The sequence below is a fragment of the Alteromonas sp. NFXS44 genome (genome assembly GCF_040148705.1).
Lineage (GTDB): Bacteria > Pseudomonadota > Gammaproteobacteria > Enterobacterales > Alteromonadaceae > Alteromonas.
Map to the genome: position 1 here is coordinate 922,745 of NZ_JAGDEA010000012.1, position 201,811 is coordinate 1,124,555.

Genomic DNA, 201,811 nt, shown 5'->3' on the forward strand with positions numbered 1-201,811 from the left:
GAACCTGCTGACAAAGCATCGCTACTTCAGTTTTACCGGACTGAACTGGAAAAGCATCCGCACTGCAAGTTATTACTGCTGACCCATATCAGTCACCGCACCGGCTTGGTTATTCCGGTTGCAGAAATCACAGATATCGCAAAGGCCAGAGGCGTCGATGTCATTGTTGATGCTGCCCACTCCTGGGGACAACTCAACTTTACTGCTGACGAGTTAAAGGCAGATTTCATTGGCTTCAATATGCATAAATGGATGGGTGCCCCTATCGGCGCCGGCGCCATGTTTATTCGTCATGCCCGCCTGCAGGATATTGGCCTGAACATGTCATCAGAGCCTGAACAACAAGATTCAATCCGGGGGCGTGTGCACAGTGGCACCAGCAATTTTGCAGCGTTTTTAACCCTGCCTGATGCTTTTCGTTTCCACGATCTCATTGGCGCGGACGCAAAGGCTGCAAGGCTCAAATATTTACGCAAGATCTGGGTTGATGCCGTATCAGATATAGAAGAAATCAATGTCCTCACGCCCAATGAAGATGAAAGTCATGCGGGGATAACGTCCTTTCGCCTGGCTGGCAAAGTAAGCACGCAGGAAAACAAAGCCATAGCAGACTATTTATTCAAAAAACATGGCATTTTTACTGTTCACAGAGAAGGGATCGCCGCGGGCAGCTGCGTACGCATTACTCCGGGTTATTACAACAGTTCGCAGGACATGCAAACCGTGTCTGCTGCGCTAAAGGATACCGTCGTTGCTTTCCGTGGTTAACATTAAGCCTGAGCAAGGCACACAGAGCGCCGGGCCGTGCCTTGCTTCATGGTATCGAAAATATGCCGTTACGCTCAGGCGGGTTGCCATTTTAAAGGGCGCAGACATTGATGATGCTGAAGAAATCGTGCAGGAGCTTTTTATTAAATTACAGCGCTATGATTACTTGTCGGCGTTAGAAAACGAAGAAGCCTTTCTGCGCACCATGCTATCTAATTTAGTTACCGATCGTTTCAGAAAAGCGCAGCGAACGCCGCAACTTGTTGATATCGACAGCATTGAGCCTGTACAGACTTCTGAAGCCAACGAACCGGAGTCGAAATATCAGGAAGACAATGAAGTAAAATTGCTTATGCAAGATCTTCAATCCCTGACTTCCGTTGCCCGCAATGTGTTTCTTTCACACAGAATTGACCATCTTTCCTACGATCTGATTGCTAAAAACAACAACATCACCGTGGCAGCGGTACGAAAACATTTACGCGACGCCCTGATAATTTTAACAACAAAGCGAGTTGAGCGTGACAGCGAAGCATAACCCACCAATATCTGAAGAGCAGATTGCGCAAGCTACCGATTGGGTGCTCATTATGTCTGAGAACCCTGATATCGCACAGAATGCAGAATTTGCCCGCTGGTTGAGCCGGCACGAGAGCAATCTTACTGCATTTAATGAGGTCGTTGTCACATACGGCCTGGCCGCTAAACTACCTGAAACGATCCGAAACAAGCGCGGGCGCACTGTCTCCGGTTCTTTATCCGCAGTTTATTTTGCGCTGGCGGCATCTGTCGCACTGTGTTGCGTATTATTGTTCACTCAATTTCCTCCAGATAAGCAACCTGAACGACATGAATTTGCTACCGTGACTGGCGAAATATCCCCGTTTACACTGCCAGATGACTCGACACTGGTGCTTGATACCAATTCGCGGGCTGATACGGTGCTAACCGCGAAAGCACGTAATGTGCAGCTTAAAAAGGGCCGTATATTTGTCGATGTTGCTCACGATAAGACAAGACAGTTTTCTGTAGCCATTGATGACACCTTTGCCTTTACAGCACTCGGCACCGCCTATTCAGTTGAAAAAGAAGGAAGGGGCTGGACGCTGGAAGTTTATGAAGGCACCGTTGGTATCGCCAGCACATTAATTACCCATGCTCCGGTACAGGCAGGCTGGGGGTTGCGTTACGAAGAACGCCGCATTCACCGCTATCAGCTTCCAGAACCACTGGTTGAAGCAAAACCGGACTGGCAGCAACACCGGATCGTCTTCAACGACACGTCACTAAGGAACGCCATCGCCGAATTCAACCGCTACCTGACCAGACCAATAACCATAAACGATCCTGAACTGGCTTCACTGTCGCTGTCCGGCACGTTCGATTTAAGTGATAGTCAGGCATTTATAGCCAGCATTGCTCAATTAACCGGCGCAAATGTCCGTGATATTGATGAAGGCTTTGAGATTGGTGAAATCAGTACAAATCCGGATAATTAAATTTCGCCATAGCCAGTGTGATGGCGAGTTCATAAACGCTCTGGCGGGTGGCGAGGTGGTTGGTCAGCAGGCCGATTGCCCCGCCTTTCTGTTTGATGTTGTCCGTATTAAACAATTTGTCCATCAACGGGCCCAATTCTTCACCGGCCTGAAGTGCGGTGAAGACTGATGGAGGCAAAGGCAGGTTTGCACTGCGTCCCACAGACCAGATGCCCTCATGATAAATCGCAACAAAAGCAAACGTGGCCGGGCCGTCGTCAAACATATCGACACCGCCTTCAATGGCGATGAACCAGTCCTGCGCTATAGACCGCTCGTCTGCTTCTGCGAGACAGGCTTTGACCCTGTTTACAGCACCGTCGCGGGTTTGCGCAGTATTCATGGGCTGGTCCGGCACACCGCTTGGCACATTGACGCCAATGGCCTCAAGGGCAGGCAATTGCAGGGATAAACTTAACGCCTTACGGGCTGCATTCAGCTTTACCGGATTTTTCGAACCCACAATGCAAACCGTCATGTTATTTCTCCACCGGAAACTGGCGAATTTCGTCCAGCAAGGTGCGGTAATCGGTTACGGAAGGGAATGCTTCAATGTCCCGGACTGGTTGCTGACTGTCCGGGTTACTTACGGCCAGCAGGTGGCCGATCCCGAACTTTTTCGCCGCCTGCAAAATAGTGATGCTGTCATCGACAAATAATGTGCGGGCGGGATCAAACTGTAATCTGGCCTGAAGCTGCTTCCATAAGTTCTGAGACTCCTTCGTCACACCAAACTCATGGGTACTGATCAACGTATCAATGTGAGCATCCAGTCGCGTATGTTCCACCTTTAGTGAAAGGCTGTCCGGATGAGCGTTGGTTACCAGCACCACATTCCGGCCGGTTTCATGAAGGGCATCAAGGAAAGGCAGCGTATCATCGCGCATGGAAATTAAGTGCTCAACTTCCCGCTTGGCGGCCATAATGTCCATGTTTAACTGCTCAGCCCAGTAATCCAGACAATACCATTGGATCTGCCCCATCACACGCTGATAATGCGCCATCATTGTGGCTTTGCACTCTTCAACGGGCTTTCCGCTCCGTTCAGCGATTTTCTTTGGTAAATGTTCGATCCAAAAGTGATTATCGAAGTGTAAATCCAGTAAGGTTCCGTCCATGTCGAGCAGAACTGTGTCGATTTCACTCCAGGGTAGAAATGGCAAGCGATTTTCCTTCAAATACATTAAGCTTAAGCATTGGTTGTCATCATAACGAAAGTTGTAACGGATAAACATGAGTAAAATCGATCCCGCCAAAACATTGCCGCAAATCAAACACCGGGAAATTGTTGCCCGCAGTCGTTTATTTAAAGTCGAAAGGCTGGATCTTACTTTCTCAAACGGTGCCGAGCGTCAGTTCGAGCGCATGGCTGGTAGCGGCCGTGGCGCTGTAATGATTGTGCCGATGTTAGATGACAATACTATGGTGCTTATCCGCGAATATGCGGCGGGCACGCATACCTACGAGCTTGGTTTTCCGAAAGGTCTGATTGACCCGGGTGAAACGCCCGTTGAGGCAGCAAACCGTGAGCTCCAGGAAGAAGCAGGTTACGCCGCCCGCGACCTGAACGTAATTCATACCGTCAGCATGGCCCCCACATTTTTCAATGCAGAAATGACCATTGTTCTCGCCAGGGATTTATATCCGCAAACACTTGAAGGTGATGAACCGGAGCCGCTGGAGGTGGTCAACTGGCCTCTCAGCCAGGCAGATGAACTTCTCGGCCGGGAAGATTTCAAAGAAGCCCGCTGCGTCGCCGCCTTGTTCTTAGCTCAGAAGTGGTTAAAGGAGCAATAACATTATGCCAGACGACACCCGCGCCTCCTTACTGGAGATAGCCAAACGTATTGCCGTTGAAGCCGGCGAAGCGGTACTTAAAGTTTATGACAAAGGCGATTTCGACGCCTACACCAAAGATGATGAGTCACCGGTAACCAGTGCCGACTACCTCGCCAACGACATCATCAACAAGCGCCTGATTGAAGCTACCCCTGACATTCCGATCCTGTCTGAAGAAAACAAACACGCCAGCCTCGCTGAGCGCGAAACATGGGAGCGTTACTGGCTTATCGATCCCATTGACGGCACGCAGGAGTTTATCGCCCGAAGCGGTGACTTCGCCGTGAATATTGCCCTTATCGAGAACAATGAACCTACTATAGGTGTCATATTCTGGCCTCCCGGACAGTCGCTTTATTACGCCAGTAAAGATGCCGGCGCATTCAAGGAAAGTCCGGATGAGCACAAACAGATCCACGTCAGGAAGCTGGATGATCCCCATGAAAGTGTGGTGATGATTGCCATCAGCCGCCGTCAGTCAAGGGACAAAGTGTTTTCCCGCATGTGTGCGAAACGGGTTTATCAAACGTTACCTCTGGGTAGCTGCTCGTTGAAATCATGCTTTATTGCCGAAGGTAAAGCTGATGTATTCATGCGTATAGGCATTACCGGCGAATGGGATACAGGTGCATCGCAATGCATCGTTTCGGAAGCCGGTGGTAGCATCCTGGCAGCGAATTTTGAGCCACTGACTTATAACCAGCGTCATACGCTGGAAAACCCGGACTTTGTGGTGCTTGGCGATCAACGGGTCCCCTGGCAGGACATTGTCCAATATGAAAAAGGAGCGAAGGAATGATGAAACGAACGTTACTGGCATTATCGGCGTGTATTGCTTTACCGGCCTCAGCGACATGGACTTTAGACAGCGATACGTCCAGCCTGCATTTTTTGTCTACCAAGAATGCCCAGATAACGGAAGTTCACAGCTTCGATGAATTATCCGGCACACTCAGCGATGGTGGTCAGTTATCTGTTACCGTTCCGCTGACCAGTGTGAACACCAGCATTGAATTGCGTGATACCCGCATGCAGGAAATGCTGTTTGATACCACGAACTTTGCTAATGCCACCTTCACTGCAGATGTTCCTGCTGAACTGATGAAGTTGAAAAAAGGAAGCAGCAAGACTGGCTCTGTAACCGGTGAACTGGATTTACACGGCGTAAAAGCGCCGGCTACCTTTCAGGTGATTGTCAGCAAGCTGACCAATGACAAGTTAACTGTATCCACCACAGCCCCGACTGTGATTAACGCTTCTTCATTTAAACTGGAAGGCGGCATTCAGGCACTTCAGGATGTCGCCAAGTTAAGCAGCATCACACTGGCTGTCCCGGTGACATTCTCGGTCACGTTTGAAGAGTAACATTCTCTTTTTGCCATTTATAACGGACAAAGCCGGCAACACGCTTTGTCCGTTACCATTATTTACGCATCTGGCTTACTGAACCCTGTCAGAACAAACTTCTGAACCCGCTGTCCGGTAGACACTTCAGACGTGTAAAGATTACCGTCCTGATCCGTCTCAATGCTGTGTAACCAGGTAAACTCACCGGCATAACGACCGTTTCTGCCAATACTTCCCAATACCTCGTAAGTGTCGTGCCAGAGGATCCAGATACGCCCGTTCATCATATCTGCCACGTAGAGATACTTATTGTCGGGAGAGAAAGCGACATCTGTGGCGGTGCCCAGACCACCTGTTTCAGCGGCAATTTCCAGATTCTTTTCGAACAGAACCTGTCCTTCATCATTTTTTCTGAAGATCTGAAGGCGGTTGTTTCGCCGGTCGCACACATAAATTCTGCCATCCTGAGACTTATCGACACAGTGGACAATGTCACCAAAATGCTCAGCCCCCGTGGACAAATCTCCGTTTCCGGATGCTGCCTGAGAAGTATCAAAACTTCCTTCACGGGTACCGCCGCCGGGCGCGTTACCCCATGCACCCCAGGCCTGTTCAAAGTCCAGTTCCCGTTTACTTAGCCTGACAACGCGCTTGTTAATATAACCATCAGCAATCATCACATCCGTGTCATCAACCACAATGTCTGCCGGGTTGCCAAGATAGTGTTCAGACGTATTACCATCCGTTTTTCCTGCTTCCCCGAACGCCTTTACAAATTCACCATCGCGGGTATAGCTGAAAATTTGATGATCGCCTTTCCCATTGCCGCCTATCCACACTTTGCCCTCAGCATCGACATATAAACCATGCACATTCTCAGGCCATGGACGGTCGCCTTCCGGCCCTCCCCATGAATTAAGTAACTTACCTTCAACAGAAAACTGCATGACGAAAGGTGCCGGCTCACAACAACTGGCAGAACCATTTGTCAGACCCAGTGACAGATTTGGAATAGATGCCGGGCGGTGCAATACCCAAACGGTGTTATCACGTTTGTCCACAGCCAGCCCCGGCACCTGGCCCGTTAACCAGGTTCCCGGTAATGCAGGCCATGCGGGATCCACTGCAAATTGAGGAATGGCATAACTGGGAGAAACATTATTTTTGTGACTGACAACGGGAATTGTCGTCGTACTTTCGCTTTGTAACGGCTCAGCCTGAACACTCAGCCACGCGCCACTGATGGCCCATAGCATAGCTGCACGACGCAGCTTTACAGGTGATGAAATTGAAACAGCTCTCATAAGCACACTCCCCGGGATGACGAATTTTTAGCCTAAGGGTTCAGCCTGCTATTGTGTACAAGAATTCGACGAGTAGCCGGTTTCTTCTGCTATTTTATGAGTTTACTGTCTTTGATGACGAAAGGGTTACCAGGCAGTAACCCCCGCCTGAAAGGATATCAGGCTGCGTGTTTCGCCTTGGGCCGGCTTTGAGCAAATTCTGCAATCTGTCCGTCTGTTAAGCGTTTTGGTAAAGGAGGAGCTTTGAGATCCTGCACGAACATGGTCTGATGGGTTTCGTCAGGCAGAACCGGTTGCAGCGCAGGATAACCTGCAATTTCTTCTGCTGAGATAGTTGCCATATGCTCACGCACTTCCACCAGTACCGGAGCTTCTTTTATCTCTTCCTGAATCACAAAGATCCCAAGCCTCCGGCAGGTTTTGCCAAACGACAAGCTGCTGGTTAAACGGATAATGGGCGCTGCGAACACCATACCGGTTAATACCGGCAGCAACCACAGGAACAGCGAAGGCGTGAAGTAGAAAGTCACACCAGCCCAGATTAACCCCAATGTGGTCATTGTTGCGGCTTTAGAAATAGCGACTTTCCATGGCACCATACGTCCTTCACGGGTTTGTGCTTCCCACTTTACCTGGTGACCAATGAATACGCTGATCACGAAATAACTGTGGAAGAACATCATCATTGGTGCGATAAGTACGGCCATAAACAGCTCGATAAGCGCACCGGAGATGAGCCTGAAAGCACCACCAAAATCTTTTCTGCGCTGTATAAACGCCAGAATAACGCCCAGCATTTTCGGCATGAACAGCAAGGCTATGGTGCCGTAAAGCGTGGCTATCATTAACCCCTCGTGGACAATTTGCCATTCGGGGAATAACTGGTGGGCAGAAGTAAAATACACCGGGTCGATAAGCGCTTTAACCAGCGCATCGGCAGTCCCCGCCATGAGCATCATAAATAACAGCAGCGACGACATGTAAGCAAAGGCACCGAAAGCAAAGTGCAACCGGTTCGTAGCTTTAAGTCCCTTAGTGCTTAACAATCCTAAGTGCTGAATATTCCCCTGCACCCAGCGACGGTCGCGGATAGCGTAATCTACCATGTTGCCGGGCACTTCCTCGTATGAGCCGTCAGTGTCGGTGATGAGATAACACTCCCAGCCGGCACGGCGCAATAGTGCCGCTTCCACAAAATCGTGACTCAGTACATCACCACCAAACGGTGCGCGCCCTTTGAGGGTAGGTAAGCCACAGTGCTGCATAAAAGGTTGCACGCGGATGATGGCATTATGGCCCCAATAATTTGCGCTGTCTGTCTGCCAGAACGACAAACCGGTTGCCAGCATCGGGCTGTAGAGGTGCGCCGCAAACTGCACAAAACGCCCGAAGAACGTGTCCTGACGCACAGGCATGGGAATAGTCTGAATCATTGCCGCTTCGGGGTTAGCTTCAATGCGGCGGGTCATATCCAGCACGCGGTGTGCAGACATGACACTGTCGGCATCCAACACCAGCATCGATTCGTACTGACTGCCCCAGCGTTCACAAAAATCGGTGATGTTACCTACCTTACGGCCCCAGTTATCTTCGCGGCGGCGATAAAAAATCTGCTGGCTTTGTTCGCCAAGACGGGAAATAAGACGCTGCCAGGCTTTAAGCTCTGCTTCGGCTTTCGCCTTATCTTGGGTATCGCTCAACATATAAAAATCGTATTTGTCAGCGTACGGAGTATCAAGAATGGCTTTCACACACGCTTCGAACCCGACGATAATGCGGTCAGTATCTTCGTTGTACACCGGCATGACGATAGCGTGGCGTTGGGTGACGGGCGCCTGATCATCAGAGGCCTTCAATTCCCGGCGAAGTGATAACGGGTCGATATGAAAAAGCTTCAGCAGAAAGCCGATAACAGAGGTCCAAAATGACCAGGTCAGCCAGATGAACAGCACCATACTCAGTGCTAGTTGTATCATTTCCAGCGGCGTAAACCGGTTGGGCCTGAAAATTTCAAACAGGCTGTAACCGGCAAGGGCCGTAGACACTATGGTCATCAGCCCCATCAGCACCAGCCGCCACCGGCGGCCGTTTACTTTTAAAATTTTATCTTTCGTGGCTATGTTGTCCGGTGCCACGGTGCTTTCCCCGGGATCATTGTGGCTCATACACATAGCTCCAAATTTCGCTCATTTGCGTTTCGTTCTGATTTAAAAACATGCGCATATCGACAACCGCTTCGCCGTCGGGAATGACCAGAAATGTCACGCGAACACTTTTATCACCATCTACCTTATACACTCTGGCCTGCTCGACCTTACCGTTAGTGGCGTCCAAGATCAGATCCACCTCATCAGGATTCAGCTTCATGCCTTCCGGTAAAGTGAAATCAACAACAAACCGGCGCACATTTCGCTCTTCCGTTGTTTCGAAGCCGGGCAGCTGACTGATCCCCTGACGGGTTCTTTCCACTGTCGCCAGACCATAAGGCATTGGCTGCTTTTCAACAGTCTTGAGTTCATATTCGAAGTAACGGTTTTCACCGGCCTTAAAGGGGGCTTCAGGCACCCAGTAAGCCACGATATTGTCGTTCACTTCTGAGTCAGTAGGAATCTCCACGATTTCCAGCTTACCTTTGCCGAACCCTTTTTTCGGTGTTACCCACAAACTCGGGCGCAGATGATAGTTCGCCTCGGCATCAAGGTAATTTGCGAAGTCGGTATCCCGCTGCAGCACACCAAAGCCTTTGGGAGCCACATCGCTCAGCGAGGTGATTTGTAATTTGGTCGGGTTAGTCAGAGGACGCCAGATAATTTCCCCGTTGTTGTTAAGCATCATCACCCCGTCACTGTCGTGCACTTCAGGGCGATAGTCATCGCGGCGGATTTGCGAGTTTTCGCCGTAAAGGAACATGCTGGTAAATGGTGCGACGCCAAGCTTACCCACATTCTCTCGGGCAAATATCCAGCTTTTTACCTGCATGGTGGTGTCTTTACCCGGCATGATTTCAAAACTGTAAGCACCCGCAACAGACGGGCTTTCTAAACGGGCATAAATCTTAATGGGCTGACCTTCACGGGGCTCAACCACCCAGAACTTGGTAAAATGAGGAAATTCCTCACCGTCCGGCATCGCCGTATCAATGGCAAGACCGCGGGCAGAAATGCCATAAACCTGATTTTTGCCTACTAAACGAAAATACGAAGCGCCGAGAAAAACGGCGAATTCGTCTTTGTATTCTTTGTTTTTAATAGGGTAATGCAATCGAAATCCGGCATAGCCGGATTTTGCATCGGTGAGGCCGGCCAGCGGCTCTGCATTCTTTTCATAGATGAAATTATTGCTGTCAAAGGGTACGGTGTGTTCACTGTTGTCCGGAGCAATGGTGACCACTGTGACAGGTTGCTGATAGAGAAAACCCGGGTGAAAGAATTGCATTTCATAATCATGCTCACCGTGCCACAAGGATTTCTCAGGATTAAAGCGAATTTGACGATAGGTTTCGTAACCGATGTTTTTCAATTCGTCTGCCAGATTGTGATCATTAACCACATAATCACGTGTAGCATTTTTTTGCGCCGATTCAATAACGCGATTCAAAACAGGTTTGCCTTCAGGCAGGTTTCCGGTAGCCGTTTCATCCGCCAGGCTTAATGTACTGAAGCCCACACAAATGCAATATACAAAGGCGCGCATGACCGCGGGACTGATTGAGAAAAAGGCGCAAAATGATGCGACGAATGAAGTAAAAGATGGTGTCGTAATTTCCGTGTTATTCGCTAACTGTAATTGCGGCAGCATGGTTGACTGACTCCGGTTCAAATTTTCCTAACGGGAATATTCCGTTTCTTATTGACCGGATGATTGCAAAAGGTGATCCATGTCGTTCGGATCACATATTTACGATATTTTTCATAACCTTACCGAATCCGTCCGTAAAAGTGTGTAGAGAGTGCACAGCAAGTATTACAGACCACCGGGTAAAACAGGGGAACCTGTCTGCTCAGACAGACACTAAGGTAGTATGAACATTGAACACCATGCTTCAGACTTAGACGTTCCCTCCTAACCTCACGTTAAAACACCAGCCTCCCGGAAATTAATATTGATATATAAAACATAGTCTTACGGAATTATACAAGTAGAAAATAGCGCCAACGATGACCGGATTGGCAAAAAGATTGCTGAACAGGCCACTGACAGTGGATTTTCTTTTTGCATATTTAAGGAGTTTTCTATGCGCTTCACTAAAACTTTTACCGCTTTTGTTGCCGCAACCACACTATCTTCTGCGGCAATGGCTGCATCACCGAACTGGCGCTTCGCTGAGGGCGGGTATACAAATGCCGAAATTGGCCGGGCAGATTTTGACGGACTTGACCTGGGTGCCACATATTTACTGGAAAACAATATTTATGTTACCGGCGATTACAGCATGCTGGATGAAAGTGGTACCGATCTGGACTTACTGACATTGGGTGCTGGTTACCGGCTGCCTCTGAACAGTTTCACCGATGCCTACTTCGGTCTCAACTATGAACGTGCAGAGGTGGAAAACAACGAAGACAGCGGTTATTCCCTGAATGCCGGCGTGAGATCCATGGTAACTGAACAGGTAGAGCTGCAGGGTGAACTGGGTTACTACGATATCGATGACGGTGATGTCACGGTAAAAGTCGGTGCCAATTACTACTTCTCACCCCGCTGGGCTGTGGGTGCAAGCTATGAAAAGATTGATGATTTGGACATTACGCAACTGAACGCCCGTTATACGTTCTGAGTATGAACGCAGTTTGACCGGAAGGACGTGTATTCACGTCCTTTTTTATTATGTGCAGTACAAAATCTCCGGACCGTTCAGGTATGTGAATGACTCAACAGGATCATCGAATTGGCATAGACAAACATTTTGTTATTAATTAATCTAACTCCAATAACAACCAATTATTGAACTACCGTGTTAAATCCTGTCTGGTTAGAAACATTCCGCACGCTTATCGACATCGGCCACTTCACACAAACTGCTGAAGCCCTATCTATGACACAACCGGGCGTGAGTCAGCACATCCGCAAGCTGGAAGATGCCTGCGGCTATCCGCTTCTCAAGCGCGACACCAGACATTTCGTGATGACAGAGCAGGGCAGACAAATCTACGAATATGCCTGCGCAAGAAAGGCTGAAGAAACAAAGTTAATGGCGAGTCTGAACGCAGATGATCCGTTTTCGGGTGTGTGTAATCTCGCCTGTTCAGGTGCGCTGGCGATGCACCTTTACCCGTCAATACTTACCTTACAGCAAGCTCATCCGGGGTTAATCACCCAACTGGAAGCCGCACCAAACAACCGTATTCTGGAAGGGATCCATTCGGGCTCACTGGATATTGGCATTGTTACCCGGCTACCCGATCCACATCTTTACGACGCTGAGAGCTTCGGCAAAGAACACCTTTCTCTCGTTCTGCCCGTTGAATACGAAGGAAGTCAGGTAACCGCTGCATTACTGAATAAAATCGGCCTGATCAAACACCCAGATGTGTACCATTACCTCGGCCTGTTTTTGTCTGCCTGTGGTGATGAAGAACTGAGTAAAATCAAACCGGACAGCATTACCGCCTCCGGCTATGTGAATCAGATTGGTCAAATTTTGCTGCCCGTTACCTTTGGGCTGGGATTTACAGTGCTGCCACATTCAGCCGTACAACCACTGGCCGATGCTGGAAAAGTCTACGTACCGGTGATGCCCGAACCGGTTTTTGAGCCGCTTTACTGGATTTGGCAGCATCAGCGCAACTTACCGGCGAGATTTACTACCTTGTTTACGAGTCTGAAAGATGCGTGAGCACCTTTGCTGTTCTGCGCCTGGTGATTATTAACGCCAGCATTAGCACTGCACCTGCAGCGGTAGCCAAAATATCCATGACGTCGAATGTTCTTTCCGGAATGTAAGGCTGGATACATTCATAAATAATAAGACCGGCGGCTACACCTGACAGACTTTTAAATTCCTGCGAGGGGTAAAGTAAAAGACATAAGGACGTGGTAATAACCACAGCACAAGCATTCGGCAGGGAATTGAGCAATAGAGATGAGCTGGTCTCACGCAGCGAATAACCATATTCGCAGCAGTGCCAGGCAACCAGACCTGTCAGAAAATACCACAACCTGAAAGCTGATAGTTTAGAAAGAGAGGCTGAAAACACCTCTCTGTAAAGCATGCTCAACTTCACCTTTAAGCAAATGCCTTCCGCGCTCTGCCAGACCAGTAATTGATACTGGATTTAGCCGAATCCCAGCTGTTCCGGAAATAGCGATCGATACCTTCCTTTCCACCCATCGCATCATACATGTAAGCGCCCACGAGCCCTAAAGCGAGGGCTGGTAAAACTGCGCCGGATACTGTTTGTACTTCATCTTCCTTAAGCTCTATCATTGATATAGCCCTTTAAATTGAAATTAGAAAATCAGTGATATCCGGGTAGATGAGCAGTTCATCTTTTCACCGCGGATAAGAGGAGAATATCAATTACTTCAGAGCGGTTAAACCGGGCGGACGGACAGCTTCAGGCGTCTTCTTCACTTTCCCGGTAATCACCTTTTTCGCGGATATTTACCGAGTCATGGAGCTCTGAATAAACCAGTACAACGTCACCCTGCTTCAGTGCTGCCAGTACCTGTTCCACTTTGTCTTCAAAGCTCGCTTCAACTTCGCCGTAATCAGTACCTTCACGAAGTACAAAAGATTCGACAATGTTACGCAGCGTGTCTTTCTCTAACGCGTCAATGGGGATAATCATACTTGCCTCACTTTGCTGACTTAACTGGCAGAAACTCAGAAAAATAGTCGACGGCACGCTGCTGCAGCCAGACCACCGGTCGCAGAAAGCCGCCCTGCATAAAGCCTACATGACCACCAAACTCACTGAGTTCAAGGGTAACATTGCGAGACAGAGCAGTTGCATCCGGCACAATCGATGGACTCATAAAAGGATCGTCCAGACTGTGGACAATTAACGTGGGACAATGAATGGCACTCAGGAAAGGATACGCACTGCATTTCTCGTAGTAATCCTGCGCATCCTTAAAGCCGTGTAAGGGTGCGGTCACTTTTTCATCAAACTCACGGAAAGACGCCAGCTTGCCTGCATGCTCAACCGTCAGCGACAACAAATCTTTGTAGTCCAGCTTACGCATTTTACTGGTCAGCGTGGCCTTCATACTCTTTAACAGGTAGTTCTGATAAACCTTCGAAAAACCCTCGCCAATGCTGTCACTGCACGCATCCAGCTTTACCGGCGCCGACACAGCCATGGCGGCCTGCAGCCATTTCTGACCGGGGTTTTCACCCAGCAATTTAAGTAACATGTTGCCGCCCAGCGAAAAGCCGATGGCGACTTTCGGCACGTCCGGGAAACGCTTGTCCAGCCAGTCTAAAAACAACGCCGGGTCTTCTGTTTCGCCGGAGTGATAAGCGCGGGGCTGGCGGTTAATTTCACCACTGCAACTTCTGAAGTGCATCATAACCACCTGCCAGCCCTGTTCGCTGAGCGCGGCCATCATGTCGTTGGCATAGTGAGAGCGTATACTGCCCTCAAGGCCGTGAAACATCACAACCATGCCATGCATGTTCTGTGGTTCAGGCCCCCAGGCAAGGTCAAGAAAGTCATTGTCGGGCGTGTTTATACGCTGCCAGGTGTAAGAAACCGGTCTGCGTTTCTGAAAAAATCGCGGCCAGATAGTTTGAATATGACGGTTACGGGCCCACCATGATGGCTCGAAATGACTGCGGCGAACAACGCCATGACCATGTTCAGGTGTATGCATGAATTACTTCGCGGTGCTGTGCAGAGACTGAATCACTGACGTAAGGTATTTAACCGCCTGAGGTTGCTCGCGCAACTTGAATAAATTCACAAAACTGGCAATGCTGCCGTTCACTCCCTGAACCGGCACATATTCTACAGACAGCCGGTTGTACATGGTAGTAAGTGCTTCCTGCTGCTGCATTTCAAGATCCAGTTCTTCCCGTTTCAGGGCGTCATAGGCTTTTTCATTAAACGGACTGGCCTGTCTTGCTGCACGGCGTTTTTCACGGTGAGCCACAAGTAAACTCTCAGTTTCAGCGATAGCCGCATGCAGCACCTGCCACTGGTTCAATGTGACAATACCGCCGTTGTCCATACACCAGCACAACAGCAGCAACATATTCACGTTTACGCCGAAGTCATCCTGCAACGCAATCGCTGTGGCAGCGACGTTATCCCGTCCGTAAACATCTAAACTGTATTGCCAGAAGGTGTCAGTATTCAGATTCATAAGTAGCTTTTGCCGCCTCCATTGCTTCCTGGGCGTCGAGCCATGCCATTTCATGCTCTTCCATCGCCTGTTTCAACGTTGTCTGTTCATCAAGCAGTGCCATCAGCCTGGCCTTGTTTTGCTCTTCGTATAACGTGGTATCGCTTAACGACGTTTCCACGTCAGAGAGTTTGGCTGACGTGGCTTCCATGGCTTTTTCATGCTTCTCAATCGCCTTTTTCAGCGGTGCGACTGACTGACGAAACTCAGCTTCACGACGTTTTTCCGCTTTGCGATCCACCTTCGGTATATCGGTTTGCTGCTTCGCCGCTTTCTCTTCATTTTGTTGGGATAAAATCCAGCTGCGGTAATCTTCCAAATCACCGTTAAAAGGCTCGACCTGACCACTGTCGACCAGATAAAAGTCTTCACAAACAGAAGTCAGCAAAAAGCGGTCGTGTGATACCAGCACCATCGCCCCTTCGAACCCCTGCAAGGCCATGTTCAGTGCATGACGCATTTCCAGATCGAGGTGGTTGGTCGGCTCATCGAGTAACAATAAATTAGGCTTCTGGTAAACGATCAACGCCAGTACCAGACGTGCTTTCTCGCCGCCGGACATAGGTGCAACAGGTTCCAGGGCCTGATCACCATGGAAGCCAAAGCCTCCCAGATAATCCCGTAACTGTTGTTCGGTAGCCTGCTTATCTAACCGCTGAAGATGCAAAATAGCAGAGGCTTTAGGATCCAGGGTTTCTAGCTGATGCTGGGCAAAATAGCCCACATTAAGCCCTTTAGCAGTGGTAAACGAGCCCTGCATCGGATCGTGCACACAAGCGAGCAGTTTGATCAGTGTCGATTTACCCTGACCATTGCGTCCCAGCAAGCCGATGCGGCTGCCCGGGACCAGATTCAGTTTAACGTTGTTAAGAATAACCTTATCGCCATAACCCAGTTGAATGTCCCGCATCTGAATAAGCGGGTTCGGCAGACCGGTTGGCTCTGCAAATTCGAAATTAAAGGCGCTGGCAGCATGAGCCGGTAAAATCTGCTCCATGCGCTCGAGTTGCTTGATACGGCTTTGCGCCTGTTTAGCTTTACTGGCTTTGGCTTTGAAGCGGGTAATGAAAGACTCAAGATGAGCGATTTTATCCTGCTGTTTCTGGAATTCGATATTCTGTAAGCGGAGTCGTTCTGCGCGCTGCTTTTCGTAGGAAGAGTAATTGCCTGTGTAGGCAATAAGTTGTTGCTGTTCGACACTGACGATTTGCGCCACAGTGTTATCAATAAATGCCTTATCGTGAGAGATAAGAATCAGCGTTCCTGAATAGCGTTGCAGCCATTTTTCTAACCAGATGACTGCATCTAAATCGAGGTGGTTAGTCGGTTCGTCCAGCAGCAGCAAATCAGAAGGACAAAGCAGTGCCTGCGCCAGGTTGAGCCGCATGCGCCATCCACCTGAAAAATCAGTCACCGGTGCAGACAGCTGAGCGGTTGAAAAGCCCAGACCCGCAAGAATGGTAGCCGCCCGCGCTTCTACGTCGTAAGCGCCTGCATGTTCCAGCTGACCATGCAGCTGTCCCATAGCTTCGCCATCCTGCTTCGCTTCGGCTTCAGCCAGTTTAGCCTGTAACCCGCGCAGTAATTTGTCACCGTCAATCACGTAATCTATCGCACAGCGATCGGTGGCCGGTGTTTCTTGTGCCACGCTGACGATACGCCAGTGTGCAGGGACCTGACAATCGCCGGCATCAACCTGTAATTCTCCGCGAAGTAACGCGAATAAACTCGACTTACCACAGCCATTGCTGCCGATCAGAGCGGTTTTGTGTCCGGGGAATATTTGTGTACTGGCGTTTTCAAGTAGCACTTTGCTACCACGCATCAATGTAACGTCAGATAAGGTGATCATGCCTGCGCAGTTGTCCTGTTATTTAAGCGGCGTATGATAGCAAACTCCCCCGGCGATGGCTTGTATTTCACTCATTAGTCGCCATAATCCAGCAAGAAGAAATTGTTGTAACCTGCGGAGTAATCATGGCTGAACGCAAAAGAAAACGCTTTATCGCCGGCGCAACCTGTCCCAAGTGTCAGGCACTGGATTCCATCATGTTGTTTTTTGAGAACAATGTGGAAAAACTGGAATGCGTTAAGTGCGGATATTCGCAATCGCAAACAGACGACAAAGTAGAAGCGAAAACCCGATCTGATGAAAATGTGATTGGTGTATTTAAGCCACACTGATTTGTTAAAGTTACCCGCCGGTGCAGGAAAAGGGTGAGCGTTTTTGCCGCACGAACCTGCCCGACTGCCTGCCTCAAGTTAGTTTTTCCCGCTAAAACAACCTGTTAACCCTGCAGCCCTGCAGCACCTCTCTCTTTACATTCACTGGCACGCCACTTGAATCGATAATTAATACCTCCGGATTATTTATTTTTCATTTAAGCGCGGACTGATCATGGCCAGACATAAAACCAGAACCATATTAAAAGCACTCGCGATCCTCGCCGGGCTGCTGATAATTGTCCGCATCAGTTTGCCTTTTGCAGCTCAGTGGTACATCAACGACGTACTGGATGAAGGGGAAGAATTTACCGGTAGTGTTGGCGATGTGGACATTATGCTGTGGCGCGGCGCTTACAGTCTGGATGACGTGGTGATTCTGAAACGGACCGGTGAGGTAGAACAACCATTCTTTGAAGCAAAGCAGGTAGAATTCAGCCTGTTGTGGAATGCCCTGCTGGATAAAGCACTGGTAGCGCAGGTTGATCTTACCGCACCGGAGCTAAACTTCGTAGACGGTAAAAGTGTTGCTGAAAGTCAGTCAGGTGAAAATGAAAACTGGCTTTATCTGGCGGATCAGTTAGTGCCGCTTAAGGTTGACCGCTTTGAAATCCGCCGGGGTATTGTCCGGTTCATCAACCCGGATTCAGAGCCCGCCGTTAACATTGAGCTGCACGATATTCATGCTGTAGCAAGAAATCTGGTTAACAGCCGCTCTTTGTCAAAAGATCTCATTGCCACCATCGAAGCCAGCGGAAATACAGAGCAACAAGGCACCATTACGCTGTCAGGCTCACTGAATCCGGCAACAAAGAACCCGACCTTCGATGTCAATCTGCAGGCCAATGATGTGGCGCTGGTGAATTTTAAAAACTTCCTCGATACCTACGCCCCCTTCGATTTAGAAGCCGGTACATTAGAACTGGCGCTGGAACTGGCCAGCGACGACGGAGAAATATCAGGCTACACTAAGCCTATTTTGCATCAGGTTGAGGTTTTTTCATGGAAAGGTGATATCGAAGAAGATGATGATGGCTTCTTTCGCGGACTTGCCGAAGCACTGTCAGCTTTCATTGCGGAATTGTTCGAAAACCAGAGTGAAGATCAGATAGCCACACGCATTCCCATTTCCGGCTCACTGAATGATGTGGACACACCGGTTCTCGCGACTATCGGTGGCATTCTAAAAAATGCATTTATTCAGGCTATCAACGGTAACCTTGAAGACAGTGTGCAATGGCGCGACGCCGAAGAGGCAAAAGAAGAGAAAGAACAGGAAGCCGCCGGTGAAGAAAACCCGCGCCCTGATCCACAGTAACCGACAGGGGTGAGTCTGCTTACCATCACCCGCTCAGCTGCTCAGGACGTCACAGCCTTCTTGCGCGGACGTCCGCGCTTACCTTCCGTCAAACGACGACCGGTAACCTGTTCAATGCGCTTGATGAAACCGGGATCTCCCATAGCCAGTCCCATTTTCAGTGACTTGGCAATATCTGCATCCAGATCGTTATTCTGGTGCTGCAAGTGCTGCAAATGCAGCGCTCTTCGTTGTTCCGGCTGCTTTGCTGTTCGTTCGTAAGCACTGTGAGGCGTTACCATGGTGTTGGGTAACCCCAGTGCATTGGTACACACACTTGACCAGGCGTATTGTTCAGGCGTACTGCAAAACGCTTCATTTACCGGCTTCTGCTCTATGAAGCGGTACACTTCCAAAAGCAGCTCATCATCTAAAACCAGTGCTGATTTATAACGATCACGCCAGATTGCCCCGCTGGTGCCATAGCGCTGGTGAAAGTACTGTGCATAAAGTCGCCCGGTTGCCTGCAACATTAATGAGATACCATCACCGGCCGCGGGGGTGCACAGAAAAAGAATGCTGTCCTTACCTGCAACCCAGGCGTGCATTGCCACTTTATAACGCTGTGCATAACGGCCGAGATAATCGAGATAGGTCAGCCTGTCTGTGTCATCCCGAAACGGGGACACACCTTTTCGTCCTGTTCGCTGGACGAGTTGCGGAATACCTGCCGGAGACGTTCTTAACTTTCTGGCCATGAAAAGTGCTTCGTTATGTCATTTAACGGGTCATTTTCTTAGCTTAGACAAGATTCAGGCAATTATCTAAAACAATCAACAGATTATTTCACTGCCTGCACTGACAGGTGTTGCAGACAGATTTAATAGTGAGGAGGCGGAGTTTCGTCTGACAGCTTAGCAATATTAGACGGTTCAAAGCCTTTGACTTTCTCCATCATAAAACGCAACTGTACCTGCATTTTCTCGATTTGATATTGTTGAGACGTCAGTGCTTCATTCAACGTATCAATTGTGTGTTCCTGAAACGCTACCTTTGTCTGCAGTTCTTCAATTTCCTGCATAGCGTGTTCCAGCGTAAGTGTGTCGCTCATTCTTCAATTGCCCATAATTCAGCTAATCCACTGCTGCTTTCAGACAGCAGTGTGTTGTTACCCATAAACCCGACGGCATACACTACGGCAGTTGCCGGCCTCGTGCCTTCTTTCGCCGCTACTTTCCATTCGCCGGTCTGCTCACCGGTTCTGACGTCCCACATATAGATACTGCGGGAGGGTGAACCGGTAAGTAAATGCTTACCATCTTCAGAAAAAACGGCATCAGTAAATATTTTCTGGCGCGCAATATACTTCAGGTTGCTGATCTGCGCACCTGTTTGTGCATCCCACACCTTAGAGCCTTGTTTACTGTCTGCAGTAAATACGTAGCGTCCGGCATCGTCCAGCGCCACTTTAGAAATACGGCTGCTGTGAGTAAAGGTATGGATAATTTGCCCGGTCTGCGTACTCCATAGATACGCCACATAATCGTTACCACCGGTAAGGGCATATTCACCGTTGGGTGAAATATCCACAGAGTTGATGCGTTCCTGATGACCCAGAAACTCAAGTCGCCGTCTGGTTTCCGGTTCAAAGTACATCACTTTACCGCTGGAGCGGCCAACGAGGATCCCTTTGCCATTATTGGTTACCGCCACATCGCGGATTGTCGATTCATCAATGCGCCAGAATCCTACCGGCTCACCACTTTCAATACTCCACAGCGCAAAGGCTTCGCGGTCTGATGTCACCACAAATTTATTGTCAGCGGAAATATGAATAGCCAGGACCAGATTGTTGCCTTCGCTCTGGTGCTGCCAGTGAAACAGCACATTGTCATCTGAATTGTGCCAAACGTTGATACCGTTATCGACACCGGATACCACGCTGTACTCACCGTTCGGGGATATGTCTGCGGCGTAAGCGCCGTCTTCTGCATGCCACCACTGGTCAATCGGGGTGGTATCAGGCACAGTACATCCGGTTACTGAAAAAAGTAAAAACGCCAGTAATGGCATTGTTTGGAACAATCGTCGATGAATCATGTCTTACAGGTTTCGCTTTATATGCAGCCGTGTTTACCATAGCATGGAACAGTTAGGGTCGGATGACCTTAATATCAATTTAGCAAAATGATTTTACTTTGATCGGTTTGCTAAATTGATTAGTTTATACCTTATAACACAAGCCAGTCGTCCCCGTGCGGTGCGACGAACATAATATTAGAATGGAGAAGTTTATGCGTAAGTCGCTTGTCGCCTTATCAACCGTTGCTGCTTTAGGTCTTTTTGCCTGTCAGCCAAATACAAATGAGCAGTCTAAAGAAGCTGCGGCAAAAGAAGCACCTGCACAGGGTACAGCCGCTGCGGACATGACAGACGAACAGAAGCACGCCTACGCAATGGGTGCAAGCATGGGCGTATTCATCACGACCCGCGCAAAGCAGCAGGAACAGGTTGGTTTACCGCTGGATATTGAAACGCTGAAACAGGGTTTCACTGACGCTCTGGGCGAAAACATGAAGTTCAGCCGTGCTGAAATTCAACAATTTGCTCAGGCCGGTGAAGAAGCCATGCGTGCAAAGCAGCAGGAAATGGCAGCAAAAGCAGCAGAAGAGAATATTCAGCTGGGCGCTGATTACCTGGCAGAAAACGCTAAGAAAGAAGGCGTTACTGTGACTGATTCAGGTCTTCAGTACGAAGTGATTGAAGAAGGCACCGGTAAGAGCCCTGAAGCCACTGACACAGTTAAAGTTCACTACCACGGTACGTTGATTGACGGCACTGTATTCGATTCTTCATACGAGCGTAATGAGCCGGTGACTTTCCCGCTTAACCGCGTTATCCCGGGCTGGACCGAAGGTGTTCAGTTAATGAAAGAAGGTTCAAAATTCCGTTTCGTTATTCCAGCGGAACTGGCTTACGGCGAACGTTCTACCGGTCTGATCACACCTAACTCAACGCTTATCTTCGATGTTGAGTTGATTGAAGTAGTTGACACTGAAGAAGGCGAAACAGAGTAATTTGTTTCTCTCTCCGGCCACGCCGGAAACAGAATTGAAAGCGGCCCTTAACGGGCCGTTTTGTTATTCACTGTAAAACGGATAATCGATATATCCCTTTTCTTCACCTGCGTAGAATGTATCCGGATCCGGCTCGTTCAACGCAACGCCTTTTTCAAGACGCAATGCCAAATCGGGGTTAGCGATGTAAGGCCGGCCAAAAGCAACGGCATCTGCGTAACCTGATTCCACAGCCTGTTTGGCTGACAGGTAATCATAGTCCCCGTTAGCGATATAAAATCCCTGCCAGAGTTCGCGCAACGTAACAAGCGTCGCAAGATCTTCGTTACTGGCGGGCATACCAGGGAAGCGCTCAACCATATGCAGATAAGCCAGATTTAAAGGATTTAAGAAGTTTATCACCTCTCTGAACGTCGCCAGCGGATCGCTGTCAGCGATATCATTCTGATTACCAACCGGTGACAGCCGGATACCCACCTGCGACGCATCCCAGACTTTGAGTACCGCACGGGTGACTTCTTTTAGAAAGCGCAGTTTGTTTTCGATACTGCCGCCATACTCGTCGTCCCGCAAATTCGTTTTATCACGGATGAACTGATCAATCAGATAGCCGTTGGCAGCATGTATTTCCACACCATCGAAACCGGCCTCTCGGGCATTCTCAGCAGCTTTCTGATAATCAGCAATGGTTGACTGAATGTCGCTGACAGTCATCGCCTCCGGTTCAGACGCCGGACGTTTTTCGCCATCAAAAAACACATCAACATCTGGTTTCAACGCTGACGGCGCCAGCGGCTTCTGATTATCAGGCTGAAAGTGGCTGTGGCTGATACGGCCTACATGCCACAGCTGAAGAAACACTTTTCCTCCCTCAGCGTGCACAGCTTCTGTGATTTCCCGCCATTTCGATACCTGGTCAGCGCTGTAAATGCCGGGAGTCCGGATATATCCCTTACCCTGCGGATTGATTTGGGTGGCTTCGCAAATGATGAGTCCTGCCGTTGCACGCTGCTGATAATAAGTCAGGGTCATGTCTGCAGGCACATCGGTGGTATCGTCAGCGCGACTGCGGGTGAGCGGCGCCATAAAGATGCGGTTATTCACATCCACATTGCCCATACGGGCAGATTCAAATAGTGATTTCATATTAGCTTCCCTGAATTACACGTGTTGCTGGTCGTGTTTACCTTCCCGCAATTCTTCAATGATTTTTTTATTGAAGGCTGGCAGGTCATCCGGTGTTCTGCTGGTAACTAACGCCTGGTCGCACACCACCTCTTCATCAACCCAGATGCCTCCGGCATTTTTGATGTCTGTTTTTAAACTGGGAAATGACGTTACTTTACGGTTGTGAAGTACATCAGCTTCGACAAGCATCCACGGGCCATGACAAATAGCAGCTACAGGTTTGTGCTGTTTAAAAAAGTCTCTTACAAATGATACAGCGGCGGTGTCGGTTCTCAGCGTATCAGGGTTTTGAACGCCACCCGGAAGAATAAGACCATGATAATCACCGGCTTTAACGTCAGCGACTAGCTTGTCCACTTTAAATTTGTCACCTTTTTCATCATGGTTCATACCCTGAATTTCACCGCTTTCCAGAGATATGACCGAGACCTCAGCACCTTCAGCTTCCAGTGCTTCTTTGGGCGAAGTCAGTTCAACTTGCTCAAATCCGTCCGTTGCCAGAATAGCAACGTGTTTGCCTTGTAACTTCTTAGTCATTGATAGTTCTCCTTATCAGATAGTAATTTCCCTACGCACCTGATCATCGGGAAGTTTAGTTACAAACATTAAATCTGCAGGCGGCCAGAACGAAACAACCCCCTCACGAAGGAGGGGGTTGTTATTTCAAAAGTTACTTCTGTCAGCTCTGTATCAGCTGTTATCTGACAATAAATGTCTGCGACGCTCCGGTCTCTTCCTTAACGTAGCGCAGTGGCGGATCATCATATGTCCAACTTTATAAGCGGCGATACCACCCACCAGCAACGCTGCGGTTTTCACACTGTTAATGTGAACTAAAATATCTATCATCCCGATGGAGAACAGAATAACGCCTGTGAGAAACAGCAAAAAGCCGGCAATAGTAATACCGTTTGACGTGAAGGACTGACCACCACGTTTTACTTCTGTCTGAGTTTGCTCGTGCTGCATAATGTTATTCACTCGATTTATTCCATGCTAATAATGGATATTACTACGACATTTTATTCACAAATTTGTTCAATATTCATGCAAACAATCTGCATAAGCTTGTAAAAGTTATGCACAATTACCACATTGCAAACTAGTTATCGACGTAATTTTAGTTTTGATTAGCTGAAAAAACAAAAACATAGCGAAAAAGGCAAATGCGAACACCGCTTATTACCCGGAATGGGTACCGAAAGTTACAGGCAGAGCTGGATCATCTCTGGCGTGAAGAAAGACCGGAGACAACACGCAAAGTCACCTGGGCAGCGAGCCTCGGGGATCGTAGTGAGAATGCTGACTATCAGTACAATAAAAAACGTCTGCGGGAAATCGACCGCAGGGTCCGCTACTTGCGTAAGTGTCTGGAAAATCTGAAAGTTGTGGATTACTCGCCGCAACAGGAGGGCAAAGTGTTTTTTGGTGCCCGGGTCGAAATTGAAAATGAAGACGGCAAAACCATGACCCTCCGCATTGTCGGCTATGATGAAATTTTCGGCCGCAAGGACTATATCTCGGTGGATGCACCGATGGCCCGCGCACTCATCGGAAAAACCACCGAAGATGAAATTTTTGTCAAAACCGAAGCAGGCAATTTTGAGTGGTGGATAAATAAAATTTGGTACGACAAAGACGACCGGATATAGGCTTTCAGACGCATCACAGGCCGGCTTCTGCCGGCCTGTGATGCTAAGCCTGTTTCAGCGACTCAATAATACGCCGGGCTCTGTTAGGTGCTACATCCACATGAATATCGATGTGTTTCTTCACGCCGAATCGCTTCATGTTCTTATATTGCGTTTCGATAATTGTTTTATCCTCATCAAACGTAAACTTCGTTTGATCAATGACCTTTTGCATTACCTCATCGCAATTGGATGTGGGGTTACTCGCCATAGTCCAGATATAAGAACAGCTTTCTTCTGTTTCCGGCGTCAGCGCATGAAAGCCCCGCATGTGAAAGCCACCGCGTCCGGGATCATCAACGGCTTCAGTATTATGCTCAACAGCACCAGTCCAGATTTCCAAATGTGAAGGGTGGAAAACAATTTCCTGCCACCGGTCGATGGTCTCACCAAAAGGATAAGCAGCATTGTAGGTGGGCGGCGGTACTGAATTAAGCATATGCCTGACAACTTTTACGCTGTTTCCTTGCTGGGTTACGTTCATCTCCGCATTCATGTGAATTTTGGCATTTCCACCAATGGTTTTCAGATGAACATAACCCAGATGGCTGAGATCCAGCAGGTTGTCATGGACAAGTTGATAAGGCGCATCGTAGTGGTAAATATCACCGCCAAACATAAAATCAGGATGATGATGAAATTCATAGGAAGGAGGCGGTTCAACGGGCTGAGAATGCTGCGAATCACCAAACCAAATCCATATCAGCGCATCTTTTTCAGCAATGTGGTATTGCATAACTTTTGCCCTCGACGGAATTTTTTCCTGTCCGGGAATTTCGATACACTTTCCATCGCCATTGAATAACAGACCATGATAACCACAGCGTAAACCTTCGGGTTCCATAGTTCCGGAAGATAGTGGCAGCGACCGGTGACAACAGCGATCCTCCAAAGCATGTGCTTTTCCGTCTTGTGTCCTGAACAATACCACCGGCTCATTTAACAACATTTTGGCTACCGGCTTATCGTCAAGTTCACTGGACAAAGCAGCGACATACCACATGTTTAATGGAAATGCGTGCCGTGTACCGGTGACAGAGGTATCAGAATTTTCAGGGTGGTGCATTTGAACAGACATAGTTTTATTCCGGTTAACAGGATTAAAGGTCAATAGAAAGTGACGGGGTTAACGCCCGGGAACAACAGGGCGTAAAACGGTCATTTGCTGATTTTTCAGCATCTGTCAGCCACGCGTCCCTGTGGTCAACTTTTCCATCAAGAACACGCAATACACATGTGCCGCAAATCCCCTGTTCACAACTGGCATCCACTTCAATACCGGCTTCATCCAACGCCTCGAGGGCCGTTTGCTCTGTGCTTACATTGATGTGAATATTTGATTGAACAAGGTGCATTGTGAACGCCGTATCAGCGCCGGTTGTGGAAATGTCGTGACTGAATTTTTCCTGATTCAAAGCAAAATCAGGCCAGCTTTTCTCTCTGGCAATCTCATTAACTTTAGACATAAAGCCATCCGGACCGCAGGTATAGAGACCGCAGCCGTCTTCGAAAGCAGGGATAAGCTCCCACAGTCGTTTCGCTGTTTTCTCACGACTTTCTGAAGGGATTAAAATGACTTTTCCGGTGTTAAGCCCTGCCGCGAGTTCCTTATCGAACGGAATTTGTTGTGCCGGCTTATGGACATAAAGCAATAGATATTGCTTCTCAAGGTCATCAAGACTTTTCATCATTGAAATAAGTGGCGTAATGCCGATCCCCCCGGCAACAAGAATGACTTTTCCGTCATGCTCCCCAAGCGGGAACAAATTTTTCGGTGCGGAGATCTGCACCGCCATCCCTTCAAGGAAAGTATCGTGTATGGCTATCGAGCCGCCTCTGGAATGACTGTCACGTAATACAGCGATACTGTACTCATTGACATCTCTGGCAGATCCACAAAGTGAATACTGGCGGGTGATATCTTCGTTGACCCTCACATCAATGTGAGCACCGGGTGTAAAGGAGGGAAGTGCACTTCCGTCTTCAGCAATAAAACTGATCTTAGCAACTGAAGCGGCAATTTTTTCAATTTTAGAAATCTTCGCGTTTATCAAAAGAATTTCCCTATAACTAACAACTATGTAACAAACAATACGAAACAATTAGTTGATATGTCAACTATAGAGATTATCTGATCAGTTCACTAAGTGATAAAATGTTGATTTAGTAACTAATAAAAAGAGAGCGGAAATTGCAGAATCCACAATTTCTAGATTTGGCACGGTACGTACCTGCACTCATTACTTTTCTGGCTAACAAACTTTCGGCCAGCGCTTCGGGTCAGTACCGGAAGATGTTTGGCGTAGGGATAGTTGAATGGCGTGTCATCGCTCTGCTGGCCGTGGAGCCGGAAACAACGGCGAATTCTGTAAGTAATGTCATCGGTCTCGACAAGGCGCTGGTGAGCCGGACAGTGAAAAAGCTCAAAGAGCTGGAAATCATCACTATTTCAAAAAGTGAAAAGGATGGCAGACATCAATATCTGTCACTGTCACCAAAAGGAAAAGCACTCCACGATGAGATTCTGACGGTTGCACTTGAACGGGAAAGTAAATTGCTGGAGGTGTTATCGCAAGACGAGCGGGAATTGCTTATCAGCCTTCTTCAGAAGCTTAACAATCAGGTCGGAAAACTCGACATGAAGTCAGAATAAATTGAGACAAAAGCCCTTCTGACATAAGCCATCGGTGATATACTTACGCCTCTTTTTTGCACCCTATTTAGGTAACAGCTGGCAGCGACTCGGGGCAGAGTGCTCATCTCCCTTTTTTAATCCAGCAGGACACAAATTAAAACGCCACAGAGCTTATTTATGATTATCAACAAAATTGCCGAAGAACTTGCCGTTAATGCCAATCAGGTGCAGGCGGCTGTTTCATTACTCGATGAGGGTGCTACGGTTCCTTTTATCGCCCGTTACCGGAAAGAGGCAACGCAAGGACTGGACGATACTCAGCTTCGTAACCTCGAACAGCGACTGACATACCTGCGTGAATTAGAAGATCGCCGCAGCGTGATTTTAAAGTCCATTGAAGAACAGGGTAAGCTTACCGATGCGCTGAGAAAGGACATCACCACGGCGGACAGCAAAACGACGCTGGAAGATTTATACCTGCCCTACAAGCCACGTCGCCGCACTAAAGGTCAGATCGCTATTGAAGCCGGCCTTGAGCCTTTAGCTGATAAACTGTTTAACGCCCCGTCGCTGACACCGGAAGCCGAAGCAGAAGCATTTGTTTCTGCTGACAAAGGCGTAGCCGATACCAAAGCCGCACTGGAAGGTGCCCGCTTTATCCTGATGGAACGGTTTGCCGAAGACGCTTCTCTGCTGGCGAAAGTACGCCGTTATCTGAATGACAATGCCTTCGTAACCAGTACAGTGGCTCCGGGTAAAGAGCAGGAAGCCATTAAGTACAAAGATTATTTCGACCATCAGGAAAAACTGAAAAGCGTGCCGTCTCACCGTGCTCTTGCCATGTTCCGTGGCCGCAATGAGGGCATGCTGCATATTCAACTGAACGCAGACCCGCAGAATGAAGATGCCACGGCACCGTCACACTGTGAATTCATTATTGCTGATCACTACAATATCAGTGATAAAGGCCGTGCAGCTGATGCGTTTCTAAAGCAAGTTGTACAGTGGACCTGGAAAATCAAAATTGCTCTGCACATGGAAACCGAACTGTTTTCGGGCCTACGTGAACAGGCTGAAGAAGAAGCCATCAGCGTATTCGCTAAAAACCTCAATGACCTGCTGATGGCAGCGCCGGCCGGCGCGAAAACCACCATGGGTCTGGATCCGGGCTTGCGTACCGGAGTCAAAGTCGCGGTGGTAGATAGAACCGGTAAGGTGGTAGCCACAAATACGATTTTCCCCCACGCGCCGCAAAACGCCTGGGATAAGTCTATGCGCACACTGATTAATGTGTGCAAACAGCATAAAGTAGAGCTCATCAGTATCGGTAACGGTACCGGCTCCCGCGAAACGGATAAACTGGTTGCTGAAATGCTGAAAGCAGCGCCGGAGCTGGGTGCTCAGAAAATCATGGTCAGTGAAGCCGGAGCATCGGTGTACTCGGCGTCGGAACTGGCATCGAAAGAACTGCCGGATATGGACGTATCGCTGCGTGGCGCTGTATCAATTGCCCGTCGTCTGCAGGATCCTCTCGCCGAACTGGTAAAAATTGAGCCGAAGGCTATTGGTGTTGGCCAGTATCAGCACGACGTAAGCCAGAGTCAGTTAGGCAAATCACTGGATCGCGTTATCGAGGACTGTGTAAACGCCGTGGGCGTCGACCTGAACACCGCGTCTCCTGCACTGCTGTCTTATGTATCGGGCCTGAACAAAACGCTGGCACAAAATATCGTTGCATTTCGCGATAACAACGGCGCTTTTGGCGACCGTAAATCCTTATTAAAGGTTGAACGGTTAGGTCCTAAAGCCTTTGAACAGGCAGCCGGCTTCCTGCGTATCACCGCAGGCACAAACCCGCTGGATGCCTCCGCCGTTCACCCGGAAGCCTATCCGGTTATCGACAGCATTGTTGACCGTACGCAGGTCGCCGTAAACGACCTGATTGGTAACACCGATCTGCTGCGTAGGCTGGCACCGGAGGACTTCACCAGTGAAGCATTCGGTTTGCCAACCGTAAAAGATATCCTGAAAGAGCTGGACAAACCCGGCCGTGACCCCCGTCCTGAATTTAAAACAGCGACCTTCAAAGAAGGCGTTGAAACCATCAGCGATCTGAAGCCGGGCATGATTCTGGAAGGTGTTGTCAGTAACGTGGCAAACTTCGGTGCTTTCGTTGACGTGGGTGTGCATCAGGATGGTCTGGTTCACATCTCGGCACTGACCAACAAGTTCATCTCGGATCCCCGTGAAGTAGTAAAAGCCGGTGATATCGTAAAAGTGAAAGTGCTGGAAGTAGACGTACAGCGTAAGCGTATTTCCTTTACTATGCGCCTTGACGATACCCCTGCGCCGGCCGCTGAAAAGCGCCAGAGCGGCGCCGGGAAACCTGCCGGGAAGCAAGGTAAAGGACGTCAACCCGGTCGTAATAGCGGTGGTAATAACCGACAGGCGCAAGCGTCGGCAAATGCTGCCATGGGCAATGCATTCGCAGATGCATTTGCTAAAGCTAAACAGAAGTAATTGCGGACAGAACCTTCAGAAAGCCGGCATGATGCCGGCTTTCTTGCTTTTACCCGCCGCTCTGAGTAAATTTAATAAAACATTCAGGACAGGCTATATGTCACTGTGATCACTATTAAATTTATCTGGCGCCTACTGGCTGTTGCGCTCTGGTTTATCAGCCTGACTGTATCTGCCGCCAACCTGACTTCAGAACTGGAAAGCTTTGAACAAAGACTCCGGCAGGAAACCCCTATGCCGGTCGGTGAAGTGCTCGACACACTGGAATCCCGGTTACTGAGCAACGACTATACACAGTCAGAAAAAGCCCGCATCGGGGCGCTTTACGTCGTTTACATGCTAAAGATTCATCATTCAGCCTCTGATAACGTGATCGCGGTGCTGGAATCTGTCTCGCAGGACAAAGAATCCGGCCCGGTTATCCGCGTTGGCCTGGCCAGAATGTATGGCATCAATGCTGAATACAGTAAAAGCTATTACCTGTTCGAAGGACTCCTGAAGCAAGCTTCCCTTGCACCTGACGTCCGCGCACTCGCCATCGCCTACCTGATTGTGACCTACAGCGAAAACCAGGTATTTGCCTCTAACGCCAGGCTCATTAATACGCTCAGCGAGCTTATATTCAGTAATCAGCTGGAACAAATACTCCCCCTGCACAATTACATGGTTGCTGATTATTATCACTCCATTAATTCGCTGGATATAGCGCTGGAGTATTATGAGAAATCTCTCAACGGGGCGCTCAGTCAGCAAGACTGGCTGCTGGTCAGCGACAACCTGTACGACATAGGGATATTGCACCGTAACCGGGGCAATTACGATGCCGCCATCAGCTACTTCAGAAAAGCGGAGGCCAACGATAAGAACATCGACATCAATTACTCTGAATACCTTGCTCTGTATGGTATGGCAACGACCTATTTCAATTCAGGACAATACGATCTCGCACTACCTCTTTCGGAAGCCGTTACCTCTCATCCGCTAACATCTGCATTTTACGATACCGAAATTTATAAATGGCGGGCAAAAGCGTTTCTGGATATGAAGCAATATGCAGAGGCAGAAGAGGCTCTGGATATTTCCCGTAAAATGTACGACGAAGACAGAACTGCTGAGCAGACGACCTGGCGTGCAGAGCTGGAACAGATTGCTGCTCATATAACGGCGGCCAGAGGAGATTACAAAACCGCATTTGCTCAGTACGAACAATTTCATGAAGACTATCTGGATGCAAAGAAGTACGAAGACCTGGAATTAATTGAGAGTGCGAATCTGGTACATCAGATAGAGCAGGAAAGAGAGAAAGCCAGTGAACTGGAGAAAGAAAACGAGTCTATATCGGCACTGCTTACGGCCATAGAATCGGCCAGAGCAACCCAGCAACGTTACAATCAGTGGTTAGTTGTGGTTATCGTTCTGGGTATTGTCACACTGCTCATCATTCTCTATCTGCTTCGCAAATCACGCCACACTAACCAGTTATACGCAGATGCAAAAGCCAAAGCTGAACTTCAGGACAAGCTGAAAACCGATTTCCTGTCGAATATCAGTCACGAAATCCGTACTCCGTTAAACGCTATTATCGGTTTTGGACAGGTGCTGACCGAAAAACTGGATAATCCGAAACATAAACGCCTGACGAATCAGATCGTTAACTCTTCAGAAATGCTGCTGCAATTGATTAATGACCTGCTCGACTTCTCTAAAATTGAAGCCGGCAAGCTGGAGCTTGATGCCGAACAGTACAACATTCGCCATAGTCTGAAAAAACTGGCGGATATCTTCCACGGTCAGGCTCAGAATAAAGGGCTAAAGCTGGTTTTCTCCATCGATCCTGAGTTGCCTCCGGTACTGATATTCGACGAATTGAGATTCAAGCAGATCCTGGCGAATCTGATCAGTAACGCCATTAAATTTTCATCTGAAGGCAAAATTGAAATCAGGCTGAAACTACTGCGTATTGATGAGGAAAGCTGCACATTTGAGGCCGGCGTGAAAGATACCGGCATCGGTATCAGTGAGGCACAAAAAGAAACCCTGTTTGAACCCTTTATTCAGGCTGAAAGCTCAACCGCCCGCAAATACGGCGGCTCAGGTCTGGGACTGCATATCTGTAATCAGCTGTTGTCGCTGATGGACTCTAAGCTTGAACTGGAAAGTGAAACAGGCAAAGGCTCTGACTTCTTTTTCACCCTCACCATGCCTTACGCAACACAGATAAAGCCCGTCAAACCGGTGACAAAATCGTCAGACAATACTTTTTCGGGGCAGCGGTTACTGCTGGTAGAAGACAACGATATTAACGTGGAAGTGATTCTGGCTATGCTTTCAACCACCAGCCTTCAAATCACCCGCGCTGCTAACGGCCGTGAGGCTGTGCAACAGATGGTAGACAACACCTTTGATATTGTTCTGATGGATATTCAGATGCCGGAAATGGATGGCTATGAGGCAACCCGTCATATCAGACAGGAAATGGGTATTACCACACCGGTTATTGCCCTGACGGCAAACGCCATGAGTCAGGACATTGAAGCCTGCTGTGCGGCGGGTATGAATGACCACATCAGTAAGCCGGTGCAGAAAGACACCTTACTGGACACAATAATGAAGTATCTGAGCAACGACTGAATGCCGGTTAAAAATAAATACCGGTAAAACGCATCAGGCGCTGGCGGAGAAACCACCTGCTTTCGGGGTCACAGTGGCCTGATAGAATTGCTGAATTACGCCAATACGTGACTGTATGGCCGGAGACTGGTAAGCATCGCCGCCAATTTCCAACGAACGGTCAGCAAAAGCGTCGACAGAAAATACTTCTGCACTATCCCCGCTCTCAGACCCTGTTGAGCCCGGGTTACCGTTGGATGACAATTCCTGACGGGCTTCATTTGCTTTGCGGGATGCCTCTGCGGCCACTTTTAAATCTTGCGAAGATGGCTCAGCCGGTGCTAAAGCGGCAGCGCGCACCTGTTCCATTTTCTGAACGGTCTGCTCAGGCGTTTCAGCATCGGACACATCAATGCTGACTTCCCCGTCAGTTACGTATCGCTGACCATCCGGGCCTGTTTCATACTGATATTGAGGAGAACCTGCATACTGGCCACCACGGGCTGCATGAGCCTGCTCGTGCTGACGCACTTCCTGGTCACGGGATTTTAAATCTTCAACTTCCTGCTGCTGAGCCTGCTGTTGCTGCTTCTCTTCCGCCGATTCTTTACCTGCGCTTTCCTGATTAGCGTTATCGGTAGCAGCTTCAGGGTTGTCTGCATTTTCATTCTGCTGCAGTGCATCAGCACGGGCATCAACCTGAATTTGCGGGCGCTCATAGGTAACGGGAGCAGGTTTCTGACCGGGCAGTCTTGCACGGTCTGATTCAGAACCTAACCCTTGCTCAGACGCACTCTGATCTGCATCTTTAGAAGGAGGAATGGTATCTTTCAGTAAGTTGTCACGGCGTGCTGACTCGGTGTTCACATTTGCTGTAGTGAACACTAACGAAGTCGGAACGGGCGTGACAATATTCATGATAATGAAGCTGTGATCAGGTCAGCGTATCGATAATGGTGCCGACGGTATCAAACGCCGTATCGACCACTTTTGCAGAAGCAAGGGCATTGTTGCGGTTGTACTGCAATGACATTAAATCAGACGTCAGGCTGTCACCACCGGTGGGCAGTGTATTGCGGATATTCGACAAATTGTTCAGCGATGCATTAGTCAGCACCTGACTGGTGCCATTTAATTCAACACTGGTTTGCGCTGCGCGCTGGGCAATATTCACGGATGCCTGTGTCATGCCCTGATAGGCATTTTGAATGCCGCTCAAGCCAGACACGATCGCCGAATTGATATTATTACCAATAATACTCGACATGACTGATACCTCTATTTTGCATATTGGCTACCACACCAATCTGCACCTCATACTCTCTCACGGTTAATTATTGACCAAAATGAGTAAAATGAGAAGTACCGGAGATAAAAAAACGCGCCTCCTGTAAACCGCCGGAGGCGCGTTTGCCACTAACATGTTGATAGTTAATTAATCTATTGCAGGAATAGCCTCAGCGTCCTGAGTAATTTTTCCCACACCGGAATGATTAATGACTCTCACTTTCACAGAATCCGCATCGTCCAGCGTGTAATCGTACGGTACGGTGTAACTGGAAGTCGGTTCAGCGTCCGGACCGGCTGATACATCACCGGCATCAGGTTCAGTCCAGGTGACACCGGTTCCGAATACGTTTCCGGCGGTATTCCAGTAACCAATCACGTCAGAATAGAACGACACAATGGGGTTTTGCGTTTGCTCAAATACATTGTTCTCGATTTGCAGTTCTGCACCAATACGGGAGTTAATGGCCGTTGAGGAAATACCGTTGTAGTAGTTGTTGTACAGGTGTCCGTAGCCATAACGGAACAGCGGTAAACGGGACTCAATATTTTCAAAACGGTTATGATGGAAAGTGATAAAGCGGTCGGTGTTATCACTGTCCGTATCACTTTCGGTATGACCATGCAGGGATGCTTTCCAGTGATCATGCAGATAGTTGTACGAAATGGTGATGTTTTTCGCGCCACGCTTACTGTCTACCAGACCATCATAGAAGTCTTTATCCACCGATAACGTGCTGTACAACTCGTTGTGGTCAATCCAGATATTACTGGTCGTCGAACCGTCATTATCACCCTCGATGCCAATGGCGTCTTTGCCTTCGGTTAATACGTGATGAATTTTCAGGTTTTGAATAATCACGTTGTTGGCCCGTTTGATAAGAATACCGATACCGTCAAACTCGCCACGGTCGGCCACACCGATAATGGACACATCGTTCATATCACGAACTTCAATAGGGCTGCCGGTACCACCTGTGTTGGAATCGGTAATTACGCCGTCTACATACACTGTCACCGGCGTATTGGTTGATGCTGCGGTATCCAGTGCGGCCTGTAGGTCAGCACCGTTATCTACAGTAACAACCGTACCTCCGGCACCGCCGGTGAGCGTGTAGTTATAAGCTGCAAAGCCGTTGGCTAACGCCTCAGGTTCCGCGGCGATAACCGGTGCATTTAACGGCGACAGTGTCCAGCCTTCATTGTTATTGTAGTGAGCGAAAATACTGTCACGATCCGTCAGATCTGTCACATCACCGGCGGTCAGCACGTAACCAAACTGACGGGAAGAGAGATCCAGCGGATTGCCCTGCATGTCCATGCTGCCGTATTCCCGCCAGCCGGCTGACGCCGTTGCCGGATTCGGGTTAGACGCAGGCTGGCTGTTGATGCCTTCACCGGCCCAGCCGATATCCGCTATGTGTGTGTCAAAGCGGTTATTGATCAGCGTGATGTTATCAAAATATTCGCTGCTACCACCGCTTCGGGCAATGTAAGTGGAGTTATCCAGTACGTCGTTGCCGATGGGTCCCGGACCATGGGTAAATTCACTGTTTAAGAAAATGAACCCTTTATTATTGATGTCCGGTACACGGGCCTGCAGTACATAGCCGCCGGAAGTATCCTGAGTCGGGTCGCCGTTTTTGGAATCACCGATGGTGCGGATTTCGCTTTCTTCAAACAGAGCAGTGTTCACATAACCCCAGATGAAGTCCACGTTGCCGGCAACAAGCGACTGATAGAACCAGCTGTACCCTTTCAGCAGCAGGGTATCCTGCTCACTGATGAAGTTCATGTTGGTAGCAGTCAGACGGCCGTTGTCACTGTTGAAGTACAGGGTTTCAGCCTGATTAGAGTATTCATTGCTGCGGATATGGCTGTTTTTCAGCGTAAAATTATTCAGCACCAGATTATCCACGCCCTCGATCAGGAAAACGCTGCGACCACCCGATGGTGTGCCGGTGCCCGGCGCTTCACTCTTACCGCTGCCACTGTTGAAGCTTTCAAAGTTATTGTAATACACCACGGTATTGTCACGATCTTCCCCTTGTAAGGTGACGTTATCGTGGTCCCGCAGCAGCATCATTTCCTCGTACTCACCGGCCATGATAGTGATGGTGGCAGCTTCACCAGAAGGTACACTCTGCATCACGTAGTTCAGCGCGCCCTGCACGGTTCTGAAGTCAGCTTCACCATCGTCATCTACCACCAGCGCATTACCTTCCGGTGCAGCTTCGCGGGTGGTAAATGTCCAGCCGGACGTTTTACCCAGCCCGGTAAACACTTCGCCATTAAGGGTTCCGCTGGTTACAACGTTTTCGCCAATCGCCACATAGTAGTCTTTGCCGTATTCCAGCACATGATTATGGGGTTTGATCAGCAACGTATTGCCGTCTACCCGAACAGGGCGGTAATACACTTTACGTTGACGTTCCTGACCGGCGTAACCGATAAAGTCTTCGTCCACACCTACGTTAATCACATCAACCACAGTATCGTCGCTGGCATCGTAAATGCGGATTTCGCCCACGTCACCCAACACGGGCACATCATCAAATGTCAGCGCCAGAGACGTATCGATGTGGGTGTTTTGCTTACCGGCGTAAGGCACGGTGTCACCGGTGAGGCTGCCATACGCGCCTGCCGGCATCACAAAACCTTCAGCTACGTCTACGGTGATGGTTTTAACCAGTGTACTGTCTGAACCTGAAGTAAACGTTACCGTGGCAGAGCCGGCTGCTACAGGCGTCAGCACTACTGTCGGCCCGTCGATTTCCACATCAACAACTGCTGTGTCACTGCTTGTGGCTGTAAAGGTGTCGTCAGTAACACCGTCATTTTGCACCGCAGTCACATACACATAGAGCGGATCACTGCTGGTGGTCGATTCCCAGCCCGGCTCCTTATAATCCAGCGTCAGCTGTACCGGTTTGACGGTGGGATCACCAATCTTAATATCATCGATTTCAAACGAACGGTTGTTGGTGAACATGCCAACCAGGCCTTTGGCGGAATACTGGCTGTCTGCCACCGTCCCCATGTTTTCGCCATCAAGATAAACCGTCAGGTTTTCACCCTGCATTTCAAATCGCACCCGGTACCAGGTGCCGTCTGTTCCGTCTTTCTCACCCAGCAAAACCGGCGATTTCTTCTGTACAGGACGGGAAATACTGCCACCGGCACTGGTTGCCACTTCCACCTGCGTGCTGGAAGAGGAGTTCTGCACATTCAGACCACCGCCATACCAGTTTCCGGCACTGTCGTAGCGACCCAGCAGGAAGATTTGCTTATTCCGGGTGGTACTGTTCTGACGGGGCCGGATACGGGCTTCAACAAAGTAGTCGCCGGAATCCGGCACACCGGCCATGGCCGCGTCTGTCAGCAGGAGGATTTCACCGCCCTCTCCGCCGGCGGTATAACGCAGTACGTTATTGCCGTCATCGTCCAGAATATCGAATACACCCTGAGGCCCGTTACTGCCCTCAATATTGGAAAGCAGATTAAAATTATTCGTCGAGCCGTCAGCGAAATCATCACAGAAGTACAAATCCGGCTCGCTGTCACAACTGAATACCTGCGGTGACGCTGCGTCGCCGGTATACGACAATACCAGATTATCAATAACCACTTTGCCCCCGCTTTCAGTCCGTAACTGCAGGAACGAGGAGGACATGGCAATGAAGCCTTCTACAGTAAGTCGCTCTCCCGGTGTGAGACTGGTAAGCGGTTCGCTGAAGAACTTCGATGCGCCGCCATGCACTGACTTACCGCTGCTGCTGGTGTTGTTATCAGCATAGATAATGAAGTTGTTATTACCTTCCGTATCCTCAACAGACACGATATCCATGCTGATGGTGTACTCACGGCTTAAATCCAGAACACCCGTTGTAACGGTATCCGCATCGGTGGTTTCAGTATCCGGCGTGGTATTACCCAGCGTAAACCGCGCACTGTCGATGGACAGTTCGCCATCTGTAATGGCCAGACCACTGCCACCGCCGGTAATACTGTAGAACGGCACACTGCCGTCACCACCGGTACTTTTGTACTCAGCGGAAAACAGGGTGCCGGTGTCCGTTTCAAACTTCTCTTCCAGCAGAGTGTTTGCCTGAACATACTCAATGCGAATATTGTCGATAACAACAATTGAGCCGCTTTCAGTGCGGAACTGAAGATATGAATTCTGGCCGGCGATTTGTCCGGGCACACTCAGTGTGGTGCCTGCTGTTAATGTTGTCACCAGCTCATTGTAGAACCGGGAATCACCGCCAAGATAAGAGTTGGCGCTGCCTGACGTGTTGTTGTCGACATAAATCTGGAATTTGTTGTCTCCTTCACTGTCTTCCACGTAGACGACATCAAATACCACGTTATAAGGACGACTCAAGTCCAGCGCCCCGCTGGCAGTAGTATTGTCTGCCGCACTGAGGTTATCAGGATCGGTATTCCCCAGTGTAAAACGGCCGCCATCCAGCTGAATGCCGTTTTCAACCAGGGTGACTGAACCACCGGTATTGACGAACACAGGCACAGACTCACCGGCAGCGTTTTCGGCAGCCGCAAAACTGACGGAGAAAATATCCTCGTTAGTGCCGGAAAAGGTATAGCTCAGAGGTAAATCTACCCGCGGAATGGTTACGGGTACTTCCGGCTCTTCCGGTTCCACCGGCTCTTCAGGCTCAACGGGTTCCACAGCATCGGCCACTGTTTCTATACGTAAGTTATCAAGCGTAATAGACGCACTGGAGTCTGTACGTAACTGGAAGAAGCTGTTGGTCACCGCCGCATTGAGGATCTTCGCATCCTCTGCAGCAGGATCGCCGCCGCTGATATCTGCGCCCGGTTCGTAGGTATAACTGAAGCGGGTTCCCGGCGCTAAACCGTCGCCGTCCAGACCAATGCTGACAAACTTACTTGCAGCACCGTGAACAGAATTGTCCTGTCCGGTGGTATTGTTATCCACATACAACGAGAACGTGCCTGCGCCGTTATTGGCAATAACGTCAAAACTGATAGTGAAACCTTCACTGAGGTTATAAATGCCCGTGCCCACGGTGTCAGAACCTGACGTATTGGCTAACGGATTTGCAGCCGCATTACCTATACTGAAACGGTCACCTTCTAAAATAAGATGTCCGGTAGCAGGATCAACAACAGGGCTGCCGCCGGTTTTCACATACAGCGGGCCGGAATCAGGATCATCAGTCAAACGCTTGTAGGATGAAGAGAAGAAGGTGGCGGTATCAGTATCGAAGTTCTCTTCCAGCGCCGCCTGTACAGCATTGGCCGCTTCCACCAACCTTTCATTTTCTGCCTGCGCCTGAGATTCGCTGAATGCAAATACAGCGCTCATAGGATCGTCTTCAGCCAGGCATTGCTCCACTAATTCCACCATCGACGGTCCGTCAGTGGTCATTTCCCCCTGACAAAGACTGTAAACCTGATTAACGGTGTTGAACGCGCGGGATATCAGCCAGGTTTCGCTGTCACCGGATGTGAGTACCAGCACTTTACGTCCGAAAGCAAAATGATATTCGCCGCTGACCTCCCCGTCTTCAAGGGTTTGTGTGTAGGTGCCGTTTAAGTTGGTCTCATCCGCAGGGGTAAAATTATAAGATGTTTGCGTCACCGTACGACCATTTCGCACCGGCGCATAAACCGAACCGGTGAATAAATCCACATCGAAGGTATTGGGAAACAGCGTACCCCGTTCTGTCTCCAGGTAATTCACGAAATGGGTAATTGCATCGTACTTGCTGATTAAGGTGCTGCTTGCACCGCCCGCAGCACCCAGCCATGCTTCCACATCAGCCGCAAAGTCAGTATCAGACTGGGAAAAGAAATCCTGTGCGGTTTCGCCATCTCCCAACAACATTTCTGCCGCCGCAGCTGCGCTGCTGCTTAAGGTAATACCGTTTGACGGATCACCGTCGGTATCCAGTGATTGTAATAAGCGCAGTGTGTTCACTACCGGCTGATTAAACGCATTGTCGGTAGCAAACAGATCCAGCGGCGAAATCACGCTGGAGGCCGGCGCATCCGGAAAAACCAGATCACCGATAAAGAAAGTCAGCTGTTCACCACGGAAGTAAGAAAACTCTCCGTCAGCATTAGTCGTGCCGTCGCTGACCGATTCAGAACGGTACCCCAGGCCGGCAACCGGACTGTCAACAAACACACCGGTTAACGCCGGATCGGGTGGCAATGTTACGTTAGTTGTACTTTTTTCTCCGCAAGCGGATAGCAGCATCACGCCACTCACTACGGTGGCTATTTTTGTGAGTTTCATATCACTCAATCTCCGTTTATCTGCCGGGCGCACGTTCCCTGACGATTGTCCGCACCAGCTAAAATAGGCTCTGCCGGTGCAAGCACCGGCGCAGACAATTAGTAGAATTTCACGTTCATACCCAGCTGATAGCTGCGTCCGTATTCTTCTTTCTGGTAAAGAATATTGCCGCCGCTTTGTTCATTACCCCGGAAGTAGCGCAGGTCAGCCTGGTTAGTGAGATTAATGGCGTCAAAGTAAAGCTGCACAGTGTCGGTGACGTCATATTGCAGTTTGAAATCGAGGCTCTTTACATCGGCCTGATACTGATCGCCCCAGATTTTGCAGGACCCGGCATCATCCAGCGAAGCAGACTCAGGACAGGAACCAATCTGTTCAAGGACATCCGAGCGGATATTACCGATAAGACGGGCGGAGAAAGTCTGACTTTCCCAACCGAACACCAGGTTAAACGTGGTGTCAGCCTGATCGGGTAACGCCACACTGCCCTGACGAATTGAACTGTCGAGGGTCGCCTTACTGTCGAGTAATGTGGCATTACTTTGCAGGAAGAAGCCGTTATCGAAATACTGGTTGTAGCTAAGCTCAATACCGTACACTTTGGCTTTATCGCCGTTGATGGTGATATTGATTTCGTTGAGATACAGGTTCTGCGGGATCACAAACTCCGTCACCTGATTAACCGGCAGCGTGAGCGGCAGACTGTCGATAGACATGCCGATACCGTTCACATCAACAATGAAATTATCGATATCTTTATAGAAAATGGCGGCTTCCATAAAGAGATCTTCATCAGGATACCAACCGATTGACGCATCGTAGTTAACCGATGTCATCGCCAGCAGATTCGGATTCCCCACATCCAGCGCATTGTCTGAGCCCAGAACATACTGGCTCAACTGCTGTAACGAGGCACCGCCCTGACTGTCATCACAGTCGTCACTGCCGGGCGGACAAAGCTCAATATCACTGTCGAAAATCGCATAGGCACGGGCCTGCTTGAACGAAGGACGGGTAAAGCTGGTCCATACGGCTGCGCGCACCAGAATATCTTCAGAGGCTTCCCACTTTAAGTGTGCACTGGGGAAAAACTCGCTGTAGGTGATGGAAGCTTCCGGTAAGGGGATCGCAATATCGAGTGCACCGGCGCCGGCACCGTTAAACTCAAAGTCATCATTTTCCAGCGACATATAGCCGGTGGAAGAAAACTCAGTTTCGGTCCAGCGCACACCGGTGATGAGGGTGGCATCCATGCCTATGGGAAATTCAACCATGCCGTAAATGGCTTTTGTGTCTTCAACAATGCTGTAATCCCCTTTGGTACTTTCAATGGAGACTTCATCGTTGGTTGCAACAACCACGGTCTGACGTGTTGCATTCACGATATCATCCACCGTTGAGCGGCTTTCAAAGGGAAGCTGAAACTGACTGCCTGCCGGAATACTGCTGTCGTAGTCAGCAAGAGTGGAATTTACTGCAGTAATGCAGGCATCATCGCTGCAATCGGCGGCGGAGGGGTCGAAGCTCCAGCGGTCTTTGTCCCGCACATGATCCCGCTGCGTCACCTGGCCACCTACTTTTACGTAGTTTACCCAGTCATTGAACACGTCCGCGCGCAGATTAAGATTAACGGTTTTGATTTCGTCAGTCCGCAGGCCGTCCTCTAAGAACAAGTTATCAAATTGGTAATTAGACAGATCGGAGCCATCGCCACTGCCGGACGTACCGAAAATACTGTCTTCAGGATCGTAAGTAAGACCTGCAATGTCTGCCGCCTCAACGGGAGAGAGCACCCTGGCACGGATGTTATCCCGCAGACCCTGACCGTAAACAATTAAATCACGCTCACGGAACTGCACGCGGCGGTCGCCGCGGGAGTCTTCTTCAGAACGGGACTGGGCATATTCATAATCCAGCACGAACCTTTCCGCAATGCGGTTTTCGCCACCAAAACTGAACGTGATGGTCTTGTTCTCACTTTCCTGAATAAATTGCTGATGGAAGACATCAATATCGCTGAGGATGAACTCTTTGGTATCACTGTTAACGTAAACGATTTCGCCACTGCCCACAGACCCCGCATCCTGAAAGTCATAAAACTCCCGTAGCGCAAGATCGTCATCTTCGAACTGGGTGTAAGTGCCTTTTGCAAAGTAATAGGCATCAGGATTTGGCTTATACTCGATATTCAGCGCGGCGGCCTGACGGGTCCGGCCTGCCACTTCACGGCGATATTCCAGCTGTGACGGCGCGAGTATTTCATCTCCGGCAGCAATTTCCTCATCGGTTTTACCCAAATCCGCCGTGTAGAACTTCATCTCATTAGAGCTGTGATGACGGGTCTCATCGATAAGGGTTTTGCGATCTTCATGGGAAATGGCAAAACCCACACCGAGGGTTTCATCTAAAAAGAATTGTGTGCCGTCAAAACTGAATTTTGGGGAGTGCTCTTCACGGTTTTCAGAGTAGGCATCCTGAATCCGCATTTTCAGTGTGTTCTTACCGCGATCAAATGCAGAAATGGCTTTAACGTTAACCGTACCACCAATGGAGTTCAGGTTCTGGTCCGGCGTCAGGGTTTTCAGTACTTCGATGGTGCCGAGCAGGTCGGCGGGCAGGGCATCAAGGCCCACTTTTCGCTCTTCCCCGGCGCCTGACATCTGCGATCCGTTCATGTTCACAGACACAAAGCCCGGTCCCAACCCCCGCACGGTAACAAACTTACCTTCACCTTCTGAACGTTGCAGGGTAACCCCCGGCAAGCGTCGTAACGATTCCGCGACGTTCTGATCAACAAAGTTGCCTAAATCGTCGGTGGAGATCACCGAACTGAAGCCGTTTTTCATCCGTTCTAAATCACGGGCTTTCAGATCAGCTTGTTTAACCCCTTTAACCTCAACAATTTCAATATCGCTGTCCTGCGCCGTATTTTCCGCGGCCTGATTGTCACTTTGCTGAGTGGTTTGCCGGCCATTTGCGGCCTGTTCTGTGTCTGCGGTTTGTGCCAGAGCCGGCAGCGCTGAAGATATCGCCACTGCCAGAGCTGTCCATTTAAACACTCTCATGTCCTGCACTCCTTAATTCGTTTTTATTGTCGCGGCTTTATTACACTACACATGCCACCGGTAGCATTATTACGAAAAAAGGAATGCAGATCACATTGTTTTTAACTTTTATTTCACAAAATATTAAAATATCAACATTGAGAAAGTCGGGCTTATTAAAGCGCGAGTATACGCCACTGTTCCGCTGACAATTCTTCTGTTTCAGCGGTATCAGCAGAAGACAATTCCGTGCGGTATTGCTGCCAGTCAGTCACTTCCAGTTCACTGTCGATAATGCCGTCTTTACCGGCGTAGGAGCCTGAGCGGATAGCTGCGAGGATCCGCCGGTCAGTGCTGTCGTGAGCTTTACGTCCACGGCGTAAAAAGCTGCCGGCATCGGCATTTTCTATTAGCGCCACATATGCCTGTTGCGCAGTCAATGTTGATTCCTGTAACGCACTGATTGCCCCTTGCCGGAAAGGCTTATCCGCCAGGCTCGCGGCTTTGATAGCAGCAGCCTGCTGCGGATTTTTCTTTGCCCCTTTTACTTTGATACCCAGCGCGTTGCTGGCAGACATTTCAGGGTGGTCATGCATCACATTGCCATTGGCATACAGCAGTGCGAGGGGACGGTCATCTCCCCAGAATTCAAAGAACCTTGCGGATTTTGTGGCAGGACCCGGCAGGAAATAGTTAGCCGTGAAATTCGCTTTTCCACCCTCACCGCCGTAGCCGGACGCATCCTGCCAGTTCACAATAACGTTGTTGCTGATATCAACGAATTCATCTTCCTGCGGATAGGGCGACTTTAACCGCCAGCCGTTTATGCGGGGATTCCGGCTGATGTGACTTACCAGTACATTTCGCAGAAATGAAGCGTCTCTGCCTCCCCAAATCCCGCCGTAGCCGTGACTGCCTTTATGATGTCCGGCGTTATTCAGGCTCTCTGCAATTATGCTGTTCTGCAGGGTAAACCGGGTATTGTTATAAAACGACGCCACTTCGTCATTCGCCCAGCTCAGGGAACAATGGTCAATAATGATATCTGAATGATTCCGCGCACTCAGCGCATCACCTTCCTGCAAAAAATGGCCGGGGCGGAAGGCCATATGACGGATGATAACCTGATCGGCTTCAATTGACGTTGATGCTCCGGCCACCACGATTCCGGCCGGTGAAGTGTGGCCGGCGATGGTGATGTGCGGCTCTTTGATTTCGAGTGTTTTTTCCAACTGAATCACACCGGAAACGGCAAATACGACCAGTCGCGGGTAGGGTTGCTTCACTGCCCAGCGTAACGTACCTTCCTGCGGATCTTTGCTGTTATCAGCCAGGCTGGACACCACCAGTACCTTGCCCTCATTTCCGCCGGTGGTGTATTTACCAAAACCGCTTGCCCCGCTGAAAGCCAGCGCTGGCTGCTCTGCTCTGATCCCCTGTGAGATGAGAAGCAGCATGACAACCACACTGCTCCGGAAGTACTTCATGAACCTCATCCGGCTTCCTTTTTATTTAGTGTACAGGTGGCTGCAGGTAATGCCGCCACAGGTTTCAGTTTGCCCGCCCAGTGGCTGAGCAGCTCAGCATCACCATGATGCTCATCCAGTTCAAGGCACAGCATCGCCAGCAATTCACCGTCGCTTGCCAGCACCGGCACTGACACCAACTGACTTTTTCCCGCCGGCGCATCGGACACAGCAAAACCCCGGGTGCAGGTTTGCGCTGCAAGCTTCATGACTCTGCGCGAGTCGAGTTCGGCAATATTCAGGCTATTTTCATCCCGGTAGCGGGGATGATAAGCCAGCATAATGTGACCCGGCGCCGAGCCGGTAAGTGACAGTTGCATACCCGGCCGGATAGCAGACAGGCGGTGACTGTTAGAACAGAATACATCTGCAGCTACCGCGCAATTGTCGGCAGGCACACACAGAATTGCTGTGTGAGTCGTATCGCCGGTGAGGGCAGTCAGTGGTGCTGCCAGCAAACGTTGAAATTTTTGTAGTCTGGGCGCCGCCCCGCCAATTCCGTACATGCCGTTTGCCAGATAGTAGCGGGTACCGCGCTTTTCTATCAGCCGCTCACTGCATAAGGTTTTAAGCAGGCGGAAAACGGAGGATCGGGGCAGTTGCAACTGCTCTTCCAGTGCCAGTGATGTCATGCCATATTCTGCGTCACCTAAGGTGCGGCAGAGCTGAATGGCCTGGTAAACGCTTGGAATAATGTAACGTTCCATAATGCATCCCTTCAGAGAAAATCAAATTACATAACGCACTTTTAACATTTCGTTAATTATTTGCCACCGGTGGCAAATGTCAAGTGTTTTTGCAATTTTAGTATATAAACCAGAAGGAATATAAAGAACGGGCGAGCCTTGTGGCCCGCCAATTTCAGAAGGTTGCTACCAGAAACTGACGAATAATATCGGCAGACTGTTGCGGATGAGAAATAAAAGGGGCGTGAGATGCGTGGGGCAATACAACCGTGTCACTTTGCGGGTGCAGCTCGCAGATACGGTCAATTCCGCTGGTCGGTACCAGACTGTCCAGCCGTCCGTATATCCTTAATGTCGGCTGCCTGATACGCCCGATATGTTCGCGGAGATCTTCACTGGAAAGCAGCGCCAGAGAAGCTTTCAGGGCCTCTTCTGCCGGTGAAGGCCATGCAGTAATACTTTGCCTGATGGCTTTCATATCCTGGCGGGCCGTATCACTGCCCATGGCCTGAATGGCAAGAAACCGCTCGAGGGTTTTGCCGTAATCTTTTGCCAGCTGCGTTTCAAACTGGGCAAGCAATTCGGCATCAATACCGGGCCAGCAGGGACCGTTAACAAATCTGGGCGTTGAGGCAATGGTGATGAGGGCACTTACATGCTCCGGCAAATCCAGAGCCAGCTGCTGTGCAACCAGACCGCCCAGTGACCATCCTGCGACCACGCAGTTTTCCGGCAGATACGGCGTGATCATTTTCGCCACAGATGCCACGGTATAAGGCTCTTCCGGCAGCACACCGTTGTTTTCACCAAAGCCCGGCAAATCAATGGTGGTCACTCTGAATTCGTTTTCCAGCAACGGAATGAAGTGCTCAAACACACCACTGTTCATGCCCCAGCCGTGAAGCAAAACCAGATCTTTTCCTGTACCCCGGGTACGGCTGACGAGATTTTCTGAGACGTTAGCATTTAACACTGATGACATCCTTTGACTATGCCTGCAATTTTGCCGCTGCAGAGCACCACTGCCGGGCTGACAGAGTACTTAACCATGCGACTTCCCAACTTAGCTTGTTTGCTATGTAATCAGTACAGTGACGTACCTGTGTGTACGTTCTGCAAATTTGATACCCGCTTTTTGTTACAGCTTGGCTATCAGGGTAATTTACTGCGCTACAAAAAAATCAGCCAGCAATTTTTACCGCCCTCCTACAGTGCGTTAAGGGCCTGCGGAGAATATCGCTGGCCATTTGACCAGCTTATCAAAGCCATGAAATTCCGGCGCTGTCAGATAAGTCCGGCCATTCTTGGCAACTGGTTCACCTCACAGTGTATCGATGAAGACACACTATTACCGGATGCCTTACTGCCCGTTCCCGTGCCACTGCACCGCTTTTTTCGCCGGCAATTCAACCAGGCGACAGAGCTGGCCCGTCACATCGGCCGCAGAATTGAAAGACCGGTCGTCGCTGACTGGGCCCGCCGCACTGGCGGACGATCACAACACACGCTGAAAAAGGACCACCGGATGCATAACCTGCACAGCGCTTTTCGGGTGAAGCCCTGCAAGGAACTTCGCCACGTAGCCATCATTGATGACGTTATGACCACAGGCGCGACGGCTAATGTGCTCGCCGGTCAGCTGCGTCAACATCACCCCGACCTCATCATTGAAGTCTGGGTGATGGCGCTGACCTGCCGGTTCCCCTTAGCGGACTAAGTGGCCTGACTGATAGATCGCATTTGACATCAGCTTACCGGTACCATACCAGTAGCCCCGGAAAAGCAGGTTGTCAGTAAAGCCAATCACCACGCCACGACCTTTCGGCTGAGTCAGCACAGATGCCGTGCCGCCAATCATGGTTTCCAGTTGTTTTGCACTGAATCCGGCCATTAACGGACTGTCGGAATAGTGACCGGGCCTGGTGAACGGGTCGGCGTCAGCATGCACAATCATATTACTGGTTTTAAATACCGGCAGTGTTTTACCCGTGTAACCAAAGAAAATTGGATGAGTCGGGTCAATATCAGTTTCGTACACGGCACCGGCAATAATTTTACTGGCACCCAGCGCAGATTTATCTGCATAGGTCAGCTTATCCACCGGAAAAACACTGTCGACTTTATCGCGGGACACGATTTCCGCATCCAGCCAGCCTTTTTGTGCAAAGAATTTTACCGCCGATTTCTGTCCAATCAGCACGCCGCCATTATTCACCCAGTCACTGATATCATTGTTGAGCTTGTCGCTCAGACCACTGTAACTGCCACTGACGAAAATAATATGGGAGTAGTCAGCCAGGCGGATAGTGTTTAAACGGTCCTGCTCCACAATGACCGGCGCGGTGCCTACACGGGTGTCCAGATAGTGCCAGATTTCTCCGGCTTCCGATGAACTGGTGCCGTTACCGCCCACCAGCAGAATTGACGGCGTTTTTACCGGCGCAAGGGTACGACCGCCAAGATCAGAGCCCTGCGGTGTCAGGCCGCTTTTTATCCCGAACACTTCCACAGCGGTTAAGGCCGACGCATCCTGTAACAGGCTGAGCAGATCATCAGGCTGTGATAATGGCGTGGGCACAATAATGGTTCCGGCTGCGAAATCATGATTCCGGCCATCAGTCAGTATGGCGGTAAAGGGGGTTTCAGCACTGCGCACTGTGGCCCCGTTTTCCAGCAGTTGTTGCAGCATTGCCGGCGCATAGTAACTTTTCCATTCAAATGCATAGGCGTACGCTTCACCATCAACGAGCGGTACCGGCATTTTCACCGGCCCGGCTTCCGTTTTGATGCCACGCCCGGCACGTTTGCTCAGCACGTCGTAATCAAGATTAAACGCCAGCGCAATATTCCAGTTAGACACGTCATAGAAGGTGTTCTCAGCAAATTGCTGACGGGTAGAGAACAGGCTCTTTACCAGGCGGTATTTTGGCTGATTAAAAGGCACAACCAGACTGCCTTTGCTGTAGCGCTTGTTATCAATTTCCTCGTCATCTCTTGCGTAACTGTATCGGATCTCATGTTGATTGAGGATCGACAGTAAAGCCTCTTTCCGGCCACTGTCATCCGGCATAGCCACAATCGCCCCGAAGTGTTCATCTTTATCAATCGCGTCAGCCGTCTCAGAGAAGAATGTATTCTGGTAATTCAGAATAGCAGGCTTATTGGCCAGCGAACCGGTAATCGTACTCAGACTGGTCGTCACATGGTTCTGGATAGTTTGTGCAAAGGCCAGCTTTCCGTTCACCGTATCCTGTACGTGTCCGCGGCTGCTTGCCTGTTCAAACAGAATACCGATGCTGCCCATGGAATCAGGATACGATGAGCCTTTCCCGTAGTAAAAATCGTCAAAACCTTCTTCCGAGAAGTATAACTGGCCTGCGTCATCAAACGCTTTGGCGTGAAAAGCTGCCAGCGCTTCTGTAAGCCTCACATTGCCGTCAGGCGTATTCGGATTTTTCCGCGACGGCACACCGGGCTGGAAGAAATAAGTGCTGTCCGGCCCCATCTCATGATGATCGGTCAGTACATGAGGACGCCATTTCTGAAACTGCTTGATCCGCGCCTGTGACTCAGGATGGGTCAGCAATAACCAGTCACGGTTTAAGTCGAACCAGTAATGATTCGTTCTGCCGGAAGGCCAGTCTTCCTTGTGCTCCCGGTTTTCTCCGTCAGCGACAAGATTTTTGCTTTTATGCATGTTTGCCCACTGTGCGAAACGGGACAAACCGTCAGGATTGAATGAGGGATCCAGCAACACGACATTTTTGCTGAGCAAATCTGTTACCGTTTCATCCTGCGCTGCGGCCAGGTAATACGCCATGACCAGTGCAGCGTTGCTTCCGGAAGGCTCATTACCATGAATGCTGTAACCCATGTACAGAAACAGAGGCGCATCTTTTGCAGCTTTAGCCCCGCTGTTCACTGTTTTAAGATGGTTTTCCCGCCATTGCGGTAACTTGCTGCGGTTTTCCGGTGCAGTAATGGTGAGCAGTAATAACGGACGGTTTTCATGGGTGCGGCCGGTTTCTTCAATGCTGATGCGATCAGACGCTGCTGCCAGGTCATACATGTACCCGGCCAGCTGGTCATGGCGTACATGCCAGGTACCCACTTCAGTACCAAGATAAGATTCAGGGGTCGGAATAGCAGGGTCATAGCTGGTATTTGCCGGCAGATAAGCGGTAACCGGTTTACCTCCGGTATCTTTAAATACCGGTGCTGCTGATGCTGAATACACGACAAAAGCAAAAAGGGCGAACCCCCATTTTCCTGCGCGTCTGAAACTTGAATCCATTTTTCTTTTTCCTGTTGTTTTTTGTACTTTTGACCACACCTGTATAAAAGCATGCAATACTTGACTGTTTTAGTCAGGTAAATTTGTTAGTATATGCGCTATCACGATGCAACGTAGGATTTGTTAATGATCAATATATCAGAAGACGCACAGGCTCACTTCGCAAAACTGCTGGAAAAACAAGATGCCGGGACGAACATCAGAGTGTTCGTGGTTAACCCCGGAACCTCAACAGCGGAATGCGGTGTGTCTTATTGTCCTCCGTCTGCTGTTGAACCCGGCGACATCCGTTTAAACTTCAACGGATTCGACGCCATTGTTGACGCAGAGAGTGCGCCGTTTCTGGAAGAAGCAGAGATTGACTACGTGACGGACCAGATGGGTTCTCAGCTCACTCTGAAAGCGCCAAATGCAAAAGCCAGAAAAGTGGACGACAATGCGCCTCTGGTTGACCGTGTAAGCTATGTCATTGAGTCGGAAGTTAACCCGCAACTGGCCAGCCACGGCGGTAAAGTTGTATTGCTTGAAATCACTGAAGAAGGTTTCGCCATTCTGCAATTTGGTGGCGGCTGTAACGGTTGTTCAATGGTCGATGTCACCCTGAAAGAAGGGATTGAAAAGCAGTTGCTTGAACAGTTCCCTGGCGAACTGACAGGTGTGCGTGATGCCACCGAGCACGAAGCCGGCGAGCACTCGTATTATTAATCCGTCTGACGCGTCGCTGACTGCACTACACCGCAGCTGGCGACGGTTCAAAACAGGCCTGGCACTCTTTATCGCGGGTGCCACGGCGCTGATGACCATCAGCTCTTACCATCCCGCGCTGTATTTTATCTCGCTTATTGTTCTGTTCAGTGGTTTTGTCATCGCCATGAGTGGCTATCTGGCCATACTTTGGCAACGTCTTAAAGTGATGAATCCCGCCGCCAGAAAACGAAACCGAGAGTGATACCTCTCGCCAGCAGGAAAGCCAGCATGGCATACCAGAGCGCCACATTCCCCTGTGACTGACACACCCACCAAACCGGAAAAAACACAAAAGCCGCACTGACAAGCATGGTATTTCGCATGGCGTCTGAGCGGGTAAGCCCAACAAATACGCCGTCAAAGAAGAAGCACCAGTGTGCCACCAGCGGCAACAACACCATGAGGGGCAAATAAGCCTGCGCTGCGGTTTGCAACGCAGCAATCCCCGTCAGTGATGCGATAATAAAATCACCGGCAAGGTAAAACAAAGCGGCATACACCAGGGCAAAAACCGAAGACCAGAATAATCCCCGCTTCACATGCCCGCCCAGGCGTTCCTTGTCTTTTGCGCCGGCCGCTTCGCCGATGAGCGCTTCAACAGCATAGGCAACGCCGTCCAGCCCCAGTGCAATTAGCACGAAGAACTGCATGAGAATGGCATTCACCGCTGCCGCGGTTTCACCGATCCTCGCCCCCTGAATGGTCAGAAATGCAATGCAGGCCTGAAGCGCCAGGTTCCGGATTAACATATCGCTGTTAAGCTTCAGCAGAATTTTTTGTGCTGCGCGGTTAAACCAGTCTGCCTGCGGACGCCACCCTGTAGTGAGCTTAAGGGCGCACACCGCGCCCGATAACATCATGGTGTATTCAGCCAGCACACTGGCCAGCGCCACACCACCAACAGACATATCCAGGCCATACACAAACAGAATATCCAGCGCAGCATTCAACAGGTTGCCTGCCACCTGTATCCATAACACATGACGGGTTTTCTGTTGACCTACCAGCCAGCCGGTTAATGCCATGTTGAGCATCGCCGCCGGTGCGCCCCATACCCGGATATTAAAGTACTCCCGGGTATAAGAAGCCACTTCAGCTCCGGATGAGGCTAACGCAAGCCCTGCCTGCAATACAGGCACTTGCAGAGCAACGATAAGTAAGCCGGCAGCGAGGGCAACCGCGCCTGTTTGCCACAGTACTTTTGCGGAGAGTAAGCCGGGCTGTTTAGGATCGCCTTTTGCCTGTGCACTCAGGCCAGTGGAGGACATTCTGAGAAAGCCGCACACCCAGTAGATTTGCGTGAGGATCAATGTTCCAATAGATGCACCGGCCAGCATGGCAGATGAATCCATATGCCCCATTACGGCCGTATCAACCAGCCCGAGTAAGGGAGTGGTAATATTGGCCAGAATCATGGGAAAAGCGATGGCCAGTAAGGTTTTATGGGCTGGCCAGCCAGCAGTGGCGGTCGTGGTCAAAACGGAAATAACACAGTTTAAGGAATATGCATGCAGCTTATCAGAAACCGCGCAATGAAGTGGGGAAAAGGTGTGTTTGCCAGCGTTGTGACGCTGTTAGTGATAGCACAATCTGCGGCCGCTGCCGGGCAGGACAGTGCAGTGGTTTTACTTTACCACCACGTATCTGAAGACACGCCGGCAAGCACCAGTGTTACACCTGAACAATTTAAAACCCACATGACCTGGCTGGCGGAAAACTACAAAGTCATGCCCCTTCAGGACATTACAGAAGCGCTGAAAAACAAGCAGACATTGCCGGAAAATGCCGTTGCGGTCACCTTTGATGACGGTTACCGGAATATTCTTGAAAACGGTCACCCTGTGATGCAGTCATTGAAACTTCCCTACACCGTATTTATCAATCCTGATGAAATTGGCCGCTTGAAAAACCAGTTAAGCTGGGATGATGTAAAAGCCATGCACAAAGACGGTGTGGATTTTGCCAACCATACACTGGACCATTTGCACATGCTGGACCGTCAGCAGGATGAGTCCAAAGAGGCCTGGTTAGAACGGGTATGGCAAAATGTAGAAGAAGCGGAGAAGAAACTCACGGCACAAACCGGTGAGTCACTGAAATACCTGGCGTATCCCTTCGGTGAATACAATAAAACACTGGCTGATAAACTGGCAAAAGAGGGATACACCGGATTCGGACAACATTCCGGCGGCATCAGCAGTTACAGTGATTTTACCGCGTTACCTCGCTTTCCCGCGGCCGGCCGTTTTGCCAACATGGCACCGTTGAAAGTGAAAATTGCAAGTTTGGGTATGCCGGTGACACACAACGATATCGATAACCCTGAGCGCACTGCCAGAGTCATCGATGAAACATTGTCGTTCACCACCAACAGCGACGATGTGGGCTTAACCCGCGCCGCCTGTTACTACCAGGGTGAATCACTGCCGGTTAACATCAACGGCAAAACCTTATCATACACGCTGAATACCGTGCTGCCGGTTGGCCGTTCACGTATTAACTGTACCGCACCGTCGAATTCGCAGAACGGTCGCTACTATTGGTTTTCGCAACCGTTCTTTATCTCCGGCGAAGACGGCACCTATCCGGATTAAGTGATAACCGGCGCAATACCTTTAGTGAATTGAATGAAAGGTGGAATTCCCTGCCTCGATTTGAAGCCCATGGATTTATAGAAATCGATGGCTCTGATGTTGTGTTCCTCTACGTCCAGGACGAGAGATAATTTGCCCAGTTCACGTGCCATGTTTTCCATGTACCTGACGAGGATGGTGGCAACACCACTTCGTCTGGCTCCGGCAGCAACGGCCAGATGTCCGATAGACATTTCCAGCACCATAGGCGGGTTAAGAGCGATGGTGTAAGTTTGACTTCGCATCACCACATCAATAGCCTCATCAAGACCAAAGAAATCGGTAATCGATGTCAATGTATCCCGATCAAAGTGCTGCGGAAGGCTGTCATGCCAGCATGAAATAATACCGACAATTTCGTCTTCTATACACGCCAGCCAGTGATTGGCAAAACCATATTGTCCCGTGCCGCGAAGCCAGGCCGCTGACAGGAAAGCAAACGCCGTATCACGGTCGCCGTCCCCATATATTTTCGTAAGTAAATGCTCTCCCGCATCCAGTAACAACGGCACCGCATAAGTCGCATCCCTTGCGGTTGCCTGACGTACTACTACTGTCATGAATACTACCGGGTGATAACCACCTTAGGCATATCTGCAAGAATTTGCTCGCTGTCTATGATCGCTAACTTCCCGGGCTCCATTATTGGTTTGAACCTTCCGAGCACTTCCGCTTCGGGGCTGATGAGAACCACCGACGCGCTATGATCGACCAGGTAGTCAGCTTTATCAGTGTCCTCAGTTAATGAGTACATCAATCCCATGTTCCTGACAAGAGGGAATATTTCGGCGTGCGGACCGGTTGCAGCGATGAAGTCTTTATTAAAAAAACTTATATAACTTGCAAGCCTTTGAAAAGTATCCCTTTTGGGATCCACAGACAAAAATAGTACTTGAGTATTAGCCCCGGGTTTTATAGACGAAAGTTTAGGCCATATTTTATTTAAAGACGCCATCGTTGTGGGGCACACATCCGGACAATAAGTGTAGCCTAAAAATACTAATGTCCAGGCGCCGGTCAGATTTTCCCTGGTAAAAGGCTGTCCGTCAGCATCTGTAAGAGAAAAATCGTCCAGTGGTTTGGGCTGAGGATAAGCCTGAAAGTACTCAGGAGCCGGGCTTTCACCGGAAGGCGGAGCGATATAAAGGGCACCTGCAATGCCGGCGATCAACGCTACCACAGCGATGATGCCGGTTAAGGTTCTTTGAGTCATAGTGTTACGGGTAAGTAGTGGTCAATTAAGAGCACCACAAACAATAACATGAGATGGTAAATAGAATAGCGGAATGTTTTCATTGCCGTGTCGGGCTTAGCCGCAAACTTTAACCTGCATGCCCACAAACAGAACCCTGCATTCAATACCAGCGATCCCGCCAGATAAATGAGGTGAGACATACCGGTAAGGTAGGGCAGCAAACACACCAGAACCAGCAGCACGGTGTAAGCCAGCACCGAGGTTTTGGTGAACGATTCCCCGTGGGTAACCGGCAGCATAGGCACGTTTGCCCGTGCGTAGTCCTTTTGCCTGTGTATCGCCAGCGCCCAGAAATGAGGGGGAGTCCAGGTAAAAACAATTAATACCAGCAGCAAAGCATGGGCGTGGATCTCGCCGGTTACCGCGGTCCAGCCCAGCAGCGGCGGTGCTGCACCTGCCAGTCCGCCGATAACAATATTCTGAGGCGTCGCCCGCTTGAGGAACATGGTGTAGATAACCGCATACCCGACCAGACTGGCCAGTGTTAGCATGGCGGTAAGGGCATTCACGAAAAACCACAGTAATGCGAATCCGGCGAGCCCCAGCACAGCGGCAAAAAACAGCGCCTGAGATACACTCACCTTACCCTTCACGACCGGCCGGTTAACAGTCCGGGCCATCATACCGTCGATGCGATGATCAACCACATGATTAATCACTGCTGCTGAAGAAGCCAGCATACCAATCCCCGCCATACCGGCAATAAGTGCATTTGCCGGCACCAGCGACTCGGTGGCCAGGCACATACCGACCAGGGCTGTGAGCAACAGCAGCATAACCACCTTAGGCTTGGTTAACTCATAATAGTCACGCCAGCTGACCGGCTGAGATGTCGCTAAGCGGCGCTGATGAACAGAAACAGATTTAGCCATGTGCTCCTCCCTGTTGCGGATCACCCTGGTAGCGGGACACCTGATAAGTGATCCATACCATTACCAGTAATAAACAGGCAGCGACGATGTTGTGAGCAACGGCCACAATGACGGGCAGACTCAGCACGACATTGCTTACGCCCAGTGTTACCTGAATCATCAGCACCCCGATGAGCAGCAACGCGGCACTTTTCACCGGCGCAGCAACCTCCCGGCTGTACAGCCTGAAGCCGAGCCAGAGTAAATATAAAAACGTTATGACCGCGCCGGCTCTGTGCACAATATGCATTGTCATGCGTTCACCGTATCCGTGGGCGCCATATTCGTAGGTTTCGGCATAAGGCACACTGAATGCACCGGAAAAGTCGAGCCTGGAGGCCCAGCCATCTTCACACACCGGAAAGTCAGTACAGGCAAGTGCGGCATAGTTTGCTGATGTCCATCCCCCCAGGCCAATCTGCATCAGCAGAATAGCCATGCCCAACAGCGCAAATTTGGTGATGCTGTTAATACGCCGGGGCTTTCGTTTACTCTCCCGTAATTTGAGATGCAGTAAAAACAGGCACGCCAGTATGGTGAAGCCGCCGAGCAGATGCCCCATAACCACAACCGGCAGTAAATTCAGCGTCACCGTCCACATGCCCAGGGCAGCCTGAAAGATAACCAGTGCAACAAGCAACAGTGGCAGGCGTACGGTACGGCCGCTGTGACGCTGCTTCACAGCGATGGCAGCAATAGTAAAAATACATAAACCCAGCGCACCGGCAAAGTAACGGTGAATCATTTCATTCCAGGCTTTGGCCGCTTCTACCGGACGTTCGGGGAAAGCGGCATTCGCCGCCTCAACATGATGGTTTTTTAACGGAACGGTGAGCAACCCGTAGCATCCCGGCCAGTCAGGACAGCCCAGCCCGGCATCGGTGAGCCGCGTATAGGCACCGAGAATAATAACAACCACCGCGAGGATCAGACTAAACAGGACTAACTTTCTCATGCTTGCCTCCCGGATTATCCGATACGTGACAGTTTCAGCAGTTTTTTCACGTCAGCCAGAATGTCCCGGCTATGCTGTATTGCCATTTGCTTGTCGGTAAAGGTGGGGTAACGAAGCATGGCATTATTCAGGGTGTCGACGAGCAAAATAGACCCTGCATCACTCACATTAAGTGCTGCCTGCTGACGACTGTCTGCCACCTTTACAACATGCAGGTTTTGTTCTGACTGCAACTTCTCAGCAATGGCGGCATCACTGTTACCGGTAAGCAGTACCGTTGCCTCCACCCGGTCAGTCTCCCGGCCAAGGGCAATCCACACCTGATGAATACTGTAAATCGCATTCTGGCAGGCGGCATCGCACTGCTCCGGCACAGAGTACACAATGCGCCATTTAGGCTTTTCAGCGGCAAACACCGGGGTCAGATCCCTCACAGGCTGCAGCAGCTCTCCTTTGTTAGTGGCTGCATTGGTAAACCACTGATTATCCAGGGCCAGCTTTGCCAGCATAACCGGAAGTACAAATACGGCGGCTACGCCCAACATAGTCAACTTGCTGTTTTTTCCTGCCATACTGATCATCCTTTTTTATTCGAATTCATTGAAAAGTAACTGACTGCAACCGCAGCGATGGCCAGCCCGAACCATTGAATGGCATAACCCAGGTGCTTTTGCGGCGGCATGACAACGGGCTGCCAGTTGCGGACAAACGCACTTTCTTCCGGTGCAGTTAACTCAACCACAAAGGGTTGCAGAGGCTCTCCGGTCAGGCGGCGGATAAAGGGGATATCCAGCGCCTGCACCACCACGGGAAACGTAGCATCAGACGACAACGTTTCGCGCACCACCGGGTTGTGTCCCGGCATGGTTATACGGCCATGGAAGTGCTGAAACTTGCTTTCTACATCCACTCCGGGCAGTTCATTCCGGCTTAACGGCGCCTCCACCCATCCAAAATTCACCAGCACCGTGCCTTCACTGCTATGTACAGGCACGATAACGTCATACCCCACGCGCCCGTTTTCCACCCTGTTATCCAGAAACAGGATTTGAGATATATCAGCGCGGCCGTTAAACCCCACCTGATAATCACGGATATCTTCCCGCACAGGATCCAGCTGACTGAGAGAGATTGCCCCTTCGTTGCTTTTTTGCGCTATGCTAGCCAGACGCTGTTCTTTCTGGTGCATCCGGTCGAGTTGCCAGAAGCCCAGCGAAATCATGCAGATAACCGCTGTCAGTACCACAACAGCGAGAGGTAAGGAACGGAACCGGTTTGCCTGATTCATAATTGGCTCCCCTTATTGACGGAGAAAAAAATGATTATAAAAATCGTCCTTGTATGCTTAGTGATTTACATGATCGCTAACTTGTTTCTCGCCATGCGGGTAATGATGAAAGATGATCCGGACGGCGAACCTATGAGCAAATACATCGGCCGCCGTGTTTTAACTTCTGTCATCATTGTTACCCTGATCCTTGTCGCACTGGCTACCGGACTTATCAGTCCGAATCCCGCCCCTTACTGAGGCGGGCCGGTGCGCTGTCACTTAAAGCACATACACAAACAGATACAGCATTACCCAAACCACATCGACAAAATGCCAGTACCAGCTGCCGGCCTGAAACGCGAAGTGGCTTTTGGGTGTAAAGTGCCCTTTCAGCACCCTTAAAAACAACACAATCAGAATGATGGTACCCAGCGTCACATGCATTCCGTGGAAGCCGGTGAGCATGAAAAAGGTGTTGCCGTACACGCCGGACTGCAGTGTCAGACCCAGCTCCTGATAAGCATGGATATATTCTTCGACTTGCAGTGTCAGAAAGCCCAGTCCCAGTAATATGGTTACGCCCAGCATGACGGTCAGCTGTTTGCGTTTGTTCTGCTCAAGGCCCACGTGAGCAAAGTGCATGGTAACGGACGAAATCAGCAGAATAATGGTGTTAATGGTAGGCAATCCGGCAGCACTCATTTCCTGAGTAGTCGTGCCCCCGGGCGTGGTAACAAGGGGCCACATGGCTTCAAATGCCGGCCACAACACGTCATTGGTCATCGCATTGTTCGAGGCGCCTCCGAGCCAGGGCACCGAAATCATGCGCGCGTAAAACAGTGCCCCGAAAAAGGCGGCAAAAAACATCACTTCAGAGAAAATAAACCAGCTCATCCCCTGACGGTAAGAGCGGCCAAGCTGATCGCTGTATAACCCGCCCATGGATTCATCAATCTGATTTTTAAACCAGCCAAACAACATCACCAACAACGTGACGATGCCCGCCGCCAGAACATGCGGCCCGTAGCCGCCTTCCCCTCTGGTACTTTCAATGACGGTGTTGCCGGCTCCCACCGCAATCAGAAATAAGGCTACCGCCCCGACAATGGGCCAGGGACTTTGTGCAGGCACATAATACCGTTGATATTCTTGTTGCATGGCTACTCTCCTTCCGGCCTGTCAGCGGCTGCCGCTTACAGGCTGTCGTAAATAAGGGTTGTCACTGCCGCTCAGATCGCCGGCCCTGGCGGTCACGTCGTACAGTGTGTACTGCAAGGTAAAATAGGTAATATCCTCCGGCAGCCCGGCATCCACGTAGAACGACATAGGCATCCACGCTTCCTGACCAGCCTGTAAGGGCTGCTGGTTAAAGCAAAAGCACTCGGTTTTATTCAGATAGAGGGCCGCCTGTCCCGGACTGACAGAGGGAATTGCCTGAGCAATGATGTTGCTGGCAGCCGGGTTTCTGACGTAAAACGCCACGGTATTCACTTCCCCTGGGTGCACCTTCACACGCTGTGTTTCTGCACGAAACTCCCAGGGCATACCGCTGTTTGTGCGGGTAATAAATTCCACGGTCACAGTGCGGCTGGTATCGATATCTTTGCCCTGCCACACTGCGGCCCGGTTAGCCGTTTTTCCGTTGATACCGGTGATATCACAGAACACGTCATACAAAGGCACCAGAGCGAAACCGAAGCCAAACATACCCGCTACGACCACAAGCAGTCGCAGGGTAAGGGTGCGGTTACCGGCTGCGCGGTTGTCCATTTTGGTAACTCACTTCACAACCGGAGGCGTTTCAAACGTGTGATAAGGAGCAGGAGAGGGAATTTCCCACTCCAGACCTTCAGCACCTTCCCACACTTGTGACGTAACCGGTTCGCCCTGCTTTTTGCAGGCTTTAATGAGCAGTACCAGGAAAATCAGCTGGGATAACCCGAAGGCAAACCCGCCAATACTGATCCACTGGTTGTAATCAGCAAATTGCAGTGAGTAATCAGGGATCCGCCGTGGCATACCCGCCAGCCCCACAAAATGCATAGGGAAGAACAACACATTCACGGAAATCAGTGAGCACCAGAAATGCCACTTGGCCAGCGTGATATCAAACATTTTACCGGTCCACTTGGGCAGCCAGTAATACACCGCAGCCATAATGGAAAACACCGCTCCGGTCACCAGAACATAATGGAAATGGGCCACGACAAAGTAAGTATCGTGGTACTGAAAATCCACAGGTGTAATAGCCAGCATCAATCCGGACAGACCACCGATGGTGAACAGCACAATGAAGGCCAGAGCAAATAACATGGGGATTTCAAAGGTCATGGAACCCCGCCACATAGTGGCCACCCAGTTAAACACTTTCACGCCGGTGGGTACGGAGATCAGCATGGTGGCGAACATAAAGAACATTTCTGCAAACACCGGCATACCCGTGGTAAACATATGGTGAGCCCAGACGATGAATGAGAGCAGGGCGATGGAGGCTGTGGCGTACACCATTGAGGCATAGCCGAACAGGCGCTTGCGGGCGAAGGTCGGCACAATTTGCGAGATAATGCCAAAAGCCGGTAATATCATGATGTAGACTTCAGGGTGTCCGAAGAACCAGAAAATATGCTGGAACATCACCGGATCACCGCCGCCGGCAGCATCAAAGAAACTCGTCCCGAAGAATTTATCGGTAAGCACCATGGTCACTGCACCGGCCAGTACAGGCATTACAGCAATCAGCAGGAATGCAGTAATAAGCCAGGTCCAGACGAACAGCGGCATTTTCATCCATGTCATACCCGGCGCACGCATATTAAAGATAGTCACGATTACGTTGATTGCGCCCATGATGGAGGAAATCCCCATAATATGGACTGAGAACACAAACAGCGCGGTACTGTCGCTGCTGTATGTCGTCGACAGCGGTGCATAGAAGGTCCAGCCGAAAGCCGGGCCACCACCTTCCATGAACAGTGAACCTAACAGCATGGAAAATGCAAACGGCAGGATCCAGAAGCTCCAGTTGTTCATTCTGGGTAATGCCATATCCGGTGCGCCGATCATCATGGGGATCAGCCAGTTAGCCAGACCGGTAAACGCCGGCATGACAGCACCGAATACCATTATCAGGCCGTGCACTGTGGTCATCTGATTAAAGAAATTCGGGTCTACGATTTGTAAACCGGGCTGGAACAGTTCGGCACGGATCACCATCGCCATCGCGCCGCCGGTAAGAAACATGATAAAGGCGAACCACAGATATAACGTACCGATATCTTTGTGGTTAGTTGTCAGCACCCAGCGCATCAGGCCTGCCGGTGCGCCGTGTCCGTGGTGCTCATCGTGATGTTCATCATGTGCCGCAGTGTGCTCCGGCGTCATAGTTTCAGTTGCTTTACTCATCGCACGCTCCTATTTACCGGTTGCTACTGCATTAACGTCTTTAGGTTGGATCACATCGCCGGTGTTATTTCCCCAGGCATTACGCTCGTAGGTAATCACGGCGGCGATATCTTTCAGGGACAGCATCTTGCCAAACGCCTGCATGGCCGTGCCTGCTTTACCGTTGAGTACAATATCGATGTGCGCTTTCTGATCCTCCAATACCATCTGACTGCCTTTAAGTGCAGGGAAAACGCCCGGCAACCCCTGACCGTTAGGCATGTGGCAGGCTGCGCATGTCGCGTTGTACACTTTCTCGCCGGTACTCATCAGCTCTTCTTTGCTCATGCTCATGGCCAGCAGGCGCTGCTCTTCTTCTTTCGCCTGTTTCACAATGGCTTCCTGCTCAGTCATCCAGGTTTTATATTCATCCGGGCTCTTCGCAATCACCACTACCGGCATGAAACCATGATCCTTCCCGCACAGTTCAGCGCACTGTCCACGGTAGATTCCGGGCTCATTCACTTTGGTCCACGCCTCATTGATGAAGCCAGGGTTAGCATCTTTCTTTACTGCGAAATCTGGCACCCACCAGGAGTGGATAACGTCGTCAGAGGTGATCAGGAAGCGGACTTTTTGTCCGGTAGGAATGACCAGAGGACGATCGACCTCAAGCAGGTAGTTTTCCCCTTTTTCGAATTTGTTCTCAATCTGCTCACGCTGTGTGGCCATGATGGAGTAAAAGGACACATCGCTGTCCATGTACTTGTAATGCCATTTCCACTGGGAACCGGTGACAAGAACCGTCATTTCAGGTTCGCTGGCATCTTCCATTGCTATGAGGGTTTGTGCTGCCGGGACGGCCATAAAAATCAGGATCAGGAAAGGAATGACTGTCCAGGCGATTTCTACTTTCACGTTTTCGTGGAAGTGCGCCGGCTTGGCGCCCCGGGATTTACGGTGCTTGAACATGGAGTAAAACATCACACCAAACACCACCACAGCGATGGCCACACAAATTGAGAACATCAGCATGTGCAGGTCGTAAACCTGTCCACTGATGTCTGTGACACCTTGTCTCAGGTTGATTTCACCTGCCCGGTCTGATGTTGCCATGGTTTCTGCTTGCAGCGATGCCGGAATAACAGACATCGCTAACCCCCAAACCATCATTGCGTTACATACGAGTTTCTTCACTCAACACCTCCGTGATGGAGGATCTTGTGTAATACCCTGCTCACAGGACCCTGTCGTATCAGGCTAGCCGCCTGTTAATTTTTATCTTTTTTTTGTTATTTTTTCGTTAACAACGGTATAAGAATTAAACAGATTTCATCTTGTGTCTAGTCTTTCTGAAAAAATAAATGGCCGGGGTGGCCTCAGAAACAGGGTCAAAGCACTTCATTCTGATATTTCGAATGTTTCGTTCAGATCTTCGACACATCCGTATTTCAGGAACGCCGTATTATAGGTAAGTAAATCGTCCTCACACTTGTGACATCAACGTTATTAAAGGAATGTGTAATGAATAAATTTATCCCGGCAGTATTAGTTTCAGGTTTAATCAGTGCAGGCGCATTCGCGGCGCCTGTCAGCTACCAGATTGATCCTACCCACACCAGCGTTATCGCTTCATGGAATCACTTCGGTTTCTCTAACCCGACAGCCGCCATCAACGGCGCTGAAGGCACCATCGTGTTTGATAACGACGCGCCGGAAGACAGCAAAATCGACGTGTCTGTGAAAATTGATACCATTGATTCATTTGTTAAAAAGCTGAATGAAGAATTTGTCGGTGCTGACTGGTTCAATGCAGCGAAGTTTCCTTCTGCAACATTTACCAGTACAGATGTTGAAATGACAGGTGATAAGACGATGGAAGTGACCGGCGATCTGACGATCAAAGGTGTGACTAAGTCCGTCACTATGGATGTCACTCTGAATGGTTCAGGTGTACACCCGATGACACAGAAAGAAGCGATTGGTTTTGATGCAATGACCACCATCAAGCGTTCTGACTTCGGTATCGATATGTACGTACCGAATGTAAGTGACGAAGTGACGTTGCACATCACCACAGAAGCACAAGCTAGATAAGTTTTCGCATCACCGTCCGGATGCCCGGCCCGCGCAAGCGGGCTTTTTTATTGGTAGCGGTCAGTTAACTGCGGTAGTCTGATTGTTTTTATTGTCAGGGATTGCTTCTATGTTGCGCCGCGCAGTTTTCTCCTCTTTTCTGTTATTTTTAACACCCTCTGTTTTTGCCAAAGATCTTCCTTCCGGCGCTATTAACGCTCTGTTTGAAGAAGCGGTAAGTCATGACACAGTGCCGGGTATAACCATGGCGCTCGGTAACGATAAGGGCATGCTGATGGCTAAAGGCTACGGTTTTGCCGACGTTGAAAACCATGTACCGATGACGACAGATCACAAGGTGCGTATCGGCAGTGTCTCTAAACTCATCGCTACGGCCGGATTAATGCGTCTTGCGGAAGCGGGCAACATTGATCTGGATAAACCGGTCACTGAATACGTCAGCGCATGGCCTGCTGATAAACCGGTCATTACTCTGCGCCAGCTTACCTCACATACAGCCGGTATCAGGCACTACAAAGAAGGGGCCAATGAATTCCTTCTGAATGAAAGTTATCCGGATATCGACAGTGCACTGGCGATGTTTAAAGATGATCCTCTGCTGTTTGCACCTGGCACAGATCACCGTTATTCAACGTTTGCCTGGACACTGGTCAGTGCCGCAATGGAAGGGGCTGACGCGTCCCGGGATTTCCGCGCCATCATTAACGAAGAAGTGTTTGCGCCGCTGAAACTGGACAACACGGTATTTGACGACCAGTACACCATCATCGATCACCGGGCGAGACCTTACACCGTACTGGAAGGTGAGCTGATTAATGCGCCACAAACGGATCACAGCTATAAATGGGCCGGCGGCGGTTTTATTTCTACGCCGTCAGATATTGTCCGGTTTGCTGTAGCCCATGTGGCAAGCGATTACCTGAAACCAGAGACTACCCGCGCCATGTTTACTCCAGCCACACTTAATAATGGTGAAACTGTGGGCTTCGGCATAGGCTGGAAAACCGGTTTTGGTGATTACAAACAACGTAAAGCGTATAAAGACAACGCGAGCGCGCTGGCTTTGATGGACGATATTCCTGATGCAGTGATGCACTCAGGTGGCAGTATGGGCGGCATTACGATGACCATTCTTTGCCGTGAACATAAAACAGCGGTTACTATAGTAAAAAATGTCAGTGGTGAAGACAATGCTGATGTTTTTCTGCTGGCGCTGAAGACACTGCACTTTGCACATACCAGCCAATAGTAAAAAAAAGGGCGATGATGGTTCACATCATCGCCCTTTCAATTTTTCAGCGCTGTGGCCAGCGCGCACAATAGTTATTGCACCGCGCTTAGCGAAAAGACTTACATCCAGTCAGCATTGCGGATAACACCTACAGCCAGACCTTCAATGTTGAATGGTTCAGCAGCAAGATCCACCTTGATGGTATCGAATTCTTCATTTTCTGCATGCAGCCATACTTCGCGGCCGCGTTTTTCCAGACGTTTTACCGTGACATCCTCATCAACCCTGGCAACAACAACCTGCCCATTGTGCACGTCAGTAGTACGGTGAACGGCAAGTAAATCACCATCCAGAATACCGATATCTTTCATACTCATACCGTTTACACGTAACAGGAAATCCGCACGGGGGTGGAACAGATCAGGGTCGACCTTATAATGCATTTCCACATGCTCCTGCGCCAGAATAGGTTCACCTGCCGCAACACGACCGATTAACGGTAAACCTGCGTCTTCATCGTTTTCTGCTTCCAGCGGAATATTCAGCTTTATGCCCCGTGAGGTACCCGCCAGAATTTCGATTACACCTTTACGGGCCAGCGCCTTTAAATGCTCTTCTGCTGCATTAGCTGATTTAAACCCTAATTGCTTCGCAATTTCCGCACGGGTGGGCGGCATGCCGGTTTCCAGCATGGTGGTTTTGATCAGTTCGAGAACTTCCGTTTGTCTTGGAGTAAGTGGACGCATAAACAGCCCTGTTTTTCTATACAGTTCCTGTGAGTATATACAGTTGCGCTGGTTTGACAAGGGCTGCCGGCGAAATTATTACGGTTATTCCGACGCGCACTCAATAAATCGTGCCAGCGCCGGGTTGCTGTTGTCCTGCAGCCATACCAGTACATATTCCACTACCGGCGCTCTGTGCAGCGGCAACAAAACCACATCCGGCGGACACACCTGCTTCAGCGGTTCAGGCACAAGCGCAATCCCTACTTCACTGGCCACCAGCGACACGATGGTTTGCTGTAACTGGGTTTCTAACACCACACGGGGCACAAAGTTCGCTTCAGTACAGTACTGTTCAATGGTGTTACGCAGCTCCGGCGCCACATTGTGGGGCGTAACAATGAATTTTTCGTCAACTAAATCCTCTGCGCAGACTTTCTTTGCCCCGGCCAGCCGGTGGTGTTTGTGAACAGCCAGACAGAGTGCTTCAGTGCGCAAAGACAGCATTTCCAGTCCCCGGGACGTCGCCGGCTTTAACATGATGGCGGCATCAAACTGCGCAGAAGTAACGCCATTAATTAACTCAAAGGGAATAACCTCCTGAATATGAAAGGACACAGCGGGATAGCGGGACATAAACTGTCTGGCCAGTTCAGGCACAATGTTATAAGCCGCATGCATCATGAATCCCACAGACAAGCTTCCCGACTTTCCGGCACCGGTCGCTCTTGCCCGTTCCGCGGCTTTGCTGACCGATTGCAATATGGTTTTGCTGTCGCGGTAAAATTGCTCTCCTGCGGCAGTAAGACTCACGCCTTTCGGTTGACGGCTGAACAATGCCGTACCCAGCTCTTCTTCCAGCAGTGCTATCTGGCGGCTGAGAGGTGGCTGAGTGATGTTAAGCCGCTGCGCAGCCCTACCCACATGACCGGTTTCTGCTACCGCAATAAAATATCTTAAGGGTTTTATATCCATGATGATTCAATATTTGTATCAGGATTAACTCAATTCTATATTGGATTGAATGATAAGACTAAAGGTAATCTGATCGCCGGTTTCCTGATCATCTGTCATTTCATGTTGTCTGTTTTCACGCTCATATTCCCGATATTTGCCCTCATATTCCTTGGCTGGTATCTACGCAAAAGGGATCTGCTGAACGACTCTGCCACTACACAATTCAATAAATTTGTTGTCTGGCTGGCGTTGCCTGCGCTGCTTTTTGACATCACAGCAACGTCTGCCATTGCGTCTCTCTGGCAACCGGGATTTGTTCTAAGCTTCACCCTCGCCGTGTTTGTCATTTTTGCGCTTACTGTCGTGGTACAAAAGAAACGGAATATGTCGTTATCAGAGAGTGCTATAGACGGGCTTAATACCAGTTACGCCAATACCGGATTTATGGGCTTTCCCTTACTCATGGCGGTAGCAGGAAGCGAAACGCAGGCGCCGGTGCTCATTGCGACAATCATCACCGTTTGTGTTTTATTTGCCGTTGCCATTGTGCTGATAGAGATTGATCTCAGTAAAGCAGTAAGCCTTCGCAGGCTGATTGCAGATGTAAGTTTAAAGCTGCTGAAAAACCCGGTGGTGATTGCACCACTGGCCGGGGTCATGTTTCCGGCTTTTGATATTGACCCTCCGCAACCATTGCTGACCACAGCATCGTTGCTGGGTCACGCTGCAGCCCCTTGCGCACTGGTGACTATCGGATTGTTTATTGCCGGCAGTCATACCTCAATGAAAGGCAGCTGCGCTTCCGTTATCAGCTTTGTGATCACTAAACTACTTGTCCACCCGGCACTGGCATACATAATCGCAGTGTTGATCATGCCGGATAACGCGTCAGGGATTTTTTACGTGGTTTTACTCAGCGCGTTACCTGCAGGTACAGGCCCGTTTATGCTGGCTGAGTATTATCAGAAAGAGGCGGCAAAGGTCTCTGCATCGATCCTTATCACTACCGTAATGTCGCCGTTTAGCCTGGGCGTCATTATTTATCTTTTTCAGTAGCTAACGCGTTATGCACCGCCCGGGTGAGGGGATAAAACCAGAGCACCACAGCCCCGAGCAGACAGCCTGCGCTGGCTACCAGCGAAATGATTTCGACGAACAGCACAGACTCAATATCAACGTTTGCACTTTGCGCCGCATATTCCAGCGCCCCGGCAATCACAGCAAAAGACAGCCCGTCGCTTATCCGCATCACCAGATGAAATGCGCCAAAGGTAAGCGCCTGATTAGGTATCCCCTGATCCCTGGCACCGTACTCAATGGTGTCTGGTAATGCTGACCACACCAGTACCAGCAGTCCGCCTGAGAAAAAACCACAAACAGCGAAATAAACACAGGCGCCGGTCATCGTAGCCGGGATCAGCAAAAGGAAGCTAAGGAAAGTCACAGCCAGCCCGGCCAGCGCAAGGATCATGGCATGATGCTTTTCCATGCGGTTTGAGAAGTGGTTGAACCAGGGTAGCGCCACCAGCTTTCCTGCTGCCAGACTCATAATGAGCCAGGTCGTCAGCTTCTCGTCGTGAAAGAGCATGCTTGCGAAGTAAACGCCGGATTTGTAGAACACCGGAATAAAGATACACGGCAGTAATGAATATACCGCCAGTACCATGAATGCCTTATTTTGCAGGAGTGCACGGAATGCTTTACTGAGCGGAGGCGGGTGTTTGACCGCTGTCAGATTACCTTCCCGCCAGACCGGCAAAATGCATAAATAAATATTCACCAGCATGAACACGCTTGCCGTGATAAGCAAGATAGTCCGCATCCCGTTATCCCGTGACTCCAGCATGGCAAGTGTATCGCCGGCAAATGCGGCGAAGAGCAGGATTGCACAGGAATTATAAAAAATGCGGGATGAAGACAGACGTGTCCGCTCATGGCTGTCTCTGGTCAGTGACCCCATCATCGCGTTGTGGGGTATGTCTACCAGAGCATAACCAATGCGAAAGAGGATGGTCACCACGAGATAAAAAGTAAACAGGTAGTCCGCACCGGCCGGCAGGGGATAAAACAAAATAGCGAACGACAGTACTGTCAGCGGCGCACCTGAGGCGATGACTTTCTGGTAGTGCAAATTATATCTGTCGAGAAGCAGAGACAGCGAGATATCCAGCACGCCGGATACAAGCAGAGACACCATCAGAATTAAGCCCGCTGCCGCTGCCCCCAGTCCCTGTATATCGGCAAAATAATAAAGCAGCAGTAAATCAGTAAAGTTCCAGAGTGTACTTTTAGTAAAAGCGCCGGATGCATAGGCCTGTCTCTGGAAAGATGTCAGCATGAGCAGCTTCCGGAGGGCGGGTTAGCAACCGACATATTCATATCAGAGCAGCGGCCCGCAAGAGCTTCGCTGCACGTATTTACACGTCAGATCTTCTTTCTCTTCATAGGGACGATGCAACACAAGCTGTTGGATCAGCTTGCCGGCCGCTGCGCGTCCCAGATTGCCCACCGGCTGGTGCACAGTGCTGAGCGGTGGCCACAGATTCTTACTGGAAGGGTCGTCGTCAAAACCTATAACCGATACATCATAGGGGATCCGCAATTTCAGCTGGCTGGCCACTTTGTAAACCAGAGTGGCAAGATAATCATTGAAGGTAAAAAATGCGGTGGGGCGATCGTCCCCGGACAGCAGGCGACGGATAATCTTTTCATATTCTTCATCTGACGACATAGGGCCCTGAAAAACCAGCGATGTATCAACAGGAATATCAAAATCGCGGTGCGCTTCCTCATAGCCCTGATAACGCAGTAAGCCACCGTGTACATTGTTAAAATTAATGATCGCAACACGGCGGTGCCCCAGCGTAAGTAAATGACTCACCGCCTCTTTCACGCCGGCCACAATGTCACAGGAGACGCAGCTGTTGGCGTCCAGTGACATAGGCAGAATTTTAACCGCCGGTTTTTGTTCTGCTTCGATGACTGACAATACTCCCTGATCATCACACAGTGGTGGCGTAAGAATGTAACCGTCAGGGTTTGAACGTTCCGCCAGTGCCTTAACCTGTTCCGCCAGCGAGGTTCTGTCTTTTACCGGCCGCACCAGTAAATCGTAGCCGGCTTCGTCACACACTTCGATAGCACCGGATGTCAGTCTCGCCGAATAGGAGTTCGAGGCATAGTCCATATATAACAGGCAAATAAGATAAGACTGTTTGGTGCGCAGGCGCCTGGCATTGAGGTCCGGCCGGTAGCCGGTTGCGGCCACTGCGCTGAGTACCTTTTCTTTATTTTTATCTCTGACTGTCGGGTCATTATTTAATACACGCGATACCGTTTTAATCGATACACCGGCAACCCGGGCGACATCATGTACCGTGAGATTCTTATCCGTCTTCATTATGGCGAGCTTCGTTTATTTATGAATACATTGTGCCACAGAAGACACCTGACAGAGAATCCATCAGGTTGTAAAAAGTTCCGCAAATAGACAACGATAGTATATATTTAATGTAGATAGCTTTATAATCATTAAGAATATATAAAATAAATACATTTAAAATCATAAAATTAAATTTATTTGATTTAACAAATACCAAAAAGACAACGATAGACTATTTTAATATCAACGTAGTATGATTGTTAAACATTTAACAGATATTAAACATTTTCCACACCGGATTTTGCTGTACCGGTGAATGATAAAAATAAAAACCGTTAATTTGCCGGGTGCTGATAACAGCCCCGAAAGGACTACACTCTGAGGAGAAAATCCGATGTTTAACAAAAAACCACTGAATCGCGCATTGTTGCTCGCACTGGGCACGATGACATCCACTTATGCCGCCGCTCAGGACAACACCAGTGATGACGCGAAAGCGAACTCACAACTGGAGGTCATTGAAGTCACCGCACAAAAGCGGGTACAGGGCTTCATGGAAGTACCGGTTGCCGTTACCACAGTATCCGGCGAAATTTTAGATGCCGCTCAGGCCACAGAATTCCAGGACTTAGTTCAGGTAAGTCCGTCGGTGACATTTAACCAGTCCGGCGATATGCGTGGTTCCGGTGTGAACATTCGCGGGATTGGGACCACCGCGTTCCAGACCGCTGTAGAACCTACTGTCAGTACAGTCATTGACGGTGTCCCCCTTGGCCGTACGGTACAGTTTTTGTCGGATCTGGCAGATATTGACCGGGTTGAAGTACTACGCGGACCGCAGGGCACCTTGTTTGGTAAAAATGCTTCCGGTGGTGTACTGAGTATTTTTACTAAACGTCCGGAAGATTCATTCTTTGGCGAAGTCCGCCTCACGCTTACCGATGATGATGCCCGGGGCATGATGGGTCAGGTAACCGGCCCGATCAGTGACAATGTGCGTGGACGGTTGTCTTTTTATAACCGTGATTTCGACGGTTTTGTGGAAAATGTTACTAATGGCGACACAATCAACGGAGACGAAAGTAAAGGTGTAAGAGGTAAACTCGATATTGACCTGGGCATGAATGACAACGTTTATATTATTGCCGATTATTCGAAGCAGGAAAGGGACTGCTGTACGCCGGTATTACAAAGTATTGGCCGGGGTTCACTGGCTGACTTACATCAGTTAGGAGAAGTCTATGCCGACGTGGATGTATCCTGGGGTAACAACAAGGTCAAGATTGCCAGCCCGGCATATTCCAACACTGAAACCGGCGGGGTATCAGTTGAGTACAATCACAGCTTTGAAGACTTTGCGCTGACCTCAATTACAGCTTATCGCGGCTTCACCCTGGAAACAGCCCAGGATGCCGATATCAATCCGTACACGTCGCCGGTAACAGGTCATGTACTGTTCACCAAAAACGGGGCTTCCGGCGGCGGCGATCAGCAACAAACCCAGTTCTCACAGGAACTGCGTTTATCCGGCCAGGCCACTGACAATATTTTCCTGACAGCGGGTGCATTCTACTGGGAGCAAACCGTTGAACGCTATTTTGAACGTGAAGTGATGCGCTGCGCCGATGCCTACGATCCGGCTGTGGGCACTGTCGCCTGTTCAGAAGAAGGCTCAGGCATCGGTTTTGCTGCGATGGACTCAAAAGTTGATGCCCGCAACTACGCATTCTTTGGTCAGGCAGACTGGGATGTAACCGAAGATTTTACTGCGTCATTGGGCCTGCGCTACACCAAAGATGAAATATCGTTTGATTTCGCCCGCGGCGCTGCAGTCATTACCGGCCCGTTCTCAGGATTGCCGGCACTGCCTGCGTCAGCCGGCTATTTCACCAATGAAACCGAAGACGACGCACTGACAGGCCGCCTGGCGCTGTCGTATGATATCAACGATACCACCATGATTTTCGGTAGCTATGCCGAAGGTTACAAAGCCCCTGCGTTCGACCTTATTTTTTCTACCGATGCCAATCGTACCGCTCCTGTACCGGCTGAAACAAATAAAGCCTGGGAAGGCGGCGTGCGTTCAGAGTTTTTCGACCGCAGATTGCGTCTGTCTGTCACCGGTTTCCACACTACCTTCGAAAATTTCCAGGGTCAGGCTTACAACCCGGAAACGGTGACCTTCTCACTCACCAGCGCCGGTGAAGTGATCACTGAAGGTCTGGAAGTAGAGTTTAACGCCAAGCCTGTCCCTGAATTACTGATCAGTGGTGGTGTCGCCTTTATCGATGCAACCTACGGTGAATTCCAGGATCAGCAATGCTATTTCAATCAAACAGCAGCACAAGGCTGTATTGACGGCTTCCAGTCGATTACCGGCGGAGATGTGCCTAACTCTCCGGATACCAAGTTTACTTTGTCCGGCAAATACAACATCTACCTGGACGGCGACATGGATATGTTCGTCAGCGCCAATTACCGCTGGCAGGATGAAACCCAGATGAATCAGAACCAGGCGCCGTATCTTGTTTTGCCAAGCTACAGCGTATTGGATCTGACTGTCGGTCTGCAGGCTGATGACGGCAAATGGGTCGCCAGTGTATTTGCGAAAAATGCACTCAACGACACCTATGTCGCTCAAATCGGTACCGCTATCTTTGATCAGAGCAACATTAACGCGCAGCTGACCAGAGACTTCCAGCGCTATATGGGTGTTGAATTTACATACCGCTTCGGCGCTTACTAACCAGTCCGGTGATATTTTTAGCGGATAAAAGACAACGTTGCTTTTATCCGCACTTGTTCACTTTTACGAATACGGAATAAACAACCATGTCCGACACATTCACTAAGAAGCTGTTATCTGCTGCCAGCGCCATCGCCTTAAGTTTGTCGATGAATGCCAGCGCAGCAGAACAACAGCGTAACGTTATTTTTGTACTGATGGATGACCTTCGCTACGACGGTATGGGTTTTCTGCAGGAAGAACTGCAAACCCCTAACATTGATAAACTGGCTGAAAGCGGTGTGTATTTTCCCAATGCGGTAGTGACATCTTCACTGTGTTCACCCAGCCGCGCCACCATTCTTACCGGCATGACCGCCCGTAATCACAAGATTGTTGATAATAATAACTCCAGTGAAGAAGGCCTGACCTTCTTTCCCAAATACCTGCAACAGGCAGGCTATCAAACCGGTTTTTTCGGTAAGTGGCACATGGGCAGCCATTCAGATATGCCCCGTGACGGATTTGATAAATGGGTCAGCTTTCCGGGACAGGGAGCGTATTACCCGACTGACGCCATTCCGGCTCCGATGCTGGCGAAAGGTATGGTGAATCAGCTCAACGTGGACGGTAAACACGTTAACCAGAAAGGCTACATCACTGACGAGCTGACGGGTTACGCACTGGACTGGCTGAAAAATGATGTGAAAGGCAATCAGCCATTTTTCATGTACCTGAGCCATAAAGCCGTGCATTCCGATGCCACGCCGGCTGAGCGCCATAAAGGACAATACGATGATGTGGATTTCAAATTACCGGACTCAGCGGTGGTGACAGAAGAGGACGCTAAGAACAAGCCCATGTGGGTACATAACCAGCGCAACAGCTGGCACGGCACAGACTTTTTCTATGCCAGCGACCGCACGATGGAAGCATACTTAAAAGAGTATTACGCCACCTTGTCAGCCGTTGATGACAGCCTGGGCGAGTTAGTACAGTACCTGAAAGACAACGACCTGTACGACAACACCATGGTGGTATTTTATTCTGACAACGGCTTTCTGATTGGCGATCACGGCCTTATCGATAAGCGCAATGCTTATGAGGGCTCAGTACGCGTTCCTCTGGTGATCAGCGCGCCGGGTCTGCTGCCACAAGGTGCGACCAGTGAGGCACTGGTGAGAAACCTGGATATGGCTCCGACTTTCCTCGAACTGGCGGGCGCTGCACAACCGGAACAGTTTGAAGGAAAAAGCTTTTTACCCGTGGCATCCGGCAAGGTAGCAGAAGAAGACTGGCAGTCGCCTGATTTTGTTTACGAGTACTACTGGGAATGGTCTTTCCCCATGACGCCTACCACCTTCGCCATTCGTCGCGGCGATCTTAAATACATCCAGTATCACGGTGTCTGGGACATCGAAGAACTTTACGATCTGAAAAACGACCCGGAAGAAATGCATAACCTTATCCGCGATCCGAAATACGCTCATGAGTTACTGCCACTGCGTCAGGCGCTTTACGCCGCTCTGCGTCCTGCTGATAACAGCAAGCCCTCGGTGCCATTTAATGCAAGGCTGGCTGAAGGTATGAACCTGCGCAAGAAAGACGGGTTGAAGGCTGCTCCTTTCCCGGACTGGTGGCTGGTTGAGCCCAACCGCAAAGACATGTACATGGGACTGTTTCCTGATACGCCGATGAAAATTGATATGCAGCGTAAAGGTGAAATGTACTTCCCGTGGATGGAAAAGACGGCTGACAAGCCGCTTCATTAAGGAGTTTGGTAAATGCGAATGTTACGCTGGTTAACTTTCACCGTTGTTGCCGGTTTATCCCTTACCGCATGGGGAAAGCAACCCAACATCTTGTTCATCGTTGCCGAAGATCTGAGTCCGCGCATAGGATCGTTCGGCGATGAGATTGCTGAGACCCCAAATATTGATGCACTCGCTGAGCAAGGCATTCGCTTTACCAACGTTTATGCAGCGGCCGGCGTGTGTGCCCCGAACCGCTCTGCACTCATATCAGGTATGTATCCCATTTCTTTGGGAACCCATCAAATGCGTACCTCCCAGTTACCTTTGCCAAATGGTAAAACCGGATACGAAACCGTTACTCCCGCGCAGATGAAAGCATTTCCGGAGCTGCTCCGGCGGGCCGGTTATGAAACGGTGAATTTCGCCAAGAAGGATTACCAATTCGGCACACCTTCAACCCTCTGGGATAAAGATATTGGTAACTATTTTTCGCCACTGAAAGCAGATTTATGGAATGAACTCTCCGGCGGAAAACCATTCTTCGCGATGATAAACCTGATGTCGACTCACGAAGGACACCTGTTAACAGAAGACGGCAAAGCCGCAGAAAAATTTAAGGGCTTTACGGATTTAATCAAGAAAGATCTGGCAAGGGTGCAGGCTGTCACCGATCCGGCTTCCGTTACCGTGCCACCTTATTACCCTGACACACCTGTGGTACGCCGGTCCATCGCACAGCACTATGACAACATTCATTATATGGACAGCCAGGTTGGAGAGATCCTTGCTGCACTGAAACGGGATGGCCTCGATGACAACACCATTGTTGTGTGGACCACAGATCACGGTGATGCGCTGCCCCGGGCCAAACGCTCAGTTTATGATACCGGCCTGCATATACCACTGATTGTGCGGTTTCCCGACGGACGCGGCGCCGGTACACAAAACGACAGGTTAATTTCTATGGTGGATTTTGCTCCAACGTTTTTATCCTTTGCCGGTGCACCGCTCCCTGATTTTTTGCAGGGCACCGGTATCTTTTCCGGGGAACAGAGACAATATATCTACGCAGCCAGAGACCGCATGGATATGGTGCCGGATAAAGTTCGCGCCGTCAGAGATCTCTGCTTTAAATACATCAGAAATGACATGCCTGAACTGCCGTACTTCAGACCACTGGTTTTCCGCGACATGTTTCCTGTGATGATTGCCTGGTGGGAAGGGCTGGATAAACAAAGCCTTAATCCCGCACAGCAGTTTTACTTTGAAGCTCCCAGGCCCGGTGATGAACTTTACGATACAGACAATGATCCCTGGGAAACCCGCAACCTGGCAGACGATCCGTCACAAAAAGCACGCCTGAGCCGGATGAAGAAAGCGCTGAAAAACTGGGAGGTACAGGTTCATGATAAAAGCACTGAGCCGGAAACCAGTATGGTCGGGGCCATGTGGCCGGGGTTTGAACAGCCGGTGACCGCCAGCCCGCAATTTAAATTGACTGAATGTCACCGGCAGGTGTGCGTTGAGATGACCTCGTCCAGTGACAATGCATCCGTTGCCTGGCGAATGGCAGCCGGGGCCCCCTGGCAACTGTATACCCAACCCGTTCCTGTCCAACCCAACAGTTATATCGAAGCAAAAGCCGTCCGCTACGGCTATCAGGAAAGTAATGTGGAGCAATATCATCATGACTAAGTTTTCTGTAGCAACACTGTTATCTGCCTCCATCGGCGCAGCATGTTTGCTACCTGCATTTTCAGCCAGCGCAAAAAGCACCGGGCAACCCAATGTCATTATCATTTTCGCTGACGATATGGGCTATGGCGACATGAGCAATAACGGTCATCCCACACTCACCACGCCTAATCTGGATAAAATGGCGATGGAAGGACAGAAATGGACAAATTTCTACGTGGCGGCTCCGGTGTGTTCCCCCAGCCGCGCCGGTCTGATGCTGGGACAATATCCCGTTCGTGCGGGACTGACATCATCCACGCCGATGCGTCAGGTTTTCCGCGAAGACTCCTTAGGGGGCATGCCGGACAGCGCAACCACCATACCTGAAGCACTCAAAGCACTGGGCTACGATACGGCGATGATTGGTAAATGGCATATTGGCCATCTGCCACAATACCTGCCGGTCAATCACGGGTTCGACAGCTGGTTTGGTATTCCTTACTCCAACGATATGGATCAGGATTTTGAGAAAATTCAGCAGTTGAATGGTCCGGACTGGAGCGTAAAAAACTGGAATAAAGGCAAACAGTGGACTAACCCCAAATCAGAATACTTCCGTGTGCCACTGATGCAGGGAGAGGAAGTCATTGAACGTGCGCCAGACCAGCATCAAATCACCAAAACCTATACCGCGAAGGCACTGGATTACATTAAATCTCATAAAGACAATCCATTCTTTTTATACATTGCCCATGCGATGCCTCATGTGCCACTGTTCGCATCGGAGGAATTCGATGGACGCAGCACACAAGGCCTTTACGGCGATGTGATAGAAGAACTGGACTGGTCGGTAGGTCAAATTCTGCAAACATTGAAAGATGAAGGCATCGATGACAACACCCTGGTGATTTTCAGTTCAGACAACGGCCCCTGGTTATGGTTTGAAACCATGGGCGGCAGTGCCGGACTGCTTCGCGGTGGTAAAGCCGACGTTTTTGAGGGGGGAATGCGTGTTCCCGGCATCTTTTGGTGGCCAGGACATATCAAACCGGGGATCCGTCACGATATTGGTTCTACCATTGATTTACTGCCCACACTGGTGGATTTAGCCGGTGGTGAAATTCCCAAAGACAGCGACGGTTATTCAGTCAAAAACACACTTCTGGACGGTGAAGATGCAGTCCGTGATGTGTATTTTTACTACCGCGGAGCAAAAGTATTCGCTGTCCGCAAAGGCCGCTACAAAGCCCACTTTATTTACAAAGAAGGCTACGGCGGCAACCCCGGAGAAACACTGGCAGAGCCGTTATTGTTTGACCTGAACGCCGATCCTTCCGAGAAATACAACATTGCTTCAGAGAACAAAGCCATTGTTGCAGAGCTCGCTGCACTGCGGGAACAGCACGCGGCAAGCATTAAACCGGTTGAAAACCAGCTGGATAAGTGTCAAAAAGGGTCGCGATTTTGTCAGTAACGAAAAGCAGATCATAGTGAACAACCTGATAAGGGGCTGCCTGGCAGCCCTGTTTTTATGCATTACCTTTACCGCCACAGCCAGTAGCGATAAGCACTATACCGGTGCGGAAACCTGCCTGTCCTGCCATCAGAAGGAAGGGGACGCCTGGCGTCAGTCTGATCACTATCACAGCATGCTGCCTGCCAGTGACGAAAGCGTGCTGGGAAACTTTAACGATATGACTTTCAGTGCGGGAGCCCGCACTTCCCGTTTCTTCAAAGAAGGTGGTGCTTACTTTGTAGAAACGCTGAACGGGCAGGGAGAAAAACAAAAGTTCGATGTGGTTTATACGTTCGGCTTCAGACCACTGCAGCAGTATTTATTGCGGACAACCGGCGGACGGCTGCAAGCTTTTGATGTGGCATGGGACAGCCGGCCGGCAGAGCAGGGCGGGCAACGCTGGTATCAGTTGCAGAGCGATGAGGTCACCGATCCGGAACATCCTTTTTTCTGGACAGGATACTATCAAAACTGGAACAGCCGGTGTGCTTCCTGCCACTCGACCAATTTACAAAAGCACTATGACCCCGTTAATAATACATTCGATACTACCTACTCAGACGTTAATGTGGCCTGTGAAAGCTGCCATGGCCCGGGCAGTGAACATATCAAACTGGCCGGTGAAGGCACGTTAAGCACAACTAACACTGGCCTTAAGGCATTGGGCAAAGCCATCGCTTTTCATTTTAAGCCAGGAGACGCCATTGCACGGCTTCAGTCTTCTCCAGCTCCAATCAGTGAACTTGCCCTGAATACCTGCGGAGGGTGCCACAGCCGCAGAGCAGAATTAGGTGAACCGGATCTGACACAACCATACCACCAGCAATTCCAGTTAGATGCCATCGACGAACCGCTATATTTCAGTGACGGTCAGATCCGTGATGAAGTTTTTGTGCTCGGTTCATTTATGCAAAGCAAAATGGCGCAGGCTGGTGTTACCTGCATCCATTGTCATGATCCCCACTCGGGCAAAAACCGCCTGCCCGGAGCACAGGTCTGTGCAACGTGTCACCGTCCTGACGTATTCATGGCCGGCACCCATACCTTCGGGCATAAAGACGCCAACTGCCTGGACTGTCATATGCCGGCGCGCACCTACATGGGCGTGGATGACAGACGGGATCATAAATTCCACCGGCCTTCTGCCCTGAATGAAGACAGTGTGCGACCCTGCGCCACCTGTCATGAAGACAAATCCACGGCCTGGCTGCGCGATGCTGTTGAAAAATGGCCGGCACGTGACGGCGCATCGCCGGATACCTCAGGTGAATGGGCAAAGTTAAATGCGGCATTAACCACGTGGGATCCTGCAGCCATTGCTGAATCCGCATCACTGCTTACCGACCCCAAAATTACGCTGCCTGATTTACTCACCAGTGCCCTCACCAGAAAAGTTGCCGCTCAGGCTCCGCAGCAAGCCGTAAAACTGATAAAAGCCCGGGCGGCTTCGTCTTCTGCGGCGTTACGCCGTGGCGCTGCCATAGCTGCACCGTCTTTATCAGCTCAGCAACAGGCAGCTGTACTGGCTTCACTTGCAGATGATCCGGCATTGTCTGTACGCAGCGAGGTGGCGGCGGCACTGCTGAATGCGCCGGCAAACAGCATTCTGCCGGAGGCGCAAATCAGCCCCCTTCTAGCAGAATATGAAGCCACACTGCTGGCCACGCGGGATCATCCCGGCGCCAACACCGGTCTGGCCCAGCTGGCTTTGCGGAAAGGAAACATCATCGACGCAAAAATGTATTACGAGGCAGCGCTTCGCATTGACCCGGCCAACTTACCGGCTCTGCTGAGCTTTGCCGATTTTTTACGCAACATGGGTAATGAGGACGGCGCGAAAAGATATCTGACAAATGCACTTTCCATCGCACCGGATTCCGGTGCTGTGCAATTTGCCTACGGGCTGATGTTAGTGCGGGACAAGCGTTATGAAGAAGCTACGATGCATCTGGAAAAGGCCGCCCGGGCAGAAGATGCCAGCCCGCGTTTTGCCTTTGTTTACGGCGTATCCTTGTGGCAGCTCAAACAACCCGAAAAAGCACTCACGGTGCTGGATGACGCGGCGACAAGATGGCCGGGCGATTATGATTTGCTGACAACCCGCGCTAAATACGCCTATCTAAGCAAAAACGCCGTGATGCTCCACAAAGCAGTCACGGCGCTGGGTAAGGTGTATCCGCAGGACAGCGTATATCTGCAGTTAAAACCGCTTATTCAGCCTTAGCGGCAGACGGTGCCTCAATGTGATGTGCCGTTACCCCCGCCGGATATAATAAACTGCGACGGAAAGTCGATGTTACCGTTACATCATCAAATCCTGCATCTTTCAGTACGGCTTTAATGGACTTGTTCGAATAGCAACGCAGGCTCGACACAATGCCGTCCCACAATAACATTAGCGGTACTACCGGGATCAGATAGGTGAAAATGGCAGTCACCAGCAATAACCGGCGCTCGGTGATAAACGGTAACATGATCATCGCCACCAGCGGGCCTAACAGCATAGACACGTAACTCATAAAGGAGTTATCACAATACTCCAGCACCAGCACATCATCACCGTGTGACAGATTGAGCTTGAAGATCTGCGCCACCTGTTCGTTGTCAAAGTGGTGGAAAGAGTTAAGAAAGATTTTCGGGCAGCGGAAATCCGGATTGTCTATCAGCACGTCAATGGGTTGTTCCAGATAATGAATACGGTCATCACCCAGATTGTTGATGCGTTCACGAAATTCCGGGTTTTTATCAATCATGAAATCCGACAAGTAAAAACGCAGATCTTTCTTATTCAGCTCCTTCATCAACAGTTCGTTGACATAGCCACTGCCGGCACAAGGATCCATCACTGTGCCACCGGCTTTGTTAATAAAGCGGTTCAGCTCAGGCAACCACAATCTGTGATAGCCGAATACTTTATACAATGCGCCCATAAAGCGACGCAGAAAGGCGTGATAAAACTCCGGAACCCAAAATAAATCACCGAATTCAAACAATTTTTTCTGCATGGTATCCCCGCGTTCTGTCCTTTTATCGTTGTAGGGTGAACAGTAAATAATACTGTCATCGCCACAGGGTAAGTCTGTTTAGTATGGCTTATGTTGCGATAAACGGTTGAGCTATTTTTTCGCTGAACCTTTTACGCGCTTTTTCCGTTTATGATCTTATGCATTATTCTTTTAAAACACTCACCGGCGCATACATCGCCGTACTACTGGCTTTTGCCTGCCTGGACGCAGTCTGGCTGGGCGTTATTGCTATGCCGTTGTATCGTGAAGCGTTTGAAAGTCTGTTGCGACCGCAATTTATTACCTGGCCATGGATCGCATTCTATCTGCTTTACTGTGCTTCGGTCGTCTGTTTAACGATACGTCCTTATGCCGGAAAGAACCTGATTCATACTTCATTAGCGGGCCTGGCCCTGGGGGCTACCGCCTACGGCACCTACAATCTGACCTGCTATTCCATTATTCGGGACTGGCCATTGAATATGACTTTAATTGACTGGATATGGGGAACCGTGGCCACAGGAATCATTGCCACCTGCGGCGGTTTTGCAGCACAAAAAATCAGCGATAAACTGGCGCACTGAAGGTGACTCAGGCCCAAAGACCCCCTATCATGGTAACCCCGTCTTATGTTCATCTGGATCGCAGTAAATTTATGGTAGACTGCGCCCGTTTTCTCAACACAGGATTCCATTTTCATGTCGTGGATGCGCAAAACGCTTTTGTCAGTGTTTCATTATCCCGTAAAGTTGCTGGTGAAAGACCACAACATTCCCGCGAATGTCGAAAAAGAACTGGGTATCGACCGCACTAAGCCGATCATTTATCTGCTGCCCACTAACTCTGTGACCGACCAGCTTGCGCTGCGTATGTGCACACAGCGGTTAGGTTTGCCCAGCCCTGTGAAAGATGTCGAACTGGCCGGCAAAACCTATCCCGCCAGTGTCTTTCTCCGTAAAACGGAACCCTTGTTCGGACAGCCGTCCCAGACGGATGTAGAATCAATATTCTCAGATCTTTTCCACTTGCATCGTGACCATGAAGATGTGGATGTGCAGGTCGTGCCCGTATTTGTTTCATGGGGACGTGCGCCTGGGAAAGGTAAGCCCGGTCTGAGTGATTTAATTGCCCATCATGCCTCACCAAGCTGGCTGCGAAAATTCTTTATCGTGATGTTTCTGGGCCGCGATAACTTCATCAATTTTAGCAAAGCCGTATCAGCGAGAGAAATGTCGACCCAGCGGGGTACGGATGACTCGATTGCTCACAAACTTGTGCGCGTAGCAAGTACTCACTTCCATCGTAAGCACCAGAGTATGACGGGCCCCACTTTGCTCGAACGTCAGGAACTGCACAATGCAATCCTGGGATCGGAAGCAGTTAAACGGGCCATGGCTGAAGAATCTGCGTCGAAAAAGGCGAAGAAACAGGATCCTAAAGAAGCTGTCAGAGAGTACATCGATGAGATTGCCGCAGACTACCGTGAAGGCCTGATCCGGTTCGGTGATCGCATCCTTACCCGTATCTGGAACAAGATTTATAACGGTATCAGTGTGGGTCACAGTGAGCGGATCCGTGAACTGGCTGCCAACGGTCATGAGATCATCTACGTGCCCTGTCATCGCAGTCATATGGATTACATGTTACTGACCTATGTGATTTATCACGAAGGTATGGTGACGCCTCACATTGCTGCGGGTATCAATCTTAACTTCTGGCCGGCGGGTCCCATTTTCCGTCGTAGCGGCGCCTTCTTCCTGCGCCGCAGTTTTGCCGGTAACAAGCTTTACACTGCGGTTTTCCGTGAATATCTGGAATTACTGTTTAATAAAGGCTATTCCGTTAAATATTATCCGGAAGGTGGCCGCAGCCGCACAGGTCGTCTGATCCCGCCTAAAACCGGTATGCTTGCCATGACTATGCAGGCAGTACTTAAAGGTGTTCAACGCCCTGTGAGTATTGTGCCCGTGTACATCGGGTACGAAAACGTGATGGAAGTAAAAAGCTATCTCAGTGAACTGAAAGGCAGCGGCAAAAAGAAAGAATCTAATTTGCAGGTGTTTTCTGCCATCAGAAAACTGAAAAATTATGGCCACGGTTACGTAAACTTCGGCGAGCCGATTCAGTTGAATCAGTTCCTTGAACAAAGCGTTCCTGACTGGCGTGAAACCTTACCAGCAGACCCGGAGAAAAAACCAAACTGGCTGACGCCACTGGTTAACGATCTGGCCCACGAGGTAATGCTGCGTATTAACCGCAATGCTGCCATTAACGGTATGGCGCTGATTTCTTTATGTTTGTTGTCGTCTAAAACACAGACCATGACGGAAAAAGAGCTGGTCAGGGTGATGGACAACTACCTGGCTTTGCTGCGCAGTGCGCCGTACAGTGATGACGCCACCATTCCCGCCAGCAACGCCAGAACCATGTTGGAAGAAACCCTGGCGTTGAAGCGCTTTGATATCAGTCAGGATGGCTACGGCACGATGATCGCGCCATTAAAAGATGCCGCTGTATTCCTTACATATTACAGAAATAATATTCTTCATTTGTTTGCCTTGCCCGGTGTGATCCTTTCAGCAGTCTTCGGCCGGCCCGGCATTCACCGTCATGAGATATTGCGCCTGATGGCAGCACTTTATCCTTTGCTGCAACGGGAGCTTTTCATCTACATGACTCAGGATGAGGCGCTGGCTTACACCGACAAGCTCATCACCACTTTGCTGGAACAAGGCATGCTGACAGAGATGGAGCAGGGACTGTTGCATCCGCCGGCATCATCAGACCGGGCGTTCCATTCAGCCTGGCTGCTGAGCCGCTGTATGCAGGAAACTTTCCAGCGCTACGCGGTGGTACTTACCATTATCGAGCGTGAACGGGTGATAAGCCGCAATAGTCTGGAGCGGACCAGCCGTCAGGTGGCGGAACGTTTGTCGACCTTATACGGCATGAACTCTCCGGAGTTTTACGACAAGAATGTGCTTTCTTCTTTCATTTCTGCCCTGCGGGAGAACCACTGGCTGGATTCCGCGCCGGATGGCAGTCTGAAGTATTCTGAAGAAAGCGATGCGCTGCGCCAGGATGTGTTGTCTCTGGTGTGGCCTGAAATTACCCAGCACTTGCAGAATGTGGAAGCAACGTGCGGGTAACGGATCCACGTGTAAAAGTGAAAAGGAAAGTTATGATACAGGGCACTTGTCGATATTTATTTGCCTTCGCAGTGACGCTGATGCTGGCGTCATGTTCATCTGTGCCGGATATCAGCGAATACCGGAAACCGGCAGGGTTCAAGCTGGAAAGTCCCCGTCTTGGAGCCGGTGCAGCTACTGATCAGAAAACCATATTTGTGTTTGGTGGCAGTAACCGGAAGGGTCTGCTGAATGATGTGGAAATTCTCGACCCGGCGACCAAAAACGTGCAGGTGCTGAAAAACCATATTATTCCCCGCCGCTATTTTTCGTCGGTTTACGATGACAATAACCACGTGTATCTGATTGGCGGGATCTCTGCGTCAAAACAACGGGCAAACTATGAAAGCACCGTTGAGGTGTTTAATACCGTTACCCGTAAAGTGACTAAAGCGGCGACATTACCTTACCCTACGCGTACTAACACCGCAGTATATCTGGATGGCAAAATCTATGTACTGGGCGGCTCTCACCACGACTGGCAGACCCGCAAGCTTAAACCTACAGCACTGATGGCAGTTTATGATATCAGCAAGGACGAGTGGTCTCTGGGCGCGCCGATGCCCACAGCCAAGTCCACCTCTGCTGTCACATGGCAAAATAAAATTTATGTCGTTGGCGGTTATACCGGTGAGGAGCAACTGGATGTGTTTGAACAGTACGATCCGGCGACTAAAAAGTGGAAATCTCTGCCTCCGCTGCCGGTGCCTGTCAGTGCACATACCACCACTGTGTGGCGTGATTACTTGATAGTGTTTGGTGACTACAACAATCTTGATGCTGTGTGGACTTACGACTTTAAGGCAGGCACCTGGCATCAGAGCGACTTATCCATGACCGGTGTCAGACACGCAAAAGCGGTGACCTACAACGACGCTGTATATCTGATCGGCGGCAATCAGGACTCACCGGGCCCTGTGTTAGACACCATTCAGATATTTGATGCGAAGCAATTGCGTCAGGCCGTTGGAAAATAGCCTGATCCAATTCATTCATACATAAAAAAGGGGCTGTTCAGCCCCTTTTTTATGACAGGAAGAATTTATACGCGGGGTCGTCTGTGACCTCTTTAAACTCGTAGCTTAACTGCTGCAAGTGAGCATTAAATTCATCACGGCTTTCCGGTGGAATTTCAAAACCGGCAAGCACCAGGCCTTCAGCAGCTCCATGATTACGGTAATGGAACAGCGTTATGTTCCAGCGTTCACCCAGTGTTCCAAGGAATTTAAGTAACGCCCCCGGGTGCTCAGGAAACTCGAAAGTAAACACCGCTTCGTTCAGCAACGCTGGTGGTCTGCCGCCAACCATATGGCGTACGTGCAGTTTCGCAAGCTCGTTGTCGCTCATATTGAAGCAGTCGTAGCCCTGTTCAGTCAGCGAGTCATTCAGCGCAGCAAACTCCTGCTTACCGCCTTTAAGATTTACACCCACAAAGATGTGCGCGTCTTTCTCGTTAGCAAAACGGTAATTGAATTCAGTGATAGCTTTACCGCCAAGGACTTCACAGAATTGCTTGAAAGCCCCCTTACGCTCGGGGATCTTCACTGCAAAAACAGCTTCTTTCTGCTCACCTAATTCACAACGCTCAGACACATAACGCAGCGTGTGAAAATTAATGTTGGCACCGCACAGAATACCACCCAGCTTCTTGCCCTTGATATTATGCTCTGCCACATATTTCTTAATAGCCGCCACAGACATCGCACCGGCAGGCTCTGCGATAACACGGGTGTCATCGAAAATATCTTTGATTGCAGAACATATTTCGTCATTGGTAACAGTGATCACGCCGTCCAGCAATCTTTCACACAGACGGAACGTTTCTGTCCCCATAGTTTTTACCGCAACACCGTCGGCGAAAATACCCACCGAGGGCAGAGTCACGATTTCACCGGCTTCCATGGCCGCCTTAAAGCAGGCTGATTCTTCCGACTCGACACCGATGATTTTGATGTCCGGCTTCAGTTGCTTAAGATAAACCGCAATACCCGCAGCCAGACCACCACCGCCGATAGCCACAAACAGAATATCCAGATTAGGATTCTGCTCCAGTAGCTCCCGGGCTACAGTTCCCTGGCCGGCAATAACATCAGGATCATCAAACGGAGGAATAAAGGTGTAGCCGTGGGTTTTCGCCAGCATCTGCGCGTGCTTGCTGGCCATATCGAAATTCGTGCCGTGGAGCACAATGTTGGCGAAGTGTCCGCCGAAGCGACGTACCGCATCCACCTTGATATCCGGCGTGGTTTCCGGCATCACGATGGTGGCATGTACGCCTTTCTTCTTTGCACCATATGCAAGACCCTGAGCATGATTACCTGCAGATGCTGCAATAACACCGGCATCCAGTTGCGCTTTGCTAAGCGCACTTAATCTGGTGTAAGCACCACGCAGCTTGAATGATTTAACCGGCTGCTGATCTTCACGTTTCAGATAAATATCATTACCTGTCAACTGCGAGAGTCTGGATAACACAGACAACTCGCTGTTAACCGCAACTTCATAAACCGGCGCTAACAAGACCTTTTTGAGGTATTCGTGATCGCTGACGGTCATATGTCTTCCAGTTTAGAGGCATCCCGCACAGCACCTTTGTCTGCACTGGTAGCCAGCATGGCAAAGTTCTTCAGTGACAGAGACACTTTACGTTCGCGGTTCTTCGGTTTCCAGGGCTTGTCGCTGGCTTCCATCGCGGCACGGCGGTGAGCCAGTTCCTCGTCAGAAATCGCAATGTTGATAGTCCGGTTAGGGATATCAATTTCAATCTTATCGCCGTCTTCCACCAGACCAATGCCGCCACCGCTGGCCGCTTCCGGTGAACAGTGACCAATAGACAAACCGCTGGTACCGCCAGAGAAACGTCCGTCAGTGATAAGGGCACAGGCTTTACCCAGGCCTTTCGATTTCAGATAGGAGGTCGGGTACAGCATTTCCTGCATGCCCGGGCCGCCTTTCGGACCTTCGTAACGAATGATAACCACATCACCGGCTTTCACTTCGTCACCCAGGATGCCTGCTACCGCATCATCCTGGCTTTCGTAAATCTTCGCAGAACCGGTAAATTTGAGGATAGATTCATCCACACCCGCCGTTTTCACGATACAGCCATCAACCGCCAGGTTACCGTACAGAACCGCCAGACCACCGTCCTTGCTGTAAGCATGTTCAAGATCGCGGATACAGCCTTCGCTACGGTCGGCATCGGCTTCATCCCAGCGACAATCCTGACTGAATGCCTGCGTAGTGCGGATACCTGCAGGGCCTGCACGGAAGAAAGTATCAGCATCTTTGTTTTCAGGATTAGTGATATCCCACTCGCTGATCACTTCCGGAAGCGTCTTACCGAGAACATGATGCACGTCCTGATTCAGTAGACCGGCTTTATTCAGTTCACCAAGAATACCCAGTACGCCACCGGCACGGTGCACGTCTTCCATGTGATATTCAGGTGTAGACGGTGCCACTTTACACAGATGCGGGACTTTCCGTGACAGACGGTCGATATCTGCCATGGTGAAAGGCACTTCACCTTCCATTGCCGCTGCCAGTAAGTGCAGGATGGTGTTTGTAGAACCACCCATGGCGATATCCAGACTCATGGCATTTTCAAATGCCTTGAAAGATGCAATGTTGCGTGGCAACGCAGTTTCATCATCATTCTTGTAGTAACGCTCACACAACTCAACTACCAGCTTACCCGCCTGCTTAAACAGCTTTTCGCGGTCAGCGTGGGTAGCCAGCATAGAACCGTTACCTGGCAGAGACAGACCCAGCGCTTCCGTTAAACAGTTCATCGAGTTTGCGGTGAACATGCCCGAGCACGAACCACAGGTCGGGCAGGCAGAACGCTCAATCTGGTCTGTGTCTTCGTCGCTGATGCGGTCATCCGCAGCAGCAACCATGGCATCAACCAGATCCAGCTTAATCAGTTGATCTGACAACTTGGTTTTACCGGCTTCCATGGGGCCGCCGGACACAAACACCACGGGAACATTCAGGCGCATAGACGCCATCAGCATTCCCGGGGTGATTTTGTCGCAGTTAGAAATACACACAATGGCATCAGCACAATGGGCATTCACCATGTACTCAACGGCATCAGCAATGATTTCCCGTGAAGGCAGGCTGTACAGCATACCGCTGTGGCCCATAGCGATACCGTCGTCTACCGCGATGGTGTTGAACTCTTTAGCAACACCACCGGCTTCTTCTACACTGCGGGCAACAAGTTGTCCGAGATCTTTTAAATGCACATGCCCTGGCACAAACTGCGTGAAGGAGTTGGCAATAGCAATAATCGGCTTACCGAAATCAGTGTCTTTCATACCGGTAGCGCGCCACAGCGCACGTGCGCCGGCCATATTTCTTCCCTGGGTGGAGGTTGCAGATCGTAACTTGGGCATAATGCTTTCCCGTTTCTTAATTCAATTACAAAAAATTACTTATAAACCGGCGTTAACCAGTTCCATTTATCTTCAGTCTTGCCGTTGAACAAGCCAAAGAACATGTCCTGTACTTTCTCAGTGATCGGACCGCGGGCACCGTTACCTACTGAAATACCGTCAACGCTGCGAACCGGCGTTACTTCTGCTGCGGTACCGCACATCAGAATTTCGTCAGCCAGGTACATCGCTTCACGGGGGATATTTTCCTCACGGACTTCATAGCCCATGTCTTTCAGCAGGGTGATCACTGTGTCACGGGTGATACCCGGCAAAATGGCTGCCGTCTTCGGTGTGGTAGATACGATACCGTTGCGGATAACAAAGATATTTTCACCGGCACCTTCTGAGATATAACCGTTACGGTCCAGTGCAATACCTTCACCGTAACCATGACGACGGGCTTCCATAGAGATAAGTTGTGAAGACAGATAGTTACCGCCGGCTTTTGCACCGGTAGGAATGGTGTTGGCCGCCAGACGGTTCCATGAAGAAATACCGGCATCCACACCATTCTTGAGTGCTTCTTCACCTAAGTAAGCTCCCCATTCAAAGGCAGCAATGGCCAGCTCAGTTTCAGTACCGAAAGGTACAGCCAGACCCATACCGATATCACCGTAATAAGCGATTGGACGAATATAAGCTGACTTCAGTTCATTCTTACGGATGATATCCATCGTCGCTTCATTGATTTGGTCCAGCGTATAAGGAATCGTCATGCGGTAAATTTTCGCTGAGTCCAGCAAACGCTTGTTGTGCTCGTCCAGACGGAAGACGCAGGTTCCTTTATCTGGCGTGTTGTACGCACGGATCCCTTCAAAGACAGATGAACCGTAATGAATAGCATGTGTCATTACATGCACAGTTGCATCTTTCCAATGCTTGATTTCACCGTTAAACCAAATAAATTCTGCTGGTTGCTTAGCCATGTTAATTCCTTCCTGTAGCAGGCAGTTCGCCTGAAACCGTTAGTTCGGTACAAAATAAGTGACAAGACAAATGTCTTAAGACGAATGATACATGACCGCAGTGAAGTGCCCAATAACCTCTCCGGACTCTGCTTGCGACTGGACAGGAATATTTACACCTTTTGTAAGGTTGCAGACACACCTGTTCACGCCTGATTTCGCCTGTAGGTCGACACAGAAAAGGATAGTCCCTGAATACGGACTTGTTATGACTGGATTGTTGATAGTTCGGAATTTTATAAAGGGCCGGAACAGGCCCCCTGATCGTGGCTGGCTGACCACGAATCTGTATGGTGCGAAGAAATAGCATGAAACCCATGCCATAATCAAGTATTTTGCGCCCTGAACGCCGATTTTCCGTTTAACCGGCGTGGGTGTTAAGCAATAAAAAAAGCTGAGTAAAGAAATGACAGACTGGTTTCACTGGTTAAACCTGGCGGGTGTGGCTGTTTGTGCCATTTCCGGCACCTTAATGGCTTACCAAAAAAAAATGGACGGCTTCGGGGTCGTTGTACTGGCATCGGTGACCGCGATTGGTGGCGGTACGCTGAGGGATATTATGCTCGATTTGCCGGTATTCTGGATTCAGAATACAGATTATATCTATACCACTTTAATTGCTGCGCTGGCGACCATTGCGTGGCTCAGAGTCAGTCCGCGATTCCCCTATCACTATTTATTGATTGCCGATGCTTTCGGTCTGGCGTTATTTAATGTCGTCGGCATGGAAAAAGCACTTATTCATGAAGCGCCCATGTCTGTGGCCATTGCCATGGGGACGATTACCGGCGTTTTTGGCGGCCTGCTGCGTGATGTTATATGTCGCGAAGTCCCGCTGGTACTGAACGGAGAGCTTTACGCCATTACCTGCATTACCGGCGGATTAAGTTACGCATTGCTGCTTTATTCCGGCTTTGATCAACATTACTGCCCCTGGGCTGCTTTGCTTGTCACCGTCGTCATGCGCCTGTGTGCCATGCGGTGGCACTGGCAACTGCCGGTATTTAAGCCCGACTGAGAACTGTTCACCGGTTCAGTTATTCCCTATCCGCCACCTCTGTAAACTGCACAGCAGAAGAACACAGGAGTGCGGACATGGGAATGGCAGTGGTTAAGACTCGCGCCGGTACGGGAATCGATGCCCCGCTGGTAAGGGTGGAAGTGCATCTGGCAAACGGATTGCCGGCATTTCAACTGGTGGGTATGGCAGAAACTTCAGTGAAGGAGGCAAGAGACAGGGTTCGTAGTGCGCTTATTAACAGCGGCTTTGAGTTTCCGGCCAGACGGATCACAGTAAACCTGTCTCCGGCAAGTATTCCCAAGCAGGGCGGCCGTTACGATCTTGCCATCGCGGTAGGTATTTTAATGGCACATGGTCAGCTTAACGACAGCGCCTGTGACGGAATGGAATTCACCGGCGAGTTGTCGCTTACCGGCGAGCTGATGGCTGTCAGTGGCATTATCCCGGCTGTCATTGCCTGTAGATCAGCAGGCCGCACACTGTTTCATCCCGCTGCAAACAAAAATGAAGCCGCACTGGTTGACGGTGCAAAGCGCTTCGCTGCAGATTCTTTAATTTCCGTTTTTCTGCACCTGGCAGGGCTTGAGCCCCTTGCCGCTGATGAAAACCATCCGGTAAAGCCTGTTCATGGCTCCGCACAGCCCGTGTGGGAAGGTATTCATGGCCAGCATCAGGCGAAACGGGCACTTATGATTGCAGCGGCCGGCGCGCATAATTTACTTTTCACAGGGCCGCCGGGCACCGGCAAAAGTTTACTTGCCAGCCGGCTGCTCCGCTTACTGCCGCCATTGTCCGCGGATGAGGCTCTGGATGTAGCGGCGTTGTACTCAGTCAGACATACCGTTACCCGCGACATCATTGCCGGTTGTCGTCCTTTCCGCTCTCCCCATCATACCAGCTCAGCCGTTGCGCTTACCGGTGGCGGTGCTTCACCGGCTCCCGGGGAAGTGTCACTGGCACACCACGGCGTACTATTTTTAGATGAACTGCCGGAGTTCGGCAGGCGGGCGCTGGATGTACTCCGTGAACCGCTTGAAACCGGTGAAGTACATATTTCAAGAGCATCCGGGCAGGCCACCTTCCCGGCACGTTTCCAGTTGATAGCCGCAATGAACCCCAGTCCTACCGGCGATGCAGATGACGGCCGAACGCCACCGGACCAGATATTGCGATACCTGAGCCGCATATCCGGTCCGCTGCTTGACCGTATCGACATACAGGTGGAAGTGCCCCGCTTACCGGACTATCAGTTAACTTTGACCCCGGAAAACTATGAACCGGAAGACATCCGCCAGCCACAGCAAAAAGTAAGTCAGGCGCAGACTATACAGTACGCCCGCCAGGGGAGCCTGAACGCCATGTTGCCGGTAAATACACTGGCAGAAATGTGCGCGCTGTCTGCACAGGACACGCAGTTTATTCAGATGGCGGCTGAGAAATTGTCACTCTCTATGCGGGCATTTCATCGTGCTCTGAAGGTGGCCAGAACCATTGCCGATCTTGAAGGGCAGGATACGGTTCAGCGCAATCACCTGTCAGAGGCACTGGGCTACCGTGCGCTGGATAATCTGCTCCGTCAGCTTAGCGGGATCTGAAATAAAGCGTCAACCAGGGGCTCGTTACGGCGGGAAGACAAACAGCTGATCCCCAGCTCATAAGCTTCAATATCGCCAACCTGTATTTTGCTGACACTGCCTGCCATAGAAGAATGATCCAGCACAACCTGAGGTACAAACCCCACACCGCACTCCAGTGCCACCATGCTCACAATGGCCTCATTTCCTCCCACAGAAGCATACACGTTAGGTCTTATCCCGTGTTCTGCAAACCAGTGATAAGCAATCCGTCGCGTGGGGCCGTGTTCCGGCATGATCACCTGATGCCGCCGCCAGTCTATCTGAGCCAGTTCAGTAAGCCGCCAGTCACGGGGAGCAATCAGTACCAGCGGCACTTTGTCCAGTGGTGTGAATGTCATATCGGTAGGAAAATCAGGTGCATGGATGGCGATCGCCACGTCGCATTCCTTATGCTTCACCTTTTCGTTAGCCAGCGCCGGATCACCGGTCACCAGCCTGATATCCACACCGGGATAGCGGGAGCGGAACTGCCTGAGCAGGGCCGGCAGATGGCTCTGGCTGGCAGTTACCGAGCAAAATACACTGAGCTCCCCCTGTAATGCTTCGCTGTCATCGTGCAGTTCACGTTGCAAAGATTGCCAGTCTTTCAGTACTTCCGTAGAGAACGCCAGCAGCTTGTGGCCGGCATGGGTAAGGACCACAGAACGGTTATTCCTCTTAAGCAACACTGCACCACACTCTTCTTCAAGCCTCTGAATACAACGACTTAGCGTGGACGGCGACACATACATTGCCTCAGCGGTGTCACCGAAATGTAAACTGGATGCGAGATGATTGAAAAGTTGAAGTGAACGGAAATCCATAAATATTGCAAAAAATGAAATACTGTTTTGCGAATATATCATTTTCCAAAACAAAAGTGATCAAGTAATCTTCGCAGCAAGTCGTCATCGACGAGGTCATCGACTGGCTTTGAGCCCGTTGATAATGACTAGATTAATGATGTTCGGAATTTTATATGGCTAATTATTTTAATACTCTGTCTCTACGTCAGCAACTCGACCAGCTTGGTCGCTGTCGTTTCATGGAGCGCAGCGAATTCACAGACGGTTGTGAGTTCTTGAAAGGCAAGAAAGTTGTTATCGTCGGCTGTGGTGCTCAGGGCCTGAACCAGGGTCTGAACATGAGAGATTCAGGGTTGGATGTTGCTTACGCATTGCGTCAGGCAGCAATCGACGAAAAACGTGATTCTTTCCAGCGTGCAAGCAGCAACGGATTTAAAGTTGGTACCTATCAGGAACTGATCCCTGAAGCCGATCTGGTATACAACCTGACGCCTGATAAGCAGCACGCAAGCGTTGTTGAAGCGGTAATGCCGCTGATGAAAGAAGGTTCTGCATTAGGCTATTCTCACGGTTTTAATATCGTTGAAGAAGGTCAGCAAATCCGTAAAGACATCACGGTAGTGATGTGTGCACCTAAGTGTCCGGGTACTGAAGTACGTGAAGAATATAAGCGTGGTTTCGGTGTACCTACACTGATTGCGGTTCACCCTGAGAACGATCCGAAAGGTGAAGGCTGGGATATCGCAAAAGCACTGGCAAGCGCTACTGGCGGTGACCGTGCAGGTGTTCTGGAATCTTCTTTTGTTGCAGAAGTTAAATCAGACCTGATGGGCGAGCAAACCATTTTATGTGGTATGCAACAAGCCGCCGCTATCCTGGCATTTGAAAAAATGACTGCTGATGGCATCGACGCCGGCTATGCCGCTGCGTTAATTCAGTATGGTCTGGAAACCATCACCGAAGCACTGAAAATCGGTGGTGTAACAAACATGATGGACAGACTGTCAAACCCTGCGAAAATCAAAGCGTTTGATTTGTCTGAACAACTGACCGATCTGTTACGTCCGCTGTTTGAAAAACATCAGGACGACATCATCAGCGGCGAGTTTTCCCGCACGATGATGGAAGATTGGGCAAACGGTGATGCCAACCTGCTTAAATGGCGTGAAGAAACTGGTCAGTCTGGTTTTGAAAACGCACCTAAGTATGATGGTAAAATCACTGAGCAAGAATTTTTTGACCACGGCATCCTGTTAGTAGCCATGATCAAGTGCGGTGTAGAAGTTGCCTTCGACGTAATGGTTGAAGCGGGTATCTTACCTGAGTCTGCCTACTACGAATCACTGCATGAAACACCATTGATTTCAAACACTATCGCACGTAAGCGTCTGTATGAAATGAACGTGGTAATTTCCGATACTGCAGAGTACGGTAACTACCTGTTCGCAAATGCTGCAGTACCGCTGATGCGTGAGAAGTTTATGCCGTCTATCGATACCAGTGTTATCGGCAAAGGTTTAAATGTCAGCTCTAATCAAGTTGATAACCGCCGCCTGGTAGAAGTAAATGATGCCATCCGTAATACCGGTGTAGAAGCTATCGGTAAAGAATTACGCGGCTACATGACGGACATGAAAGCCATCATTGGTGTGTAACGATTTCTGTCGTTAGGTGCTTAACCAAGCCCTCTTGCCCGACCATTTTGGTCGGGCTTTTTTATGCCTGAAATTCCATATCTGCAAACAAAAACACCGGCAGAACGCCGGCGCTTGAATAGAGTAAGCCATACCGCTGCGCTGATTATTTACCGGGCCCTGCAATATCGATTTCAGGTAACGGCTCTGCAGTGTCAAAGCCCAGCACCTGAGAATAGAAATACAGCTCAGCATTCAGGGCTGTCACAATATTCTCAGACTTTCTGAAACCATGCCCTTCACCTTCGAACGACACGTAAGCTGTCGGAATACCTTTGTCTTTCAGTGCTTCGAAGATCATCTCTGACTGATTTGGAGGTACCACTTTGTCTTCCAGGCCCTGTAGCAGCAGTAACGGAGCATTGAAGCCATCAAGATGGTGGATGGGTGAGCGTTCAATGTAAAGGTCCTTTCGTTCCGGATATGGTCCGATCACCTGATCAAGATAGCGGGATTCAAACTTGTGGGTATCTCCCGCCAACGCTTCAAGATCGCTGACACCATAATGACTCGCGCCCGCTTTGAACACGTCACTGAATGCCAGGGCCGCTAGCGTCGTGTAGCCACCGGCACTGCCACCGCGAATAATGAGCTTTCCGGCATCCGCCAGCCCCTGATCCGCCAGCCACTGCGCGCCGGCCACGGCATCTTCTACATCGGTTACACCCCATTCACCGTAAAGTGCATGGCGATATTCGCGACCATAACCCGTACTGCCGCGATAATTAAGGTCGAGAATACCGAAGCCCCGGCTGGTCCAGAAATACTTACTCACTGAATAGGTGGGTGACGCTTTTGATGTCGGCCCGCCGTGGATCATCACAATAAGTGGCGGCGCACTGCCTTCAGTTGCTGTCACGTCCGGATTCGCCGGCGGGAAATACGTGCCGTATGCTTTCGCGTTTTCACCCACCGGGAAACTCACTTCCTGAATGGCTGGCACCCACGCCGGGGGCAGCGCGGAATCACTGGAGGTTGTGATCACACTGACTTCAGGGGAGTCAGCGGTTAAATCAGATAAAGCAATCAGTTCACCCGGGCGGGTTTGCGGATCCTGAATAACATACAATGCAGAGTCCGACTCAACAAAGTCTTCAACAGCGGCACTTTCCGTTGTCAGCAAACGCATTTCGCCGGTTTTTCTGTCTAACAGATAAAGCTGGCCAATGGCCCCCTGAACAACATTCGCCAGAATGGAACCATCCTGACGGATGCGGTAGTAATGCTTACCCACCTGCCAGGCCGGTCCGCCTGTCTCTGACTTTTCCGGCTGCGGTGACAACAGAGTAAATGCAGTGCCTGATACCTGATACAGTGACCACCAGTTATTGCGGTCGCTCAGCACGTACAGATTGCCTTCTGCATCCCACTGGGGATCGATAGCCGATTCCCCGGTATCCGGGTTATGTTCTGTCAGCCCTTCAAGTTTGCCGTCAGCGGCAAAGTCAGCCGACCAGAGCGTTGTGTTATCCCAGGGCATATCCGGATGATTCCACGCGATAAAGGCAACAGATTTGCCATCCGGAGACAGGCCGGGTGCAGACACAAAGCTGCTGCCTGAAAAAAGCACGTCGCCTTCTGACATCCCTTCAAGGGGAATGGCAACCAGCGTATTCTCCGGCTCACCGGATACGCGATGATCTTCGCGGATACAAATCAGCCGGTTACGGGGCGCATCAAGCTCAAAGGCTCCAAAACGAATGTTTGCTGCCGGAGTGATAGCCACCGGCGCTTCGCCAATAACCATGCGGTAAACACGCTGATCATTAAAATGCGTAAACCAGACCACGCCGTTATTAACCAACATGGAACGGCCACCGTACTCGTGTACCCGTGTTCTTGCATTCCACGGTGCAGGCAGCACCTCTTGTGGCCCACCTCCGCTTTGTCCCTTTTTTCTGCGCATGATGGTACACCGGCCACCTTCTTCAGGCCGGGACTCAACCCAGTAAACAAAATCACCATCGACGGCCAGAGAGGACAGACCGCGACTACCCTGCACAACTGCCTGAGCGGAGACAGGAGATGGCCAGCCGCCATATCCGGTGGTGTGAGAAGAAGATGTGTTCATAAATTTCTCATCTGATTTAGTGCTTCTGATTGATTTTCCCGTAATGTAACTCACCTCATCCTATATCACCATGAAACCAGACTGCATTCACTGGCCTGTAATTTGCTGTCCAACACATATGTAGTTATGCAAAAACAGCTTTGCAAATTTCGGCCCGGCGCGCTCATCAGCAATCAACCTCTATGGCTGGCGGGGGCGTTACGGAAACTAAGAGAGAGGAAGTTCCTGATGAAGTTTTTAAATTGCTCCCTGCTGATTGCCAGTGCGACGCTTATTTCATACACCGCACAAGCTAAAAATGATAATAAAGATAAGTCTTTACCACCGGGGCTACAGAAAAAAGTAGCGAATGGGGAACCTCTTCCACCCGGATGGCAGAAAAAACTGCAAAGGGGCGATATTTTATCCCGTGATATCTATGAGCGCAGCCGCGTGGTCATCCCGATAGATGATAAAGGGATAGTTTCAGTACAGATAGATGGCACCATTTTGCGGCTGTACCGAGACACCAGAGAAATCATTGATATATTGAGTCGCTGAGCACAAGTAAAAACGGGGCAGATGTTTATGCCCCGTGTCCTGATTTAGCTGGAGTAAATTCAGAGCTTTTGATAAATCACTAGTGCACCGACTTTTCTGCAAATCTCACGCTCACAAAAGCGAGGGAGAAGAAGATCAGGAAGCCAAATCCGATAGGATATAGGGTGCCGTTTAAGAAACTGTCGATAGACAAGGCGATAGGAACAGAGAATATACTCGACATGGATCCGATGATGGCTGCGCCAAGGCCGGCCATCTGTCCCAGAGGCTGCATTGCAAGGGCGTTCAGATTACCGAACAGGATCCCCACAAAGAAGAATCCGCAGAACATAACCGGCAGAAGCAAGGTCAGAGGAGGTAATCCGCTGAATGCTGTGATAAGCGCCAGGAAAACGACAGAGAAACCCACCACGCCGTATAACGCAATACCCACCAGCTTTTTCATACCGAAGCGTACTACCATCGTGCCGTTAAAGAACGATGCCAGACCGATGGAGAACGCGAGGAATGCAAAGATAAACGGGAACATGCTACCTGTGTCGTAATATTCCTGAAAAATGGTCTGTGAAGCGCTCAGGTATCCCAGGAAAGCACCGAACATAAAACCCATGGCGACGGTATAACCCATCACGTTTCCGTGGGTCAGAATAAACTTCGAAGACTGGAAAAATTTAGACCAGGCGAAGCGGCCCCGCCGGTCAGCAGGCAGTGTCTCCGGCTGACGGGACAAAAACCATGTGCCGGTGAACACAGAGACAATCAGAAACAGCGTAAAAATATGCGTCCAGTGGAAGAACGTCAGGACAGCCTGACCCACCATCGGCGCAATCATCGGCACCAGAATGAAAACCATCATGATGAATGACATCACTCTGGCCATTGCATCACCCACATACAAATCACGGATGATAGCCATTGCAGCCACACGGGGGCCGGATACACCGAATGCCTGTATTAAACGGCCGGCCAGCATGGTAGACATGTCGTCTGCCATCATACAGACCACAGTGCCTACAACAAAAATCGAGATGCCAAGTAAAATGGCTTCCCGCCGGCCACGGGTATCAGAATAGGGGCCAAAAAAGAGCTGACCGAAAGCCATGCCGCCGAAGAAAATAGACACAATCAGATGCGCATCATGGGGATCGTCTGCATGCAGCGCTTCGCCAATCTGGATCAGAGCAGGCAACATCGCGTCGATGCTCAGGGCAACCAATGAAGTCATTAACGCCATCAGAGCAACAAACTCGACAAGGCCCAGCGTTGGCTTAATTGGGGAAGGGTTTTCTGACATGTGTGTTGTCTACTCTAATCGACATAAAATAAAGGGCGCATAGTATAGCCTGAATTTGCCGGAAATTGCGTCAGTCTTTACCGCCGGAATGTAGAAAATTTACACCTTTTAAAGCATAACCGGTTTGATAAAACGCATACCCCGGCAAAATAGCGCCTTTTGAACTTTGCAGTCCGGGATATACTCTAACGCCTGTGATAATGCAGCTTTAGTTTCAACGGCAATTTTACGCAGTTGATAGCGTCTGAAAGATGATCGTTTTGCATCGTTTCTACGAATACCATTATCATTGTACGACCGTTTTTTAGGGTAGGCATCCATCAATACTGTTTTCCGGCTTTTGCAAGAGAGCCTTTCTATCACGGGGCTTTAATGCACACTTTCCATCTGCACCACAGGAAAAGGAAATTCGCCCGGTTATGATTCACCGTTTTACTGTTAACGCCTGGCAGCGTTTTGTGCTGTCCTGCGCCCTTGTGTTACCTGCGTTTTGCACCTTCGCCATTGATGTGGATATTGAAGGCGTAAAAGACGGGAAACTGGAAGACAATATCCGTTTACACCTTAACAGTCTGGATATCAGCAAAGATGTGTTGTCAGACCCGTTCTGGCAGGATGAGCTGGGCGCGACCGTATCAACAGCGGTTGAGCCTTTCGGCTATTACAACAGCACGACAACCGTAGAAGTATCCGGCGATGATGTGATCCTTCATGTAAATCTGGACACGCCGCTGACAGTAACCAATGTTACCCGTGAGATCATCGGTACCGGCCGTGAAGATAAAGATTTCCGTGACCGCTTTAATGCCTTTTCGCTGAAAAAAGGCGATGTACTGAATCAGCCGGTATACGAAAACTTTAAATCGTCCATGTTTAACTACGCGTTGTCCCACGGTTATTTTGACTTTAACTGGCAGGCAACGCGGCTCGACCTGGTCAGGGAAGAAAGAGCAGCCAATATTCTGCTTATCGCACAGAGCGGCCCCCGCTATAAGTTTGGTGAAGTAAAGCTGATTGGCGATCAGAAATCTGAAGCCATACTCAACCGGTTAAAGCCTTTTGAATCCGGCGATTATTACTCGTCGGCAAAGCTGACAGAATTTAACCGCCGTTTGAACCAGTCGGGTTACTTCTCCCGTGTTATTGCCCGTCCGGTGGTCAGCGAAGCGGTGGTTCTGACCGTGCCCGTTGAGATTACTCTGGTACACAAGCCCAGGGATACCTTTAACGTGGGCCTTGGTGCAGCTACAGATACAGGTGCCCGGTTGCGGCTAAAATGGGAACGACCATGGATCAACACCCGCGGGCATTCGGTTTCCTCTGAGCTGTTTTTATCTTCACCGGAGCAGTCGTTTACGGTGGACTACCGTATTCCAATGCAAGACATCACCAATGACTACCTCAGTATTGAAGGCGGTTACCAGTTTATTGACTACAGCAATACCAATACCGAGGCTGAAACCCTCACCGTTGCCGCGCACCGTTACTGGCAGGAAGCCAATTCCCCCTGGCAGCAGGACGGCTCGCTGACTTACCTGCGGGAAAATTATACCCAGGGTACGAGTGTGGAACAGACAACCCAGTTGGTAATGCCGGGGTACGCCATACGTTATCTGGATCGTAACGACCCGCTGAATATCACCAAAGGCACCTACCTCCAGGCGTTTTTCCAGTTTGGCCGTGACAACGCCGGTTCTGACATCAATATCACTAAAACCGTTTTGGAAGGCGGCATGATCCGTACACTCAATAAACACTGGCTGATGCTGAGAGCAGAAGGCGGTGCCATTGAGACCAATGACTTTTACCGTGTACCTGCATCACTGCGGTTTTTCGCCGGGGGTGATCAGAGTATCCGGGGCTTCGCTTACCGTGATATATCACCGAAAAAGAATGTTTATATTGACCCGGAGACTGGTGAAGAAGTTGTTGACGTCATTATCGACCCGGAAACCGGAGAGGAACTTACCGACGTGTCGGTGGGCGGCCGCTACCTGGTGACGGCCAGTGTTGAATACGCCTACCGTGTAGCCGAAAACTGGCGTGCTGCGGTCTTCACTGACGCCGGTACGGCAACCAACGACTTTGACGAAGGCCTGGCTTATGGCTTTGGTGTGGGTTTTCACTGGTTATCGCCTATCGGACCAGTACGGGTTTATGGTGCCAGAGGCCTGTCTGAATACGAAAACAGCTGGCGGCTTCACTTTATTCTGGGGCCGGAACTATGAGCAGACGGAAGTTCACTTTCTGGTTTTTTACCACTCTGCTGCTGATTGTACTGGTTGCAGGCCTTATCATCAGTCCGTTAGGTACGCCTGTGATCCGCTATATTGCGAACAAGGCTGTCGACGGATTACATATCGAAAATATCAACGGAACGGTACTCAGTGACTTCTCTGTAGAAGGCGTAAGCTGGCAGAACGAACAGTGGTCGGTAAACGTTAAACGGGCTGAAATCAATGTGGTTTTAGGCTGTCTCATCACATCCAAAGTGTGTATCGACTATCTGAATGTTGATGGCACCCGTGTTGAGCAACTCTCCGAAGCACCGGCTGAGGATGAGCCGGAGCCGGAACCGGAAAGTACAGAACCGATCGAAATTCCGGTTCCGGTGAAAATCAATGCATTAGGTATTACGGATGTGTCGGTTAAGTTGCTGGCTGGTCACATCACTCTGCAGTCTTTGTCACTGGAAGGTCAGGCCTTTAAAGAGGTGACGCTGTCACCGGTAAATATTGAAGGACTTATTGTCGCACTGCCAGAAAGTACAGAGAAAGCAGCAGATAAGGCCGGTGACGACAAACCGGTGAGTTATGCACTGAGCTATAAAGCGCCGGAACTGCCTGAAATCGTTATCCCCATCCCGGTCACCGTGGAAAACTTCACCCTGCGTAACACACAGTTAAAGCAGGGCGACGCGGTGACTCAGGAAATGGCGCTGCTGAGTTTCAGTGCTCTTACACTGGAATCAAGCGACATCGCACTGGATAAGCTCCACGTGGAACATACGCTGGCCAAACTCGGTGCGGATGCAAAGGTGACCTTGTCCGGAGATTACCCTCTGTCTTTAGCAGCCAGTGCTGATGTTAATGCGGCCGGTGTGGAGGAGCAGGTCAACGTGTCTGCCGACGGCTCCCTGAAAGCTTTAGCACTGGATGTTGATGCCAGCGGAACATATTCAGCCAGCGTGACCGGTAACGCCAGCATTCTGGATGATACGCTGCCCCTTGAACTCTCTGTTAGCTGGCCGGAGCAACCTGTACCTGACGTTAAGGACACCAGATTGTGGGAAGGTGCGCTGGATCTCACAGGTACCATGGGCAACTACCATTTTACCGCCAAAACCGGTGCAAGCTTGCCGGATATCGGCGATATTCCCGTTGATGCCGATGTGGTACTCAACAGCAACAACATCACAGTGAATGCCCTGACAGTGGATATCCTCGAAGGGAAAATTACCAATACCGGCACACTGTTTTTAAATGAATCTGTCAGCTGGTCGGGAAAAACCAGACTTAACGGTATTTCAGCGCGCAGCTTGTCGCCCTATGCACCATCGCAAATTGAAGGCGGACTAACCAGTCTGATGCAGCTCACCGACAAGGGCGTTGAAGTCAGCGTTACCGATCTTGCAGTGGACGGCATCAGGGACGGTAGTGAGCTGAACGTGACAGGATCACTGGTGTACTCTCAGGCCAGCGATTTAATTGTTACCAACTTAGGTGTTGTACAGGAAAAAAACCGGGTTCACGTTGCCGCGCAAGTATTTAACCAGCGTTATATTAATGCAGATATCGACCTGGACGTAGATGCCACTGAGCAGCTTTATCCTGACGTATCCGGTCAGATAAAAGGTCGTATCAAAGCCAAAGGTGAATGGAGCGATCCGGTGGCGGAAGGTGACATCACACTCACCGGCGTAAAAGTATCGCCGGTACTGAGTGCGCTGGCCGCTGAACAGGGGAAAATGAACGGTAATCTGGGGATCAGCGGCTCGTTATCAGCACACAATTTTAATGTGGATCTCACCTTGCCTGATCATCATCTGAAACTGGAAATGGACGGCGCGTGGAAAGATGAACGCTACACCGCCGACATCACGAATAGCCAGCTGGGTTTGCTGACAACACGGTGGCAGTTAAATCAGCCTTTCCGGGTTGCAGTGCGGCCAGAACCTTTCAGCATGAAAATATCTGAGAATTGTTGGGAGTCCCGTGAGAACGGTGAGCTTTGCATCGAAGATGTGCTGTTCAAAGATGAACGGACAAAATGGATTGTCAAAGCGAACGGTCTGCCACTCGGGTTGTGGGCCCATGAGCTGCTGCCCGACACATTTACAGCCAGTTCTGATGCGAAGCTGTCGGTAAATACAACCGGTGAATTTGGCAAGAATGCGCCAATGACAGCGAATTTTGATCTGGCAGTCACTCCGTCTGTCTGGACAATGGGGCCTGAACAGCAACTGAAGCTGAACCTTGATGAAGTCTCCGCCAAAGGCCGGTATGAAGATGATTTGCTTACCTCCACACTGAACATTCTCAGCGAACAGCTGGGGGCGGTAAACGCCGACATGAAAGTCAGACCCGTTGAAGAAAACATTCCGCTGGAAGGAACGGTGAATATCGACAAGATCCGTATCGCACCGTTCAAACCCATGTCAAAAGCGATACGGGAACTGGAAGGCGCACTGAACGGCCAGCTGGCAATTAAAGGCACGGCAAGCTCACCGTCGCTCACCGGCAGCGTGAAGCTGACAAACGGCAATGTGGATATTGAAGACATGCCGGTAAAAATAGGCGACTGGGAACAGACTATCGAATTCGTCAACCGCAGTGCCACCTTTAACGGCGCGTTTTTGCTCGGTGAAGGAAAAGGGACGTTGTCCGGCGATGTTAGCTGGGAAGATGAGCTTACCGCTAATGTGAACCTTAAAGGCAAACGCTTCCAGATTAACCAGCGTGATATCCGCATGCAGGTGTCGCCTGACATTACAGCCAGTATCAAACCCGGTAATGTAAAGGTGACCGGCAATGTGAACCTGCCCTGGGCCAGAGTAAAAATTGAAGAATTGCCTGCCAGTGCGGTTTCGCCATCCAAAGACGTGCATTTACGGGGTGAACCGCCGGTTGAAGACCCGCTGGATATTATTGATGCCACTGTCATGGTAAACATCGACAAAGATAAAACCGGCGAAGTAAAGCTGGATGCTTTCGGGCTGACAGCTAACCTTTACGGCGGCATTGAAGTCAGAACCCATCCTGCACTGGTGGGATACGGCGATTTGCAGATCCTTGACGGACGCTACCAGGCCTATGGTCAGGACTTGGTTATCCAGACCGGTGAAGTGCAGTTTAACGGCCCGTTGGATCAACCCATGCTGCTGGTCGAAGCTATCCGCGACCCGGACAAAACAGAAGATGGTGTGGTTGCCGGGATCCGCATTGACGGCGCGGCTGACAGCCCGAATATAAACTTATTCTCTGAGCCGGCAATGAACCAGAGTAACAGTCTGTCATACCTGTTAACCGGCTCCGGCCCGGGGTCATCCAGTTCTTCTTCGCCAGACTACAACGCCTTGCTGCTGGGCTTCGGTTTATCCAATACGGAGAAGCTGCAAGGCAAAGTGGGCAGTGCGCTGGGGATTGAAGATTTCAGCGTCGGCACCACATCAAGTGCAGGGGGCGGCGCAACGAAATTATCGTTGAATGGCCGCATAAACGATCGTCTTACTGTGCAATATAATGTTGACGTGGGCCTGAGCGGAGACAACAGCAGTACGCAAACACTAAGACGACGTCAGGAGCCACCCGACCTGGCACTGCGTTATCGTCTGTTACCTAAGCTGTTTGTAGAAGGTGTGCAGACAACCATTGAAGAACAAACGGAATTTGCTATCGATTTTTATTATGAGTTCTTTCTGGGCGGCCCGCAGGAAGCAGAGAAAAAAGCTGATGATGAGGCTGACGAGGAGTAATCATGCAATCTGTACCGTTTTCTATTCTTGATCTGGCGCACATCGGTGAAGGCCAGACCGCAGCCGATGCCTTTGAAAAAAGCAAAGCCATTGCGGCAGAAGCAGAAACACAAGGCTACCAGCGCCTCTGGCTGGCAGAACACCACGGCATGCGGGGCGTAGCCAGTGCAGCAACAGCGGTATTACTGGCGGCTATCGGTAATGCCACCCGCGATATCCGTATAGGTTCCGGCGGCATTATGTTGCCCAATCACTCACCGCTGGTCATTGCCGAACAGTTCGGTACACTGGCGACACTGTTTCCGGGCCGGATTGATTTAGGCCTTGGCCGTGCACCGGGTACAGACATGGCGACTGCCATGGCGCTTCGCAGAAATATGCACGCCAGCGTGGATGACTATCCCGCCGATGTGCAGGCTCTGCAGGCGTATTTGTCTGATGACAAAGGTGGCAAGGGAGTTATCGCCATGCCGGGCGCAGGCACCCGTGTACCACTGTGGCTGCTGGGCTCCAGCCTTTACTCAGCAAAACTTGCCGGTCAGCTCGGTTTACCCTATTCATTTGCCTCCCATTTTGCACCGGAAATGTTGCAGGATGCCATAAGCGTTTACCGCGCCAGCTTCAGACCCTCTGAACAACTGGAGAAACCTTTTGTATCCGCCGGTGTGATGGCTGTAGTCGCTGATGATGAAGACGAGGCTGCCCGGCTGTTTACGTCGGTCCAGTTGCAATTTGCTAACCTGAGAAAGCAGGCCAACAAACCCATGCCGGCTCCTGTGGATCATATTGAAGCCGTATTGTCTGAATACGAAATCGCGGCCATCAATAACACCCTACGCTTTGCCATTACCGGCACGCCGCAGCAGGCTGAGCGCCAGATTGCACAGTTTATTGAGGCTACCGGCGTAGATGAGATGATTTTCTCATTCCCGGTCACCGATACCGGAAAATGCTTACAGGCAATCCGTCATGTTGGCAGCCTGACGTCAGTGATGACGAAGCAGGACTGGGCTGCCTGAACAACGCTTCAGGACTGGTTTTTAATCAAAGCCAGTTCCTGTAGCCTGGCTCTGAAGCGGCGTTCACGGCGCTGTCCCCACAGGTAACAGTGCAAAGAAAACACCACTCCCAACCCCAGAGCCCCGTAGAACCGCATTGAAGAAAAGTCCGGTTGAGCTGCTTTTTCACCGGTCACCAGTTCCCATCCCAGTATGCCGGCCAGATACAAAACAGCAACCCAGCAGGAATGCTTCGTTAACTTGGCAATTTTCACATTGTTGGCTATCTGACGGTAAAGCACATCCACATACGCCTGCGTGTTCACGGCAGTACTGAAAGCTGCATGCCGGCGCAGCCAGAGCAGGTATCCCACCAGCGGAATAGTGATGATAAGCAATCCCCAGATCACAGTACGGGAGAAAGACGACAGCTCATCTGCCATGATGTGCAACATGAGTATGAGCGGTACCGGGCTTAACAGATCGATCAGAATGTACAGCCGCTGCTTGCGACGCTGACCGGTGAGTTCACGCCTTAGCTTGTCGATGTCTATGGTCTGCACGCCCTGCGTCTGCCACAGGGCTGCCAGTTCATCCGTATTATTCGTCATGATTTAACCTCCTCACCACTTCTTCTTTTGTGCGTTTCAGCAGCACACCGGCGTGGCTGGTTGTGATCCCGCAAACATCTGCAATTTCCCCGTAGGACAGCCCTTCAAGGGATAAAGTCAGCACCTGACGCCCCGGCAAAGGAAGGGTACGTACCACTGAGAGCAGCGCTTGTAATTGCTTGTCCTGTGCGGTGGCGTCTTCGGGATTTAGCAATGCAGATACGCCGTGTTCAGTGTTTTCATCCAGTTCATCAGAGCGGGGAAGCCGGGCATTAGAGGCAACATGCGTGACCGCACGGTTATGGGCTATCTTCAGAATGTAAGTTTTCAGGCTGCTCTTGTGTTCAAAGCGCTGCAGTCCCTGCCACACGGCAACAGCAATCTCCTGCAGCAATTCCTGACGCAGTGCTTCATTTGCCTCGTAACCGGCGGCGACACGACTCAGCAATCCGTTGTACTGTTTTAATATACTGGCGAAATCTTCAGCCAAAATGGGTTCCCGTTCATACATAAATTCCCTGTTTCCAATGCCATAGTCGCGGGACTAAGAAAAAAATTACAGTTATTTGTAATTTTTTTTATTCCGCCAGGACTACCTGATCAACACGCCGCCATTGCGGTTAAAAATAACCCTGATTACCCGGAGACAACCATGACCATTACCGCTGTGATAATTATCCTGAGTGTGCTGTCGGTTTCCCTGACTGTATGCTTTCTAGATGCCCGCTATAACCTGAAATTGGTCGCGTGGATGAACGGAGAGGTCACCAACCCGTTTATGCAGGCTTCGTTCAGTGAAAAAGTCTCAGCAAAAAAACGGGATGATACAGAAATGGCAGCCCTGAAAGCCCGTATCGCAGCCCTTGAAGCCATTGTGACAGAGCCTGCCTACGAGTTGAATCAGAAACTCAACCGGCTGTAACTGTACTTACTTTGAAAGGAAAGCAGACAACCGTCCGGCAGCAATATTCACCAGTCTTTGCCGCGCCTCTTTTGCCACCCAGGCAGAATGGGGAGTGATAAGCAGATTAGGCAGACCGGTATTTAACAGGGGATGATCTGCCGGGGGCGGCTCTGTCGACAGGCCGTCAAGCCCGGCGCCGGCAATGTCCCCGTTTTTCAGCGCCTGTAACAACGCGGTTTCATCAATCAGCGCGCCTCTGGCGGTATTAATAAGAAAAGCCGACGGCTTCATTTTACTCAGGCGCTGCGCATTGATGAGATGGTGGGAATCCTCTGTCAGTAAACAGTGCAGCGACACCACATCAGCATCAGGTAACAAGCTGTCCAGCGACGGTCTGTCGTCATCCGGCTTACCCGGTCTGGCAGCAACCGTGACACGCATACCCATCGCTTTTGCCATTTCAGCAAAACGCTGACCAAGTTCGCCATAGCCCACAATCACCAGATGTTTGCCCGCCAGCTCCATGACCGGATGATCCAGCAAACAAAAGTGTGGCCCTGCAGACCACTTGCCGGCGTTAACATCGCGGGCGTAAGGGGCAAACGAGGTAGACAAATTTAACAGCAGCATCAGTGCATGCTGGGCGACGGCGTCAGTGCCGTAACCTTCCACATTGGCAACCTCGATACCGTGCTGCCCGCACCAGTCTTTATCAATATTATTGGTACCGGTTGCCAGAACACCTATGTACTTACATTGCTTTGCATGACGCAACACTTCAGCGTCCAGCACCACTTTATTTACCAGAATGATATCAGCATCGTGCACTCTCTCTTTGCGCTCATCCGCTGTTGTGGTGGCATACTGTGTCAATGACACAGGCAGGTCAGTCAGGCAGGAAATATCAAGTTCTTCCGGCTTCAGCGTATCAGCATCCAGCAACACGGCCTTCATTCAGAATTCCTCCCTGATGGATTCCAGAGCGTCTTTGATATCAGCGGGAACAGGCACGGCATGATCGGTCTGCCGTTCAACATAAACATGGACAAACTGTCCGTGTGCCACGCGGCGCTTTGCATCGCCGGCATACACAGACAGCCCGTAAGTCACTGAACTGCGACCAACTTTAACCACCCGCAGTCCAACAAAAATACTTTCAGGGTAGGAAGCAGGAGAAATGTACTGACACTGGGAACTCACCACATAGGCGACGATATCCCGCGAGGCATGCGGACAACGCTCTTTGAGAAAACGGCTCACACCGGTATCAAAGAAGCTGTAAAACGCCACATTGTTGATATGGCCATTTTCATCGTTGTCCTGTAACCGTGTGGTTAACTCTACATGCCACGGGTAGTCACTTAATCCCGGTGTAAAATCCGTCATCCGTTCACTCCTTCTGCTTCGCAGCTAAACCACCAACGGGCTTATGTGCGTCTAGGGCAACAACACCAGGTCGTCGCGGTGGACAATCACCTCTCCATAGTCATAACCGAGAATATGGCGGATTTGATTGCTTTTCTGCCCTTTTATCTGGGCCAGATCTTTGGCGTCGTAAAGTGCCAGACCTTTCGCCAGCGCTTTCCCGTCGCAATGCAGCTCCACTGCATCTCCGGCAACAAATTTACCTGAAATGCCGGTGACACCGGAAGGCAGCAAAGAAGCGCCCCGGTCTGTGATAGCCCGGCGGGCACCCGCGTCAATGTCGATAACACCGCGGGTTTTTAACGTATGGGTTAACCATAAGGATCGGGCGGTCTGACTGGACTGCCTTGCAGTAAACAATGTTCCCGGGCACTGGCCTTTGAGCAATGCATCAAACACTTTGCCATCACGGCCGTTGACGATGAGCGTTTGAATACCACTATGGGTACATTTATCCGCTGCCTCAATTTTCGTCCGCATTCCGCCGGTGCCCATGGACGTTCCCGCTCCGCCGGCTAATGCATAGATGTCCGGAGTAATTGAATCAACAACTGGGATCAGAGTAGCCGAGGCATCTTTGCGGGGATCGGCGGTGTACAAACCGTCGATGTCCGAGCACATGATCAGGGTATCAGCCTGTGCCACCAGCGCAGTATATGCACCAAGATTGTCGTTATCGCCGACTTTAAGTTCGGCCACCGCCACGGTGTCATTTTCATTCACAATAGGCAGCGCTTCATGTTTAAGCAGTTCGCGCAGGGTGTTTTTAATATTGACGTACCGGGTACGGTCACGAAGGTCATCCGCAGTCACCAGGATCTGGGCACATGGGCAGTCGAAAAAACGCTGCCAGTTCGCCATCATCTGCATCTGTCCGATCGCGGCCATGGCCTGTTTCTCGGCAATAGAAGCAGGATGGTTGATGGTTACCCGTCCACGTCCGGCAGCAATACTGCCTGATGACACGACAATCACTTCTTTTCCTGCAGCACGGCTTTCGGTAATGAACCGCGCCAGGGGCAGTAAATACTTAGCACTGACATGTAAACCATCAGGTGCAATTAACGCGCTGCCGACCTTTACGACGGCACGCTGCCAGGTGAAATTACTCATGAAGATAACTGATAAACAAAGAGAGTTTGAGAATACTGCAAACCCATTCAGAAAAAAACGCATATCCGCGCTTTCCCAAAGAACAATTTGTCACACCGCAGTTTATTCTGATCTGAAACCCGCTGCCGTATGCCTCAGTTTGCGGTGAGACCGGAGCTATCTACGGCTAAAAACTGGCATCTGCGGGGGAAAACTCATTAAAATAGACGTTTGGACTTTAATGTCTTAAATAAGAAGGAAATTGAATGAGCACGCGACAAAAGCGACTGCTTTGGCTGGCTCCTGCACTGGGTTTACTGGTTCAGGCTCCGTTTGCCTCTGCAGCGATAAAACAAACAAAGGGCGACTTCGAAGATAAATTCAGACAACTCGACGAAGTACTTCCTACCCCTAACGTATACAGAAACGCCGCCGGTGAAGCTGGTCATCAGTACTGGCAGCAGCAAGTCGATTACGTCATCAATGCAAAACTCGACGAAGAAAAACGCCGCATTGATGCTTTTGAAAAGATTTCTTATCACAACAATTCACCTGACACGCTGAAGTATCTTTGGATCCAGCTTGATCAGAACAAATTCCGTGATGATTCCATGTCAGCCCTCACCACCACCTTCGGCGGTATCGGTAACCGTGGTCCGGCGACTCAGTCTGCCAGCGGCGACAGCCCGGCCAAACTGAGTATGGACGCACTGCGTCGTCAGCAATTCGTTGACGACCACGAACTGGGCTATCAAATTAAAGCCGTTGAAAGTGCCGGCAAAGCGCTGCATCACGTGATTGTAGGTACGCTGATGCGTGTAGACCTGGCAACACCGCTGAAACCGGGTAAGACAGTCGATTTCACCATCGAATTCGGTTACAACATCGTTGAAGAAGACGCAGTCTCTGCCCGTTCCGGTTATGAGCACTTCCCTGATGACGAGCGCGAAGGCGGCAACGACATCTTCCTGCTGGCACAGTGGTTCCCCCGTCTGGCGGCTTACACTGACTACGAAGCCTGGACGAATAAAGAATTTATCGGCCGCGGTGAATTTACCCTGGAATTCGGTAACTACGATGTGTCTATGACCGTACCGGCTGACCACATTGTTTCCTCTACCGGTGTGCTGCAGAACCCGAAAGACGTACTTACCAGTACTCAGCGTAAGCGTCTGGAAGAAGCGAAAACCGCTGACCGCCCGGTCTTCATCGTAACCGCCGAAGAAGCGCTGGAAAACGAGAAAGAAGGCACAGGCAAAACCAAAACCTGGCATTTCAAAGCTGACAACGTGCGTGACTTTGCGTGGGCATCTTCACGTAAATTCATGTGGGATGCCAAAGGCGTAGAGCAGGACGGCCCGCAGAAACACGTTATGGCCATGTCTTTCTATCCGAAAGAAGGTGGCGACCTGTGGAAGAAATATTCTACTGAGTCAGTGGTGCATACACTGGACGTATATAACCGTTTCACCTTCAGCTACCCGTACCCTACAGCCCAGTCTGTTAACGGCCCTGTCGGCGGTATGGAATACCCGATGATTTCCTTCAACGGCCCGCGTACTGAGTTACAGGACGATGGTTCACGTACTTACTCGCTGTCCGAAAAGCGCTTCCTCATCGGTGTGGTAATCCACGAAGTGGGTCACAACTACTTCCCGATGATTGTTAACTCTGACGAACGTCAGTGGACCTGGATGGATGAAGGTCTGAACAGCTTCCTGGACGGCGTTGCCGGCCGCGAGTGGGATCCGAACATTCCATGGGGCGTTGAACCCCGCGATGTTACCGGCTACATGAAGTCTTCATCTCAGGTACCCATCATGACCCAGTCTGACTCGGTCCTGCATCTGGGTCCGAATGCTTACACCAAGCCGGCAGTTGCCCTGAACATTTTGCGCGAAACCATTCTTGGCCGCGAGCTGTTTGATTTTGCCTTTAAAGAGTATGCACAGCGCTGGATGTTTAAACGTCCTACGCCGTCTGACTTCTTCCGGACAATGGAAGAAGCTTCCGGTGTCGATCTCGATTGGTTCTTCCGTGGCTGGTTCTATACTACCGATCACGTCGATATTTCACTGGACCGTGTTTACAAGCTGCGTCTGGACACGAAAGATCCTGACATCGACCTGGCCCGTCAGCGTGAAGCTGAAATGGATAAGCCTCTGTCTCTGACCGACGAGCGCAACCGTAAAGAAGGCCGCAAGCTGTGGGTTGAGCGTTTCGACGACATCAAAGATTTCTACGATGACAACGATCAGTACACGCCAACCAACAAAGACCGCAACAAGTACCGCGAATTCCTGAACAAACTGGAACCGTGGGAACGTGAAACCTTTGAGCGTGCTGTACGTGAAGACAAAAACTACTACGTGATGGACTTCAGTAACCTGGGCGGACTGGTTATGCCAATCCTGCTGGAAATGGAGTTTGCAGACGGTACCAAACAGTCAATGCGTATTCCTGCTGAAATCTGGCGTCGTACACCCAAAGCCGTCTCTAAGCTGGTCGTGACCGACAAAGATAAAGAGCTGGTAAGTGTTACTGTGGATCCCCGCTGGGAAACTGCTGACGTAGATGTGGAAAACAACTACTACCCGCGCCGCATTATTCCTTCACGTATCGAAGCGTATAAGGCGAAGAAGAGCGAAGCCCGTACCTCAATGGATCTAATGCAGGACAGCAAAGCTGAACTGAAAACAGATGACGGAGAGGGTGATGACAACTAAGTCTCACCGCATGATTCAGTGGAGCCTCGCGGCTCTGCTGATGATGGTTTGTCAGACAGTCTCTGCTCATCAGATTAAAGCGGCAATCACCACGGTTCTGTTCAATCCGAGAACAGAAAATATTGAGGTGATGCACCGGTTTAATCTGCATGATGCGGAACATGCTGTAAAAGCACTGTTCGATAAGCGTGCAGATATTCTGGATGACAAAACCACTCAGCAGGCTTTCACTGATTACGTGATGGCCCGCTTTGCATTACTGAATGCAGATGGCGAAATTCTGGGGCTGAAAACCGTAGGTTATGAAGTGGATGGTAAGTTTTTCTGGGTTTACCAGGAGACCGAACAACCACCTTCGCTGGAAGGCCTCAGTATCCGCCACGATGCACTCAGAGACTTGTGGCCGGCACAAATTAATACACTTAACGTGGAAGGACAGGGCGATGTAAAAACCCTGACATTCCGTGATAACGTGGAATTACTCAGTGTGGAGTTCGCTAACAGCTCTGCGCGCCACCACTAAAGTCTTATATCTTCGCATTGACCCGCTTGCCCGTATTGCATCATAGTTAACCACACTGTTTTCGCGTTACGGGTAAGTGTTATGTCTGAAACGACTCCTCAAACCAACAGCTTCACTGACAAAAAGAATATTATGTGGGTGTTGCTATCCGGCGCTATGGCCATTCTTTTCGTTGCACTGTTATTTATTCCGGGCGCTACCAGCCCCGACAGCACCCTTTCAATTTATGCCGCCATGCTATGGTGCGGTATTTTCTCCGCTACGGTTTTCCGTTACCTGGGCAAAAGCGGCTGGACCGGATTTGCAGCAGGCAGTGCAGCCGGATTCTGTATTCAGCTCCTTTCTGCATTCGTGACACTATGAGCGATGAGCCGGACGGCAAACCCGTCCCTTCTGGCAGACTGTCGCGGGTAATAGGTCTGGGTTCTCTGGCTGGCCGCATAGCCGGCAATATGGTGACCAGTGGTGCCGGACAAATACTGAAAGGGCAGCGGCCTGCCATGGCTGACTTATTGCTGACGCCGGCAAACATCACCCGCATAGCCGACAAACTGGCCACCATGCGCGGTGCCGCCATGAAAGTAGGGCAACTTATTTCCATGGACGGGGGAGATTTTCTTCCTGAAGAACTGTCCGCAATCCTTGCCCGTCTGCGGGAAGATGCCAGTCCGATGCCCAAAGCCCAGCTTACTGAAGTGCTGAGCAATGCACTGGGTGAAAACTGGCAGGACAACATGCTGTATTTTTCTTTTGCCCCTGTCGCCGCCGCGTCAATCGGTCAAGTCCATAAAGCCATCACCCCCGACGGCACAATGCTGGCGTTAAAAGTCCAGTACCCTGGCGTACGTGAAAGCATCGACAGTGATGTTGATAACGTGGCCACACTGGTTCGCGTGAGTGGCCTCATCCCTAAAACGTTGGATATTGCGCCGGTGCTGGAAGAAGCGAAGCAGCAACTTAAACAGGAAGCCGACTACCTGCGGGAAGCGTATATGCTGGACACCTACCGTTCCCGTTTGCAGGATGATGATGCGTTTATTGTACCCCGCAGCTACCCCTCGCTGTGTACTGAAAATATCCTTGCCATGTCTTTTGAAAAAGGGGATGACATAGAGTCGGTACTGCAACTGGAACAAGACCTGCGCAACGGGGTCATGAGCGCACTGATGCGGTTGTTTTTCAGAGAAGTCTTCGATTTTAAACTGATACAGAGCGACCCGAATCTGGCGAATTACCGCTATGACCCCGTTTCCGGAAAAATTATTCTGCTGGATTTCGGTGCCACCAGAGAAATTGCACCGGCCATGGCTGAAGGATACCGTTCGCTACTGCGCGCGGCGGCAACCAATCATGCTGACGCCATGCTCAGTGCGGCGTTGTCTATAGGACTTGTCACCGGGGAGCATACCACTCAGCAGCAGACCAAAGTCGTTGAACTCGGCATGACTGCCTGCGAAGCGATACATGTTGACGGCAGCTATGATTTTGGTAAAAGTGACCTGATAATGCGGTTACACAATATGGGCACCGCACTGACGTACCGGGAAAACTTCTGGCATGTGCCGCCAGCAGATGCCCTGTTCATTCACCGTAAACTAGGCGGTTTATTCCTGCTGGCAAGACGGTTAAAAGTACAGATGAATTTGAGCCAGATTGCTGCTCCCTGGATTCAGTAGGGCAATGCCATAGTGAATGGTAATGCCACAGAATGTGACGCTTTCGGCGGATTGCCAATCATTTCATCGTAGGGGGTGTCATGCTTCATCACCGATTTTTCTACATGACAATGAGCGAACAACTCACGGATCTGTCCGGCGCTGTAAAAACGCATGGGCTTGTCTTCGCTATCGTAAACCAGTCCGGAACGCTGGCCGATGCAAATAAGTACCAGATATACGTTCATTTCGAATGACTGCACTTCAAGGTAATCAATTACTACAGGGTCGTTTTCGATATCGCGAAAGTAGAATTTGTTCATCGCTGCTCTCCGTTAACCTGTCTGAAGTGTACAAATACCATTCAGAAAGGACTACTTTTACAGACGGAATTCCCATTAAGATGTTGTAATGAAGCGCTCCGTTTTTTCGCATTTTTTCTGGTTATGGCAAAGATAATGCGATCAAAATCAGGCTTTTCTGTGTAGAAAAGTGTTAGAAAAGAGGAATTTGCTATTAGTACGGAACAAATTGATCCATTGATCCTCAAAACAGAGAACACATCTCTGGTAGTATGATAGCCGTACTATCTCAGGACAGTTGAATTCAGCCAATTTCTGAGGCGAATGTCCTGAGGTAGCACGGGTTTATGATCCAGAGGGAACATTACAGGGTGAAAAGTTTATGAGTGATGATTCAGAGAAGAAAACGCTGGCACCGCATATTTTAATTATCGCGGTGATTGTAGTGGTCATAATTGCAGTTCTGTTGTGGCCGTCGAAGGAAGAACCGGCACCGGTTACCGAAGAAGTGCCGGCACAAGAAATGCCAGTGCTGCCTGACGAGCCGGACGATTTTCAGCCCGCCCCGCCACCGGAACCGGTAGATATTGATCCCGTTGACGAGCCGGAACCCATGCCGGAGCAACCAGAGCCTGAACCTCTGGATGTGTCGGATAAGGGCGTAGAAGAAGCCTTAAATGCAATTTCAGGTACGGAAGAAGCGAACAACCTGATTGTGAATGAGGGTCTTATCCAGCGCTTCGTCGTTACAGTGACCAATCTGGCCAATGATGAAATGCCAGCGGCCCAGCAGGTACCGTTAACCGCACCGGAGCAAACATTCAAAGTTTACCGTCAGGCTGATAAAGAGTGGATTGATGCCGCCAGCTACAAGCGTTACACGCCGTACGTCACCATGATGGAAAGTTTTGATAACGAAGCATTGCTTGATCTGTTCAAGCGCTACAAAGGGGAAATCCAGTCGAAGTACGAGGAGATTGGACAGCCCGGCCAGCCGTTTGAATCTGTCGTGGTGGAAGCCATCGATCAACTGCTCGATACCCCGGAAGTACCTGTTCCGGTAGAAGTGTACTCTGACTCAGTTGCCTACAAATATGCTGATCCGCAACTGGAAGAACTCAGCACTCCGCAAAAGCAATTGCTGAGAACCGGCCCGGACAACATGCGCCGTATTAAGGCGAAATTACGGGAATTGAAGTCTCTGCTTGCAGATGATGGATTTTAACCGGTTTCAGGCTCAGATAGAGTCGCACCCGTCAGATGACGGGTGCAATCTCCCTCCGGTAGAACAATGGCATCCGCCATTTTGCGGTAACATCGATATGTGCATCACTGCCTCCGGTGAATGGCAATATCAGCAATCTCCTTTTATACGATTATCCCTTGTCAGGTTTTTTTCCTCTGTTTTAGTAAAAGAAAATGACGATTATTTTCTGGTTACGCCGGTGGAGAAAGTCGGTATACAGGTAGAGGATGTGCCTTTTGTTATTATTCAGTGGGCAATGGAAGATAATCACCTCAGATTAACCACACAAACCGGTGATACATTCACTGTCAGCGCCTCTCATCCGGGCACACTGCGGGCTTCTTTAGACGGCACCTTCTTACCTTACGTGAATGTGCGGCGTAACTTATGGGCCAGACTACATCAGAATGTTTACTATCAGTTACTCAACGAAGCTGAGGAAAAAACAGCGCCTGACGGCACCACCCGCTTTACAGTTCAAAGCGGTGACTATGAGCTCATTCTCGGAGAAATCAGCGAATAACCTTTGCCATACTGGTATCCGCACAGTCATTTCATTACAGTAGAAAATTCACACACTGATAACGATAATGACAATGAAAAAACTTTCTTTATGTATAACAGCCCTGTTGGGACTGAACACTTTACCTCTGCAGGCAGACACCCTCATTCATGCCGGCAACTTATTTTCTGCAACTGACGACTCTCTGCAAAGCCGGATGACAATTGTGGTCGACGGCAACAAGATAACAGCGGTGAAAAAAGGCTATATCAGCGCAGAAGACGGCGACACTGTGATTGATCTTAAAAATCATACCGTGATGCCGGGACTGATGGACATGCACGTTCACCTTTCCTCCCAGCAGGACCCGTCTTCTTACATGGAACGCTTCACACTCAACGAAGCTGACTACACCCTGAAAGCGGCACACTTTGCGGAGAAAACCCTGTCTGCCGGCTACACAACCGTGCGTAATCTGGGTGACGGATACAACGAAACCATCGCACTGCGAAAAGCCATTGATAAAGGTCTGGCACAGGGGCCGCGTATTTTCTCTGCCGGTAAATCGATTGCGACAACCGGCGGACATGCAGATCCCAGTAACGGGATGGCACACAAACTTCGCCCTGATGTCGGACCGGAGCAGGGTGTTATAAACGGCGTTGCTGAAGCCCGCGATGCAGTGCGCCAGCGCTATCAGGATGGTGCTGACGTGATAAAAATCACTGCCACCGGCGGCGTTCTGAGCGTAGCGAAAAGCGGCCAGAATCCGCAGTTTATGGACGATGAACTGGAAGCCATTGTTGCTACAGCTAATGACTACGGCATGACAGTGGCTGTGCATGCTCACGGGAAAGAAGGTATGAAGCGGGCCATTAAAGCCGGTGTGACATCTATCGAGCATGGTACTTACATGGACGATGAGATCATGGATTTGATGAAAGAACACGGCACCTGGTACACCCCGACTATTCTCGCCGGCGAGTTTGTGGCTCAGAAAGCGAAAATCGACGGATTCTTTCCGGAACTTGTCAGACCCAAAGCTGCCGCCATCGGCCCGTTGATCCAAAACACCTTCTCCAAAGCGTATAAAGCGGGTGTAAGCATTGTGTTTGGCACTGACAGCGGCGTTTCTGCACATGGCGATAACGCTCAGGAATTTGCACTGATGACAGAAGCCGGCATGCCTGCTGCTGAAGCATTGCGCAGTGCAATGGTTTCACCGGCAAAACTGCTGAATATCAGTGATGAACTCGGCACTATCGAAAGCGGTAAACTGGCCGACATCATTGCAGTTGAAGGTAATCCCCTTGAGGACATCAGGGTGATGGAGAAGGTTGCCTTTGTTATGAAGGACGGGGCAATCTTCAAACAATAAAGAAAGATTATGCCCATTACGAAAAAGTTAAAACGTACAACGAAAAAAATGGTGGATTCCAGGCACATGCTGAAAGGCATTACCCTGGCGTCATTTCTGGAATCTACCATCGTACCTGTGCCCCTGGAAGCGATCCTCATACCGCTGATGCAGGCAAGAAGAGAAAAGCTCTGGAGCATTGCCCTGATGGCCACTCTGGGGTGTGTTATTGGTGCATTATTCGGTTATGCGCTGGGGTATTATCTTTTCGATTTAACCGGCGACTGGATCATTAACACCTTTTCTGACCCGGAACAGTTTAAGCAAGTTTCAGCTAAAATGGAGCAGCAGGGGTTCTGGTTTGTACTGACGCTCGGGATCGCCCCCATTCCGTTTCAGATAGCCATGCTGGCAGCGGGTGCAACAAAATACTCCCTGCTGTTGTTCTTACTGGCCACGGTCATCGCCAGGTCCATACGGTATTTTGGTCTGGCACTGGCGGTATATGTTGCCGGAGACAAAGCTGAAGCATTAATCAGGCGATATAAAACGAAAGCAATACTGGCACTGACTGTCGTCGTGCTGTTGATCTGGTATATCACTACATTGTTTTAGCCGGGCAACAGCACTAAATTTAATTTGATAATAATTCTCATTTGCATTACTTTTAATTCAGGAGGTGCGTATGATGAAAACCCATTATCTTAGCCCGGAATACTGGAAGTGGTTGCAATCCCACCCGGAGCATGCCCGCAACCATTTTACACAGACCAGTCAATCTGCGCTGGAAAAGGCAAAGTCCGGTGAAATGGAATCCGCCCGCCAGACAGCAGGGGAAGCTTATGAGATCGCGCAGGCGGTATTGCTTTCTTTGCAGGCACCGGAAACCTCCCCGGCCGCACAGAGAAAAGATTTGACCGCTTATGGTGCTGCTGCCATACAGCTTGCACGCAGCCATGCTGCTACAGGCAATATTGAAGATGCGGCCACCTGTCTTGATGCGGCATCACAACAGATCTATGCGCTGGCCCCGCTGTTTGCATTACACCCTGAGTTACTGACGATGCTGCAACAAATCACGTTTTCGCTGCAACAAGGGCTGGCCTTCTACCAACGGCAAACATTATCTTCAAGGGTACTTCACTAGTGACCTTACCGGTGGACAGCCAGTCATCCACAACCATAACGCTGGAAGTGGATATCAGGCTTCTGAAGCATATGCTCCGGCAGAGGATTCTGCACATCAGCGATCTCCGCTGCCAGTCTCACGATGACAAAGTGCGCTTACAACGGCTCTTAATTCAGGCTATCGCTGAAAACCATTAATTTTAGCATCAGATAAATCGCTATCAGCGGTTATTTGCGTATTCAAATAATATTGGAAAAGGCATGCGGGTTTTCCCCCTGTCAACGTAACGAATACCGGATACGATACTGTGATCGCTTCAACCACTATCAGCTATATTGCCCGCGCCGGATATGGTGCAAAAACCATTGTTTATATTCTTCTTGGTATTTTCGTTATAACCACAGCATTTACGTTCCTGCACTCAGAACAACCCACTCAGGACCATGTTTTCAGAACACTCCTGGAGCAGCCTTTTGGATGGTATCTGCTCGCCGGCGTAGTGTGCGGGCTCGTTTGCTATATGTTATGGCGTCTTATTCAGGCCTTTCTGAATACCGAGAACCTGGATATGTCAAAAGCCGGCGATGTGATCACCAGAGCTTTCTTTGTATTATCAGCGACGATATACGGAGTCGGGGCCTGGGGTGCAACCAGAGTGCTGTTTGGTATTGGTAACTCAGAGAAAGACAGCAGTAAACAGGTTTCACAGGAATTAATGCAACAGGCTTGGGGAGAATGGCTGGTTGCTGCCATCGGTACCGGTATTCTGATATTTTCTTTTATCCAGCTAAAGCATGCCTGGAAAGCCGATTTCATGGAAAAATTTAATACGCATCATATGCGGGACAGTGAGATGCATATCAGCCGTATTGCCGGCAGACTCGGCTATCTTGCGAGGGGGATTGTTTACATTTTGGTAGGTGCTTTTTTTATTCAGGCGGCAATTGAACTGGATCCGTCAGAGGCAGGTGGACTCAAAGAAGCATTCAGTACTATTTTAAATCAGCGGTACGGGCAGTATGGACTTGCCGCGACAGGTGCCGGCATAGCCATGTTTGGCATATTCTGTGGTTTTGAAACAATTTACCGCACCACGCCGGGAAACCGGTAACAAAAAGCCGGCGTATCACCGGCTTTAAAAACAGTTTGTATGAGGCGACGGCTACAGCCCCTTCTTAATCAGAAACTGATAGGGCAATGCATCAGTCTGGCTTGCCACCAGCGTGTGTTGCATAAACCGGCAAAACCCCGGGATATCCCGTTCTGTTGCCGGATCATCTGCGGTGATCAGAACCGTCTCACCTTCTTCCATTTTCCGCACTTTCAGTCGCACCATCATCACAGGTTCCGGGCAACGGAGGCCCAGTGTGTCCAGTTCGTGGTCCGGGCTGGCGAAGAGGGCATTATCCGATCCCATATGACTCACGGTACTGACGGATTGACGCCATGTGCTCTGCGTGAGCACCGGTTTCTTCCAGGTAAGCAATTACGTCATTCAGAGACACGATGGAAACAACTTGTGTACCAAAATCACGTTCCACTTCCTGAATAGCAGACAGCTCGCCTTTACCCCGTTCCTGACGATCCAGCGCAATCAGTACACCGGCCAATGAGGCACCGTTCTGAGCAATCAGCTCCATTGACTCACGGATAGCTGTTCCGGCCGTGATCACATCGTCCACCAGCATAATGCGGCCTTCCAGCGGGCTGCCAACAAGATTACCGCCTTCACCGTGATCTTTTGCTTCCTTACGGTTAAAACAGTAAGGCACATCCATATCATGATGATCAGCTAAGGCTACTGCCGTGGTTGTGGCAATAGGGATCCCTTTGTAAGCAGGGCCAAACAGTACATCGAAGGCTATGCCGGAATCAGCCAGCGCAGCTGCGTAGTAACGACCCAATTTGGCCAGATCGCCACCTTTGTTGAACAACCCGGCATTAAAGAAGTAAGGACTTGTACGGCCTGACTTCAGGGTAAACCCGCCAAATTTCAGCACGCCACGAGCGATGGCAAACTCAATAAACTCTCTTTTAAACGCTTTCATCTGCTCTCCTTAAGCAAGAGCCGCTTTCTGAACATCAAACAGTTCACGCAGACCGTGCTTAGCGATATCCAGCATTTCGTGCATTTCATCAAAGGAGAACGGTTCGCCCTCCGCGGTACCCTGGATCTCAATCAGCTTACCGGTTTCGGTCATTACTACGTTCATGTCGGTTTCGGCTGCTGAATCTTCGGTATATTCCAGGTCAGCAATTGGCGTACCTCCGTAAATACCCACAGACAATGCTGCGACCATGAATTTCAGCGGGTTAGTTTTGATAATGCCTTTAGCACGCATGAAGGTAAGGGCATCCACCAGTGCAACACAGGCACCGGTGATAGAAGCGGTACGTGTTCCGCCGTCAGCCTGAATAACGTCACAATCCAGTGTTATTGTGTTTTCACCAAGCAGTTTCAGATCAAGTGCCGCACGCAAAGAGCGGGCGATCAGGCGCTGAATTTCAAGGGTACGGCCGCCTTGTTTACCCCGTGCTGCTTCACGCTGGCTGCGGGTATGCGTTGCCCGTGGCAGCATGCTGTATTCAGCCGTTACCCAGCCCTTTCCCTGACCCTTCATAAAACGCGGTACACCTTCTTCCACCGTCGCAGTGCAAAGTACCTTGGTATTACCGAATTCGACTAAAACCGAACCTTCAGCATGACAAGTGTAATTGCGGGTAATCGTAACGGGACGGATCTGACTGGCGGTTCTGCCGCTTGGACGCATAGGAGTCTCCTGAGAAAAGGTCATAAATCTGTATTTTTTAACAGGCGCAAGTATAGCGTAAATACACCGGCAAATTGAATCCGGCGGGAAGGGAATTAAGGCGTAAAAAAGTAAAACGCCGCATAAATGCGGCGTTTTTAGATTATTTTAATGTTTCAGAGAGGAAATTCACGACCTTCTGATAGTACTCGCCGCGGTTGGTTTCATCATAGAAACCATGTGTTTCCGAGTCTTTCACGAACCACTCATAGGATTTGCCAGCTTTGTCCAGGGCACTTTTCAGACGTTCGGCGTGCTCAAGGGGAACCCGGCGGTCACGGGCACCATGGGCAATAAGTACCGGACCGGACAGTTTGCTCACGTGGGTCACAGGGGAAAATGCGGTTAACTGAGCGGGGTCAGTACCCAGCACTTTTTCCAGATAGGCATCACCGGTGAGGAATTCAGTAATGTCACCTTTCTCCAGTGCCAGATTAAGATCATAGACGCCGGCATTAGCAACGGCACACTTGAACAGGTCGGGTGCCAGTTCTGCAGACATCACCGCAGAATAGCCACCAAAACTACCGCCCATGATACACACTTTGTCTTTATCGATATGCCCCTGAGAAATGATGTAGCGTGTACCGTCGATAATATCCTGCTGAATATCGTCACCCCAGTGCTTGTAGCCGGCAACCTGATAATCGCCGCCATAGCCACCGGAACCACGGTAGTTCACCTGAAGAACAGCATAACCTTCGTTCGCCAGTAACTGAACTTCACGGTCAAACCACCATAAATCACGTACATAGTGCGGACCGCCATGAACAAGAGTTACCAGAGGAACTTTCTGTCCCTGTTTCATCGTAACAGGGTAGGTAACGAAACCGTGAATTTTCATTCCGTCTGACGCTTCAAAACTCACCGGTTTGGTTTCAGAGAAGTCGTTTACGGAAATGTGTTCGAGGTTAGCGAACAGCTGGCTCAGGCTATTGGCAGATTTGTTGTAAAGATAATACGTACCGGCATCAATATCGCTGGTGGCATAGATGAGCCACAAATTGCCGTTTGCTGAACGGCTGACCATATTCACGTTGTAACCCGGCAGGGCACCCAGCAAGTCTTTAAAGATTTTTGCCTCTTCACCGGCACTGTCGAAAACCATATACGCCGGCATACCGTCATCCACGCGGATAGCATAGGCAGAGGACTTGTCGGTTGTCAGATTTATCTGAGACAAAGACACTACATCATCGGTGTATATTTCTTTTCGCTCACCGGTCTTGAGATTCATCCGGAAAAGGCCGACTTTGTCCTGTTCAAAATTATCCAGGTAAATCACTTCCGTGGCATCTTCGTTCAGAGATACCGGATGGAAAGCCTGCCCGAATTGCTCACTGATTTCTTCCCAGTCATCACCTTTACGACGAAAAATAAGCGTATCGTCATTCTTATTTGTGCCGGTTGCCATGATCAGGTTACCACTGTCATCAGTAAAAATGTCAGATTGTGGCGCGGGCGCATAAGCCTTGGCGGGGTACAATTTGCCGCTGTAAACGTTCAAACGGTGAATTGTTGCGATGCTGTCGTAGCTGGCAGAAAGACGCTGAACGAAACCAATCCGGTCTACGTTCATCGGCTCTGATGCAATCAGGATCTCATTGTCGTTATCCGGCATCGTACTGATCACGCGGGCCCAGCCATCTACGCTTTTCTTTCTTTTAATCCGGGTATTCTGACGCTCTTCGACGTTGAATCCATAGATAATCTCGCCGTTAGTACCGTCGTAATTAATAGCGTAAAGTTCGCCCCAGAACTGAGGTTCAGATTGCCATGGCTCTTTACGCCAGATTTCCATTACCAGGCGATCATTATTCGCCCAGTAAAAGGTACCGACCTCATTTCCCCCGCGCATGGCCATTCCGCCAACCGTTGAGAAATCTTTCATGTCCAGCACGGCAAGGTTTCTGATGCCATCCTGTACAACCACGATGGCCAGACGGTCTCCGTCCGGTGATATTTTGGCATCTGCGTAAATAGCATTTTTAGCTATGTCCTGCGGTGTGAAAGCCGCAAAAGCAGAAAAAGAAAGGAACAAAAATGCGATCAGCGCACCTAATTTCTTATACGACATGTGGGTCATCCCTGAGTAAACATACTTCTGATAATGAGGCATTATCTCTGAAATCAGAATCCATTAAATGTAACAAGTTTATCCGGTAACAGAATAGCCAGCAACACAGTTACAGGCAAGCAGGGACGATCAAAACCTGTCTGAACCTTGTACTAAAGTATGAACACAGTGAACATTACCACTGACAACCCGGTGATTCCTGCGTAGACTTACGCTTAAATCCATACGGAGATTGAAAATTTATGATTTACAGCATGACCGCGTTTGCCCGCAGTGAAGTGAAAAAAGACTGGGGAACAGCCGTGTGGGAAGTCCGCTCGGTGAACCAGCGTTTTCTGGAAACTTACTTCCGTTTGCCTGAACAGTTCCGTGCACTTGAACCGGTGCTCCGTGAGCGCTTTCGCAAGCGTTTACAGCGGGGAAAGGTAGAGTGCGCGCTGCGTTTCAGTGCTAACGATGCCGCTGTAACCAAACTCACGCTTAACGAGGCACTTGCGAAAGAAGTCATGCATGCTGCTGACTGGGTGCAGTCACACGGTCAGTCCACCGGAGTTAACCCCCTTGATATCCTGCGCTGGCCCGGCGTTATTGCTGCCGAAGAAGCCGATATGGATGCCATTCAGGCGGATATTCTGGCGGCATTTGACGATACCCTTACTCAGTTCATCGAAGCGCGCGCCACCGAAGGGGATGCGCTTAAAGCACTTATTGAACAGCGCCTGGACGGCATTGAAAAAGAAGCCGCAGCAGTTGCTGAAAAAATGCCGGCTATTGTTGAGTGGCAGCGTGAAAAAATTCAGTCCCGTTTTGAAGAAGCCAAAGTAGAGCTTGATCCCACCCGCTTCGAACAGGAAATGGTTATGCTGGCGCAAAAAATTGATGTAGCAGAAGAACTCGACCGCCTGAATGCTCACGTTAAAGAAACCCGTAATATCCTGAAAAAAGGTGGCGCCTGCGGCCGTCGTCTGGATTTCATGATGCAGGAATTCAACCGTGAGTCGAATACACTGGGCTCCAAGTCAATAAACTCAGAAATCACCCAATCAGCTGTTGAGCTGAAAGTGCTGATTGAGCAGATGCGCGAACAGATCCAGAATATTGAATAAAGCTCACTAGTGCTCACAAAAACTCACAACACTTTGAAAAACCTCACTTTATAGTGGGGTTTTGTTTTTTATGGTTCCGTATTTTTTCATTCTGTTTCATCTAATTGGTGAGTATTGTGGTGAGTATTTTTCACTGCTAGTCTCAAACCACTGGTGAGTACAAGAGGTGAAAAAATGCCAAATTTAACAGTTAAACAAGTCAACATACTTGCTAAAGGAAAGCCTGGTAAAACATCCGACGGAAACGGTTTGTCGTTTGTCGTTCCGAAGCGCGGTGAACCTTACTGGTCCCTGAGATATACCTTCAATGAAAAAAGGAGGGAAAAGTCACTGGGTAAATTCGGGCAACTGACACTGGCTGAAGCTCGTGGTGAAGCTGAGAAAATTCGGGCATTAATTCGAGATGGCATCGATCCTCTTTCCATTGCTTCAATTGAAAATCATGACGGAATGACATTTGATATGTTATTTAAGGATATGTATCAACACAAGATATTAAAGCGTAATAAGCACCCAGATATACCAAAAAGCAAGTATGGAAAAAACGTTTCGTCCCATATTGGCCACTTAAAGGTTGAACAAGTGACTGCAATTCATGTGCGAAATATCTTAGACACCATTACAAACAGTGGGCGACCAACAGTATCAAATGATGTGCTGGGCTTACTTAATCAACTTTTTAAACATGCCATCCAACTTGATATTACATCAAATAACCCGGCTTCAGCTTTTTGCTGTAAGGATGCAGGGGGGGATGAAAAGCCAAGAAAAAGGTTCTTGAGCATTGAAGAAATTGAACACGCCTTTTCGGTATTCAGGGAAAATTTGAATTCTTTCACGCGAGATAATTACTTAGTTTGCTGTCTACTTATTACCTTAGGCGTTAGAAAGTCAGAGTTAATTCAAGCGCCTTGGAAGGAGTTCGATTTAGGTAATGCAGTGTGGCACTTACCAAAAGCGCGCACAAAAACGGAAAGCGATATCAGTATACCACTTCCTCCACAGGCTATAAGCTGGCTTGAAGAGTTGAAAGTCAGATCTCATAGTTCTGAGTATGTATTCCCAGCAAGACGCAAAAGCAAAGTACCCCATATGGGAAACGACACTGTAAATCGTGCAGTGAACAGCCTTTTTGGAATAGACAGCAGCAAAAAAGCTCCGCCTCTAAATCGTATGGGCCAATTAGAGCATTTTACTATTCATGATTTCAGGAGAACTTTTAGAACCATCGCAGGCCAGCTAGGCTTCGATAGGGATGTTCTAGAGCGCTGTTTAAATCATAAGATAGACAATATGGCTGAGATTTATGATCAAGGGGACTATTTTGATAAAAGACGGGAGGTTCACGAAGCCGTATGTTCTGCTCTTCAAGAAGCAGTAAGTAGTTAACTGGAAAATTATAAATTTAAACTGTCAGTTGGTGTTAGTAAAGCGGTATCAACCCCTACAGTTGTATAAATGCCAGTTTCAACGACACAATTTGTTCGTTATTAGAGACAATCACAAGGGGGCTGGTATTAAAAGAATAGACACCTGGATTCAATATGAGGAGACAATATTTGCCAAGCATTACTATTTCCGTCTTCAAAATGGTTTTGAACGACGCCAGACAGCATGTCAGCAACTTGGATGGCTTTACATGACTGGCTTTCCATAGGTGTAGTAGTAAGGATAGTTTGCGATTTTTTATCAAACCATAACTTGGTTTGAAGATAATCGTGCATGCTGTTTCCACTTTTTACCTTGATCGAACGTGGATCAGGGATGAAAAGGACACTTTCATGATTTTTCATTTCGTTAAGTAATGATAGACCAATCATGTAGTTATATAGCTTGTTACCATCCCGTCTAATATGCTCTTGTACGTTTTCTTTTTTCACCGTGATTGAAAGCAGTTTGATGTCTGGATTTGTCAGTACAATTGATCTTAATTGATTAGCAAACTCAGTGCGTTGAGGCGAGCTCATATCTGCCCATTTAACTTCTGACTGAGTGTTCCATCTGAATTTTGTATATAGCTTTTTAACTAAGCGCTTGGGATGCTTATTTTTTTCTTGCGGGTAAAGAATACTTGCAATTGTAAGGTAGCGACTAGAGCCACCGTTTCTATATGGAGCGTCGAATTTCCAGCCGAGGTCACCGCTTTCATCTAAGGCTATTGTTACGTCTGGCACTTCCTATGCTTTTGCTCCATTTAGCTTTAATTTGGGTGTGGACCCTGAGACCGACGCTCTTACAGAGCGCTTACGATACAATTTGCGTCGCGGTTGATTCAGGCTTTACCCACACGGCGGAAGTATAAGGATTAGTCTATCCATATTCAAGTAAATATCTAAAAAATATCGATAACGCTTCTCTACCGACCAAGTTTTACATTATTCATCCAAAGCAAAATATCAGACAGCAACCAACGGGCTTTTCCTTTACCCACACTGGAGGCTGGCGGGGTTTCTCCCGCCTTTTGCATACGCCACCAAGTAGTGCGGCTAATGCCGGTTCTGCGGCAGCGCTCAGTCTCGCTTATCAAACGCTCTTCTTCGCCATAAAGCTTTAAAATGCCAGCTCGTTTTTCAAATAGCTCGTTATTCATGTTCGTCTCCCAGTTCCACGCGATTCTTTAGTACCCAAGCATCAACTTCTGTTCTCCTGAAAAAGGTTCGCCTACCTCCCAGCCTGTAGCAGGGCAACCCCACCCGAACTTGTTGCCGTAAGAAATTCGGGCTCAGTGCTGTGTACTGAACACATTCATCAAATGTGAGGAACTCTTTGCTGTTGAGCGCTACTTTGCAAAGTTGGCTTTCAATCACGCATTTAATTTCGTCAAATAGCTGGTCAGTAAGCATTAGTAATTCTCGCTCTGGGAAACTGGGAAAGTGGGATTAGCATTACTATTCAATGAGTTATCATTTTCGTAAAAGTGGGATAAATCCACACTTTCACCGCATTCGCGACAGATTTTTTCGGGAAAGAACTTAATAAACCGCTCTCCTCCTATTTTAAATGTGCGACGCGTGCCTTCATTGGAAATGGCCCAACCTTTTTGAAGCATGTAATGGACTGTTTGACTGTATTCATGAGCAACAGACTCAATTACTTCCGATTTGAATAACTGCTGAGGGATGTACCAAGCCAGTTCCGGCTCTGATTCGAAGAATCCTATGCTCCCGTTATGTGATTCCTCTCGAGGACTCAGGCTATGCCGCCACTTATTGATTAGCTTGACAAGCTTCTTAATAATTTTCTTACTTTCTGAGTTTTCGGTGCTATTCCGGTCATCTAGCCAAATTGTTGCTACTTGTTCTAATGCATCTTTAGCTTCACCCAAATGCCATGGCAACAGCCCTAAATTAATGGCAATTTCGCCTGCGGCGGCTAGCAGCGCAAATTTATCTAAAACGTTATTAGCTTGGCTCTCTATGTTTTTTGGCCAAGGCCACTGCCCCCGAATATCTTTGTACTCTTTAATAACTTCATTGTTTGGGCAATCAAATTTTGAGAGAGCTTCCACCCACGATTTAATGAAAGTGCCATGGTACTTACCTACGCAGGATGATAAGTACTCAGCAAACTCTTTAGCCGATGTAAACCCATGAGTATTTTCAAAAGCATCATATTTGCTAAATACCGGAACCTCTATCAACCGGACTGATTGCCCTGCACTAACACTTTGATTGATGCCCAACAAAAGCTCTTCAAGGGTAAGCTCGCCGGTACTGAGAAATATTGTGCGCCAATGGTAGCGCTTATCCAGTGCACCATCTTGCTGGCTTCTTAATTTTGATACGCCATTGCACAAGTGATAAATTAACTGGCCTATCTCTTGCGCGGGGCATTGCTTAAATTCATCAAGACAAAGCAACATGTTATTTCGCGCACGAGCGATAGATTCAATACCGTTAGATGTTGAGCTCCAAGTCTCCCAGTAGGTTTGATCTGAATAGATACTGGCAGCCACTTTCATCACTGTAGACTTGCCTGATTTTGAGCTGCCGACGATTTGTATTCCAAAGCTCTCCAAATCAGTCCATCCAATAATAGGGGCCGCAAGTGCAGTACATACTGCAAGAATCATGATTGGATTACCTCGGCAATATTTTCCAATATTTTGTTGCCAGTCCAACAATGAGCCGGATTCAACTAAGGTGTCACCAGCAAAATCACCAACATAAACTGCCGGAGTTTCATATCGGCCAATACTCCAATCCGGAGTCACGAATTGGCCGTCCACCCAACCACTTTGTCTCGCGCTGTATGCATGCTTATTACATGGAGTTTCTATTAGGTAGGCTAAAAGAGATTCCCACGAGTATTTTCCTGGCGACAGTTGAAAGCCTGACCTAAGCAGCCTCTTTTTAAATTTCTTTGCGAAGTTGTCATCAACTTCTCCCATTGGTAGTACTTCACGAATCGGTAAGCCAAAGTAGTTTTTCCACTCTAAAAGTCGGCCAAAGTCATCTCGCTTATCGTGGGAAGAGACGATAGCCTTCACTTCTATCGGACCGGAAAGCTTTCTCTCTTCACCATCTTTGTTAAGGGCGTAAATCCCGTCAGGTTTTGCTTTTAGCATTGGTGCTGTTCCTTATAATTCGAAACGCTATATGAGCGTGTGAAACTGTTTAGAACAGGCTGCCATAAAGTCCTTCAGAGTGAGCGCGAAAAACTAGGGTGACTTTAGGAGGGTTTTTTCTAAGCTTGGAAAATACGCTCAAATTTACCCATTTCAGGGGTTTGATTTTCACGTAAAGTATAAGAAAACAGCTGTTTTTGGGCGCCAAGAATTAGGCATGCCTAACTCCTTGGCTCAAAAGAGTGGGTTATTAGTCGAATTTATTGATGTTGTCGCGATTAAAATGAAATAGCAAAGCAAAAAAAATGACCAGCGCCAAAACCATGGCGCATCCGGTAAGCAAAGGAGCCATCACTATATTCTCCCTTCTTTAATTGCTTCAAATAGATCGTGTTTTAGTTTGTCGTAATGTCGAGTAGCGCGAATTGCCAACACCATTAACACCCACATCTGAAACCATTCATATGTTGTCATAGCCGCTCCTATCAATTTTAGTGTCTGGTAATACCGGTAAATACGTGACCTTCCCAGTTACACAGCTCGATAACCCAATTACTGATTTGCTGTCGCTTATTAGGATTATAGCCGGTAAATGGGAATGTTATTTGGGTGCTACGCGCTTTAAATTTAGCAAACGGCTCCAGCCTTACATCCCAGACAACTCCATTTTCGTTGGTGACATCGAACGCAAACACCTTTTGAGATATTAAAGTGAGTAACATTTCCTCTTCGGTATGAACATCTTTATCAAAAGAAAGGCCTAGTGGCTCACATTCGACCTCAATACCACTTAGTCGATGCTTGATCTCTGCCAGCGCGGGTAAAAACGGCCACAACACACAGTTATTAATCAGTTTTTCTTCGGTCATAAAAGCCTCTCCCCAATTTGGCATGCCAAATTGAGCTACAAAATAACCCCTAGTAATAAGTGTCGTATAATTCGCCTCGCGCCTGAGCATCTTCAGCCTCTTGACGAGTCATATGTTCGCCATCAACAATAACATTGCCCATACCGTCATCAAGCTTATCTAGTTGTTCATTTTCTTTACTGCCTGCTCCGTCCCCGCTGAAAATCGCACTAAGAACGAATAAAACTACTACTGCCAAAATACCCAAAAAACCTTCGAAACCCATATTACCTCCAATCCCAATTTGGCATGCCAAATTGAAAGCTAAGTATTCCTTAGTATCCAGACTTCATTAAAGCTAAGAAAATCTTAGTTTTCAATAGCAGATCTCCTACACCAGTTGAAAAGTAATGATGGTTCGCCGTTTCCAACACGGCTAAAGCAAGCAAGAACAAGACTTGGTCTGTCCCAGAAGCAGTTAGGAATAATGGCGGGGATGGATAATTTTGTTGCGTCTGCTCGTATGAACCAATATGAGCGTGGTGTTCACACTCCAGATTTCAAAACAGTAGTAGCGCTTAGTGATGTTCTGAAAGTGCCAACTGCTTTCTTGTATTGCATTGAAGACGAATTGGCAGAAAATATTTTAGATTGGTCAAATAGTCCCAACTGCGCCTAAAGATGTTCACTTTTTAAACTACTCGTGACAGTATAGATTTCTGGGCAATATGAAGGCCCAGTCCAAATATTTGTATTAATTAATCTGATGGAGCAGAAATATGGCCGTGAAGCATGTACCAACTGGAATTGTTCATAAGGGAAGTAAAGGTGGGACAACAGGATGTGGTTTTGATACTAAAAAGGAAGCTACCCACTGGGTAGAATCCCACTCTAAAATCAACTGTGATAAAAACGGTTGTAAAAACTGAAGTTTCGTTGAGCAGTAAGCTAGGGCGAAGTTAGTTTCTTCGCCAATTAAAAATTAGGCATGCCTAATTTTAACTGCCCAAGTAGGCATAGGTGATCTTCAAACGTTCATGACCTAACTCTTGGCTAATTTGCTCACGGACTTTGGTATCGTGCTCATAATCGGTTGGCGAGAGCTCTCTTCTATGCGGACCACCATCGGCAGGGCATTTCCAACCTGTAAGCTCTAAATAACGCTCCCTTGCGTAATGATGACGCAGCCCGTGATTTTTATTTAATCCAACTCGAATTGTTTCGCGGTCGTACTGCTCCATTTGTGACTTATAGTTTTTGTCAGGTTCGATAAGTGCGCCTTTAGTAACAGCGGCAATATCACGAATAAGCTGTTGTTGAGATTCTTTTAAAATCGGAATTTTGCGGTATTTGCCACCTTTGGCCCATGAGCCTTTAATTTGTAGAGTGTTAGCGTTTATCAAAGCGTAAGATAAGCTGAATTTCATACACTCCTCTTTTCTGAGCCCAAATTCTTGCTGCAAACGCAGGGAAAGCTTGATTAAGTCACTCTTGATCTTCGCATGCTTATCCATGTCTAACGTTTTTGACTTGCCAATGGGGTTGTTGCGAACTCTTGGAATACCGTAATCATCATTGCTACGTGAACAGATATTAGGTTTACCTATTTTTTCGGCAATCCAACGCAATGCGGCCACTCTGTTTTTTATTGTTTTTGCCGCTAAACCTTCATCTTGCCAACGTGTAACAAGATGATTGATATGCTTGGTTTTAAGGCCGGTCGGGTCTTTTAATCTATAACCATGTTTGAGTAGCTGCTTTGCAGCAAGGTTTAAAACTTTGCTTCGGGTAGCTCTAGTGCTAAAGCTACTTTCGCGGTGTGTGTCGTTCACCATTTGGTGAAGACGATATCCTAATTGGCTCATTTCATGTTCCTCATAAATTTAAAAACTAATTTTTGAAAATATTGAGAAAAACACCAAACCGAAGACCAGGGGGCGAAATGCCAAAATAGGTAAGTTTTAAAGCCATATGAACGGTGCGTAACCGAGCATATTGTCATAAGACATAAAGGCTAACTGGTCTAAAGCAACAAAGCTGAGCCGTGTGATTTCTGTTGAAATACAGCGCGAACTACTGTGGTTTATATTTGTGTTGTTTATAGTGGGGTGGTCGTGTGACCCATAATGCTGAGAATGCAGCTCCTCAGGAACGTGTTGCGGGCAGTGGAAACGCCCTTTTTCTTGATGCTCATGTCGAGCTAATTCATAAATAAAATTATCACAGTGATCAGAGATTGCAACACCTTTTTGACGCGTTCAAATCTCCATCCCTCTTCTGGCCCTGCAATTTTTCAGGGCGGATTGGGTGTCGAGGCATCATGAGCAGTGGCCTCGACGTGCGACTCTGCGAGTCGTCCCTACCTCTTTCGAGTAGGGACGACTCGTCGCCAATCCGCCTTCAAAAAAACCGGGGAAAACTTAGGGGGGGTTTTCTGGCGCACAATTTAGAAAGGTCAGTTATAGTTCAAGTCGGTGGCTGCACACCAGCCCCGTCGACTTACAGACGACCTCTACCTAGGTGGCCGTATGGCTAATGGTACAACCGGGCGTTGCCCATGAGGTGAGTAATCCAAGTAGGTGTTTTTAGGGTTTTTAGCATCTACCGTCTCAAAGGATAGTCGTATCTAGATAGATACGCGGCTTTAGTTTTTACTGTAAGCGTCACAGGTGTGCAGCTACCAATCAAAATAAGCGTCAATTCCGTCGTGCCTGCTTGAAAAAAACCACACTCCAACTACAATGACTGTTTTTATATACAGCTATTAACAAGCATTGATTTACTGAAATCAAAGCGGGATAATGGCGCCAAATTGGCGCCATTATGAGTCAGCAATGAACAAATCCATAGACGCATCTCGAATTAGTTTACGCCTTTCTAAAGAGTTATTTGAAGAAATCGATGTAGTACGCAAAAAAAGGCCTGGGAACATTTCAAGAAATACTTGGATAGCTGAGGCAATTAGAGAAAAGCTAGAACGCACTAAGAAGGGTAGCGAGGAGTAGCTAATGAGAACTTTTTATGAATTCTTCTCTGGAGGAGGAATGGCGAGAGCAGGACTTGGTGAAAACTGGGAATGTCTTTTTGCGAACGACTTCAGTCAAAAAAAAGTCGATACATACATAGCCAACTGGGGAGACAAAGATATTGTATGCGACGATGTATCGAATATAACTACTCATCAATTAGAAGGACAAGCAGATTTAGCGTGGGCATCCTTCCCTTGCCAAGATCTTTCCCTTGCTGGTTCTGGAGCAGGGCTTAGTGGCGAGCGCTCGGGAACATTCTGGGGATTTTGGAAATTAATCACTAGTTTAAGACGGGAAAATAGAGCACCAAAGGTCGTTATTCTTGAGAATGTTTGTGGTGCTCTAACATCACATGAAGGTAAAGACTTTGCTGCAATTTGTAGTGCGCTAAATGAAGCCGAATATAACTTCGGCGCAATCATCATAGATGCGATTAATTTCCTACCTCAGTCAAGACCAAGACTATTTATCATTGCAACAGACACTTCCGTAGATTTAGATAAGTCCATTTTGTCGGAAAGTTTTGATCCTGTTTGGCATTCCAAATCAATTGTAAGTGCTTTTAATAAGTTACCAATTGAACAGAAACCAAAATGGAAATGGTGGAACCTTCCACATCCGCAAGAAAGAAGGCTGTCATTCGCAGATATCATCGAAAAAGATCCTAAAAGTGTAAAATGGCATTCCGAAGAAGAAACCCAAAAAATAATGGGAATGATGAGTGACCTTCATATAAAGAAGGTTCGTTCTGCTCAAGCTTCAGGTGATTTGAAAGTTGGTTCTATCTATAAACGTACTCGTCCCGATGGACACGGTGGAAGAATCCAAAGAGCGGAGATTAGGTTCGACGATGTCGCAGGTTGTTTACGAACACCAAGTGGGGGATCTAGCAGACAGTTAATAATGATTGTTGAAGGTTCTAAAATAAGGACTAGATTGCTCTCAACACGCGAAGCTGCAAGATTAATGGGGCTCCCAGAACAATATAAATTGCCAGAAAAATATAACGAGGCATATCACTTAGCTGGCGACGGTGTTGCCGTTCCAGTGGTAGAGTATCTTTCTAAAAATATTGTAGAAAAATTAATACCACTCAGTAGGAATAGGAAAGCAGCTTAGTATGGAGTTCTTGGGTCAGTTATCAGCGTTTTATAAAAAGTATAAATTTAGAAGCAAAGGGGCGCTCTGTGTAGCACTTGTTGTTACGCAGCATGCTAAGGAAAAAGGGTTGCCCCTCAAGCCAGACCAACTTCTCACTGAAAAAGGTGGGCAAGTATTGGGGCTAGGCAAAGCCGCAGTTCAAAAAGTTCTAAAAAAGCATGGAATTGATCGGGTACTCGCAGCGGAGGGTGGACGGACCAGTCGTGGCAGCATTGAAAACATGAAAACCTACGTTGAATTTTTAAACTCCCATAAATCCGAAATCGGCTTTAAGTTAGATATTGTAGAAGATTTTTGGATAGAACGTGTTCATGAATTCTTCGCCGGCAAACCTTTTAAGATTAAACTTGATACTTCTAGAAGCTTAAGAACTCTAGTCAGAGACGTTGTTGAACAAGCAGAAGAAAGACAAAAAAATAATCCAGGAATGCAGTATGCAGGTGCTGTTCTTCAACATATTGTTGGAGCGAAGTTAGATTTAGCGTTGGGAGAAATAGGCTTATTTGATCACAATAGCTTTTCAACTTCAGACGCGCAATCTGGTAGAGCGGGTGACTTCTACATAGGTGATGTTGCAATACATGTAACAACGGCTCCTGGAGAAGCTGTTATAGCTAGGTGCAGAGACAACTTAGATGATGGCCATCGCCCGATTATTGTGACAACGCAAAGAGGTCTTACTGCAGCAGAGGTTTTAGCTGAAAATGCAGGATTAGGAGAAAGAATCGATGTATTTGAAGTTGAACAGTTTATTGCTCTTAATTTGTATGAACTGGGTAAATTTGCATCAGATGGACGCCGTATTGCAGTCAAAGATTTAGTAGCGAGATACAATGAGATAATTGATAGTGTCGAAACCGATCCAAGCCTAAAAATAGATGTTAAAAATTAGACTATTTCTAACGAATCGATGGAGAGGCCATTGACTAGGGCTAGGACACAAAGCTAATTCGATTAAAATTATCAGGACACATTCATCACTTCTCCCTATGATAAAGATGAAGCAGCAAGTAAGGAAACTTTGCAATGAAAATTGCCTGTATAGACATCCAAAATTTTCGAAAATTAAAAAGCTGCCGCGTAGATATTGCCGAGACTAGTACGATATTTGTCGGTGCAAATAACAGCGGTAAAACATCAGCGATGGATGCGCTGATTATGTTTTTAAAGAAAGCAAAACAAAAAGAACTTGCCACCACCGACATTACCTTATCCAATTGGAGCAGCATCGAACAAATCGGAACAGATTGGCTAAGCAAAGGTGAAGAGCAACATCCAGATTTGACACGAGATATTTGGCGCAGACAACTACCTTCTATAGATGTTTGGTTAGACGTTGATGATTCACATATCCACTATGTCAGCCATCTCTTGCCAAATCTGGATTGGGACGGAGGCTTGCTGGGTGTTAGGTTTATTTTAGAACCTAAAGATCCGGAGGAATTATACAAATCTTACGTGTCTGCACGCTCAACAGCGCAAGACACCATAGCATTTCGTCAATCAGAAATTGATAGCAACAGCTCGCCATCTTTAATATTGTGGCCAAAATCGATGCGTGATTTTTTGGATAAAAAGCTCCAGAAATATTTCACTATCAATGCTTATGTATTGGACCCAGATTTAGCGCTAGGATCTTCACCGCAACCCTTCACAGAGTTCATGGAGGCCATGGACAGCGATCCGCTTGATGGTTTAATTAAAATTGACATTATCAACGCACAACGGGGATTTTCAGATCCCAACTCGGGTGAAGGAACCGCCAACAATGATCGGCGTTTATCAGTACAGCTAAGAAGCTATTTTGACAAGCACCTCAATCCCAATGAGCTTCCTGAAGCGAGCGATCTAGACGCTCTCGAAGCAATGGAAGCAGCCAGAATTGCATTTGATGAAAAGTTGAAGCTCAGCTTCAGTAATGCGATAGGGGAACTGGAAGGACTTAATTACCCAGGTTTTAGTGATCCCCAAATTTTGCTATCAAGTAAAGTAAACCCTTTAGAAGGCTTGAATCATGACTCCGCGGTCCAGTTCAATGTATTGCGAACTGATACTCCCTCAATCGAAGGATTCTGCTTGCCAGAAAAATATAACGGACTCGGTTATCAAAACCTCATTTCAATGATTTTCAATCTCATACGTTTCCGAGATGAATGGATGCGAGTAGGTAAAGCGGGTAGACGTGAAGAAAACATCAGCAAACCGATAGAGCCACTTCACCTCATGCTGATTGAAGAACCTGAGGCCCACTTGCACGCACAAGTACAACAGGTCTTTATTAAGAAAGCATACAGCGTTCTAAGAGCTCATTCAGATCTTGGAGAAAAAGTACACTTTTCCACTCAAATGCTTGTGAGTACGCATTCTAGCCATATCGCTCATGAAGCGGATTTTGCAGGCTTACGCTATTTTCGGAGAAACCAGCCAGTAAATACGCATGACGTTCCCTGTGCTTACGTCGTAAATATGTCATCCATATTTGGAATTGCGCGAAAGCGACAACTCAAAGGGAAGGATCCTAACGAACAAAAAAAATTAGAAACTGCTCAGTTCGCAACACGATATCTAAGAACAACGCACTGCGACCTTTTTTTCGCAGATGCAGCAATGCTAGTTGAAGGTCCTGCTGAGCGAATGCTGGTGCCGCATTTTATCAGAAAACACTATCCCAGCCTAGATAGAAGCTACATCTCACTTCTCGAAATAGGCGGCAGTCATGCCCATCGCTTGCGTCCGTTAATTGAAGCACTAGGGATTCCAACGCTGATCATTACTGATTTAGATTCACAGGTGAAGGAAGAAACTGGAAAAAATAATGCTGAAGGTGAACCTATATTCAGGACAAGCAAAGCCAGGCCTCAAGCAGGACAAAATCAACTAACTGGAAATGATACGCTAAAGAGTTGGATTCCAGCAAAAGCGGATTTGGACGAAGTCGTAACTATTCCTCCAGAGCAGAAAATTGCAAGCTGCGGAAAGGTTCGGGTGGCCTACCCCTCAATCACTCCTATCGCCTTTACGTCAAATGAAGTGCAACCTATAGCGCAAGAATCGGCCATTCCATACACATTCGAAGACGCTTTAGTGCTAGCCAATTTATCTACCTTCAAAGGTATGACCTGTAAAACTGGTCTCATTAAGAAAATGGCTAATGCTACTCAGAAAACAAATCTCATAGATGCCTGTGAAGAAATGTTTAATGCATTAGATAAAAGTGCAAAGAAAGCAGAGATGGCAATGGATCTACTTTACTCTGTAGACCCCTGCACCTTTGTACCACCACTGTACATAAAAGAGGGGTTAGACTGGCTCAAAACGACACTTGAGGGGCTTTCTCAACCTGAATCGTCTCAGGAGGTCGAATTATGACAAACGTCCTCCCTCCGGCATCTGTTGATGATGAGATATATAGTTGTCTTAACCTTGACTCCCCACGGAGCTTTTTTCTGTTCGCCGGTGCAGGCTCAGGAAAAACACGCTCATTGGTTGAAGTACTCAAGCGGTTTCGCGAGCACAACTTACATCGACTGCAAGTGAATGCTCAGCAAATAGCAATCATTACATACACCAATGCAGCATGTGAGGAAATCAAACGTCGTTTGGAGTTTGACCCAACCTTCAGTGTTTCCACAATTCACAGCTTTACTTGGAAGCTGATAAAACCTCACCAAAACGACATTAGAGAATTGCTTAGAGTCAAACTTCAAGCAGAAATAGCAAAGCTTGAAGAGGCACAGAGCAAAGGTCGGGATGGCACAAAGGCAGCAGCAGACAGGCCTCGACAAATTGCATCTAAACAAAAGCGGCTTGACTCCCTCGATAGTATCAGGAAGTTTTCATACGATCCCAATGGGGAAAATACTGGCAAGGACTCTCTAAACCACGCCGAAGTAATAGGTATGACAGCCGAAATGCTGACAAACCGACCTCTTTTGCAGAAAATTCTCATTCGTAAGTATCCTATTCTGCTTGTAGACGAAAGTCAGGACACCAAGAAAGAGCTTGTAGAGGCACTGTTTACTGTCCAAGCGTCTCATAAAAAGCAGTTTTCCATGGGACTATTTGGCGATGTTATGCAGCGGATTTACAACGACGGCAAGGAGAATTTAGGCGAAGGTCTACCTGAAGACTGGCTGACGCCAAAGAAGGTATACAACTATCGCTGCCCAAGACGTGTTGTTAGGCTGATAAATAGAATTCGTGAGGATGTTGACCAAAATCTCCAGCAGCCAGCCAATGACAAGGAAGGCTTTGTTCGGCTATTTATTGCAGATGTCAGAGGCGGAGTTGACAAGGCTTTATTTGAAAATTCGGTTTGCAAAGAAATGGCAAAAATTACTGGAGATGCACTGTGGATAGAAGATAAAGGAAGCAAAAAAACCCTAACTTTAGAGCATCATATGGCAGCAAGACGGGGAGGCTTTTCCAGCTTCTTCGAGCCACTGTATGAAGTTGACAAAATCAAGACGAGTTTACTTGATGGTACACATGCGTGTGTCACGTTTTTTTCAGAGAGAGTTCTACCGCTATTCAGCAGTCTGAAATCAGGGAATCGCTTTGAAATTAGTAGGATTTTAAACAAACATTCTCCTCTTATCTCTTCAGAACACTTGCAAAAAAGTACCAACCCCAAAGCAGATCTAGCTAAAGCTAAAAATGGCGTGGATAGTCTCCATGCTTTATGGAATAAGACTGCCGACCCTACCCTAGTCACCGTGCTTAGAGAGGTACATCGCAGCGGGCTATTCCGCTTACCTGAACTGTTGGCAGTTATCGCTGCAAGAGAGGAAGAGAAGTACAACGAACCAGAGAGTGAAGATGATCTAGACCCCATCATCGATGCATGGGACAAAGCTCTTAAAGCTAGATTCAGTGAATTTATAGCATATGTACAGTACATTTCTGACGAATCAGGGTTCGGCACGCATCAAGGCATAAAGGGGCTTGAATTCCCTCGTGTAATGGTCGTTTTAGATGACGAAGAGGCGCGTGGCTTTTTATTCAGTTATGAAAAGCTATTTGGAGCCAAGCCCCTTACAGCAACTGATCAACGAAACCAAAGAGAGGGAAAAGAGACAGGTATTGATCGCACCAGAAGGCTATTTTATGTAACTTGCAGTAGAGCAGAAGATAGCTTAGCTGTTATTGCTTATACAAATGAACCTGATGAAGTTAATAAAACAGCAGTCAATCGTGGCTGGTTTGATGAGGAGGAGATTATTCTTCTTACTACAACCAAAAAGAGTGAGTAGTAGTTATTAATATTGAGAATTAACCGAACCAGCCCGTGAATCAAAAAGTAACTAACTTGGAATTAGTTGAATTAACAATGGATATTCATTCTTTAAGCAGCAACGAAAAATAAGTAGTAAGCCCTAAACCACTTCGTTCAAATCCAGTCAAGCCATAAATCGGAACCCCGCAAGCGGGGCCCCCTTGCTACGCAACCCTTCGGGCGATTTCTAGCTTGACTGGCTTTTCTCTGCGTAGTCTGTTTTGGCCATGAGGTATGGCGCGCCTTTAGGCGACAAGCGCCTAAAACTTACCAACCTCATAGCGAAAGGGGCTTATATGAAATCTATGGACTTTATAAACAGGGCTAAAAAAGTAGAGTTTGCTGATATAGCAAGGTCGGCAAAACCGATTGAACGTACCACTCTTAAGCGCGTTCGGCCTAGCGATAAATGTTACCTGGTTAAAGCAGGCAGTAAGTTACAATTCTGGATCACTCGTGATGATTGCTTGTTATCGGTGAATGTCTCTCTGCACTCACCATTTTGTGTCTGTAAAGACGCTGATAGTTAGTTATGTTTCCCATATCCCAACTTTCCCAGTTAAAAATTAAGCATTTTTTTAATTTTTTTATAAATTTTTTCGATTTCTTTATGGTGAGTACACTGGTGAGTAAGAGGGCTTAAAAACGGGGCAAAAACACGTTGCAGGCCCTGTCATTACTGAAATCGTGAAATTTAAAACGATAAACAGATCCAGAACATCGAATAGTTTTTTACCCGCCCAATAATGTCTTAAGAGCCCTGTTTTTTACTTGTAAATCCAGGGCTTTTTTTATTTTCCCGTCCAAATAGGCTTGCAGATGTCCGTTACCAGTTGCTGTTTAAGTGGTGGGCAAAACTAACCGCATCTCAGGTGCGGCCTTATGCTCGCACTACAACAGTAAACAAAAATACATTTATGATAATGGCCTATGTTTTGCGTAAGAAAATCTGACATGTCGTCTGATCTGTTAAGTTTGAATACTCAGGACTAGCTCATGTCAAATGGATTTTTTGGCTTATCATCATGAAGTAGCTCAGATGCGATGGCCTTCACCTCACTCTGAACGTACGCCCAATACTCCGGGTTATCTAATGTTCTTTCTTTAATTCGTTTGGGGATAAAACGACTCATTTCCACAATGAAGTCATTATGTACTTCCTCTTCCGACATTAGCCTGGTTAACGCAGAAGAGAGCGCCTGTCGAAAGTCATCTGTGAGCTTGTATCGGGCGTTGAGTTTCTTTTCAACCAATTTCCCGGATAAATCTATTCCGCGCTGCTTAATCCAAACAATATCCCAGATATCACGAGGTTTGATACGCCTTGCCCGATACGCTAACGCAATAAGCTTATCAGCCAGAGTTTCTTGTAGTGACTGAACCGGAACAAGAATGCCTTCAGTCGGCACGACAATGTCAAAGTGATTGATTAAAGGACGTTTTTCTATATCGAATGAGGGTATTGCACAGACATCTATATGCATTTTTTGTCTTGGTAAATCAGGACGATTAGGCTCTTTCACGATACTAATCTTCCACGAAACGGTATCCCCTTGTTGCTCCTCGGAGGGCTTGTTTACCCAAACTTCAGTTTCATACTTCTTTTGAATATAGGCCTGTATCTCGGACTCCAATCCCTCAAACTCAGAGGGTTTGAAGTCATGACCACCGTTGAAATCAAGATCTTCTGACAATCTGCTGCTGTTGTAACACATGCGTAATGAGGTGCCGCCAATAAAGGTTAATCGCTGCATAACGCCTTGTTTGATCAGCACGTCCATAATGTCATGATGCAAAATCTCTTTTTCTATCACGGGCGTGACTGCTGCATAGTCGGGGTTTGACTGTACGATTTGGTGAATTTGTTGCTTCAGCATGCTTTATCTCCTACACGCCCATGCTTAGCCGTCCAGCATGTGTAGATTACGGCGGCAATGCTTAAGATCGGCAACCGCTTGCTCTTTGAATGCGCGATACATTTTGATGTCAGGATCATAATACAAATTAGGGGCGATTTGATCGACTGGCCTTTTAGTATGGGTAAACTCGATCACGCCGTAAGGCGTATCAAAACACCCGTTTCGACCTTTAGTTACCACCGTGATCCTGCCTATCACAATTTGCGAAATGTCGCCGGTATGACTGAGCTGGCTTTCTAAGCTGATGTAATTCAACACGTCGCTACGTAACTTTTTGATGATTTTATAAATGGCGGTTTGAGGCTCAGGGGGGGTAATCATACTTTCGTAAAAACCTTTCACCACCCGTCTAAGCAATCCCTTCTTTGCGCTATCTGCGAGGAGTTTTCTGAAAGCAGGATCACATGGCACGCCCATCATAAAAGCCAGTTCAGTTGCACTGTGAATACCTCCGCCAGCGCGAACCGCTTTCGCGAATACGTTTAGTAGCTCATCAGATTTTGACAAAGGTCTACACTATGTTACCAATAAGGTAATCTAGTGTAGACCTTTGATAATACTAATACAACCTTTTGGTCTACACAACATTACTTTATGGGTAACAACCTGTTGACTTACAGGTGAACACATTGGCTTTCGATTGTCAAAACAGAAGGATTATAGTGACGGGGGGTATCCCCGGTTAATTACTGTCCTGTTTTATTTTTTTATCCTTCATCATAAACGCCACCATTTCACTGGCGACTGCCCTGATCACATTTACACAGACTGAGTTGCCAAATTGTTTGTAGATTTGGCCCTGGGATACGGCATCAACGATGAATGCCTCGGGAAAGCCCTGTAATCGAGCACATTCTCTTGGTGTCAGTTTACGCGGATTCTTGTTCACTGCGCTCTGGTCAATCAGGATCTCGGACCCGTCTTTATAATAGCGGGCACTGATCGTGTTGGTGTAGGCGCTGTCGGGCGTAAACAGTGAATAACCGAACCCGTTACCTTTTTGTTTATGCTCCGCTTTACGCTTCTGATGGCCCGCCCAGAGTCTGTCTGACAAGGTGTACCGATCATCTTTAGTTGCCAGTTCAGGCGCACTTTCAAGAATATCGCCCACACGGGTTGGTGTGTTTGGTGGTTCCGGCCAGCGAAAATGTGCGTTGATATCCGCTTCGCTGAAATGATCTTTATCGAAGCCGATGATAAATACCCGTTCACGATTTTGCGGGGCACCGAAATCTGCCGCCCGCAGCACTTTATAGTCCACCCAGTAATTCAGCTTATCTGAGAGGGCATGGCGTGCTTCCTCACTGAGAGGCATATCATCCGGTATACTCTGATCAAAATCTCCACGCAGGATAGCCTCAATGGTTTTAAGTGTCCGGCCCTTATCATGGCCTTTAAGCTGCTTTACGTTTTCCAGCAGGAATGCTTTCGGGCGCTTTTCAACAAGGATGCGCTGAATTTCAAAAAACATGGTGCCGCGGGTATCGCTGAACCCTTTTTTCAGACCTGCCTGCGAAAATGCCTGACAGGGAAACCCGCCCAACAGCACATCGTGATCCGGAATATCTGCCGCGCGGATTTGGGTAATATCGCCGTGGGGCATTTCACCGTAGTTCGCAAGATACGTTTTTTGAGCAAATTTATCCCATTCTGAAGTAAATACACACTTACCTCCCAACTCTTGAAATGGGAGCCGTATACCACCCACTCCTGCAAAGAGATCGATAAATTTAAAGTGGTATTCTGAGCCGGTAGCTGCGAAAGGCGCTTCTCTGGCTAGTTGCACCATGCGTTTTTCCAGGGTTCTCACTGCTTCTGCTTTTTTAGCCGAAGGCAGGTGCTCGCCATTTTCCCAACCGCGAACTGTCCGCTCGCCCTGATTGCCCAACCCCAAAAGATTTGCAAATTCTGTTCTGCCTAATCCCAGCCGCTCACGTATACACCTGATATCATCATCGTTAAGATTCTGGTTTTGTTTACTCATGGGGAGACTTCTGTTTATCCGGTTTTTATCCCTGCGAGGTTAGCATCAGAACAGATCAGCTACCAGCGCTTTGTCATTCAAAACGGAAGGAAACTTTTATTGGCAGACGTACACGACAAAACTACACGAAGTAAAAACATGTCTGCGATAAAAAGCAGAAATACAAAACCGGAACTACTGGTCCGGCGGGCTTTGTTTGCCAGAGGGTACCGTTACAGGAAAAATGTTAAGCGGTTACCGGGCTCGCCGGACATTGTGTTACCCAAATACAGAACCTGTATTTTCGTGCACGGCTGCTTCTGGCACATGCACGAACAGTGTCATCTGGCACACTTGCCGGAAACAAGAACAGCATTCTGGCTCACCAAACTTACGCAGAATACAGTGCGGGATAAACGCCATCAGCACTACCTGCTTAGTCAGGGATGGAAGGTAATTATTGTTTGGGAGTGTGCCCTGAAGGGTGTTGGCAAGCTGCCTTTTGAAGAAGTCATATCACGACTTGAGAAACTCATCCATATGAAGCACGGCCTTAAAAGAGCACTGGAAATACGCTGAAAGCAGAGACGTTTGTGACCACCCGCAAGTAATGTACTATACCGCTTTAGCAAAAGGAGAATGAGATGAAACGGTTAAGTTGTTGCTTATTGTTTATGCTGTCACTGTCGGTGTCAGCCAGTCCTCAGGAAGAAGTCAGCAACGTGCTGGATAAGTTTCATCAGGCTGCATCTGATGCCAGCTTCACCACGTATTTCAGCCTCTTTTCAGCCAATGCAGTGTTCATCGGTACCGATGCGGGAGAAACCTGGCCGGTTGATGACTTTAAAGCCTATGCGAAGCCATATTTCGATAAGGGGCAGGGTTGGACCTATCATCCCCGCGACAGGCATATTTATTTTTCTGCTAACGGCGACACAGCCTGGTTTGATGAACTTCTTGATAATGCCAGCTATGGTGTAACGCGGGGAACCGGTGTACTGGTGCTTGAAAACGATGAATGGAAGATTGCCCAGTATCATCTGACCATCCCTGTGCCTAATGGTCTGGCGAAAGAGGTAGTGAAGATGATTCGTCAAACTGACAACACATCTCAGAAATAACTTTTTGCGTTAAAAAATGGCCGGACGGTTGTTTCAATGCGTCCGGCATGTTGGTCTAGCGTGAATTACTTTGCGTCACAGGCTGGATTTTCAGTTCAACGCGACGGTTAATCTGACGGTTTTCAGCCGAAGTATTAGGCACTTTTGGCTGATACTCTCCCAGACCCACTGTGGTCACCCGGGTAGGATTAACATTGAACGTGGTCAGCAGATTCTTAACAGATTGCGCACGGCGCTCTGACAACGTCTGGTTGTAAGATTCTGCGCCGGTGTCATCGGTATGACCTTCGATAAGCAGCACCGTTTTCTCGTACTGATTTACCACCGTTGCCACATCCTGCAAGACAGGATTGAAATTAGGACTGATAGACGCACTGTTAGTGGCGAACGTAATATCACCCGGCATAATCAGGCGCAGGTTATCCCCTTCCCGAACTACCTGTACGCCGGTGTCAGCCAGTTGCTCGCGCATTTCTTCTTCCTGGCGATCCATATAGTTACCAATCGCACCACCGGCAATAGCACCGACCACGGCACCCCAGGCATAACGGCTTTTGTCGTTATCCCCGGTCGCTTTACCCAACAGTGCACCGACGACAGCGCCGATCCCTGCACCTTTTTGCGTATTGTTAGGGCTTGTTGCACAACCACCCGCGATCAAAGAAGCGGTGATGAGTCCGACTGCGAAGACTTTCTTCATGATATCCCTCTTAAGATAATTACAACTGTACCGGTCAGGACAGCAAGACCTGTTCCATCATCCGGTTTAACGCCAAAATACGCGCCGGCAAATGAATACAAGCTGAATGGCTTTATCCGCAGGGGATAAACGGGAAGTTAATTGCGATGATTGCACACACCGGCGGGTAAAATGTTCCCGGTGGTGTATGTAATTAAAGACAAATCAGGGAGAGATGTTCTGTGCAAAAAACTGGTTGAAGTTAATTTTGTAGTCACTGGCTTTTACCGCTTTTTCAATTTTTACCCGCTTATCATGGGCAAGGTCGATATCCCGCGGAGTAACATAATGATTACCGGTCAGTGAATAGAATACTTTAACAACCGGTGTCAGCGGAGAATCATTCTGTGACAACACCATAGCCAGTTTATCGTTAGACAGAAGCACCAGACTGCCTACGGGATAGACGCCCATACATTTGATAAATTGCTGAACAAGTGCCTGGTCAAGCTTATGAGGACATTCACCGATAAGGATCTGGAAAGCCCGCTGGCTCGGCATACCGGCTTTGTAGCAACGGTCAGCAGTTAGCGCATCGTACATATCTGCAACTGCCAGCATACGCCCTGCAGTGCTGATATTGTCACCTTTTGTTCCTGCCGGATAACCAAATCCGTCAAGACGCTCATGATGTTCACTGACGGTTCTGATGAGGTCCGGGTTAAGATTTACCTCATGCAGGGCATCCACACCATATTCGACGTGCTTCTTCATCACGTCCATTTCTTCATCAGTGAGTCTGCCGGGCTTATGCAGGATCTCATCCGGCACACGAATTTTGCCCATATCATGAAGGAATCCGGCAAAAGCCAGTTCCTGTACTTCGTCATCAGACATTCCCATATGACGCGCAAAATTAGCGAGAATAATGGCAACGTTTAACGAATGCTCCAGCAGGTAATCATCTTTCTCACGGATGCGGGTAAGGCAAAGCAGTGCGTCAGGGTTACGCTCGACTGAAGCCACAAGGTTTTGCGAAAACTCACTGGGAATACGGTCGTCGAAAGGTAGTCCCTGCTGTACAGCTTTCAGTAAGGTTCTTTGAATTTCCTTACCCTGTTTATACAGATCTTCTGCCCGAGCCAGTTCGGACGTCAGGCTCACACGGGGCTTTTTCTTCGCCGGAACCGGTTCTTCTGCAGGCACTGGCACAGCGCCTTCTTCATCGGGTTCGAATTGCTTTGATAAATCGATAACGAGTTTGAGGACGCCGCGTTTTCGCAGAGATTCCACCACAGCCTTACGGGCAACCCGCCCCTGGCTTTTGATTTTCACTTTTCCTGACTGCTCAATGATTTCATTGACGTACATGCCGGGCGCTAATTCGTCTATTGTAATTGTTTTAAATACGCTGTCGGTCACTTGCTATCACACCATGGAATAAATGAGTCTGTACACTGATAGCTCTGTGGCCACATTCAGTACTTCAATGTAAAGAGTATAGTTGCCATATCAGGTTGCCACTGACAATTTCGCAGTTTCACCCGATTATCTTTCACCATGACTCCTTCAGCCATGAGTAACTCCCCTTGCTCCTTCGCTTTCTCAGAGCCGGGCGGAAAGGCTATTTTCCCGTCAGCCCGTAAAACACGATGCCAGGGAACCGGTTCTCCATTGAAATCAGCACGCAATGAACGACCTGCCAGCCGCGCTCTGCCGGGCAGACCGGCAAGATCCGCAATTTGCCCGTAGGTAGCAACCGACCCTTCCGGCACGGCCATAACGGTTTGCAGTATTTGCTTCACTTTGTCGTTGTTGCCAGTATCGGCCATAATGCGCTTTTATTTTCCAATAGAGTGTTCGAATGCGTCCATATTGCTCAGTTTGCCGCTATCCGCAAAAAACCTGTGTATGCAACGCAGTGACGCAGATTTATACACCTGTTCAGTTTCTCATCATTCAGCATGAGAAAGAAGCCATTCACGCAAAAAATACTGCTATATTAGTACAGCTGTGTTTACCTGATACACCCATACTTTCCGCAGGCGCTGATGAGGCGGAAATAGCCGTGGCAGATGCTCTTGATAATGCGGGATCTCCGGCGGTGATTTATCCGTCTCCGGAAAGCACTTCTTTAGAAAAGACACCACAATCAGGTACGCACGATCTCTTCATTCTGCTGGATGGAAGCTGGCGTCAGGCTTACGGATTGTGGCAACGTTTTACACAGCTGCATCCGCTTCCCCAGTATCATTTCAGTCATGCCGGCCCGAGTGATTACCGCATCAGGCACACCCGCTCAGAATCGGGCTTATCTACGCTTGAAGCTGTGGCGCATGTGATGAAAGAAACGACAGAGACAGATCCGGCGCCGTTATACCGGTTACAACAGTTTATGCAGGCGCAATGGCAGGGACCTGCGGCACACCTGCGCCGCAAGTAAAGAAGGTTCAGCCGGCTTTCATCGGCGTGTAGCCTTTGTGATCTTCAACCAGTTTCAGCCAGTTATTCACCGCCGGATAGGCTGACAGATCGAATCCGCCTTCGTGGGCCACATGGGTATAAGCGTATAAACTGATATCAGCCAGTGACAGTTGTGAGCCGGTCAGAAAAGGGGTGCGTGAAAGTTGATCTTCCATGACTGCCAGCGCTTTGTGCCCGCCAGCCTGTTTAGCTTCATATTCAGCTTTACGTTCTTCGGGTAACCCCAGATATAAATTAATGAACCGGGCTACCGCAATATAGGGCTCATGGCTGTATTGCTCAAAGAACTGCCACTGCAGCATCTTAGCCAGATCGAAAGATGAACGGGGAATGAGCGCGGAACCTTCGGCAAGGAAGTTTAAGATAGCATTTGATTCGGACAGCGTGCGGCCATCCTCCATTTCCAACAGCGGGATTTTGCCGTTCGGGTTCTTCTGCAAAAACGCTGGGGTTTGCGTTGCCCCTTTTAAAATATCGACTTCTTCCCAGTCGACTTGTTTACCCAGTATGGAAAGTAATAATTGAATTTTATAGCAGTTTCCGGAACGGCTATCTCCATAAACCAGCATGACCAACTCCTTTTTATCTACAGCACTCCAGCTTACTGACGTTTCTATCAGGTCACAAGATGTTCAATATAAATTAATGTCATCCAGGAAGCAGGGATTAGAAAGACGACGCTCAGCATGCGTTTACACTGTTCAAACGTAACGGGTGTAGCAGTAATGTTTTCCACTTCTTCGATTTCCTGCTGAATCGCGTTGCGCCGTTCGTGATTAATGCGATCACTTTCGTTTTCACAGTAAATGGACGTCAGCCCGCGGGTCAGTTGATCCATTATCTTTTGCTTTTTTGCGCCGATAAGCCGGTACACCTTTACAGCAGGCATAATGAGATACACTGTCAAAGACGATGAAAACAGGGTCACTATGGCAAGATCGATTGCCGGTATATCTTTTTTAAACCAGAAAACGGGAATGATGATCAACGCAGTGATACTGAACAGGGCATTCTCCATCGACAGTAGCGACACTCTTTTCAATGCTTTCAGTTCGCTGCTGGTGGCAATATTAATATGAATGAAATGCTTCATCATGTAGTGAGTGGAATAGATCATCTGAAACAGGAAAAGCCAGAAAAAGAACCAGAAAGGTACTGCAATCAGATCAAGCACCAGAACCTGCATGTTCATATCGAAGGCAACCAGTTCTTCACTCATGATATAGACAGCCGTCATAGAAATAGCGAGGGTGGCGGAGGTAAGAATGTGGTTGCGCAGTTTCACCGCCAGCCGGGCACGATGCTGTGCAAATAAGCTAAGGGCGTTTTTATCCAGCAAATAACTCATGATGGCACCAGCCATTTGCTGTTGCTGAATGCGCAGGCTGATCCAGAAAAAGGTCGTCAGCAAGGGCATGCCTAAGGCAGCATTGAAGTCGCGTTGGGCCCGGAAATCATTGATAAGCTGGTAATCCAGCGCACTGGTGAAGTAATTCGCTATACAGCACACTACAAAATAAAGAACCGGCATGTGCCAGAAAGAAGCGGCAGAAGTTGAGGGATAATTAAATTCAGTCGTCATACGGCCTTCACGATAATACTCAGTAAAGTCCTTCCCACTGTTGTTCAAATTTTGTTTTTATTATGCCGCTAGTTTAATCATCCGCAGGCGCAATGCAACCTCTGCAATGCCGCAATTGCGCCTTTGTTTGTAATAGTTTGTATCACTCTTGCTGATAGCAGTCAGACCATGCTGCAAATTCACTTCCGCCCGGTTCGGTAAAATGAAACCGGTGACCGCCTGGAAAAGCAAAAACAGGCTGAGTAATAATTCCACCCGCACCAACAATTTCAGCTTCAAGGCTGGTCAGATCGTCACTGTAAAACACGGTGAGAGCTGCACCCCGGGACGTAGTGCTGATTTCTTCACTGGCATAAAAGCCGCCGTCCACATTATCCAGAGAAAAAGCACAGTAAGCCTCACCGTAATCTGTGAAGGACCAGCCAAACACAGAAGCGAAAAACGCCCTGGTCTTTTCCAGTGATGCTGAAGGATACTCCAGATAATTTAATGATTTATTTTTCATCATCGCCTCCCTGCTGAAAAGCAGCCATGACTTCAGCGCCGGTCATTTTCCTGCTGGTGGGATGCAGTTCGTAGTAAGGCCCTTTTTCATCGACAAATATTTCAGTTCCCATGGAAAAGTTATCACCATCGAACAAACCGGCAGGCACGAAATACTCACCGCTTTCTTTGTAGAGATAAAATAAATGGGTACCGCAGCGGTGACAAAAGCCTCTGTCAGCCCACGGAGACGACGAGAACCGGGTGATGGCATCTTCCCCTTTAAAGGTTACCGCAACACCACAGTGAGCACTGTAGAAAGGCCCTCCGCTCCATTTCCGGCACATATCACAATGACATACACCAATTTGGTCTTCTGCTTTTGTTGCAGAAACCTCAACTTCGCCACACAAACAACGTCCGGTTAATCCTTTATCTGACACTTTTGTTCTCCGGTGAATATGAACTGGATAAATACACAGTACACCGTTTTATGGCAATTCAGCAAGTAACATAAACAAAAAACCCGGCATATAGCCGGGCTTTTTACAATTTTGCTGATGTATTACTTACGCAGTTTTTGTATCAGACGCAATTGAGCAATAGCTTCTGCTAACTCTTGTGCCGCTTCTGCATAGTTGAAATCAGCGCCCGGGTTGGCGATATGCTCTTCAGCACGACGTTTTGCTTCTTCTGCAGACTGCTCGTCCAGATCTTCTGCACGAACAGCAGTGTCAGCAAGAACAGTGACAATACCGGGTTGTACTTCAAGTACACCGCCGGCAACATAAATCATCTCTTCTTCACCGTGCTGCTTAACCAAACGCACCATACCAGGTTTAATTGCAGTAATAAGTGGCGCGTGACCAGGGTGGATACCCAGTTCACCTTCACTTCCTGTTACCTGTAATGTTTCAACCAGACCAGAGAAAATCTCTTTTTCTGCGCTTACTACATCCAGATGAACGGTCATAGCTGCCATTGTAAACTCCTTAGTAAGGAACGTGAATCAAGCACGGGCAGACGTTAAGGCCTGCCCGGCTTCACTCTTATTTCTTGGCTTTTTCCAACGCTTCGTCGATAGAACCAACCATGTAGAAAGCCTGTTCCGGCAGGTGATCGTACTCACCTTCCAGAATGCCTTTAAAGCCACTGATAGTGTCTTTCAGAGAAACGTACTTACCAGGTGAACCGGTGAATACTTCTGCTACGAAGAATGGCTGAGACAGGAAACGCTGAATTTTACGAGCACGTGTTACCACAAGCTTGTCTTCATCAGACAGTTCGTCCATACCCAGGATCGCGATGATATCTTTCAGCTCTTTATAGCGCTGAAGTACAGTTTGAACGCCACGCGCTGTGTCGTAGTGTTCCTGACCGATTACCAGTGGATCCAGCTGACGTGAAGTCGAATCCAGTGGGTCTACCGCAGGGTAGATACCTAAAGACGCGATATCACGAGACAGTACTACCGTTGCATCCAAGTGAGCAAAGGTGGTAGCTGGCGACGGGTCAGTCAAGTCATCGGCTGGTACGTATACCGCCTGGATTGACGTGATTGAACCAGTCTTGGTAGAGGCGATACGCTCCTGCAGAACACCCATCTCTTCAGCCAGGGTAGGCTGATAACCTACAGCTGAAGGCATACGACCTAACAGTGCTGATACCTCAGTACCTGCCAGAGTATAACGGTAGATGTTATCTACGAAGAACAGAACGTCACGACCTTCGTCACGGAACTTCTCAGCCATCGTCAGACCAGTCAGAGCAACACGCAGACGGTTACCCGGCGGCTCGTTCATCTGACCGTATACCAGCGATACTTTGTCCAGTACGTTAGATTCGTTCATTTCGTGATAGAAGTCGTTACCCTCACGAGTACGCTCACCAACACCGGCGAATACAGAGAAACCACTGTGCTCGATGGCGATGTTACGGATAAGCTCCATCATGTTTACGGTTTTACCTACACCGGCACCACCGAACAGACCAACTTTACCACCCTTGGCGAACGGACATACCAGGTCGATAACCTTGATGCCTGTCTCAAGCAGTTCAACTGCACTTGACTGATCTTCGTAGCTAGGCGCTGCGCGGTGAATAGACATACGCTCTTCTTCACCGATAGGGCCCGCTTCGTCGATTGGATTACCCAGCACGTCCATGATACGACCCAGAGTGGATGTACCAACCGGAACCATGATAGGTGCTTCAGTATTATTTACTGCCAGGCCACGACGCAGACCGTCTGTGGTACCCAGAGCGATGGAACGAACTACGCCACCGCCTAATTGCTGTTGCACTTCCAGGGTTAGCCCGGATAAGTCACCTTCGGTCACTTTCAGTGCGTCATATACTCTTGGTACCGCATCTTGTGGAAACTCGATGTCCACAACGGCGCCAATGATTTGGACGACCTTACCTTGACTCATAATTTGTCCTCGTTATCTCTTCTAAACCTTTGCCTACACCGCTGCGGCGCCGGATACAATCTCACTGATTTCTTGTGTGATCGCAGCCTGACGAGCCTTGTTGTATACCAGTTGCAGATCATCGATAAGGTTGCCGGCGTTATCTGTTGCCGCTTTCATTGCTACCATTCGGGCTGCTTGTTCTGATGCTGCGTTTTCCACAACACCCTGATATACCTGGGATTCAATGTAACGAACCATTAAGGATTCCAGAATTTCTCTTGGATCCGGCTCATAGATGTAATCCCAACGATGCTTCAGTGTTTCATCTTCTGACTTTGGCAAAGGCAATAATTGATTCATCACAGGCTTCTGCGTCATGGTGTTGACGAAGTTGTTGTAAACCAGATAAATCTTATCCAGTGAACCTTCATCGTAGGCACGTAACATTACACGTACCACACCCACTACATCGCTGACTGAAGGGGCATCACCTAAACCGGTTTCTGCGGCAAGTAGCTTACCACCGAAACGATTAAAGAATGCACAGGCCTTCGAGCCTAATGCCGCAAAATCTACTTCAACACCCTTGTCGCGGTATTCACGCACTTTCTGGGTGACCAGCTTGAATTCGTTAGTATTCAAGCCGCCGCATAAACCACGGTCGGTAGAAATCACGATAAAGCCAACCCGTTTCTCATCACGCTCTTCTAAATAAGGGTGACGGTACTCGAGGTTACCGTTAGCAATGTGACCAATCACTTTAAGCATGCTTTGCGCGTATGGACGGCCAAAAGCCATACGTTCCTGCGCCTTTTTCATCTTCGACGCAGCAACCATTTCCATCGCACTGGTAATCTTCTGAGTATTTTTGATACTCCCAATTTTACCTTTAATCTCTTTACCGCTGGCCATGATTATCTCTCCGATTACTCAACGAAATGTGCTGACCTTGTGAGCCAGCACCATTGATTACCAAGTTTGAGTTGCTTTGAACTTCGTTAAAGCGTCTTTCAACTGTGAATCAATATCGTCGTTGTAGTTGCCGGTTGCATTGATAGTCTTCATCAGCTCAGCGTGATCGCTGTTCATGTAAGCGTGCAGTGCTGATTCAAAATCAAGGATTTTGTCCAGTGCTACATCTTTTAAGAAGCCTTTCTCAACGGCATACAGAGACACACCCATATCAGCGATTGACAGAGGAGCATATTGCTTCTGCTTCATCAGTTCGGTAACGCGCTCACCGTGTTCAAGCTGTGCACGAGTTGCTTCGTCAAGGTCAGATGCGAACTGAGAGAACGCAGCCAATTCACGATACTGTGCAAGCGCAAGACGGATACCACCACCCAATTTCTTAATGATCTTGGTCTGAGCAGCACCACCAACACGTGATACAGAGATACCGGCGTTAACAGCAGGACGGATACCTGCGTTAAACAGGTCAGTTTCTAAGAAGATCTGACCATCGGTGATAGAGATAACGTTAGTAGGTACGAACGCTGAAACGTCACCAGCCTGAGTTTCAATGATAGGCAGAGCCGTCAGTGAACCAGTTTTACCTTTTACTTCACCGTTAGTGAAACGTTCTACGTACTTGTCGTTTACACGAGCAGCACGCTCCAGCAGACGGCTGTGGAGGTAGAAAACGTCACCAGGGTAAGCTTCACGACCAGGAGGACGCTTCAGCAGCAGTGAGATCTGACGGTAAGCAACAGCTTGCTTAGACAGGTCATCGTATACGATCAGTGCATCTTCACCGCGGTCACGGAAGTACTCACCCATGGTACAACCAGAGTAAGGTGCCAGGTACTGCAGTGCAGCTGATTCAGAAGCAGAAGCCGCAACAACGATGGTGTGAGCCAGCGCGCCGTGTTCTTCCAGCTTGCGTACTACGTTAGCAATAGTAGAGGCCTTCTGGCCAACTGCTACGTAAACACACTTAATGCCTGAATCTTTCTGTTTGATGATGGCATCAACAGCCATAGCTGTTTTACCACACTGACGGTCACCGATGATCAGCTCACGCTGACCACGACCAACAGGAATCATCGCATCAACTGACTTGTAGCCAGTCTGTACAGGTTGGTCAACCGACTGACGGTCGATTACGCCTGGTGCGATTTTTTCTACTGGCTCATAGCCGGCAGCTTCAAAAGCGCCTTTACCATCGATTGGTTCACCCAGGGTGTTTACAACACGACCCAGCAGGCCAGGGCCTACAGGTACTTCAAGGATACGACCGGTTGATTGTACTTTTGTGCCTTCTTGCAGGTCCGCATAAGGACCCATAACTACCGCACCAACTGAATCTCGTTCAAGGTTCAGTGCAATAGCATAGCGACTGCCAGGAAGTTCGATCATTTCACCTTGCATTACATCGGCTAAGCCGTGAATGCGGATAATACCGTCTGTTACTGCGACGATAGTTCCTTCGGTGCGAGCTTCACTGGTTACATTAAACTGTTCAATTCGCTTTTTGATCAGTTCTGCAATTTCAGTGGAATTAAGTTGCATACTCTTATCCCCGTTATGCTTGCAACGCGTCTGCGAGACGGTTCAATTTCGACTTCACGGAACCATCAATAACTGTATCACCGGCTTTGACAACAAAGCCTGCGACCAGGGCAGGGTCCACGTTACAATTAAGCTTCACTTTACGTGCCAAACGTTTTTCTAACGATGCGCTGATTTCAGCAGCCTGCGAATCAGACAGCGGAGAAGCCGAAGTCAGATTGACTTCAATTTCTTTGTCGTAATCCGCCTTCAGAGTGTTAAACAGCTCTGAAATGGCTGGCAGTGCAACTAAACGTTTATTCTCAGCCAGAACCTTAATAAAGTTCTGGCCATGTTCATCGAGCTGTTCACCACAGACATTGATGAATATTTCAGCGAGTTGCTCTGCGGCAACTGCACCAGTCATTAACTGATGCATGTCGTCGTTGTTTGCAACTGCGCCGGCAAATACCAACATGTCCTGCCATTTGGCAATGGCGTTATGCTCGACTGCAAAATCGAAAGCAGCTTTAGCGTAGGGACGAGCAACGGTTGTCAATTCAGACATGGCTCATCTCTCCCTTATAGCTCAGCGACAAGTTTTTCAACAATGTCGTTTTGCGCGTTAGCATCGATTTCACGTTGAAGAATTTGTTCTGCACCAGCAACAGCTAGAGCTGCTACCTGTGAGCGTAACTCTTCCTTGGCACGATTGCGTTCAGCTTCAATTTCGGCATAACCAGAAGCAATGATTTTCTCACGCTCTGAGTAAGCTTTCTGCTTTTCACTTTCTTCAAGTTGACTAGCGCGCTTTTTGGCTTGCTCGACAATTTCAGCTGCTTGCGCTTTCGCATCTTTCAACTGCTCAGTAGCTTTTTCCTGAGCCAGTTCCAGGTCTTTTTCAGCACGTACAGAAGCTTCCAGGCCATCGGCTATCTTCTTCTGACGTTCTTCAATCGCACCCAGTAAAGGGGGCCATACGTACTTCATGCAGAACCACACGAAGACGATGAATGCGATTAATTGACCAATTAGAGTGGCGTTAATGTTCACGACCGCTCCTCCTCATATGTTCGCTAAAAAATGGGTTTAAAAAATTAAGCACCAACAGCGAACAGAAGGTATAGCGCGATACCAACACCGATCATTGCGATCGCGTCGATAAGACCCGCTACGATAAACATCTTAACTTGCAGTTGAGGAGCCAGTTCTGGTTGGCGAGCAGCAGATTCTAGGAATTTACCACCCAGCAGACCGAAACCAATAGCGGTACCCAGGGCACCCAGACCAATCAGTAGTGCAACAGCGATGTATAACATGTACGTCTCCGATTTAAGTTAAATTTAAAGTTAAAGTGTAAAAGTAAAACAGTTTGAATCGCCTGCAATTTTCCAGGTATTGCAGGTGATCCGGACTACATTAATGGTCTTCGTGAGCCAGGCTCAGATACACAATGGTCAGCATCATAAAGATGAAGGCCTGAAGCACGATTACCAGAATATGGAATACCGCCCATGGGAAGTAGAGAGGCAGCTGCCACACACCCAGAGTCGCGATAAGAATAAAGATTAGCTCACCGGCATAAAGGTTACCGAACAGTCGCAACGCCAGTGAAAACGGGCGAGCCAGCAGGGTAACGGATTCCAGAATGAAGTTTACCGGAATAAACGCCCAGTGATTGAAAGGCTGGAAGGTCAGCTCTTTCATGAAGCCGCCTATGCCTTTCACTTTGACAGAATAGAACAGGATTAGGAAGAATACGCCTAAAGCCAGTGCCAGTGTCATGTTCAGGTCAGTGGTAGGTACCACTTTCATGTACACGTGATGTGGATCCACACCCGTTGCCGCATTGGCAATCTGACCTGCTGCAGTAGGCAGGAAGTCAACCGGTACAAGGTCCATCAGGTTCATCAGGAATACCCAGACGAAGATGGTCAGTGAAAGGGGCGCAATGAGATTGTTTTTACCGTGGAAGGTATCGCGAACGTTATCGTTAACGAACTCAACGACGAGCTCAATGAATGCCTGTGTTTTGCCTGGTACCCCAGATGTTGCTGATTTAGCAACCCTACGGAACAACCAGAGAAACAGAATACCCAGACCGATAGACCAGCCCATTGTATCAATGTTCCAAACCCAGAAGCCTGCTTCCGCACACACTTCAGCGACATTATGAAGTTCTTCACCGTGACTAAATTTCACCCCGTCGTCTGTGACGCACATGGTGGCATTGGTCAAATGGTGGAGAATATACTCTTGTGTTGTAATCTCAGATGCCATGTTTCAACCTAAAAAAATTAAAGTGTAAAAACTTTTCAGCGCTTCGTCTGTACCACAGTAGTCGTGCTACTTAGGTACTGGTCAACTTAGTTATTATTTATTAATGTTGTTGACGAAACATGGTCAGCCAGTAGCTAACCGTCGTGATGGCGAAGCTGGCAAATACCATTTCCGGTATTGCATGCAACAGCTTAAAGGCCACCACGAATAAAATTATTGCTATTGCCATGCGCAATTTTGCGCCCTGGCTGAAACTTTTGACCACCAGTTGGTTTTTACTGGCGCCGGCGTATTTAAACGCGAATGTCGCGAAGACCAGGTTGGGCAGGATGCTGATGAGCGCGCCAATCGCCGCTGATTTTGCAGCATTAACGGATATTCCTGCACCACTGATGGCGACTAAAACAAACATGACAATTACTTGCATGTAGAGGGCTTTGCTTGCAAGCCGTTTTCCGGCCGCAGCCAATTCTTCTCTGGCCATTATTCTGCTTATTTCTCAGCCCAAATAAAAAGCGTCAGAAGTATACTGTTTTACCGATATTTTTCAACCATACATCGCGTTTTGAAAGTTATTATGAAAATTTTCGTGTCGAATGTCAGGTTGCCACGCATTGTACGCGAAAAGAGCAGCAATAACGACCACAGTTAACAGATCTGCAACTATGGTCTTATAGCGGGTTAGTGTATCTTGGAGAGGATGCCGTCGAGTTGTTCTAAATCATTAAAATTAATAGTGATTTTACCTTTACCCTTGGCATTGTGATCAATCGAAACCGAAGCACCGAGGTTCTCGGAAAGACGGTTCATCAGACTTGCAACATCAGGGTCTACGGTTTTTTCCGGCTTAGGTTTGGCAGGTTCCAGGCACTTACGTACTAATTTTTCAGTGTCTCTTACGGTCAGTCCCTTGCCTGACACCACCTGTGCCACCTCGGTTTGCTGCTCACCTTCAAGGCCAAGCAGGGCACGGGCATGACCCATTTCAATGTCACCATGCTCAAGCAACAGTTTCACATCATCATTCAGATTATTCAGGCGTAACAAATTCGTGACAGTGGCGCGGGATTTACCGACAGCTTCAGCAGTCTGGGCATGGGTTAGTTCGAATTCGTTCATCAAACGTTCCAGTGCCTGCGCTTCTTCCATGGCGTTTAAATCTTCACGCTGAATGTTTTCAATCAGTGAAATTGCAACTGCCGCTTCATCGGGCACGTTCTTGATTAAACAGGGAACGACATCGAGCTGCGCCAGTTGTGCTGCACGCCAGCGACGTTCGCCGGCAATGATTTCGAACTCATCCTCGCCAACACTACGCACCACGATAGGCTGAATAACCCCCTGGGAACGGATAGAGGATGCCAGCTCTTCTAAAGCCTCCGGCGACATGTCTTTACGAGGCTGATATTTTCCTCGCTTTAAAAACTCGACAGGAAGTTTCTTCAGCTCGCTCTGGGCTGAAGCAATGGTTTCTGATTCCTGTTCACGGCGGGCAGCGGATGTCTGACTGGTGGCAAGCAGTGCGTCCAGGCCACGTCCGAGTCCTCTTTTCTTTGCAGACATGTTTTTCCTCAATGACTCAAGCGATTAAGACTGACAGTGTATTAATTTTTGTTAGTTTACCAGATTAACTGACTTTTGCGGGCTGTAATGTCTTTTCGCGACGACGCAGGATTTCACCAGCAAGCGCAAGATAGGCTTTCGCGCCGGAAGAAGACTTGTCGTAGTACATGGCCGGCATACTGAAACTGGGTGCTTCTGCGAGGCGAACGTTGCGTGGAATGACTGTGCGGTATACCTGTTCACCGAAGTGACGCTTAAGCTGTTCAGATACATCATTTGCCAGACGGTTGCGGGGATCGTACATGGTGCGCAACACGCCCTCAATTTTCAGTTCCGGATTGACTACGGAAGCGAGCTTCTGGATGGTATCCATCAGCGCAGTTAAACCTTCCAGAGCGTAATATTCACACTGCATTGGCACCAGCACGGAATCAGCAGCCGCCAGTGCGTTTACCGTGAGCTGATTGAGTGATGGCGGACAGTCGATAAAAACAAAATCGTAATAGTCTTTCACCGGCTGCAGTGCATTTCGCAGACGCACTTCGCGGGCGAACATTTCCATCAGCTTAATTTCTGCAGCAGTCACATCGCCATTCGCCGCAATAAGATCATACTTGGCCGACGTGTTTTTGATGATAACGTCATCAATTGGCTTTTCTTCGATCAGCAGTTCAAAAGTGGTTGCTTCCGCTTCGTACTTGTCGACGCCGCTGGCCATGGTGGCATTGCCCTGAGGATCTAAATCAATCAACAGCACCTTACGCTTGGTTGCAGCCATGGATGCCGCTACGTTCACTGCCGTCGTGGTTTTACCCACACCACCTTTCTGATTCGCTATTGCGATTACCTTCGCCACTGTGCACCCGTTAGACTTTTCGAATATTGACCAAATGACGCTCGCCCTCAAGATCCGGGACTGACAACGCCTTTACGGACTCGATTCGGAAGTGATCACTTACTTCGTCTATTTCGCTCTGAGGAAACTGACCTTTAAGAGCAACAAAGACTCCAGATGAATCTACCAGATGCTCGCACCAGTGCAACATATCTTTCAGGGACGCAAATGCGCGGCTTAATACGATATCGTATGGTTGATCAGGCTTATGGTCTTCCACACGACTATGGACGGGAGTGACATTATTCAAACCGAGTTCGAATGCGCATTGTTTCATAAAACGGACCCGTTTGCCCAAACTATCTAGCAGGGTGAACGAAGAATCCGGCAACATCACCGATAACGGGATCCCGGGCAGACCCGGACCCGTGCCAACATCGATGATGGTTTTGCCGTCAATGAACGGTGCAACAGCAATAGAATCAAGAATATGCTTAACCATCATCTGCTCTGGTTCACGTACAGAAGTAAGGTTATAAGCTTTGTTCCACTTATCAATGCGCTCAACATAGCCAACCAGCTTTTCAGCCTGCTGTTCAGACAGTGTCAGAGACAGAGATTCACTGCCCTGCATCAGAATATCATTGAGTTTTGCGGTGTCGATTCTGCTCACGCGGTTTTTAATTCCTGTTTACGTAACATGCCGTGCTTCTTCAGGTACACCAGAAGGAGCGAGATTGCGGCTGGGGTAATACCCGAGATACGTGATGCCTTGCCAATCGTTTCCGGACGGGCTTCTGTCAGCTTGGCGACCACTTCGTTAGAGAGGCCGGATATTTTACTGTAATCGAAGTCCATTGGCAGCAAGGTATTTTCATGACGCTGCGTTTTTGCGATTTCGTCCAGCTGACGGACAATGTAACCTGCGTACTTGATTTGAATTTCGACCTGCTCAGCGGCAATCGGATCGGCAATCCCCGGACCAATGCCTTCGATGGCCATCAATGCATTGTAGGTCATTTCCGGACGACGGATCAGTTCTTCGTAGGAGTGCTCACGACTCACCGGATTTTTCAGCAGCGGATTGAGTTCCTGTACTGCAGCATGGTCAGGATGAACCCACTGGCCGCGCAAACGCTGCAATTCCTGCTCAACCGCTTCCATCTTGATATTGAATGCCTGCCAGCGAGCATCGTCTACCAGACCCGCTTCACGGCCAAGTGCAGTAAGACGATAATCGGCATTGTCTTCACGCAGCAGCAAACGGTATTCCGCGCGGCTGGTGAACATGCGGTATGGTTCTTTGGTACCCATGGTCGCCAGATCGTCAACCAACACGCCCATGTACGCCTGATCGCGACGCAGGATGAGCGGATCTTTCTGCTGAACCTGCAGTGCCGCGTTAGCACCGGCAAGTAATCCCTGGGCACCGGCTTCTTCGTACCCCGTCGTACCGTTGATCTGCCCCGCAAAGAACAGACCGCCGATAAATTTTGTTTCCAGTGTTTGTTTCAGATCCCGCGGATCAAAGAAATCATACTCAATGGCGTATCCCGGACGAATGATGTGTGCGTTCTCGAAGCCACGGATTGAGTGGATGAGCGCTTGCTGCACGTCGAAAGGCAGACTGGTGGAAATACCGTTTGGATATACCTCAATGCTGTTCAACCCTTCCGGTTCAACAAAGATCTGATGCGAATTTTTGTCAGCAAATCGCGTGATCTTATCTTCAATGCTCGGGCAGTAACGCGGGCCAACACCTTCGATGACCCCGGTAAACATAGGCGAACGATCCAGGCCGCCACGAATAATATCATGGGTCTTCTCGTTGGTATGCGTGATGTAGCAGCTGATCTGCTCAGGATGCATTTCACGGTTACCCATGAAGGAAAAGACCGGCGTAGGCGTATCCCCAAGCTGCGCCTGCATCACACTGAAATCCAGTGTACGGGCGTCAAGACGGGCAGGGGTACCGGTTTTCAGGCGATCAACCCTGAACGGGAGATCACGTAAACGTTCAGCCAGAGCAATGGAAGGCGGATCGCCTGCACGGCCACCACGATAGTTTTCAAGGCCAATGTGAATGGTGCCACCCAGGAAGGTGCCAACAGTCAGCACAACGCTCTGTGCTTTGAATTTGAGGCCCATTTGCGTCACTACACCAGCAACGCGATCGTTCTCGACGATCAGGTCATCACAGGACTGCTGGAAAACAGACAGGTTTGGCTGGTTCTCCACCGTTTGACGGATCGCCTGACGATACAGGTTGCGGTCAGCCTGTGCGCGGGTTGCACGTACTGCAGGCCCTTTACTGGAGTTCAGCGTCCGGAACTGGATCCCGCCCTGATCAATAGCCAGTGCCATTGCACCGCCCAGTGCATCGATTTCTCTTACCAGATGGCCTTTTCCGATCCCGCCGATGGCCGGGTTACAGGACATCTGTCCGATCGTTTCCATGTTATGGGTCAGCAATAATGTTTTTGCGCCCATGCGAGCAGATGCCAGTGCAGCTTCTGTACCGGCATGTCCACCGCCAACCACGATGACATCAAATGCGTCCTGATAAAACATGTTGAACCTCACATAACACGGGGAATGTAATTAAATTGGTTTGTTCTGACATTATACGTTCTGCCAGAAAAAGGGCGCGTATTTTAGCTGACTTATTAGCTAATGGAAATGGCTAAATTTTCTTCAATCTGCTTTTGTTTTTTGCCTGGCTGTTTGCCTTATAGATCTTAAGATCTCTTTTAAGATCTTTATTTTTATATTTATTAGGATCGCGAAGATCTGTTAGTAAGTCACTTTTTGATCATGAGATCATGATCTTACACGAATGATAACTGTGGTACAGAGGGGATCATAAGTACCCCCTGATCATGTGCATAACCAGCCATATTATCCACAGGTGCATTCTGCAAAAAACTTATGCATTTCACGATCAGAGCTTATGCACAAAGGTTCAGGGGATCCTATCCACAAGGGTGATCAAGATGTGATCGCACTGGGGATAAGTTGTCGAGAACGATCACATTGTGATCGCATGATCGCAGTGTTTTCGCGGCCTGATCGGGCGATCTCCCTGTGATTAGATCTTTTCCACATGATCGCTCTTTCCGATCCAAAATTGTTTACGTAAATAAATGTCGCAAGTACCGAAGATCAAAAAAAACCGGCATATCAGACGCCGGTTTTTATTTATTTCATGCAAATTATTTTGTTCAACGTACCTGATTAGGCTGATAACGCGTCTGCTGCGTCTCAGAAGGCTGTTCATCATTAACCAGACCATCACGGCGGCTGGGGCCGGAAAAACGCACCTTATAGGTGTCATACTCTTTAATAGACTCAAAACAGTACTTACCTAATGCCAGTTCGAGTTCTGTCAGATTGTGGTTGGTGATCAAAATACAGTTTTTCTTATTCACCAGGCGCTGTCTGAGCAGATTACCGAGCCAGCTTTGCTGGTTTTTCTTGAGCATACTTTCATTCACACAGACTTCATCAAGGATCAGCAAATCCACATCCAGCAATTCCTGGTGGGCTTCGCGGAAGCGCTGACCTATATTATCCTGTGAACCGAAATCGAATGAGAAATGACGCATTTCCATCAGTGTGGACAACTGGCGGTATAACACCGTTATCTCGTACTGCTCAATGAGTTCGTGGGCAATAGCCCCGGCGATGTGTGATTTTCCGCGGCCATAGTCACCGTAGAATAACATCATGTGAGAACCGGCCTGACGCCACTCTCTGTCACTGTGCGCAGCAATAAATGACTGGGCGATGCTTACCGCTTCAATCACGTCTTCACTGTCTTCAATCAGGTTTGCGAAGGTCCAGCGGGGATTCAGATCAGAGCGGCCGTGCAGATCTGTAATGCGTTGTTTTTTACTGTCCTGCTGTAACTGGCGGACTTCCTCATTCGCCTTACGCTCATACTCTTTTCTGAGCGTTTCGTATTCTGTAAAACCGTCTTTAACTTCCGGTTTTCCCATGGCGCGGGCCAACTGATTAAGCTTATCTTTTAACGATTGCATGACATTCAGCTCTTCTTTTGTGAGGCGTATTTTTCCACCAGCTTTCTGGCATTATCGTCTGCTTCTATGCCTGCTGCAACGGGTACACTCTGACTTCCCACTTTTTTGGTTGTGGTATGGCCGGTCGTCATCCGTTTTCTCTTGATGGCATAAGCAAATTTCTGTGTCCACTGGAAGTGGCTGAAAACAGCATCCGGCCGGCCCAGCCAGTAGGATACAAATTCACCGATATCTTCATCACCGAAGTCACGATCGATAAGCCCGATAAGGTTTGCCATTTCTTCAAACAGCGCAGGATCAGGACGCCAGCGTCCGTGGATTGCTGTGTATTGTCTGTGAAGATGGGTGAAGTCATCCTGTGCGTGACGACACAGTGGCAACAACACGTGCTGGCCGCTCAGTGAGGTCTCAAAGGTTGCCTCTCCCTCCAGGGCGATAAGGCCGGCCTGATCCAGTTCACTGAGCAGCGTATTGATTTGCTGGCCACGGGTATAGGCGTCTTCCTGCTGATCGTTGCCGTTTAACAGGGTGATAAGAAACTTATAATTGAGGACATCTGAACGGGCGGCGTTCAGATCGGCTGTCGGCTTCAGACCGAGGCAATATAACACTCTGCTGTCGTTAGAGAGCGGCGAGGTGAGGGCGTGATATTCTGCTTCGGTAAACATAAAACGTTATTGCTTAACTTGTTGTTCAAACCATTCTACCGCTACATCTTCAGGGATAGGATGGTTAAGTACATCAATATGCAAAGGCGGCGCGGTTAACGTTGCACCGGCGTCAGTTAAGCGCTTTTCCATTTCCATGGCACCATAACAGAAGGTGTCATAGCTGCTGTCGCCCAGCCCGACTACCCAGGCGTCAATACCACTCAGATCGGTTTCTTCCAGAGCCTTCGCAAAAGGCTGAATATTCTGTGGAAGCTCGCCGGCTCCATGTGTTGAGGTACAAATTAACCATGACCCCTTTTTTTCCAGTGCATCCAGATCCGGCTCGAACTGCAGTGTGGTAGTGAATCCGGCAGACTGCGCTACCTGCTCCAGGGCTTCAGCAACGTATTCAGATGCACCCAGTACAGAACCGACGATGATTGACAGATGTTTAGACATAGTTATTTACCGATACAAAATGAAGAAAAAATACGACCCAGTAAGTCGTCTGAAGTGAATTCACCGGTAATTTCAGTGAGTGCCTGATGAGCAAGACGTAACTCTTCGGCCAGTAATTCTCCGGCCAGATGTGAGAGCAATTGTTGCTGGCCGTTACCCACATGTTCTGCTGCCTGCGCCAGTGCGTCAAGGTGACGGCGGCGGGCAATGAACTGTCCTTCTGTGGTGGTGTCCAGACCCATGGTATCGGCAAGGTGCTGACGCAGTAATTCCACACCTTCACCGGTGCTGGCAGACAGGCCGATCACGCTGACGTTGCCATGTTGTGTGGTGAGCTGCTGAATGCCCACAGTCTCTGCTGATAAATCGGCCTTATTGCGGATTACTGTCGTGGGTATGTTTTCAGGCAGTCGTGCCATGAACTCAGGCCAGATCTCGTAAGGGTCGATTACAGCGGTGTCTGTACTGTCGACGACAAATAACACGCGGTCTGCTTCTGCAATCGCTTTCCACGCACGCTCAATACCGATCTGCTCAACTTTATCCGGACTTTCCCGTAAGCCGGCTGTATCGATGATATGCACCGGCATGCCGTTAATGTCGATATGTTCTTTTAAGACATCACGGGTAGTACCGGCGATGTCTGTCACGATGGCGCTTTCACGACCCGCCAGCGCATTCAGTAAGCTGGATTTGCCTGCGTTCGGACGACCGGCAATAACCACCTGCATACCTTCTCTTAAAAGCGAGCCTTGTCTGGCCTTTTGCTGTACCTCTGCAAGAGACTCAACAATATCAGCCAGATCGCCGGCGACTTTGCCATCTGACAGAAAATCGATTTCTTCATCAGGAAAGTCGATAGCCGCTTCTACATACATGCGAAGATGAATGATTTGCTCAGACAAAGCGGTTATTGTGCGGGAGAACTCTCCCTGCAATGAGCGCAGAGCACTTTTCGCTGCCTGTTTGGAGCTGGCATCAATTAAATCTGCTATGGCTTCGGCCTGAGCGAGATCCAGCTTATCATTTAAGAATGCCTGTTCACTGAATTCCCCGGGCCTTGCGAGGCGTACGTTCCCGCAGGCCAGGATAGCATCAATGAGCATATCCATGACGATTTGTCCGCCATGGCCCTGGAGTTCAAGCACATCCTCACCGGTAAAGGAATTCGGCCCTTTAAAATAAAGTGCTATTCCCTGATCGATCACATCGCCCTGTTGATTATGAAAAGGCGTATAAGTCGCTGAGCGCGGAGCCAGTGTGACAGGTACCAGTGCCTGCGCAATTTCCATTGCTGCGGGCCCTGATACACGCACAATACCCACACCGCCACGGCCGGGGGCTGTAGCTTGTGCGACGATGGTATCTTGTGAGGAGGCAATAGGGTGCATATCAGTCTTTCATATTCTTAAATTGGAACGGCTGTCCTAAATCGGAGCTGCGCACCAGTGCAATAACCTGCTGTAAGTCATCACGCTTCTTACCGGTGACCCGCAGTTGATCGCCCTGGATGGCTGTCTGCACTTTGATTTTATTGTCTTTGATAAGCTTTACAATTTTCTTGGCAGTATCCTGCTCGATACCTTCTTTGAAAGTAATGACCTGGGTCACCGTTTTGCCGCGGTGATCGTAATCTTTTAAATCCAGAATACTGGTATCCAGATTGCGTTTGGAGCAGGCGTTGCGGAACATTGACTCAAGCTGCTGAACCTGAAATTCACCCTCAGCTTTCATGGTCACGGCTTTTTCTTTAAATTCGATGCTGGCTTCTACGCCGCGAAAATCAAAACGGGTAGCCAGTTCCCGCTGGGTGTTTTCCGTTGCATTACGGACTTCTTCGATATTGATTTCAGATACGATGTCGAAAGATGGCATTGTTTGACCTCTCTTAGATGAATCAACCCGCTATTGCGGGCTGATAATGACGGGATAGTTACTTAGATTTTAGCCCTTTCTTTTCCATTGCGGCATAAATCAGTTTTGCCTGGATGAGGGTGATTATATTACTGACCAACCAGTAAAGTACCAGACCGGCCGGGAACCACAGGAAGAACACACTCATGGCCACTGGCATGAACTGCATGATCTTCTGTTGCATAGGGTCGGTTACGGTTGTGGGTTGCAGCTTTTGCAGTAACCACATACTCGCACCGGTCAGTACCGGCAGCACGAAATACGGGTCCTTCACAGAAAGGTCTGTGATCCACAGGAAGAAATCTGCATGACGTAATTCAACACTTTCCAGTAATACCCAGTAAAGTGCCAGGAAAATTGGCATCTGCAGGATGATTGGCAGACAACCGCCCATCGGGTTTACTTTTTCTTTGCGATATAATTCCATCATCGCCTGAGACATTTTCTGACGATCATCACCAAAGCGATCTTTCAGTTGCTGCATCTTAGGCGCAAGATTTCGCATGCGGGCCATGGATTCATACTGTTTCTTCGTCAGCGGATACATAGCACCCTTAACGATAACAGTGATGAGAATAATGGCGACACCCCAGTTACCCACCAGACTGTGCAGGAATTGAAGCAGAGCGAATAATGGCTGTGATAACCACCATAAAATGCCGTAGTCGACTGTCAGGTCCAGTCCATTTGCCAGCTGCGCGAGGTTGTCCTGATCTTTGGGACCCAGATAAAGCTCTGCACCGATTGTCGCATTTTCACCACTGGCTACATTTACCGGTGTACCGGTGAAACCAATTATGGCGTACTGATTCTGAACCAGTTTGGTGTAAAGGTTATTCACCTGAGAAGCAGGCGGAATCCAGGCTGAAACAAAGTAGTGTTCGAGCATACCGACCCATCCGGCTTCCGTAGACACTTTCAGATTTTTATCTTCAATGTCGTCGAACGTGTACTTCTCATAACGATCTTCCTCGCTACCGTATGCTGCACCACGGTAAGTTGGCATGAACATGTTTCCGCCATCAGGTACCTGTGTAGTTTGTTTAAGCTGCGCATACTGCTGGTAAGTTGTCGTATTACCTGAGTTGTTCTCGATGGTATAGGTCAGGGCGATGTCGTGGCTGCCTTTAGTAAAATTAAAGGTTTTGGTAATTTTCACGCCATCTGCATTTTGCCATGTAAGAGGCACTGACAAGGTATCGCCCTGCATGACAAATTCTTGTTGTGAGGCATCATAACGCGGACGACCTGAACGGTTTCCGTCAGGACCATCACGACCAACCAGACCGCTTTGTGCTATATACAAACCATCCTGAGGGCGCAGCAGGCTGTAGTTTTCTGATGATTCCTGAGTTAACGGAAATTTCACCAGATTCGCTTTAACTACGTCACCGCCGACTAAATCAATTTTCAGATCCAGCGTGTCAGTAAGTACGTGAACTGTACGTGCAGATTCAGGCTTAGCTTCCTGTACCATGCCGGGCACGTCGTCCTGAGAAGCAACCGGCACATCATCGTTGCCTGGCAGAGAGGACGGTACACCGTTACTACCGGCATTCGTGCTAGTTTGTTCAGATGCGGCGGGCTGAACAGGTTGCGGGCCATAATCTTGTTGCCATTGCTGCCATAGTAAGAAGCTCACAAGGGCAAGGCCGATTAACAGAAAACTACGTTGCGATTCCATAGAGGTCTCTTTATTCTGAGTGTTTATTATTCCGTGATTCCGGCACGGGGTCGTTTCCGCCCGGATTGAAAGGGTGGCATTTTAATATGCGTTTAATCGATAACCAACCGCCAATTAGCAATCCATGCGAATTTAATGCTTCAATTGCATAATATGAGCAAGTCGGGTGAAATCTGCACCGTTGTCCCAAAACCGGCGAAATGAACCACTGATAGCATTTAACCAGTAGCAGAGGAAGAGCGATGGTTATTTTGCGCAGCGTTTTGCTAACTTTTTCCATTGCTTATCCAACATAGAAAATATTTCGTCATTGGTGAGTTTATCTGCGCCGGATTTGCCAACCACAATAATGTCGACTGCAGGCAGTGCGTGACGACGGTGACGAAAACTTTCTCTGATGATACGTTTCAGTCTGTTGCGGTCATGGGCTTTTCGCACGCGTTTCTTAGCAATAGTAATCCCGACACGGGCATGTGCTAATTCGTTTTTGCGGGCAAGTAAGGTAAAAGCAGGGGATACAGCAGGAGTTGCGTCATTAAACACATGGGTAAAGTGGGAGGGAGTTAACAGACGTAACTCCCTGGAAAAATTATTTTCACCCACTTTTGGGTAGTACTCTTAAGCAGAAAGGCGAGCGCGACCTTTAGCACGGCGAGCTGCTAGTACTTTACGACCATTTTTAGTCGCCATACGAGCACGAAAACCGTGAGAACGCTTGCGCTTTAAGTTGCTCGGTTGAAATGTTCTTTTCATGACCAAAGTCTCACTTTTCTAGTTAAATATCAGACTTGCAAAATAGCAGTCTTACCAACAAAACATTGTGTCCGTTGATAAGCATGTTACGCCGCTCATCCAAAAAGGACGCTGAATTCTAGAGATCCCAGCACCTGATGTCAATCCAAAACGCCTTTATACTGCATATTTTTTATAAAATAGTGCAGAAATTTTGTTCAGCTTTGCGGAAAGATTTCAAACCATCATAATTTTGCTGTGAATAAATTGTCTGCAAATATAATTTTATCCACAAGTCAATAGATGATCGGTAAAGATCATGGTTTTTTTACCCGGATCTCACAGCCTGATCAAGCGTACAGTGTTTTAGCGCTTATCTGTGATAGAGATATAATGAAATAAAATAAAATTTAATTTTCAATGGGTTAATATTTGGATCCGGAAGATCGAGTCAGATCGTGATTTACTTTACCCACAGAAGATCAGATAATCCACAGCGATCACAATTAGAATACAACATACACCGCTGTTACCCAGAATAACTATTGCTTTTCCTTTTTCTCAATCAGGAATACGTATTCTCTTCGCCGTTTTTTGTCTTACTGGTGTCTGCAGCAGCTTTTGGAGCCTACATTATTATGTCTCTGTGGAATATGTGCCTCGAGCGCCTACGCCAGGAATTGCCGACCCAACAATATAGTATGTGGATACGTCCGCTTACTGCTCAGGAAGATGCTGACGTTCTGACGTTATTTGCCCCGAACCGTTTTGTTCTGGACTGGGTAAGAGATAAGTACAGAGATAAAATCACAGAGCTGTTCACCGAGTTTTGTGGTCAGGATTCACCACAACTTCATTTAGATGTTGCTACCCGTACTGGCCGACCTGCCAGCGGCATCCCGTCAGGTCGACCGGCTCCTGCTCCGTTTCAATCCGGCACTTTCAGCCGTTCTCAACCTCCTGCACAATTTTCATCAGCTAGGACAGGAATGGGCCGGCCTGAGGTGAATGCCCCCGCGCATGTTCCGCATGAACAGCAAAATGACAACCTGCCTGCTCCGAACATCACCAAAGCCAGTTCCGGTGCCGGTGCATATCGCGAACCTGAACCTGTTCATCAGCAGACGGGGACTAATATACCAGCCGGACGTGGGCCAGCAGTTATTCCCATTCCCGAAGCGATGAAGCACAAAAGCAATATTAATCCGACCTATCAGTTTGATAATTTTGTTGAGGGTAAGTCAAACCAGCTGGCCAGAGCGGCTGCGACTCAGGTTGCCAACAACCCGGGTGGTTCCTACAATCCGTTGTTTATATACGGTGGTACCGGTTTGGGTAAAACCCACTTATTGCACGCAGTAGGTAATGGCATTATTGCAAACCGGCCGGGTGCTAAGATTGTATATATGCATTCAGAGCGCTTTGTACAGGACATGGTAAAAGCACTTCAGAATAATGCTATTGAAGATTTTAAGCGGTTTTACCGCTCGGTAGATGCCTTGCTCATCGATGATATTCAATTTTTTGCGAATAAAGAGCGTTCGCAGGAAGAGTTTTTCCATACCTTCAATGCATTGCTTGAAGGGAATCAGCAAATCATACTGACTTCAGACCGTTACCCTAAAGAGATTGACGGGGTAGAGGATCGCCTCAAATCCCGGTTTGGCTGGGGCCTGACCATAGCGATAGAACCCCCTGAACTTGAAACCAGGGTGGCCATTCTCATGCGTAAAGCGGCAGAAAATAAAATTCATCTGCCCGATGAAGTGGCATTCTTTATTGCCAAGCGATTACGTTCAAATGTGCGTGAGCTGGAAGGCGCACTTAATCGTGTCATCGCTAATGCGAATTTTACTGGTCGGCCTATTACTATCGATTTCGTCCGTGAAGCCTTACGTGACCTGTTAGCTTTACAGGAAAAACTCGTTACAGTGGATAACATCCAGAAAACTGTCGCAGATTATTATAAGATTAAGGTTGCTGACATTCTCTCTAAGCGTCGAAGCCGCAGTGTGGCAAGACCGAGGCAGGTAGCTATGGCGCTTGCTAAGGAATTGACCAATCACAGTTTACCTGAATTGGGTAACGCTTTCGGAGGAAGAGACCACACTACGGTTCTGCACGCTTGCCGAAAAATAGAGCAGCTTAGAGAGGAAAGTCATGATATAAAAGAGGACTATAAAAACCTGATAAGAACCTTGTCCTCATAAATCTTTGACATTCCAGGCAGGAAAGTAAATCAATGAAATTTACCATCAGTCGAGAAAAGTTTCTTCAACCGTTACAGTTAGTTTCCGGTGCAGTAGAAAGAAGACACACATTACCTATTCTTTCTAACGTACTTATTAAAGTTAGTGAGGATGCACTCTGGCTAACCGGAACGGATCTCGAGGTAGAACTCATCGCCAGTACCCGTCTTGAAGGCGAGTACGAAGAAGGTGAAATAACAGTCCCCGCTAAGAAGTTATTTGATATCTGCCGTGGTATTGCTGACGGTACCGATATTCAGTTCAGCCTCGATGGAAGCAAAGCGCTTATCCGTGCTGGGCGTGGTCGCTACACCTTATCTACATTGTCTGCCAGCGATTATCCAAATCTTGAAGACTGGGAAGGTGAAGTTGAGTTTGAGCTTTCTTCAGCTGACATCAAACGTCTGATCAACAGCACCCATTTCTCCATGGCACAACAGGATGTGCGTTATTATTTAAACGGTATGTCACTGGAAACCGAGGAACATATTATCCGTACCGTCGCTACCGATGGTCACCGCCTTGCTTTATGCAGGCTGGATTATAAAAGTGCATCACTACCGGCGCGTCAGGTGATCATTCCCCGTAAAGGTGTGTTGGAAATTTCCCGCTTAATCGGAGATGACGAAAAGTCTATTAAAGTACAAATAGGTGCTAACCATATTCGTCTTTTCTCTTCCGATTTTATTTTTACCAGTAAACTGGTTGACGGGCGGTTCCCTGATTACCGTCGTGTGTTACCTAAAGACGGGGATAAAACTATTCTTGCCAGTAAGGCAGTATTAAAAGATGCGTTTTCCCGTGCTGCAATTTTATCGAACGAGAAGTTCCGCGGTGTAAGACTCAATCTTTCCAGTGGTGAGCTTAAAATCACGGCTAACAACCCTGAGCAGGAAGAAGCGGAAGAAATTGTCGATGTGAACTATGAAGGCGACGATTTAGAAATTGGTTTTAATGTCGCTTACTTAATTGATGTTCTTAATGCTCTAACGACAGAAGAAGTGCAGCTAACTTTATCTGATTCTAATTCCAGTGCTCTTATCCAAAATGCCGGTGATGATGCTGCGTTATATGTCATCATGCCGATGCGTCTGTAGACCATCTTTTAGCAGGGGCGAAAGCTTTGCTTTCGTCTCTCTGTTTTATACTTCCCCCGGGCAACGCCTATGAAACTGGACAAAGTCCAGCTGACTGATTTCCGAAATATTCAAAACGCTTCGTTTATCCCGTCCCGTTCTTTAACGCTGATAAGTGGTAAAAATGGCAGTGGCAAGTCATCTCTTATTGAAGCGCTTTATTATCTTGGTTATGGGCGTTCATTTCGTACAAACAAGCATGAGTCTGCTATTCATCATGATGCAGACCGTTTCAGCATTTTCTCCCGCTGTGCGGGGGATGATGGCAACGTAAAAAACATCGGATTGCAGCGTAGCAGGCATGAGCAATTTGTTTGTTCAATAAACGGCAACCATTCACACCGTCTCGCTGACTTAGTTAGTCTTATACCGGTTCAGTTATTCACGCCTCAGAGTACTGACCTCATTATTGGTTCACCCGGAGAACGCCGTCGTTTCATTGATTGGGGATTGTTCCACGTGGAACATGAATTCAATTTGCTGTTTCAAACATTCCAAAAATTGCTAAAAACACGCAATACGTTACTTAAGAGACAAGCAAATCTGAGTGCGCCCGAGAACGCTTATTGGGAGCAACAATTCCAAACCGTAGGGGAACACCTTAGTGAGAAGAGAAAAGACTACATAGGGCGGTTACAGCCAATATTTAATGCTATTTGTAGTGAATTTCTACCTGAGTTTTCTCTCGAAATCTCGTATTATAAGGGGTGGGATAAAGATGCTTCTTTGATCGAAAGCCTGACGCGAAAACGTGACTACGATACAAAGGTAGGTTACACAACTTCAGGGCCACACAAATCAGACTTACGATTTAAGGTGGATGGTTCTGCGGCGCAGGAAGTTCTTTCAAGAGGGCAACTTAGAATGGCTGTCGCTGCATTACAGTTGTCACAGACAACATTGTTCCAACAGGAAACATCAAGACGTAGTATTTTTTTACTTGATGATGTTGGAGCTGAACTTGATTTAGATAAGCGAGAGCGATTTATAGACGGGTTAGTCGCGATGGACACGCAGCTTTTTGTGACTGCTATAGAGCGTGAACAACTTGAGTTTATAAGCAAATATAAAGACAAAAAAATGTTTCACGTGGAACATGGCCACGTGAACGAGGAGTAAAGGTTAGACTATGTCAGAGCAAAACAACTACGACTCGTCCAGTATTAAAGTCCTGAAAGGATTGGATGCCGTACGTAAACGCCCGGGTATGTATATTGGTGATACAGACGATGGAACCGGTTTGCACCACATGGTATTTGAGGTTGTAGATAACTCTATCGACGAGGCGCTGGCAGGCTATTGCTCTGAAATTGTGATTCAAATTCACTCTGACGGTTCAGTATCTGTTTCAGATAATGGTCGTGGTATTCCTACTGCCATGCACCCGGAAGAAGGTGTATCAGCGGCGGAAGTCATCATGACGGTACTGCACGCCGGCGGTAAATTTGACGACAACTCATATAAAGTATCGGGCGGTCTTCATGGAGTAGGTGTTTCGGTTGTAAACGCGTTATCCAGCAAACTGAAATTGAAAATTCGTCGTGAAGGTAAAGTTCATGAACAGGAATATAAACATGGCGTTCCACAGGAACCGCTGGCAGTAACCGGCGATACGGACAAAACCGGTACTTCTGTACGTTTCTGGCCAAGTTCCGATACCTTCACCGATACCTTATTCCACTATGAAATTTTGGCTAAACGTTTACGTGAACTGTCATTCCTGAACTCAGGTGTATCCATTCGCCTTAAAGATGAGCGTGACGGTAAAGAAGACCACTTCATGTACGAAGGTGGTATTCAGGCATTCGTAAAATACCTCAACCAAAATAAGACTCCGGTACACCAGAAAGTTTTCCACTTCAGCACTGAACGTGAAGATGGCATTTCTGTGGAAGTCGCAATGCAATGGAACGATGGCTTCCAGGAGAGCATATTCTGCTTTACTAACAACATTCCACAGCGTGACGGTGGTACACACTTAGCCGGTTTCCGTGGTGCGCTTACCCGTACACTGAACAACTACATGGAAAAAGAAGGCCTGAATAAAAAGGCTAAGACTAATGCCAGTGGTGATGATGCCCGTGAAGGTTTGACGGCTGTTGTCTCTGTTAAAGTACCTGACCCTAAGTTCTCTTCACAGACGAAAGACAAACTGGTTTCTTCAGAAGTGAAGAACGCTGTTGAGTCTACGATGAACGAAAAACTGGCCGACTTCCTGCTCGAGAACCCCAACGAAAGTAAAATCATTGCTTCTAAAATTATCGATGCAGCACGGGCTCGCGAAGCCGCTCGCAGGGCTCGTGAAATGACGCGTCGTAAAGGTGCGTTGGACCTGGCTGGTCTTCCCGGTAAACTGGCTGATTGTCAGGAAAAAGATCCCGCGCTATCTGAACTGTATATAGTAGAGGGTGACTCTGCAGGTGGTTCCGCCAAGCAGGGTCGTAACAGAAAAAATCAGGCTATTCTGCCGTTGAAAGGTAAAATCCTGAACGTAGAAAAAGCCCGTTTCGACAAAATGCTGTCTTCTCAGGAAGTTGCAACCCTTATTACTGCTTTAGGTTGCGGTATCGGTCGTGACGAATACGATCCCGAGAAACTGCGTTATCACAGCATCATTATCATGACCGATGCGGACGTAGATGGATCGCACATCCGTACGTTGCTGCTTACATTCTTCTATCGTCAGATGCCTGAAATCATCGAACGTGGATACGTCTATATTGCTCAACCACCACTTTATAAAGTGAAAAAGGGTAAGCAGGAACAGTATCTGAAAGACGAAGATGCACTGACAAACTACCTGACAAATATCGCTATTGATGGTTCAGCACTGTTTACCAGTGAAGATGCTCTGGGCATTTCCGGTGTAGCTCTTGAGAATCTTGTGAAGCAATACCAGTCCGTAGAAAAGATGATCAAGCGTCTTCACCGTCTCATGCCAGCGGCGATTCTGTACCGTTTAATATATTCTCCAACATTGAGACACGAAGATCTGAAGAGCGAGTCAACGCTTAGCGCCGTTGCTGAAAGCTTCGTAAACAGCCTCAATGAAAAAGAGAACGATGGTGCAACGTATCGTTACGACATCCTGCCAGAAGAAGAAGGTAGCGAATTCTATATTCAGATAACCATGCGTATGCACGGTATCGACTACTTCTACAAACTGAACCAGGAGTTCATCGATTCTACCGAGTACGCGAAAATTCGTGACCTGAATGAATCCATCAACGACATGATGAATGACTCAGCATTCATTCAGCGTGGTGAGAAGAAACAGCCGGTAGGGTCATTCAAAGATGCTCTCGAATGGCTGATGGGTGAAGCTAAGCGCGGCCAGTATATTCAGCGTTATAAAGGGCTGGGTGAAATGAACCCTGATCAGTTGTGGGAAACAACGATGGACCCGGCTAGCCGCCGTATGCTTCAGGTTACCGTTGAAGACGCCATCGCTTGTGACCAGTTGTTCACAACATTGATGGGAGACCAGGTAGAGCCACGCAGAGCATTCATCGAGCAGAATGCACTGAAGGTAGAAAACCTCGACGTATAGATTAATAATAATCAGAACAAGGGTGGCGTAAGTCACCCTTTTTTATTTCGAATATAAAATGCCGTGTGCATTTAAAAAGGTTAGTGGATGCACACTGTTAGACGCGGTCCGGTAATAATGAGTCATAACCAGAACAGGAAGCACTGAGATACTGATGGAGCAGAATTTGAAGCTACTTGATAGTAGTCAGGCAAAGAGAAAAACCGTCGTCTTTGACTTCGATAAAACGCTGTTCAATGGTGATTCCGGATATTTGTTTTACCGGTATCTGATATGCGCATCTAAAAGGAAGATTGTTCTGTTTATTCTTTTATTCCCGTTGCTGCTTATTCTATTTGCGTTCAGAAAAACCAGATTGATGTCGTTGCACCTCGTATGCTGGTTGGCTACGTTGGGCGTGACGGGTAAGGATCTCAAATTAAGATTGAGTGAATACTATCAGCAACTATCTGAAAAGCAGGATGTACTGATTTATGATAGTGCATTGGAGGAGATAGTAAAAAGACAAAGGGAAGGCTACAGCATTGTTATCATTACCGGAGCCCCATCCTGGCTGGCAAGATATATCGCACGGCAATGCCGCATTCCTTTTGACAGGATCATCGGCTCGCGTATCACATATGCATTCTATGGTCTGTTTACTTCAGAATACTGCTTTGGCAAAAATAAACTGACGATGGCAACACAGAAAAAAGAATGTTTTGAACAATGGGTGCACGGTTATACAGACAGCTTGTCTGATATGCCTGTTATGGATAAATGCACAAAAAGCATTACGCTTATCAATCCCTCTGAAAAGTTAAAAGGTCGGGCAGAGCAACTCGCCGGGGAGAAAATCAGAGTGGCGGAGTGGCTGTAATTAAGGGTAAGAGTAAGGGATAAAAAAACGGCTTCGTTATGAAGCCGTTCTTGTTTACGCTTTCGGTGTAACCAGCAGCATGACCTCACCGCCACTGGCAGGGGTAAAGGTAAAGCGATACACACCGGTTTTCTCGGGTGTGAACTGCAGGTTTTCAGATTCGGTGCCGCAGATCATATAAATCGAAGACTGCACCATGACAACCTGACCTTTGTAGCGGGCACCACAAGTCTGATCCGGCGTCCAGAAACCGTCAGATAAACGGAAGTCATAGGGTTGACCATCAGCAATCAAATCAACATCTACGTACCAGCCTTGTGAACCTTCCTTTAACTGATATTTGGCATTGGCTTCCCACCAGTTAAAAACACCACGCAGATAAAGGTTCTCAAACTTAATTTCCGGCGGTTCCATGATGCCGGGTAAACTGACTACGCTCCGGCTGCTACACCCGGAAAGGAAGACAAACACTAATAAAAAAGCGAACTTTTTATTCACTGTGACTCCACTAAAAAAATGCCCGACATTGATGTAGCCGGGCATCGTTAATAAGGCGATACCAGTTACTGCTTAGTCAGTAACGAAATATCAGCGGTTTCAAGGAACTGCTGTCTTAATACAGACAACAAGGCCAGCCGGTTGTTCCGTACGGATTCATCTTCAGCCATTACCATGACAGTATCAAAGAAGTTATCAACGGCTTCCCTGAGAGTCGCCAGAGCGCTCAGCACAGCATTATAGTCCTGTAAAGCAACACCAGCTTTCACTTCAGCCTGAACACCTTTCAGCGCTTCGTACAGTGCCTTTTCAGCATCTTCCTGAAGTAGTGCGGTATCTACAGACCCTGCAACATTACCTTCCTGCTTGGCGAGAATGTTCGCAACACGTTTATTGCCTGCTGCAAGTGCTTCTGCCTCTTCCCGTTCCTTAAACGCGGCTACCGCCTGAACACGTGCTGCGTAGTCTGCAGGACGGGTAGGGCGACGGGCTGCAACGGCCTGAATAACATCAATACTCACACCCTGGTCCTGTAACAGGGCAACAAAGCGTCCAAGTACGAAATCAACGACCTGCGTTTCGGTGTCTGCATTGGTAAGCTTATCGCCATACACTTCAACAGATTTAGCCACCAGAGTTTCAAGATCCAGTGCTAAGTCCTTTTCAGTGATGATACGTAGTACGCCAATTGCTGCGCGGCGAAGTGCGAAGGGGTCCTTATCACCTTTAGGTAACTGACCGATACCAAAAATACCCACCAGTGTATCCAGCTTATCTGCAAGAGATACTGCTGCGCTGACACCGGATACAGGTAATTCATCGCCGGCAAAGCGGGGCATATATTGTTCATACAATGCGTCAGCTACAAGAGGGGCTTCACCATCATTGATAGCGTAGTACTTACCCATGACGCCCTGTACGTCCGGAAACTCCATGACCATCTGAGTCATTAAATCCGTTTTGGCCAGTAAACCGGCACGCGCAGCAGCTTCAGTATCATCACCTGTCTGCTCTGCGATAAACGCTGACAACGCAGAGATGCGGTCAGATTTATCTTTAAGCGTACCCAGTTGTTTCTGGAATAACACGGTTTCAAGACTGCCAAGACGACTCTCCAGCGAGGACTTCTTATCAGTGTTGAAGAAGAATTCCGCGTCAGCAAGTCGGGGGCGGATAACCTTTTCGTTTCCGGAAATAACCTGAACAGGATCCTGAGATTCAATATTACTGACAAACAGGAAACGGTTATCCAGCGCACCCTCTGCTGATAACAGAGGTACATACTTTTGATCGTCTTTCATGGTGTAGATTAGTGCTTCTTTAGGCACTTCCAGGAAAGACGCTTCAAAAGATGCCTGCATGACTACCGGCCATTCAACGAGGGAGGCGATTTCTTCCAGCAGACTTTCATCGTAATCAGCTTTCAGGCCAAGAGTATCAGCGGCCTTTTCCAGTTCGTTACGGATGTACTCAGCACGCTCAGAAAAATCTGCTATAACGTAGTGAGACTTCATGGCTGCAGCGTAGCTATCAGCATGGTCAAGTTCAAACGTAGCTTCACCATGGAAGCGGTGGCCCTGAACTACGCGACTACTGGCTTTACCTAATACAGTTAGAGGTAACAGTTCGGCGCCGTACAAAGCAGTAACTGTGTGTACCGGACGGATAAACTGAGTTGTTGAACTTCCCCAGCGCATCGCTTTAGGTATAGGTAGCTTACTGATGGCCTGATTCACCAGACCTTCAATGAGTTCACCGATGCCTTGACCTTCGACACTGGCGCGGTACAACAACCACTCGCCTTTATCCGTGACCATACGCTCTGCATCAGCAACTTCAATGCCGTTGCCCCGTGCCCAGCCCATGGCCGCTTTAGTCGGATTGCCGTCGGCGTCGAATGCTGCTGACACGGCAGGACCACGCTTTTCTACCACTTTATCTTCCTGCGACCCGGCAAGATCAGATACAGATACTGCCAGACGACGGGGAGATGCAAACCAGTGAATGCCTGAGTAGGCCAGTTCTGCGTTATCCAGTGCTGCCTGTAGATTAGCAGCAAAACTCTCACCCAATGATTTAAGGGCTTTCGGTGGCAATTCTTCTGTACCAATTTCTACCAAAAGATTTTCAGTGCGCACGATTACTGCTCCTTATTACACAATGGGAAGCCGAGGGCCTCGCGGGCCTGGTAGTAGCTCTCAGCACAAGCTTTTGCCAGCGTCCGGACACGTAAAATATAACGCTGTCTTTCAGTCACTGAGATGGCGTGACGGGCGTCGAGCAAGTTAAATGCGTGCGACGCCTTCATTACCTGCTCGTAGGCGGGCAATGGCAGATTTTTTTCAATCAGTAACTGGCTGGCTGCTTCACATTCATCGAAAGTCTTGAACAGGAAGTCTACGTTGGCGTATTCGAAGTTATAGGCTGACTGTTCCACTTCGTTCTGGTGGAATACATCGCCGTAAGTTACTTTGCCCATCGGACCGTCAGTCCAGACTAAATCGTAGATACTGTCCACGCCCTGAACGTACATCGCGAGACGTTCCAGACCGTAGGTGATTTCACCGGTAACCGGTTTGCACTCCAGACCACCCACTTGCTGGAAGTAAGTGAACTGAGTCACTTCCATGCCGTTTAACCAGACTTCCCAGCCCAGACCCCATGCACCCAGGGTAGGGGATTCCCAGTTATCTTCTACGAAACGGATATCATGTACCAGCGGATCAAAGCCCAGCTCTTTTAGTGAGCCCAGATATAGCTCCTGAATATTATCAGGAGACGGCTTCAGCATGACCTGAAACTGATAATAGTGCTGCAGACGATTGGGGTTTTCGCCATAACGGCCGTCTGTAGGACGGCGGCAAGGTTGTACATAAGCACTGCTGATAGGCTCCGGACCTAAAGAACGCAGGAATGTCATCGGATGAAATGTACCTGCACCTACTTCCATATCCAGAGGCTGGATAATCACGCAACCCTGGCGTGCCCAGTAATCCTGCAGTGCGAGGATCAAACCCTGAAAGGTTTTAATATCGTATTTCTGCATGTTTGCTGCTTATAACTGACCAATGTAAAGGTGGAGTAGTATACAATTTGTAAGCTGATGAATGTAGGCTGAAACAGCGAAAACTGACTAAAAAGCGCGTAATTAAAAGGAGAAACGCCATGACAGTGCCACTTGATGTTAACCGTTGCGGCTGGGTATCAGATGATGAGGAGTATAAGCTTTATCATGACACGCACTGGGGGCGGCCGGAAATGGACGATGTTTCACTGTTTGCGAAGCTTTGTCTTGATGGACAGCAGGCCGGATTGTCCTGGATCACCATTCTGAAAAAGCAAAAAAATTACGAAACACTGTTTCATCAGTTTGATCCGGAAAAAATAGCGCAAATGGGGGAGCAGGATGTTGAACGTCTGATGCAGGAACCCGGTATCATCCGCAACAGACTAAAAATCAAAGGCATCATTGCGAACGCAAAGGCATATCTGGCCATTACAGAGAATATGTCATTCAGAGATTACATCTGGCAGTTCACTGACCATAAAACCATTATTAACAGCTGGCAGAACTATAAAGATGCTCCGGTAAGTTCAGCAGAGTCCGCACTGATGGCAAAGACACTGAAAAAAGCTGGTTTTAAATTTGTCGGAGAAACGATTTGCTATGCTTACATGCAGGCGGTGGGAATGGTAAACGACCATACGGTCACCTGTCATTGTTACCAGGCTTGTTGCGAGGAGGCGAGGCGTTAGCCGTTGCAAGGCTGCGGCCGTGTTAAATACGGCCGCTGAGAGTTGTCAGTTATTTCGATGCTGAAGTACGTTGGCTGAGGCTTTCACTCCAGCTTCTTATCGCATCCAGTTCCCTGAGAACGCGGGATTCGTATTCAGATTCAATTTGCTCCCGTGCATCATCCTGCTTCTTACGCTCTTTTAACGGAAGCTGCTTGCGCTCTTCCAAAATAGCAAAGCCACTGATTTCCACGTACAAAGCATGAATGTGAGGAAACTCAGAGCGGTAATCAGGCGGGGTTTCCAGTGGTAAAGCGTTTAACAGCTTCGTGATCCGGATAGCACCTTCAGATAACTCACATTGTTGTTGCTGCATCGCTTTGCTGATGACAATAATGCTTTCTGTAATGTTTTCTATCCGTCCGTCGCGGGCCGCTTTATGCCGCTCATTTTGTTGTTTAAGCATGAAAAGCAAACGGCCTGCGTAAAAACCGAGGCCGAGAATAATGACTAAACCGGCAATGATAGCAATGGTTAACCACATAAAACCTGACACCTTTAGTCTTTAAATTCGTCCATACTCATGGCATCGAGACTGTCCATCGGATCGTCATCATCTTCATCGTCGCTTTCAGCAATACCCAGCAGATCACACAGGATACGATGTCGTGCCATTTTGTCATCAACGTATTGTTGTTCAGCTTTTGAAATCGTTTGTCCTTCATCCAGTTTATCCAGTAAATCAGATAAACGGTTATCTGCTTCCAGTGCTGCCAGTTCATCAGCCGGAGTTGCATATTTTTTCACTGCAGCACGGGCAACCGGTGCTTTAATCAATTGCACTGGTTTTTTACTGCCATGACGTGGATCTTTGTTTACCCGTACCGCCTTCGTTTGCTCCGGTTTTGACTCAACAACATTACGGCTCCCGGCTGGATTACCTTTATGTTTGTTTGTTTTTGAGGAATTCTCTGAGCCGGCGGGCTTCTTTTTCCGGAAGTCCGGATCTTTACGGACACCAATGCGACCAATTTTTCTGGTCTTCTTCGAACGGGACGACATAGTGTGTCTCCTGCTAATAAAAACTAATTACCGGATTATACCAGGTATCTGTGAATGCTTCTTCAACAAAACAACGTCTTTGCTATAAAGAGTGACGTCATACCCATATTGTTTACCAATAAAGGCGAAGGTTTGATCAGAGAAAAATGATACGTGGGTGAGGTCATTTTTGTAATGCCAGCTGGCAAATTTCAATGCGCTTTCAACACGCTTGGTCATAATGACAAGCACACCGTTAACGGCTAATAACCGGGTTAACAATGAAATCTCACGGTGCGGCGTATGGAAATGTTCTATGGCTTCCGTACAGGTAATAAAATCATAGTACCCGGATGTTTCAAGGGCAGTGCTGTCATCAGCATAAAAAGGGTCGTATACCGACATATGATAACCCGATTCGCTTAACATACCGGCGAGCACCGGAGCCGGCCCGCATCCGAAATCCAGTCCCTTTGCCGGCGGGGTAACCGTGGCGGTTACAGGCGCCATCGCTCGCTGTAAAAATCGACGGTAGCCCTCATCTTCAGCGTTGTTTTCATGGAGATCATATTCCTGCTTTTCTCTTTCTGCGGAGGGCAGAAAGCGTCCGTCAGCAAATACCAGATCACACCGCAGACACTGATGAAACTGTCGACGTTTATCTTCGTGATAAAACTGAATGTCTGAATGCTGGCAAAGAGGGCAGGTAAGTTTTGGCATCGGATTAAAAAGGATAAATGCTATCTGTGAAGTGTAACAGGCGACGGAAAGAAAAAAAGGTGATGGCCTAAACCATCACCTCGTTTATCAGTGTCTGATGACACCTCTCCCGTATTTGCACTAAGTGCAAGGGTGTGCTCCCCTTATTCTTATTTTTCACAGAGCTGGAATTATTGTTCAAGGTCTTCCTGACACTTTATCCAAAATCCTATACTGTTGCTTTTTATTATTGTTGTATAGCTGGTGCGCTTTCAGGCAAAGCACCAAACTTGAAGTTGTATACTACAGAACATATTTCAAAAAACAAGGCAATTTTTACAATTAATTAACAAGCTTTGTATAACAAGTACTTAGTGCAGGCCTGCCAGGTAGTTTGACAGTATTTCGATATCTTCATCTGTAAGTTTCATCGCTATATCCCGCATCATTGCGTTCATATCGTTGGCGCGCTGACCCGCTCTGAAACCTTTCAGCTGTGCGGCTACGTAATCGGTATGTTGACCACTGATATCCGGAAACCCGGCCAGACCCATGCCATTACCATCAGGACCGTGACATGCGCTGCAGGAGGGGATCCCACGCTTCTCATCACCGCCGCGATATAAAGCCTGACCCGCAGCAACATAATTTTCTGGTGTTTCGCCGGCTTTTGCTTCCTGAGAGGCAAAATAGGCGGCTAAGTCAGCCATGTCCTGTTCGGAGAGAGGTGCTGCCATACCATTCATGACTGCGTTGTTCCGACCTTCCTGACCACCGGTCTGAGAAGCCAGTTTGAACTCTTTTAGTTGTTTTTCAAGGTACCCTGCATGCTGGCCGGCGATCTTCGGATTCATAGGAATCATAGAGTTACCGTCCATTCCGTGGCAAGCTGCGCACACGGCCGATTTCGCTTTACCGGCTTCAGGGTCGCCTGCCGCCATGGCATTTGTGGTGAAACCTAACGTCATACAAACAACTAAACACAGTTTTTTCATAACTAATCTCTACAAAGGACCAAACGGCTTCGACGATATACGTGATATCATTGTATTTTACACATTTAGCACGCCAGAAAAACCTATTCCATAATAAAACTATGGTTTTATAACCGTTTTCTGACAGGTGTCAAATAAATTAAAATTAAATGCAAAGTATAGACGGATATTCAACATGTCGTATTACACAAAAGCTAAGTTTCTGATGAGCGCGCCTGATATCCGCCATCTAAAGCTGGATGAGGGCATAGAAGTCGCCTTTGCCGGCCGTTCAAACGCCGGAAAATCAAGCGCGTTAAATACACTGACAAGACAAAAGAACCTGGCGAGGACCAGTAAAACACCGGGCCGGACCCAGCTTATCAATATCTTCGAACTTGATGAAACCCGCAGGCTGGTTGACTTGCCGGGCTATGGCTTTGCGCAGGTTCCTATTGCAATGAAGAAGAAGTGGCAGGCCTCGCTGGGTGAGTATCTGCAAAAGCGGAAAAGCTTGCGGGGACTGGTCGTCATGATGGATATCCGTCACCCGTTTAAAGATCTCGATCAGGATCTTATTTATTGGGCAGTCGATGCAGGGTTACCTGTTCTCGCACTTCTGACCAAAGCGGATAAGTTAAAATCTGGTAAACGAAAAGAAGCATTTATGTTTGCCAGAGATGCGGCACTTGCCTTTAACGGGGATGTTACTGTTCAGGCATTCTCGTCTTTATCAAAGATTGGTGTCAGCGAAGCGGCTGCTGTTCTGGATAAGTGGTTTGAATTGAAAGAGGAGGAGGACGCTTAGGCGTTTTCTGGATTTCTTGTGCCTGAAAGAAAAATCCCCGACCAAAGTGGCCGGGGAGAAAAGGACTGAGAGAAAACACATAAAAACCGAAGATATAGAGTGTCCCTGAAGCCGGTTAGTTCAAATTAATTGAAGAAAAATAGAAGTTTTTTTGAGATTAATTTTATTTTTCAATAAAAACAATTGGTTGAGTGCTTTCGGAATGACTTTTCTACGGGCATAAAAAAACCCCGGTAAAACTACCGGGGTTAAAGCAAAGGTTTGAAAACAGCTTTCTCACCTCTGTACCCTACATCCATTAGGGTACAACAGAATGCTGAAAAGGCAAGTGAAATTGTAATAAAATTACCAAATATCGGTGATTGTCACGATAAATACGCTAAATACTGTAATCTACTTACTGTTTTAGTGCGCCTCGTCCCAATTTTCTCCCGTGCCGGCTTCAACCTGTAAAGGTACAGACAGGGCAGCAGCCTGTTCCATCAGGGCTACAATGCTGGCAACGCGTTCTTCCACCACTTCTTCTTTAATTTCAAAAACCAGTTCATCGTGAACCTGCATCATCATGAATACATCACTTGCGGCTTCTTTTTGGATCCACTCATCAACACGTAGCATTGCCAGTTTGATGATGTCAGCCGCTGTACCCTGCATAGGAGCATTGATTGCCGCACGTTCTGCACCTTTCCGGCGGGCACCGTTACTTGCTTTAATGTCAGGCAGATACAGTCTGCGCCCGAATACCGTTTCAACATAGCCGGTTTCTTTCGCATGCTCACGGGTTTCATCCATATAACGCAGTACGCCCGGATAACGTTCAAAATACAAATCCATGTATTTTTGTGCGTCGTTGCGGGGAATATTCAGTTGTCTGGACAAACCAAAAGCTGACATGCCGTATATCAGTCCGAAGTTTATAGCTTTCGCGCTGCGGCGCTGATCTACAGTTACTTCCTCAAGAGGCACTGAAAATACTTCAGACGCGGTGGCCTTATGTATGTCTTTGCCCTGCGAGAATGCATCAAGCAAACCCTGATCTTCAGAAAGATGAGCCATAATACGCAGCTCTATTTGTGAGTAATCCGCGGCGACAATCTTATAACCGTCCCGTGGCACGAACGCTTGCCGTACTCTGCGGCCTTCTTCAGTACGGATAGGGATGTTCTGCAGGTTAGGATCCGTAGAAGACAACCGTCCCGTTGCGGTGACAGCCTGATGATAAGACGTATGCACACGGCCTGTACGGTGATTGATCATCTTTGGCAGCTTGTCTGTGTAAGTATTTTTAAGTTTTGTCAGACCACGGTATTCCATGATCATTTTAGGAATAGGGTAGTCCAGCGCTAATTCCTGTAATACCTCTTCCGACGTAGACGGGGCGCCTTTGGGCGTTTTCTTGATCACAGGCAAAGACAATTTCTCAAACAGAATTTGTTGCAGCTGTTTAGTTGAACCTAAGTTAAATTTTTCACCCGCGGCTTCATGCACACTGGCTTCCAGTTCAGTTATACGCTTAGCCAGATCCTGGCTTTGCTGATTCAGCTTTTGTGAATCTATCAGCACGCCCAACTGTTCCATCCTGGACAGTACGCTGGCCAGTGGCACTTCGACATCCAGTAATAAATTTTTCAGTGGTTCGTGCTGTTCCAGCCGGCGCCAGATTTCTTTATGCAACCTTAAAGTAACGTCTGCATCTTCGGCGGCATAGGGCGCGGCTTCGTTCAAATCAATCTGATTAAAGGTAAGTTGCTTCGCTCCCTTACCGGCAATCTCTTCAAAGTGGATTGTTTTGTGATTCAGGTACGCCATCGCCAGTGAGTCCATGTCATGGCGGGTTGCCGTGCTGTTAAGCACATAAGACTCAAGCATGGTGTCAAAAGCAATGCCCTGCAAATTGATGTCGTAGTTGGCGAGGACGTTTTTGTCGTACTTCAGATGCTGGCCAACCTTTTTGACCGAATCTGACTCCAGCAACGGTTTTAATGCACCAAGCACGTAATCACGGTCAAGTTGCTCCGGTGCATCAGGATAATCATGTGCTACCGGTACGTAAGCGGCTTCTCCCGGTGCCGTACTGAAAGATACACCAACAATTTCAGCTTCCATATAATCGAGACTGGTGGTCTCAGTATCAAATGCAAAAAGTGGTGCCTGTTCCAGCTTCTTCAGCCAGTTTTCAAAAGCCGCTTTATCTGTAACGGTTTCGTATTTGCTTTTGTCGATGTCTGATAGTGCAGGAGAGTCGTCTTCACCGTTACTTTCGTCAGTTTCCGCGCTGGTAGCAGATTCCTCTGCGGCTGATTCGGATGAGACTTCAGAAAACCAGCGCTTAAACTCATATTCGGCAAACAGGGCGGCAAGCTTTGTGTTATCAGCTTCCGACGGCACCAGCGTTTCCGGCTGGAAATCCATCTCAACATCCAGCTTTATTGTCGCCAGATCATAAGATAACCGCGCCTGCTCTTCATACTCACGCATCTTATCAGCCATGGTTTTGCTGCCACGGAATGAAAGGCCTGCGATAGCGTCCAGATTCTCATAAATGGCTTTAATGCCACCGATCCCGTTCAGCAGTGCCTGTGCACTTTTGTCGCCCACTCCCGGCACGCCCGGAATGTTATCAACTTTGTCCCCTTTAAGGGCCAGGAAATCAATAACCAGCTCCGGAGGAATACCGAATTTTTCTTTAACACCTTCAGTCGTCATGATCTGGTTGTTCATGGTATTGATCAGCGTGACATGCTCATTGACCAGCTGAGCCATATCTTTGTCACCTGTACTGATAAGTGTGTCGATCCCTTTTTCGGTGGCCTGACGTGAAAGGGTCCCTATCACATCATCGGCTTCTACACCTTCTTCCACGATGATCGGCAAGCCCATTGCCCTGATAATGTCATGCAAAGGTGCAATCTGAGATCGTAATTCTTCCGGCATTGGCGGACGGTTTGCCTTGTATTCTTTATACATGTCGTCGCGGAAGGTTTTTCCTTTGGCATCGAAGACTACCGCCATGTGAGTGGGGTTGTACTGGCGGATAAGACTTCTCAGCATGTTGATCACACCGTAAATTGCACCGGTATCCTGACCTTTAGAATTTGTCAGTGGAGGTAAACCATGGAAGGCGCGGAACAGGTAAGAAGATCCGTCAACCAGAATAAAGGGAGGAGTTTTGTTTTCAGACATAAGGAAACTTAAATCGCAGGCATTAATAAAGTGAGCAGAATGCCACAGGCCGCCTGTTAAAGCCATATAACCGTCTGCAGAGGTATCCGATCTACAAAAGTGGATCGCCTGTGGATAACTTTGTGATCAAATTAAAATGAAGTTGGATCGGGCACGCAGATCTGATACGGCAAAAAGATCCGTAGATCTTTGTATATAAGGTTTTGCAGGAATTCGAAGAGATGTCATTACCTTGACGAATTCTTCACTGATAGTGTGGATAACTTGGTGAATTAAGAATTTGTTGTTTAACCAAGTTGGTCAGTTAATGTAGCATACTGATAACAAACAGTGACAGCAGAGTTTGATAATTTTTGTATAGTTTTTGTTTGTTTTTTAATCGCAAATGGCATAACGCCTGCTGTGGCTGGTTTGCAGAGCAAAGGAGAGTGAAACGTGAAAAAAGTAGCAGTGATTTTAAGTGGAAGTGGTGTATTTGACGGCACTGAATTACATGAAGCAGTGATTACTTTGTTAGCGATTCGCAGCAATGGCGCTGAATATCAATGTTTCGCACCGGATGTCATGCAAATGCATGTGGTTAATCATCTTACCGGTGAAGTGGCTGAAAACGAACAGCGTAATGTGCTGGTTGAATCTGCCCGTATCGCCAGAGGGGAAATTAAACCTGTTACCGAATGTCAGCCTGACAACTTTGACGCCATCATCTTGCCAGGTGGTTTTGGTGCGGCCAAGAATCTGTGTACATTTGCAGTTGATGGTGCAGACTGCTCTGTGAATGAAGATGTACTTACTGTATGCAGAGCATTTGCAGAGGCGGGCAAACCGGCCGGTTACGCTTGTATTGCTCCGGCACTGGCAGCAGCTGTTTATGGCAGTCAGCGTAAGGTGACCATTGGCAATGATGAAGGTGCTGCCGCAGGTATTAATGCACTGGGTGCTGTTCACGTTGACTGTGCAGTAGATGAGATTGTAATTGATACCGACGCCAAATTGGTAACCACGCCTGCTTATATGCTCGCCGGGGACATCCTTGAAGCAAAGGCGGGGATCGACAAAATGGTCGAAACTGTACTGGCAATGAATTAAAACCTCCCGACAAGGCGGGGAGTATCGGCGAATGGGACTTTCCCTTTCGCCTTTGTCACCGCATAATGTCAGCTATTGGGGTAGTACACACAACCATGCCTGGCATGGGTAAAAAAACAATAAGGTTCAACGGCACATGCACTATCGTGCAATCGTAAGGATTCTCGGATTACTTGTTGCATTGTTCAGCGTGACAATGATCCCACCGGCACTGATATCGCTGATGTTCGAAGATGGAAGCGGCCTGCCTTTCATCATTGCATTCCTGCTTTGTGTGGGCACGGGCATGATGATGTGGTATCCGAACCGCTATCACCGCAAAGAACTGCGTGCGAAAGAAGGCTTTCTTATCGTAGTCCTGTTCTGGACGGTACTGGCAAGCTTCGGTGCGATTCCGTTTATCTTGCTTGAACAGCCCAGCATGACCGTGACCGACGCATTTTTTGAATCTTTTTCCGGTCTCACTACCACGGGCGCCACCGTGATAGAAGGTATAGAGTTTCTACCCCATTCAATTCAATTCTATCGTCAGCAATTACAGTGGCTGGGCGGTATGGGTATCATTGTACTGGCGGTGGCTATCCTGCCAATTCTGGGTGTCGGGGGCATGCAGCTGTACCGGGCAGAAACGCCGGGCCCTGTGAAGGACTCCAAGATGACCCCCCGTATTGCCGATACTGCCAAGCATCTCTGGTATATTTATTTATCGCTGACCATTGCCTGCATGGTGGCTTACTGGCTGGCCGGTATGGACTGGTTTGATGCAATATGCCATTCCTTCGCCACCGTCGCGATAGGTGGTTTCTCTACCCATGATGCCAGCCTCGGCTATTTCGACAGTCCCATGGTGAATGTGATTTGTTCTGTCTTTCTGCTGATTGCGGCACTGAATTTCTCTTTGCATTACGCAGCAGTAAGTTCCCGTTCCCTGAAAGGGTATCTACGGGATCCGGAATTTAAGGCATTTCTGTTTATTCAGTTTACGCTGATCATGATTTGCTTTCTGGTGCTTACTTTATCCGGCTATTACACCTCTGCAGAGGAAGCGTTGGATCAGGCTATGATTCAGGCGGTGTCTATCAGTACTACTGCCGGTTTTGCCACTACTGACTTCTCATCCTGGCCGGCGTTCCTGCCTATTTTGCTGATATTCTCCAGCTTTATCGGCGGCTGTGCGTCCTCAACGGGTGGTGGTCTGAAAGTCGTACGGGTACTGTTACTGTTCCTGCAGGGCAAACGTGAAGTTGACCGCCTCATTCATCCTAAAGCCGTGTACTCGGTAAAGCTGGGCGAAAGAGCGATGCCTGACAGGGTGGTAGAGGCCGTGTGGGGATTCTTTTCTGCTTATGCCATTGTGTTTGTGGTGATCATGATTGGTATGATTGCTACGGGTCTGGATAACATTTCTGCTTTTACGGCGACCGCTGCATCGTTGAATAACCTGGGCCCCGGACTGGGCAGCGTAGCGGGTACTTATTCAGAGGTGAGTGACGGCGGTAAATGGCTGCTGGTACTGGCTATGGTATTCGGACGGCTGGAAGTATTCTCACTGCTGGTATTGTTTTCACCTACGTTCTGGCGCAGCTGACGCAAACACTCTGCGCGGAACGTGGTATCGATAGATATCACTTGTTATCAGCCGAAGAAGAATGCGCTTGGCTGGAAAAGCTTCTCTACATCATTGATGTATTTCTTATCTACCAGAAAAAGAATCACGTGATCGTTGGCTTCTATCTTCGTATCACTGTGAGCGATGATAACAGTGTCTTCCCTGACGACAGCCCCGATAGTTGTGCCAGGCGGTAATTTGATATTGCCAATTTCACGGCCCACCACTTTTGAAGTGTTTTCGTCACCGTGGGCAATGGCTTCTATGGCCTCTGCAGCACCACGGCGCAGAGAATATACGTTAACGATATCACCGCGTCGAATATGGGTAAGCAATGCGGAAATCGTTGCCTGTTGGGGAGAGAATGCAATATCAATTTCACCTCCCTGTACCAGGTCCACATAAGCACTGCGCTGGATAAGCACCATGGCCTTTTGTGCACCCATACGCTTAGCCAGCATCGCTGACATGATGTTTGCTTCATCATCGTTGGTGACGGCAATGAAGGCATCCACCTGATCAATACTTTCTTCATTCAGCAATTCAGGATCAGAGGCATCACCACAAAATACGATGGTTTTATCCAGATTCGCAGATAGATACTGAGCGCGTTCAGGGCTGAATTCAATCAGCTTCACGTTGTGTTTGTGCTCGAGACGTTTTGCCAGGCCAGCACCGATAAGACCGCCGCCGGCAATCATAATGCGCTTGTAGCTGGATTCCAGTTTCTGCAGTTCACTCATTACCGCACGGATATGTTTAGTGGCAGCAATGAAGAATACTTCATCATCAGCCTCTATCACCGTCGTGCCCAGCGGACGGATTGGACGGCCGCGACGGTAAATTGCCGCAACACGGGTTTCCACGTTGGGCATATGTTCTTTCAGGGCTGATAAGGCGTGTCCAACCAGCAGACCGCCATAGTAAGCTTTAACCGCAACAAGGCTCGCTTTACCTTCGGCAAATTCCACAACCTGAAGCGCACCGGGATAATCAATAAGACGTTTAATTGCAGTGGTTACCAACTGCTCAGGCGCAATGATGTGATCCACAGGAATGTTATTTTCCTGGTACAACTGTTCCTGATAAATGATGTATTGCTCACTGCGAACGCGGGCAATTTTAGTCGGGGTTTTAAACAGACTGTATGCAACCTGACAGGCAAGCATGTTACTTTCATCGCTGTTTGTAACAGCGATCAGCATATCGGCGTCTTCAGCGCCGGCTTTTTTGAGAATATCAGGGTGGGAACCCACGCCTTCGACTACCTGAAGATCAAGGCGGTCCTGGAGGGCTCGCAGTATAGTGGGATCTGAATCAATCACAGTGATCTCGTTCTTTTCACCAACCAGGTTTTCTGCCAGAGTACCGCCAACCTGTCCCGCGCCAAGAATGATGATTTTCATTGATGTAATTCAGACTCTTACTAGTTTAATGAGAAGACTTTATCAGTCTCGCGTAATAGAAACCATCCATTTGTTCCTCACCGGTTGCTATCTGCCGGCCTGGGAAATCTCTGCTTTCACCCTCACAAAGCTCAGATAATTCCGCATCTGTAGTACGCGCCAGGAATTGCTTTATTTGTTCACGGTTCTCGTCAGGCAGAATGGAACAGGTGGCGTACAGCAAGGTGCCACCCGGCTTCAACAATGACCACATAACATCGAGAATTTCCGACTGCAATGCACCAAGTGCTGCAATATCACCAGGCTTTCTCAGCCAGCGAATGTCAGGATGACGACGGATAACGCCGGTTGCAGAGCAGGGCGCATCCAGCAGAATGCGATCGAATAATTTTCCGTCCCACCATTGATCAGGACGCAATGCATCACCGGTTTTAATTTCAGGGTGATGCTTTAACCGCGTCATATTCTCTCTTACCCGCTCAAGGCGAATTGCATCGCTGTCGATCGCAATGCAGCGGGCCAGTTCAGGCTGAACTTCAAACAGATGACCGGTTTTGCCGCCCGGAGCAGCACAACAATCCAGTATAGTTTCACCGGGTTGCGGGTCCAGGTAAGGTGCGGCAAGCTGAGCTGCGCCATCTTGCACCGCAAACCAGCCTTTGTCGTAACCCGGCAGTGCAGTAATGTCACTGCGGGAGATAAGTCTTACCGCCTGAGGGTGGGAAGCCACCGTTTCAAACGGGATGTTCATTTCAGTCAGGGCATCACAAAAGGTTTCACGTGAAACCTGGCACGTATTCACCCTTAACCAGATAGGCGCCTGATCATTGGTTTGTTCAATAATGCGGCCGGCAGCCTGCGGGTAAGCATCCTGAATGCGTTTAAATAGCCACTTGGGTAATCCGCTTGCAATAATGGGATCGTCTACCGGCTTATCTGCCAGCTCCTGACGTTCGAAGTTGCGCAGGATAGCGTTAACCAGTCCCTTTAAAGACATACCACCCAAATAAGAAGCGGCATTCACAGTTTCGCTTACTGCTGCGTGAGATGATACGCGGCTGAAAGCCAGTTGATAGAGACCAAGCAGCATCAGGTGCTCCAGGATCTTCTTATTCCCTTTCAGAGGCTTATCAAGTAATCCCCGTAACCAGAATTGCAGAACTGGTAGTTGACGCATGACACCCAGCGACATTTCCTGAATCCAGGCGTTATCTTTTCCGTGATGCCGGCGTTGTACTTTAGCAAGACATTCTCTGCTGGATTTACCGTTTTCCAGGATCTGAAAAATTACCCAGGCAGTATCGGCGCGTAAATTCTTTTGTCTTGGAAGGGGAACCGGCTGACCTGAAGCCATTATGCTTCTCCGCCAACCAGTTTACCGGCGACAAACCATTGTTGCCGTGCATTCACAACATCGCCTGCCGGCAAGGCTTTTTTGCCGGGAATTTGTAGTTGCGTGATGATTAAATCTTTCGTAGCAGTGGCAATAACGATACCGTGTTTACTGGCACTTACCACTGTGCCCGGTTGTTGTGTTGAAGTATTGTCGCTCACATGTGCAGACCATACTTTCACGTTATCCTTGCCTATTTGCATCCACGCCACCGGCCAGGGGTTAAACGCGCGGATGTTTCTTTCAATTTGCTCTGCACTGTCCTGCCAGTCGATAAGAGCCTCTTCTTTACTGAGCTTCTTCGCGTAGCAGGCCAGATTGTCATCCTGCTTTTCTGCTTTTGCAGTATAGCTTTCCAAATCGTTCAGCACGTTAACCAGAGCCTCAGGTCCCAGCTTCGCAAGCTTATCGTAGAGCGTGGCACTGGTATCTTCCGGTTCAATAGGCAGCCTGGCAATATGCAACATATCGCCGGTATCTAAGCCAACATCCATTTGCATAATGGTCACGCCGGTTTCTTCATCGCCTGCCCACAAAGAGCGCTGAATAGGTGCCGCTCCGCGCCACTTCGGTAAAATAGAACCATGTACGTTAATGCAGCCTGAGCGGGGCATATCCAGAACAGCCTGCGGCAGTAACAAACCATAAGCCACTACTACCATCACATCAGCGTTCAACTCATTCAGCGTTTCCTGAGCTTCCTGTGCTTTTAAAGAAGCAGGCTGATAAACATTGAGGCCATTTTCTTCAGCCAATACTTTTACAGGGCTGGGCGTCAGCTTTTTACCCCGTCCGGCAGGACGGTCAGGTTGCGTATAAACAGCAATAATCTCATGCTCAGAACTGAGCAGGGCGCGTAAATGGTCGGCAGCAAAATCCGGCGTACCGGCAAAAATGATTCGTAGTGGTGTGGTCACAAATAGTCCTAGGCTTTAGCTGCCAGTCTTGCTTCTTTTTCTAACTTCTTCCGGATACGCTGGCGTTTCAGCGGTGACAGATAATCAATAAACAATTTACCTTTCAGATGATCCAGTTCGTGCTGAATACAGATAGCCAGCAGACCGTCAGCTTCAAGCTCAAAAGGATTCCCTTCACCGTCCAGTGCTTTAACAGTCACCCGTTCTGCACGGTCTACTTTGGCGTAATTACCGGGTACCGATAAACAGCCTTCCTCACTGATGGTGGAACCGTCTTTCGCTGTGATTTCAGGGTTCACGAATACTCTGGGCGTATTCTGATTCTCAGATACATCCATCACTACAACCTGCACATGTCTGTCTACCTGCGTGGCGGCAAGGCCGATGCCTTTCTCATCGCGCATGGTTTCGAACATGTCCGAGATCAGTTGCTTAATTTCTTCATCTACTGACTCAACGGGTTTCGCTACGGTGCGTAGGCGTTCGTCAGGAAAACTTAATACGTCTAAAATTGCCATCTGTCGTTCTGCTTCGCTTGCGTGTATGAATTAATATACGATCCAATAGCCAGCGCTATTTACACATTGGTTTCTGATACTATTCTATCGTATAACGGTAACTGCCGTGCAGTTTTTTGCTGGAAATAGCGGATACATGGCCGATATAGAGTCAATGTCGAAAATTTCAACAGGAGTGGTTGGAGCAAACATGACAACCGGATCGATAAAAAAGCGCTTTACCGCTGCCCTGACCGCAGTGACAGTGATCTTAAGCTGCCTTACCGGGTTAGCTCAGGCAGTCACGCTAAAAGAAGATGCCCCGCAAACCTATACAGTGAAACGCAATGATACGTTATGGGATATTGCCAGCCTGTTTCTGGACAAGCCCTGGTTATGGCCGGAGCTGTGGCGTAACAATACCCAAATTATCAATCCTCATTTGATTTACCCCGGCGACGTTCTTGTAATACGTATTGTCGACGGTCAGCCGGTACTGGTAGTTCAGCGGGATAAAAAACACATCACCCTTGGCCCGTCCCTGCGTAAACAAAATAAGCCTGACCCCATCAGTATGTTGCCATGGTCCGTTATTGCTCCTTACATCAATCAAAATGAATTACTGGATGAAGAGGTCTATGAAAAGCTGCCCCATATTCTCGGTAATCAAACCGGCGATATCCGTTTCGTCACCGATGATTTAGTGATCAGCAGGAGTTACGGCCGATCTTCAGATCAGTATCGTGTAGTCCGCAGACAATCTACTATTGAAAACCTGGACGGAGAGATCCTCGGGATTCAAGTTCATCATGTTGCTGATGCCAATATGATTGACGATACCGTGCCGTTCCAGTGGCTGGTCAAAGTCACCAAATCAAACTTTGAGGCAGCCCGTGGCGACCGGCTGTATGACGGAGATTTCACAGACCGGCAGGATCTCGTGCTGCAGGCAGCAACGCCTGAACAGCGGGGTTTTGTGGTAGGGAACCTTCATCAGCATCAGTTGCTGGGTAAAGACGATGTGGTCATTGTGGATTTAGGTTCTGAGCAAGTGTCTCCCGGTACTGTGATGGGACTTTATTCTCAGGGGCCAGATATTATTGACGGTGAATTACCCAAATACGCTGGCGAAAATAATGCCATGTACAGCGTGTTTAACGATGGCAGCACGGTGCATCAGCCGGCCATTAAAATCGGCGAAATCGTCATTTTCAAAACATTTGATAGAGCCAGCTACGGCATCATTACCCGTGCCAGAGAACTGGTAAAGACGGGTGCTATTGTCGCTAATCCTTAACCGGGATAACCCATACCGTAGCTGAGGGGCTGCGGTATGCGGAAAAACAATCAAAATACTTCAATACATTCATGGCTGACACTGGCATCAGTGCCGGCCATGACTACAGCGAAATGGAATGCGCTACTCAATAAATACAGCATTTCAGCCTGCGCCTTTCTCCATTCCGATGAGTGGATGACAAATCCACACCTTCCTCTTACTTCTGAACAGCTGGCGCAGATTCGCCAGTTACGGACATCTGCAAACGACAAGCTTCTCAATCAGGCTTATCGCTGGCTGGAAAGAGACCCGGCAAATCAGATCATCACCCGGGATATGCCGGACTGGCCATCAGGGTTCAGCAGTTTGACATCACCGCCATTACTCTTGTTTGCCAGAGGGAATACTTCACGTCTCGGCGATCCGCAAATTGCGGTTGTCGGCAGCAGAATGGCTACCCGGGCAGGTCTTTCAACTGCTGCTTTATTTGCATCACAACTGGCTGCTGCCGGCGTCACTGTGACCAGCGGGCTTGCCAGCGGAATTGATGCAGCAGCCCATAAGGCTGCTAATGCCATTGAGGGCAGAACGGTAGCCTTTCTGGGAAGCGGGCCGGATGTTATCTATCCCCGCCGGAACATTCATCTGGCAGAAGAAATCGTCAGTCATAACGGATTACTCGTGTCTGAGTTTTCACCCGGTACACCACCGAAGCGTCATCACTTTCCTGGCAGAAACCGCTTAATCGCTGCCATTTCAGCCGGTACGCTGGTGGTCGAAGCAACAATAAAGAGTGGTACCTTGATAACTGCCAATCTGGCCGCAGATCTGGGACGCGAAGTGTTCGCTGTGCCGGGCAATATCGCAAATGTGCAGACAGAAGGTTGTCATGCACTTATTCAGCAAGGTGCTAAACTTGTGGTAACTGTAGACCACATCCTGGAGGAATTTAACCATCTTGCCAGATCGCCCGTTGCTGCCGCAGCTGAGCAACAACAAAAAAGTGAAGATCAAAACTTGGCAACCGATAAATTATTAGATAGTGTGGACTTTGATGTAACTGGCGTTGACATCATTGCCGAACGCAGCGCACTGCCTGTATCAGCGGTTATGGCGGCATTATTAGAATATGAACTGCGTGGTCTCGTAACCCCCGTTTCCGGTGGTTACGTCAAATTGAGGGGGAAATAAACCATGTTCGACATCCTCATGTATCTGTTTGAGAACTTCATTCATAGCGAAACGGAAATCCGCGTCGATCAGGACGAACTGACGGATGAGTTAATACGCGCTGGCTTTCATCATGATGAAATCTATAAGGCGTTAGCATGGCTGGAGAAACTGGCTGCGCTCCAGGAAACGGACAATAAGCCGTATTTCTGTCAGCGTATATCATCTGGCGTCAGCCGCATTTATACCCAGGAAGAGCAAATGCGTCTGGATGTGGAGTGCCAGGGATTCCTGCTGTTTTTAGAGCAGGTTGGTGTACTCGACGCGTCTACACGTGAAATGGTTATCGACAGAGTGATGGAAATAGACTCTCCTGAGTTCTGTCTTGAAGATTTAAAATGGGTCGTGTTGATGGTGTTATTCAACGTGCCCGGTAAAGAGAATGCGTATGCACAGATGGAAGATCTTCTGTTTGAAGAATCTGATGGTACGCTGCATTAATCAGGAGTAGTACCGGCATGGTCCCCGGGATGCCTCCTGAATTTGTGCTCTAAGGTATCAGGGGTTCATGTCAAAAATAGATCATTCCTTATTCAGTGCTCATGAGCATGCGCTTGAGCACGCCTTCGGTGACTGCCCGGAATGCGGCAGTCATCTTCAAATCCGAAATAGCAAGAGTGGCCCTTTCCTTGGGTGTACCGCTTATCCTGAATGTCATTTCAGTAAGCCGTTACACGATCAACAAACCACAACGTTAAAAGAAATCGCCGGTACGGTGTGTCCCGACTGCGGTAGTACAATGGCCATTAAAAAAGGCCGCTACGGTATGTTTATCGGCTGTACAAATTTTCCTGAATGTCATCATATTGAGCCGGTAAAACAGCAGGAGGACACGCAGATCACTTGTCCCCAATGTAATACCGGACACATCATTGAGCGCACAAATAAATACGGAAAGCGGTTTTATGCGTGTAATCATTATCCTCAATGCAAGTATGTGGTAAATTTCCCGCCCGTTCCGGGTAGCTGTCCAGATTGTGGCTGGGGCCTTTTGATCAACAAAAAAGGCAAAGTGTGCTGCCCGCAGGTTAAATGCGATTATCAGGCAGAGCCCGAAAATGAGTAATGAACAACAGATTGACCCTGTAAAAGAAGCGTTTGAACAGGGAGCGTTAATTGTTTATCCCACCGAAGCGGTAATGGGGATAGGGTGCGACCCTGATAACGAGCTGGCGGTTCACAAACTATTACAACTGAAGCAACGTCCGGTTGAAAAAGGCATGATCCTGATTGCTGATACCTATTCCCGTTTGCTGCCTTACGTTAGTGATAATGCTGTTCCGCCTGATCGCAGAGCGCAAATTTTCTCATCATGGCCGGGGCCGAATACCTGGCTTTTGCCGAAGTCCAAAACAGCGCCCGGTTGGATCACAGGTTCTCACGAAAAAATAGCAGTTCGGGTGACAACACATCCGGTAGTGAAAGCGTTGTGTGAAAAGCTGGGCAAGCCTCTGGTTTCTACCAGCGCCAATCCTTCCGGTGAAGAACCTGCAAGAACTCAGGATGAAGCCAGGGCTTATTTTGCAGACAGTGTTATCTATATTGACGGCGATGTGGGGGGACTGGAAAGGCCCAGTACAATCCGTGATTGCGATTCCGGCCGTGTGATCAGAGATTAAATAATGCAAACAATGAATATTGATGACACAAACAAGGCAATAGAAAAAGTTAAAGCTTTCCTGCTGGCCTTGCAGGATAACATTTGTCAGACACTCGAGCTGGTTGATGGCAAAGGTCAGTTCGTAGAAGACAGTTGGGAAAGAGAACTGGGTGGCGGTGGCCGCTCAAGAGTGCTTAAAAACGGCGCGGTGATAGAGCAGGGCGGTGTGAATTTCAGTCACGTGTTCGGCGGAGCCATGCCGGCTTCTGCAACTGCATCACGACCTGAGCTGGCCGGCAGAAGTTTTCAGGCAATGGGGGTGTCTCTGGTTATTCATCCTCACAACCCCTATGTGCCCACCTCTCATGCTAATGTGCGTTTTTTTATTGCTGAAAAGCCGGGAGAAACGCCCATCTGGTGGTTTGGTGGTGGCTTTGACCTCACGCCGTTCTATCCCTTTAAAGAAGATGTTCAGCACTGGCACGACACCGCTAAAAAGTGCTGTGCTCCTTTTGGTGATGACATTTATGCCAGATATAAGAAATGGTGTGATGACTATTTTTATCTGAAACATCGTGACGAAACCCGTGGCGTAGGCGGTCTCTTTTTTGATGACCTGAATGAATGGGGATTTGATAAAAGCTTCGAATTTATGCAGTCAGTAGGTAATGGCTATCTGGACGCATATGTTCCGGTCGTTGAACGCCGTAAAGGCATGTCTTACTCAGAACGTGAACGGCAGTTTCAGCTTTATCGTCGCGGGCGTTATGTCGAGTTCAATCTGGTGTATGACCGCGGCACGTTGTTCGGGTTACAAACCGGTGGCCGTACAGAGTCCATTCTGATGTCCATGCCGCCCCTTGCCCGCTGGGAATATGGCTTCGAAGCGCCCGCAGGCAGCGCTGAAGCGAAGTTGGCTAACTGGCTGAAACCCACAGACTGGTAAGTTCTTCCTTTCCTGACTATTGATTCAGATCAATGGTCAGGAAGCTGATTTTAAAACCATTTTTTTCTGTTGTTCCAGATCAACATTTTGATTCTCCTGAGGCGTACAGTACGCACATCAACGTTAAACACACGAGAGAATCGAAATGAAAACAACCACTCTGGCTACTGTTATCCTCGCAGCCCTCATTGCTGCTCCTGCCGCTCAAGCATATGAAAAAGGCGACTGGGTTGTACGTGGCGGTCTTACAACGGTTGCACCTGACGACGAAACATCCACCATTATTGCCGGCGGTGCAGATTTAGGCGTAGATTTGTCGGTTGATAACGATACGCAACTGGGTCTGAATATTGCATATTTTATAACCGACAACATCAATATCGAATTACTCGCAGCAACACCATTCACCCATGACGTCAGTTTTGGTGTGTCTGACCCTCTTGGGACTGGTGATAAGCTGGGAGAAGTTACACACCTGCCCCCTACATTAACCGTTAATTACTACTTCAATGATCCCGCGGCAGTGTTTCAGCCTTATATCGGTGCGGGTTTGAACTATACATTCATTTTTGACGAGGAATTTACTTCAGCTAACGGGGATGCAGGACTGACAGATTTAGAACTGGATAACTCTTTTGGTGTTTCTGCACAAATCGGTGCGGATTACATGCTGAATAACGACTGGCACATTAATGCGTCAGTACGGTGGATTGATATTGATACCGAAGCCACCTTCAATGTGGGTGAAGCACAGGGAAGCGTGAATGATATTCAAATTGATCCCTGGGTTTACACTATCTCTGTGGGTTACACATTCTGATCATCTGACATTTAGTTTCCATGCGTTTTTCGCACTTGCCTTTTGCCCTCCTTATCCGGAGGGCTTTTTTATTGTTCCGTATTAATCATATGTTCTGCGAGTTGATCCAGCGCTTCCAGTAACTTCTCTGCAAGAGTAATATCGTGAACCGATTGCAACATCGCCTTTCGCATGCAATACATCCATTGACGCTTCAGTACCGGTGTCACAGCAAAGCCAAGGTGTCTGGCACGCAAGCGGGGATGACCAAATTGCTTTTCAAACTCATTGGGACCACCAAGCCACATGGTTAGATAAAGAAAAAAGACATGTCTTATTCTGTCCATTGGTTGCGGATGTATTGCAAGTAACTCTTCAGCCATAGGATCTTGTTCCATGATGTCATAGAATCGGTGGGCAATAAGTTTTACCGTTTCTTCTCCCCCGATTGCTTCATAGGGTGTGGAGGGGGTTGTGTCTGAAGACGTTTTCTTTGATTTGTTTAATAAGCTAAAGAGACCCATGAAAAAATTCGCTGTATTTGGAAACCCGATTTCTCAGAGTTTATCACCTGCAATTCATCATATGTTTGCTGATTTAACCGGGGAGACCATTCAATATGAAAAGATTGAAGCGCCCATTGAAGGTTTCGAAGATACAGTTACGAATTTCTTTGCTGATGAGCGGGCTGTGGGATGCAATGTTACAGTCCCGTTCAAGGAAAGAGCGTTTAAATTAAGTGAAGCAAATTGTAATGAAGAGGCGGCAACTGCAAAAGCCGTTAATACCCTGCATAAAGTAAACGGCTGCCTGAATGGTTATACGACTGACGGTATGGGACTGGTTGCGGACTTACTCAGTACAACAGGCAGTTTAAGCGGTAAGCGTATTTTACTTATTGGTGCCGGTGGCGCTACCCGCGGTGTAGCAGGGCCATTACTGAGAGAAAATCCGGAATCATTATTTATTGCTAACCGTACTTTTGCCAAAGCCCAGGCGATTGTGTCAGATATAGCAAACCCTAAGTTTGAAGCGATAACGGCTGACGAGCTCGTCAGCGTTGAAGCCCATATTATTATTAATTGCACGTCAGCGAGTTTGACGGGCGATCTGCCGGTCGTGTCTGAAAGTATGTTCGGTAAGTGCGAGTTGGCTTACGACATGGTTTACAGTAGTCAGCCAACACGCTTTATGCAGTATGCTGCTGAGAAAGGGGCTGCAGGAACCAAAGACGGATTTGGTATGCTGGTGGAACAGGCAGCTGCAGCATTCACCATCTGGACGGGTAAAACACCGGAGACTGCCGGTGTTATTCAGAAACTTCGTCCTTAAGCGGTAGTTCAGAGTCAGCCTTGTGCAAGGTATTCATCTTTCAGCCGGACGTAGTTGTCTGCCGATATCTTAAGAAAGGCCTGTTCACTCTCTTTGAGCGGTCGCTTTTTCACCATTGGATTGCCTACATATAAGTAGCCACTCTCAAGGCGCTTGTTTGGCGGGACTAATGTACCTGCTCCGATAAATACATCATCTTCTACAACAGCACCATCCATCACAATGGCACCCATACCGACGAGTATACGGTTGCCCAGTGTGCATCCGTGAAGCATGCATTTATGTCCTATAGTTACATCATCACCAATAATTAGTGGGTTACCTTCAGGATTACCGGCAGATTTCCTGGTGACGTGAAGCACTGAACCGTCCTGAACATTTGTGCGGTCGCCTATCTTTATATAATTAACATCGCCTCTGGCTGCAACCAGTGGCCATATACTTGAATCTGATCCTATAGCGATATCTCCGACAAGCACGCTTGAATCATCGATATAACAGTTATCAGCAATAGAAGGGGAAACAGAATTGTACTTTCTGACAGGCATAGTAAAGCTCTCATAATCAATAATAACGGTACTATACCCGTGTGATCGCTCGCTTTATAGGCGTGAAAGTATAAGAAATAAGCGTTCAGATGAATTGTTTCAGTTTTTTGAAAATAACCGTTGACGTGCGAACTGAACTCCCTATAATGCGCACCACTTCGACGGGGAACGTCACTGACAGACACCACGAAGTGCTTATAGAATAAGGCTTAGAGCTGAATTCAATAAGCAGTTTTCAGAAGCAACTCTTCGAAATTAATTTCAAAAAGATGTTGACACTGAAAACGAAACGCGTAGAATGCGCGTCCCGCTTCAGGGAGAAACACTGAAGCAGCTAGCCGAGGTTAGCAATTGTTCTTTAAAAATTTATAACAAGACAATCTGTGTGGGCACTCGTTAAGAGTGTCAACCGACGATTCATAAAAGTTTTTCGATATATTTAATTGAAGAGT

General features: G+C 48.6%; 188 protein-coding genes (1 of these 188 only partly in view). 77 read left to right on the forward strand and 111 right to left on the reverse strand.

The window, feature by feature from the left end:
- The 3 genes in view from J3369_RS21010 to J3369_RS21020 are tightly spaced (each overlapping or abutting the next) and all read left to right on the forward strand, a layout consistent with a single transcriptional unit that may run on beyond the window.
- Window positions 1-768, forward strand: the 3' portion of a protein-coding gene (locus tag J3369_RS21010; protein WP_349590680.1) for an aminotransferase class V-fold PLP-dependent enzyme. The gene continues 552 nt to the left of window position 1, outside the view; only the last 768 of its 1,320 coding nucleotides appear in the window; the start codon falls outside the window, past its left edge; it ends in the stop codon at window positions 766-768.
- Window positions 761-1,306 (forward strand): RNA polymerase sigma factor, encoded by a 546-nt coding sequence (locus J3369_RS21015; protein WP_349591111.1) that lies wholly within the window; start codon window positions 761-763, stop codon window positions 1,304-1,306. The genes J3369_RS21010 and J3369_RS21015 overlap by 8 nt, the downstream gene beginning before the upstream one ends.
- Window positions 1,290-2,267: a FecR family protein gene (locus J3369_RS21020; protein WP_349590683.1), complete on the forward strand. Its 978-nt coding sequence runs from the start codon at window positions 1,290-1,292 to the stop codon at window positions 2,265-2,267. The genes J3369_RS21015 and J3369_RS21020 overlap by 17 nt, the downstream gene beginning before the upstream one ends.
- Here J3369_RS21020 and yjjX read toward each other — a convergent pair.
- Together yjjX and yrfG are read right to left on the reverse strand one after the other, a co-directional pair.
- The gene (yjjX, locus tag J3369_RS21025; RefSeq protein ID WP_349590686.1) at window positions 2,245-2,784 is read right to left on the reverse strand and encodes an inosine/xanthosine triphosphatase; all 540 of its coding nucleotides are present in this window, start codon (window positions 2,782-2,784) and stop codon (window positions 2,245-2,247) included. The two genes, J3369_RS21020 and yjjX, sit on opposite strands and share 23 nt — an antisense overlap.
- Window position 2,785: 1 nt before the next feature.
- Window positions 2,786-3,469: a GMP/IMP nucleotidase gene (yrfG, locus tag J3369_RS21030; RefSeq protein WP_303572420.1), complete on the reverse strand. Its 684-nt coding sequence runs from the start codon at window positions 3,467-3,469 to the stop codon at window positions 2,786-2,788.
- A 70-nt stretch (window positions 3,470-3,539) separates the two neighbouring features.
- On the opposite strand from yrfG, the gene nudE reads away from it, so the two are divergent.
- From nudE to J3369_RS21045, 3 genes are read left to right on the forward strand one after another with little or no spacing between them, the layout of a single operon-like run.
- Window positions 3,540-4,103: an ADP compounds hydrolase NudE gene (gene nudE / locus J3369_RS21035; RefSeq protein WP_119503108.1), complete on the forward strand. Its 564-nt coding sequence runs from the start codon at window positions 3,540-3,542 to the stop codon at window positions 4,101-4,103.
- Between the two features lie 4 nt (window positions 4,104-4,107).
- The gene (gene cysQ / locus J3369_RS21040; RefSeq protein ID WP_303572421.1) at window positions 4,108-4,944 is read left to right on the forward strand and encodes a 3'(2'),5'-bisphosphate nucleotidase CysQ; all 837 of its coding nucleotides are present in this window, start codon (window positions 4,108-4,110) and stop codon (window positions 4,942-4,944) included.
- Window positions 4,941-5,510, forward strand: coding sequence for a YceI family protein (locus tag J3369_RS21045; RefSeq protein ID WP_303572422.1), 570 nt, complete (start codon window positions 4,941-4,943; stop codon window positions 5,508-5,510). The genes cysQ and J3369_RS21045 overlap by 4 nt, the downstream gene beginning before the upstream one ends.
- Window positions 5,511-5,572: 62 nt before the next feature.
- On the opposite strand, the gene J3369_RS21050 is transcribed toward J3369_RS21045, so the two are convergent.
- The 3 genes from J3369_RS21050 to J3369_RS21060 all read right to left on the reverse strand — a co-directional run bounded on the left by J3369_RS21050 (window position 5,573) and on the right by J3369_RS21060 (window position 10,594).
- The gene (locus J3369_RS21050) at window positions 5,573-6,796 is read right to left on the reverse strand and encodes an NHL repeat-containing protein (RefSeq protein ID WP_349590691.1); all 1,224 of its coding nucleotides are present in this window, start codon (window positions 6,794-6,796) and stop codon (window positions 5,573-5,575) included.
- Window positions 6,797-6,954: 158 nt separating this feature from the next.
- Complete coding sequence (gene mdoH / locus J3369_RS21055; protein ID WP_349590694.1) at window positions 6,955-8,961, reverse strand: glucans biosynthesis glucosyltransferase MdoH; 2,007 nt, start codon at window positions 8,959-8,961, stop codon at window positions 6,955-6,957.
- On the reverse strand, window positions 8,948-10,594 hold the full coding sequence (locus J3369_RS21060) for an OpgD/OpgG family glucan biosynthesis protein (protein WP_349590697.1): 1,647 nt from the start codon (window positions 10,592-10,594) through the stop codon (window positions 8,948-8,950). Before J3369_RS21060 ends, mdoH begins: the two co-directional genes overlap by 14 nt.
- A gap of 436 nt (window positions 10,595-11,030) precedes the next feature.
- Between J3369_RS21060 and J3369_RS21065 the strand changes: the two genes are divergently transcribed.
- Window positions 11,031-11,573, forward strand: coding sequence for an outer membrane beta-barrel protein (locus J3369_RS21065; protein ID WP_119503113.1), 543 nt, complete (start codon window positions 11,031-11,033; stop codon window positions 11,571-11,573).
- A gap of 177 nt (window positions 11,574-11,750) precedes the next feature.
- A complete protein-coding gene (locus tag J3369_RS21070; protein ID WP_349590701.1) occupies window positions 11,751-12,632 on the forward strand; it encodes a LysR family transcriptional regulator in 882 nt (293 codons plus the stop codon).
- Here J3369_RS21070 and J3369_RS21075 read toward each other — a convergent pair.
- The 6 genes from J3369_RS21075 to J3369_RS21100 form a co-directional block, all read right to left on the reverse strand.
- Complete coding sequence (locus J3369_RS21075; RefSeq protein ID WP_349590703.1) at window positions 12,610-13,008, reverse strand: VanZ family protein; 399 nt, start codon at window positions 13,006-13,008, stop codon at window positions 12,610-12,612. The genes J3369_RS21070 and J3369_RS21075 overlap by 23 nt on opposite strands.
- Window positions 13,009-13,022: 14 nt before the next feature.
- Window positions 13,023-13,223: a hypothetical protein gene (locus J3369_RS21080; RefSeq protein ID WP_349590706.1), complete on the reverse strand. Its 201-nt coding sequence runs from the start codon at window positions 13,221-13,223 to the stop codon at window positions 13,023-13,025.
- Between the two features lie 130 nt (window positions 13,224-13,353).
- Entirely contained in the window at window positions 13,354-13,587 is a 234-nt protein-coding gene (locus tag J3369_RS21085) for a YheU family protein (protein ID WP_303572428.1), read from the reverse strand.
- Between the two features lie 7 nt (window positions 13,588-13,594).
- The gene (locus tag J3369_RS21090; RefSeq protein ID WP_349590710.1) at window positions 13,595-14,614 is read right to left on the reverse strand and encodes a hydrolase; all 1,020 of its coding nucleotides are present in this window, start codon (window positions 14,612-14,614) and stop codon (window positions 13,595-13,597) included.
- 3 nt (window positions 14,615-14,617) lie between these two features.
- Complete coding sequence (locus tag J3369_RS21095) at window positions 14,618-15,106, reverse strand: TIGR02444 family protein (protein ID WP_349590713.1); 489 nt, start codon at window positions 15,104-15,106, stop codon at window positions 14,618-14,620.
- The gene (locus J3369_RS21100) at window positions 15,090-16,997 is read right to left on the reverse strand and encodes an ATP-binding cassette domain-containing protein (protein ID WP_303572431.1); all 1,908 of its coding nucleotides are present in this window, start codon (window positions 16,995-16,997) and stop codon (window positions 15,090-15,092) included. Before J3369_RS21100 ends, J3369_RS21095 begins: the two co-directional genes overlap by 17 nt.
- 125 nt (window positions 16,998-17,122) lie before the next feature.
- Between J3369_RS21100 and J3369_RS21105 the strand changes: the two genes are divergently transcribed.
- Both J3369_RS21105 and J3369_RS21110 read left to right on the forward strand, forming a co-directional pair.
- Window positions 17,123-17,329 carry a YheV family putative zinc ribbon protein gene (locus tag J3369_RS21105; protein ID WP_119503119.1) on the forward strand — a complete coding sequence of 69 codons (207 nt, stop codon included), beginning with the start codon at window positions 17,123-17,125 and terminating at the stop codon, window positions 17,327-17,329.
- 214 nt (window positions 17,330-17,543) lie between these two features.
- Complete coding sequence (locus J3369_RS21110; RefSeq protein ID WP_349590716.1) at window positions 17,544-18,686, forward strand: DUF748 domain-containing protein; 1,143 nt, start codon at window positions 17,544-17,546, stop codon at window positions 18,684-18,686.
- 41 nt (window positions 18,687-18,727) lie between these two features.
- Here J3369_RS21110 and J3369_RS21115 read toward each other — a convergent pair whose 3' ends face one another.
- The 3 genes from J3369_RS21115 to J3369_RS21125 form a co-directional block, all read right to left on the reverse strand.
- Window positions 18,728-19,423, reverse strand: coding sequence for a transposase (locus J3369_RS21115; protein ID WP_303572433.1), 696 nt, complete (start codon window positions 19,421-19,423; stop codon window positions 18,728-18,730).
- 122 nt (window positions 19,424-19,545) lie between these two features.
- On the reverse strand, window positions 19,546-19,776 hold the full coding sequence (locus tag J3369_RS21120) for a SlyX family protein (protein WP_303572434.1): 231 nt from the start codon (window positions 19,774-19,776) through the stop codon (window positions 19,546-19,548).
- Window positions 19,773-20,738 carry a WD40 repeat domain-containing protein gene (locus J3369_RS21125; RefSeq protein WP_349591114.1) on the reverse strand — a complete coding sequence of 322 codons (966 nt, stop codon included), beginning with the start codon at window positions 20,736-20,738 and terminating at the stop codon, window positions 19,773-19,775. The genes J3369_RS21120 and J3369_RS21125 overlap by 4 nt, the downstream gene beginning before the upstream one ends.
- Window positions 20,739-20,959: 221 nt before the next feature.
- Between J3369_RS21125 and fkpA the strand changes: the two genes are divergently transcribed.
- Entirely contained in the window at window positions 20,960-21,742 is a 783-nt protein-coding gene (fkpA, locus tag J3369_RS21130) for an FKBP-type peptidyl-prolyl cis-trans isomerase (protein ID WP_303572435.1), read from the forward strand.
- A gap of 63 nt (window positions 21,743-21,805) precedes the next feature.
- On the opposite strand, the gene J3369_RS21135 is transcribed toward fkpA, so the two are convergent.
- The 3 genes from J3369_RS21135 to J3369_RS21145 all read right to left on the reverse strand — a co-directional run bounded on the left by J3369_RS21135 (window position 21,806) and on the right by J3369_RS21145 (window position 23,911).
- Window positions 21,806-22,888: an alkene reductase gene (locus tag J3369_RS21135; protein WP_349590720.1), complete on the reverse strand. Its 1,083-nt coding sequence runs from the start codon at window positions 22,886-22,888 to the stop codon at window positions 21,806-21,808.
- Between the two features lie 15 nt (window positions 22,889-22,903).
- Window positions 22,904-23,467, reverse strand: coding sequence for a type 1 glutamine amidotransferase domain-containing protein (locus J3369_RS21140; RefSeq protein WP_119503126.1), 564 nt, complete (start codon window positions 23,465-23,467; stop codon window positions 22,904-22,906).
- A 153-nt stretch (window positions 23,468-23,620) separates the two neighbouring features.
- A complete protein-coding gene (locus J3369_RS21145) occupies window positions 23,621-23,911 on the reverse strand; it encodes a hypothetical protein (protein WP_303572437.1) in 291 nt (96 codons plus the stop codon).
- A 185-nt stretch (window positions 23,912-24,096) separates the two neighbouring features.
- Between J3369_RS21145 and greB the strand changes: the two genes are divergently transcribed.
- Window positions 24,097-24,582: a transcription elongation factor GreB gene (gene greB, locus J3369_RS21150; RefSeq protein WP_349590724.1), complete on the forward strand. Its 486-nt coding sequence runs from the start codon at window positions 24,097-24,099 to the stop codon at window positions 24,580-24,582.
- A gap of 43 nt (window positions 24,583-24,625) precedes the next feature.
- On the opposite strand, the gene J3369_RS21155 is transcribed toward greB, so the two are convergent.
- Window positions 24,626-25,699 carry a Rieske 2Fe-2S domain-containing protein gene (locus tag J3369_RS21155; RefSeq protein WP_349590727.1) on the reverse strand — a complete coding sequence of 358 codons (1,074 nt, stop codon included), beginning with the start codon at window positions 25,697-25,699 and terminating at the stop codon, window positions 24,626-24,628.
- 22 nt (window positions 25,700-25,721) lie between these two features.
- The gene (locus J3369_RS21160; protein WP_349590730.1) at window positions 25,722-26,675 is read right to left on the reverse strand and encodes a PDR/VanB family oxidoreductase; all 954 of its coding nucleotides are present in this window, start codon (window positions 26,673-26,675) and stop codon (window positions 25,722-25,724) included.
- 137 nt (window positions 26,676-26,812) lie between these two features.
- Between J3369_RS21160 and J3369_RS21165 the strand changes: the two genes are divergently transcribed.
- From J3369_RS21165 to J3369_RS21175, 3 genes are all read left to right on the forward strand, one after another.
- A complete protein-coding gene (locus tag J3369_RS21165) occupies window positions 26,813-27,274 on the forward strand; it encodes a MarR family winged helix-turn-helix transcriptional regulator (RefSeq protein WP_202980685.1) in 462 nt (153 codons plus the stop codon).
- Window positions 27,275-27,433: 159 nt separating this feature from the next.
- The gene (locus J3369_RS21170) at window positions 27,434-29,776 is read left to right on the forward strand and encodes a Tex family protein (RefSeq protein ID WP_349590734.1); all 2,343 of its coding nucleotides are present in this window, start codon (window positions 27,434-27,436) and stop codon (window positions 29,774-29,776) included.
- Window positions 29,777-29,881: 105 nt separating this feature from the next.
- Window positions 29,882-32,407: a response regulator gene (locus tag J3369_RS21175; protein WP_349590737.1), complete on the forward strand. Its 2,526-nt coding sequence runs from the start codon at window positions 29,882-29,884 to the stop codon at window positions 32,405-32,407.
- A 33-nt stretch (window positions 32,408-32,440) separates the two neighbouring features.
- Here the strand turns inward: J3369_RS21175 and J3369_RS21180 are convergent, their stop codons facing one another.
- The 7 genes from J3369_RS21180 to bioH form a co-directional block, all read right to left on the reverse strand.
- Window positions 32,441-33,304: a putative metalloprotease CJM1_0395 family protein gene (locus J3369_RS21180; RefSeq protein WP_349590740.1), complete on the reverse strand. Its 864-nt coding sequence runs from the start codon at window positions 33,302-33,304 to the stop codon at window positions 32,441-32,443.
- 16 nt (window positions 33,305-33,320) lie between these two features.
- Window positions 33,321-33,653, reverse strand: coding sequence for a hypothetical protein (locus J3369_RS21185; RefSeq protein WP_349590743.1), 333 nt, complete (start codon window positions 33,651-33,653; stop codon window positions 33,321-33,323).
- Window positions 33,654-33,821: 168 nt separating this feature from the next.
- Window positions 33,822-39,962, reverse strand: coding sequence for a pectinesterase family protein (locus J3369_RS21190; protein WP_349590745.1), 6,141 nt, complete (start codon window positions 39,960-39,962; stop codon window positions 33,822-33,824).
- 98 nt (window positions 39,963-40,060) lie between these two features.
- A complete protein-coding gene (locus J3369_RS21195; protein WP_349590748.1) occupies window positions 40,061-43,027 on the reverse strand; it encodes a TonB-dependent receptor in 2,967 nt (988 codons plus the stop codon).
- Window positions 43,028-43,182: 155 nt separating this feature from the next.
- Complete coding sequence (locus tag J3369_RS21200; RefSeq protein WP_349590751.1) at window positions 43,183-44,493, reverse strand: pectate lyase family protein; 1,311 nt, start codon at window positions 44,491-44,493, stop codon at window positions 43,183-43,185.
- A gap of 5 nt (window positions 44,494-44,498) precedes the next feature.
- Entirely contained in the window at window positions 44,499-45,239 is a 741-nt protein-coding gene (locus J3369_RS21205; protein ID WP_349590754.1) for a helix-turn-helix domain-containing protein, read from the reverse strand.
- A 154-nt stretch (window positions 45,240-45,393) separates the two neighbouring features.
- Window positions 45,394-46,200: a pimeloyl-ACP methyl ester esterase BioH gene (bioH, locus tag J3369_RS21210; protein ID WP_502877486.1), complete on the reverse strand. Its 807-nt coding sequence runs from the start codon at window positions 46,198-46,200 to the stop codon at window positions 45,394-45,396.
- Window positions 46,201-46,209: 9 nt separating this feature from the next.
- On the opposite strand from bioH, the gene J3369_RS21215 reads away from it, so the two are divergent.
- Window positions 46,210-46,935: a ComF family protein gene (locus J3369_RS21215; protein ID WP_119503139.1), complete on the forward strand. Its 726-nt coding sequence runs from the start codon at window positions 46,210-46,212 to the stop codon at window positions 46,933-46,935.
- Here the strand turns inward: J3369_RS21215 and J3369_RS21220 are convergent.
- Window positions 46,924-49,512 carry a M14 metallopeptidase family protein gene (locus J3369_RS21220; RefSeq protein WP_349590760.1) on the reverse strand — a complete coding sequence of 863 codons (2,589 nt, stop codon included), beginning with the start codon at window positions 49,510-49,512 and terminating at the stop codon, window positions 46,924-46,926. The two genes, J3369_RS21215 and J3369_RS21220, sit on opposite strands and share 12 nt — an antisense overlap.
- Window positions 49,513-49,638: 126 nt before the next feature.
- Between J3369_RS21220 and nfuA the strand changes: the two genes are divergently transcribed.
- Both nfuA and J3369_RS21230 read left to right on the forward strand, forming a co-directional pair.
- Window positions 49,639-50,217 carry a Fe-S biogenesis protein NfuA gene (gene nfuA / locus J3369_RS21225; protein WP_119503141.1) on the forward strand — a complete coding sequence of 193 codons (579 nt, stop codon included), beginning with the start codon at window positions 49,639-49,641 and terminating at the stop codon, window positions 50,215-50,217.
- Window positions 50,177-50,461 carry a hypothetical protein gene (locus J3369_RS21230; RefSeq protein WP_349590763.1) on the forward strand — a complete coding sequence of 95 codons (285 nt, stop codon included), beginning with the start codon at window positions 50,177-50,179 and terminating at the stop codon, window positions 50,459-50,461. Before nfuA ends, J3369_RS21230 begins: the two co-directional genes overlap by 41 nt.
- On the opposite strand, the gene J3369_RS21235 is transcribed toward J3369_RS21230, so the two are convergent.
- The gene (locus tag J3369_RS21235; RefSeq protein WP_502877496.1) at window positions 50,418-51,746 is read right to left on the reverse strand and encodes an MATE family efflux transporter; all 1,329 of its coding nucleotides are present in this window, start codon (window positions 51,744-51,746) and stop codon (window positions 50,418-50,420) included. The two genes, J3369_RS21230 and J3369_RS21235, sit on opposite strands and share 44 nt — an antisense overlap.
- A gap of 21 nt (window positions 51,747-51,767) precedes the next feature.
- On the opposite strand from J3369_RS21235, the gene J3369_RS21240 reads away from it, so the two are divergent.
- The gene (locus tag J3369_RS21240) at window positions 51,768-52,853 is read left to right on the forward strand and encodes a polysaccharide deacetylase family protein (protein WP_349590766.1); all 1,086 of its coding nucleotides are present in this window, start codon (window positions 51,768-51,770) and stop codon (window positions 52,851-52,853) included.
- On the opposite strand, the gene J3369_RS21245 is transcribed toward J3369_RS21240, so the two are convergent.
- Genes J3369_RS21245 through J3369_RS21270 form a run of 6 tightly spaced genes read right to left on the reverse strand, consistent with a single transcriptional unit; the run spans window position 52,850 to window position 57,301 of the window.
- Window positions 52,850-53,452 carry a GNAT family N-acetyltransferase gene (locus tag J3369_RS21245; protein ID WP_349590768.1) on the reverse strand — a complete coding sequence of 201 codons (603 nt, stop codon included), beginning with the start codon at window positions 53,450-53,452 and terminating at the stop codon, window positions 52,850-52,852. The two genes, J3369_RS21240 and J3369_RS21245, sit on opposite strands and share 4 nt — an antisense overlap.
- Window positions 53,453-53,457: 5 nt before the next feature.
- Complete coding sequence (locus tag J3369_RS21250; RefSeq protein WP_349590773.1) at window positions 53,458-54,105, reverse strand: SCO family protein; 648 nt, start codon at window positions 54,103-54,105, stop codon at window positions 53,458-53,460.
- Window positions 54,102-55,019: a heme o synthase gene (gene cyoE, locus J3369_RS21255; protein WP_349590776.1), complete on the reverse strand. Its 918-nt coding sequence runs from the start codon at window positions 55,017-55,019 to the stop codon at window positions 54,102-54,104. The genes J3369_RS21250 and cyoE overlap by 4 nt, the downstream gene beginning before the upstream one ends.
- Window positions 55,012-56,013: a COX15/CtaA family protein gene (locus J3369_RS21260; RefSeq protein ID WP_349590779.1), complete on the reverse strand. Its 1,002-nt coding sequence runs from the start codon at window positions 56,011-56,013 to the stop codon at window positions 55,012-55,014. The genes cyoE and J3369_RS21260 overlap by 8 nt, the downstream gene beginning before the upstream one ends.
- A 14-nt stretch (window positions 56,014-56,027) precedes the next feature.
- Complete coding sequence (locus J3369_RS21265; RefSeq protein WP_119503146.1) at window positions 56,028-56,585, reverse strand: redox-active disulfide-containing membrane protein; 558 nt, start codon at window positions 56,583-56,585, stop codon at window positions 56,028-56,030.
- Window positions 56,586-56,590: 5 nt separating this feature from the next.
- A complete protein-coding gene (locus tag J3369_RS21270) occupies window positions 56,591-57,301 on the reverse strand; it encodes an SURF1 family protein (RefSeq protein WP_349590782.1) in 711 nt (236 codons plus the stop codon).
- Between the two features lie 30 nt (window positions 57,302-57,331).
- Between J3369_RS21270 and J3369_RS21275 the strand changes: the two genes are divergently transcribed.
- The gene (locus J3369_RS21275) at window positions 57,332-57,541 is read left to right on the forward strand and encodes a DUF2909 domain-containing protein (RefSeq protein ID WP_303572462.1); all 210 of its coding nucleotides are present in this window, start codon (window positions 57,332-57,334) and stop codon (window positions 57,539-57,541) included.
- Between the two features lie 21 nt (window positions 57,542-57,562).
- Here J3369_RS21275 and J3369_RS21280 read toward each other — a convergent pair whose 3' ends face one another.
- The 4 genes from J3369_RS21280 to coxB are packed head-to-tail and all read right to left on the reverse strand — an operon-like array spanning window position 57,563 to window position 61,780.
- A complete protein-coding gene (locus tag J3369_RS21280; protein ID WP_349590786.1) occupies window positions 57,563-58,441 on the reverse strand; it encodes a cytochrome c oxidase subunit 3 in 879 nt (292 codons plus the stop codon).
- 21 nt (window positions 58,442-58,462) lie between these two features.
- Entirely contained in the window at window positions 58,463-59,053 is a 591-nt protein-coding gene (locus J3369_RS21285) for a cytochrome c oxidase assembly protein (protein WP_119503150.1), read from the reverse strand.
- 9 nt (window positions 59,054-59,062) lie between these two features.
- Entirely contained in the window at window positions 59,063-60,685 is a 1,623-nt protein-coding gene (gene ctaD / locus J3369_RS21290; protein ID WP_349590791.1) for a cytochrome c oxidase subunit I, read from the reverse strand.
- 9 nt (window positions 60,686-60,694) lie between these two features.
- Window positions 60,695-61,780, reverse strand: coding sequence for a cytochrome c oxidase subunit II (gene coxB / locus J3369_RS21295; RefSeq protein ID WP_303572597.1), 1,086 nt, complete (start codon window positions 61,778-61,780; stop codon window positions 60,695-60,697).
- 408 nt (window positions 61,781-62,188) lie between these two features.
- On the opposite strand from coxB, the gene J3369_RS21300 reads away from it, so the two are divergent.
- Together J3369_RS21300 and J3369_RS21305 are read left to right on the forward strand one after the other, a co-directional pair.
- A complete protein-coding gene (locus J3369_RS21300; RefSeq protein ID WP_349590794.1) occupies window positions 62,189-62,761 on the forward strand; it encodes a YceI family protein in 573 nt (190 codons plus the stop codon).
- 109 nt (window positions 62,762-62,870) lie between these two features.
- A complete protein-coding gene (locus tag J3369_RS21305; RefSeq protein WP_349590796.1) occupies window positions 62,871-64,010 on the forward strand; it encodes a serine hydrolase domain-containing protein in 1,140 nt (379 codons plus the stop codon).
- A gap of 101 nt (window positions 64,011-64,111) precedes the next feature.
- On the opposite strand, the gene lexA is transcribed toward J3369_RS21305, so the two are convergent.
- Together lexA and J3369_RS21315 are read right to left on the reverse strand one after the other, a co-directional pair.
- Window positions 64,112-64,738 (reverse strand): transcriptional repressor LexA, encoded by a 627-nt coding sequence (gene lexA, locus J3369_RS21310; protein ID WP_119503154.1) that lies wholly within the window; start codon window positions 64,736-64,738, stop codon window positions 64,112-64,114.
- Window positions 64,739-64,822: 84 nt separating this feature from the next.
- Window positions 64,823-65,692, reverse strand: coding sequence for a LysR family transcriptional regulator (locus tag J3369_RS21315; RefSeq protein WP_349590799.1), 870 nt, complete (start codon window positions 65,690-65,692; stop codon window positions 64,823-64,825).
- A 102-nt stretch (window positions 65,693-65,794) separates the two neighbouring features.
- Here J3369_RS21315 and J3369_RS21320 point away from each other — a divergent pair, with 102 nt between their 5' ends.
- Window positions 65,795-66,730, forward strand: a complete 936-nt coding sequence (locus J3369_RS21320) for an AEC family transporter (RefSeq protein WP_349590801.1) — start codon at window positions 65,795-65,797, stop codon at window positions 66,728-66,730.
- On the opposite strand, the gene J3369_RS21325 is transcribed toward J3369_RS21320, so the two are convergent.
- The gene (locus tag J3369_RS21325) at window positions 66,711-68,012 is read right to left on the reverse strand and encodes an MFS transporter (RefSeq protein WP_349590804.1); all 1,302 of its coding nucleotides are present in this window, start codon (window positions 68,010-68,012) and stop codon (window positions 66,711-66,713) included. The two genes, J3369_RS21320 and J3369_RS21325, sit on opposite strands and share 20 nt — an antisense overlap.
- Before the next feature lie 42 nt (window positions 68,013-68,054).
- Window positions 68,055-69,074 carry a LacI family DNA-binding transcriptional regulator gene (locus tag J3369_RS21330; protein WP_349590807.1) on the reverse strand — a complete coding sequence of 340 codons (1,020 nt, stop codon included), beginning with the start codon at window positions 69,072-69,074 and terminating at the stop codon, window positions 68,055-68,057.
- Window positions 69,075-69,450: 376 nt separating this feature from the next.
- Between J3369_RS21330 and J3369_RS21335 the strand changes: the two genes are divergently transcribed.
- From J3369_RS21335 to J3369_RS21355, 5 genes are all read left to right on the forward strand, one after another.
- Window positions 69,451-71,802, forward strand: coding sequence for a TonB-dependent receptor (locus tag J3369_RS21335; RefSeq protein WP_349590810.1), 2,352 nt, complete (start codon window positions 69,451-69,453; stop codon window positions 71,800-71,802).
- An 86-nt stretch (window positions 71,803-71,888) separates the two neighbouring features.
- On the forward strand, window positions 71,889-73,553 hold the full coding sequence (locus J3369_RS21340) for a sulfatase family protein (RefSeq protein ID WP_349590813.1): 1,665 nt from the start codon (window positions 71,889-71,891) through the stop codon (window positions 73,551-73,553).
- 12 nt (window positions 73,554-73,565) lie between these two features.
- Window positions 73,566-75,230: a sulfatase family protein gene (locus tag J3369_RS21345; protein WP_349590815.1), complete on the forward strand. Its 1,665-nt coding sequence runs from the start codon at window positions 73,566-73,568 to the stop codon at window positions 75,228-75,230.
- Window positions 75,223-76,686, forward strand: a complete 1,464-nt coding sequence (locus J3369_RS21350; RefSeq protein WP_349590818.1) for a sulfatase family protein — start codon at window positions 75,223-75,225, stop codon at window positions 76,684-76,686. Before J3369_RS21345 ends, J3369_RS21350 begins: the two co-directional genes overlap by 8 nt.
- A 16-nt stretch (window positions 76,687-76,702) precedes the next feature.
- The gene (locus J3369_RS21355) at window positions 76,703-78,952 is read left to right on the forward strand and encodes an ammonia-forming cytochrome c nitrite reductase subunit c552 (protein ID WP_349590820.1); all 2,250 of its coding nucleotides are present in this window, start codon (window positions 76,703-76,705) and stop codon (window positions 78,950-78,952) included.
- Here J3369_RS21355 and J3369_RS21360 read toward each other — a convergent pair.
- A complete protein-coding gene (locus J3369_RS21360; protein ID WP_349590822.1) occupies window positions 78,939-79,733 on the reverse strand; it encodes a hypothetical protein in 795 nt (264 codons plus the stop codon). The genes J3369_RS21355 and J3369_RS21360 overlap by 14 nt on opposite strands.
- A 158-nt stretch (window positions 79,734-79,891) precedes the next feature.
- Between J3369_RS21360 and J3369_RS21365 the strand changes: the two genes are divergently transcribed.
- The 3 genes from J3369_RS21365 (at window position 79,892) to J3369_RS21375 (ending at window position 83,898) form a co-directional block, all read left to right on the forward strand.
- Window positions 79,892-80,317, forward strand: a complete 426-nt coding sequence (locus tag J3369_RS21365; protein ID WP_303572478.1) for a DUF2177 family protein — start codon at window positions 79,892-79,894, stop codon at window positions 80,315-80,317.
- 114 nt (window positions 80,318-80,431) lie between these two features.
- Window positions 80,432-82,882, forward strand: coding sequence for a glycerol-3-phosphate 1-O-acyltransferase PlsB (gene plsB / locus J3369_RS21370; protein ID WP_349590824.1), 2,451 nt, complete (start codon window positions 80,432-80,434; stop codon window positions 82,880-82,882).
- Window positions 82,883-82,914: 32 nt separating this feature from the next.
- Window positions 82,915-83,898: a Kelch repeat-containing protein gene (locus J3369_RS21375; RefSeq protein ID WP_349590827.1), complete on the forward strand. Its 984-nt coding sequence runs from the start codon at window positions 82,915-82,917 to the stop codon at window positions 83,896-83,898.
- Between the two features lie 49 nt (window positions 83,899-83,947).
- Here J3369_RS21375 and ilvA read toward each other — a convergent pair whose 3' ends face one another.
- The 3 genes from ilvA to J3369_RS21390 are packed head-to-tail and all read right to left on the reverse strand — an operon-like array spanning window position 83,948 to window position 88,292.
- Window positions 83,948-85,477, reverse strand: a complete 1,530-nt coding sequence (ilvA, locus tag J3369_RS21380; protein ID WP_119503166.1) for a threonine ammonia-lyase, biosynthetic — start codon at window positions 85,475-85,477, stop codon at window positions 83,948-83,950.
- Window positions 85,474-87,324 carry a dihydroxy-acid dehydratase gene (gene ilvD / locus J3369_RS21385; protein WP_349590831.1) on the reverse strand — a complete coding sequence of 617 codons (1,851 nt, stop codon included), beginning with the start codon at window positions 87,322-87,324 and terminating at the stop codon, window positions 85,474-85,476. Before ilvD ends, ilvA begins: the two co-directional genes overlap by 4 nt.
- 35 nt (window positions 87,325-87,359) lie before the next feature.
- Window positions 87,360-88,292: a branched-chain amino acid transaminase gene (locus J3369_RS21390; protein ID WP_349590833.1), complete on the reverse strand. Its 933-nt coding sequence runs from the start codon at window positions 88,290-88,292 to the stop codon at window positions 87,360-87,362.
- A gap of 445 nt (window positions 88,293-88,737) precedes the next feature.
- Between J3369_RS21390 and J3369_RS21395 the strand changes: the two genes are divergently transcribed.
- Complete coding sequence (locus J3369_RS21395) at window positions 88,738-89,349, forward strand: trimeric intracellular cation channel family protein (RefSeq protein ID WP_119503169.1); 612 nt, start codon at window positions 88,738-88,740, stop codon at window positions 89,347-89,349.
- Between the two features lie 77 nt (window positions 89,350-89,426).
- On the forward strand, window positions 89,427-90,947 hold the full coding sequence (locus tag J3369_RS21400; protein ID WP_349590836.1) for a YifB family Mg chelatase-like AAA ATPase: 1,521 nt from the start codon (window positions 89,427-89,429) through the stop codon (window positions 90,945-90,947).
- On the opposite strand, the gene ilvY is transcribed toward J3369_RS21400, so the two are convergent.
- Window positions 90,929-91,792: an HTH-type transcriptional activator IlvY gene (ilvY, locus tag J3369_RS21405; protein ID WP_119503564.1), complete on the reverse strand. Its 864-nt coding sequence runs from the start codon at window positions 91,790-91,792 to the stop codon at window positions 90,929-90,931. The genes J3369_RS21400 and ilvY overlap by 19 nt on opposite strands.
- Before the next feature lie 155 nt (window positions 91,793-91,947).
- Between ilvY and ilvC the strand changes: the two genes are divergently transcribed.
- Complete coding sequence (gene ilvC, locus J3369_RS21410; RefSeq protein WP_119503171.1) at window positions 91,948-93,429, forward strand: ketol-acid reductoisomerase; 1,482 nt, start codon at window positions 91,948-91,950, stop codon at window positions 93,427-93,429.
- A gap of 145 nt (window positions 93,430-93,574) precedes the next feature.
- Here ilvC and J3369_RS21415 read toward each other — a convergent pair whose 3' ends face one another.
- The gene (locus J3369_RS21415) at window positions 93,575-95,539 is read right to left on the reverse strand and encodes an alpha/beta hydrolase family protein (RefSeq protein WP_349590840.1); all 1,965 of its coding nucleotides are present in this window, start codon (window positions 95,537-95,539) and stop codon (window positions 93,575-93,577) included.
- Between the two features lie 228 nt (window positions 95,540-95,767).
- Between J3369_RS21415 and J3369_RS21420 the strand changes: the two genes are divergently transcribed.
- On the forward strand, window positions 95,768-96,079 hold the full coding sequence (locus tag J3369_RS21420; RefSeq protein ID WP_349590842.1) for a hypothetical protein: 312 nt from the start codon (window positions 95,768-95,770) through the stop codon (window positions 96,077-96,079).
- Between the two features lie 79 nt (window positions 96,080-96,158).
- On the opposite strand, the gene J3369_RS21425 is transcribed toward J3369_RS21420, so the two are convergent.
- Window positions 96,159-97,373, reverse strand: coding sequence for a multidrug effflux MFS transporter (locus J3369_RS21425; RefSeq protein ID WP_349590845.1), 1,215 nt, complete (start codon window positions 97,371-97,373; stop codon window positions 96,159-96,161).
- Between the two features lie 419 nt (window positions 97,374-97,792).
- On the opposite strand from J3369_RS21425, the gene J3369_RS21430 reads away from it, so the two are divergent.
- Genes J3369_RS21430 through J3369_RS21440 form a run of 3 tightly spaced genes read left to right on the forward strand, consistent with a single transcriptional unit; the run spans window position 97,793 to window position 104,366 of the window.
- On the forward strand, window positions 97,793-99,601 hold the full coding sequence (locus J3369_RS21430; RefSeq protein WP_349590848.1) for an autotransporter assembly complex protein TamA: 1,809 nt from the start codon (window positions 97,793-97,795) through the stop codon (window positions 99,599-99,601).
- Window positions 99,598-103,347, forward strand: coding sequence for a translocation/assembly module TamB domain-containing protein (locus J3369_RS21435; RefSeq protein ID WP_349590851.1), 3,750 nt, complete (start codon window positions 99,598-99,600; stop codon window positions 103,345-103,347). The genes J3369_RS21430 and J3369_RS21435 overlap by 4 nt, the downstream gene beginning before the upstream one ends.
- Window positions 103,347-104,366: an LLM class flavin-dependent oxidoreductase gene (locus J3369_RS21440; RefSeq protein WP_502877497.1), complete on the forward strand. Its 1,020-nt coding sequence runs from the start codon at window positions 103,347-103,349 to the stop codon at window positions 104,364-104,366. The genes J3369_RS21435 and J3369_RS21440 overlap by 1 nt, the downstream gene beginning before the upstream one ends.
- A gap of 8 nt (window positions 104,367-104,374) precedes the next feature.
- Here the strand turns inward: J3369_RS21440 and J3369_RS21445 are convergent, their stop codons facing one another.
- Together J3369_RS21445 and J3369_RS21450 are read right to left on the reverse strand one after the other, a co-directional pair.
- A complete protein-coding gene (locus tag J3369_RS21445; protein ID WP_349590857.1) occupies window positions 104,375-104,956 on the reverse strand; it encodes a hypothetical protein in 582 nt (193 codons plus the stop codon).
- Window positions 104,946-105,446: an RNA polymerase sigma factor gene (locus J3369_RS21450; protein ID WP_349590860.1), complete on the reverse strand. Its 501-nt coding sequence runs from the start codon at window positions 105,444-105,446 to the stop codon at window positions 104,946-104,948. Before J3369_RS21450 ends, J3369_RS21445 begins: the two co-directional genes overlap by 11 nt.
- Before the next feature lie 162 nt (window positions 105,447-105,608).
- On the opposite strand from J3369_RS21450, the gene J3369_RS21455 reads away from it, so the two are divergent.
- On the forward strand, window positions 105,609-105,878 hold the full coding sequence (locus J3369_RS21455) for a hypothetical protein (RefSeq protein WP_349590862.1): 270 nt from the start codon (window positions 105,609-105,611) through the stop codon (window positions 105,876-105,878).
- A 6-nt stretch (window positions 105,879-105,884) separates the two neighbouring features.
- Here the strand turns inward: J3369_RS21455 and J3369_RS21460 are convergent, their stop codons facing one another.
- The 3 genes from J3369_RS21460 to proB are packed head-to-tail and all read right to left on the reverse strand — an operon-like array spanning window position 105,885 to window position 108,398.
- Window positions 105,885-106,814, reverse strand: a complete 930-nt coding sequence (locus J3369_RS21460; RefSeq protein ID WP_349590865.1) for a D-2-hydroxyacid dehydrogenase — start codon at window positions 106,812-106,814, stop codon at window positions 105,885-105,887.
- Window positions 106,815-107,246, reverse strand: coding sequence for an acyl-CoA thioesterase (locus tag J3369_RS21465; RefSeq protein WP_349590867.1), 432 nt, complete (start codon window positions 107,244-107,246; stop codon window positions 106,815-106,817).
- 51 nt (window positions 107,247-107,297) lie between these two features.
- Entirely contained in the window at window positions 107,298-108,398 is a 1,101-nt protein-coding gene (gene proB, locus J3369_RS21470) for a glutamate 5-kinase (RefSeq protein WP_349590869.1), read from the reverse strand.
- A 245-nt stretch (window positions 108,399-108,643) separates the two neighbouring features.
- Between proB and J3369_RS21475 the strand changes: the two genes are divergently transcribed.
- The 4 genes from J3369_RS21475 (at window position 108,644) to J3369_RS21490 (ending at window position 113,302) form a co-directional block, all read left to right on the forward strand.
- On the forward strand, window positions 108,644-111,103 hold the full coding sequence (locus J3369_RS21475) for a M1 family metallopeptidase (RefSeq protein WP_349590871.1): 2,460 nt from the start codon (window positions 108,644-108,646) through the stop codon (window positions 111,101-111,103).
- 10 nt (window positions 111,104-111,113) lie between these two features.
- A complete protein-coding gene (locus tag J3369_RS21480; RefSeq protein ID WP_349591119.1) occupies window positions 111,114-111,626 on the forward strand; it encodes a DUF6702 family protein in 513 nt (170 codons plus the stop codon).
- Between the two features lie 81 nt (window positions 111,627-111,707).
- Window positions 111,708-111,989, forward strand: a complete 282-nt coding sequence (locus J3369_RS21485; protein WP_349590874.1) for a hypothetical protein — start codon at window positions 111,708-111,710, stop codon at window positions 111,987-111,989.
- Window positions 111,986-113,302, forward strand: a complete 1,317-nt coding sequence (locus tag J3369_RS21490) for an ABC1 kinase family protein (RefSeq protein WP_349590876.1) — start codon at window positions 111,986-111,988, stop codon at window positions 113,300-113,302. The genes J3369_RS21485 and J3369_RS21490 overlap by 4 nt, the downstream gene beginning before the upstream one ends.
- Here J3369_RS21490 and J3369_RS21495 read toward each other — a convergent pair.
- Window positions 113,296-113,604, reverse strand: a complete 309-nt coding sequence (locus tag J3369_RS21495) for a DUF6482 family protein (protein WP_349590879.1) — start codon at window positions 113,602-113,604, stop codon at window positions 113,296-113,298. The two genes, J3369_RS21490 and J3369_RS21495, sit on opposite strands and share 7 nt — an antisense overlap.
- Before the next feature lie 361 nt (window positions 113,605-113,965).
- Here J3369_RS21495 and J3369_RS21500 point away from each other — a divergent pair, with 361 nt between their 5' ends.
- The 7 genes from J3369_RS21500 (at window position 113,966) to J3369_RS21530 (ending at window position 118,928) form a co-directional block, all read left to right on the forward strand.
- Window positions 113,966-114,808, forward strand: coding sequence for a DUF3014 domain-containing protein (locus J3369_RS21500; protein ID WP_349590881.1), 843 nt, complete (start codon window positions 113,966-113,968; stop codon window positions 114,806-114,808).
- The gene (locus J3369_RS21505; protein WP_349591121.1) at window positions 114,798-115,352 is read left to right on the forward strand and encodes a DUF1285 domain-containing protein; all 555 of its coding nucleotides are present in this window, start codon (window positions 114,798-114,800) and stop codon (window positions 115,350-115,352) included. The genes J3369_RS21500 and J3369_RS21505 overlap by 11 nt, the downstream gene beginning before the upstream one ends.
- Window positions 115,353-115,425: 73 nt before the next feature.
- Window positions 115,426-116,709, forward strand: coding sequence for a metal-dependent hydrolase family protein (locus J3369_RS21510; RefSeq protein WP_349590884.1), 1,284 nt, complete (start codon window positions 115,426-115,428; stop codon window positions 116,707-116,709).
- A gap of 9 nt (window positions 116,710-116,718) precedes the next feature.
- Window positions 116,719-117,303 carry a YqaA family protein gene (locus J3369_RS21515; RefSeq protein ID WP_119503188.1) on the forward strand — a complete coding sequence of 195 codons (585 nt, stop codon included), beginning with the start codon at window positions 116,719-116,721 and terminating at the stop codon, window positions 117,301-117,303.
- Between the two features lie 70 nt (window positions 117,304-117,373).
- The gene (locus J3369_RS21520) at window positions 117,374-117,835 is read left to right on the forward strand and encodes a hypothetical protein (protein WP_349590887.1); all 462 of its coding nucleotides are present in this window, start codon (window positions 117,374-117,376) and stop codon (window positions 117,833-117,835) included.
- Complete coding sequence (locus J3369_RS21525) at window positions 117,835-118,014, forward strand: hypothetical protein (protein WP_349590890.1); 180 nt, start codon at window positions 117,835-117,837, stop codon at window positions 118,012-118,014. The genes J3369_RS21520 and J3369_RS21525 overlap by 1 nt, the downstream gene beginning before the upstream one ends.
- A gap of 110 nt (window positions 118,015-118,124) precedes the next feature.
- Window positions 118,125-118,928 (forward strand): DUF1206 domain-containing protein, encoded by an 804-nt coding sequence (locus J3369_RS21530; RefSeq protein WP_349590893.1) that lies wholly within the window; start codon window positions 118,125-118,127, stop codon window positions 118,926-118,928.
- 51 nt (window positions 118,929-118,979) lie between these two features.
- Here the strand turns inward: J3369_RS21530 and tusA are convergent, their stop codons facing one another.
- The 4 genes from tusA to J3369_RS21550 all read right to left on the reverse strand — a co-directional run bounded on the left by tusA (window position 118,980) and on the right by J3369_RS21550 (window position 122,704).
- Window positions 118,980-119,234 (reverse strand): sulfurtransferase TusA, encoded by a 255-nt coding sequence (gene tusA / locus J3369_RS21535; protein WP_349590895.1) that lies wholly within the window; start codon window positions 119,232-119,234, stop codon window positions 118,980-118,982.
- A complete protein-coding gene (gene pyrE / locus J3369_RS21540; RefSeq protein WP_349590897.1) occupies window positions 119,221-119,865 on the reverse strand; it encodes an orotate phosphoribosyltransferase in 645 nt (214 codons plus the stop codon). Before pyrE ends, tusA begins: the two co-directional genes overlap by 14 nt.
- Window positions 119,866-119,874: 9 nt before the next feature.
- Complete coding sequence (gene rph / locus J3369_RS21545) at window positions 119,875-120,588, reverse strand: ribonuclease PH (RefSeq protein WP_349590900.1); 714 nt, start codon at window positions 120,586-120,588, stop codon at window positions 119,875-119,877.
- Between the two features lie 142 nt (window positions 120,589-120,730).
- The gene (locus tag J3369_RS21550) at window positions 120,731-122,704 is read right to left on the reverse strand and encodes an alpha/beta hydrolase family protein (RefSeq protein WP_349590903.1); all 1,974 of its coding nucleotides are present in this window, start codon (window positions 122,702-122,704) and stop codon (window positions 120,731-120,733) included.
- A gap of 242 nt (window positions 122,705-122,946) precedes the next feature.
- Here J3369_RS21550 and J3369_RS21555 point away from each other — a divergent pair, with 242 nt between their 5' ends.
- Window positions 122,947-123,810, forward strand: a complete 864-nt coding sequence (locus tag J3369_RS21555; RefSeq protein WP_119503195.1) for a YicC/YloC family endoribonuclease — start codon at window positions 122,947-122,949, stop codon at window positions 123,808-123,810.
- A 174-nt stretch (window positions 123,811-123,984) separates the two neighbouring features.
- Window positions 123,985-125,199: a tyrosine-type recombinase/integrase gene (locus J3369_RS21560; protein ID WP_349590906.1), complete on the forward strand. Its 1,215-nt coding sequence runs from the start codon at window positions 123,985-123,987 to the stop codon at window positions 125,197-125,199.
- A gap of 128 nt (window positions 125,200-125,327) precedes the next feature.
- Here J3369_RS21560 and J3369_RS21565 read toward each other — a convergent pair whose 3' ends face one another.
- The 5 genes from J3369_RS21565 to J3369_RS21585 all read right to left on the reverse strand — a co-directional run bounded on the left by J3369_RS21565 (window position 125,328) and on the right by J3369_RS21585 (window position 129,511).
- Window positions 125,328-125,984 carry a DUF3800 domain-containing protein gene (locus tag J3369_RS21565; protein WP_349590909.1) on the reverse strand — a complete coding sequence of 219 codons (657 nt, stop codon included), beginning with the start codon at window positions 125,982-125,984 and terminating at the stop codon, window positions 125,328-125,330.
- A gap of 182 nt (window positions 125,985-126,166) precedes the next feature.
- Window positions 126,167-126,400, reverse strand: coding sequence for a helix-turn-helix transcriptional regulator (locus J3369_RS21570; protein WP_349590912.1), 234 nt, complete (start codon window positions 126,398-126,400; stop codon window positions 126,167-126,169).
- A 252-nt stretch (window positions 126,401-126,652) separates the two neighbouring features.
- On the reverse strand, window positions 126,653-128,377 hold the full coding sequence (locus tag J3369_RS21575) for a DUF927 domain-containing protein (RefSeq protein ID WP_349590914.1): 1,725 nt from the start codon (window positions 128,375-128,377) through the stop codon (window positions 126,653-126,655).
- Window positions 128,378-128,868: 491 nt separating this feature from the next.
- Window positions 128,869-129,246, reverse strand: a complete 378-nt coding sequence (locus J3369_RS21580; protein WP_349590916.1) for a hypothetical protein — start codon at window positions 129,244-129,246, stop codon at window positions 128,869-128,871.
- Between the two features lie 49 nt (window positions 129,247-129,295).
- A complete protein-coding gene (locus J3369_RS21585; RefSeq protein WP_349590919.1) occupies window positions 129,296-129,511 on the reverse strand; it encodes a hypothetical protein in 216 nt (71 codons plus the stop codon).
- A gap of 114 nt (window positions 129,512-129,625) precedes the next feature.
- On the opposite strand from J3369_RS21585, the gene J3369_RS21590 reads away from it, so the two are divergent.
- The gene (locus J3369_RS21590) at window positions 129,626-129,904 is read left to right on the forward strand and encodes a helix-turn-helix domain-containing protein (RefSeq protein WP_349590921.1); all 279 of its coding nucleotides are present in this window, start codon (window positions 129,626-129,628) and stop codon (window positions 129,902-129,904) included.
- A gap of 319 nt (window positions 129,905-130,223) precedes the next feature.
- On the opposite strand, the gene J3369_RS21595 is transcribed toward J3369_RS21590, so the two are convergent.
- Window positions 130,224-131,090 (reverse strand): phage integrase N-terminal domain-containing protein, encoded by an 867-nt coding sequence (locus J3369_RS21595; protein WP_349590924.1) that lies wholly within the window; start codon window positions 131,088-131,090, stop codon window positions 130,224-130,226.
- A 1,143-nt stretch (window positions 131,091-132,233) separates the two neighbouring features.
- Between J3369_RS21595 and J3369_RS21600 the strand changes: the two genes are divergently transcribed.
- From J3369_RS21600 to J3369_RS21615, 4 genes are all read left to right on the forward strand, one after another.
- Window positions 132,234-133,373: a DNA cytosine methyltransferase gene (locus J3369_RS21600; RefSeq protein WP_349590927.1), complete on the forward strand. Its 1,140-nt coding sequence runs from the start codon at window positions 132,234-132,236 to the stop codon at window positions 133,371-133,373.
- A gap of 10 nt (window positions 133,374-133,383) precedes the next feature.
- A complete protein-coding gene (locus J3369_RS21605) occupies window positions 133,384-134,307 on the forward strand; it encodes a DUF4928 family protein (RefSeq protein ID WP_349590930.1) in 924 nt (307 codons plus the stop codon).
- Between the two features lie 134 nt (window positions 134,308-134,441).
- Window positions 134,442-136,784, forward strand: a complete 2,343-nt coding sequence (locus tag J3369_RS21610; protein WP_349590933.1) for an AAA family ATPase — start codon at window positions 134,442-134,444, stop codon at window positions 136,782-136,784.
- Window positions 136,781-138,667 (forward strand): UvrD-helicase domain-containing protein, encoded by a 1,887-nt coding sequence (locus tag J3369_RS21615; RefSeq protein WP_349590935.1) that lies wholly within the window; start codon window positions 136,781-136,783, stop codon window positions 138,665-138,667. Before J3369_RS21610 ends, J3369_RS21615 begins: the two co-directional genes overlap by 4 nt.
- 1,012 nt (window positions 138,668-139,679) lie before the next feature.
- On the opposite strand, the gene J3369_RS21620 is transcribed toward J3369_RS21615, so the two are convergent.
- The 3 genes from J3369_RS21620 to J3369_RS21630 form a co-directional block, all read right to left on the reverse strand.
- A complete protein-coding gene (locus J3369_RS21620; RefSeq protein ID WP_303572524.1) occupies window positions 139,680-140,567 on the reverse strand; it encodes a nucleotidyl transferase AbiEii/AbiGii toxin family protein in 888 nt (295 codons plus the stop codon).
- 24 nt (window positions 140,568-140,591) lie between these two features.
- The gene (gene abiEi, locus J3369_RS21625; protein ID WP_349590938.1) at window positions 140,592-141,116 is read right to left on the reverse strand and encodes a type IV toxin-antitoxin system AbiEi family antitoxin; all 525 of its coding nucleotides are present in this window, start codon (window positions 141,114-141,116) and stop codon (window positions 140,592-140,594) included.
- 175 nt (window positions 141,117-141,291) lie between these two features.
- Window positions 141,292-142,593 (reverse strand): DNA cytosine methyltransferase, encoded by a 1,302-nt coding sequence (locus J3369_RS21630; protein WP_349590940.1) that lies wholly within the window; start codon window positions 142,591-142,593, stop codon window positions 141,292-141,294.
- Between the two features lie 99 nt (window positions 142,594-142,692).
- Here J3369_RS21630 and J3369_RS21635 point away from each other — a divergent pair, with 99 nt between their 5' ends.
- Window positions 142,693-143,151: a very short patch repair endonuclease gene (locus tag J3369_RS21635; RefSeq protein WP_349590943.1), complete on the forward strand. Its 459-nt coding sequence runs from the start codon at window positions 142,693-142,695 to the stop codon at window positions 143,149-143,151.
- 65 nt (window positions 143,152-143,216) lie between these two features.
- Entirely contained in the window at window positions 143,217-143,693 is a 477-nt protein-coding gene (locus J3369_RS21640; RefSeq protein ID WP_349590946.1) for a nuclear transport factor 2 family protein, read from the forward strand.
- Window positions 143,694-143,748: 55 nt separating this feature from the next.
- On the opposite strand, the gene J3369_RS21645 is transcribed toward J3369_RS21640, so the two are convergent.
- The 3 genes from J3369_RS21645 to J3369_RS21655 all read right to left on the reverse strand — a co-directional run bounded on the left by J3369_RS21645 (window position 143,749) and on the right by J3369_RS21655 (window position 146,204).
- Window positions 143,749-144,393 carry a YiaD family glycine zipper/OmpA-like lipoprotein gene (locus tag J3369_RS21645; protein ID WP_119503199.1) on the reverse strand — a complete coding sequence of 215 codons (645 nt, stop codon included), beginning with the start codon at window positions 144,391-144,393 and terminating at the stop codon, window positions 143,749-143,751.
- A gap of 204 nt (window positions 144,394-144,597) precedes the next feature.
- Window positions 144,598-145,794, reverse strand: coding sequence for an HD-GYP domain-containing protein (locus J3369_RS21650; RefSeq protein WP_349590948.1), 1,197 nt, complete (start codon window positions 145,792-145,794; stop codon window positions 144,598-144,600).
- Between the two features lie 56 nt (window positions 145,795-145,850).
- Window positions 145,851-146,204, reverse strand: coding sequence for an MGMT family protein (locus J3369_RS21655; protein WP_349590951.1), 354 nt, complete (start codon window positions 146,202-146,204; stop codon window positions 145,851-145,853).
- Between the two features lie 32 nt (window positions 146,205-146,236).
- Between J3369_RS21655 and J3369_RS21660 the strand changes: the two genes are divergently transcribed.
- Entirely contained in the window at window positions 146,237-146,815 is a 579-nt protein-coding gene (locus J3369_RS21660; RefSeq protein ID WP_349590953.1) for a tRNA-uridine aminocarboxypropyltransferase, read from the forward strand.
- A gap of 7 nt (window positions 146,816-146,822) precedes the next feature.
- Here the strand turns inward: J3369_RS21660 and J3369_RS21665 are convergent, their stop codons facing one another.
- From J3369_RS21665 to rpmH, 26 genes are all read right to left on the reverse strand, one after another.
- Window positions 146,823-147,425, reverse strand: coding sequence for a glutathione S-transferase family protein (locus tag J3369_RS21665; RefSeq protein ID WP_349590955.1), 603 nt, complete (start codon window positions 147,423-147,425; stop codon window positions 146,823-146,825).
- Between the two features lie 47 nt (window positions 147,426-147,472).
- Entirely contained in the window at window positions 147,473-148,438 is a 966-nt protein-coding gene (locus J3369_RS21670; protein ID WP_349590958.1) for a hypothetical protein, read from the reverse strand.
- Window positions 148,439-148,580: 142 nt separating this feature from the next.
- Window positions 148,581-148,946, reverse strand: a complete 366-nt coding sequence (locus J3369_RS21675; RefSeq protein ID WP_349590960.1) for a VOC family protein — start codon at window positions 148,944-148,946, stop codon at window positions 148,581-148,583.
- Window positions 148,933-149,364 (reverse strand): GFA family protein, encoded by a 432-nt coding sequence (locus J3369_RS21680; RefSeq protein ID WP_349590962.1) that lies wholly within the window; start codon window positions 149,362-149,364, stop codon window positions 148,933-148,935. Before J3369_RS21680 ends, J3369_RS21675 begins: the two co-directional genes overlap by 14 nt.
- A gap of 122 nt (window positions 149,365-149,486) precedes the next feature.
- Window positions 149,487-149,903, reverse strand: a complete 417-nt coding sequence (locus J3369_RS21685; RefSeq protein WP_303572536.1) for a F0F1 ATP synthase subunit epsilon — start codon at window positions 149,901-149,903, stop codon at window positions 149,487-149,489.
- Window positions 149,904-149,970: 67 nt separating this feature from the next.
- Entirely contained in the window at window positions 149,971-151,353 is a 1,383-nt protein-coding gene (atpD, locus tag J3369_RS21690; protein ID WP_349590965.1) for a F0F1 ATP synthase subunit beta, read from the reverse strand.
- Between the two features lie 33 nt (window positions 151,354-151,386).
- Entirely contained in the window at window positions 151,387-152,247 is an 861-nt protein-coding gene (atpG, locus tag J3369_RS21695) for a F0F1 ATP synthase subunit gamma (protein WP_349590968.1), read from the reverse strand.
- A 57-nt stretch (window positions 152,248-152,304) separates the two neighbouring features.
- On the reverse strand, window positions 152,305-153,846 hold the full coding sequence (gene atpA / locus J3369_RS21700; RefSeq protein WP_349590971.1) for a F0F1 ATP synthase subunit alpha: 1,542 nt from the start codon (window positions 153,844-153,846) through the stop codon (window positions 152,305-152,307).
- A 13-nt stretch (window positions 153,847-153,859) separates the two neighbouring features.
- On the reverse strand, window positions 153,860-154,393 hold the full coding sequence (atpH, locus tag J3369_RS21705; protein ID WP_070124354.1) for a F0F1 ATP synthase subunit delta: 534 nt from the start codon (window positions 154,391-154,393) through the stop codon (window positions 153,860-153,862).
- A 14-nt stretch (window positions 154,394-154,407) separates the two neighbouring features.
- Window positions 154,408-154,878, reverse strand: coding sequence for a F0F1 ATP synthase subunit B (gene atpF, locus J3369_RS21710; RefSeq protein WP_070124352.1), 471 nt, complete (start codon window positions 154,876-154,878; stop codon window positions 154,408-154,410).
- A gap of 44 nt (window positions 154,879-154,922) precedes the next feature.
- Window positions 154,923-155,144, reverse strand: coding sequence for a F0F1 ATP synthase subunit C (gene atpE / locus J3369_RS21715; protein WP_012520222.1), 222 nt, complete (start codon window positions 155,142-155,144; stop codon window positions 154,923-154,925).
- A 100-nt stretch (window positions 155,145-155,244) separates the two neighbouring features.
- Window positions 155,245-156,105, reverse strand: a complete 861-nt coding sequence (gene atpB / locus J3369_RS21720) for a F0F1 ATP synthase subunit A (protein ID WP_349590975.1) — start codon at window positions 156,103-156,105, stop codon at window positions 155,245-155,247.
- Window positions 156,106-156,205: 100 nt separating this feature from the next.
- On the reverse strand, window positions 156,206-156,589 hold the full coding sequence (locus J3369_RS21725; protein ID WP_349590978.1) for an ATP synthase subunit I: 384 nt from the start codon (window positions 156,587-156,589) through the stop codon (window positions 156,206-156,208).
- Window positions 156,590-156,786: 197 nt separating this feature from the next.
- A complete protein-coding gene (locus J3369_RS21730; protein ID WP_349590981.1) occupies window positions 156,787-157,668 on the reverse strand; it encodes a ParB/RepB/Spo0J family partition protein in 882 nt (293 codons plus the stop codon).
- Window positions 157,669-157,732: 64 nt separating this feature from the next.
- On the reverse strand, window positions 157,733-158,524 hold the full coding sequence (locus J3369_RS21735; RefSeq protein WP_349590983.1) for a ParA family protein: 792 nt from the start codon (window positions 158,522-158,524) through the stop codon (window positions 157,733-157,735).
- 10 nt (window positions 158,525-158,534) lie between these two features.
- Window positions 158,535-159,137: a 16S rRNA (guanine(527)-N(7))-methyltransferase RsmG gene (gene rsmG / locus J3369_RS21740; protein WP_349591124.1), complete on the reverse strand. Its 603-nt coding sequence runs from the start codon at window positions 159,135-159,137 to the stop codon at window positions 158,535-158,537.
- Window positions 159,138-159,172: 35 nt separating this feature from the next.
- Window positions 159,173-161,074: a tRNA uridine-5-carboxymethylaminomethyl(34) synthesis enzyme MnmG gene (mnmG, locus tag J3369_RS21745; RefSeq protein WP_349590985.1), complete on the reverse strand. Its 1,902-nt coding sequence runs from the start codon at window positions 161,072-161,074 to the stop codon at window positions 159,173-159,175.
- Window positions 161,075-161,724: 650 nt separating this feature from the next.
- Complete coding sequence (locus J3369_RS21750) at window positions 161,725-162,543, reverse strand: ATP-binding protein (protein ID WP_119503219.1); 819 nt, start codon at window positions 162,541-162,543, stop codon at window positions 161,725-161,727.
- Window positions 162,544-162,548: 5 nt separating this feature from the next.
- On the reverse strand, window positions 162,549-163,211 hold the full coding sequence (locus J3369_RS21755) for a DnaT-like ssDNA-binding domain-containing protein (RefSeq protein WP_349590988.1): 663 nt from the start codon (window positions 163,209-163,211) through the stop codon (window positions 162,549-162,551).
- 6 nt (window positions 163,212-163,217) lie between these two features.
- On the reverse strand, window positions 163,218-163,652 hold the full coding sequence (gene mioC, locus J3369_RS21760) for an FMN-binding protein MioC (protein WP_119503221.1): 435 nt from the start codon (window positions 163,650-163,652) through the stop codon (window positions 163,218-163,220).
- Window positions 163,653-163,654: 2 nt separating this feature from the next.
- Window positions 163,655-165,043: a tRNA uridine-5-carboxymethylaminomethyl(34) synthesis GTPase MnmE gene (gene mnmE / locus J3369_RS21765; RefSeq protein WP_349590991.1), complete on the reverse strand. Its 1,389-nt coding sequence runs from the start codon at window positions 165,041-165,043 to the stop codon at window positions 163,655-163,657.
- Window position 165,044: 1 nt separating this feature from the next.
- Window positions 165,045-165,527: a YajQ family cyclic di-GMP-binding protein gene (locus tag J3369_RS21770; protein WP_303572547.1), complete on the reverse strand. Its 483-nt coding sequence runs from the start codon at window positions 165,525-165,527 to the stop codon at window positions 165,045-165,047.
- Window positions 165,528-165,585: 58 nt separating this feature from the next.
- Window positions 165,586-167,250 (reverse strand): membrane protein insertase YidC, encoded by a 1,665-nt coding sequence (gene yidC, locus J3369_RS21775; RefSeq protein WP_349590994.1) that lies wholly within the window; start codon window positions 167,248-167,250, stop codon window positions 165,586-165,588.
- Window positions 167,251-167,260: 10 nt separating this feature from the next.
- A complete protein-coding gene (yidD, locus tag J3369_RS21780) occupies window positions 167,261-167,509 on the reverse strand; it encodes a membrane protein insertion efficiency factor YidD (RefSeq protein ID WP_119503569.1) in 249 nt (82 codons plus the stop codon).
- Window positions 167,497-167,853, reverse strand: coding sequence for a ribonuclease P protein component (gene rnpA, locus J3369_RS21785; protein WP_119503225.1), 357 nt, complete (start codon window positions 167,851-167,853; stop codon window positions 167,497-167,499). The genes yidD and rnpA overlap by 13 nt, the downstream gene beginning before the upstream one ends.
- Before the next feature lie 15 nt (window positions 167,854-167,868).
- Window positions 167,869-168,003 carry a 50S ribosomal protein L34 gene (rpmH, locus tag J3369_RS21790; protein WP_014290886.1) on the reverse strand — a complete coding sequence of 45 codons (135 nt, stop codon included), beginning with the start codon at window positions 168,001-168,003 and terminating at the stop codon, window positions 167,869-167,871.
- A 617-nt stretch (window positions 168,004-168,620) separates the two neighbouring features.
- Between rpmH and dnaA the strand changes: the two genes are divergently transcribed.
- The 5 genes from dnaA to J3369_RS21815 all read left to right on the forward strand — a co-directional run bounded on the left by dnaA (window position 168,621) and on the right by J3369_RS21815 (window position 175,776).
- The gene (dnaA, locus tag J3369_RS21795) at window positions 168,621-170,192 is read left to right on the forward strand and encodes a chromosomal replication initiator protein DnaA (RefSeq protein ID WP_349590998.1); all 1,572 of its coding nucleotides are present in this window, start codon (window positions 168,621-168,623) and stop codon (window positions 170,190-170,192) included.
- Window positions 170,193-170,224: 32 nt separating this feature from the next.
- Window positions 170,225-171,328 carry a DNA polymerase III subunit beta gene (gene dnaN / locus J3369_RS21800; protein WP_303572550.1) on the forward strand — a complete coding sequence of 368 codons (1,104 nt, stop codon included), beginning with the start codon at window positions 170,225-170,227 and terminating at the stop codon, window positions 171,326-171,328.
- Between the two features lie 69 nt (window positions 171,329-171,397).
- Window positions 171,398-172,486 (forward strand): DNA replication/repair protein RecF, encoded by a 1,089-nt coding sequence (gene recF, locus J3369_RS21805; protein ID WP_303572551.1) that lies wholly within the window; start codon window positions 171,398-171,400, stop codon window positions 172,484-172,486.
- Window positions 172,487-172,496: 10 nt separating this feature from the next.
- Window positions 172,497-174,917, forward strand: coding sequence for a DNA topoisomerase (ATP-hydrolyzing) subunit B (gene gyrB / locus J3369_RS21810; RefSeq protein ID WP_349591001.1), 2,421 nt, complete (start codon window positions 172,497-172,499; stop codon window positions 174,915-174,917).
- 166 nt (window positions 174,918-175,083) lie between these two features.
- Complete coding sequence (locus J3369_RS21815; protein WP_349591003.1) at window positions 175,084-175,776, forward strand: HAD family hydrolase; 693 nt, start codon at window positions 175,084-175,086, stop codon at window positions 175,774-175,776.
- 54 nt (window positions 175,777-175,830) lie between these two features.
- Here J3369_RS21815 and J3369_RS21820 read toward each other — a convergent pair whose 3' ends face one another.
- From J3369_RS21820 to glyQ, 3 genes are all read right to left on the reverse strand, one after another.
- Window positions 175,831-176,274: a hypothetical protein gene (locus tag J3369_RS21820; protein ID WP_349591005.1), complete on the reverse strand. Its 444-nt coding sequence runs from the start codon at window positions 176,272-176,274 to the stop codon at window positions 175,831-175,833.
- 65 nt (window positions 176,275-176,339) lie between these two features.
- Window positions 176,340-178,412, reverse strand: coding sequence for a glycine--tRNA ligase subunit beta (gene glyS, locus J3369_RS21825; RefSeq protein ID WP_349591008.1), 2,073 nt, complete (start codon window positions 178,410-178,412; stop codon window positions 176,340-176,342).
- 2 nt (window positions 178,413-178,414) lie between these two features.
- Window positions 178,415-179,320 (reverse strand): glycine--tRNA ligase subunit alpha, encoded by a 906-nt coding sequence (gene glyQ, locus J3369_RS21830; RefSeq protein ID WP_303572555.1) that lies wholly within the window; start codon window positions 179,318-179,320, stop codon window positions 178,415-178,417.
- Between the two features lie 119 nt (window positions 179,321-179,439).
- Here glyQ and J3369_RS21835 point away from each other — a divergent pair, with 119 nt between their 5' ends.
- The gene (locus tag J3369_RS21835) at window positions 179,440-180,030 is read left to right on the forward strand and encodes a DNA-3-methyladenine glycosylase I (RefSeq protein WP_349591011.1); all 591 of its coding nucleotides are present in this window, start codon (window positions 179,440-179,442) and stop codon (window positions 180,028-180,030) included.
- Window positions 180,031-180,079: 49 nt separating this feature from the next.
- Here J3369_RS21835 and J3369_RS21840 read toward each other — a convergent pair whose 3' ends face one another.
- The 4 genes from J3369_RS21840 to J3369_RS21855 all read right to left on the reverse strand — a co-directional run bounded on the left by J3369_RS21840 (window position 180,080) and on the right by J3369_RS21855 (window position 182,744).
- Complete coding sequence (locus J3369_RS21840; RefSeq protein WP_303572557.1) at window positions 180,080-180,553, reverse strand: DUF2489 domain-containing protein; 474 nt, start codon at window positions 180,551-180,553, stop codon at window positions 180,080-180,082.
- Window positions 180,554-180,567: 14 nt separating this feature from the next.
- Window positions 180,568-181,071 carry a Der GTPase-activating protein YihI gene (gene yihI / locus J3369_RS21845; protein ID WP_349591014.1) on the reverse strand — a complete coding sequence of 168 codons (504 nt, stop codon included), beginning with the start codon at window positions 181,069-181,071 and terminating at the stop codon, window positions 180,568-180,570.
- A gap of 27 nt (window positions 181,072-181,098) precedes the next feature.
- Complete coding sequence (locus J3369_RS21850; protein WP_349591017.1) at window positions 181,099-181,770, reverse strand: class I SAM-dependent methyltransferase; 672 nt, start codon at window positions 181,768-181,770, stop codon at window positions 181,099-181,101.
- A gap of 350 nt (window positions 181,771-182,120) precedes the next feature.
- Window positions 182,121-182,744 (reverse strand): c-type cytochrome, encoded by a 624-nt coding sequence (locus J3369_RS21855; RefSeq protein WP_119499435.1) that lies wholly within the window; start codon window positions 182,742-182,744, stop codon window positions 182,121-182,123.
- Window positions 182,745-182,919: 175 nt separating this feature from the next.
- Here J3369_RS21855 and yihA point away from each other — a divergent pair, with 175 nt between their 5' ends.
- Window positions 182,920-183,531, forward strand: coding sequence for a ribosome biogenesis GTP-binding protein YihA/YsxC (yihA, locus tag J3369_RS21860; protein ID WP_349591019.1), 612 nt, complete (start codon window positions 182,920-182,922; stop codon window positions 183,529-183,531).
- Window positions 183,532-183,936: 405 nt separating this feature from the next.
- Here yihA and polA read toward each other — a convergent pair whose 3' ends face one another.
- Window positions 183,937-186,714 (reverse strand): DNA polymerase I, encoded by a 2,778-nt coding sequence (polA, locus tag J3369_RS21865; protein ID WP_349591128.1) that lies wholly within the window; start codon window positions 186,712-186,714, stop codon window positions 183,937-183,939.
- 435 nt (window positions 186,715-187,149) lie between these two features.
- On the opposite strand from polA, the gene elbB reads away from it, so the two are divergent.
- Together elbB and J3369_RS21875 are read left to right on the forward strand one after the other, a co-directional pair.
- A complete protein-coding gene (elbB, locus tag J3369_RS21870; protein ID WP_349591021.1) occupies window positions 187,150-187,803 on the forward strand; it encodes an isoprenoid biosynthesis glyoxalase ElbB in 654 nt (217 codons plus the stop codon).
- A 136-nt stretch (window positions 187,804-187,939) separates the two neighbouring features.
- The gene (locus J3369_RS21875; protein ID WP_119499438.1) at window positions 187,940-189,391 is read left to right on the forward strand and encodes a TrkH family potassium uptake protein; all 1,452 of its coding nucleotides are present in this window, start codon (window positions 187,940-187,942) and stop codon (window positions 189,389-189,391) included.
- Window positions 189,392-189,438: 47 nt separating this feature from the next.
- On the opposite strand, the gene trkA is transcribed toward J3369_RS21875, so the two are convergent.
- The 4 genes from trkA to def are packed head-to-tail and all read right to left on the reverse strand — an operon-like array spanning window position 189,439 to window position 193,646.
- Window positions 189,439-190,818, reverse strand: a complete 1,380-nt coding sequence (trkA, locus tag J3369_RS21880) for a Trk system potassium transporter TrkA (protein ID WP_119499439.1) — start codon at window positions 190,816-190,818, stop codon at window positions 189,439-189,441.
- A 25-nt stretch (window positions 190,819-190,843) separates the two neighbouring features.
- Window positions 190,844-192,172 (reverse strand): 16S rRNA (cytosine(967)-C(5))-methyltransferase RsmB, encoded by a 1,329-nt coding sequence (gene rsmB, locus J3369_RS21885; RefSeq protein WP_349591022.1) that lies wholly within the window; start codon window positions 192,170-192,172, stop codon window positions 190,844-190,846.
- Complete coding sequence (gene fmt / locus J3369_RS21890) at window positions 192,172-193,128, reverse strand: methionyl-tRNA formyltransferase (protein WP_349591024.1); 957 nt, start codon at window positions 193,126-193,128, stop codon at window positions 192,172-192,174. Before fmt ends, rsmB begins: the two co-directional genes overlap by 1 nt.
- Before the next feature lie 8 nt (window positions 193,129-193,136).
- Window positions 193,137-193,646 carry a peptide deformylase gene (def, locus tag J3369_RS21895; protein WP_303572565.1) on the reverse strand — a complete coding sequence of 170 codons (510 nt, stop codon included), beginning with the start codon at window positions 193,644-193,646 and terminating at the stop codon, window positions 193,137-193,139.
- A gap of 190 nt (window positions 193,647-193,836) precedes the next feature.
- On the opposite strand from def, the gene J3369_RS21900 reads away from it, so the two are divergent.
- The 7 genes from J3369_RS21900 to J3369_RS21930 all read left to right on the forward strand — a co-directional run bounded on the left by J3369_RS21900 (window position 193,837) and on the right by J3369_RS21930 (window position 199,500).
- A complete protein-coding gene (locus J3369_RS21900; protein WP_349591028.1) occupies window positions 193,837-194,922 on the forward strand; it encodes a LysM peptidoglycan-binding domain-containing protein in 1,086 nt (361 codons plus the stop codon).
- A gap of 36 nt (window positions 194,923-194,958) precedes the next feature.
- A complete protein-coding gene (dprA, locus tag J3369_RS21905; protein ID WP_349591030.1) occupies window positions 194,959-196,095 on the forward strand; it encodes a DNA-processing protein DprA in 1,137 nt (378 codons plus the stop codon).
- Between the two features lie 3 nt (window positions 196,096-196,098).
- A complete protein-coding gene (locus J3369_RS21910; RefSeq protein ID WP_119499443.1) occupies window positions 196,099-196,575 on the forward strand; it encodes a DUF494 family protein in 477 nt (158 codons plus the stop codon).
- Window positions 196,576-196,642: 67 nt separating this feature from the next.
- Window positions 196,643-197,200 (forward strand): DNA topoisomerase family protein, encoded by a 558-nt coding sequence (locus J3369_RS21915; protein ID WP_119499444.1) that lies wholly within the window; start codon window positions 196,643-196,645, stop codon window positions 197,198-197,200.
- Entirely contained in the window at window positions 197,193-197,753 is a 561-nt protein-coding gene (gene tsaC, locus J3369_RS21920) for an L-threonylcarbamoyladenylate synthase type 1 TsaC (protein ID WP_303572568.1), read from the forward strand. The genes J3369_RS21915 and tsaC overlap by 8 nt, the downstream gene beginning before the upstream one ends.
- Before the next feature lie 3 nt (window positions 197,754-197,756).
- Window positions 197,757-198,680, forward strand: coding sequence for an oxygen-dependent coproporphyrinogen oxidase (gene hemF, locus J3369_RS21925; protein WP_502877488.1), 924 nt, complete (start codon window positions 197,757-197,759; stop codon window positions 198,678-198,680).
- 145 nt (window positions 198,681-198,825) lie between these two features.
- Window positions 198,826-199,500 (forward strand): OmpW/AlkL family protein, encoded by a 675-nt coding sequence (locus J3369_RS21930; RefSeq protein WP_349591034.1) that lies wholly within the window; start codon window positions 198,826-198,828, stop codon window positions 199,498-199,500.
- Between the two features lie 68 nt (window positions 199,501-199,568).
- On the opposite strand, the gene J3369_RS21935 is transcribed toward J3369_RS21930, so the two are convergent.
- Complete coding sequence (locus J3369_RS21935; RefSeq protein WP_303572569.1) at window positions 199,569-200,003, reverse strand: group II truncated hemoglobin; 435 nt, start codon at window positions 200,001-200,003, stop codon at window positions 199,569-199,571.
- On the opposite strand from J3369_RS21935, the gene aroE reads away from it, so the two are divergent.
- Complete coding sequence (gene aroE, locus J3369_RS21940) at window positions 200,002-200,811, forward strand: shikimate dehydrogenase (protein WP_349591038.1); 810 nt, start codon at window positions 200,002-200,004, stop codon at window positions 200,809-200,811. The genes J3369_RS21935 and aroE overlap by 2 nt on opposite strands.
- A 14-nt stretch (window positions 200,812-200,825) precedes the next feature.
- On the opposite strand, the gene J3369_RS21945 is transcribed toward aroE, so the two are convergent.
- Complete coding sequence (locus tag J3369_RS21945) at window positions 200,826-201,359, reverse strand: gamma carbonic anhydrase family protein (protein WP_303572571.1); 534 nt, start codon at window positions 201,357-201,359, stop codon at window positions 200,826-200,828.
- Window positions 201,360-201,811: the final 452 nt, after the last annotated feature.

Excerpts from the sequence above, each read along its gene's own strand:
- yjjX (WP_349590686.1), bottom strand. The coding sequence starts at position 2,784 with ATGACGGTTTGCATTGTGGGTTCGAAAAATCCGGTAAAGCTGAATGCA.
- nudE (WP_119503108.1), top strand. The coding sequence starts at position 3,540 with ATGAGTAAAATCGATCCCGCCAAAACATTGCCGCAAATCAAACACCGG.
- cysQ (WP_303572421.1), top strand. The coding sequence starts at position 4,108 with ATGCCAGACGACACCCGCGCCTCCTTACTGGAGATAGCCAAACGTATT.
- J3369_RS21045 (WP_303572422.1), top strand. The coding sequence starts at position 4,941 with ATGATGAAACGAACGTTACTGGCATTATCGGCGTGTATTGCTTTACCG.
- J3369_RS21050 (WP_349590691.1), bottom strand. The coding sequence starts at position 6,796 with ATGAGAGCTGTTTCAATTTCATCACCTGTAAAGCTGCGTCGTGCAGCT.
- mdoH (WP_349590694.1), bottom strand. The coding sequence starts at position 8,961 with ATGAGCCACAATGATCCCGGGGAAAGCACCGTGGCACCGGACAACATA.
- J3369_RS21060 (WP_349590697.1), bottom strand. The coding sequence starts at position 10,594 with ATGCTGCCGCAATTACAGTTAGCGAATAACACGGAAATTACGACACCA.
- J3369_RS21065 (WP_119503113.1), top strand. The coding sequence starts at position 11,031 with ATGCGCTTCACTAAAACTTTTACCGCTTTTGTTGCCGCAACCACACTA.
- J3369_RS21075 (WP_349590703.1), bottom strand. The coding sequence starts at position 13,008 with ATGCTTTACAGAGAGGTGTTTTCAGCCTCTCTTTCTAAACTATCAGCT.
- J3369_RS21080 (WP_349590706.1), bottom strand. The coding sequence starts at position 13,223 with ATGATAGAGCTTAAGGAAGATGAAGTACAAACAGTATCCGGCGCAGTT.
- J3369_RS21085 (WP_303572428.1), bottom strand. The coding sequence starts at position 13,587 with ATGATTATCCCCATTGACGCGTTAGAGAAAGACACGCTGCGTAACATT.
- J3369_RS21090 (WP_349590710.1), bottom strand. The coding sequence starts at position 14,614 with ATGCATACACCTGAACATGGTCATGGCGTTGTTCGCCGCAGTCATTTC.
- J3369_RS21095 (WP_349590713.1), bottom strand. The coding sequence starts at position 15,106 with ATGAATCTGAATACTGACACCTTCTGGCAATACAGTTTAGATGTTTAC.
- J3369_RS21100 (WP_303572431.1), bottom strand. The coding sequence starts at position 16,997 with ATGATCACCTTATCTGACGTTACATTGATGCGTGGTAGCAAAGTGCTA.
- J3369_RS21105 (WP_119503119.1), top strand. The coding sequence starts at position 17,123 with ATGGCTGAACGCAAAAGAAAACGCTTTATCGCCGGCGCAACCTGTCCC.
- J3369_RS21110 (WP_349590716.1), top strand. The coding sequence starts at position 17,544 with ATGGCCAGACATAAAACCAGAACCATATTAAAAGCACTCGCGATCCTC.
- J3369_RS21115 (WP_303572433.1), bottom strand. The coding sequence starts at position 19,423 with ATGGCCAGAAAGTTAAGAACGTCTCCGGCAGGTATTCCGCAACTCGTC.
- J3369_RS21120 (WP_303572434.1), bottom strand. The coding sequence starts at position 19,776 with ATGAGCGACACACTTACGCTGGAACACGCTATGCAGGAAATTGAAGAA.
- J3369_RS21125 (WP_349591114.1), bottom strand. The coding sequence starts at position 20,738 with ATGCCATTACTGGCGTTTTTACTTTTTTCAGTAACCGGATGTACTGTG.
- fkpA (WP_303572435.1), top strand. The coding sequence starts at position 20,960 with ATGCGTAAGTCGCTTGTCGCCTTATCAACCGTTGCTGCTTTAGGTCTT.
- J3369_RS21135 (WP_349590720.1), bottom strand. The coding sequence starts at position 22,888 with ATGAAATCACTATTTGAATCTGCCCGTATGGGCAATGTGGATGTGAAT.
- J3369_RS21140 (WP_119503126.1), bottom strand. The coding sequence starts at position 23,467 with ATGACTAAGAAGTTACAAGGCAAACACGTTGCTATTCTGGCAACGGAC.
- greB (WP_349590724.1), top strand. The coding sequence starts at position 24,097 with ATGCGAACACCGCTTATTACCCGGAATGGGTACCGAAAGTTACAGGCA.
- J3369_RS21155 (WP_349590727.1), bottom strand. The coding sequence starts at position 25,699 with ATGTCTGTTCAAATGCACCACCCTGAAAATTCTGATACCTCTGTCACC.
- J3369_RS21170 (WP_349590734.1), top strand. The coding sequence starts at position 27,434 with ATGATTATCAACAAAATTGCCGAAGAACTTGCCGTTAATGCCAATCAG.
- J3369_RS21180 (WP_349590740.1), bottom strand. The coding sequence starts at position 33,304 with ATGAATATTGTCACGCCCGTTCCGACTTCGTTAGTGTTCACTACAGCA.
- J3369_RS21185 (WP_349590743.1), bottom strand. The coding sequence starts at position 33,653 with ATGTCGAGTATTATTGGTAATAATATCAATTCGGCGATCGTGTCTGGC.
- J3369_RS21190 (WP_349590745.1), bottom strand. The coding sequence starts at position 39,962 with ATGAAACTCACAAAAATAGCCACCGTAGTGAGTGGCGTGATGCTGCTA.
- J3369_RS21195 (WP_349590748.1), bottom strand. The coding sequence starts at position 43,027 with ATGAGAGTGTTTAAATGGACAGCTCTGGCAGTGGCGATATCTTCAGCG.
- J3369_RS21200 (WP_349590751.1), bottom strand. The coding sequence starts at position 44,493 with ATGAAGTACTTCCGGAGCAGTGTGGTTGTCATGCTGCTTCTCATCTCA.
- J3369_RS21205 (WP_349590754.1), bottom strand. The coding sequence starts at position 45,239 with ATGGAACGTTACATTATTCCAAGCGTTTACCAGGCCATTCAGCTCTGC.
- bioH (WP_502877486.1), bottom strand. The coding sequence starts at position 46,200 with ATGTCATCAGTGTTAAATGCTAACGTCTCAGAAAATCTCGTCAGCCGT.
- J3369_RS21215 (WP_119503139.1), top strand. The coding sequence starts at position 46,210 with ATGCCTGCAATTTTGCCGCTGCAGAGCACCACTGCCGGGCTGACAGAG.
- J3369_RS21220 (WP_349590760.1), bottom strand. The coding sequence starts at position 49,512 with ATGGATTCAAGTTTCAGACGCGCAGGAAAATGGGGGTTCGCCCTTTTT.
- nfuA (WP_119503141.1), top strand. The coding sequence starts at position 49,639 with ATGATCAATATATCAGAAGACGCACAGGCTCACTTCGCAAAACTGCTG.
- J3369_RS21230 (WP_349590763.1), top strand. The coding sequence starts at position 50,177 with ATGCCACCGAGCACGAAGCCGGCGAGCACTCGTATTATTAATCCGTCT.
- J3369_RS21240 (WP_349590766.1), top strand. The coding sequence starts at position 51,768 with ATGCAGCTTATCAGAAACCGCGCAATGAAGTGGGGAAAAGGTGTGTTT.
- J3369_RS21245 (WP_349590768.1), bottom strand. The coding sequence starts at position 53,452 with ATGACAGTAGTAGTACGTCAGGCAACCGCAAGGGATGCGACTTATGCG.
- J3369_RS21250 (WP_349590773.1), bottom strand. The coding sequence starts at position 54,105 with ATGACTCAAAGAACCTTAACCGGCATCATCGCTGTGGTAGCGTTGATC.
- cyoE (WP_349590776.1), bottom strand. The coding sequence starts at position 55,019 with ATGGCTAAATCTGTTTCTGTTCATCAGCGCCGCTTAGCGACATCTCAG.
- J3369_RS21260 (WP_349590779.1), bottom strand. The coding sequence starts at position 56,013 with ATGAGAAAGTTAGTCCTGTTTAGTCTGATCCTCGCGGTGGTTGTTATT.
- J3369_RS21265 (WP_119503146.1), bottom strand. The coding sequence starts at position 56,585 with ATGGCAGGAAAAAACAGCAAGTTGACTATGTTGGGCGTAGCCGCCGTA.
- J3369_RS21270 (WP_349590782.1), bottom strand. The coding sequence starts at position 57,301 with ATGAATCAGGCAAACCGGTTCCGTTCCTTACCTCTCGCTGTTGTGGTA.
- J3369_RS21275 (WP_303572462.1), top strand. The coding sequence starts at position 57,332 with ATGATTATAAAAATCGTCCTTGTATGCTTAGTGATTTACATGATCGCT.
- J3369_RS21280 (WP_349590786.1), bottom strand. The coding sequence starts at position 58,441 with ATGCAACAAGAATATCAACGGTATTATGTGCCTGCACAAAGTCCCTGG.
- J3369_RS21285 (WP_119503150.1), bottom strand. The coding sequence starts at position 59,053 with ATGGACAACCGCGCAGCCGGTAACCGCACCCTTACCCTGCGACTGCTT.
- ctaD (WP_349590791.1), bottom strand. The coding sequence starts at position 60,685 with ATGAGTAAAGCAACTGAAACTATGACGCCGGAGCACACTGCGGCACAT.
- coxB (WP_303572597.1), bottom strand. The coding sequence starts at position 61,780 with ATGGCAACATCAGACCGGGCAGGTGAAATCAACCTGAGACAAGGTGTC.
- J3369_RS21300 (WP_349590794.1), top strand. The coding sequence starts at position 62,189 with ATGAATAAATTTATCCCGGCAGTATTAGTTTCAGGTTTAATCAGTGCA.
- J3369_RS21305 (WP_349590796.1), top strand. The coding sequence starts at position 62,871 with ATGTTGCGCCGCGCAGTTTTCTCCTCTTTTCTGTTATTTTTAACACCC.
- lexA (WP_119503154.1), bottom strand. The coding sequence starts at position 64,738 with ATGCGTCCACTTACTCCAAGACAAACGGAAGTTCTCGAACTGATCAAA.
- J3369_RS21315 (WP_349590799.1), bottom strand. The coding sequence starts at position 65,692 with ATGGATATAAAACCCTTAAGATATTTTATTGCGGTAGCAGAAACCGGT.
- J3369_RS21320 (WP_349590801.1), top strand. The coding sequence starts at position 65,795 with ATGTTGTCTGTTTTCACGCTCATATTCCCGATATTTGCCCTCATATTC.
- J3369_RS21325 (WP_349590804.1), bottom strand. The coding sequence starts at position 68,012 with ATGCTGACATCTTTCCAGAGACAGGCCTATGCATCCGGCGCTTTTACT.
- J3369_RS21330 (WP_349590807.1), bottom strand. The coding sequence starts at position 69,074 with ATGAAGACGGATAAGAATCTCACGGTACATGATGTCGCCCGGGTTGCC.
- J3369_RS21335 (WP_349590810.1), top strand. The coding sequence starts at position 69,451 with ATGTTTAACAAAAAACCACTGAATCGCGCATTGTTGCTCGCACTGGGC.
- J3369_RS21340 (WP_349590813.1), top strand. The coding sequence starts at position 71,889 with ATGTCCGACACATTCACTAAGAAGCTGTTATCTGCTGCCAGCGCCATC.
- J3369_RS21345 (WP_349590815.1), top strand. The coding sequence starts at position 73,566 with ATGCGAATGTTACGCTGGTTAACTTTCACCGTTGTTGCCGGTTTATCC.
- J3369_RS21350 (WP_349590818.1), top strand. The coding sequence starts at position 75,223 with ATGACTAAGTTTTCTGTAGCAACACTGTTATCTGCCTCCATCGGCGCA.
- J3369_RS21360 (WP_349590822.1), bottom strand. The coding sequence starts at position 79,733 with ATGCAGAAAAAATTGTTTGAATTCGGTGATTTATTTTGGGTTCCGGAG.
- J3369_RS21365 (WP_303572478.1), top strand. The coding sequence starts at position 79,892 with ATGCATTATTCTTTTAAAACACTCACCGGCGCATACATCGCCGTACTA.
- plsB (WP_349590824.1), top strand. The coding sequence starts at position 80,432 with ATGTCGTGGATGCGCAAAACGCTTTTGTCAGTGTTTCATTATCCCGTA.
- J3369_RS21375 (WP_349590827.1), top strand. The coding sequence starts at position 82,915 with ATGATACAGGGCACTTGTCGATATTTATTTGCCTTCGCAGTGACGCTG.
- ilvA (WP_119503166.1), bottom strand. The coding sequence starts at position 85,477 with ATGACCGTCAGCGATCACGAATACCTCAAAAAGGTCTTGTTAGCGCCG.
- ilvD (WP_349590831.1), bottom strand. The coding sequence starts at position 87,324 with ATGCCCAAGTTACGATCTGCAACCTCCACCCAGGGAAGAAATATGGCC.
- J3369_RS21390 (WP_349590833.1), bottom strand. The coding sequence starts at position 88,292 with ATGGCTAAGCAACCAGCAGAATTTATTTGGTTTAACGGTGAAATCAAG.
- J3369_RS21395 (WP_119503169.1), top strand. The coding sequence starts at position 88,738 with ATGACAGACTGGTTTCACTGGTTAAACCTGGCGGGTGTGGCTGTTTGT.
- J3369_RS21400 (WP_349590836.1), top strand. The coding sequence starts at position 89,427 with ATGGGAATGGCAGTGGTTAAGACTCGCGCCGGTACGGGAATCGATGCC.
- ilvY (WP_119503564.1), bottom strand. The coding sequence starts at position 91,792 with ATGGATTTCCGTTCACTTCAACTTTTCAATCATCTCGCATCCAGTTTA.
- ilvC (WP_119503171.1), top strand. The coding sequence starts at position 91,948 with ATGGCTAATTATTTTAATACTCTGTCTCTACGTCAGCAACTCGACCAG.
- J3369_RS21415 (WP_349590840.1), bottom strand. The coding sequence starts at position 95,539 with ATGAACACATCTTCTTCTCACACCACCGGATATGGCGGCTGGCCATCT.
- J3369_RS21420 (WP_349590842.1), top strand. The coding sequence starts at position 95,768 with ATGAAGTTTTTAAATTGCTCCCTGCTGATTGCCAGTGCGACGCTTATT.
- J3369_RS21425 (WP_349590845.1), bottom strand. The coding sequence starts at position 97,373 with ATGTCAGAAAACCCTTCCCCAATTAAGCCAACGCTGGGCCTTGTCGAG.
- J3369_RS21430 (WP_349590848.1), top strand. The coding sequence starts at position 97,793 with ATGATTCACCGTTTTACTGTTAACGCCTGGCAGCGTTTTGTGCTGTCC.
- J3369_RS21435 (WP_349590851.1), top strand. The coding sequence starts at position 99,598 with ATGAGCAGACGGAAGTTCACTTTCTGGTTTTTTACCACTCTGCTGCTG.
- J3369_RS21445 (WP_349590857.1), bottom strand. The coding sequence starts at position 104,956 with ATGACGAATAATACGGATGAACTGGCAGCCCTGTGGCAGACGCAGGGC.
- J3369_RS21455 (WP_349590862.1), top strand. The coding sequence starts at position 105,609 with ATGACCATTACCGCTGTGATAATTATCCTGAGTGTGCTGTCGGTTTCC.
- J3369_RS21460 (WP_349590865.1), bottom strand. The coding sequence starts at position 106,814 with ATGAAGGCCGTGTTGCTGGATGCTGATACGCTGAAGCCGGAAGAACTT.
- J3369_RS21465 (WP_349590867.1), bottom strand. The coding sequence starts at position 107,246 with ATGACGGATTTTACACCGGGATTAAGTGACTACCCGTGGCATGTAGAG.
- proB (WP_349590869.1), bottom strand. The coding sequence starts at position 108,398 with ATGAGTAATTTCACCTGGCAGCGTGCCGTCGTAAAGGTCGGCAGCGCG.
- J3369_RS21475 (WP_349590871.1), top strand. The coding sequence starts at position 108,644 with ATGAGCACGCGACAAAAGCGACTGCTTTGGCTGGCTCCTGCACTGGGT.
- J3369_RS21480 (WP_349591119.1), top strand. The coding sequence starts at position 111,114 with ATGATTCAGTGGAGCCTCGCGGCTCTGCTGATGATGGTTTGTCAGACA.
- J3369_RS21485 (WP_349590874.1), top strand. The coding sequence starts at position 111,708 with ATGTCTGAAACGACTCCTCAAACCAACAGCTTCACTGACAAAAAGAAT.
- J3369_RS21490 (WP_349590876.1), top strand. The coding sequence starts at position 111,986 with ATGAGCGATGAGCCGGACGGCAAACCCGTCCCTTCTGGCAGACTGTCG.
- J3369_RS21495 (WP_349590879.1), bottom strand. The coding sequence starts at position 113,604 with ATGAACAAATTCTACTTTCGCGATATCGAAAACGACCCTGTAGTAATT.
- J3369_RS21500 (WP_349590881.1), top strand. The coding sequence starts at position 113,966 with ATGAGTGATGATTCAGAGAAGAAAACGCTGGCACCGCATATTTTAATT.
- J3369_RS21505 (WP_349591121.1), top strand. The coding sequence starts at position 114,798 with ATGGATTTTAACCGGTTTCAGGCTCAGATAGAGTCGCACCCGTCAGAT.
- J3369_RS21510 (WP_349590884.1), top strand. The coding sequence starts at position 115,426 with ATGAAAAAACTTTCTTTATGTATAACAGCCCTGTTGGGACTGAACACT.
- J3369_RS21515 (WP_119503188.1), top strand. The coding sequence starts at position 116,719 with ATGCCCATTACGAAAAAGTTAAAACGTACAACGAAAAAAATGGTGGAT.
- J3369_RS21520 (WP_349590887.1), top strand. The coding sequence starts at position 117,374 with ATGATGAAAACCCATTATCTTAGCCCGGAATACTGGAAGTGGTTGCAA.
- tusA (WP_349590895.1), bottom strand. The coding sequence starts at position 119,234 with ATGGGATCGGATAATGCCCTCTTCGCCAGCCCGGACCACGAACTGGAC.
- pyrE (WP_349590897.1), bottom strand. The coding sequence starts at position 119,865 with ATGAAAGCGTTTAAAAGAGAGTTTATTGAGTTTGCCATCGCTCGTGGC.
- rph (WP_349590900.1), bottom strand. The coding sequence starts at position 120,588 with ATGCGTCCAAGCGGCAGAACCGCCAGTCAGATCCGTCCCGTTACGATT.
- J3369_RS21550 (WP_349590903.1), bottom strand. The coding sequence starts at position 122,704 with ATGTCGTATAAGAAATTAGGTGCGCTGATCGCATTTTTGTTCCTTTCT.
- J3369_RS21555 (WP_119503195.1), top strand. The coding sequence starts at position 122,947 with ATGATTTACAGCATGACCGCGTTTGCCCGCAGTGAAGTGAAAAAAGAC.
- J3369_RS21560 (WP_349590906.1), top strand. The coding sequence starts at position 123,985 with ATGCCAAATTTAACAGTTAAACAAGTCAACATACTTGCTAAAGGAAAG.
- J3369_RS21570 (WP_349590912.1), bottom strand. The coding sequence starts at position 126,400 with ATGAATAACGAGCTATTTGAAAAACGAGCTGGCATTTTAAAGCTTTAT.
- J3369_RS21575 (WP_349590914.1), bottom strand. The coding sequence starts at position 128,377 with ATGCTAAAAGCAAAACCTGACGGGATTTACGCCCTTAACAAAGATGGT.
- J3369_RS21580 (WP_349590916.1), bottom strand. The coding sequence starts at position 129,246 with ATGACCGAAGAAAAACTGATTAATAACTGTGTGTTGTGGCCGTTTTTA.
- J3369_RS21585 (WP_349590919.1), bottom strand. The coding sequence starts at position 129,511 with ATGGGTTTCGAAGGTTTTTTGGGTATTTTGGCAGTAGTAGTTTTATTC.
- J3369_RS21595 (WP_349590924.1), bottom strand. The coding sequence starts at position 131,090 with ATGAGCCAATTAGGATATCGTCTTCACCAAATGGTGAACGACACACAC.
- J3369_RS21600 (WP_349590927.1), top strand. The coding sequence starts at position 132,234 with ATGAGAACTTTTTATGAATTCTTCTCTGGAGGAGGAATGGCGAGAGCA.
- J3369_RS21610 (WP_349590933.1), top strand. The coding sequence starts at position 134,442 with ATGAAAATTGCCTGTATAGACATCCAAAATTTTCGAAAATTAAAAAGC.
- J3369_RS21615 (WP_349590935.1), top strand. The coding sequence starts at position 136,781 with ATGACAAACGTCCTCCCTCCGGCATCTGTTGATGATGAGATATATAGT.
- J3369_RS21620 (WP_303572524.1), bottom strand. The coding sequence starts at position 140,567 with ATGCTGAAGCAACAAATTCACCAAATCGTACAGTCAAACCCCGACTAT.
- J3369_RS21630 (WP_349590940.1), bottom strand. The coding sequence starts at position 142,593 with ATGAGTAAACAAAACCAGAATCTTAACGATGATGATATCAGGTGTATA.
- J3369_RS21640 (WP_349590946.1), top strand. The coding sequence starts at position 143,217 with ATGAAACGGTTAAGTTGTTGCTTATTGTTTATGCTGTCACTGTCGGTG.
- J3369_RS21645 (WP_119503199.1), bottom strand. The coding sequence starts at position 144,393 with ATGAAGAAAGTCTTCGCAGTCGGACTCATCACCGCTTCTTTGATCGCG.
- J3369_RS21655 (WP_349590951.1), bottom strand. The coding sequence starts at position 146,204 with ATGGCCGATACTGGCAACAACGACAAAGTGAAGCAAATACTGCAAACC.
- J3369_RS21660 (WP_349590953.1), top strand. The coding sequence starts at position 146,237 with ATGCGTCCATATTGCTCAGTTTGCCGCTATCCGCAAAAAACCTGTGTA.
- J3369_RS21665 (WP_349590955.1), bottom strand. The coding sequence starts at position 147,425 with ATGCTGGTTTATGGAGATAGCCGTTCCGGAAACTGCTATAAAATTCAA.
- J3369_RS21670 (WP_349590958.1), bottom strand. The coding sequence starts at position 148,438 with ATGACGACTGAATTTAATTATCCCTCAACTTCTGCCGCTTCTTTCTGG.
- J3369_RS21675 (WP_349590960.1), bottom strand. The coding sequence starts at position 148,946 with ATGATGAAAAATAAATCATTAAATTATCTGGAGTATCCTTCAGCATCA.
- J3369_RS21685 (WP_303572536.1), bottom strand. The coding sequence starts at position 149,903 with ATGGCAGCTATGACCGTTCATCTGGATGTAGTAAGCGCAGAAAAAGAG.
- atpD (WP_349590965.1), bottom strand. The coding sequence starts at position 151,353 with ATGAGTCAAGGTAAGGTCGTCCAAATCATTGGCGCCGTTGTGGACATC.
- atpG (WP_349590968.1), bottom strand. The coding sequence starts at position 152,247 with ATGGCCAGCGGTAAAGAGATTAAAGGTAAAATTGGGAGTATCAAAAAT.
- atpA (WP_349590971.1), bottom strand. The coding sequence starts at position 153,846 with ATGCAACTTAATTCCACTGAAATTGCAGAACTGATCAAAAAGCGAATT.
- atpH (WP_070124354.1), bottom strand. The coding sequence starts at position 154,393 with ATGTCTGAATTGACAACCGTTGCTCGTCCCTACGCTAAAGCTGCTTTC.
- atpE (WP_012520222.1), bottom strand. The coding sequence starts at position 155,144 with ATGTTATACATCGCTGTTGCACTACTGATTGGTCTGGGTGCCCTGGGT.
- atpB (WP_349590975.1), bottom strand. The coding sequence starts at position 156,105 with ATGGCATCTGAGATTACAACACAAGAGTATATTCTCCACCATTTGACC.
- J3369_RS21725 (WP_349590978.1), bottom strand. The coding sequence starts at position 156,589 with ATGGCCAGAGAAGAATTGGCTGCGGCCGGAAAACGGCTTGCAAGCAAA.
- J3369_RS21730 (WP_349590981.1), bottom strand. The coding sequence starts at position 157,668 with ATGTCTGCAAAGAAAAGAGGACTCGGACGTGGCCTGGACGCACTGCTT.
- rsmG (WP_349591124.1), bottom strand. The coding sequence starts at position 159,137 with ATGCAGGGCAGTGAATCTCTGTCTCTGACACTGTCTGAACAGCAGGCT.
- mnmG (WP_349590985.1), bottom strand. The coding sequence starts at position 161,074 with ATGTTTTATCAGGACGCATTTGATGTCATCGTGGTTGGCGGTGGACAT.
- J3369_RS21750 (WP_119503219.1), bottom strand. The coding sequence starts at position 162,543 with ATGCAATCGTTAAAAGATAAGCTTAATCAGTTGGCCCGCGCCATGGGA.
- J3369_RS21755 (WP_349590988.1), bottom strand. The coding sequence starts at position 163,211 with ATGTTTACCGAAGCAGAATATCACGCCCTCACCTCGCCGCTCTCTAAC.
- mioC (WP_119503221.1), bottom strand. The coding sequence starts at position 163,652 with ATGTCTAAACATCTGTCAATCATCGTCGGTTCTGTACTGGGTGCATCT.
- mnmE (WP_349590991.1), bottom strand. The coding sequence starts at position 165,043 with ATGCACCCTATTGCCTCCTCACAAGATACCATCGTCGCACAAGCTACA.
- J3369_RS21770 (WP_303572547.1), bottom strand. The coding sequence starts at position 165,527 with ATGCCATCTTTCGACATCGTATCTGAAATCAATATCGAAGAAGTCCGT.
- yidC (WP_349590994.1), bottom strand. The coding sequence starts at position 167,250 with ATGGAATCGCAACGTAGTTTTCTGTTAATCGGCCTTGCCCTTGTGAGC.
- rpmH (WP_014290886.1), bottom strand. The coding sequence starts at position 168,003 with ATGAAAAGAACATTTCAACCGAGCAACTTAAAGCGCAAGCGTTCTCAC.
- dnaA (WP_349590998.1), top strand. The coding sequence starts at position 168,621 with ATGTCTCTGTGGAATATGTGCCTCGAGCGCCTACGCCAGGAATTGCCG.
- dnaN (WP_303572550.1), top strand. The coding sequence starts at position 170,225 with ATGAAATTTACCATCAGTCGAGAAAAGTTTCTTCAACCGTTACAGTTA.
- recF (WP_303572551.1), top strand. The coding sequence starts at position 171,398 with ATGAAACTGGACAAAGTCCAGCTGACTGATTTCCGAAATATTCAAAAC.
- gyrB (WP_349591001.1), top strand. The coding sequence starts at position 172,497 with ATGTCAGAGCAAAACAACTACGACTCGTCCAGTATTAAAGTCCTGAAA.
- glyQ (WP_303572555.1), bottom strand. The coding sequence starts at position 179,320 with ATGCAGAAATACGATATTAAAACCTTTCAGGGTTTGATCCTCGCACTG.
- J3369_RS21835 (WP_349591011.1), top strand. The coding sequence starts at position 179,440 with ATGACAGTGCCACTTGATGTTAACCGTTGCGGCTGGGTATCAGATGAT.
- J3369_RS21840 (WP_303572557.1), bottom strand. The coding sequence starts at position 180,553 with ATGTGGTTAACCATTGCTATCATTGCCGGTTTAGTCATTATTCTCGGC.
- yihI (WP_349591014.1), bottom strand. The coding sequence starts at position 181,071 with ATGTCGTCCCGTTCGAAGAAGACCAGAAAAATTGGTCGCATTGGTGTC.
- J3369_RS21850 (WP_349591017.1), bottom strand. The coding sequence starts at position 181,770 with ATGCCAAAACTTACCTGCCCTCTTTGCCAGCATTCAGACATTCAGTTT.
- J3369_RS21855 (WP_119499435.1), bottom strand. The coding sequence starts at position 182,744 with ATGAAAAAACTGTGTTTAGTTGTTTGTATGACGTTAGGTTTCACCACA.
- yihA (WP_349591019.1), top strand. The coding sequence starts at position 182,920 with ATGTCGTATTACACAAAAGCTAAGTTTCTGATGAGCGCGCCTGATATC.
- polA (WP_349591128.1), bottom strand. The coding sequence starts at position 186,714 with ATGTCTGAAAACAAAACTCCTCCCTTTATTCTGGTTGACGGATCTTCT.
- J3369_RS21875 (WP_119499438.1), top strand. The coding sequence starts at position 187,940 with ATGCACTATCGTGCAATCGTAAGGATTCTCGGATTACTTGTTGCATTG.
- trkA (WP_119499439.1), bottom strand. The coding sequence starts at position 190,818 with ATGAAAATCATCATTCTTGGCGCGGGACAGGTTGGCGGTACTCTGGCA.
- rsmB (WP_349591022.1), bottom strand. The coding sequence starts at position 192,172 with ATGGCTTCAGGTCAGCCGGTTCCCCTTCCAAGACAAAAGAATTTACGC.
- def (WP_303572565.1), bottom strand. The coding sequence starts at position 193,646 with ATGGCAATTTTAGACGTATTAAGTTTTCCTGACGAACGCCTACGCACC.
- J3369_RS21900 (WP_349591028.1), top strand. The coding sequence starts at position 193,837 with ATGACAACCGGATCGATAAAAAAGCGCTTTACCGCTGCCCTGACCGCA.
- dprA (WP_349591030.1), top strand. The coding sequence starts at position 194,959 with ATGCGGAAAAACAATCAAAATACTTCAATACATTCATGGCTGACACTG.
- J3369_RS21910 (WP_119499443.1), top strand. The coding sequence starts at position 196,099 with ATGTTCGACATCCTCATGTATCTGTTTGAGAACTTCATTCATAGCGAA.
- J3369_RS21915 (WP_119499444.1), top strand. The coding sequence starts at position 196,643 with ATGTCAAAAATAGATCATTCCTTATTCAGTGCTCATGAGCATGCGCTT.
- tsaC (WP_303572568.1), top strand. The coding sequence starts at position 197,193 with ATGAGTAATGAACAACAGATTGACCCTGTAAAAGAAGCGTTTGAACAG.
- hemF (WP_502877488.1), top strand. The coding sequence starts at position 197,757 with ATGCAAACAATGAATATTGATGACACAAACAAGGCAATAGAAAAAGTT.
- J3369_RS21930 (WP_349591034.1), top strand. The coding sequence starts at position 198,826 with ATGAAAACAACCACTCTGGCTACTGTTATCCTCGCAGCCCTCATTGCT.
- aroE (WP_349591038.1), top strand. The coding sequence starts at position 200,002 with ATGAAAAAATTCGCTGTATTTGGAAACCCGATTTCTCAGAGTTTATCA.
- J3369_RS21935 (WP_303572569.1), bottom strand. The coding sequence starts at position 200,003 with ATGGGTCTCTTTAGCTTATTAAACAAATCAAAGAAAACGTCTTCAGAC.
- J3369_RS21945 (WP_303572571.1), bottom strand. The coding sequence starts at position 201,359 with ATGCCTGTCAGAAAGTACAATTCTGTTTCCCCTTCTATTGCTGATAAC.